Annotated in this window: 199 protein-coding genes and 1 other RNA gene (2 of these 200 running past the window's edge); 86 read left to right on the forward strand and 114 right to left on the reverse strand. The window is 57.6% G+C overall.

The window, feature by feature from the left end:
- The 4 genes from EH31_RS04200 to EH31_RS04215 all read right to left on the reverse strand — a co-directional run.
- Nucleotides 1-415, reverse strand: partial view of a DUF1295 domain-containing protein gene (locus EH31_RS04200; RefSeq protein ID WP_034958261.1) — the beginning only. 473 nt of this gene lie to the left of the window's left edge; the window shows 415 of its 888 coding nt (coding positions 1-415); its start codon is at nucleotides 413-415; the stop codon falls past the left edge of the window.
- A gap of 165 nt (nucleotides 416-580) precedes the next feature.
- Nucleotides 581-1267 carry a DsbA family oxidoreductase gene (locus EH31_RS04205; protein WP_034958264.1) on the reverse strand — a complete coding sequence of 229 codons (687 nt, stop codon included), beginning with the start codon at nucleotides 1265-1267 and terminating at the stop codon, nucleotides 581-583.
- The gene (gene nudC / locus EH31_RS04210) at nucleotides 1264-2169 is read right to left on the reverse strand and encodes an NAD(+) diphosphatase (RefSeq protein ID WP_034958265.1); all 906 of its coding nucleotides are present in this window, start codon (nucleotides 2167-2169) and stop codon (nucleotides 1264-1266) included. The genes EH31_RS04205 and nudC overlap by 4 nt, the downstream gene beginning before the upstream one ends.
- Nucleotides 2169-3491: a serine hydrolase domain-containing protein gene (locus tag EH31_RS04215; protein ID WP_034958266.1), complete on the reverse strand. Its 1323-nt coding sequence runs from the start codon at nucleotides 3489-3491 to the stop codon at nucleotides 2169-2171. The genes nudC and EH31_RS04215 overlap by 1 nt, the downstream gene beginning before the upstream one ends.
- 153 nt (nucleotides 3492-3644) lie before the next feature.
- Between EH31_RS04215 and EH31_RS04220 the strand changes: the two genes are divergently transcribed.
- The gene (locus EH31_RS04220) at nucleotides 3645-3866 is read left to right on the forward strand and encodes a hypothetical protein (RefSeq protein WP_034958268.1); all 222 of its coding nucleotides are present in this window, start codon (nucleotides 3645-3647) and stop codon (nucleotides 3864-3866) included.
- A gap of 9 nt (nucleotides 3867-3875) precedes the next feature.
- Here the strand turns inward: EH31_RS04220 and EH31_RS04225 are convergent, their stop codons facing one another.
- Complete coding sequence (locus EH31_RS04225; protein ID WP_034958270.1) at nucleotides 3876-4907, reverse strand: A/G-specific adenine glycosylase; 1032 nt, start codon at nucleotides 4905-4907, stop codon at nucleotides 3876-3878.
- Nucleotides 4908-4921: 14 nt separating this feature from the next.
- Here EH31_RS04225 and EH31_RS04230 point away from each other — a divergent pair, with 14 nt between their 5' ends.
- The 4 genes from EH31_RS04230 (at nucleotide 4922) to EH31_RS04245 (ending at nucleotide 10684) form a co-directional block, all read left to right on the forward strand.
- Nucleotides 4922-5500: a DUF721 domain-containing protein gene (locus EH31_RS04230; RefSeq protein ID WP_034958272.1), complete on the forward strand. Its 579-nt coding sequence runs from the start codon at nucleotides 4922-4924 to the stop codon at nucleotides 5498-5500.
- Between the two features lie 18 nt (nucleotides 5501-5518).
- On the forward strand, nucleotides 5519-6316 hold the full coding sequence (locus EH31_RS04235; protein WP_081853207.1) for a thioredoxin domain-containing protein: 798 nt from the start codon (nucleotides 5519-5521) through the stop codon (nucleotides 6314-6316).
- Between the two features lie 170 nt (nucleotides 6317-6486).
- The gene (locus EH31_RS04240) at nucleotides 6487-7236 is read left to right on the forward strand and encodes a thioredoxin domain-containing protein (RefSeq protein WP_034958274.1); all 750 of its coding nucleotides are present in this window, start codon (nucleotides 6487-6489) and stop codon (nucleotides 7234-7236) included.
- Between the two features lie 22 nt (nucleotides 7237-7258).
- Nucleotides 7259-10684 carry an AAA family ATPase gene (locus tag EH31_RS04245; RefSeq protein WP_034958276.1) on the forward strand — a complete coding sequence of 1142 codons (3426 nt, stop codon included), beginning with the start codon at nucleotides 7259-7261 and terminating at the stop codon, nucleotides 10682-10684.
- An 8-nt stretch (nucleotides 10685-10692) separates the two neighbouring features.
- On the opposite strand, the gene EH31_RS04250 is transcribed toward EH31_RS04245, so the two are convergent.
- The 6 genes from EH31_RS04250 to rpmF form a co-directional block, all read right to left on the reverse strand.
- Nucleotides 10693-11550: a hypothetical protein gene (locus EH31_RS04250; protein WP_051698924.1), complete on the reverse strand. Its 858-nt coding sequence runs from the start codon at nucleotides 11548-11550 to the stop codon at nucleotides 10693-10695.
- A gap of 8 nt (nucleotides 11551-11558) precedes the next feature.
- Nucleotides 11559-12014, reverse strand: coding sequence for a MerR family transcriptional regulator (locus tag EH31_RS04255; RefSeq protein WP_034958277.1), 456 nt, complete (start codon nucleotides 12012-12014; stop codon nucleotides 11559-11561).
- A gap of 34 nt (nucleotides 12015-12048) precedes the next feature.
- Nucleotides 12049-12351, reverse strand: coding sequence for an integration host factor subunit alpha (locus EH31_RS04260; RefSeq protein ID WP_199796992.1), 303 nt, complete (start codon nucleotides 12349-12351; stop codon nucleotides 12049-12051).
- A gap of 118 nt (nucleotides 12352-12469) precedes the next feature.
- Nucleotides 12470-13459 carry a beta-ketoacyl-ACP synthase III gene (locus EH31_RS04265; RefSeq protein ID WP_034958975.1) on the reverse strand — a complete coding sequence of 330 codons (990 nt, stop codon included), beginning with the start codon at nucleotides 13457-13459 and terminating at the stop codon, nucleotides 12470-12472.
- Nucleotides 13460-13555: 96 nt separating this feature from the next.
- Nucleotides 13556-14581 carry a phosphate acyltransferase PlsX gene (plsX, locus tag EH31_RS04270; RefSeq protein ID WP_034958278.1) on the reverse strand — a complete coding sequence of 342 codons (1026 nt, stop codon included), beginning with the start codon at nucleotides 14579-14581 and terminating at the stop codon, nucleotides 13556-13558.
- Nucleotides 14582-14607: 26 nt separating this feature from the next.
- Nucleotides 14608-14790 (reverse strand): 50S ribosomal protein L32, encoded by a 183-nt coding sequence (rpmF, locus tag EH31_RS17160; protein ID WP_081853208.1) that lies wholly within the window; start codon nucleotides 14788-14790, stop codon nucleotides 14608-14610.
- Nucleotides 14791-15139: 349 nt separating this feature from the next.
- On the opposite strand from rpmF, the gene EH31_RS04275 reads away from it, so the two are divergent.
- A complete protein-coding gene (locus EH31_RS04275) occupies nucleotides 15140-15535 on the forward strand; it encodes an MAPEG family protein (protein WP_034958280.1) in 396 nt (131 codons plus the stop codon).
- Between the two features lie 31 nt (nucleotides 15536-15566).
- On the opposite strand, the gene EH31_RS04280 is transcribed toward EH31_RS04275, so the two are convergent.
- Nucleotides 15567-16208 carry an MBL fold metallo-hydrolase gene (locus EH31_RS04280; protein WP_034958976.1) on the reverse strand — a complete coding sequence of 214 codons (642 nt, stop codon included), beginning with the start codon at nucleotides 16206-16208 and terminating at the stop codon, nucleotides 15567-15569.
- 163 nt (nucleotides 16209-16371) lie between these two features.
- On the opposite strand from EH31_RS04280, the gene EH31_RS04285 reads away from it, so the two are divergent.
- A complete protein-coding gene (locus EH31_RS04285; protein WP_034958282.1) occupies nucleotides 16372-17655 on the forward strand; it encodes an NADH:flavin oxidoreductase/NADH oxidase family protein in 1284 nt (427 codons plus the stop codon).
- Here EH31_RS04285 and EH31_RS04290 read toward each other — a convergent pair.
- Nucleotides 17652-18074 carry a hypothetical protein gene (locus EH31_RS04290; RefSeq protein ID WP_034958283.1) on the reverse strand — a complete coding sequence of 141 codons (423 nt, stop codon included), beginning with the start codon at nucleotides 18072-18074 and terminating at the stop codon, nucleotides 17652-17654. The two genes, EH31_RS04285 and EH31_RS04290, sit on opposite strands and share 4 nt — an antisense overlap.
- Entirely contained in the window at nucleotides 18071-18733 is a 663-nt protein-coding gene (locus tag EH31_RS04295; protein WP_034958284.1) for a S24 family peptidase, read from the reverse strand. The genes EH31_RS04290 and EH31_RS04295 overlap by 4 nt, the downstream gene beginning before the upstream one ends.
- 174 nt (nucleotides 18734-18907) lie before the next feature.
- Here EH31_RS04295 and EH31_RS17715 point away from each other — a divergent pair, with 174 nt between their 5' ends.
- Both EH31_RS17715 and EH31_RS17930 read left to right on the forward strand, forming a co-directional pair.
- Nucleotides 18908-19201 carry a hypothetical protein gene (locus EH31_RS17715; protein WP_034958285.1) on the forward strand — a complete coding sequence of 98 codons (294 nt, stop codon included), beginning with the start codon at nucleotides 18908-18910 and terminating at the stop codon, nucleotides 19199-19201.
- Nucleotides 19191-19649, forward strand: a complete 459-nt coding sequence (locus tag EH31_RS17930; RefSeq protein WP_081853209.1) for a hypothetical protein — start codon at nucleotides 19191-19193, stop codon at nucleotides 19647-19649. Before EH31_RS17715 ends, EH31_RS17930 begins: the two co-directional genes overlap by 11 nt.
- Nucleotides 19650-19767: 118 nt before the next feature.
- Here EH31_RS17930 and EH31_RS04310 read toward each other — a convergent pair whose 3' ends face one another.
- The 5 genes from EH31_RS04310 to EH31_RS04330 form a co-directional block, all read right to left on the reverse strand.
- The gene (locus tag EH31_RS04310) at nucleotides 19768-21144 is read right to left on the reverse strand and encodes an aldehyde dehydrogenase family protein (RefSeq protein WP_034958287.1); all 1377 of its coding nucleotides are present in this window, start codon (nucleotides 21142-21144) and stop codon (nucleotides 19768-19770) included.
- 28 nt (nucleotides 21145-21172) lie between these two features.
- Nucleotides 21173-22831, reverse strand: a complete 1659-nt coding sequence (locus EH31_RS04315) for an acetolactate synthase large subunit (RefSeq protein ID WP_034958288.1) — start codon at nucleotides 22829-22831, stop codon at nucleotides 21173-21175.
- Between the two features lie 240 nt (nucleotides 22832-23071).
- Nucleotides 23072-24022, reverse strand: a complete 951-nt coding sequence (locus EH31_RS04320) for a D-2-hydroxyacid dehydrogenase (RefSeq protein ID WP_034958289.1) — start codon at nucleotides 24020-24022, stop codon at nucleotides 23072-23074.
- A complete protein-coding gene (cysS, locus tag EH31_RS04325; protein WP_034958979.1) occupies nucleotides 24019-25461 on the reverse strand; it encodes a cysteine--tRNA ligase in 1443 nt (480 codons plus the stop codon). Before cysS ends, EH31_RS04320 begins: the two co-directional genes overlap by 4 nt.
- Nucleotides 25462-25566: 105 nt before the next feature.
- Nucleotides 25567-26229, reverse strand: a complete 663-nt coding sequence (locus EH31_RS04330; RefSeq protein ID WP_034958981.1) for a nitroreductase — start codon at nucleotides 26227-26229, stop codon at nucleotides 25567-25569.
- Nucleotides 26230-26328: 99 nt separating this feature from the next.
- Between EH31_RS04330 and EH31_RS04335 the strand changes: the two genes are divergently transcribed.
- Nucleotides 26329-27375: a toll/interleukin-1 receptor domain-containing protein gene (locus EH31_RS04335; RefSeq protein ID WP_161782121.1), complete on the forward strand. Its 1047-nt coding sequence runs from the start codon at nucleotides 26329-26331 to the stop codon at nucleotides 27373-27375.
- 38 nt (nucleotides 27376-27413) lie between these two features.
- On the opposite strand, the gene EH31_RS04340 is transcribed toward EH31_RS04335, so the two are convergent.
- From EH31_RS04340 to EH31_RS04355, 4 genes are all read right to left on the reverse strand, one after another.
- On the reverse strand, nucleotides 27414-27761 hold the full coding sequence (locus EH31_RS04340; protein ID WP_034958292.1) for a hypothetical protein: 348 nt from the start codon (nucleotides 27759-27761) through the stop codon (nucleotides 27414-27416).
- The gene (gene cobT / locus EH31_RS04345; protein ID WP_034958293.1) at nucleotides 27758-29596 is read right to left on the reverse strand and encodes a cobaltochelatase subunit CobT; all 1839 of its coding nucleotides are present in this window, start codon (nucleotides 29594-29596) and stop codon (nucleotides 27758-27760) included. Before cobT ends, EH31_RS04340 begins: the two co-directional genes overlap by 4 nt.
- Before the next feature lie 64 nt (nucleotides 29597-29660).
- Nucleotides 29661-30314, reverse strand: a complete 654-nt coding sequence (gene fsa / locus EH31_RS04350) for a fructose-6-phosphate aldolase (protein ID WP_034958294.1) — start codon at nucleotides 30312-30314, stop codon at nucleotides 29661-29663.
- 98 nt (nucleotides 30315-30412) lie between these two features.
- Nucleotides 30413-31138: a DUF4197 domain-containing protein gene (locus EH31_RS04355; protein WP_051698925.1), complete on the reverse strand. Its 726-nt coding sequence runs from the start codon at nucleotides 31136-31138 to the stop codon at nucleotides 30413-30415.
- Nucleotides 31139-31194: 56 nt separating this feature from the next.
- Between EH31_RS04355 and EH31_RS04360 the strand changes: the two genes are divergently transcribed.
- From EH31_RS04360 to EH31_RS04370, 3 genes are all read left to right on the forward strand, one after another.
- Complete coding sequence (locus EH31_RS04360) at nucleotides 31195-33363, forward strand: primosomal protein N' (RefSeq protein WP_034958295.1); 2169 nt, start codon at nucleotides 31195-31197, stop codon at nucleotides 33361-33363.
- Between the two features lie 108 nt (nucleotides 33364-33471).
- Nucleotides 33472-34053, forward strand: a complete 582-nt coding sequence (locus EH31_RS04365) for a hypothetical protein (protein ID WP_034958297.1) — start codon at nucleotides 33472-33474, stop codon at nucleotides 34051-34053.
- Nucleotides 34054-34103: 50 nt separating this feature from the next.
- Complete coding sequence (locus EH31_RS04370) at nucleotides 34104-35681, forward strand: cryptochrome/photolyase family protein (protein ID WP_034958298.1); 1578 nt, start codon at nucleotides 34104-34106, stop codon at nucleotides 35679-35681.
- A 12-nt stretch (nucleotides 35682-35693) separates the two neighbouring features.
- Here EH31_RS04370 and EH31_RS04375 read toward each other — a convergent pair whose 3' ends face one another.
- Entirely contained in the window at nucleotides 35694-36074 is a 381-nt protein-coding gene (locus EH31_RS04375; protein ID WP_034958299.1) for a nuclear transport factor 2 family protein, read from the reverse strand.
- A 42-nt stretch (nucleotides 36075-36116) separates the two neighbouring features.
- Nucleotides 36117-36878, reverse strand: a complete 762-nt coding sequence (locus tag EH31_RS04380; protein ID WP_034958301.1) for a siderophore-interacting protein — start codon at nucleotides 36876-36878, stop codon at nucleotides 36117-36119.
- A 125-nt stretch (nucleotides 36879-37003) separates the two neighbouring features.
- Here EH31_RS04380 and EH31_RS04385 point away from each other — a divergent pair, with 125 nt between their 5' ends.
- Together EH31_RS04385 and EH31_RS04390 are read left to right on the forward strand one after the other, a co-directional pair.
- Nucleotides 37004-37636: a glutathione S-transferase family protein gene (locus EH31_RS04385; RefSeq protein WP_034958303.1), complete on the forward strand. Its 633-nt coding sequence runs from the start codon at nucleotides 37004-37006 to the stop codon at nucleotides 37634-37636.
- Nucleotides 37637-37649: 13 nt separating this feature from the next.
- Nucleotides 37650-38435, forward strand: coding sequence for an SDR family NAD(P)-dependent oxidoreductase (locus EH31_RS04390; protein ID WP_034958304.1), 786 nt, complete (start codon nucleotides 37650-37652; stop codon nucleotides 38433-38435).
- A gap of 92 nt (nucleotides 38436-38527) precedes the next feature.
- On the opposite strand, the gene EH31_RS04395 is transcribed toward EH31_RS04390, so the two are convergent.
- The 3 genes from EH31_RS04395 to ada all read right to left on the reverse strand — a co-directional run bounded on the left by EH31_RS04395 (nucleotide 38528) and on the right by ada (nucleotide 40876).
- Nucleotides 38528-38974 (reverse strand): hypothetical protein, encoded by a 447-nt coding sequence (locus EH31_RS04395; protein ID WP_034958306.1) that lies wholly within the window; start codon nucleotides 38972-38974, stop codon nucleotides 38528-38530.
- A 45-nt stretch (nucleotides 38975-39019) separates the two neighbouring features.
- On the reverse strand, nucleotides 39020-39559 hold the full coding sequence (locus tag EH31_RS04400) for a hypothetical protein (RefSeq protein ID WP_152553451.1): 540 nt from the start codon (nucleotides 39557-39559) through the stop codon (nucleotides 39020-39022).
- Between the two features lie 264 nt (nucleotides 39560-39823).
- Complete coding sequence (gene ada, locus EH31_RS04405) at nucleotides 39824-40876, reverse strand: bifunctional DNA-binding transcriptional regulator/O6-methylguanine-DNA methyltransferase Ada (RefSeq protein ID WP_034958985.1); 1053 nt, start codon at nucleotides 40874-40876, stop codon at nucleotides 39824-39826.
- Between the two features lie 81 nt (nucleotides 40877-40957).
- Here ada and EH31_RS04410 point away from each other — a divergent pair, with 81 nt between their 5' ends.
- The gene (locus tag EH31_RS04410; protein WP_034958309.1) at nucleotides 40958-42601 is read left to right on the forward strand and encodes a trypsin-like peptidase domain-containing protein; all 1644 of its coding nucleotides are present in this window, start codon (nucleotides 40958-40960) and stop codon (nucleotides 42599-42601) included.
- Between the two features lie 115 nt (nucleotides 42602-42716).
- Here EH31_RS04410 and EH31_RS04415 read toward each other — a convergent pair whose 3' ends face one another.
- The gene (locus tag EH31_RS04415; RefSeq protein WP_034958310.1) at nucleotides 42717-43544 is read right to left on the reverse strand and encodes a TauD/TfdA dioxygenase family protein; all 828 of its coding nucleotides are present in this window, start codon (nucleotides 43542-43544) and stop codon (nucleotides 42717-42719) included.
- A gap of 212 nt (nucleotides 43545-43756) precedes the next feature.
- Between EH31_RS04415 and EH31_RS04420 the strand changes: the two genes are divergently transcribed.
- The 9 genes from EH31_RS04420 to EH31_RS04460 all read left to right on the forward strand — a co-directional run bounded on the left by EH31_RS04420 (nucleotide 43757) and on the right by EH31_RS04460 (nucleotide 52037).
- Nucleotides 43757-44311: a F0F1 ATP synthase subunit delta gene (locus tag EH31_RS04420; RefSeq protein WP_034958312.1), complete on the forward strand. Its 555-nt coding sequence runs from the start codon at nucleotides 43757-43759 to the stop codon at nucleotides 44309-44311.
- A 12-nt stretch (nucleotides 44312-44323) separates the two neighbouring features.
- Nucleotides 44324-45850 (forward strand): F0F1 ATP synthase subunit alpha, encoded by a 1527-nt coding sequence (gene atpA, locus EH31_RS04425; protein WP_034958314.1) that lies wholly within the window; start codon nucleotides 44324-44326, stop codon nucleotides 45848-45850.
- A gap of 167 nt (nucleotides 45851-46017) precedes the next feature.
- Nucleotides 46018-46887, forward strand: coding sequence for a F0F1 ATP synthase subunit gamma (locus tag EH31_RS04430; protein WP_034958315.1), 870 nt, complete (start codon nucleotides 46018-46020; stop codon nucleotides 46885-46887).
- A gap of 1 nt (nucleotide 46888) precedes the next feature.
- Entirely contained in the window at nucleotides 46889-47365 is a 477-nt protein-coding gene (locus EH31_RS04435; RefSeq protein WP_034958317.1) for a hypothetical protein, read from the forward strand.
- A gap of 13 nt (nucleotides 47366-47378) precedes the next feature.
- Nucleotides 47379-48833 (forward strand): F0F1 ATP synthase subunit beta, encoded by a 1455-nt coding sequence (gene atpD, locus EH31_RS04440; protein ID WP_034958318.1) that lies wholly within the window; start codon nucleotides 47379-47381, stop codon nucleotides 48831-48833.
- Nucleotides 48834-48838: 5 nt separating this feature from the next.
- On the forward strand, nucleotides 48839-49018 hold the full coding sequence (locus EH31_RS04445; RefSeq protein ID WP_034958319.1) for a glutathione S-transferase: 180 nt from the start codon (nucleotides 48839-48841) through the stop codon (nucleotides 49016-49018).
- Between the two features lie 6 nt (nucleotides 49019-49024).
- Complete coding sequence (locus tag EH31_RS04450; RefSeq protein ID WP_034958320.1) at nucleotides 49025-49282, forward strand: ATP synthase F1 subunit epsilon; 258 nt, start codon at nucleotides 49025-49027, stop codon at nucleotides 49280-49282.
- A 138-nt stretch (nucleotides 49283-49420) separates the two neighbouring features.
- A complete protein-coding gene (locus EH31_RS04455) occupies nucleotides 49421-51565 on the forward strand; it encodes a prolyl oligopeptidase family serine peptidase (protein ID WP_034958322.1) in 2145 nt (714 codons plus the stop codon).
- 226 nt (nucleotides 51566-51791) lie between these two features.
- Complete coding sequence (locus tag EH31_RS04460; protein ID WP_034958323.1) at nucleotides 51792-52037, forward strand: DUF1153 domain-containing protein; 246 nt, start codon at nucleotides 51792-51794, stop codon at nucleotides 52035-52037.
- 87 nt (nucleotides 52038-52124) lie between these two features.
- Here the strand turns inward: EH31_RS04460 and EH31_RS04465 are convergent, their stop codons facing one another.
- The 4 genes from EH31_RS04465 to glmU all read right to left on the reverse strand — a co-directional run bounded on the left by EH31_RS04465 (nucleotide 52125) and on the right by glmU (nucleotide 55106).
- Nucleotides 52125-52784 (reverse strand): SOUL family heme-binding protein, encoded by a 660-nt coding sequence (locus tag EH31_RS04465; RefSeq protein WP_034958325.1) that lies wholly within the window; start codon nucleotides 52782-52784, stop codon nucleotides 52125-52127.
- Between the two features lie 68 nt (nucleotides 52785-52852).
- Complete coding sequence (locus tag EH31_RS04470; RefSeq protein WP_034958327.1) at nucleotides 52853-53125, reverse strand: HNH endonuclease; 273 nt, start codon at nucleotides 53123-53125, stop codon at nucleotides 52853-52855.
- A 14-nt stretch (nucleotides 53126-53139) separates the two neighbouring features.
- Nucleotides 53140-53745 (reverse strand): hypothetical protein, encoded by a 606-nt coding sequence (locus EH31_RS16720; RefSeq protein WP_051698926.1) that lies wholly within the window; start codon nucleotides 53743-53745, stop codon nucleotides 53140-53142.
- On the reverse strand, nucleotides 53742-55106 hold the full coding sequence (gene glmU, locus EH31_RS04480; protein ID WP_034958328.1) for a bifunctional UDP-N-acetylglucosamine diphosphorylase/glucosamine-1-phosphate N-acetyltransferase GlmU: 1365 nt from the start codon (nucleotides 55104-55106) through the stop codon (nucleotides 53742-53744). Before glmU ends, EH31_RS16720 begins: the two co-directional genes overlap by 4 nt.
- Nucleotides 55107-55201: 95 nt before the next feature.
- On the opposite strand from glmU, the gene EH31_RS04485 reads away from it, so the two are divergent.
- Entirely contained in the window at nucleotides 55202-55885 is a 684-nt protein-coding gene (locus EH31_RS04485) for an HAD family hydrolase (RefSeq protein WP_034958329.1), read from the forward strand.
- Between the two features lie 161 nt (nucleotides 55886-56046).
- A complete protein-coding gene (locus EH31_RS04490; RefSeq protein ID WP_034958330.1) occupies nucleotides 56047-56976 on the forward strand; it encodes an SDR family NAD(P)-dependent oxidoreductase in 930 nt (309 codons plus the stop codon).
- A gap of 81 nt (nucleotides 56977-57057) precedes the next feature.
- Here the strand turns inward: EH31_RS04490 and EH31_RS04495 are convergent, their stop codons facing one another.
- From EH31_RS04495 to EH31_RS04510, 4 genes are read right to left on the reverse strand one after another with little or no spacing between them, the layout of a single operon-like run.
- Complete coding sequence (locus tag EH31_RS04495; protein WP_034958331.1) at nucleotides 57058-57426, reverse strand: DUF2794 domain-containing protein; 369 nt, start codon at nucleotides 57424-57426, stop codon at nucleotides 57058-57060.
- Nucleotides 57426-58196 (reverse strand): serine O-acetyltransferase EpsC, encoded by a 771-nt coding sequence (gene epsC / locus EH31_RS04500; protein WP_081853210.1) that lies wholly within the window; start codon nucleotides 58194-58196, stop codon nucleotides 57426-57428. The genes EH31_RS04495 and epsC overlap by 1 nt, the downstream gene beginning before the upstream one ends.
- A 57-nt stretch (nucleotides 58197-58253) precedes the next feature.
- Nucleotides 58254-58895: a P-loop NTPase family protein gene (locus EH31_RS04505; protein ID WP_034958332.1), complete on the reverse strand. Its 642-nt coding sequence runs from the start codon at nucleotides 58893-58895 to the stop codon at nucleotides 58254-58256.
- A gap of 13 nt (nucleotides 58896-58908) precedes the next feature.
- Entirely contained in the window at nucleotides 58909-60204 is a 1296-nt protein-coding gene (locus EH31_RS04510; RefSeq protein WP_034958334.1) for a hypothetical protein, read from the reverse strand.
- Nucleotides 60205-60274: 70 nt separating this feature from the next.
- Here EH31_RS04510 and purM point away from each other — a divergent pair, with 70 nt between their 5' ends.
- Genes purM through EH31_RS04525 form a run of 3 tightly spaced genes read left to right on the forward strand, consistent with a single transcriptional unit; the run spans nucleotide 60275 to nucleotide 63553 of the window.
- The gene (gene purM, locus EH31_RS04515) at nucleotides 60275-61384 is read left to right on the forward strand and encodes a phosphoribosylformylglycinamidine cyclo-ligase (RefSeq protein ID WP_034958336.1); all 1110 of its coding nucleotides are present in this window, start codon (nucleotides 60275-60277) and stop codon (nucleotides 61382-61384) included.
- Nucleotides 61377-62348, forward strand: a complete 972-nt coding sequence (gene purN, locus EH31_RS04520) for a phosphoribosylglycinamide formyltransferase (protein ID WP_034958337.1) — start codon at nucleotides 61377-61379, stop codon at nucleotides 62346-62348. The genes purM and purN overlap by 8 nt, the downstream gene beginning before the upstream one ends.
- Nucleotides 62348-63553 (forward strand): sulfotransferase, encoded by a 1206-nt coding sequence (locus tag EH31_RS04525; RefSeq protein WP_034958339.1) that lies wholly within the window; start codon nucleotides 62348-62350, stop codon nucleotides 63551-63553. The genes purN and EH31_RS04525 overlap by 1 nt, the downstream gene beginning before the upstream one ends.
- Before the next feature lie 56 nt (nucleotides 63554-63609).
- On the opposite strand, the gene ndk is transcribed toward EH31_RS04525, so the two are convergent.
- The 5 genes from ndk to EH31_RS04550 all read right to left on the reverse strand — a co-directional run bounded on the left by ndk (nucleotide 63610) and on the right by EH31_RS04550 (nucleotide 67138).
- The gene (gene ndk, locus EH31_RS04530) at nucleotides 63610-64032 is read right to left on the reverse strand and encodes a nucleoside-diphosphate kinase (RefSeq protein WP_034958340.1); all 423 of its coding nucleotides are present in this window, start codon (nucleotides 64030-64032) and stop codon (nucleotides 63610-63612) included.
- A gap of 127 nt (nucleotides 64033-64159) precedes the next feature.
- The gene (locus EH31_RS04535; RefSeq protein WP_034958341.1) at nucleotides 64160-64666 is read right to left on the reverse strand and encodes a hypothetical protein; all 507 of its coding nucleotides are present in this window, start codon (nucleotides 64664-64666) and stop codon (nucleotides 64160-64162) included.
- A 58-nt stretch (nucleotides 64667-64724) separates the two neighbouring features.
- Complete coding sequence (locus EH31_RS04540) at nucleotides 64725-65159, reverse strand: DNA polymerase III subunit chi (protein WP_034958342.1); 435 nt, start codon at nucleotides 65157-65159, stop codon at nucleotides 64725-64727.
- Nucleotides 65159-65308, reverse strand: coding sequence for a DUF2256 domain-containing protein (locus tag EH31_RS17165; RefSeq protein ID WP_081853211.1), 150 nt, complete (start codon nucleotides 65306-65308; stop codon nucleotides 65159-65161). Before EH31_RS17165 ends, EH31_RS04540 begins: the two co-directional genes overlap by 1 nt.
- A 372-nt stretch (nucleotides 65309-65680) precedes the next feature.
- Nucleotides 65681-67138, reverse strand: a complete 1458-nt coding sequence (locus tag EH31_RS04550; RefSeq protein WP_034958344.1) for a leucyl aminopeptidase — start codon at nucleotides 67136-67138, stop codon at nucleotides 65681-65683.
- A 144-nt stretch (nucleotides 67139-67282) separates the two neighbouring features.
- Here EH31_RS04550 and EH31_RS04555 point away from each other — a divergent pair, with 144 nt between their 5' ends.
- The 5 genes from EH31_RS04555 (at nucleotide 67283) to EH31_RS04575 (ending at nucleotide 73823) form a co-directional block, all read left to right on the forward strand.
- Nucleotides 67283-69553, forward strand: a complete 2271-nt coding sequence (locus tag EH31_RS04555) for an LPS-assembly protein LptD (RefSeq protein ID WP_152553452.1) — start codon at nucleotides 67283-67285, stop codon at nucleotides 69551-69553.
- Between the two features lie 295 nt (nucleotides 69554-69848).
- The gene (locus EH31_RS04560) at nucleotides 69849-71216 is read left to right on the forward strand and encodes a peptidylprolyl isomerase (protein ID WP_338390470.1); all 1368 of its coding nucleotides are present in this window, start codon (nucleotides 69849-69851) and stop codon (nucleotides 71214-71216) included.
- Nucleotides 71217-71229: 13 nt separating this feature from the next.
- Nucleotides 71230-72237, forward strand: a complete 1008-nt coding sequence (pdxA, locus tag EH31_RS04565; protein ID WP_034958346.1) for a 4-hydroxythreonine-4-phosphate dehydrogenase PdxA — start codon at nucleotides 71230-71232, stop codon at nucleotides 72235-72237.
- Nucleotides 72238-72336: 99 nt separating this feature from the next.
- A complete protein-coding gene (rsmA, locus tag EH31_RS04570; RefSeq protein ID WP_034958347.1) occupies nucleotides 72337-73173 on the forward strand; it encodes a 16S rRNA (adenine(1518)-N(6)/adenine(1519)-N(6))-dimethyltransferase RsmA in 837 nt (278 codons plus the stop codon).
- Between the two features lie 71 nt (nucleotides 73174-73244).
- Nucleotides 73245-73823, forward strand: coding sequence for a hypothetical protein (locus EH31_RS04575; RefSeq protein WP_206742008.1), 579 nt, complete (start codon nucleotides 73245-73247; stop codon nucleotides 73821-73823).
- Between the two features lie 41 nt (nucleotides 73824-73864).
- On the opposite strand, the gene EH31_RS04580 is transcribed toward EH31_RS04575, so the two are convergent.
- The 3 genes from EH31_RS04580 to EH31_RS04590 form a co-directional block, all read right to left on the reverse strand.
- Nucleotides 73865-74227 carry a hypothetical protein gene (locus tag EH31_RS04580; protein ID WP_034958350.1) on the reverse strand — a complete coding sequence of 121 codons (363 nt, stop codon included), beginning with the start codon at nucleotides 74225-74227 and terminating at the stop codon, nucleotides 73865-73867.
- A 3-nt stretch (nucleotides 74228-74230) separates the two neighbouring features.
- Nucleotides 74231-74755 (reverse strand): hypothetical protein, encoded by a 525-nt coding sequence (locus EH31_RS04585; protein WP_034958352.1) that lies wholly within the window; start codon nucleotides 74753-74755, stop codon nucleotides 74231-74233.
- Nucleotides 74756-74830: 75 nt separating this feature from the next.
- Nucleotides 74831-76927 carry a malate synthase G gene (locus EH31_RS04590; protein WP_034958354.1) on the reverse strand — a complete coding sequence of 699 codons (2097 nt, stop codon included), beginning with the start codon at nucleotides 76925-76927 and terminating at the stop codon, nucleotides 74831-74833.
- Between the two features lie 164 nt (nucleotides 76928-77091).
- Between EH31_RS04590 and EH31_RS04595 the strand changes: the two genes are divergently transcribed.
- Nucleotides 77092-78285: a hydrolase gene (locus tag EH31_RS04595; RefSeq protein WP_034958356.1), complete on the forward strand. Its 1194-nt coding sequence runs from the start codon at nucleotides 77092-77094 to the stop codon at nucleotides 78283-78285.
- Nucleotides 78282-79298 (forward strand): arginine N-succinyltransferase, encoded by a 1017-nt coding sequence (locus tag EH31_RS04600; protein WP_034958358.1) that lies wholly within the window; start codon nucleotides 78282-78284, stop codon nucleotides 79296-79298. Before EH31_RS04595 ends, EH31_RS04600 begins: the two co-directional genes overlap by 4 nt.
- A 14-nt stretch (nucleotides 79299-79312) precedes the next feature.
- Here EH31_RS04600 and EH31_RS16725 read toward each other — a convergent pair whose 3' ends face one another.
- Nucleotides 79313-80140, reverse strand: a complete 828-nt coding sequence (locus EH31_RS16725) for a class I SAM-dependent methyltransferase (protein ID WP_051698928.1) — start codon at nucleotides 80138-80140, stop codon at nucleotides 79313-79315.
- A gap of 111 nt (nucleotides 80141-80251) precedes the next feature.
- On the opposite strand from EH31_RS16725, the gene EH31_RS04610 reads away from it, so the two are divergent.
- Both EH31_RS04610 and EH31_RS04615 read left to right on the forward strand, forming a co-directional pair.
- Entirely contained in the window at nucleotides 80252-81532 is a 1281-nt protein-coding gene (locus tag EH31_RS04610) for an N-succinylarginine dihydrolase (RefSeq protein ID WP_081853214.1), read from the forward strand.
- 141 nt (nucleotides 81533-81673) lie between these two features.
- Complete coding sequence (locus EH31_RS04615; protein ID WP_034958360.1) at nucleotides 81674-81940, forward strand: hypothetical protein; 267 nt, start codon at nucleotides 81674-81676, stop codon at nucleotides 81938-81940.
- 35 nt (nucleotides 81941-81975) lie between these two features.
- Here the strand turns inward: EH31_RS04615 and EH31_RS04620 are convergent, their stop codons facing one another.
- The 3 genes from EH31_RS04620 to mscL form a co-directional block, all read right to left on the reverse strand.
- Nucleotides 81976-82710: a hypothetical protein gene (locus EH31_RS04620; RefSeq protein ID WP_034958361.1), complete on the reverse strand. Its 735-nt coding sequence runs from the start codon at nucleotides 82708-82710 to the stop codon at nucleotides 81976-81978.
- A 56-nt stretch (nucleotides 82711-82766) separates the two neighbouring features.
- Nucleotides 82767-83109, reverse strand: a transfer-messenger RNA (tmRNA) gene (ssrA, locus tag EH31_RS17170).
- A gap of 138 nt (nucleotides 83110-83247) precedes the next feature.
- Complete coding sequence (gene mscL, locus EH31_RS04625; RefSeq protein WP_034958362.1) at nucleotides 83248-83688, reverse strand: large conductance mechanosensitive channel protein MscL; 441 nt, start codon at nucleotides 83686-83688, stop codon at nucleotides 83248-83250.
- A 181-nt stretch (nucleotides 83689-83869) separates the two neighbouring features.
- Here mscL and EH31_RS04630 point away from each other — a divergent pair, with 181 nt between their 5' ends.
- From EH31_RS04630 to EH31_RS04650, 5 genes are read left to right on the forward strand one after another with little or no spacing between them, the layout of a single operon-like run.
- The gene (locus tag EH31_RS04630; RefSeq protein WP_034958363.1) at nucleotides 83870-84472 is read left to right on the forward strand and encodes a LemA family protein; all 603 of its coding nucleotides are present in this window, start codon (nucleotides 83870-83872) and stop codon (nucleotides 84470-84472) included.
- A gap of 14 nt (nucleotides 84473-84486) precedes the next feature.
- Entirely contained in the window at nucleotides 84487-85356 is an 870-nt protein-coding gene (locus tag EH31_RS04635; RefSeq protein ID WP_034958364.1) for a TPM domain-containing protein, read from the forward strand.
- Between the two features lie 3 nt (nucleotides 85357-85359).
- Nucleotides 85360-86034 (forward strand): TPM domain-containing protein, encoded by a 675-nt coding sequence (locus EH31_RS04640; RefSeq protein ID WP_034958365.1) that lies wholly within the window; start codon nucleotides 85360-85362, stop codon nucleotides 86032-86034.
- Nucleotides 86035-86046: 12 nt separating this feature from the next.
- Entirely contained in the window at nucleotides 86047-86628 is a 582-nt protein-coding gene (locus EH31_RS04645) for an NUDIX hydrolase (RefSeq protein WP_034958367.1), read from the forward strand.
- On the forward strand, nucleotides 86625-87413 hold the full coding sequence (locus EH31_RS04650; RefSeq protein WP_034958368.1) for an SDR family oxidoreductase: 789 nt from the start codon (nucleotides 86625-86627) through the stop codon (nucleotides 87411-87413). The genes EH31_RS04645 and EH31_RS04650 overlap by 4 nt, the downstream gene beginning before the upstream one ends.
- Nucleotides 87414-87504: 91 nt before the next feature.
- On the opposite strand, the gene EH31_RS04655 is transcribed toward EH31_RS04650, so the two are convergent.
- From EH31_RS04655 to EH31_RS17790, 4 genes are read right to left on the reverse strand one after another with little or no spacing between them, the layout of a single operon-like run.
- On the reverse strand, nucleotides 87505-87717 hold the full coding sequence (locus EH31_RS04655; protein WP_051698929.1) for a PspC domain-containing protein: 213 nt from the start codon (nucleotides 87715-87717) through the stop codon (nucleotides 87505-87507).
- Entirely contained in the window at nucleotides 87714-87863 is a 150-nt protein-coding gene (locus EH31_RS17630) for a hypothetical protein (RefSeq protein ID WP_161782123.1), read from the reverse strand. Before EH31_RS17630 ends, EH31_RS04655 begins: the two co-directional genes overlap by 4 nt.
- Nucleotides 87864-87922: 59 nt before the next feature.
- Nucleotides 87923-88033: an enoyl-CoA hydratase gene (locus EH31_RS17785; protein ID WP_199796993.1), complete on the reverse strand. Its 111-nt coding sequence runs from the start codon at nucleotides 88031-88033 to the stop codon at nucleotides 87923-87925.
- A gap of 27 nt (nucleotides 88034-88060) precedes the next feature.
- On the reverse strand, nucleotides 88061-88171 hold the full coding sequence (locus EH31_RS17790) for an enoyl-CoA hydratase (protein ID WP_199796994.1): 111 nt from the start codon (nucleotides 88169-88171) through the stop codon (nucleotides 88061-88063).
- Nucleotides 88172-88416: 245 nt separating this feature from the next.
- Between EH31_RS17790 and recF the strand changes: the two genes are divergently transcribed.
- Nucleotides 88417-89529 (forward strand): DNA replication/repair protein RecF, encoded by a 1113-nt coding sequence (recF, locus tag EH31_RS04660; RefSeq protein ID WP_034958370.1) that lies wholly within the window; start codon nucleotides 88417-88419, stop codon nucleotides 89527-89529.
- Here recF and EH31_RS04665 read toward each other — a convergent pair.
- Nucleotides 89526-90284 (reverse strand): arylesterase, encoded by a 759-nt coding sequence (locus EH31_RS04665; protein ID WP_241765820.1) that lies wholly within the window; start codon nucleotides 90282-90284, stop codon nucleotides 89526-89528. The genes recF and EH31_RS04665 overlap by 4 nt on opposite strands.
- A 79-nt stretch (nucleotides 90285-90363) precedes the next feature.
- Here EH31_RS04665 and EH31_RS04670 point away from each other — a divergent pair, with 79 nt between their 5' ends.
- A complete protein-coding gene (locus EH31_RS04670) occupies nucleotides 90364-91107 on the forward strand; it encodes an ABC transporter ATP-binding protein (RefSeq protein WP_034958371.1) in 744 nt (247 codons plus the stop codon).
- Nucleotides 91104-93665: an ABC transporter permease gene (locus EH31_RS04675; protein WP_241765821.1), complete on the forward strand. Its 2562-nt coding sequence runs from the start codon at nucleotides 91104-91106 to the stop codon at nucleotides 93663-93665. The genes EH31_RS04670 and EH31_RS04675 overlap by 4 nt, the downstream gene beginning before the upstream one ends.
- 18 nt (nucleotides 93666-93683) lie before the next feature.
- Here EH31_RS04675 and EH31_RS04680 read toward each other — a convergent pair whose 3' ends face one another.
- From EH31_RS04680 to EH31_RS04690, 3 genes are all read right to left on the reverse strand, one after another.
- The gene (locus tag EH31_RS04680) at nucleotides 93684-94151 is read right to left on the reverse strand and encodes an RDD family protein (RefSeq protein WP_034958373.1); all 468 of its coding nucleotides are present in this window, start codon (nucleotides 94149-94151) and stop codon (nucleotides 93684-93686) included.
- A gap of 41 nt (nucleotides 94152-94192) precedes the next feature.
- The gene (locus EH31_RS04685) at nucleotides 94193-94657 is read right to left on the reverse strand and encodes a DUF805 domain-containing protein (RefSeq protein WP_034958374.1); all 465 of its coding nucleotides are present in this window, start codon (nucleotides 94655-94657) and stop codon (nucleotides 94193-94195) included.
- A 178-nt stretch (nucleotides 94658-94835) separates the two neighbouring features.
- Nucleotides 94836-97508, reverse strand: a complete 2673-nt coding sequence (locus tag EH31_RS04690; protein WP_034959000.1) for a TonB-dependent receptor — start codon at nucleotides 97506-97508, stop codon at nucleotides 94836-94838.
- A gap of 384 nt (nucleotides 97509-97892) precedes the next feature.
- Between EH31_RS04690 and typA the strand changes: the two genes are divergently transcribed.
- Nucleotides 97893-99722 (forward strand): translational GTPase TypA, encoded by a 1830-nt coding sequence (gene typA / locus EH31_RS04695; RefSeq protein ID WP_034958376.1) that lies wholly within the window; start codon nucleotides 97893-97895, stop codon nucleotides 99720-99722.
- A gap of 81 nt (nucleotides 99723-99803) precedes the next feature.
- On the opposite strand, the gene EH31_RS04700 is transcribed toward typA, so the two are convergent.
- From EH31_RS04700 to EH31_RS16730, 4 genes are all read right to left on the reverse strand, one after another.
- Nucleotides 99804-100841: a DUF6607 family protein gene (locus EH31_RS04700; protein WP_422110914.1), complete on the reverse strand. Its 1038-nt coding sequence runs from the start codon at nucleotides 100839-100841 to the stop codon at nucleotides 99804-99806.
- Nucleotides 100842-100892: 51 nt separating this feature from the next.
- A complete protein-coding gene (locus EH31_RS04705) occupies nucleotides 100893-103043 on the reverse strand; it encodes a TonB-dependent receptor domain-containing protein (protein ID WP_051698931.1) in 2151 nt (716 codons plus the stop codon).
- A 204-nt stretch (nucleotides 103044-103247) separates the two neighbouring features.
- Entirely contained in the window at nucleotides 103248-104039 is a 792-nt protein-coding gene (gene budC, locus EH31_RS04710; RefSeq protein WP_034958377.1) for a meso-2,3-butanediol dehydrogenase, read from the reverse strand.
- A gap of 80 nt (nucleotides 104040-104119) precedes the next feature.
- Entirely contained in the window at nucleotides 104120-106423 is a 2304-nt protein-coding gene (locus tag EH31_RS16730) for a DNA/RNA non-specific endonuclease (protein ID WP_152553453.1), read from the reverse strand.
- 221 nt (nucleotides 106424-106644) lie between these two features.
- Between EH31_RS16730 and EH31_RS04725 the strand changes: the two genes are divergently transcribed.
- The 4 genes from EH31_RS04725 (at nucleotide 106645) to EH31_RS04740 (ending at nucleotide 109146) form a co-directional block, all read left to right on the forward strand.
- Nucleotides 106645-107046, forward strand: a complete 402-nt coding sequence (locus EH31_RS04725; protein ID WP_034958379.1) for a thioredoxin family protein — start codon at nucleotides 106645-106647, stop codon at nucleotides 107044-107046.
- Nucleotides 107047-107056: 10 nt separating this feature from the next.
- Nucleotides 107057-107776, forward strand: a complete 720-nt coding sequence (locus EH31_RS04730; RefSeq protein ID WP_034958380.1) for a cytochrome c biogenesis CcdA family protein — start codon at nucleotides 107057-107059, stop codon at nucleotides 107774-107776.
- Nucleotides 107777-107862: 86 nt separating this feature from the next.
- Nucleotides 107863-108252, forward strand: coding sequence for a VOC family protein (locus tag EH31_RS04735; protein WP_034958382.1), 390 nt, complete (start codon nucleotides 107863-107865; stop codon nucleotides 108250-108252).
- Between the two features lie 147 nt (nucleotides 108253-108399).
- Nucleotides 108400-109146 (forward strand): extensin-like domain-containing protein, encoded by a 747-nt coding sequence (locus EH31_RS04740; RefSeq protein ID WP_241765822.1) that lies wholly within the window; start codon nucleotides 108400-108402, stop codon nucleotides 109144-109146.
- A gap of 203 nt (nucleotides 109147-109349) precedes the next feature.
- Here the strand turns inward: EH31_RS04740 and EH31_RS04745 are convergent, their stop codons facing one another.
- From EH31_RS04745 to EH31_RS16735, 3 genes are all read right to left on the reverse strand, one after another.
- A complete protein-coding gene (locus tag EH31_RS04745) occupies nucleotides 109350-109982 on the reverse strand; it encodes a response regulator transcription factor (RefSeq protein WP_034958383.1) in 633 nt (210 codons plus the stop codon).
- A 236-nt stretch (nucleotides 109983-110218) separates the two neighbouring features.
- A complete protein-coding gene (locus tag EH31_RS04750; protein ID WP_051698933.1) occupies nucleotides 110219-111001 on the reverse strand; it encodes an esterase/lipase family protein in 783 nt (260 codons plus the stop codon).
- Between the two features lie 148 nt (nucleotides 111002-111149).
- A complete protein-coding gene (locus EH31_RS16735) occupies nucleotides 111150-111722 on the reverse strand; it encodes a DUF3617 domain-containing protein (RefSeq protein ID WP_161782124.1) in 573 nt (190 codons plus the stop codon).
- 92 nt (nucleotides 111723-111814) lie between these two features.
- Here EH31_RS16735 and uvrB point away from each other — a divergent pair, with 92 nt between their 5' ends.
- Nucleotides 111815-114010, forward strand: coding sequence for an excinuclease ABC subunit UvrB (gene uvrB, locus EH31_RS04760; RefSeq protein ID WP_034958385.1), 2196 nt, complete (start codon nucleotides 111815-111817; stop codon nucleotides 114008-114010).
- A gap of 77 nt (nucleotides 114011-114087) precedes the next feature.
- On the forward strand, nucleotides 114088-114624 hold the full coding sequence (locus EH31_RS04765) for a hypothetical protein (protein WP_152553454.1): 537 nt from the start codon (nucleotides 114088-114090) through the stop codon (nucleotides 114622-114624).
- Here EH31_RS04765 and EH31_RS04770 read toward each other — a convergent pair.
- Nucleotides 114621-116729 (reverse strand): protein-disulfide reductase DsbD family protein, encoded by a 2109-nt coding sequence (locus tag EH31_RS04770; RefSeq protein WP_241765823.1) that lies wholly within the window; start codon nucleotides 116727-116729, stop codon nucleotides 114621-114623. The two genes, EH31_RS04765 and EH31_RS04770, sit on opposite strands and share 4 nt — an antisense overlap.
- A gap of 90 nt (nucleotides 116730-116819) precedes the next feature.
- On the opposite strand from EH31_RS04770, the gene EH31_RS04775 reads away from it, so the two are divergent.
- Nucleotides 116820-118049: an FAD-dependent monooxygenase gene (locus EH31_RS04775; protein ID WP_034958389.1), complete on the forward strand. Its 1230-nt coding sequence runs from the start codon at nucleotides 116820-116822 to the stop codon at nucleotides 118047-118049.
- A gap of 240 nt (nucleotides 118050-118289) precedes the next feature.
- Here the strand turns inward: EH31_RS04775 and EH31_RS04780 are convergent, their stop codons facing one another.
- The 3 genes from EH31_RS04780 to hemC form a co-directional block, all read right to left on the reverse strand.
- A complete protein-coding gene (locus EH31_RS04780; RefSeq protein WP_241765824.1) occupies nucleotides 118290-119201 on the reverse strand; it encodes a hypothetical protein in 912 nt (303 codons plus the stop codon).
- 125 nt (nucleotides 119202-119326) lie between these two features.
- Nucleotides 119327-120004, reverse strand: coding sequence for a uroporphyrinogen-III synthase (locus EH31_RS04785; protein WP_034958392.1), 678 nt, complete (start codon nucleotides 120002-120004; stop codon nucleotides 119327-119329).
- Between the two features lie 10 nt (nucleotides 120005-120014).
- The gene (gene hemC, locus EH31_RS04790) at nucleotides 120015-120926 is read right to left on the reverse strand and encodes a hydroxymethylbilane synthase (RefSeq protein WP_081853254.1); all 912 of its coding nucleotides are present in this window, start codon (nucleotides 120924-120926) and stop codon (nucleotides 120015-120017) included.
- A gap of 87 nt (nucleotides 120927-121013) precedes the next feature.
- Between hemC and tsaD the strand changes: the two genes are divergently transcribed.
- The 8 genes from tsaD (at nucleotide 121014) to EH31_RS04830 (ending at nucleotide 129492) form a co-directional block, all read left to right on the forward strand.
- Nucleotides 121014-122069, forward strand: coding sequence for a tRNA (adenosine(37)-N6)-threonylcarbamoyltransferase complex transferase subunit TsaD (gene tsaD, locus EH31_RS04795; RefSeq protein ID WP_034958394.1), 1056 nt, complete (start codon nucleotides 121014-121016; stop codon nucleotides 122067-122069).
- Complete coding sequence (locus tag EH31_RS04800) at nucleotides 122066-123079, forward strand: NAD(P)H-dependent glycerol-3-phosphate dehydrogenase (protein WP_034958395.1); 1014 nt, start codon at nucleotides 122066-122068, stop codon at nucleotides 123077-123079. The genes tsaD and EH31_RS04800 overlap by 4 nt, the downstream gene beginning before the upstream one ends.
- A 56-nt stretch (nucleotides 123080-123135) precedes the next feature.
- Entirely contained in the window at nucleotides 123136-124632 is a 1497-nt protein-coding gene (locus tag EH31_RS04805) for a lipopolysaccharide biosynthesis protein (RefSeq protein WP_051698999.1), read from the forward strand.
- Between the two features lie 170 nt (nucleotides 124633-124802).
- Nucleotides 124803-126479 (forward strand): vWA domain-containing protein, encoded by a 1677-nt coding sequence (locus EH31_RS04810; protein ID WP_034958397.1) that lies wholly within the window; start codon nucleotides 124803-124805, stop codon nucleotides 126477-126479.
- A gap of 213 nt (nucleotides 126480-126692) precedes the next feature.
- Nucleotides 126693-127271 (forward strand): helix-hairpin-helix domain-containing protein, encoded by a 579-nt coding sequence (locus EH31_RS04815; RefSeq protein WP_034959018.1) that lies wholly within the window; start codon nucleotides 126693-126695, stop codon nucleotides 127269-127271.
- A 92-nt stretch (nucleotides 127272-127363) separates the two neighbouring features.
- Nucleotides 127364-127729 (forward strand): response regulator, encoded by a 366-nt coding sequence (locus EH31_RS04820; RefSeq protein ID WP_034958398.1) that lies wholly within the window; start codon nucleotides 127364-127366, stop codon nucleotides 127727-127729.
- Nucleotides 127730-127835: 106 nt separating this feature from the next.
- Nucleotides 127836-128477, forward strand: coding sequence for a maleylacetoacetate isomerase (gene maiA / locus EH31_RS04825; protein ID WP_034958399.1), 642 nt, complete (start codon nucleotides 127836-127838; stop codon nucleotides 128475-128477).
- A gap of 4 nt (nucleotides 128478-128481) precedes the next feature.
- Nucleotides 128482-129492 (forward strand): fumarylacetoacetate hydrolase family protein, encoded by a 1011-nt coding sequence (locus EH31_RS04830; RefSeq protein WP_034958400.1) that lies wholly within the window; start codon nucleotides 128482-128484, stop codon nucleotides 129490-129492.
- On the opposite strand, the gene fghA is transcribed toward EH31_RS04830, so the two are convergent.
- The 4 genes from fghA to EH31_RS04850 all read right to left on the reverse strand — a co-directional run bounded on the left by fghA (nucleotide 129489) and on the right by EH31_RS04850 (nucleotide 132543).
- Nucleotides 129489-130331: an S-formylglutathione hydrolase gene (fghA, locus tag EH31_RS04835; RefSeq protein ID WP_034958401.1), complete on the reverse strand. Its 843-nt coding sequence runs from the start codon at nucleotides 130329-130331 to the stop codon at nucleotides 129489-129491. The two genes, EH31_RS04830 and fghA, sit on opposite strands and share 4 nt — an antisense overlap.
- 1 nt (nucleotide 130332) lies before the next feature.
- The gene (locus tag EH31_RS04840; RefSeq protein ID WP_034958402.1) at nucleotides 130333-130689 is read right to left on the reverse strand and encodes a cupin domain-containing protein; all 357 of its coding nucleotides are present in this window, start codon (nucleotides 130687-130689) and stop codon (nucleotides 130333-130335) included.
- Nucleotides 130689-131795, reverse strand: a complete 1107-nt coding sequence (locus EH31_RS04845; RefSeq protein WP_034958404.1) for an S-(hydroxymethyl)glutathione dehydrogenase/class III alcohol dehydrogenase — start codon at nucleotides 131793-131795, stop codon at nucleotides 130689-130691. The genes EH31_RS04840 and EH31_RS04845 overlap by 1 nt, the downstream gene beginning before the upstream one ends.
- Nucleotides 131796-131859: 64 nt before the next feature.
- Nucleotides 131860-132543, reverse strand: a complete 684-nt coding sequence (locus EH31_RS04850; protein WP_241765825.1) for an alternative oxidase — start codon at nucleotides 132541-132543, stop codon at nucleotides 131860-131862.
- A 281-nt stretch (nucleotides 132544-132824) separates the two neighbouring features.
- Between EH31_RS04850 and EH31_RS04855 the strand changes: the two genes are divergently transcribed.
- Nucleotides 132825-134276: an NAD-dependent succinate-semialdehyde dehydrogenase gene (locus EH31_RS04855; RefSeq protein ID WP_081853217.1), complete on the forward strand. Its 1452-nt coding sequence runs from the start codon at nucleotides 132825-132827 to the stop codon at nucleotides 134274-134276.
- Between the two features lie 40 nt (nucleotides 134277-134316).
- Here the strand turns inward: EH31_RS04855 and EH31_RS17635 are convergent, their stop codons facing one another.
- The 5 genes from EH31_RS17635 to EH31_RS04875 all read right to left on the reverse strand — a co-directional run bounded on the left by EH31_RS17635 (nucleotide 134317) and on the right by EH31_RS04875 (nucleotide 139236).
- Nucleotides 134317-134478, reverse strand: a complete 162-nt coding sequence (locus tag EH31_RS17635; protein WP_161782125.1) for a hypothetical protein — start codon at nucleotides 134476-134478, stop codon at nucleotides 134317-134319.
- Nucleotides 134479-134648: 170 nt separating this feature from the next.
- Nucleotides 134649-135818, reverse strand: a complete 1170-nt coding sequence (locus EH31_RS04860) for an alpha-hydroxy-acid oxidizing protein (RefSeq protein WP_034958408.1) — start codon at nucleotides 135816-135818, stop codon at nucleotides 134649-134651.
- Nucleotides 135819-135902: 84 nt separating this feature from the next.
- A complete protein-coding gene (locus tag EH31_RS04865; RefSeq protein WP_051698935.1) occupies nucleotides 135903-136271 on the reverse strand; it encodes a thiol-disulfide oxidoreductase DCC family protein in 369 nt (122 codons plus the stop codon).
- Between the two features lie 123 nt (nucleotides 136272-136394).
- The gene (locus EH31_RS04870) at nucleotides 136395-137141 is read right to left on the reverse strand and encodes a hypothetical protein (RefSeq protein ID WP_034958409.1); all 747 of its coding nucleotides are present in this window, start codon (nucleotides 137139-137141) and stop codon (nucleotides 136395-136397) included.
- Complete coding sequence (locus tag EH31_RS04875; protein WP_051698936.1) at nucleotides 137128-139236, reverse strand: adenylate/guanylate cyclase domain-containing protein; 2109 nt, start codon at nucleotides 139234-139236, stop codon at nucleotides 137128-137130. The genes EH31_RS04870 and EH31_RS04875 overlap by 14 nt, the downstream gene beginning before the upstream one ends.
- 280 nt (nucleotides 139237-139516) lie before the next feature.
- Between EH31_RS04875 and EH31_RS04880 the strand changes: the two genes are divergently transcribed.
- From EH31_RS04880 to EH31_RS04890, 3 genes are read left to right on the forward strand one after another with little or no spacing between them, the layout of a single operon-like run.
- Nucleotides 139517-140017 carry an STAS domain-containing protein gene (locus tag EH31_RS04880; protein ID WP_241765826.1) on the forward strand — a complete coding sequence of 167 codons (501 nt, stop codon included), beginning with the start codon at nucleotides 139517-139519 and terminating at the stop codon, nucleotides 140015-140017.
- Nucleotides 140018-140037: 20 nt separating this feature from the next.
- Entirely contained in the window at nucleotides 140038-141003 is a 966-nt protein-coding gene (locus EH31_RS04885; protein ID WP_034958410.1) for an MBL fold metallo-hydrolase, read from the forward strand.
- A gap of 20 nt (nucleotides 141004-141023) precedes the next feature.
- Nucleotides 141024-143060 (forward strand): CHASE2 domain-containing protein, encoded by a 2037-nt coding sequence (locus EH31_RS04890; RefSeq protein WP_034958412.1) that lies wholly within the window; start codon nucleotides 141024-141026, stop codon nucleotides 143058-143060.
- Here EH31_RS04890 and EH31_RS04895 read toward each other — a convergent pair.
- Nucleotides 143057-143686, reverse strand: a complete 630-nt coding sequence (locus EH31_RS04895; RefSeq protein ID WP_034958413.1) for an OmpA family protein — start codon at nucleotides 143684-143686, stop codon at nucleotides 143057-143059. The genes EH31_RS04890 and EH31_RS04895 overlap by 4 nt on opposite strands.
- Nucleotides 143686-144135 carry a FecR domain-containing protein gene (locus EH31_RS04900; RefSeq protein WP_034958415.1) on the reverse strand — a complete coding sequence of 150 codons (450 nt, stop codon included), beginning with the start codon at nucleotides 144133-144135 and terminating at the stop codon, nucleotides 143686-143688. The genes EH31_RS04895 and EH31_RS04900 overlap by 1 nt, the downstream gene beginning before the upstream one ends.
- Before the next feature lie 37 nt (nucleotides 144136-144172).
- Here EH31_RS04900 and EH31_RS04905 point away from each other — a divergent pair, with 37 nt between their 5' ends.
- The gene (locus EH31_RS04905; protein WP_081853218.1) at nucleotides 144173-144586 is read left to right on the forward strand and encodes an ATP-binding protein; all 414 of its coding nucleotides are present in this window, start codon (nucleotides 144173-144175) and stop codon (nucleotides 144584-144586) included.
- Between the two features lie 17 nt (nucleotides 144587-144603).
- On the opposite strand, the gene EH31_RS17795 is transcribed toward EH31_RS04905, so the two are convergent.
- Genes EH31_RS17795 through EH31_RS04940 form a run of 7 tightly spaced genes read right to left on the reverse strand, consistent with a single transcriptional unit; the run spans nucleotide 144604 to nucleotide 153553 of the window.
- Complete coding sequence (locus tag EH31_RS17795; RefSeq protein WP_199796995.1) at nucleotides 144604-146970, reverse strand: hypothetical protein; 2367 nt, start codon at nucleotides 146968-146970, stop codon at nucleotides 144604-144606.
- On the reverse strand, nucleotides 146967-147368 hold the full coding sequence (locus tag EH31_RS04915) for a GtrA family protein (protein WP_034958416.1): 402 nt from the start codon (nucleotides 147366-147368) through the stop codon (nucleotides 146967-146969). Before EH31_RS04915 ends, EH31_RS17795 begins: the two co-directional genes overlap by 4 nt.
- Nucleotides 147365-149455, reverse strand: coding sequence for a hypothetical protein (locus EH31_RS04920; RefSeq protein ID WP_034958417.1), 2091 nt, complete (start codon nucleotides 149453-149455; stop codon nucleotides 147365-147367). The genes EH31_RS04915 and EH31_RS04920 overlap by 4 nt, the downstream gene beginning before the upstream one ends.
- On the reverse strand, nucleotides 149448-150620 hold the full coding sequence (locus EH31_RS04925) for an FAD-dependent oxidoreductase (RefSeq protein WP_051698938.1): 1173 nt from the start codon (nucleotides 150618-150620) through the stop codon (nucleotides 149448-149450). The genes EH31_RS04920 and EH31_RS04925 overlap by 8 nt, the downstream gene beginning before the upstream one ends.
- On the reverse strand, nucleotides 150620-151711 hold the full coding sequence (locus tag EH31_RS04930) for a hypothetical protein (protein ID WP_034958418.1): 1092 nt from the start codon (nucleotides 151709-151711) through the stop codon (nucleotides 150620-150622). Before EH31_RS04930 ends, EH31_RS04925 begins: the two co-directional genes overlap by 1 nt.
- Complete coding sequence (locus tag EH31_RS04935) at nucleotides 151704-152549, reverse strand: sugar phosphate isomerase/epimerase family protein (RefSeq protein WP_241765827.1); 846 nt, start codon at nucleotides 152547-152549, stop codon at nucleotides 151704-151706. Before EH31_RS04935 ends, EH31_RS04930 begins: the two co-directional genes overlap by 8 nt.
- An 8-nt stretch (nucleotides 152550-152557) precedes the next feature.
- Nucleotides 152558-153553, reverse strand: coding sequence for a Rossmann-fold NAD(P)-binding domain-containing protein (locus tag EH31_RS04940; RefSeq protein ID WP_034958420.1), 996 nt, complete (start codon nucleotides 153551-153553; stop codon nucleotides 152558-152560).
- A gap of 230 nt (nucleotides 153554-153783) precedes the next feature.
- Here EH31_RS04940 and eda point away from each other — a divergent pair, with 230 nt between their 5' ends.
- Nucleotides 153784-154419 (forward strand): bifunctional 4-hydroxy-2-oxoglutarate aldolase/2-dehydro-3-deoxy-phosphogluconate aldolase, encoded by a 636-nt coding sequence (gene eda / locus EH31_RS04945; RefSeq protein WP_034958421.1) that lies wholly within the window; start codon nucleotides 153784-153786, stop codon nucleotides 154417-154419.
- A 39-nt stretch (nucleotides 154420-154458) separates the two neighbouring features.
- Here the strand turns inward: eda and EH31_RS04950 are convergent, their stop codons facing one another.
- The 4 genes from EH31_RS04950 to EH31_RS04965 form a co-directional block, all read right to left on the reverse strand.
- Nucleotides 154459-154890 carry a response regulator gene (locus tag EH31_RS04950; protein WP_034958422.1) on the reverse strand — a complete coding sequence of 144 codons (432 nt, stop codon included), beginning with the start codon at nucleotides 154888-154890 and terminating at the stop codon, nucleotides 154459-154461.
- A 9-nt stretch (nucleotides 154891-154899) separates the two neighbouring features.
- On the reverse strand, nucleotides 154900-156741 hold the full coding sequence (locus tag EH31_RS04955; RefSeq protein ID WP_241765828.1) for a sensor histidine kinase: 1842 nt from the start codon (nucleotides 156739-156741) through the stop codon (nucleotides 154900-154902).
- A gap of 94 nt (nucleotides 156742-156835) precedes the next feature.
- The gene (locus EH31_RS04960; RefSeq protein ID WP_034958423.1) at nucleotides 156836-157501 is read right to left on the reverse strand and encodes a response regulator; all 666 of its coding nucleotides are present in this window, start codon (nucleotides 157499-157501) and stop codon (nucleotides 156836-156838) included.
- Nucleotides 157502-157546: 45 nt separating this feature from the next.
- Complete coding sequence (locus EH31_RS04965; protein WP_034958425.1) at nucleotides 157547-158662, reverse strand: sensor histidine kinase; 1116 nt, start codon at nucleotides 158660-158662, stop codon at nucleotides 157547-157549.
- A 212-nt stretch (nucleotides 158663-158874) separates the two neighbouring features.
- Here EH31_RS04965 and EH31_RS04970 point away from each other — a divergent pair, with 212 nt between their 5' ends.
- Entirely contained in the window at nucleotides 158875-159606 is a 732-nt protein-coding gene (locus EH31_RS04970; RefSeq protein ID WP_081853219.1) for a DUF2490 domain-containing protein, read from the forward strand.
- 30 nt (nucleotides 159607-159636) lie between these two features.
- On the opposite strand, the gene EH31_RS04975 is transcribed toward EH31_RS04970, so the two are convergent.
- Genes EH31_RS04975 through EH31_RS04995 form a run of 5 tightly spaced genes read right to left on the reverse strand, consistent with a single transcriptional unit; the run spans nucleotide 159637 to nucleotide 166412 of the window.
- Nucleotides 159637-160848, reverse strand: a complete 1212-nt coding sequence (locus tag EH31_RS04975) for a CaiB/BaiF CoA transferase family protein (protein ID WP_034958427.1) — start codon at nucleotides 160846-160848, stop codon at nucleotides 159637-159639.
- Nucleotides 160841-162736, reverse strand: coding sequence for a hydantoinase B/oxoprolinase family protein (locus EH31_RS04980; RefSeq protein ID WP_034958429.1), 1896 nt, complete (start codon nucleotides 162734-162736; stop codon nucleotides 160841-160843). The genes EH31_RS04975 and EH31_RS04980 overlap by 8 nt, the downstream gene beginning before the upstream one ends.
- A 3-nt stretch (nucleotides 162737-162739) precedes the next feature.
- Nucleotides 162740-164800, reverse strand: coding sequence for a hydantoinase/oxoprolinase family protein (locus EH31_RS04985; protein WP_034958431.1), 2061 nt, complete (start codon nucleotides 164798-164800; stop codon nucleotides 162740-162742).
- Nucleotides 164800-165735 (reverse strand): hydroxymethylglutaryl-CoA lyase, encoded by a 936-nt coding sequence (locus EH31_RS04990; RefSeq protein WP_051699002.1) that lies wholly within the window; start codon nucleotides 165733-165735, stop codon nucleotides 164800-164802. Before EH31_RS04990 ends, EH31_RS04985 begins: the two co-directional genes overlap by 1 nt.
- An 8-nt stretch (nucleotides 165736-165743) precedes the next feature.
- The gene (locus EH31_RS04995) at nucleotides 165744-166412 is read right to left on the reverse strand and encodes a GntR family transcriptional regulator (RefSeq protein WP_034958434.1); all 669 of its coding nucleotides are present in this window, start codon (nucleotides 166410-166412) and stop codon (nucleotides 165744-165746) included.
- A gap of 214 nt (nucleotides 166413-166626) precedes the next feature.
- Here EH31_RS04995 and EH31_RS05000 point away from each other — a divergent pair, with 214 nt between their 5' ends.
- Nucleotides 166627-169143, forward strand: coding sequence for a TonB-dependent receptor (locus EH31_RS05000; RefSeq protein WP_034958436.1), 2517 nt, complete (start codon nucleotides 166627-166629; stop codon nucleotides 169141-169143).
- 393 nt (nucleotides 169144-169536) lie between these two features.
- Complete coding sequence (locus tag EH31_RS05005) at nucleotides 169537-171135, forward strand: alkaline phosphatase D family protein (protein ID WP_034958438.1); 1599 nt, start codon at nucleotides 169537-169539, stop codon at nucleotides 171133-171135.
- 46 nt (nucleotides 171136-171181) lie between these two features.
- On the opposite strand, the gene EH31_RS05010 is transcribed toward EH31_RS05005, so the two are convergent.
- The gene (locus EH31_RS05010; RefSeq protein WP_051698940.1) at nucleotides 171182-174487 is read right to left on the reverse strand and encodes a hypothetical protein; all 3306 of its coding nucleotides are present in this window, start codon (nucleotides 174485-174487) and stop codon (nucleotides 171182-171184) included.
- Nucleotides 174488-174695: 208 nt separating this feature from the next.
- On the opposite strand from EH31_RS05010, the gene EH31_RS05015 reads away from it, so the two are divergent.
- From EH31_RS05015 to EH31_RS05030, 4 genes are all read left to right on the forward strand, one after another.
- Nucleotides 174696-175328, forward strand: a complete 633-nt coding sequence (locus EH31_RS05015; protein ID WP_034958439.1) for an isochorismatase family protein — start codon at nucleotides 174696-174698, stop codon at nucleotides 175326-175328.
- A gap of 92 nt (nucleotides 175329-175420) precedes the next feature.
- Nucleotides 175421-175621: a hypothetical protein gene (locus tag EH31_RS05020; RefSeq protein WP_206742009.1), complete on the forward strand. Its 201-nt coding sequence runs from the start codon at nucleotides 175421-175423 to the stop codon at nucleotides 175619-175621.
- A 272-nt stretch (nucleotides 175622-175893) separates the two neighbouring features.
- Nucleotides 175894-176595 (forward strand): response regulator transcription factor, encoded by a 702-nt coding sequence (locus tag EH31_RS05025; RefSeq protein ID WP_034958441.1) that lies wholly within the window; start codon nucleotides 175894-175896, stop codon nucleotides 176593-176595.
- A 40-nt stretch (nucleotides 176596-176635) separates the two neighbouring features.
- Complete coding sequence (locus EH31_RS05030; RefSeq protein WP_034958442.1) at nucleotides 176636-177175, forward strand: hypothetical protein; 540 nt, start codon at nucleotides 176636-176638, stop codon at nucleotides 177173-177175.
- Between the two features lie 12 nt (nucleotides 177176-177187).
- On the opposite strand, the gene EH31_RS05035 is transcribed toward EH31_RS05030, so the two are convergent.
- A complete protein-coding gene (locus tag EH31_RS05035; protein WP_034958443.1) occupies nucleotides 177188-179389 on the reverse strand; it encodes a CHASE2 domain-containing protein in 2202 nt (733 codons plus the stop codon).
- An 8-nt stretch (nucleotides 179390-179397) separates the two neighbouring features.
- Nucleotides 179398-180714, reverse strand: coding sequence for a FecR domain-containing protein (locus EH31_RS05040; RefSeq protein WP_051698941.1), 1317 nt, complete (start codon nucleotides 180712-180714; stop codon nucleotides 179398-179400).
- A 344-nt stretch (nucleotides 180715-181058) separates the two neighbouring features.
- Between EH31_RS05040 and EH31_RS05045 the strand changes: the two genes are divergently transcribed.
- The gene (locus tag EH31_RS05045) at nucleotides 181059-181871 is read left to right on the forward strand and encodes an SDR family oxidoreductase (protein WP_034958445.1); all 813 of its coding nucleotides are present in this window, start codon (nucleotides 181059-181061) and stop codon (nucleotides 181869-181871) included.
- Nucleotides 181872-181937: 66 nt separating this feature from the next.
- Here EH31_RS05045 and EH31_RS05050 read toward each other — a convergent pair whose 3' ends face one another.
- The 4 genes from EH31_RS05050 to EH31_RS05065 form a co-directional block, all read right to left on the reverse strand.
- The gene (locus EH31_RS05050) at nucleotides 181938-193016 is read right to left on the reverse strand and encodes a beta strand repeat-containing protein (protein ID WP_152553455.1); all 11079 of its coding nucleotides are present in this window, start codon (nucleotides 193014-193016) and stop codon (nucleotides 181938-181940) included.
- 20 nt (nucleotides 193017-193036) lie between these two features.
- The gene (locus EH31_RS05055) at nucleotides 193037-194833 is read right to left on the reverse strand and encodes a ShlB/FhaC/HecB family hemolysin secretion/activation protein (RefSeq protein WP_034958447.1); all 1797 of its coding nucleotides are present in this window, start codon (nucleotides 194831-194833) and stop codon (nucleotides 193037-193039) included.
- Nucleotides 194833-197910, reverse strand: a complete 3078-nt coding sequence (locus tag EH31_RS05060) for a CHAT domain-containing protein (protein ID WP_051698943.1) — start codon at nucleotides 197908-197910, stop codon at nucleotides 194833-194835. The genes EH31_RS05055 and EH31_RS05060 overlap by 1 nt, the downstream gene beginning before the upstream one ends.
- A 427-nt stretch (nucleotides 197911-198337) precedes the next feature.
- On the reverse strand, nucleotides 198338-200617 hold the full coding sequence (locus EH31_RS05065; protein ID WP_034958449.1) for a TonB-dependent receptor: 2280 nt from the start codon (nucleotides 200615-200617) through the stop codon (nucleotides 198338-198340).
- Between the two features lie 291 nt (nucleotides 200618-200908).
- Between EH31_RS05065 and EH31_RS16740 the strand changes: the two genes are divergently transcribed.
- The gene (locus EH31_RS16740) at nucleotides 200909-202666 is read left to right on the forward strand and encodes a methyl-accepting chemotaxis protein (RefSeq protein ID WP_051698944.1); all 1758 of its coding nucleotides are present in this window, start codon (nucleotides 200909-200911) and stop codon (nucleotides 202664-202666) included.
- A gap of 2 nt (nucleotides 202667-202668) precedes the next feature.
- Here the strand turns inward: EH31_RS16740 and ald are convergent, their stop codons facing one another.
- Nucleotides 202669-203784: an alanine dehydrogenase gene (gene ald, locus EH31_RS05075; protein ID WP_034958450.1), complete on the reverse strand. Its 1116-nt coding sequence runs from the start codon at nucleotides 203782-203784 to the stop codon at nucleotides 202669-202671.
- Nucleotides 203785-203933: 149 nt separating this feature from the next.
- Between ald and EH31_RS05080 the strand changes: the two genes are divergently transcribed.
- Nucleotides 203934-204371 carry an Lrp/AsnC family transcriptional regulator gene (locus tag EH31_RS05080; protein ID WP_241765829.1) on the forward strand — a complete coding sequence of 146 codons (438 nt, stop codon included), beginning with the start codon at nucleotides 203934-203936 and terminating at the stop codon, nucleotides 204369-204371.
- 9 nt (nucleotides 204372-204380) lie between these two features.
- Here the strand turns inward: EH31_RS05080 and EH31_RS05085 are convergent, their stop codons facing one another.
- The 5 genes from EH31_RS05085 to phhA all read right to left on the reverse strand — a co-directional run bounded on the left by EH31_RS05085 (nucleotide 204381) and on the right by phhA (nucleotide 208875).
- Nucleotides 204381-205052: an SDR family oxidoreductase gene (locus EH31_RS05085; RefSeq protein WP_034958452.1), complete on the reverse strand. Its 672-nt coding sequence runs from the start codon at nucleotides 205050-205052 to the stop codon at nucleotides 204381-204383.
- A gap of 176 nt (nucleotides 205053-205228) precedes the next feature.
- Nucleotides 205229-206458 (reverse strand): kynureninase, encoded by a 1230-nt coding sequence (gene kynU, locus EH31_RS05090; protein ID WP_034958454.1) that lies wholly within the window; start codon nucleotides 206456-206458, stop codon nucleotides 205229-205231.
- Nucleotides 206455-207090 (reverse strand): arylformamidase, encoded by a 636-nt coding sequence (gene kynB, locus EH31_RS05095; protein ID WP_152553457.1) that lies wholly within the window; start codon nucleotides 207088-207090, stop codon nucleotides 206455-206457. Before kynB ends, kynU begins: the two co-directional genes overlap by 4 nt.
- Nucleotides 207080-208030: a tryptophan 2,3-dioxygenase gene (locus EH31_RS05100; protein WP_051698945.1), complete on the reverse strand. Its 951-nt coding sequence runs from the start codon at nucleotides 208028-208030 to the stop codon at nucleotides 207080-207082. Before EH31_RS05100 ends, kynB begins: the two co-directional genes overlap by 11 nt.
- The gene (phhA, locus tag EH31_RS05105) at nucleotides 208027-208875 is read right to left on the reverse strand and encodes a phenylalanine 4-monooxygenase (protein WP_034958457.1); all 849 of its coding nucleotides are present in this window, start codon (nucleotides 208873-208875) and stop codon (nucleotides 208027-208029) included. Before phhA ends, EH31_RS05100 begins: the two co-directional genes overlap by 4 nt.
- A 183-nt stretch (nucleotides 208876-209058) precedes the next feature.
- Between phhA and EH31_RS05110 the strand changes: the two genes are divergently transcribed.
- Nucleotides 209059-210978, forward strand: a complete 1920-nt coding sequence (locus tag EH31_RS05110; RefSeq protein ID WP_034958458.1) for an autotransporter domain-containing protein — start codon at nucleotides 209059-209061, stop codon at nucleotides 210976-210978.
- Between the two features lie 209 nt (nucleotides 210979-211187).
- On the opposite strand, the gene EH31_RS05115 is transcribed toward EH31_RS05110, so the two are convergent.
- From EH31_RS05115 to EH31_RS05125, 3 genes are all read right to left on the reverse strand, one after another.
- A complete protein-coding gene (locus EH31_RS05115; protein ID WP_034958459.1) occupies nucleotides 211188-213947 on the reverse strand; it encodes a bifunctional aconitate hydratase 2/2-methylisocitrate dehydratase in 2760 nt (919 codons plus the stop codon).
- Between the two features lie 189 nt (nucleotides 213948-214136).
- A complete protein-coding gene (locus EH31_RS05120) occupies nucleotides 214137-215354 on the reverse strand; it encodes an MFS transporter (RefSeq protein ID WP_051698946.1) in 1218 nt (405 codons plus the stop codon).
- A gap of 16 nt (nucleotides 215355-215370) precedes the next feature.
- Nucleotides 215371-216417 (reverse strand): LacI family DNA-binding transcriptional regulator, encoded by a 1047-nt coding sequence (locus EH31_RS05125; protein ID WP_034958460.1) that lies wholly within the window; start codon nucleotides 216415-216417, stop codon nucleotides 215371-215373.
- Nucleotides 216418-216561: 144 nt separating this feature from the next.
- Here EH31_RS05125 and EH31_RS17510 point away from each other — a divergent pair, with 144 nt between their 5' ends.
- The 5 genes from EH31_RS17510 (at nucleotide 216562) to EH31_RS05145 (ending at nucleotide 224533) form a co-directional block, all read left to right on the forward strand.
- The gene (locus EH31_RS17510) at nucleotides 216562-218151 is read left to right on the forward strand and encodes a TonB-dependent receptor (protein ID WP_152553458.1); all 1590 of its coding nucleotides are present in this window, start codon (nucleotides 216562-216564) and stop codon (nucleotides 218149-218151) included.
- Nucleotides 218152-218241: 90 nt separating this feature from the next.
- A complete protein-coding gene (locus tag EH31_RS17515; protein WP_161782127.1) occupies nucleotides 218242-219342 on the forward strand; it encodes a TonB-dependent receptor domain-containing protein in 1101 nt (366 codons plus the stop codon).
- Between the two features lie 132 nt (nucleotides 219343-219474).
- Nucleotides 219475-220389, forward strand: a complete 915-nt coding sequence (locus tag EH31_RS05135) for a glycoside hydrolase family 16 protein (RefSeq protein WP_051699003.1) — start codon at nucleotides 219475-219477, stop codon at nucleotides 220387-220389.
- A gap of 112 nt (nucleotides 220390-220501) precedes the next feature.
- On the forward strand, nucleotides 220502-222895 hold the full coding sequence (locus tag EH31_RS05140; RefSeq protein ID WP_034958462.1) for a glycoside hydrolase family 3 protein: 2394 nt from the start codon (nucleotides 220502-220504) through the stop codon (nucleotides 222893-222895).
- Between the two features lie 54 nt (nucleotides 222896-222949).
- Complete coding sequence (locus EH31_RS05145) at nucleotides 222950-224533, forward strand: sodium/sugar symporter (RefSeq protein WP_034958464.1); 1584 nt, start codon at nucleotides 222950-222952, stop codon at nucleotides 224531-224533.
- Between the two features lie 30 nt (nucleotides 224534-224563).
- On the opposite strand, the gene EH31_RS05150 is transcribed toward EH31_RS05145, so the two are convergent.
- Nucleotides 224564-226651: a glycoside hydrolase family 97 protein gene (locus EH31_RS05150; protein ID WP_241765830.1), complete on the reverse strand. Its 2088-nt coding sequence runs from the start codon at nucleotides 226649-226651 to the stop codon at nucleotides 224564-224566.
- A gap of 156 nt (nucleotides 226652-226807) precedes the next feature.
- Here EH31_RS05150 and EH31_RS05155 point away from each other — a divergent pair, with 156 nt between their 5' ends.
- Complete coding sequence (locus EH31_RS05155; RefSeq protein ID WP_034958465.1) at nucleotides 226808-228496, forward strand: CRTAC1 family protein; 1689 nt, start codon at nucleotides 226808-226810, stop codon at nucleotides 228494-228496.
- Here EH31_RS05155 and EH31_RS05160 read toward each other — a convergent pair.
- Nucleotides 228493-229866: an alpha-amylase family glycosyl hydrolase gene (locus tag EH31_RS05160; RefSeq protein ID WP_034958466.1), complete on the reverse strand. Its 1374-nt coding sequence runs from the start codon at nucleotides 229864-229866 to the stop codon at nucleotides 228493-228495. The two genes, EH31_RS05155 and EH31_RS05160, sit on opposite strands and share 4 nt — an antisense overlap.
- Nucleotides 229863-230686: the 3' portion of an MFS transporter gene (locus EH31_RS05165; RefSeq protein ID WP_034958468.1), read on the reverse strand. It continues 796 nt past the right edge of the window; the window shows 824 of its 1620 coding nt (coding positions 797-1620); the start codon falls outside the window, past its right edge; it ends in the stop codon at nucleotides 229863-229865. Before EH31_RS05165 ends, EH31_RS05160 begins: the two co-directional genes overlap by 4 nt.

The raw sequence follows: 230686 nt of genomic DNA on the forward strand, positions 1-230686 counted from the left end.
CGAGAAAGCGAGGCGGATTGACCCGGATCTTGTCAAACCGGCTGTCCGCGCCGCCTGCGGCATGGATGCGGATATAAAGGAACGTGCCAAGGCGAATGCACCAGACCGCGACCATCGCGGCAACCACCATGCTGCGCGTATCAAGGCCGCCGTGGTGCGCAATCGCTGCGTAAACGGCAAAGGCTGTGACCGACAGATATGTGATCGCGCCGACCGTGTCGTAAAACTTGTCGCTCTTTGCGATGGCTGAAGGGACGAAGGCAACCCAGTTGATGACCAGCGCCAGCCACCCGGTGAGATACATCGCGGGACTGCCAAATACATCGACACTGCCGCTCCCCGCAAAGCCCGAGAACGCGATCGCGATCACTGTGACGAACGCCACAACAGCCAAGCTTTTCACCGATTTCCCCATCGTGTTTTCCCTAAGTCCTGTTCTTTTCTGCCGCCCTGCGCCGAGCCCTCTCCAAGGTCAAACGAACGTCATGTTGCTCGTGACCCTCGATTGAGCTCGCGCCGTTTTTGTAACTAGCGTTTAACTCGTCCATCCGTTCCGCAATGCGGAGAACGCCCAAGAGTTTTACCCCCTCGATTTTTCGGCCACTTTGCGCAGGACATTGACATAAGTCTCTGGCCCTTGCGCGCCCGGCACCATGAATTTGCCGTTGATAATCATCGCAGGAACGCCGCTGATGTTGAGGTCCGATGCCTGGCGTTCTTCGGCAATGACACGCGCCTCAAGCTCTGTATCCTCAAGCGCGGCCTTCGCAGCGCCCCGGTGGACGCCGACACTGGCCGCAATATCGACCAGCACATCGTGCTTGGAAAGGTCGCGGCGCTGATTGAAATGGGCCTCGAACAAAGCGAGTTTGAGGTTCGTTTGAACCTCTGGACCCATTTGCTCAAGCGTCAGTCCGAGAAGCTTGTGACAATCGCGCGTGTTCCACATCATGGCTGGCGGTGCCGGGTCTTCGCCGCCTTCATAGGTGAGCGAGACGCCTGCATTTTCAGCAATAGAGCGCATCTGCCCGCGCATTTTCGCGCCTTCTTCGGCAGAGCGGCCATATTTGCGAGCGAGATGTGCCTCTTGCTCTTCGCCCTCAATCGGCATGTCGGGATTAAGCTCAAACGGGCGCCAGCGGATTTCGGCTTCGATCTCGCCTTCAAGCTGGCCCAAGGCCTGCCCCAACTGGCCATATCCAATCGCGCACCACGGGCACATGACATCGGAATAAATGTCGATGGTCAGTTTTTGAGGCTCACTCATGCGGGTTTATCCAGCCACCATTGCATCAGATTATGCGCAATTGCATGGGGCGGCGGGGCGTGGAAGGGCCCTTCGCCTTTTAACGCGCTTCCCACTTCTTCGCGGGTGTACCAATTGATCTCGGCCATCTCGGTCTCGTCGATGACAAGCGCATCGTCATCGGCATAAGAATGGCACGCAATCATCAGCTGGCTTGGGAAAGGCCAGGGCTGGCTTGCGACATATTCGACATCGCGCACCCGGACGCCCGATTCCTCGAACACTTCGCGCGCCACCGCTTCTTCGATGGTTTCACCCGGTTCAACAAAGCCAGCCAGCGCGGAAAAACGCCCTTCGGGCCAGCCAAGTCCCCGGCCAAGCATCAGTTTGCCTTCATATTCGGCGAGCATGATGGTAACAGGATCGGTGCGCGGGAAATGCTGCGAGCTGCACGACGGACAATTTCTCTGCCAACCGCCCTTGGCAATTTCTGTCGGAGCGCCGCATTGCGCACAATGCCGGTGGCGCGCGTGCCAATCGATGAGGCTGCGCGCCCCGCCGTAAAGCGCCAGATCACCCGGGTCCAGGTTCGCCATAAGCGCCCAGAGCCGAGGGTTGGCCATGCGCGGAGAGGCATCTCCTTTGGCCGGAACAGCGGCAAAGCACGCCTTCTCGCCGCCGCCCTCTCGGTCAATGCCAAGGAACACCAGCTCTGCATCTTCGGGCGCATCGGCAAGCGTGCCCCACGCAAGACGCCCCCTATCATCGAGCAGCGGCATCAATGAATCCAGCAAAAGAAACTTTGCCTTCCAGTTCATCAAGCCGCCAAGCGCGTCCTTATCCGCACGGATATTATCCGCCCGGTCAATCGGCGATCCGGCAAAGGCGATGTGCCCCTTATAGCCTTCCGCTCCTCTGGCCATTAAGCCGCTTTCTTGGCGCGCATCGCTGCCGTGTCAGCCTCAATCGCGGCCATATATTCGTCGCGAACGGGCAGAGCATCGGACGGCATATATTGGGTGAACAGACATGCGCGCAGGCCCAGATTGTAATCGACCGCCGCAAGCGTCCCTGCCGCTCCGCCCCAGCCAAATGTGCCATTGACGCTGCGCCCGCCAGCGCCGTGGCCCTGACCTTCCATCCACGTGCCGGAAAGGTCTGTCCCTTTGGGGAAGAGGTTGGAAACGCCCAGCCGCACCGCAGGCTCGCTCATCAAGCGGGTGTTGCCAAGTTTGCCGTAACCCAGAAGCATACGCAGGAAGCGGTCGTAGTCCTTGGGAGAGGAGACAAGGCCCGCACCCCCCGTCGGGAACGCGCCTTTTTCAAGATAAACCGAGCTTGCCGCAGGATCGATCGGGAAGGCGGTTCCGTTCAAAAGGCCGTAATTGTCTGTGAAGCGTTCCACATTTTCGGAAGCGACGAAGAATGCCGTGCTGTCCATGCCGCAAGGACCAAAAATCCGCTCTTGCAGGAATTCATCAAACGGCTGACCGCTTGCCACTTCGATGACACGGCCCAGCAGATCAAGGCCCATCGAATAGCTGAATTTCGTGCCCGGTTGCAGGACGAGCGGGAATTTGGCCAGTTCATCGGCAAAGGCTTCAAGGCTGGGCGCAGGATCACCGCGGAAAATGCCCGGAATTGGCAGACGCGTTACGCGGCCTGCGACAACCCCTGCCTCATTGTAAGCCTCGACAATCGGGCCTTTCTGGATGATGCCATAACCGATGCCCGCCGTGTGGGTGAGCAAGTGGCGAACCGTGATATGGCTCTTCGCAGGCTCAAGGTTTTCCTCAGTGATGGCGCCGTCATATTCGACCTGCACCATCATATCTTTGTACGCTGGGAGAAACTCGTGGATCGGCTGGTCAAGGCTCATCACGCCTTCATCGATCAGGATCATCGCTGCCATGCCGGTCACCGGCTTGGTCATCGAATAGATGCGGTAGAGCGTATTTTCATCGACAGCTACGTCGGAATTCAGAGCCAATGTGCCCCCGCCGACGTGGTGCGCATGGTCTTCCTGACCCCATCCGAAGGTGAGGTACATCTGCGCAACTTTGCGGCTCTCAAGGTACTTTCGCGCCATCGCGGCCACGTTGGGCCAGCTTTCATCAACGCTGTGCGCCAGCAACTCGCGCCCGAACGGCAGCGTCGCCAATGTTGCACCAGCAGCGGCATAGGCCGAGCCACGCAAAAGCGAACGGCGTGAAAGATCAGAATTTGCGAAATTACGGTAGGCCAAAGGTATCTCTCCGAAATGCGTCAATGCGCGTGTTGGTGATCTTTTGGGGGAGCGCGGCTGAACCGTCAATTACGTTGTTAAACAGGACCTGAAGGCGCGCCCTTGAACAAGGATGGTCTTGAACCGTGAGGGTGTGCTGCCCATATAACACACATGGGAAATATACTTGCTTATCTTTTCGGGCTCATCAGCCTTGTCATCGTCATCCCCTCGACCATCCCCCTTCTTGGCTGGGGCAACTGGCTTGCCTTGCCGCTGATTGTGATCGGGATTATCTTTGGCGCGCTGTCGTCCAGCGACGGGGGCCGCAACTTTTGTCTTGTGGTGTTCCTGATCGCATCGGTGCGTCTGGCGCTTGGCGGCGGCTTTATCTAAGCCCTGCTTTTAGGCCAGCGCCAGCCGCGCGGCCTTGGCAAAGAGTGTAGGAAGCCCCGCCGCTTCTATCTCGCTTAAAGGCCACCATTCACCCTCACCAGAAGGCACAGCAGCGCCGTCAATTCGCACCAGTTCGAGCGTTAAATGCGCATGGGTGAAGGTGTGCCTTACTGCGCCAAGGCTTGTCATCTCGCCCTCAAGCGGAGCCGCGTCGCAGCCATTTGAGCGCGCGCTCCAGCCATCATCAGGCAGGCTTCGCATCCCGCCCAGCATTCCGGTGCCCGGACGTTTGACCAACCACACGCGTTCCTCACGCTCGATCCAGAAAGCGGTTCCACGCCGCTCGGGCTTTGCCTTTTTCGCAGGTTTGACGGGCAAGCGCTCAGGCTCGCCTGCGGCCCGTCCCTCACACACGTCGGATAATGGGCACAAAAGGCATCGCGGCGCTTTGCTGGTGCAGATTTGCGAGCCTATATCCATCATGCTTTGCGCAAAATCGCCAGCGCGCACCTCAGGCGTAATCGTGTCCGTCTTCTCGCGAATAGCTTTGCGAGAGCCCGGCAACGGCTCTTCGATATTGAACAGTCGCGAGACCACCCGCTCCACATTGGCGTCCACCACAACCGCGCGCTGACCAAAGGCGATGCTTGCGATGGCAGCGGCGGTGTAGGCACCCAGCCCCGGCAGTTTGAGCAATTCCGCCTCGGTTTCGGGAAAGCCGCCCATCTGCGCCACAACCCGCGCGCATTTCACCAGATTGCGCGCGCGGCTGTAATATCCAAGGCCTGCCCAGGCCGCCATCACGTCCTCATCGCTCGCCCCGGCAAGATCGAAGACGGTCGGCCAAATGCGCGTGAACTTTTCAAAGTAAGGCTTCACCGCCGCAACTGTTGTTTGTTGCAGCATGACCTCCGACAACCACACGCGGTAAGGCCACGCATCGTCGTTTGGCGGCGGCGCTCCCGGCGCATTGCGCCAGGGAAGCGCGCGGGCATGGGCATCATACCAGTCCAAAAGAGTGTCAGATATGGTGGCGGTCACGGTGCGGCTATGGCATGGGCAATTGCACCATGGGAAGCGACACCGACAAAAAGCCCCCGAAAAAGGGAACAGGCTCAAAAGGACGGCCCAAAAAAGCGGGCAAGCCCTACACCCGTCCGCGTGGCCGGGGCGCAAAGGCCATCGGTGATCTGATGCCCGAAATCGGCCGCACCGCCTTTCGCCGCTTTGGCTTTGTGCAAAGCAGCGTTGTCACCCGCTGGCCCGAGATTGTGGGGCCAACCCATGCATTGGTGTGCTCTCCCGAAGCGATCCGTTTCCCCCCCGGTGAAAAGTCCGAGGGCATATTGCAACTGGTGGTAAAGCCCGCGCACGCGCCGCTGATCCAGCAAGTGCTGCCGGAGATTATCGAACGGGTGAACCGCTTCTTTGGTTACAAGGCCGTGGCGCGCGCGAAAATCCGGCAAGGCGAGGTTAAGCCTCCCTCTGGCATCGCCCGCCCCAAGCCGCCGCCATCGCTCAAACCCATTCCGATGGAATTGGGGGACAGTTTGCGCGATATCGGGGATCCGGAACTGCGCACCGTATTGGAATCGCTGGCGCGCAGTCTGGGTGATAAAGAGCCTGAAAATTAACGGGAAGACGATTAAGACATGAAACCCTTCAAACGAGCAGCTTTTAGCGCTGTGAGTGCTTTTGGATTGGCCTTGGGTGTGGCTGTTGCGGGCGGGCCGGCAACGGCCCAAGACGCCGACAGCAGCGTACAGGACGGGGCAGACCAGCTAAAAGACGTGCCAAGCGCGTTCAAAGGCTCTGGCCGCCGCGCATCGTGGCACGCAGAAGTCGTCGCCACTGATCGCGGCCATATGATCGGCAACCCGCAGGCCGAAGCATCGCTCATCGAATGGATCAGCTACACCTGCAGCCACTGTGCAACATTCGCACGCGAAGGCGAAGGCGCGCTGGACCTGGCGCTACTTGCCCCGGGTCACATGAATGTCGAAGTGCGCCCCGTCATCCGTAATGTGGTTGATCTCACCGTCTCAATGCTTGTCCAATGCGGCAGTGCAGAAGGGTTCAAGGACCGCCACCGGATGTATCTGATGCAGCAGGACAAATGGCTCGAAAAAGCGCGCACCGCCCCTGAGGCTCAACGCGCGTCCTGGGCATCGGGCAGCAAATCTGCGCGCCTCAGCATGGCAGCGGCGCTTGACCTTGATGATATGCTCGCGACACGCGGCGCAAGCCGAATGGATATCACCACCTGCCTTAGCGATGATGCAGCCGCGCAAAAGCTCGTGCAAAACGGCGCAGCGGACCGCGAAGAGTTCTCCGTCAATTCAACCCCAAGCTTTGCCTTGGACGGTAAGTTGTTGAACGAGGTTCACGCATGGGGCACGCTTTACCCAGTCATCGCACAGCGGTTCAAACCTGAAAATTCATCAAAGTAATCGCCTCAAGAGGAGCCAATTTCACGCGCTTTATCAGATAAGTCGGCGTGATTTCTCATGGGATTTCACCTATCCACTCCCTTTTGCACAGGCTGCCGATAGGATGCTCTTTTCGAGCGTGCGGCCTTGCGTATAGTCTTTTTGCTTAAATCAGAGGATTCTTGACTGTCATGACCGCCTTTAAAAGCTCATTGAAATTCGCCTTTGCCGCGCCTCTTGCGCTTGTCCTTGCCGCATGCGGCGGGGATGCTGCCGATGGCGACCTTGAAGGCGATGTCATCGCTCCCATCGAAGCGCCTGATGGCACCAATTGGGGTGAAACCGTCACGGTCAGCGATTTCGACGGCTATGTTCTTGGCAATCCTGAAGCGCCATTGAAGCTGGTGGAATACGCTTCGCACACCTGCGGCGGCTGCGCAGCGTTCTCGGCTCAGGCAAAACCGGGCATCAAGGAATACGTCGCAACCGGCGTTGTCAGCTTTGAACAGCGCAATCTTGTGCGTGACCCGATCGACTTGACTGTCGCGACCCTTGTTCGCTGCGGCGCGAAAGAGAATATGCAGGTTCTCTCTGACGAGGCATGGGGTTTTCTGCCGCAAATCTTTGAAAACGTGAACCGCAATCAGGCTCAATACGAAGCCGCTGGCAACGCACCCATCGACACGCGTCTTGTGATGATCGCAGAAGCCGCTGGCCTTATCGACTTCTTCGCAGCGCGCGGCCTTTCGGCCGATCAACAGCGCACCTGCTTGACCGATACGGACACCATCCAAAGCATTGCCGACAATTCGGCAGAGCAAGGCAAAGAGCTGAACATCACGGCGACACCAACCTTTATCCTCAACGACCGCAAGCTTGATACGCTTGGTTGGGAAGACCTTGAGGCGACCCTGCAACGCGCCGGGGCGCGTCAGGAATAACGAGGAACACAAAACCACCGCCATGCAGATCAGCCGGCTCAAACTCTCAGGCTTCAAAAGCTTTGTAGAACCGGCTGAATTGCGCATTGAACCGGGCCTTACCGGGGTCGTTGGCCCCAATGGCTGCGGCAAATCCAATGTGCTTGAGGCTATCCGCTGGGTCATGGGGGAAACCTCGGCCAAGTCGATGCGCTCTGGCGGGATGGAGGATGTGATCTTCGCAGGGACCGATACCCGGCCCCAGCGCGCCTTTGCCGAAGTCATCCTGCACGCGACCGACGATCAGGGCGAAGAGCTTGTCGTCACTCGCCGGATCGAGCGCGGTGCTGGCTCTGCCTACCGCGTCAATGGCCGCGACGTGCGCGCAAAAGACGTGGCGCTGACCTTTGCCGATGCGGCAACGGGCGCGCATTCGCCTGCATTGGTGAGCCAGGGCAAGATCGCTCAGGTGATCGCGGCAAAGCCTGCCGAACGGCGCATGATGCTCGAAGAAGCGGCGGGAATCGCTGGCCTTCACGTCCGGCGCAAGGATGCAGAGAGCAAGCTTCGTTCGACCGAGAAGAATTTGGAGCGTTTGGAAGACCTCATGGCGGGGCTGGACTCGCAAATGGCGTCATTGAGGCGTCAGGCGAAGCAGGCCGAGCGCTACACCAAGCTGACCGATCAGATCCAACACGCAGAGGCCCGCGTTGTCTTTGCCCGCTGGCGCGATGCGGCCTATGCGGCGAAAGAAGCCCGCGCGGCAGCCCAAGGGGCAGAGGACCGCGTTACACAGGCCCAAGCCGCAGCCACCGAGGCGCAAAAGCAGCAGGCAGAAGCAGCCGCGACGCTGGCAGAAGCGCGCGAAGAGCTGGCCGACCGGCGCGATGATGCAAGCGCGCATGGGCACCGCATGGCGGCTTTGTCGGAGAAACTGGACGCGGCAGAACAGCGCCTCAAGGATTTGGAGCGTCAGCGCACAAGGCTCGAAGAAGACCGCAAGGATGCCGACCGCCTGACCAAGGATGCGGCCGAGGCCCTGACACGGCTCGAACGCGAGGTTGAGGCCTCGCAGGCGAGCGTCACCAAAGCCGAGGGCGAGCGCCCTGCCCTTGCCAATCGCAGCGAAGATGCCGAACGCGCCAGCCGCACCGCCGAGCTTGCTCTGGCGAAAGCGACCGCTGACCATGCCGGGGTCGAGGCCGAATGGCGGGTGGCAGAGGCGGCGATTGAACAGGCGCAAACGCGGCTCAGCCGGTTGGAGCGCGAAGGCGAGCGGATCGCAGCAACGCGCGCCGAGCTTGCCGATGGTTCGGACGTTGAGGCCGATGTCATTGCCGCGCGTGAAGCGGTGGATGCGGCGACAAGCGAAGTGGCCCGCCTGCGCACCCGCCTTGAGGAAGAGCAATCACGCAAGGGCGAATTGCAAACCGCGCGCGATGATGCGGCAACCGCGCTTGCCAATGCGAAGGCGGAGCTTGCCGGGATCGAGCGCGAATATACGGCGCTTGTGCGCGACCGCGACGCACGCAGCAAACGCGAAAAGGGCCGCGTCGGCCTTCCCGCAGCATTGGACAAAGTGCGCATTGCCAAAGGATATGAGCGCGCAATTGCCGCTGTGCTTGGCCGCGATGCGAAGTCGCCTCTGGGCCTTCCCCCTGACAATCCCGATGGGCGGTTCTGGACCGGCGGCACCGGCGGCCCCTCGCCCGTGGCAGACAGCCTGCTCGACCAAATCACCGATTGCCCAGACGAATTGCGCGCGCGTCTGGCTCTTGTCCATGTCGCCGAAAGCGATGACGGGCGCGCGCTAAATCCGGGCGAATGGCTCGTCACCAAAGCTGGCCATCTGCGCCGCTGGGACGGCTTTATCGCACGCGGCGAAGGGTCGGCTGAGGCAGCGCGCTTGGAAGCCGCAAACCGGCTAAGCGAGTTGGAAGTCCAGCTTCCCCCATTGCGCGAGGCGGTCGATAAAGCAGCGCTTGAGGAAACTTCCGCGCGCGAAGAACTGACCGCATTGCAGACGGGTCTGGTCGCACAGGAACGCGATCTTGCCGGCGCGATTGAGGCCGAACGCAGCGCCCTGCGCCGTCTCGACCAGGCAGAGGCCGCCCGCGAACGCAATGCGGCGCGGCTTGAGGAACTGGCTGCATCCAGCGAGGAGCTCGAAGAGCAACTTTCATCCGCCAAGGCCGAGGTGACAGCCGCCGAGGAAGCGCGCTCTGCCCTGCCCTCGCCCGACACCGGACGCGCCGCTCTCGAAGCCGCCCGCGCCAAGCATGAGGCGGCGAAATCCGGCGTGCAGGCGGCGATGGCTGAGCTTGCGGCGCACGATCAAGGGCTCGCGGTTGCCCGCGAAAGACTGGCCGCGCAACAGGCTGACAAGAACAATTGGCAAGCGCGTTCGGGCGAGGCGACCAAGCGCGTGGCCGATGCCAATTACCGCCTTGAAGAAATCAGTCAGGAGCACGCGGTCTATGCCGCCAAGCCTGCGTCTTTGATGGCCGAGATCGAGCAAGGCGATGTCATCGCCAAGCGCCTGACCGAGGACCTGCAAAAAGCGCAAAGCCAGATGGACCGCTGCCAGGACGCGATTGCAGATGCGGATCGCCAGCTTGCAGCTGCGCAAGAAGCGCTCGCCGTTGCCCGCGAAGGCCGCGCCACTCTGGCTGCGCGCGCGGAAAACGAAGAGGCGCGGCAGGCCGAAATGGCGCGAATATCGGGCGAGAAATTCCAATGCCCGCCCCCGCTTCTCGCCGAACGCTTTGAATTCGACGAAGAGAGCGTCGAGCCCGCCTCCACCGAAAGCGCAGAGATGGAGCGCCTCACCGCCAGCCGCGAGCGGATTGGTCCGGTGAACCTTGTCGCCGCAGATGAACTTGCCCGGATCGAGGAAGAGCACGGCACAAGCGCATCGGAACAAGCCGAACTGGTCGAAGCGGTGGGCCGCCTGCGCGCATCCATCGGCAATCTCAACCGTGAAGGCCGCGAACGCCTTCGCGCCGCATTCGAAGAGGTCGACGGCCACTTCCGCGTGCTGTTCACCCGCCTGTTCCAAGGGGGCAAAGCGCATCTTGCGCTGGTCGATAGCGATGATCCGCTTGAGGCAGGCCTTGAGATTTATGCGCAGCCGCCGGGCAAGAAATTGCAGAGCCTTTCGCTTCTGTCAGGCGGGGAACAGGCATTGACCGCGACCGCTTTGATCTTCGGCCTGTTCCTCACAAACCCCGCGCCCATTTGCGTTCTCGACGAGGTCGACGCGCCGCTCGATGACGCCAATGTCGAGCGCTTCTGCGACCTGCTGGATTCCATGGTGGAGACCACCAAGACGCGCTATCTCATCGTCACTCACAATGCGGTCACGATGAGCCGGATGCACCGGTTGTTCGGGGTCACAATGGCCGAACAAGGCGTCTCGCGCCTTGTCAGCGTGGATCTGGGCGAAGCGGCCCTAATGGCGGCGGAATAGCCCCCTGCTCACCACTCAGAATAGCGCAGAAGCAGCCATTTCCTGCCGACCAAGGCATCGGAAAGCCTCTGAACAGCATCGCCAGGCGCAGCGGAATAAAGTTTCGCGATATCCCGAGCGAGCGCCTTGGCCTCCTCGCTTTCCAGCGCACGATCACGGAAAAATCCGAGATTGCTTGCGCCCACACCAGACAATTTCAACCCGTGATGCGTCTCAAAATGCCGCGCGACCGCGTAGCATTGCATCGGGGTCAAATCAGAGCTGAAATACCCATTCGGCAGCGCCGCCAATGCGTCAGCGGCTGTGTCGACAGGGACAAATTGGAAGTGGATTTCACGCACCAGATCGGGCGCAAGTGCAGCGTCCGGATCAAGGATCAACGCATCGGGAAAGGCAGGTCCTTCGTCATCCCCCGCCTGCCAATCGAGCAGACCGCAAGCATCATCGAAGGACATCTGTGCAGAAAGCGCCTTAAGGTTCACCAGCCTGATCGCAAGTTCGGCTTCCGTGGTCAGGTAACCGATATGCTCTCCGTCCTCGAAGCATTCACGAGGTAGCGAGGACAAGTCATGTCCTTCGACTGCATCGAGCTGATGCTTCTGCGTCGCGTGAACTGATGTGTAGAGCGCTTGCCCGGGATTATCGAGCGTCGCTAGAACACGTTTGTCAGGATGCTCAGCCTGTAAAGCAGCGTAGGTTTCGCAAAGCGCCTCAAAGCTGCCCACATTTTCCGCAATCACACCGTTACAAAGCAGATCGTGGAAACGCCTCTTATCGGCTTGCTCGAAAGGCGTTATCCGCCTTGGTTTGGGTTCAAATGCGGGTTTGGTCGCAGGTTTTCCTTTGCCGAAACCAAACAACCCCACGGGTCATCCTAAGCTTCAATCGCGCGTGCAAGCCGGGCGCGAATTTCTTTTAGCTTTCCGATGCTTTCAGCGATTGCCGACCCGTCACCAGATTGAGCAGCAGTCTGGGGCTGAGAAGCCTCCGGTTGAGGCGCACCGGGTGAAAACTCTTCGCCATCGCGCCGGTCAAATTCGCGGCGTTCGCTTTTGCGGCGCTCGGACCCGGCTACACCTTCGGAGCGCAGAACAGCCTCTGCGCCTTTGAGAGTATAGCCCTCTTCGTTGACGAGCCGATTGATCGCCTCGACCATTTCGATGTCGCTTGGGCGATAAAGCCTGCGCCCGCCGCTGCGCTTCATCGGTTTGAGCAGCGAAAACTGCTGCTCCCAATAGCGCAGGACGTGAGGCTTGATATTCAGCGCCTCGCTAACCTCGCCAATCGTGCGAAAGGCGCTTTTCGCTTTACCGTCTGCGAAGTCTGCCATTTCAGCGCGCTTTCATCCCAATAATCGCCTCGCGTTATGACGCGCCGGCGATCTTTTCTTTGAGCAATTGGCTTGCGCGGAAAGTCAGTACACGGCGCGGCGTGATTGGAACCTCAACGCCGGTCTTGGGGTTGCGGCCAACACGCTCATTCTTGTCGCGCAGCACAAAGCTACCAAAGCCGGAGATTTTGACGTTTTCGCCATTCGCCAAGGCATCGGACATCTTTTCCAAAATGGCCTCGACCAGATCGAGCGATTCAGCGCGGCTAAAGCCCATCTTGCGATTGATCGTCTCGGCCAGATCGGCCCGAGTAAGAGTGCCAACTGAACGCATCATATGCAAAACTCCCTGATCGGCGCGACCCATTAAGTGATGGGAGCATAAGGCTTTTCCCACGCCTGCGCAAATGAAGTGTTGGTATCACACAAATCTGGCGCATCTATACAAATTGAGATCAGATTCGGATAAGACTTGCGCCCCACGTAAATCCGCCGCCCATCGCCTCCATCAGTACCAGATCCCCTGCCTTGATCCGGCCATCCTTGCGTGCCGTATCAAAGGCCAGCGGAACCGACGCGGCTGATGTGTTGGCGTGGCTGTCCACAGTCACAATGACGCGATCAGGCGAGATTTTGAGCTTGCGCGCGGTTGCATCAAGGATGCGTTTGTTTGCCTGATGCGGGACGATCCAGTCGATTTCATCGGCAGAAACGCCCGCATCTTCAATGACTTCTTTGAGGACATTGGAAAGGTTCACGACCGCGTGCTTGAACACTTCTGGCCCCCGCATGCGCAAATGGCCAACCGTTTGCGTCGTTGACGGGCCTCCATCAACATAGAGCAGATCGTGCTGCGCGCCGTCAGCGTGAAGGCTGCTCGCGATGATACCGGGCTGGGCTTTAGTCCCGCTTTTCTCAGCCAAATCGGATGAATCAGGCGATTCCAACACAATAGCGCCCGCCCCATCGCCAAACAGGACGCAGGTCGTGCGGTCCTCCCAATCAAGGATCCGGCTAAAAGTCTCGGCCCCGATCACAAGCGCACGCTTTGCCTTGCCGGTCGAAAGCAGCGAGTCGGCAGTGGTCAGCGCATAAAGAAAGCCGGAGCAAACCGCCGCCACATCAAAAGCGATCCCGCCATTACAGCCCAGCGCGTGCTGAACCTTGGTCGCGGTCGCCGGGAAAGTGTTGTCAGGGGTGGCGGTCGCCAGAACAATCAGATCAATATCGCCAGCTGTAAGCCCCGCATCTTCCAATGCCGCCTTTGCCGCAGCAATGGCAAGCGTCGATGTCGTCTCACCCTCGCCCGCGATATAGCGTTGGCGAATGCCCGTGCGCTCGACAATCCATTCATCGGACGTGTCGACCATAGTGGCCATTTCGGCATTGGTGACAACGCGCTTTGGCAGAGCCGAGCCCGACCCCACGATTCGCGAGGTAGGCACTTTTGATCCTGTCACGAGCAAAGCTCCGATGGTTGACGTTACGTATCGCTTGGGGCCGCTTTCGGCCCGTTTCCGTTACGTTTCAAGGCCTCGCCCTTAAAAATTCGGGCCCAATTCGCCCAAGTCTTCCGCGATCCGGTCGATCAAACGGTTTTCCAGAAGTCGGGCGGCAACTGTTACGGCCTGCGCCACGCCCTTGGCTGTTGCGCTGCCGTGGCTTTTCACCACAACCCCGTTGAGGCCGAGGAAAACCGCGCCGTTGTGGTTGTTGGGGTCAAGATGGTGCTTCAAAAGCTCGGTCGCAGGCCGCGAGACGAGAAAGCCGATTTTTGACCGCAGCGAGCTTGTAAATGCCTGGCGCAAAAGGTCGGTCACAAAGCGGGCCGATCCTTCGATAGCCTTCAACGCGATGTTTCCGGAAAAGCCATCGGTCACGACAACATGCGTTTCACCGCGATTGATCTTGTCGCTTTCGACGAAACCGTCAAACTTCATCGCAAGCCCTTTTGCCTCGGTCAAAAGCAGCGCGGCATCGCGAAGCGCGCCTGTGCCCTTGTTGTCCTCGGTCCCGATGTTGAGGAGGCGCACTGTCGGGCTCTCAAACCCGTTGACGATGCGCGAGTACGCAGCGCCCATCACCGCAAATTGCACAAGGTTGCGCGCGTCCGCTTCGGTATTGGCGCCAAGGTCGAGCATCACCACATCGTGCGGCTCAAGCGTGGGCATAAGAGCGGCAAGCGCCGGGCGATCAATGCCAGGAAGAGTGCGCAGCGCAATCTTGCTCATCGCCATCAAAGCGCCGGTGTTGCCCGCGCTTACCGCTGCGCCAGCCGCACCTTCTTTTACCGCATTGACCGCAAGGCCCATGCTGGTGGTCTTGGCCCGGCGAATGGCTTTGGATGGCTGTTCATCACCGCTGATCACGTCGTCGCAGTGCAGGATTTCAGACGCTCCTGCCATGCCCGGATGGCTTTCCAGCGCACGCTTAATCCGCTCAGAATCGCCGACAAGCAGGAAGTGAAAGCCGGGATGCTCGCGGCGAGCAAGCGCCGCGCCCTCGACCATAACGCGCACGCCTTCATCGCCGCCCATCGCGTCGATTGCGATACGCGGGAGGGTCATGCGCAAAGTCCTTCTTTAGTGACGGGTTAAACGCCCTTGGGGGCAAGCACCAGACGGCCGTTGTAGTGGCCGCATGCGTTGCACATCATGTGCGGGCGCTTCAATTCACCGCAGTTGGAGCATTCCGTGAACGCTTCCACTTTGAGCGAATCATGCGCACGGCGATTTCCACGGCGATGCGGGGATACTTTTCTCTTAGGGACTGCCATGGCTCAGCCATTTCCTTAAATAATGCGTTGCAAAGCGCGGATTTCTGCGCCTTTTGTTGTTCGGTGACGCCCTTACGGCAAGGTCGCGCTCTGCACAAGGTGAATAACCCTCGCAAATGCGGGTCCGAGCCTGAACGGGCGGGAAGGCGCGCGATATAACGGAAATTTCCAAGCTTGCAAGCAGCGCGTGACGCAAAAGCTACAATTGGGCCGTTGTTTGGGCTGCTGAGTTCCGCTAACTCAGTTGCTGATTAAAACCAAAATTACGACTAAATCTATACGACCCTGAATCTATACGACCCTGAATCTATACGACCCTGAATCTTTACGACCGTGAGAGGATCGCCTGATGGAACTGCTCCCTGTGACACTATCGTCGGCTGCTGCGGCAGCGATATTGAATATCTGGCTGATGCTGCGCGTTGGCGCTGTGCGTCAGGCAGAGAAGATTTCGGTGGGTGATGAGGACAATGAGAACCTCATCCGCCGAATGCGCGCACAGGCCAATTTCGTCGAGAATGCGCCCTTTGTGCTGATCCTTCTGGCTGTGATTGAGCTGTCGGGGCGCGGAGAGCCATGGCTTGCGTGGGTGGCAGGTCTCTTCATCGTGGGCCGCATTGCGCACGCCTTTGGCATGGACGGCGGTTCAATGCAGGTGGGCCGGATGATCGGCACGCTTGTCTCGATGCTGACGCTGCTGGGGCTGGCCGTGGTGGCGGCGTTAATCGCTGGCGGAGTGATGTAAAAGAGTCTGGCGCGTTGAAAAGCGCGCCAGCTCAACTCAACGCGTAATCACTCACAAACGCATTGGTTTGGCGTTCGCGCCCGAAGGTGCTCGTTGGGCCGTGGCCGGGGATGAAGGTTATGTCTTCGCCCAGTGGCCACAGGCGCTGAGTTATCGAATCGATCAGGTCCTGATGATTGCCGCGCGGGAAATCTGTGCGACCGATGGAGCCTTGGAACAGGACATCGCCCACAATCGCGAACTTGCTGGGGCCGTGAACGAAGACCACATGGCCGGGCGTGTGGCCGGGGCAATGGATCACATCGAGGGTGAGGTCGCCCACCGTCACCGTATCGCCCTGCTCTAACCAACGGTCAGGCGTGAAGCTTTTCGCTTCCATCCCATAGCGCGCACCGTCGCTGTCGAGTTGCTCAATCCAGAAAAGATCGTCTTTGTGCGGGCCTTCGATAGGCACGCCCATCTCCTCCGCCAGCATCCCCGCCTGACCGCAATGGTCCAAGTGGCCGTGTGTGATGAGGATTTTCTCGAGCGTCACGCCTGCCTTGGCAATGCCGTCTTTAAGCTTGTGCAAGTCCCCACCCGGATCGGTGAGCGCCGCCTTCATTGTCTTTGTACACCAGATAAGCGAGCAGTTTTGCTGCAAAGGCGTCACAGGGATGATGGCGGCTTTCATTGGTGGTGTTTTCTGGGGCGGCTGTTTGGGCGTGTCGGTCATGAGTGAGGAAATGGCGCGGGCGTGGAACAAATGCAAGCACCCGCCAGCAGCGCTGCCAAAAAATAGGTTTCGCCCTAAGACCCGTTCGCTATGACTAGTCGAAACGGGGAGAAACAAAACAATGACACTCGCAAGCGAACTCACACTGCCCTGCGGCGCGGTGATGCCCAATCGGTTGGCGAAAGCGGCGATGACCGAGGGGCTTGCTGACCCGCAAGGCCTCCCCACGGCAGAACTCACGCGGCTCTATCGCATCTGGGCTGAGGGCGGCGCGGGTATGCTGCTCTCAGGCAATATCCAGATTGATGCCGACCATCTGGAGCGCCCCGGCAATGTCATTATCGACCGCGAACTGACCGAGCCAGAGCTTGCACGGTTCCGCGAATGGACGGCGGCGGGCACCTCCAACGGCAACCACTTCTGGGCACAGATCAGCCATGCTGGGCGCCAGTGCTTCAAGATCGTCAACCCCCATCCCAAGGCGCCCTCTGCCGTCAAAGTCGGCATTCCCGGCGGTCAGTTTGGCGAGCCCGTCGCGCTTTTGGCCCACGAGATCGAAGAGATCATCGCAGGCTTTGTTCGCGCGGTGCGGACCTGCAAGGAGGTCGGCTTTACCGGCGTGCAAATCCACGGCGCGCATGGCTATCTCATCTCGCAATTCCTTTCCCCGCGCACCAATCAGCGCACCGATGAATACGGCGGAAGCCTAGAAAACCGCGCGCGCGTGCTCACCGAAGTCATCCGTCAATCGCGCGCGGCGGTCGGCCCCGAGTTTCCCATCAGCGTCAAACTCAACAGCGCAGACTTCCAGAAAGGCGGCTTTGCCTTTGAGGACAGCGTTCAGGTGGTAAGCTGGCTTGAGGAGCTTGGCGTCGACCTCATCGAGATTTCGGGCGGCACCTATGAACAGCCCAAGCTCCTCGGCATCGAAGGGATGGAGCCTGCCGAGAACCCGAATGTCAAAGCCTCAACCGCTAAGCGAGAGGCCTATTTCGTCGACTTTGCCATGGCTATGAAAGAGGCGTGCAAAGTGCCCCTGATGGTCACAGGCGGCTTTCGCACCAAAGCGGCAATGGAACAGGCATTGGAAAGCGGCGCGGCGGACATAATCGGCCTAGGCAGACCCCTATGCGCGGACCCCGACGGGCCAAAGCGCCTGCTCGAAGGCGCGGCCGCCCTTCACCGTTACGAAGACGAATTGTCGCTCTTCCCGCCCGCGTTGCGTTTCCTCACCGGCATCAAAGCTCTGCGCGCCGCAGCAAGCTTCGCAGTGCAGTTCTGGTTCTACGGCCAGATTTATGCGCTTGGGCGCACGGGTAAGCCGGATAGGGACCTCTCGGTGTTCGGAGCATGGCGTCAGACCGAGGCGGAGCATAAGGACTGGCTCAAACGGCGGCGGGGTTAGGGCTGCTTTTGCTGCCAGTACTTGAACCAATCGGAACACATTACCGCAAAACACACCGCAGTGACAAATCCATAGAATGCGCCCAACTCTTCGCCGAACAAGACGAGCGTCATCAAAAAGCCAAGCCCGGAGCCGGTCAGAACGAACAGTACTTTAGCAAGCCAACCCGCTAAGACATGCGGGATGAAAGGCCTCGCGATGATGAGCAGTAAGAATAAGCCTATTCCTGTGAGCCCTGATGCGAATAACGCTACAACTAGAATTGACCCAAGATGTGGTCGGGTTGTCGACCAGTAGGCAGCCTCAAAAACTCGGCCATCCAAAATCGCATTTCCATCCCTGAACACAGTCACCATCAGGATGGCGTTCACGATCGAAGCCAAAAGAATTGCAGCAAGAAGCCGCTTTTGGGAGATCATATCCGCCCCCCCTTCCAAACCACGCGCCCAATCACTTGCATCTCGTCCGCTGCCACATCTACCGGCGGGTATGCCAAATTCTGGCTGAGCAGCGAAAACCGCCCTGCCCCTGCTTGCGCGACGCGTTTCACCATTAGCGTATCACCAAGGCGGACCACGTGGACACCATCGCGGAACGGGCGCTCGCTCGTGTCGATCAGGATCTCATCGCCATCGTTCAAAAGCGGCTCCATCGAGTCGCCCTCAACCGTGATCGCTTGGAGCTTTGCGCCTTCCAACCCTTGTTCCGCCAACCAGCGGCGTGAAAAGCGGAAGGCATCGAACGCCTCCTCGGCATCCGGCAAAGCGCCCGGCCCAGCGGACGCACCGATATTGAGCCGGGGCACGTCGATATAGCCCGTTTCAGGAGCCAATCGGCGCGGTATGTAGGATTTTTCCTTAGCCGTACTTTCCGGCGCGCCAAGCTCGGATTCGTCCACACCAAAAAACTCCGCGAGGGTCCTGCGATCCCCTTCTTCGAGCTTTCGCGGACTGCCTTTTTTAATGAATTGCTGAAGGTAAGAGGTGTTTCTTCCAAGCAATTCCGACAGGCTCGCAAGGCTGGCCCCGCGATCTTTTGACAATTGTGCCAAGCGGTTACGTGCATCTGGCTGGCTCATATTCAAACCCCTTTCGGCGATGTCTCGGCGAACATCCTTACCAAATCCTTCCTACACGAAAGATTTTTCCTAGACAAGTAGGAATTGAGCTGGAACATTATAGGAACATTGAGCGAATCACGGTGCAGGTAGTGAGCTCGGTAGTGATGGATCGAACACCGAAAGGGATCAAAAATGTTGATCAGAAAAGTCGAATGCTTCCTGCAAGCTCACCAAATGGCCGCGACCAAATTTGGACGCCTTGCCGCCCACGACCCGCGGTTTGTCCTGGACCTGCGCATGGGCCGCATCCCGCGCCCCGCAACCGAAGAACGCACGCTCAAATGGATGGCGCAATATGATGCGCAGCATCCCGAGGGTGCGCGCCCGCACTCTTTCCGCCGCATTGCTGCCCCCACCCCGAACACCAACACGCCGATGATGGCCCCGCCCGCTCTTGAAGTGAAAGGATTTCGCCATGCTGCTTGATCCGCAAAACCTTGGGCGTTCAGCCATTGGGACCGCGCTTGGCGCTCTGCTTCGCCGCCCTGCGCTTGAGACGAAATCGGCCACGCCCCAAAGCGAACCAAAGGTCACAAACAGGGGCCACCCCATGCGCGCGCGCCGCACAACGGCGGACCGTGTGCGCGAGGCGCTGCTGAACCTGTCTGCAAGTCGCGCTACCTGTGTCAAACACGAGGAGAAAGCGTGGAGTTCAATCACCTTTGCCGGCACGCGGCACGAGGTCACCTTGCGCTTTGAAGGCGCGGAGGCTGTCGCGATTGGCGAGGAATTGATCGAATGCCTGCCAGAGCACGAATTCACCATCCCCGGCCAATTGGTCGCCGATGCAACAATCACCGAGGTGGATCACCGTTTCGGGATGCACGAACGGATGATTGTGACGGCGGTCTTGTTGTTGTTGGAGGAGAGTTGAGATGCGCCCGAACGAGCCGCAGGCTTGCAAGCGTGACCACGCGCCCGCAGCGTGTCCGCGGCGCACGCGGAGGGCGTCTAGTGAGGATGCGGCCCCGGATGGGGCCGCGCAAAACTGACTAGCTCTTGATCACGATCATCTTTTCAATCGTCATCTCGTGACAGGTGTAAGGAATGCCGCCCACGCCGTGGCCCGAAGTTTTGAGCCCTGCAAAGGGCATCCAGTCGGTGCGGAAGGCGGAGTGGTCGTTCACCATCACGGCAGAGGCGTTGATATGGCGATAGGTGTGCATCGCCCCTGCCAAATCGTTGGTGTAAACCGCCGCCTGGAATGACACATCAAGGCTGTTCGCTTGCGCAATCGCTGCGTCAACATCCGTGTAGGAGTAGAGGCACACCACCGGCCCGAACACCTCGTTCTGGGAAACCGTGGCATCGGCTGGCGGGTTAAGGAGCAGTGTCGGAGCGTAGGTCGTATCCGACAGCTTCTTGCCGCCACACAGCAGCGTTGCACCGGCAGAAACGGCCTCGTCCACCCATTGCGCCACCCGGTCGCATTCCTTGGGACGGATCAGGGGGCCACATTCGGTATCCTCGTGGATCGCATTGCCGACTTTGAGCTTCTTGACCTCTTCCACCATCGCAGACGCCAATTCATCGATGATCGCGGAATGCGCGAACACCCGCTGCACCGATACGCACACCTGACCGGAGTGGTAGAACCCGCCCTTAACAAGGCTTGGTACAGCGCTTGCCAAATCGGCGCTTTTGTCGACGATGACCGGAGCCACCCCGCCATGCTCCAATGCGCAGCGCGTGCCCGGTGCCAATTGTGAACGAAGCGACCAGCCCACCCCTGCCGAACCGATAAAGCTGAAGAAGGCCACGCGCGGGTCCGCCACCATTTTGGAGGAGACATCGCGCGGTGTCACAACCGCCTTGGCCCACTCTTTGGGAAGGCCTGCTTCATGCAGGATGTCGATGAATTCAAAGCATGAAAGCGGCGTGTCGCCAGCAGGCTTCACAATCACCGGACAGCCTGTCGCAACCGCTGGGGCAACCTGGTGGACGATCAGATTGAGCGGGTGGTTGAACGCTGAAACGGCCACCACCGGCCCAATCGGCTCACGCGAGGTCCAGGCAAGGCGGCCATCGCCCGCAGGCGTAATGCCCATGGGGATTTCGGTGCCTTTAAGCGAGCCGATCTCGTGGATGCAAAGCTCCATCCCGTTGATCGCTCGGTCCACTTCGACCCGCGCATCGATCAGGGGTTTGCCGCCTTCTGCCGCGACCTGCATGGCCAGATGATCGCGGCGATCCTTCATGATCTCCATCGCACGGTGCAGGATGGCCGCGCGCTCATGCGGCTTTTTCCACGCCGTCCGGTCCTCGGAAAGCTCCTTTGCCCGCGCAAGGAAAGCGTCAACCGCCTCCCAATCATGCGTCGGCACACTCCCGATGACGGAAAGGTCGAACGGGTTCACCACTTCATGCATGGGTTTTGTCCTTTTTTGCCGGAAACGATCAGAGCTTCGCGCTCAGTTCCTTGATGTCGATGTTCAGGATCTGGTCGTTCTCGGTGTAATCTACCGGGCAATCGATCAAGTGAACACCTGGCGTATCACGGCAATGGGCGAGCAGTTCGGTGAGGTGCTCGGAGCTTTCCACCCGGTGCCCTTTCGCGCCGTAACTCTCTGCATATTGGACGAAATCCGGGTTGCCATAGGTCAGACCAAAGTCATTGAAGCCCATATTCGCCTGCTTCCAGCGGATCATGCCATAGGCATCATCGCGAAGGATCAGAACGGTAAGATTGAGGCCAAGGCGAACCGCGGTCTCCATCTCCTGAGAGTTCATCATAAACCCGCCATCGCCGCAGATCGCCATGACGTGGCGGTCAGGGTAAAGCATCGCGCTCATCATCGCAGATGGCAGGCCAGCGCCCATGGTCGCAAGCGCATTGTCGAGCAGAACAGTGTTAGGCAGATAAGCGGTAAACCCGCGCGCAAACCAGATTTTATAAACGCCGTTATCAAGGCAAATGATGCCATCATGCGGCACAGCGTCGCGCACTTGTTTGACCAGATGCGGCGGAAAAATCGGGAAGCGGGTGTCCGCTGCCAGCGCGTTCGTGTGGTCAAGCTCAGCCTGATGATAGGCGAGCATATGCTCAAAATCCCAACTGCGATTGGGCGAGATGTCTTCTTTCATCTGCCAGATTGCATTGCCGATATCGCCGATGACCTCGATCTGCGGGAAGTAAACGGGGTCCACTTCTGCGGTGTTGGTTGAGACGTGAATGACCGTCACACCGTTGTCCTGCATGAAGAACGGCGGTTTTTCGATCACGTCGTGGCCGACATTGATAATGCAGTCTGCCGCTTCCACTGCGCGGTGGACGAAATCGCCCGCCGACAGCGCTGCACAGCCAAGGAATTTGGGGTGGCGTTCATCGATAACGCCCTTGCCCATTTGCGTGGTGAGGAAGGGAATGCCCGTCTTTTCAACCAATTGTTCAAGCATCCGGCCCGCCGTCTTGCGGTTGGCCCCTGCCCCGATCACAAGGATCGGGTTTTTCGCTTTTTCAATCGCTTGAACCGCTGCTCGCACAGCCTTGGGTTCAGCAGAAGGACGGCGCGCGACGCTTTTGGGAAGCGGCTTGTAATCGGTGGTGGGCTCTTCGGCGATATCTTCGGGCAATTCGATCAGGGTCGCGCCGGGCTTTTCCTCTTCGGCCAAACGATAGGCTTCGCGAACGCGGCTGGGGATGTTGTCGCCCGCTGCAATCTGGATCGAATACTTCGTCACCGGCTCCATCAGCGAGACGATATCAACAATCTGGAAGCGGCCTTGCTTCGACTTTTTGATCGGCTTTTGACCGGTGATCATCAGAACCGGCATCCCGCCAAGCTGAGCGTATGCGGCAGAGGTCACAAAGTTAGTGGCACCCGGCCCGAGCGTTGCAACGCACACGCCCGTTTTGCCTGTATGGCGACCATAGGTTGCAGCCATAAATCCTGCGCCTTGTTCGTGGCGCGTCAGGATCAACTTGATCTTATCCGACCGGCCAAGCGAATCGAGAAAGTCCAGATTCTCCTCACCCGGCACACCAAAGATGTATTCACACCCTTCAGCCTCCAGGCAGTCGATAAAAACGTCGGACGCTTTTTTGGTATCGGTCATATTCGCAATTTCCCCCCGGGTTGGTGCGCATGAGGCAAGCCCTGTTCGCACGCAAAAACAATGCGCCCCTGGAGAGAAAGGTTATCCGCAATCTGCAGACTACACCTTGGAACCATGCCCCCCGCAGGTTCGCTTCTGGCGACCCTCTCGGGCCGCGCTCAGCCCCATGTATTGCAGGAATTCATCAGAATCCAAGTGCACAATGCACATTTTGCATCGGACTTGGACCGCGAAAGGGGCTCAATAGCCCAGTTTGGGGTCAAAAATCGGAGAGAGCGGTTCACCGCGCTGATACTTGGCGAGGTTTTCAAGGAACCGCTGAGCGCTGCGGATAAACATCATGTTTTGCGCGCGGCCCGATAGGTGCATGGAGATATGGGCATTGTCGAGGGTCCACAATTCGTGATCCGATGGAAGCGGTTCGGGCGTGGTCACATCAAGAAACGCGCCTTCGATAGAGCGGGACTTGAGCGCCTCGATCAAAGCAGGCTGATCCACCACTTCACCGCGCGCAATGTTCACAAGTACGCATTCGCGCTTCATCGCGGCCAATTCGTCTGCGCCGATCATATTCTCGGTTTCTGGGGTTGAGGGGACGGCGAGGATCACCCAGTCAAATTCGCCGAGTTGCCCGCGCCATTGGTCCGGTGTGAGCACGCCTTCCCCGCCAGAACGCCGCACGACGGTCACATCGACATCGAACGCCTCAAGCCGCGGTTTGATCAGCTTGCCAATCGCGCCATAGCCCAAAAGCAACGCCTTTGAACCAGCAAGTTCGCGCTTTCCGGGGCTGTCCATCAACCACTCGCGGCGTTCCTGCGCACGCATGACTTGGCGGTAACCCTTGGCGATATTGAGCATCCCCATGATGGTGTATTCAGCGATGGTGATGGCGTTGATGCCGACACCGTTGGTGACCGTAATTCCGCGTTCGATCAGCACGTCCATCGGCAGAAAATCGAGCCCGGCGTAAATGGAATTGAGCCATTTGAGGTCGGTCGCCGCGTGCAAGGCCGCTGCCATGGCCTCTTTCTCGTTCATATCGAACCAGCCAATTTCCGCGCCTTTGACCGCTTCGAGGGCTTCCTCGTGGGTCATGAACCAGCGGACATCGAGGTCGCCGGAATACTTGGCTTGAAGTTGCGGTTCGAGCAGCGGGCGGATTAGCCCGGATATTGCCAATGTCGTCATAGTTTCCAATCCCAGCCCAGCGGGTCACCGTCCATCACGTCAACGCCTTTGGCCGCCAATTCGTCGCGGATTGCATCGGAGGCGGCAAAATCTTTCTCTGCGCGAGCAGCCTTGCGGGCGGCCAAGGCCTCTTCGATTTCGCTTTCGGTGATTTGCGCCGACTTGGACCGAATGCGCAAGGCTTCGCGGGTGAGCTCAAACAGGTTGAGGCCAAGGACAGCGTCCATATGCTCGATCACAGCGCGCTTGATTTCGGGCGCAACCTTCTTGACCGCCAGAGCGTCCTCCAATGCGGTCAACGCGATGGGCGTACCCAGATCATCGGCAATCGCTTCCTCGAACTTGGCGAGCGGCGCGGCGAATTTTGGATGCTCGGCCATTGGCTGGCTTGTCGCGTCTTTCAAACGCTCTGCCGCCATCACCATACGCTTCAATCGCGTAAGCGCTGCCTCCAGCCCTTCCCAAGAGAACTCCAACTCGGAACGATAATGCGCCTGCAAACACATCATGCGGTAGGCGAGAGGATGGTAGCCCTTGTCGAGCAGCAATTGCAGCCGCAGGAATTCGCCAGACGACTTCGACATCTTGCCAGAGCGCTCGACCAGAAAGTTGTTGTGCATCCAGATTTTTGCGCCTGAATTGCGCGCATCGGACAGCCCGCCGCAGCCGCAGAACGCCTGGTTCTGGGCGATTTCGTTGGGGTGGTGGATTTCGCGGTGATCAATCCCGCCGGTGTGAATATCAAAGGGAAAACCAAGCAGCTTCTCACCCATGACAGAGCATTCAAGGTGCCAGCCGGGCGCGCCTTTGCCCCATGGGCTATCCCATTCCATCTGGCGGGTTTCGCCCTCCGGTGTCTTGCGCCATATCGCGAAGTCCGCCGCATTGCGCTTGCCCTCAACCGTGTCGATCCGGCCCTCACCATCCTCGGTCACAGCGCGCGCCAGTCGCCCGTAATCCTCGATGGTGGACACGTCGAAATAGAGGCCGCTGTCCAGCTCGTAGCAGTGCTTGTCGGCAATGCTTGTGGCAAACTCCAGCATCTCTTCGATGTAGTCCGTCGCAATCGACCATTTGGCGGGCTGACGGATATTCAGCGCCTTGACGTCTTCCCAATAGGCCTCGGTGTAGTGCTTTGCGATGTCCCAGATGCTCTGCGCTTTTTCCGCAGCCATCTTCTCCATCTTGTCCTCGCCCTCATCCGCATCATCGGTGAGGTGGCCCACGTCCGTGATGTTGATGATATGGGTAAGCTTCAACCCCTGGTGGCTGAGCGTGCGGCCCAGAATATCGGCGAACACATAGGCGCGCATATTGCCGATATGCGGGTAGTTATAAACCGTCGGCCCGCAGGTGTAGACCCGCGCCTCACCTTCGTGGACGGGGACAAAGGGTTCGATCTCGCGGGTGAGCGAATTGAAGAGTTTAAGCTGCGTCATTGTGGGCAACTCTGCCTTTATCGTCATACCAGCGCAAGCTGGTATCTCAGGCGGCAATCTCGGTGTTGGCCGCTCTAGACCCCAGCTTTCGCTGGGGTGACGGGTTCACTCAAAGCCGTGGAAGCTGACGTGTTCATCGAGTGGCACACGTTCACGCTCAAAATTGTTGAGCGGCGCGTCGGCGTCGCGGTAGCCAATCGCCATGCCGCAAAAGAGCATATAACGCTCATGATCGAGGCCGAGGTGATCGCGGATCGTGTTGGCGTAAAGCGCCATGAATTCCTGATAGCAGCTGTCCAATCCCTCTTCGCGAAGGAGCAGCGCCACCGTTTGCAGCCACATCCCCGTGTCCGACCATTGCGGCTCTTTCATAAAGCGCGGGAAGTAAGTGAACATGACAACTGGCGCGTCAAAGCTGTTGGCGTTGCGGGCCATAGCGGCGGCGCGACCTTCTGCATCATCGCGCGCAATCCCCATGGCTCCAAACATGCCAGCGCCCACCGCGTGGAGGCGCGATTTGTACGCGTCTTCCTGTTCGGGTGCGGTCCAGTCATATTCGGGCTTTTGAGGACCGTTCTTCGCGATCTTGGCCTGAAGCTCTTTGAGCGAGTCCCCCGTAACGACAGCGGCTTCCCAGGGTTGAAAGTTGCAGCCCGAGGCCGACCAACGCGCAGTGTCGAGCACGCGGCGAAGCTTCTCAAGCTCGACGGGCTGATCGGTGAATTGGCGGATGGAGCGGCGCGATGTTACGGCTTCTGATACTTTCATGGAGCGGGTGCTAGCGCCACGCGCAGCCAAGAGCAAGACGCTTGCATAGGCTGAGCTTCCAAGCCTATCATCGGGGCCAACACGCACATGGGGGGACCGGTGCCAGACGTTTTCATTTCCTATTCGCGCCATGATCAGGAGGCCGTGGCTCGCCTTGCCCGGAAGGTCGAGGCGGCAGGATATGACGTGTGGTGGGACGCAGAATTGCCGCCCCACAAAAGCTATGGCGATGTCATCACCGAAAAGATCGGCTCTGCCAAGGCAGCGATCGTTGTGTGGTCTGAGACAGCGGCGGCCAGCGAATGGGTCCGCGCCGAGGCCGATGTTGCCCGCAATCAGAAGAAGCTTATCCAGACAGCGCTGGGCGATATTATCCCGCCGCTGCCGTTCAACCAAATCCAGTTTGCCGACATTGGCGATTGGCAGGGCGAGGATGATCATTCCGGCTGGCGCAAGGTTTTGGCGAGCTTGACCGAGCTTTGCGGTGATCGTGAAAGTGAGGTTGGCGGTGCAGCTGTTGGCGTCACAGCCGCGCCCAAACCTTCCCTGCCACCCTCATCGCCGCCCCCGTCTCCTCCGCAACCTGCGGCCGAGGCTCCTGCTGCATCGAAATGGCCACTTTTCGCCGGGATCGGGATTGCGGCTTTGGCAATCGTGGGTGTCGGGGCCTTTATGCTCGGCTCATCAGGCGGCGATGGGGATAGTAGCGAAAGCAGCACACAGCCGGCGCTCGCCATCGCTGAAACGCCAGAGCCATCCTCAAACGCGGAGCCGGAGACGGCGGCCCCGCCTGATACCGGAACCGATACCGACACTGCGCCTGCTCCTCCCCCAGATGTATCCGCTGCCCCGCGCAGCGGACAAACCGGCGGTCGCAGGGTCGCCTGCTATTTCAGCGATACAGTGGCCGAATACGACGGAGCCTGCGCCTTTCGCGCGGGTTCTGGCGGGGATTTTATGACCACCAGCTTGAACGGAGCTTACTTCGAGAACGTCACGCAAATTGGCCTTGATGTGACCGGGGAAGGGGTCGGCGTACTGGAAATCTACGGCGACCGCTTCGTCGATGAACGCTTCAATGTGCGCCGAAGCACCCAGGACCGCGCCTGTTGGGAAGGCGAATATGTGCTGTTTTGCGCGCGGTGAGGTTGGTTAGCGGCGGCTGGTGACGGCTTCGGTTACGGTCATTCCGGATAGCTCCTCGTGACTTCGATTTTTCCCACAATCGCATCATTGAAGTCGTCGAGTTCTTCTGCGGGAATCCAGTATTCAGCGTGCTCTTTTCCGCCTGCAAGCTGTACCTCATATTTGTCGAGATAGTCCTTGCGAACCTCGAACCGCGTTACATACCCCGAACCACTCGCCCTCACATTCCAATCGCTTGCAATCTTGATCGCGTACTCTTCTGTCGTGACCGGATAGAAGATCGGTTGTTCGGGAAGCCGTGGAGGCCACACCTTCCAGCCAGAGTCCTCGACAAGTTTAAGCTCTTCAGGGCCGGTTGGCCTCCAAAGTGTCACTGTTTCAGTCATCGGCGCTTCGGCCCCTTCTCGTCCTCGAACAACTCCGCAAGCTGCTCCATGATCGTGCCGCCCAATTGCTCGACGTCCATAATCGTCACCGCGCGGCGGTAGTAGCGGGTAACATCGTGGCCGATACCGATGGCGACCAATTGCACTGGCGAGACGTTCTCGATCCAGTCGATCACGCCGCGAAGGTGCGCTTCGAGATAGCCCGCCGAGTTCACCGATAGGGTCGAATCGTCCACCGGCGCGCCATCGGAAATCACCATCAGAATGCGGCGTTCTTCGGGGCGGTAGACAAGGCGGCTGTGCGCCCACAATAGCGCCTCGCCGTCGATATTCTCTTTTAGCAGCCCTTCGCGCATCATCAGGCCCAGATTGCGGCGCGCGCGGCGCCATGGTTCGTCGGCCTGTTTGTAGATGATATGACGCAAATCGTTGAGGCGGCCGGGACCTTGCGGTTTCCCGTCGGCAAGCCATGCCTCGCGGCTCTGCCCGCCTTTCCATGCCTTGGTCGTGAAGCCGAGGATTTCGGTCTTAACGCCGCACCGCTCCAAAGTGCGCGCAAGGATATCGGCGCTGATCGCGGCAATGCTGATCGGTCGCCCGCGCATGGAGCCTGAATTGTCGATCAGCAAGGTCACAATCGTGTCCTTGAAATCAATGTCGCGCTCGACCTTGTATGACAGCGCCGTGCCGGGCGACACGATCACGCGGGACAGGCGCGCTGCGTCCAGAACGCCCTCTTCCTGATCAAAGTCCCAGCTGCGGTTCTGCTGTGCCATAAGGCGGCGTTGCAGGCGGTTGGCCAGCCGTGTCACTACGCCTTGAAGACCCGTCAGCTGGCTGTCGAGATAGGCGCGCAGGCGGTCCAATTCTTCCGCATCGCACAGTTCAGGCGCGGCGATTTCTTCGTCAAAACGCTCGGTAAACGCCTTGTAATCGAGCCCTTCGGGAATGTCTGCTTGCGGGCGATTGGGACGGGTGGGCGCGTTGGAGGCATCGCCGTCTTCGCCCGGCTCGCCTTCCTCGAAATCCTCATCGCCCTGCATTTCGGCCTCGGTGTCGCCGTCGGCCTCGCCCTCCTGCATTTCGCCAGCAACATCGGCGGCATCGGGTTCCGCCTCGCCCTCTTGCTGCTCGTCGCCCGAGTCCTCGTCATCCTGACCGTCGTCTTCATCAGAATCGTCTTCGTCGGTCTGGTCCTGATCCTCGGTCGGGCGGGTAAGGTCGAGGTCGCGCAGCATGTCGAGCGCGAGCTTCTGGAATGTTTCCTGATCGCCCAGGCTATCGGCGAGAGAGGACATATCCCCTCCAACCGCTTTCTCGATAGCTTCGCGCACAAGACTAAGCCCCGTTTTCGCACGGTCGGGAATGGCTTCGCCCGTCAGCTCTTCGCGAACCATAAGCGCAAGGGCCGTCTGCAAAGGCACTTCGGAGGCGTTTTGCGCGCGGGTGATACCATCGGAATTGAGCCGCATCTCGGTCGCATCGTCGAGGTTTGCCTTGATCCCCTCAAACCGGTTCGCACCAAGCGCTTCCCAGCGGACCTGTTCGATCGCGTCATAGCACGCGCGCGCCACAGGCTCTGGCGGCGCGTTCACCGCATGAAGCCCCGCATCATGGTGGCGCAGTTTCAGCGCAAAGCTATCGGCAAAGCCGCGCGCTTCGCTCACTTGCTCGGCTGGCAAATCGCGGCCCGGCAATGGCACGCGAAAACGGTTGCCAGACGCGCCGGGCACATCCGCGCTCCACGCAACCTCAACCTCAGGGTCGCGCGCAATCGCACGCGATGCTCCGGTCAAAGCCTGCTTGAATTGATCGAGAGGTGTTTCTTCAGCCATTACCGGTTGCCGTTAGCAACTCGATACGCCTCGCGGCAAGGCGAATAACATCAAACGATACCATTCAAACGATAGACTGCCCTGTTGCTTCCCAATCCTTGAGGAAGCCTTCGATGCCTTTGTCGGTCAGCACATGGTTGAACAGCGCCAGGATCACTTTGGGCGGCGCGGTCATTACGTCCGCGCCGATCTTTGCGCTTTCAAGGACGTGGGTGACGTGGCGCACGGATGCGACAAGGATTTCGGTTTCGAAACCGTAATTGTCATAGATCAGGCGGATGTCTTCGATAAGGTCCATCCCGTCAAAGCCATTGTCATCGTGGCGGCCCACAAATGGCGAGATGAATGTTGCGCCCGCTTTCGCCGCAAGCAGCGCCTGATTGGCCGAAAAGCACAGCGTCACATTGACCATGGTTCCATCATCGGAAAGCGCCTTGCAGGTTTTGAGGCCATCGACCGTCAACGGCACTTTGATGCAAACATTGTCTGCGATTTTGCGCAAGACTTCGGCCTCTTTCATCATGGTCGCGTGATCGAGCGCGACGACCTCTGCGCTGACGGGACCATCCACGATTGCGCAGATTTCCTTGGTCACTTCCATAAAGTCGCGGCCCGATTTGTGGATCAACGACGGGTTGGTTGTGACCCCGTCCAAAAGGCCCGTCGCAGCAAGCTCTTTGATCGGTTCGATTTCTGCTGTGTCGGCGAAGAATTTCATGGGATTTGGCCTTTCGATGGGTTCTTGCGCCGCTGATTGCCTATTTCAGTGAGGATTCGCAACCGACAGAGCGATTAGGTTGTTGGAATTCTTGTCGCCTACAGAGGTCGCCCCAAACCAAACACGCCGATCAAAAGCGGGTCATTGGTTGCTTGCGGGTTTGAGCGGATGAGCGCTTCTTCATTGCCGATTTCATTCCAGATTGCATCATCGATATTGCCTGCAAACCCTTGCGCGATTGCCGCGAAATCGGTCCCGCTCACGCTCCTCAGAATTTCAGCGACTGCCGGGTTTGAAACAATACGAAGCGCATCGCCAAGCTCTGGCACCATTTGATCGACCAAGCGCCCACCAAGCTCACCGCGCAGGAAACTGGAAGCCGCCTTTGGCCCGCCGCGCACAAGTTCAACCGCATTGGCGAATCCGATTGTGCGAACCGCTTCGGTGACGATGGGAGCAGCTGTGAACGATGCCTCAACCGCCAAATCGGCAAAGGCGTCCTCCAACTGATCTTTTACCAGCGTCGAAGTCAGCAACCGGGTGAGCACATTGCCGCGCGATCCCAGCACATCGCCAAGGCCAAGCTTTGCGACTTCCTGATCCCAAAATCCATTGGGCGCGGTTAGCCTCGCAAATGCATTGTCGCTTGCCACCAAAAGCAACCGGCGCACCGCTTCGGTAAGGCTAAGGCCCGGGACACTGGCGCAGGCAGGCAAAGCGAGCGCCGCGGATAGAGCGAGCCCTCCCCCAAGCACATGGCGGCGTGCGAGCGATTGGCCCCCTGATGAGATAACGGGCGATGGGTTAGCGGGTGACTTGTGCATATCTGCCTCTCCTACGGCTGGTATATCTTATAGGCCCTGCGTATTTCTAACCAGATATGAACCGCGTTCGCCTTCTCGTCCTTAATGCAGCACTCGGGCCGCTTGATTACAAGCTGGCCCAAGGAATGGCTGTGGAAGCTGGCAGCGTGGTGGTCGCGCCGCTGGGCCCGCGCACGGTTACGGGCGTCGTCTGGGACGAAGGGCGATTGCCGGGCGCAGAGGTGGATGCATCAAAGCTGCGGGCATTGCGCGAAGTGGTCCCTGTGCCGCCGATTTCCGCTCCCTTGCGCCGCCTGATCGAATGGACCGCCGACTATTACTGCGCACCCTTGGCCAGCGTTGCGCGCATGGTGTTGTCGAGCGGAGGCGCGCTGGGTGGGCCATCCACAACAACCGAATACCGGCTGGTCGAAGGGGCCCTGCCCGAACGCATGACACCGCAGCGCGAGGCGGCCATTGACCTGCTTCAAGGCGAGCAAGGCATTTTGCGCGAATTGGCCGATATTTCAGGGGTTTCCACCGGGGTCCTGCGCGGGCTTGTAAACCAGGGGGTGATTGAACCTGTCACCGTCGCGATTGACCGGCCCTACTCCCCGGCGGACCCGGATTTTCATCAGCCCACCTTGTCGGACGATCAAATGCGCGTTGCCGGGACCCTGGTGAAGGCCGTTGAAAAACGGGCGTTTGAGCCATTCCTTCTCGACGGGGTGACAGGTTCAGGCAAGACGGAAACCTATTTCGAACCCGTGGCGCAGGCTCTGAGGATGGGCCGCCAAGTGCTTGTCCTGCTTCCTGAAATCGCGCTGACGGAAAACTTCCTCACCCGGTTTGAGCAACGCTTTGGCGCAGCGCCTGTCCAATGGCACTCCTCCCTCAAATCAACCGAGCGCAGGCGGGCATGGCGGGCGATCAGCGAGGGCAGCGCACAGGTGATCGTCGGCGCGCGTTCGGCATTGTTCCTGCCCTATGCAAATCTTGGCCTGATCGTCGTTGATGAAGCGCACGAGATCAGTTTCAAGCAGGATGACGGCGTGCGGTATAATGCGCGCGATGTGTCCGTCATGCGGGCGCGGTTTGAGGAAATCCCGGTGGTCCTCGCCAGCGCCACCCCTGCATTGGAAAGCCTCCACATGGCGAACAGCGGGACTTATACCAAGCTGGTGCTTCCCAGCCGGTTTGGCGGGGCACAATTGCCGCAAATCAAGCTGATAGACCTGACCCTTCATAAACCGGGTGCAGGCCGCTGGCTCGCGCAGCCTTTGGTCGAAGGGTTGGAAGCGCGGCTGGGGGCGGGCGAGCAATCGCTGCTGTTTCTGAACCGGCGGGGATATGCCCCGCTGACGCTATGCCGGAATTGCGGGCACCGGTTTCAATGCCCCAATTGCAGCGCGTGGCTGGTCGAACACCGCTTGTCCCGCCGCCTCTCCTGCCACCATTGCGGGCTGGAGGGACCAGTGCCCGAAAGCTGCCCTGAATGCGGAGAAGCCGATTGCCTTGTCGCTTGTGGTCCCGGCGTTGAACGCATCGCGGATGAGGTCGCAGAACTCTTCCCCGATGCCCGCGTCGAAGTTGCCACATCCGACACACTGGGATCGCCCGAACGAGCAGCCCAGTTTATCGCCAAGGCCGAAGCGCGCGCGATTGACGTGATCGTGGGCACGCAGCTTGTGACCAAGGGCTTCCACTTTCCCGAGCTTACTTTGGTGGGAGTGGTTGACGCAGACCTTGGCCTTGAAGGCGGGGATTTGCGTGCGGCCGAACGCACATATCAACAGGTAGCGCAGGTCGCAGGGCGCGCGGGGCGCGGGGCAAAACCGGGCGAAGTCTTGATCCAGACCCGCCATCCAGAAGCCACCGTTATCGCTGCCCTTGCCGATGGTGACCGTGACGGGTTCTACGAGGCCGAAACAGAAGCGCGGCGCGAGGCGGGTGCCCCGCCCTTTGGCAGATGGGCTGCGATCATCCTGTCGAGCGAGGATGAACGCGAGGTGCGCGATGTCGCCACGCGGCTGGGCCATGCGCGACCGCAATTGGACGATGTAATGATATTAGGGCCAGCCCCTGCGCCCATGGCGCTGCTGCGCAACCGCTATCGCTACCGCTTCCTCATCAACGCGCGCCGCACGGCCAATTTGCAAGGCACCCTTCGCGATTGGCTAAGCGCGCAGGACTTTCCCCCCGGTGTGCGCGTGGGCGTCGATGTGGACCCCTACAGCTTCGTGTGAGCACGCAGAAAAGCGTCAAAGAATTTCGACAATCCATTAAACCTATCCTCACCCTCTTTTGGCATAGGCATTCCTCAATGCTCACAAAGGACCGTCTTGAGAGGATAGATGTTTAAGCTTGCCGCCTTTCCAATCGCTCTAGCCTTGGCCGCGATCAGCGCGCCTGTCGCTGCGCAAACTTCCCCAACCCAGGAGGGCGGTGAATGGACATGGGAAGAGCAGGAAAGCGATAGGCCAAAGACCTGGTATGTGATGATATCCGTCCATCAGGCGGTGGGCCCTGCGGGCTGCGATACCTATCGCTATAAGGTGTCGAGCGTTGAACCGATCAAGATCACCGGCCCGTCAGAAATCCGGCCCGCACATGCCGATGAGCTTGCCGGGTGGTGGATGATGTATGTCGCACAGCGTGCCCCTCTCCCGTTTCGTTGGCTGACGACGTCGGCTGGCCATGAACCGCCAGAAATGTATTTTCGCGAAACGCGAGAAGAAGCCATGGAAGCCTTTCGCGCAGACGGTCACCTTCGCCAAAGCCGCAGCTGTTCGGGTTCAAAACTCGTTGGCCTTCGCACAAGAAATTTCGAATTTACGCCCCCTCCCGGCTTTACCAGCGTGGATTTCGGCAATGAACCTGCGCCCCAAGGCGTAACCGTTGCGCGCGACCTGAACAAAGCGCCCGGAGCGCGCTAACCCGGCACATTTGCTTGGCACCAATTCACCATTGGTGCGTTAGCGTGCACATGACTTCATGCCGCACCCTTATTCCCGTTCTTGGTGATCAGCTCACCCGCACTTTGCCCTCGCTTATGGGCGCATCAAAGGACGATAGCGTCGTCTTGATGATGGAGGTCTGGGACGAGGCAACTTACGTGCGTCACCACAAGCAGAAAATCACGCTGATCTTCTCCGCGATGCGCCATTTTGCCGCTGAATTGCGCGATGCCGGCTGGCAGGTGGATTACGTCAAACTTGATGATGCAGACAATGCAGGCAGCTTCACAGGCGAAGTCGCCCGCGCGATTGAGCGTCATGACCCGCAAGCAATCCGCATAGTCGAAGCCAGCGAATGGCGCGTTCAGCAGCAGCTCGAAGAATGGCCCGACAAATTCGCCTGCGATGTCGAAATCCTGCCTGACAGCCGCTTCCTCTGCACCCATCAGGAGTTTCGCGATTGGGCCGAGGGGCGAAAGCACCTGACGATGGAGCATTTCTACCGCGAGATGCGCAAGAAAACCGGCATATTGATGCGCGATGACGGCAAGCCCGAGGGCGGCGATTGGAATTACGACAAGGACAATCGCGAGGCGCCCGATAAACAGATGGACCCGCCGCCCGTTCCAAAGTTTGAGCCCGACGACATCACCCGCGAAGTGATGGAATTGGTCGAGGACCGCTTTGGCAGCCATTTCGGCAATCTGGACAGTTTTGAATGGCCCGTCACCGCTGATGAAGCAGAAAAGGCCGCCGATGCCTTTTTCGCTGAACGGATCGAGAAATTTGGCCCCTATCAGGACGCCATGGTTCACGGGTCCGACGACCTTTATCACTCGATGCTTTCGACCAGCATCAATTGCGGTCTGCTCGACCCGCTCAAACTGTGTGAACGCGCCGAGAAGGCTTATGAAGAGGGCCGCGCACCGATCAATTCGGCTGAAGGTTTCATCCGCCAGATCATCGGCTGGCGCGAATATATCCGTGGGTTTTACTGGCTGCATATGCCGGGGCTTGCCGATGATAATGAAATGGATGCCAACCGGCCATTGCCCGAGTTTTTCTGGACCGGCGAAACCGATATGCGGTGCCTTTCCGATTGCATCCGTTCAACCCACAGTAACGCGCACGCCCACCATATTCAGCGGCTGATGGTGCTCGGTAATTTCTGCCTGCTTGCGGGCATCAATCCCAAGGATGTGCAGGACTGGTATCTGGCCGTTTATGCCGATGCCTATGAATGGGTGGAGCTTCCCAATGTCTCTGGCATGATCCTTTACGCCGATGGCGGGAACCTTGCGACCAAACCCTATGCGGCGTCGGGCAATTACATCAACAAGATGTCCGATTATTGCAAAGGGTGCTCATACAGCGTGAGCAAGAAAACCGGCGAAGGCGCGTGCCCGTTCAACCCGCTCTATTGGCATTTCATGGACCGCCACCGTGACCGCCTTTCCAGCAATCACCGGATCGGACGGATTTATTCAAACTGGGACCGGATGGGCGACGACAAGAAACAGGACTATCTCGACAGTGCCGAGGCGTTTCTGGATAGTCTTGAGCCTGCCAAATCCGGCTGGGCCAGAAATGACGAAAGCGCGGACTAGGGTCAGGCGCCATCAACCGGGGCGCAGCGCCTTCAACAGACCAGCCGCAGCGCCGGTATCGACATATTCGCGCAAAGCCGTGATCTTGCCATCCGTGACGTCTGCCACAACGCACAGCACCAATTTGAACGTGCTCCCATCCGGCAGCGTCCCGCACACATCGTGCTCTTCGACAAATCCGCTGTCAGTGGCGGTGCACACTGTATTCTCGTAGCGGAAATCGGGCACCACCGTGTGAACCGCGCCGGTAAATTGCATCAAGGTGTCGAGGTTCATCGCAGGCCCGCCGTTCTGGCTGCCCGCAAATGTCTCGGCGCAAAGATCCTTGGCCGTGGCCAAATCGTTTGTTTCAAGAGCGGTGAAAAACCGGCGGCAAAGGGTGATGTTGTCCATGGCCTCAACGCTAACGCGCCGCGCCCCGCTTGAAAAGCCCGCCTATTGGATCGGCACGTCTTGGCGCTCGGCATCCTCGCGCTTCACAACCTTGTGCTGCGTTTCGGTAAGGCCAAGTTTCCAATAGCTCGAGGTGTAAATATTGCATTTCTCGAGAGCGAGTTCATTGCGCAAGTAATCGCGGATAAGCTTCATCCCCTCAAACTCGCACGCCGCCCAGCCCGCAATCTCGACATCCGGCAGATCAATCTGGCGCAAGGCATCGACAAGCAGCGTTGGATGAAGGCCAGGCTCCGGGTTCACCACCCAGCGCAGCTCCACACCATCGGGCGCATCAATTGCCACCGCATCTTCCTCATGCTGCACTTCGAGCACAGCCACACCCACCGCATCGCGCGGCATGGCCTCCAGATTGGCGCTGATCGCGGGCAGAGCCGACATATCCCCTGCGATAAGGTGAAAGTCGCAAGCCTCTGGCGATGGCTTGGCCGAACCAGGACCGCGAATGGTCATCGGATCGCCGACCTTGGCCCCCAATGCCCAGCTTGTCGCAGGTCCCGCCGCGTGGCCCCCGTGAAGGGCAAACAGCACGTCGATCTCTGTCTCGCGCTGACGCCGGATGGTGTAGGTGCGCATAAGCGCTTTTCTGCCCTCACTGCCGGGTTCAAGGATCAGCTTGAAATAGCCGCCGTCCTGCCCTTTGGGAAAATCGCGCAAGGCTTCACCAGCGAGAGTGATTTGATGCATCGAGGGCGAAACGCGCTGTGAGGCGGCGACAGTTAGATCATAGAAAGCTTGAGCCATGCGCCACACTTAATGCGAATAATTCGCAAATCAATGCGCACAAACAAAAAGGGCGACAATTAGTCTCGACATCAATAGCCCCATCGCGCAAGCAGACAGCCAAATCGTCAAAAGGAAATTCACCCATGCTCACCATCCATCACCTTCGCATTTCGCAATCCGAACGCATTGTCTGGCTGTGCGAGGAGCTGGGCGTCGAGTATGATTTGAAACTGTACAACCGCGATTCCGAAACGCGCCTTGCCCCGCCGGAATTGAAAGCGCTCCACCCGATGGAGATTGCGCCGGTTATCACAGATGGCGACCTTGTTTTGGGCGAAAGCGGCGCGATTATGGACTATATCGTGGGCAAATATGCGCCCGGCACTGATCTTGTACCCGGCGCAGACAACCCCGATTTCGCGCGGCACCTTTACTGGTATCACTTCGCCAATGCGACGCTGATGACCAATGGCATGATGAGCATTGCGGTGAACGCTGTTGGCGCTCAAATGCCCCCGCCCCTTGCCAAACGCATCACCAACGCATGGGCGCATATCGAGAAGGCCTTGGGCGAAGCGAAGTACTTTGGCGGCGCGAATTTTACGTCGGCAGACATTATGCTTGGCTTCTCCCTAACCACTGCGCGCGCGTTCAGCGATATGAGCATTGAGGGCATGCCCAATTTGCAAGCCTATTTGCAGCGGATCGGCGCACGTCCTGCGTATCAGGCGGCGATGGCGAAGGCAGAACCCGGCTTTCCGCCTAAGCTGGATTAAAGAGCGCGCACAAATGCAACCCTACAAACTGCTAAGCCGCTCCATCGCAGGGCATAAAGCCATCATTACGGGCGCTGCGAGCGGCATGGGCCGGGCGACGGCGCATCTGTTTGCTTCTGAAGGGGCGCACGTTGCGGTCACTGACCTTGACCAGGCCAAATGCGACGCCGTGGCGAATGAGATAAACGACGCGGGCTATTCTGGCCGAGCGTTTCCCCTCGCCATTGATGTGAGCGATGAGGCGGCGATCAATTCTGGTGTTGAAGCGGTAGCTGGCGAGTTTGGCGGGATCGATATTGTCATCAACAATGCAGGCTTTGCGCGCCACGCCCCTATCGAGGATGAGAGCTACCCCGGTATCTGGGATGCAAGCATAGCCGCTATGCTGACCGGGCATCAAAAGATGATCCGCGCCGCCATGCCGCATCTTCGTAAAAGCGATTGCCCGCGCATCGTCAATATCGCCTCGACCGAAGGGCTTGGCGCAACGCCAGGAAACTCGCCTTATGTGGCGGCCAAGCACGGGGTGATCGGGCTTACAAGAGGGCTTGCGGTGGATCTTGGACGCGACGGGATTACGGTCAATTGCATTTGTCCCGGCCCCATCCTCACCGGAATTACGCAAGGCATTCCCGACGAGCATAAGGAAATCTACGCCAAGCGCCGCGTGCCTTTGCGTCGTTATGGCATCCCGGAAGAGGTCGCAAATATGACATTATCGCTGGTGCTGCCAGCGGCGAGTTACCTCACCGGCGTGGCAATCCCGGTTGACGGCGGTCTAACGATCAAGAACGCTTGAACCAACTGAGTGCAAGCGGGAGGATAGAAAGCAGCCCTTCCGCTAACGACCCCCTTTCGGAATAAACCAAAGCCAGCGGGCTTGATCGCCTGTCATGATGGTTCAAAGACTTTAAAGAAGAGCGATTGGATGAGCCCTGCGGTGGTTGGGTGTTCGCACCGAACATAGGCAGGGAACTGATCTTCAATGGAAATTGTCTCTAGACCATCGATCACGTCTATCCGGATGACCTCCAGAGTAGTGCCGGTGTTCTTATAAATGTAGCGGTATTCCTTGTCATTTTCTCCCATTAGGAAGAAATAGCGCTCAGACCCCGATACTGCGAACTCAACATCGGCCTTGGTGACTTCACCTGACATGATGATACGCGGGTCATTGTTCTCAAAGGTATAAACTGGCCCACCTTCGAAGCAGCCGCTATTGTCCCGGTGATACCAATATCCATCGAGCCCGATCTTAGCGGATGCCGAGCTCGTGCTTCCATAAAAATCTGAAGTGAAATAGCTGCCATTAAAACCAGCGGCCCCTATCGCAGTCATCGCTACGACCAATAAGCTCAAGAAGACGGGTCTACTCACTTGCATCTAGGCGCTCCGGCTTTTCCAATGAGATCGGCTGATCGTGACTTTTTTTGTGGGGGCGGCGGGGTCAAACACCTTTGAAACTAAGGATGCGAGGACTCCCAAAGTGCTAGGTTTGTCGCAGGTGGTGAATAGGGGCATTCCTGAGTCTTCAGTGAAGCTTTCACCGTTGCTTTGTTCTTCATACCGGTAAGCCCAAAGGACCTGACCGCGATCTTCGACGTAAAATCTCGAGGTAACGCCCGGTACCGTTCGGAATTCAATTATAAGCTCTTGGCCTGTCGAGGAGCGGACAGGGGCTTCGAGAGTGTTTCCTCGGAAAATTTGAGAGAACGTCCCGTGCTCGATCTTGTAAACAACGAGGTCTTCAAAGCATCCAGGAGCGTCATTGCCGCTCATGTACCAATAGCCGTCTAATGGATCGCCTGGCTTGCGGGGTTCTGCCCACCCCATGCTACCTGCAACTAAATAGCTATTAGGTAGAAAAATGGCCAAAATCGCGATTAGAACTGCGAGGTTGATAAGTATCTTTTTGCGCATCATAGGCTCAATCGTGAGTTATAATTCCGTCATCAAACCTAACTCAGAGCACTTAAAATTGACTAAAATGGGTTCGCATCTGGTATGGATCCAAGCCAAATTGCGCTAGTTTAGCTTGAACCGGATGAAGCTAAGAAGTTCGTTGGGTGCTATTTTTGACCACTGTCTTTTCAAAAATTCAACGCTGATCTGGGAATGTCATTCGTCCGCTCCCACCCCCAGTTCCAGTCATTAGGCAGCACCCCTCCTTCAGCAAAGAGCGGCCATTCAATGACGCCCCTCGCGTTTGAGCAGCTCCGCCTTGATTTGCGGTCCATAGGCATAGCCGCCAACACCGCCACTGGCCGGAACGACGCGGTGGCACGGGATCAGGACAGCGATGTTGTTCGCGCCATTGGCGCTTCCCACCGCGCGGCTGGCCTTTGGATTGCCGAGCATCGCTGCCTGTTCGCCGTAACTGCGCGTCTCGCCCGCAGGGATTTTGCGCAAGGCTTCCCAGCAGCGTTGTTGAAAGGCGGTGCCTTTGACGTCCAATGGGATGTGCGAATTGTCCGATCCAGGCTCTTCGACCGCCGCAACGACGGAAGCGAACAAGGCTTTGAATTCGTCGCCTGCTTCAATGATCTCTGCCTTGGGAAAACGCGCGCGCAAGTCTGCTTCACCCTCATTAAAGGCAAGGCAGCACACGCCCTTCTCGGTCGCCGCCACCAACATGGCTCCAAGCGATGTGTCGATCACGCTCCAATGCACCCGGCGTCCCTCGCCTCCATTGGCCCAGTCGCTGGCTTGCATTCCCAATCGTCCTTTTGTGTCGGCGTAAAAGCGCGATGGCGCGCCGTATCCTGCTTCGTAAAGCGCCTCAGTAACGCTGGCCCCGCTTTCCAATGCGCCGCGCACCCTGTCTTCGCGAAGGGCGCGGGCGAACGCTGATGGGGACAGGCCAACGGTGCGTTTGAACAGGCGTTGGAAATGGGTCGGGGAATAGCCGGTGAGATCAGCCAATTGGTCAAGCGTCATCGCGCCCCTACCCCCAGCTACTGAGCTTCTGATCGCGGCAATGGCTGCCAGAACACAGGCCTCCTCGGCGCTTTGCGTATTGGGCGAACACCGTTTGCACGCCCGAAGCCCTGCGGCCTCTGCATCCACAGCGTTCGCATAGAACTTCACATTCTTGCGCAGCGGCGCACGCGCCGGGCAAGAGGGGCGACAATAAATGCCAGTCGAATGCACGCCTGTCACAAACGCGCCATCATAGCGGCGATCCTTGGCAAGCGCGATTTGCCAGCGCTCATCATCGGTTAAAGAGTTTGTATTGGTCATGCCGCTCATTTTGCAAAGAGGTCCCATAAACGCATCCCGAAGCTTGCGGTCAATGTAAGGTGCCTTGTAAAGGGACACGCGATGACAGTTTTCTCCCGCATTCTCGTCGCGCTTGCAGCGCTTGGGCTGATCCATTTTCCTGCGAGCGCTGATCCTGGCGATGTTGACGCGGCTGCGCGCGGTGTGGTTCGCGTAGTTCTGATCGACGACAGCGGCGGCGATGCAGCGCCCATAACCCACGGCAGCGGCTTTGCGGTAAGCCCGACGATGATCGTCACCAATGCTCACGTTATCCGTGAGGCATTGGTCGATGACACGCTAAAGATTGGAATTGTGCCAAGCGAAGGGCCAGGAACAGATGGGGGCGGGACCTTTGCGATTACAGTTGCGGTGTCCCCGCGTAATGATCTGGCCTTGTTGCGCATTACCGACGGCTCTTTGCGCTTGCCGCCGCTGACGCTTGCGGGCGGCGTGGATGACAGCATGAGCATGGGCGAGGTTTCAGCTGTGGGTTACCCGATGAATGTGGACCTCGCGCAAGGCCTCGAAATCCGCGATATCTTCCGCGCGCAGCCTCCGGTGAAATCGCGTGGGTTCCTGTCAGGGGAACGACCCAGCCGCCAGTTTGACACGATCCTTCACACCGCTCCCATTGCACGGGGGAATTCGGGCGGGCCGCTGCTGGATGGATGTGGCCGAGTGCTTGGCGTCAACAGCTTTGGCGCGGATTCAAATGGTTCGGATGCAGAGTTTTACTTCGCCGTATCCTTGCGCGAGCTCCTGCCGTTCCTTCGCGAAAACGGGGTGGAGCCTTCGGTTAATGCCCTGCCCTGCACCTCTATCGATGAATTGAACGCAGCAGAACGCGCCCGGTTCGACCAACAGCGTGCCGAGGCCCAAGCGCGAATAGAAGCGCGCGCGGCAGAACTGCGCGAAAAGCGTGATGCCGCCCAATTGCAGGCGCAAATCGAAATTCTGGATGCCCGCGACAATGCGATGGCTGCGGCGATGATCCTTCTGTTGCTGGGTATCGGTGCTGGCTACACCGCCGGGCAATTGCGAGCTGGAATGGGTGAAAAGCCAGAAAACCAAACCCGCGCCATCATTGCAGCAGGCGTTGCAGGCGCCGCTTTAATCGGCGCAAGCCTCGTGTGGATTACGCGGCCAAGTTACAGCGACATCGAAGAACGCGTCGCCGTCCTGATGGGCGAGGTTGAGAGCCCTGACACTGACGCTGGTGGTTCTCAAGAAAACACTTCTGGCGATGGCACCTTGATCTGCACTCTGGTGCCAGAACGCAGCCGCATCACCGGATCGCGCACCAACGACGTGGAATTCGACTGGGCTGCCAATGGATGCGTCAACGAACGCACGCAATATGGCATGGTGAACGGCGAATGGACCCGTGTGCTTGTCCCATCGAGCGAGGCGGCCGTTTCGGTCAGCCGCTATGATCCGGAAACGCGCACCTATCGCACGGACCGCTATCTTTTGAGCCAGAAGGATATGGAAGCCGCGCGTGAGGCAAGAGGCAAATACAATCCGCCTGCCTGCGGCGTAACCGATGCAGCGCGCGTTCTGGGTGAACAGCAAGCCGCCTTGATCGCAATGCTGCCGGACCGCCCCAATGAACGGCTGGTCTATTCGTGCGAAAGCAAGAAAGCAGGCGGCATCGGCGGCGCGCTGGGTGCGGCATTTGATGAAGAGTTTGGGACCGAAGAATAGCGGGGCTCAAACGAAAACGGACCGCCGAGGCGGTCCGCAAGGCCGACGGGCCGTCGCGGCTTATGCCGCGCCCCCTCGGAGCGGATGGCGTCAGCCATCCTAGCGTGAGAGAGAACTACGCCGCCAGCGCCTCACCACTAAGCGTAATCCGGTGCATCTCGCGGTAGTGACCCTGATAGTCGTTCATCGCATTGTGCCACGTTGTGCGGTTGTCCCAGATCGCGATTGTGCCCGGCTTCCACTGCAGACGGCACTGGTTCGTCTCGGTTAGCGCTGCATCCAGAAGCTTTGTGAGAAGCGGCAGGCTTTCCTCACGGGTCTGACCCACGAAATGGATCGTGAAGCCGCTATTTACATACAGCATCTTGCGCCCGGTGTGCGGGTGACGGATCACCACAGGGTGAATAGCGCCCGTTTTAAGGTCTTGCCCGCGCAGGTTCTTGCCCATATCGGTCTGGGCATACAGCCCGCCCTCTTCATAAACATGGTCAGCGGTGTGATAGGCCTCAAGCCCCTCGATCTGCTCTTTCAGATCATCCGACAGCGAATCGTAGGCCGCCCCCATATGCGCCCACATTGTATCGCCGCCTGATGGAGGAAGGTGACGCGCCACCAGAACCGAGCCCATCGCCGGGATCTGGTCATAGGAGTGATCGGTGTGCCACGCGCCGCCGATATTGGTCTGCTGATCGGGCTCTTTTTTCACGATGGCGATTTCGTTGAACTCTTCCTGCAGCGGGAAGTAGTTGTTCACATCGATCCCGCCCCACCGACGGCCAAACTTGATGTGATCTTCAGGCGAAAATTCCTGATCGCGAAAAACCGCGACACCGTGTTCATAAATGGCCTGTTTGATCGCATCCATCTCTGCATCGCTGCAATTGGCAAGCGCGACGCCAGAAACCTCGACACCGCATTGCGGCGCCATTGGCGTGAGTTTCATTTCCTCTCTCCCATAAGGTGTTTTCACCGTTATCTGCCGCGCAACCTGACTCAAAGAGGTGCGCCTGTCCAGAGAATCCCACCAAGGCCGCTTGCATAGATTGGGGGGCTTTGCTAGGCGCGCGCCAACTTCGGCAGAAGGGATTGCGATGCTCGCGATCACTCATCTTGCCGACACACTTTTTCTCATGCCTCAAAGAGGACAAACGACGCGTGGAAACTTCCGCCGGTATTCAGTCTAGCCTTCAAGGGCGTTACGCCTCGGCTCTCTTCGATCTCGCGAGCGAGAACGGGACAGTGACGGCTGTCGAACAAGACCTCGAAACGCTTGGCGCAGCGCTGAGCGAATCGGAAGATTTTTCGGCGGCGACCACAAACCCGCAGCTTTCGCGCGGTGAACAAGGGGCGGCCGTCGCTGCCATCGCAAAGCACTTGAAGCTTTCAGACCTCACTGCAAATTTTCTCGGCGTGCTGGCCAACAACCGCCGTCTTGCAAAACTGCCACAGATTATTGCTGCGTTCCGGGCGATTGCCGCCAATCAACGCGGCGAGGTTTCGGCCAACGTCACATCCGCGCATCCTCTTACCAAGGATCAGGTCAAGACGCTGAAAGACAAGCTCACCGCCCGTGTGGGCCGCACCGTTATGCTTACCGCCGATACAGATGCCGATCTTCTCGGCGGTCTTGTCGTCACCATCGGATCAGAGCGGATCGACGCATCGATCCGCACCCGTTTGAACTCTCTATCCCAAGCTATGAAGGCTTAAAGGACTACGCACATGGAAATCCGCGCCGCAGAAATTTCAAAGGTCATCAAGGACCAGATCGCCAATTTCGGCACCGAAGCAGAAGTCAGCGAAGTTGGCACCGTGCTTAGCGTTGGTGACGGCATCGCCCGTATTCACGGCCTCGACAAGGTTCAGGCAGGTGAAATGGTTGAATTCGCCAACGGCGTTCAGGGCATGGCTCTGAACCTTGAAAGCGACAATGTCGGCGTCGTGATCTTTGGCTCGGATGCCGAGATTAAAGAAGGCGACATGGTCAAGCGGACCGAGACCATCGTGGACGTTCCCGTCGGCAAAGGTCTTCTGGGCCGCGTGGTTGACGCTCTTGGTAACCCGATTGACGGCAAAGGCCCGATCACGGACGTAACGCGCCAGCGTGTCGAAGTCAAAGCGCCGGGCATTATCCCGCGCGAATCAGTTTCTGAGCCAGTTCAAACCGGCCTTAAAGCCGTTGACGCTCTCGTCCCAGTGGGCCGTGGTCAGCGCGAGCTTATCATTGGTGACCGCCAAACCGGTAAAACCGCTGTCGCAATCGACACCTTCATCAACCAGAAGGGCGTGAACGCAGGCGATGACGAGAGCAAGAAGCTCTACTGTGTTTATGTGGCCATTGGTCAAAAGCGTTCGACCGTTGCGCAAATTGTGAAGCAACTCGAAGAGAACGGCGCGATGGAATATTCCATCGTTGTGGCCGCGACCGCTTCCGAACCTGCTCCGCTCCAATACCTTGCACCGTACACCGGCTGTGCGATGGGTGAGTTTTTCCGCGACAACGGTATGCACGCTGTGATCGTGTACGACGACCTTTCCAAGCAAGCTGTTGCCTACCGTCAGATGTCGCTCCTGCTTCGTCGTCCTCCGGGCCGTGAAGCGTACCCTGGCGACGTGTTCTATCTCCACAGCCGCCTGCTTGAGCGTGCCGCGAAGATGAACAAGTCGGAAGGCGGCGGCTCGCTGACCGCTCTGCCGATCATTGAAACGCAAGCAGGCGACGTGTCTGCCTATATTCCAACCAACGTGATTTCGATCACCGATGGTCAGATCTTCCTTGAAACCGACCTCTTCTACCAAGGCATCCGTCCTGCGATTAACGTGGGTCTGTCGGTGTCGCGTGTGGGCGGCGCTGCTCAAACCAAAGCGATGAAGAAGGTTTCGGGCTCGATGAAGCTCGACCTTGCGCAATATCGCGAGATGGCGGCGTTTGCGCAGTTTGGTTCAGACCTTGATGCCTCGACGCAAAGGCTGCTTAACCGTGGTGCGCGTTTGACCGAGCTGCTGAAGCAGAAGCAATTCTCGCCAATGCCGTTTGAAGAGCAAACGATTTCGATCTTCGCTGGTACCAACGGCTTCATCGACGCTGTTCCAGTGGATCGCGTGGGCCAATATGAAGAGCAAATGCTGGCCTTCTTCCGCAGCGAACACGCTGACGTTCTGAAAACGATCCGCGACAGCGGCAAGTTCGACGACGCCAAAGACGCGACGGTGAAGGCGCTCGAGGCTTTTGCGAAGCAGTTTGCATGAGGATTGACTGGTCAGGCGCTCGAGTGTTGACGTCCCTAGTTGTCGGGTTAGTCACTCTCATGTTCAGCTTTGTAGTTGAATTGCCTTTCTATCCAATTTTGTTCGCACCGCTGACCGCATTTGGCGCTTGGTGGATTTTTCCTAAGATTGTGAAAGAGGCTTAGATAATGCCCTCACTTAAGGAACTAAAAGATCGGATCGGGTCGGTTAAATCGACCCAGAAGATCACCAAGGCCAAGCAGATGGTCGCAGCGGCGAAGCTTCGCCGTGCGCAGGCTGCTGCCGAAGCTGGACGGCCCTATGCCGAGCGATTGAGCGCCGTGATGGCCTCGCTCGCTGGCAAAGTGTCCGGCGACAGCGCGCCAAAGCTTCTCGCGGGCACCGGTAGCGACCAGCGCAACCTTCTGGTTGTGGTCAACACCGATAAAGGCCTGTGCGGTGGTTTGAACTCGAACATCGTCAAGGCTGCCAAAGCCAAGGCGCAGGAGCTTCTGGCCCAAGGCAAACAGGTCGAGTTTTACCTCGTTGGTAAAAAAGGCCGCGCCCCGTTGAAGCGTGAATATGCAAGCGCGATCACGAGCGGCTTCGACACCAGCACGGTGAAAACGCCGGGCTTTGAAGAAGCCGACAGCATTGCCGCTGAACTCATCACGATGTTCGATGAAGGCAAGTTTGACGTCGCGCACCTGATCTATCCGACGTTCCAGTCGGCTCTGGTGCAAAACCCGACGGTCAATCAGCTGATCCCGGTCCCCTCACCGCAGGTTTCGGATGAAGGCGGCGCTGTGGTTGAGTATGAGCCGGGCGAAGAGGAAATCCTCGAAGCTCTCCTGCCGCGCTATGTGAAAACGCAAGTTTTCGGCGCGCTGCTTGAGCGTGAGGCATCCGAGCAAGGCGCTTCGATGACCGCAATGGACAATGCGACCCGCAACGCAGGCGACCTCATCAACAAGCTGACCATCCAGTACAACCGCAGCCGTCAGGCCGCGATTACGACTGAACTTATTGAAATTATTGCAGGTGCTGAGGCTCTGTAAAGTGTTCGGAAAAAAGAATTTTTCACGTACTGATTTAATAGCAAGTTTGGAGAATATCGACGGCGTCAAGATTCAAGAGGTAGTTAGCGAAGAACGTACACCAGTACAGGTGATCTGCACGTTGAATGGACTGTTCCAGGTCAGGATCGACCTCAAAGGGATGGCAGGGGTCTCCCCTGATTGCGACAGGGCCTTTTTCTGGACAAGCTTTGTTAACGATGGCTCATGTGATCTCTCACTTATCAACGGATACAATTCGAGAGAACCGAGAGCTTACGCCTACATGACGGAACAGGGAATCGTGGTGTGTTGCCACGCTGACTTTTTCGGAATGAACAAAGATGTAGCCGAGATGACACTGAGTAACGCGATGACTTCACAGAAAAAAGGACTGCGCGAGTTTTCGATTTTAAGAAATGCGTATGTGAAGACCGGAACAATTGAAAATGTCGGGATTGATCCTGACGCTTTGAAATAAGTAGGAAACCAAAATGGCCACCGCAGCACTTAACCAAACAACCAACGGCACGATCAGTCAGATCATTGGCGCTGTTGTTGACGTGCAGTTCCCCGGCGAACTGCCCGCAATTCTCACCGCGCTTGAAACCAAGAACGACGGCAAGACCCTCGTTCTTGAAGTGGCACAGCACCTTGGTGAGAACACCGTTCGCACCATCGCAATGGACGCCACCGAAGGCCTCGTTCGCGGCGCTGAAGTGATCAACACCGGCGCGCAGATTTCTGTGCCTGTTGGTCCGAAAACACTCGGCCGCATTATGAACGTCGTTGGTGAGCCAATTGACGAGCTTGGCCCGGTTGGCGCTGATAAAGCCATGCCGATCCACGCAGAAGCACCTGCCTTCGTGGACCAGTCCACCGAAGCAGCGATCCTCGTGACCGGCATTAAAGTGATCGACCTTCTCGCTCCTTACGCAAAAGGCGGTAAGATTGGCCTGTTCGGCGGTGCCGGCGTTGGCAAGACCGTTCTTATTCAGGAACTCATCAACAACATCGCAAAAGGCCACGGCGGTGTGTCTGTGTTTGCCGGCGTTGGTGAGCGTACCCGTGAAGGTAACGATCTCTACCACGAATTCCTCGACGCTGGCGTTATCGCCAAGAACGAAGCTGGCGAAGCGATCAGCGAAGGCTCCAAAGTGGCTCTCGTGTTCGGTCAGATGAACGAGCCTCCCGGCGCGCGTGCTCGTGTGGCTCTCTCGGGCCTCACCATGGCGGAATATTTCCGCGACGTGGAAGGTCAGGACGTTCTGTTCTTCGTCGACAACATCTTCCGCTTTACGCAAGCAGGTTCAGAAGTGTCCGCGCTTCTTGGCCGTATTCCTTCGGCTGTGGGCTATCAGCCAACTCTGTCGACCGACATGGGTAACCTGCAAGAGCGCATTACCTCGACCAACAAGGGTTCGATTACTTCGGTTCAGGCCATCTACGTGCCAGCCGATGACTTGACCGACCCTGCGCCTGCAACATCGTTTGCTCACTTGGACGCGACCACCACGCTGAACCGCGCGATTTCAGAGCTTGGCATTTACCCAGCTGTTGACCCGCTCGATTCGACCAGCCGCGTTCTTGAACCATCGGTTGTTGGCCAAGAGCACTATGACACCGCTCGCCGCGTTCAAGAGACGCTGCAGAAGTACAAGTCGCTGCAAGACATCATCGCAATTCTGGGCATGGACGAGCTTTCGGAAGAAGATAAGCTTACCGTTGCGCGTGCGCGCAAGATCCAGAAGTTCCTTTCGCAGCCATTCCACGTGGCAGAGGTCTTCACCGGCATCAAAGGCCTGTTCGTACAGGTCGAAGACACGGTGAAGTCGTTCAAGGCGGTTGTGGACGGTGAATACGATCACTTGCCAGAACAGGCCTTCTACATGGTTGGCGGCATCGACATGGTGGTTGAGAAAGCCGCCAAGCTCGCTGAGGAAGACTAAGGCTTGTGACTGGCACGCTCGACATCAAGGACTGCGTCAATAAGACCTGTCCTTGGTCGGGCGATCCGGTTTCGGCTGATAGCCTGACGATGTACCGCGGCAAAGTTGTAGGGTTTTGCAATCCCGGATGCCGTGACAAATTTGAAAAAGCTGCGTCGGCTTTTGACGCCAGCGTTGACGGATAACAGAAAATGGCACTCCATTTTGAACTCGTAACCCCTGCCAAGCAGGTCCGCTCTGAGGAAGTCCACATGGTTGTGGTTCCCGGCTCAGAGGGCGAATTCGGCGTTCTCGAAGGCCACGCGCCATTCATGAGCACGATCCGTGACGGCGCTGTTCAGGTGTTCAAAACCGCTGGTGGTGAGCCCGAGCTTATCACCGTTAAGGGCGGCTTTGCCGAAGTTGGCGAGAACGGCATCACCGTGCTCGCGGAGCATGTTGAGGCGTAAAGCGCTTTACGCATATCTGATTTGAAAGGGCGGTCAGAAATGGCCGCCCTTTTTGCGTCTCGCCCTCGTTATCCCCCTTCACAAGCCGGTGCCAACAGGCCACATATCTTCTTAGCAATCCCCCCAAGGAGAGAAGGTTTGAAACTTGTATCCACTCTTGCTCTGGCGGCTGTCATGACGATTGGCGCTGCAACCTCGGCCAATGCCGATAACCACACAGGCGACGGCGTGCCCGGTCCTGACCAGGACCCCTATATCTGGCTTGAAGAAGCGCGCAGCGATGAAGCGCTGGCATGGGTCACCGCCGAAAACGAACGCACCCTTGGCGTGCTTGAGGCAGACCCGCGCTTTGAAACTCTCAAAGCCGAAGCGCTCGCGATTTACGACAGCGAAGACCGCATTCCGTTTGTAAGCTTTCGCCCCGATGGCCTGTATAATTTCTGGCAAGACAAGGCGAACCCCAAGGGGCTCCTTCGCCGCACCACAATCGAAAGCTATCAGACCGACGAGCCTGTCTGGGAAACCATTCTTGATGTTGACGCTCTTGCGGCGGCAGAAGGCAAGGAATGGGTCTATAAAGGCTCCACCTGCCTGCCACCTGCGCTCAACAAATGTATGATCGCATTGAGCGATGGCGGCGAAGACGCGACCATCATGCGCGAGTTTGATACCTCGACCAAAAGCTTTGTCGAAGGCGGCTTTGAGCTTCCCGAAAAAAGCCAGGGCGGCATTCAATGGATTGATGAGAACACGCTTCTCGTCGGCCGCGACTTTGGCGAAGGCACCCTTACCGACAGTGAATATCCCTTCACCAGCCGCGTCTGGGTCCGGGGCACGGATATCGCCGATGCACCAGAGGTGTTCCGCGGTCAGGCTGACGATGTATGGGCAGGCGCGAGCCTGATGCGCGATGCGACCGGCGAGATCCAGGCGATGACCGCATTCCGGGGTATCAGCTTCCACGAAAGCGAGTTTTTCGTCTCGATCGACAGCGACTGGATCCCGCTCGACATTCCAAAAAAGGCATCGCCTTATGGCATTGTCGATGGCCACATGCTGTTTTCCACCGATGTCGATTGGGAAGTGGACGGGCAAACCTTCCCCGCAGACAGCCTGATCGCGGTTGAGCTTGAGGCGTTCAAGAAAGACCCCAATGGCGCGGCAAAGACGCTCGTTTGGGCACCGCAGGACCGCCAGACCAAGCAAGGCGGCGCGATTACGGCGGGCGCGCTTTACGTGGGCCTGCTCGACAATGTCGTTGGCAAGGTTTTGAAGTTCAACTTTGAAGCCAATGCGACAGGGGGCGCATGGACAAGCGAAGAAGTCACCCTGCCCGACAACGCAACCGTGGGCATTGCGGCAAGCTCGAATGAGAGCGAACAGATCATGTTCACTGTCACCGACTTCCTCAATCCGACAACGCTTTACTACACCGACGGCTCTGCCGATCCGCAGCCGCTCAAAACCTCGCCTTCCTATTTCGATGCCGCTGGCATGGAAGTCGAGCAGCATGAGGCAACCAGCGCCGACGGGACCAAAATTCCCTACTTCATCGTCAAGCCTGAAGGCATGGAGATGAATGGCGAAACGGCGGTGCTGATGACAGGTTACGGTGGCTTTCAGGTACCGCGCCTACCCGGTTACCTCGGCTCTACCGGCAAGATGTGGCTTGAGCGTGGCGGAGCCTATGTGCTTGGCAATATGCGTGGTGGCGGGGAATTTGGTCCCGGCTGGCACCAGACCGCTATTCGCGAGAATAAACAGCGCACCTGGGACGATTTCATTGCCATCGGCGATGATTTGGTGGCCAAAGGCTTCACCTCGCCAGAGCACCTTGGCATTCAGGGCGGCTCGCAGGGCGGCCTGCTGGTCGGCACCGCCTTCACCCAGCGCCCTGACCTGTTTGGTGCAGCGATCGTGCAGATCCCGCTGTTCGATATGCTGCGTTATCACGTGATCGGCCGGGGCGCTTCGTGGATCGGCGAATATGGCGACCCGCGTATCCCTGAACAACGCGCATGGATCGAAGGGTATTCACCCTATCAGATGATCAAAGAAGGCGTGGATTACCCCACTCCCTTCCTTTGGGCATCAACGGCTGACGACCGCACCCACCCGGCGCACGCGCGCAAAGGGGCCGCTCGCCTCAAGGAACAGGGTCACCCCTATTACTACTTTGAGGATATGACCGGCGGCCACTCTGGCGGCGTCGACAATGAACAGCGCGCCAAGCTTCAGGCGCTGCAATATATCTATCTGATGCAGCAATTGATGGACGAGTAACCTCGCCGATCAACGTGCACAAAAGGGCGGTTTCCCAGAGCGGAAGCCGCCCTTTTTTGTGGCGGGTGTAAACAGAACCGACACTTTCGCCTCCGTTCGTCCCAAGGAAAACACAGGAAAGTACGTCAATGCAAAATTAACCATCCTTGGCAGCTCCCCGTTAACGCTTTGAGCCAATTCTGATCTCAACGGGGCGCAAAGTTGATGAACTTAAGGAGTTGGAAAAATGGCATATCCCCGCGACATTTCCATCGCGCAAGCGATCAAGAGTTATGGTCTTCCCAAAAACCACCGAGCGCATTGGTCGCCTGCCCGCAAAGCTGGCGTCGTGCGCGCTGTGCATGACCGCGCAATAAGTTTTCACGAAGCACGCGAGCGGTATCTCTTGAGCCGCAGCGAGTTTGAAGAGTGGGAGCGCGATTACTCAGTCGGCAGCGCCGTGCTGAACCGCTCGCAGCTGGAAAGCGTCTGAAGTCTGGTTCGATAAGGTCGTCGCCTCAAGTCTCCTGCTTGCGCTTTTGGTTACCGCTGGCAGCCCCCCCTAATGTCAGCGACAGCGCTATCGGGCGGCGACCTCGACCATCACTTCATTGCGACGCATTGGGCCAGGGATCATCGGCGCGTCGTAAAAGGCATATTCGACCGAGCCCACCGGCGTCAGGCCCTGTGCTTCGATCCACTGGCCAAGAGCCGCCTCCATCTTGGCTAGATCGCTTGTCGGAGCATTTCCGTTGAACTGCACAGCTGCCATCCGGCGTCCGGGAACTTCGGTCAGTGTAATGTCCGACGGCGGTGTTGGCAGTGTCTCCATCGTGAACTTCGAAGGCATAACAAACCGGGTCCGCCATTCGCCCTCGCCCGTCCTTTCGGAAACAACCGGCGAAGTCATGGCAATAGGCTCGTTCTGGTCGACCCGCTCTGACATGACGGGCGCAGTCATCGCGATTTCCTCACCCTGATTTGGGCCGGCATCAGGGCGGTCATTTCCGAAGATATAGGCGGCCAATCGGCGAAAGCTCTTGCCACTGGTGTCGCGGCGCGTGCCAGCATGTGTGACCTCGGCAACGATCATCGGCTCATATTGGCGAAGCTCAAAGGCATCGTCAGCAATGACAACCTCGTACGCGGGTTTTTCAATGTCGCGATATTGCGCATAGGCGACCGCGCCGCCTGCTGCTGCGAGCCCCGCGCCGCCTGCGATCCATTTGCCAATACCCATTATGCGTTCCTTTGATAGCGTGTGTCCTATCAGCATTTACGAGGGCGATTGGTTCCCGGACGTCGCCGTTATCGGCGTGTGGGAGCGTGAAAATCGGGCTCTTTGCGGCTCACCCATTTCACGAATTTTGCAATTGCAGGATTGGCGCGGATGGTGTCCGGATCATCGCCAATGCGCGCGAGTTCCGCATTGGTGAAATTGGCGTGGATCGCCTTGTGGCAGATCGGGTGGACAGGCACGGTCTCGCGCCCCTTCCTGGACTTTGGCACAGTGTGATGCCACTGGATGAGCGTCTCAAACGGGCGACCACACAGCCAGCAGGTTTGCGGTTTCTCAACCAAGAGGCGCTCGCATGCTATTCATCTGTGAAAAGAGTATCCGCCTTCTCAAGGTGCCTTTCGGCTGCGAAGACTTGAACAGGCATAAGCTCGCCTTCCCAGCCGCATTTCAGTTCAGCTATCTTTTTGCCAGCGCGCTCAACGATGACGCCGTCGGTTATGGCCGGGTTATTAGGCTCGCCTGGTGCGAAATTTGTCCGCGCGACGCGGCTAAAGACGATGTAGCGCGTTTCGCCATTCTGGAATGCAATTTGCGCTTCGCCGCCGCCTGAATACGGCACACTGGCCCATCGCCCGTTGGACAGTGTGAGCTCTGATTTGCCTCTGCCAAAACGGTATTGTGCGCCGATCTGACCAGCGCACACGGCCAATTGTTTACCGCCTTCGACCGTGCAGGAAAAGATCGTCTCTTCCGTATCGGCACAGGCGACATCCGTGCGCTCGTCGGCTTTAGGGCCGGCGGATTGCGTGAATTCTGATGTTAATGATCGCTCAGATTCCGCATTATCACTGTGCTCACCTTTGTCGGAAATGTCTGTCGGCACATCGGGCACAGAAGCGGTGGGCTCATCACTGCATGAACAGAGCAATGTCGCAGCAATTATCCCAGCCCAAGCCCTCATTTCTTCTGCGCCCCGGCTTTTTGGGCCGCCTTTTTCTTCTTCATCGTGTCGTGGAAACGGTCGGCCCAGCCTTGTTTGACCAATTGTTCGGCGCGCACCATGCGAAGGTCGCCTGCGCCAACATCACGGCTGACCGCGCTGCCAGCTGCTACAATGGCATCATCGCCAATGGTGACAGGGGCGATCAGGGCAGAGTTAGAACCGATAAAGGCGCGCTCGCCAATCACCGTCTGATATTTGAAATACCCATCGTAATTGCAGGTAATGGTCCCTGCGCCGATGTTCGCATCTTTTCCGACGGTTGCATCGCCAATGTAGGACAGGTGGCTGGCTTTTGCGCCAGGGCCAAGCGTCGCCTTCTTCATCTCGACGAAATTGCCGACGAAGCTGTTCTCTTCCATCACCGCACCGGGGCGAAGGCGGGCGAAAGGTCCGACTTGCACGCCGGTCGCAAGGGTCGCGCCTTCAAGGTGGGTGTAGGCTTTGATGTGGACACCGTCGGCGACACTCACACCGGGGCCAAAGACCACATGCGGGTCGACAGTCACATCGCGGCCAAGCTTCGTGTCATGGCTGAAAAACACGGTGTCGGGAGCTTTGAGCGTCGCGCCATCTGCCATGGCCTCCGCCCGGCGCGCCGCCTGCCAGCGCTGTTCTGCCTCGGCCAGCTCTGCGCGGGAGTTGATGCCAGCAACCTCGTCAGGCTCGCATTCGATAACCACCACCTTGTCACCGCGCGCAATCGCTCCGGTTGCGACATCGGGGAGGTAGTATTCGCCAGCTGCATTGTCGTTACCCACCGCCTCCAACAGCGGCCACAGATCGTCTGAATGGGCGATAAGCAGGCCAGAATTGCACATCCGCGTCGTCTTCTCGCGCTCCGTCGCGTCCTTGAACTCGACCATCTTGCGCACGGTCCCGTCATCATCGGCAATGATGCGGCCATAGGCGAGGCGATCTTCAGGCTTGAACCCCAGAACAGCGACTTTCGCTCCGTCGGCAATCGCCCGGTTCAACCGCTCGATTGTTTCAGCGCGGACCATCGGTACATCGCCAAAGCATACGAGAATATTGCCGGAAAAACCCTCAAGCGCCGATTTCGCCTGAAGCGCGGCGTGGGCAGTGCCAAGCTGCGGGTCTTGCAATGCCGTGCTGACATCGCGTCCTTCGAGCGCCTGATCCAATTGCTCACGCCGGTCACCGGCCACAACAACAATGCGGTTCACGCCCATCAATGCGACCGTGTCGAGCAGATGCATCAGCATCGGCTTACCCGCAATCGGGTGAAGCACCTTGTGCAAATCGCTCTTCATGCGAGTGCCTTTGCCAGCGGCAAGGATAATGGCGGCGAAATCTGTCATTGCGTAAACCTTATAGCACGTTGTGCGGTATTCGGGGGACCGCTTGCCAGCAATTGCTTGCAGATTGAAGCCCGTTCCTTCACGCGGGCGTCAATATGAGCAATTTTCCTTTTCAAACCATCGGTTTTGACCTTGATGGGACCCTTGTCGATAGCTTTCGCGATCTGGGCGAAGCGGTGAATTACGCGCTGGAGCTTGGCGGATTTGACCGCGTGCCGATGGACAGCTCGAAAGACCTTATCGGCGGCGGGGCCAAGATCATGCTTTCCAAGGCGGTCGATGCCCAGGGAGGCCTGCCCGCCGACGAGTTCAAGGTTCTCTATAAAAAGATGCTGGGCTTCTATTCAGAGAATAATGCAGTGCACACCGCCCCCTACCCCCATGCGCGCGAAGTGTTGGCAGAGCTCAAGGAGCGCGGGGTCAAGGTGATCGTGGTCACCAACAAGTTTGAGGAATTCGCCCGATCCATCCTCACCCAGATCGATTTTATCGAACCGTTCGAGGGCGTCATCGGCGGCAATTCGCTTGGCAAAGGGCCCGATGGTCAGTTCCTGGCAAAGCCCCATCCAGAGCCCATTTTGAAGGCGCGAGAGATATGCGGCGGCGGGAAATTTGCCTTTGTCGGTGACAGCACATACGACGTGAATGCAGCCAAAGGTGCTGGCGTGCCAGTCGTGGGCGCCGCCTATGGTTATTGCGATAAACCCCCGCATGAACTTGGCGCTGACGCCGTGATTGATTCGCTCGATCAACTGATCCCTGCTCTTGAAACGCTCTAAACGCGCCATCTGACGCTACGGCAGCGCGCTCGGGCAAACACCCCTGTTGCAACGCAGCGAAAATCCTGCCACGCAGCGCTCACACTTGAGTTTACGTGGGCGTAAAGCCTGCACCCCCTCAACAGATATAAAAACAATTTTGCACGGAAAGGAACGATCCCATGAGCATCGACTTCAAAGACAAAGTAGCCATCGTCACCGGCGCAGGTGGCGGTCTGGGCCGCGAATACGCGCTTGAGCTTGCCCGCCGCGGCGCAAAAGTCGTCGTTAACGATCTTGGCGGCGCGCGTGATGGCACCGGCCACTCTGACATGGCTCTTGAAGTCGTGAAAGAAATCGAAGCCATGGGCGGCGAAGCCATGTCAAATGGCGGTTCGGTCACCGAATATGACCAGATGGAAAAGATGGTCGCGGACGCCAAGGCAAAGTGGGGCCGCATCGACATCCTCATCAACAACGCGGGCGTTCTTCGCGACAAGACATTCGCCAAGATGACCCCGGACGATTTTGAGTTTGTGGTGAAAGTTCACCTCACCGGCTCTGCATTCGTCACAAAAGCGTGCTGGGAAACCTTCCGCGAGCAAGGTTATGGCCGTATCTTGATGACAGCATCTTCAACCGGTCTGTTCGGTAACTTTGGCCAAGCCAATTATGGCGCGGCGAAACTCGGCCTTGCTGGCCTGACGAAGACGCTGCAACTCGAAGGCGCGAAATACAACATCCGCGTAAACTCGCTCTCACCAGTGGCCGGCACGCGTATGACCGAAGACCTCTTCCCAGAAGAAGCCTTCAAACTGTTCGACCCCGTAAACGTAGTGCCCGCTGCACTTTACCTGGTAAGCGAAGACGCCCCAACCAACGCCATCGTTGGCGCTGGCGCTGGCGGCTTCCACTCGTCATGGGTTGTGATGAACGACGCCGTTTGGCTTCCCGATGGTGAGCGCACAGTCGAAGGCTTTGCCGCGCGCTGGGACGATATCAGCGACTTCTCGAACCTGATCGCTCCGCAATCGGGCGCTGAGCAGTCAGGCGCAATCCTGAAAGCGATGCAAAAAGTAACCGGCACCGGTCCTTCAAGCGCGCGCGGGTAATTCTGCTTGAACTTATAAGAAAAAAGGCCTCCGCGCGGTATTCGTGCGGGGGCCTTTTTGGTGTGGGCCTTTTGTGTGACCCTAGTCCTCGACCGCTTTAACCAAACGCCGCTCCATAGGCGCAAGGACATTGGCTAGGTCTGAGCCGCGCTTCAAGACCTGACCGTGTTCGCCAAACAGCGTGTACATGCCTTGCTTGGCGCGAAGGCTGGGGCGCTTTTCAATGCGGCAGTTGGGACGCTCTGCGGCGCGGCGGAAGGCCGAAAATGTTGCCGCGCGCGGGTCAAAGTCCATCGCATAATCGCGCCATTCACCGGCTGCGACCATGCGGCCATACAGGTCAAGGATACGCTGGAGCTCTTCGCGCTCAAAGCCCACTTGTCCCCCGGTGCGCTTACTCGGGAAGGCGACAATCTGGCCGGTGCCACCGGGACCAAAACCTGCATTCATCAGTCAGAAGTCCCGCTCTTTTTGCCAAGATCAAGCGCGCCCTGCACGGGGTCCGCCACCGGGTCTCGCGCGTTGTCCTGCGCATTGCCCTGCGGCGGCGCAGTGGCCGCCTTAAGCGCGGCGATTTCCGCTTTCATCGCGATCAATTCGCTCTCAAGCTTTTCAACGCAGTCGACCGCATTGCCCTCTTCGTCTTCGCACTGCATGCTGAGCGGGGTGCCGTAAGGGATGAATTCCTTGATCCATTCCTCAGCCGGAAGAAGGGTCGAACGCGCTTTTAGCCCAACCATGGTCGCCCCTTCGGGCACATCGTCCAAAACAATCGCATTGGCACCGATCCGGGCTCTGTCACCAACAGTGATCGGACCGATGACCTGCGCGCCGGAACCCACAATCACATTGTCGCAAAGTGTCGGGTGGCGCTTACCACCTAGGCCGTTGGTAGGATTGGTCCCGCCAAGGGTCACGCATTGATAAATCGTGACATTATCGCCGATCTCTGCGGTTTCGCCAATTACCGTAAACCCGTGGTCGATGAAGAAATTCTTGCCGATTTTTGCACCGGGGTGAATGTCAATTGCGGTCAGCAAGCGGCTGAAATGGTTCACAAACCGCGCGAGAAAGAACAGTTTGGCATTGAACAGCCAATGCGCCACGCGGTGCAGGCCCAGAGCCAGAACGCCGGGGTAGAGGAGCACTTCCCAACGTGAACGCGGCGCAGGATCGCGCGCCTTGATCGAGTCCAGATAGGCTTTGAGCTTTGTGAACATGTGAGGAGTCTCCCACCAATCGGGCGAATTTGCAAATATGCATTAAAGCAGTTTTGCCTACAGTAACTTAGGCTGCGGCGGCCCATGCAAAGCTTCCAATGCGGCACGCCATACCGACATGGTGGCAGGCTGGGCGCGTTCAAGGCTGATGCGATCAATCGTCGCAACAAGCGCTTCGATATCTGCAAAACTGCGCCGTGTCCGGGGCACCAGATATTCGGCGGCCCCTTCTGCCAATGAAAGCGCGCGCACCTGCGCATGGGCTTCGATCAAGTCCGCTGCCATGGCATCATCGGGCTCTCCAATAGAAAGCTGGAGCGATCCGCCAAGGCGCGATTTCAAATCGGGCAACGTGACGTCCCAAGGCGTCGTATTCGCGATCAGAAGCAGGGGTTGGCCCGCATTTGAACCGCCATCCTGGACAGAGTTCCAACGGTGAAACACCTGCGTTTCATCCATCTCATCCGCGCCGTCGATCACTTCGATCCCTTGTGCCTTGGCCCAGCGGCCCAGCAACGACTTACCCGAACGCTCCGGACCGGTCAGAACAGCAGTGCGAAAAGGCCAGCTTGCCGGATTGCGAAGCGCCTCGACAACGCGCGCATTGGCATTGCCAAGGACAATACGCTGCGCATCAACCCCGCTTGCAATCGTAAGCGGGAGCGCGATTTGCGAGGGATGATCGTTCACAGCGGCCATGCAAAGAGCGCTCTTAGCGGCTGATGGCAAGCGCGTTTGCGCCCTCGTTCACGGCAAACCCGCGCGAACGAAGCTGCGATGCCAATACGGAAATCTCGCCGGCGAAAGACACGCGCATGACCGACGTGCCGCCCATCGCTGTGCTGGTCACTGCAACACCGCGAACGCCCGGCACCTGCCGCACACTCGACAAGCTTGCGTCAAATGTCATCGGATCAGGCGTTGCAAATTGCACGGTGAAGCTGCGCACGGTTTCAGCCGCCGTATCGGGCGTTTGCGTGGTTGCTTGCGGCGTCTGTTCCGTGTTGCTGGCTGCTGAGGCCGCGTCGCGCTGGGCGCGGTCGCGTGCCTGGATCGCCCGCCCGATTTCGATCAGCCGCGCAATCGCCGGGTCGACCTGGCTCGAACCACCATTCCGCAAGGTTGGATCAGGCTGTAGCTTACCATCGACCAAGGCCTGTTCATAAGCCCGGTCAATCCGATCAACCGCTTCGCTCAGCATGGCCGGAAGCTGTCCCGGGCCATCGGCTTTCAAAGTGAAACTTTCGAGCACTACGTTGTCCGGGCCGTAGCGCGCGGTAAAGCTGCCGGTGATAGGGCCGCCGGGAAATGCGTGGTCAAGCTTTGCAATCGGGACAAGCACGTCTGCTGCGCCATATTGGTCAAGAGCCAAGCGCCACCAAGCCCGGCTGCGCCGTCCGGCCTGTCCAAAATTGAACAGAAGCGAATCGCCCCCAGCCCCTGTTGGCCGGACATAATCGACCCGGCTCGTGCCCGGATTAAACTCTGCCCACGCGCGCTGCCACGGGTTGCGCACTTCAAACGCGGTGTAAGTCCCGCCACTGACCATGACCGGGACAAGCAACATGGGCGCCGATGATCGTCCAGCGCGCTCGCCTCCCAAAAGGCGTCCGGCCCTTTGGCGGTCAAAGCTGACACCCAAGGTTGCGACATAGCGTTTGGGGCCGACGCGCTCGCGCTGAATCACGATTGCGGCAACGAATCCTGCAAGCTGAGCGTCGGAAACCGCAGGGCCGCCCGCCTTTTGCCATGCCTTTTTCGCCGCTTCGCGCCACCCTTTGCTGCGCGCGTCATTGGCATTGTCGCCCCTGACATCAACCTCAATCCCGCGCACCTCGATATCCGCGCTCGACGCAGTGGGGGCGATTCCACGCTCACCAGAAACCTGAGCGAGCACAAACGCATAGCCGCCTGCCAGCAGCGCAAGCGCAAACAGGCTCGCAAGCAGCCAGCGGGCGCTAAAGGAGGCTCTCAAAATTGGGCCAGAAGGGTGTGCTATTGCCGCCATCGGGGAAATCTTTGTCGTCTTTGCCCAAACCAGTGTGGAATTCCAAGCCTAAAGGGGTAAAGCCCGAAAAATGGAAGGCAAAAACTCATCTGACACCCCATCGTACACTTATTCCGATGCAGGTGTATCGATCGAAGCAGGCAATGCACTGGTCAAAGCCATCGCGCCCTTGGCCAAGGCAACGGCGCGCCCGGGTGCGACCAGTGAGCTTGGCGGATTTGGCGGCTTTTTCGATCCGAAGGCTGCGGGTTACAAAGACCCGCTCCTGGTTGCGGCCAATGACGGGGTCGGCACCAAGCTAAAGCTGGCGATTGAGCATGACCGGCACGACACGGTCGGCATCGATCTGGTTGCAATGTGCGTCAATGACCTGATCGTTCAGGGGGCTGAACCTCTGTTTTTCCTTGATTATTTTGCGACCGGCAAACTGGAAAACGGGGTCGCGACGCGCGTTGTTGCGGGCATTGCGGATGGGTGCAAACAGGCTGGATGCGCTTTGATTGGCGGCGAAACCGCCGAAATGCCGGGGATGTATGCGACAGGCGACTATGATCTTGCAGGCTTTTGCGTTGGCGCGGTTGAACGCGGCGAGCAATTGACCGGCGATCAGGTGGCACCGGGCGATGTGTTGATCGGTCTGGCGAGCTCTGGCGTCCATTCCAACGGATATTCGCTGGTGCGGCGACTCGCGGAAGACAAGGGGTGGAAATTAAACCGCCCTGCCCTGTTTGATCCTGAGCGATTGCTGATTGATGCGCTGATTGAACCAACGCGGATTTATGTCGCCAGCCTTTTGCCGCTTATCCGCGACGGGCTGGTGCATGGTCTTGCCCATATCACCGGCGGCGGCCTGCTTGAAAACATTCCGCGCATTCTGCCCAAGGGCGCTCATGCAAAAGTGGATGCCGATCTGTGGGAGCAGCCGCGCCTTATGGCATTCTTGCAAGCACAAGGCGCGATTGAGCCTGAAGAAATGGCGCGCACGTTCAATTGCGGGGTTGGCATGGTGCTGGCCGTGGCTGAGGACCGCGTTGCAAGCGTGACCGAGCGACTTGAAGCGGCAGGGGAAACCGTTGTCCAAGTGGGCCGGATCGAAGCCGGTGACCGGGGCTGCAGCGTCCGCGGTAGTCAGGGCACCTGGGGCGGTCGCGAGGAGTGGGAGGCCACGCACCTTGCCTGAGGGCGATAGGGCCAGGATTGCCGTCTTTATCTCAGGGACCGGCACCAATATGGCAGCGCTGCTATACGCCAGCCGCCTTGAAGGTGCTGCGTTCGAAATTGTGCTGGTCGCGAGCAATGTTGAGGACGCCGAGGGGCTGAAACTTGCCGCATTGGAAGGCGTTGTGACCTTTGCCCATTCGCACAAAGGCCATTCGCGCGAAGACCAGGACGCCGCAATGGAGCGCGCCGCCATCGACGCAGGCGCGGATTACATCGTTCTGGCCGGATATATGCGCATCCTATCGCAAGGCTTTGTGGAGCGGTGGGCAGGCCGGATGCTCAACATCCACCCCTCACTGCTGCCGAAATATAAAGGCCTCGACACATTTGCCCGCGCGATTGAAGCGGGTGATACCCATGCAGGCTCCAGCGTTCACATCGTCACCCATGAGCTTGATGCAGGCGAGGTTCTGGCACAGGTTCGCGTCGCAATCGCAGCCGACGACACCCCCGATACTCTCGCCGCGCGGGTCAAGATTGCCGAACACCAGCTGTATCCGCGCGCGGTTGCCGATTATGTGAACAGGGGCAATGATCCCGACTATCTGTTTCAAAAGGTGCGCGCACTGGCATTGGCCCTTCCCGAAACGCATGAACGTGACAGCCACGGATCGCCCGGGTTCCGGGTCGGGACAGAAAAATCGGGCAAATTTTTCGCCCATTTTAGCCAACAACACCACGGGTCGCAGCATATCGCATTGCTGGTCAAAACCGGGGGAATGGACGAGCTCCTCAGCCTCGTCGAGACGCAGCCCGAAGTCTATTACAAGCCTGATTATTACGGCGCGAGCGGCTGGGTCGGGCTGATCCTTAATCGGCCAAATGTCGATTGGGATCATGTCAGTGACTGGCTGGAACGCTCTTGGCGCAGCTGTGCCCCGTCGCGGCTAACCAAGCTCATGGATGCAGCCGATCAGTTCTGATGGCAAAGCTTGAACGCGAACATCTTTTGTCTCGTGGCCCATTGGCAAGCCGCGCCAATGCGTTTTTGTCGCGCGCATGGGAGCGTGGATGGCTTCCCACGCCCGATTTGACGCCAGAGGGCCTTTGGGCGGTTGCAGCCAGGAATGTCGCCGATCCGGCCGCCGCCGAATTTGGCGGGCGCGGGCGCGATGACGCGGCCGATTTCCGGTTGCGATTGGAGACACTGTGCGCTGCGATCAAGGATGAGGCACAGCTCAACGCTTTGGGCAAAGCGATGGCGCATGGGCAATTGGTCCGGGTGATCCGCAACCGTCTGGCGTTTGGCGAGCTTTGGCAAACACGCCCGGAACTGCTTGAAACCAAGCTTGCCCCGCCGATCATCGTCATCGGCCATATGCGCAGCGGGACAACGCGCATTCACAAGCTTTTGGCCGCCGACCCCGCGCATTCGCACACGCGGTATCAGGATGCCTATCACCCGGTGCCAAGGCGGTTTGGCATGAACCGGGTCAAATCGGCGTTTGATCTGGCGATGCTGGGCGCGCTTAATCCATGGCTCCAAACCATTCACCCGATGGCCGTGGGCGAGGTTGAGGAGGAGCTGGCGTGGATATCCGCCGCGCTCCACCATTCGATTTACGAATCGCAGTGGCACATCCCCTGGTACAGCGCTTTTAGCGAGGCGCGAGGGGCCGCGCCCATCTACCGCGAATTTGCACGCATATTGCGCACCGATGCCGCATCGCGCGGTATTGCGGACAAGCCGAGGGTGATGAAAGTGCCCGCCTTTGCCGAGGATCTGCCCGCATTATTAGAGCAGTTCCCCGATGCGCGCCTTGTGCTTGCCCACCGCGACCATGAGGCGGTATTGCGCAGCGCGGTGTCGCTATGCGCGAACCAGATGGCGGTCCAGTGCGACCATTGCGATATTGCGACGATCGAGGCCCTGTGGGAGCACAAGATAACCTTGCGCGAAGAACGCATGGCCAAGGCGCTCAAGACATGGGATGGGGCAATTTCCCGGCTTGAGTTCGACGAATTGAACACCGATTGGCAAAGCGCGATAAAGCGCTGTTATGCCGATCTTGGCCTGTCTCTGACCGAACGCGCCCACCAAGCGATGGCTGCACAAATGGCTGGAAGCGCAAAAGGCGCGCATCGGGAACACTCGGCACAGCTCAAACGATTTGCAAACGAGAGCTAGAACGAAAAAGGGCCGCCCCAAAGGACGACCCTTATCAAGTCAAATCTGTGACCAGCTTACCCGACGATTTCGTCGTCGTTGAAGAAGAAAGCGATTTCGATCGCCGCGTTTTCTTCGCTGTCCGAACCGTGGACGGTGTTTTCACCGATGGAAAGCGCAAATTCCTTGCGGATTGTGCCTTCGTCGGCCTCTGCCGGGTTGGTTGCGCCCATCACGTCGCGGTTGCGCTTCACGGCGTCTTCGCCTTCGAGGACTTGCACGACAACCGGCTCGCTCATCATGAATTCGGTGAGTTCGCCAAAGAAAGGACGCTCTTTATGGACCGCGTAGAAGCCTTCGGCTTGCTCTTTGGTCATGTGGATACGCTTTGAAGCAACAACGCGAAGGCCAGCTTCTTCGAGCTTGGCAGTCACAGCGCCGGTGAGGTTGCGACGGGTGGCATCAGGCTTGATGATCGAAAAGGTGCGGGTAACCGCCATGATATGTATTCCTTGTTTTGCGAGAGGGGCGTGCAAAAGTTAGGCGCACGCCAGAATTGCTGGCGCGCCCTAGCCCCCGGCGCGCACAAGTTCAAGTTTTGTGTGAAGGTCGAAAGAAGCAGGCGGGTTAGCCCACATCCTCGCTTATGGTCAGTTGTCCGGTGGTCCCTTCCCCGTCCGAAGTTGCTGTGACCGAGAAGGTCATGCCCTTGGCCTTGCTCTCTCCTCCGATCATTCTGCTACCGGTCATGCTGGTTTCGATCTGTATATCAAAGCCGCCTGCTTGCGCCTCGGCCCGGTAGAACTCGGTGATTGAATCCGGTGTCTTATCGCTGCGGAAGGTAAGTAGGGCGCCCTTTGTATCGCCCTGATCGATAACAGTGTTGCTGATCACCTCAGCATCCGGGATCAAGGAGAAACCACCTGGAAGATCGACCGGCACATTCGCACCCGTCCGCATGGTTACATTCCCATCGGGCGTGGCGACGGTCATGCTCGTTTCGCCGTCTTCGTCATTGATCGTATATTCGACATTTTCGCCATCTTCGCCCGATATGGTCGCCGATTGCTCTGAACCACAGGCGGCGAGCGAACACGCGGCAGCGACAGTCACGAACATTGCAAAAAAGCGCATCTCGATTCTCCAAACGATCTTCGGCTATGTCTCCCAAATGAGCTATATGCGCAAGCAGTCAGGCGACCTTAACCCATTTGCCGCCGTCCTGGCGAAAAAATGCACGTTCAAGGCCCTCAGCACCATCAAGCCCGCGCCATGTGCTGCGCGCTGCCTCTACGGTATCGTCATCGAATAACAGGAATGTGCGCGCAAACCCTTCCACTTCGCGATATTCACCATCGGCATAGACGACATGGCTGGCCGAATTGGTCGCTTCGGCGGTGTCCGATAGCAGGATCGGCTGGTTTTCAGCCCCCGCCACGCCCGCCTCGCCATTGGCAAGAAAGCTTTCCGGCCCCGCTTTCCAAAGTTCGCGAGAGATCGTCTGGCGTTGCTCGGGCGATTTGCTCACAACCAGCAAACGCTCACCTGCATCCATGACGCGGCCAGCGATAAGAGCGACGACCTTTTCCACCGGATCGCGCGAGAGTTGCCAGAAATCCACTTTCATCAGGCGCTGTTCTTAGAACGCTTACACCGCTCAGAACAATACTTCACATTGTCCCAGTCGCGTTCCCATTTCTTGCGCCAAGTGAATGGGAGCCCGCAAGCGAGACACACTTTCGACGGAAGATCGCCTTTCTTGCGCATTTTTGGCATGGATTAACTTTCCAATTTAGGAGCCGTAAACACAGGCTATCCCGAAGAGCATTCACGCGGTCGCCATAAGAAAATAAGATAGCCAGCGCCGATAATATAGACGGCTGCAAACAAGAGGAACCCAAAGCCACCTTCGAAAAGCTCCATTAGAGGTATTCCGGTGGCCAAGGCTGTAAACCTGTAAAACTCTCTGGTGTGTTCCTTTAAAAAGTATAGACCAAAAGTGACTAAGCACATGATCCCACAAACAATAGCCGCGCGGATCGTCCTCTGATCTACGAAAAGAGAGACAACTTCCTGCGCGATGCCGAATAGGAAAAGTCCACCGGCAACAGCGAACCCGTTGAAGATTATTACTCGCAGAAGGGCCACTTACTCTGCGTTGTCAGCGACAAACTGATCGATCAGGCGCGCGCCGTATCCGGTGGCACCCTTTTCGTGGGTTGCGCCCGGCTTGTCCGACCACACCATGCCCGCAATATCGCAGTGCGCCCATGGGGTGCCTTTTTTGATGAAGCGTTGCAGGAATTGCGCCGCCGTAATCGAGCCAGCCCAGCGCCCGCCGATGTTCTTCATGTCGGCGATGGGTGAATTGATCAATTTATCGTAAGCGGGTCCAAGGGGCATCCGCCACAGCTTGTCATCGGTGGTCTTGCCCGCGCTCAGCATCTTGTCAGCAAGCGCGTCATCATTGGCGAAGATGCCGCCATATTCATTGCCAAGCGCAACCATCATCGCGCCGGTGAGAGTTGCGAAATCGATGATGTGCGCTGGATCAAATGTTTCTTGCGCCCAATGCAGCGCATCGCACAGCACAAGGCGGCCCTCGGCATCGGTGTTGAGCACTTCGACGGTCTGCCCGCTCATCGTGGTAAGGACATCGCCGGGACGGATCGCATTGCCGTCGGGCATATTCTCTACAAGGCCCATAACGCCAACGACGTTCGCCTTCGCCTTGCGTGAGACCACAGCGAGCATTCCGCCAGCAACCGCGCCAGCGCCGCCCATGTCCCACTTCATATCTTCCATGCCGGGAGCCGGTTTGATCGAGATACCACCGGTATCAAAGGTCACGCCCTTGCCGACGAACACGCTTGGTTTGTCGCCTTCCTTGCCGCCGTTCCAACGGATGGCGAGCATTTGCGATTCGCGCCGCGAACCCTGCCCCACGCCAAGAAGGGCGCCCATGCCAAGCTCGGTCATCTCCGCCTCGCCCAGCACAATCAGCTCGGCGCCAGTGCCGGCAAACGCTTCCTTGCAAAGCTCAACAAAGCTTTGAGGGTGAAGGATATTCGCAGGCTCAGTGACGAGTTTCTTGGTGAACTCCACCCCGCGAGCAATCGCTGCGCTGCGTTCCCAATCGGCCTCGGTCCCCTCAGGCGCGCCGACGACGTGGACGGTTTTCAAAGTGATCTTTTTGTCAGCGGCAAGCTTGGTACGATATTCATCATGCGCCCAACTGCGCAGCTTTGCCCCCAAAAGAACAGCGCCTGCATCTTCGGCAGAAAGGCCCGCTTCGCCAAGGTCGAGAACGATGGCCTCTTCCCCGGACCGAAGGTATTTGGCAATCGCTGCCCCGCCTGCCCGCTCCAGATTAAGACGGCGATTATCGGCGCTCGCCTCACCCGCCCCCACTAACGCCGCGCGCACAGCCTTGCCATCAACACCGACAAAGCCTTCGAACACTTGACCAGCTGTGCCCTTGAAGCGGGAAGCCTTCGCCCCTTCGGCGAGCACTGGGTCAAAGCCCGCTGGCGTTTCCCCCTGGTTCACGATTGTCGCAGCAGTTGCCGTTTGTGCAGGAGGGGTTTGTGTGAAGACGATTTGCATGATTGCTCCGACGAATTGGCTCAATGCGTGAGCCGCAAAAAATGAACGCTTTAACCGGTGCTTTAGACCACCGGGATGTGGGCAAGGCGTGCCTGCCCCTTAAACCCGATTGCGATTAGGCGTGAGCGGTGCAATAGGCAAGCCATGTCGGGAGCTTTCGGGGTCATGTTGAAGCGAGTTCAGCGCGCGTCGCACATTGCGATGATCGCGGCCTTTGCTGTGCCCTCCTCGCTTGCCGCGCAGGAAAGTGCTGCGCCCAAAACCCTGACCCAAGAAGAGATCGACGCAGCCGATCAACAGGCCCCCGCCGCAAACGAACAGATTGAATTTGAAGCAAATGAGGTCGAATACAACGCCGAGACGGACGTCATCATTGCCAAGGGCCAAGTGATCCTGCGCAATTCGCGTGCATCGGTGCGCGCTGATGAAGTCTTATGGGACCGCAAATCAGGCATAATCACGGCCAGCGGCGCGGTTCGGTTTGTCGACAAGGCGGGCAATCAGGTTTTCACTGAAACGGTTGAACTCAATGACGCCTTTGAGGCGGGCGCGATGGATGACCTCTTGATCGCGCTTCGCACCGGTGGACGGTTGGCCGCGCGTTCGGCTGAGCGTGGCGAGGACGGGATCGTCACTCTAAACAGCGCCGCATATTCCGCCTGTCCCGTGACCGATGAAGACGGCTGCGCACGCGATCCAAGCTGGCGCATTACGGCTGACCGGGTGCGCTTTGACCCGGAAGAAAGCCGCATCCGTTTTGACGGTGCGATGCTCGAAATTTTCGGAGCGCGGCTTTTGCCGCTGCCCGGTCTTGCCCTTCGCACCGACGGCCGGGCGGAAAGCGGTTTTCTGGTGCCGCGCATCCGCGTCGATCAGGTCAACGGATTAGAGCTGTCGGGCGAATATTACGCACGCCTTGCTGACAATAAAGACCTCACCTTGGGCACGCGCGTGTTCACCAGTGCCGCACCCTTGGCAGAGGCGCAGTTTCGCCATTTCACCGAGAAAGGCGCGTATCAGATCACCGGATACGCCACTAGCAGCAGCAGGGTTGCCAATTTCGGGGTAGCGCCGACAACCACGAACGAGCCGCGCGGGCATCTCTTTGCCAATGGTCGGTTTATCTTCTCGCCCGAATGGTCGTTGACCGGGTCGGTTCGGATCGCCTCTGACCGCACGTTCCTGCGTCGTTATGACATTAGCCGCGATGATCGCTTGCGCTCGACCATCAATCTGGAGCGGATTGACGACGATTCCTATTTCAGCCTCGCCGGGTGGGCCACACAGACTCTGAGGATTGCAGCGGACCAGGGACAAGTGCCGTTGGCGCTGCCTGCCCTCGACTATCGCCAGATTGTGGGCCGCGATGTGCTGGGTGGACAGTTGGAAGTTCAGGCCAACACGCTCGCTCTGGTGCGTGACGAGGGTCAGGATACGCAGCGCGCTTTTGCTGGGGCAAAGTGGGATTTGCGCACGCTTACCGGCCTTGGCCAGCTAGTGACATTCACCGGCCTTGTGCGCGGCGATGTTTACAACACCAATGACACCCTTTCGACCCTTACCGCTGTTTATCGCGGCAATGAAGGGTGGACCACGCGCGGCGTCGCAACGGCGGCCGTGGACGTGGAATGGCCCCTTGTGGGCGAAGCGTTTGGCGGCACACAGGTCCTCACCCCGCGTATCCAGCTGGTGGCAAGCCCGCCGATCCGCAATCTTGCGGTGCCCAATGAAGATGCGCGCGCGATCGACCTTGAGGATTCCAACCTCTTCGCGCTCAACCGTTTTGCAGGCTACGACCGGGTCGAAGACGGTGCGCGGGTCACATACGGCATGGACTGGGAAGTGAACCGCCCCGGATGGCGGGTAAAAACCAACATCGGCCAATCCTATCGCCTGACTAACGAGGAAGAGATTTTCCCCGACGGCACCGGCCTGTCGGACAAGTTTTCAGACTTTGTCGGCAGGACCGAAGTGCGCTTTCGCAATTTTGTCTCCTTCACCCACCGTTTCCGTCTCGACAAAGACAATTTCGCCATTCGCCGCAATGAAATCGATGCAACCGTCGGGTCCCAGCGCAATTATGTAGAGCTGGGATACCTGCGGTTAGACCGCAATATTCAGACGGTCGAAGATTTGCAGGATCGCGAGGAATTGCGCGCTGCTGCTCGCTTTACCATTGGCCGCAATTGGTCGGTCTTCGGGTCTGGCGTGTTTAACCTCACCGATGAAGAGGAAGACCCGGTCTTCACCCCCGATGGATTTGAACCCATCCGCACTCGTCTTGGCATTGCCTACCGTGACGATTGCATCGAATTTGGAGCCACATGGCGGCGCGATTTCATCACCTTTGGTGACGCAAGGGAAGGTAACAGCTTCCAGGTCTTCTTTGCGCTGCGCAATCTGGGTTTCCGTTAACCCCCCAGCCAGCAGTGGGCCTTTAGCTACGCTTCAACACAGCTCTTAACAAAGCGCGCATACGCGTTGGCAGCGAGCGAAAAACGGGTTAAGGGCAACCGCAAAACACACTCAGCCTGCGTTAAGCCGGCGGTTGGTAGTTGAGGACACATGGTACGTAACCTGAGCAGGCACACTGAGTAAGCAAACCGGGTTGGCAAGACGGGATCGCCAATCGGATTGAGCGCTCCTTAGCGCAGGCCATCCTCATCACCAATTTGAAAACACAAGTATTGCGAGAACCGGGATCAAAAACGTGACCTTGAAGGTAATTTCAACCATCCGCACACCTCTTCTGGCGCTGGGCGCTTTCGCCTTGGCGGTATCGAGCACGGCCACGGTGCCAGCTCTTGCCCAAAGCACAGCGGCCCCTGCTCCGATCACACCATTCGGGCTACCGGCGGATGTGAAAGTGTTCGATGATGGCAATCCAAACGAACGCAGCGCCACTGCCGTGGTCAATGGCTACGTCATCACCGGCACCGACATTGAACAGCGCGTCAAGCTCATCACCAATGCGTCGCAAACAAACGTTTCGGAGGAAGAGTTGCAGCGTTTGCGCGCGCAGGTGCTGCGCAACCTGATTGACGAAACGCTGAAAATCCAGGCCGCCGAAGCGCAGGAAATCGGTGTTCAAAAAGCCCAGATTGATCAGACCTATAACCAGCTGGCTGCACAGAATTTCGGCCAAAACACCGAAGCGATGGACACCTATCTGGAATCGATCGGATCATCTGCAAACGCTCTGAAGCGCCAGATCGAAGGTGAGCTTGCGTGGGAAAACCTGATCCGCCGCAATATCAGCCCATTCGTCAATGTCTCCGCAGAAGAAGTGACCGGCGTTTTGGAACGCCTGGAAGCCTCGCGCGGGACCGAAGAATACCGCCTCGGCGAGATTTACATGAGCGCGACGGCTGAAAACCGCGAAGCTGTGCTCCAGAACATGAACCGCATCGTTGAACAGCTTCAACAAGGCGGCAGTTTTGTGGCCTATGCGCGCCAATTCTCCGAAGCATCCACCGCAATCCAGGGTGGCGATACGGATTTCCTTCGCCTTGGCACATTGCCCGGACCCATGGCAGAAGCTGTGCAGACCATGCAGCCAGGCCAATTGGTCGGCCCGCTTGCCATTCCGGGTGGTTTTACCATCATCTACCTCATCGACAAACGTCAGGTCCTGATGGCTGACCCGCGCGACGCCGTTCTTAGCCTCAAGCAGATCTCGATCGAACTGCCCGATGGTGTGAGCGATGCCGACGCGACTGCTGCAATCGAGCGATTCGGCAATTATGTCCAAACCTTGAGCGGATGCGCGGATGCTGAAAATGCAATGAGCGCGATTGGTGCATCGGTTGTGGCCAATCCGGAAATCCAGGTGCGCCAGCTTCCCGAACAGCTTCAATCGATCTTGCTTAACATGCAGATCGGTCAAACCACACCTCCCTTTGGTACAGCCGAAGATGGTGTCCGCGTGCTTATGCTGTGTGGCCGCGATGATCCCGAAGATGCAGGCGCTCCGACGTTCCAGTCGGTCATGAATTCCATCGAAGATGAACGCATCAACAAACGCGCCCAGCGTTACCTGCGCGATCTGCGCAACGACGCCTATATCGAATACAATTAAGGCGCGTGCGGGGGTGTCCGGCTTACCGCTTGCTGTCTCGATAGGTGATCCGGCAGGGATTGGGCCTGAGATAATCCTCGGTGCCTATCAGCATCTGAAATCTGCAGAGCAGCCTTTCTTCGTCGTCGGCGGTTTCGATGTCCTTCGTGCCTGCGGCGAGGCATCAGGCGCTGGCGACAAAGTGATCGCGATTGGCGAGGCGGGCGAAGCCACAGAGGCGTTTGGAGAGGGGCTGCCGGTTCTGGTCGGGGCAGACGCGATCTACACCCCAGGCAAGCCTGATGACGAGGGTGCAGCGCTCGCGCTCCATTCGCTTGCAGAAAGCGTTCGCGCGGTTCTGCTCGGAAATGCCAGCGGCGTTGTGACAGCCCCCGTCAGCAAATCGCAACTTGCCAAAATAGGCTTTGATTTCCCCGGACAAACCGAATTTCTCGCAAGCGTTTGCGGGCTTGCCCCCGAAGACGCAGTGATGATGCTGGCAGGACCCACTTTGCGCACCGTGCCGCTCACCGTGCACGTCGCGTTAGCGCAAGCGCCAAGCCTCATTTCCCAAGAGCTGATCGAGCATAAGGCGGCAATTGTTGATGCCGCTCTCAAACGCGATTTCGGCATTACCTCCCCGCGCCTGGCGATCTCTGGGCTCAACCCGCATTCGGGCGAAAACGGCCAGTTTGGCGATGAAGAAACCCGCATCATTGCGCCTGCGATTGAGGCGTTGAAGGCCAAGGGTATTGGTGCCTTTGGCCCTGTTCCGGGCGACGCCTTGTTCACGCCGATTATGCGGCCAAGCTATGACGCGGCGCTTTGTATGTATCACGACCAGGCGCTTATCCCGATCAAGGCGTTGGAGTTTGATCAAGGTGTCAATGTGACGCTCGGCCTCCCGATTATCCGCACTTCGCCCGATCACGGCACCGCCTTCGATATTGCAGGCACTGGTAAAGCGGATGCGGGCGCGATGATCGCGGCCATTCGGATGGCGGGCGAAATGGCTGAGGCTAGGGCCAAAAATGCTGACTAGGGCATTGCCCACCCCGCTGCGACTAACGCTGCTATGCAGCGAAGTCTCGCTCCCCTCCCGCTTGCGGGAGGGGTTGGGGGTGGGCCCGGACCAAGGCGCATGACCACTCTCCCCCCCATCAGAGAAACCATCGCGAAGCACGGCCTCTCCGCATCGAAGGCGTTGGGACAAAACTTCCTTCTGGATGAGCAATTGCTGGACCGCATCGCCGCCCTTCCCGGAGATCTGACGGGTGCCAATGTGCTCGAAGTGGGCCCTGGGCCCGGCGGCCTTACCCGCGCGCTCCTTCGCGCTGGCGCGAATGTCACTGCAATTGAAATGGATGCCCGCTGCCTCCCCGCACTCGACGAATTGAGCGATGCGTTTCCCGGACAGCTTACCGTCATCCAAGGCGATGCGATGAAACTGGACCATGGTGAAGTGATGAAAGGCGCGCCCTTCCATGTCCTTTCCAACCTGCCTTACAACGTCGGCACGGCGCTGTTTGTGCGATGGTTATCAGGAGAGGACTGGCCGCCCCAAAAATCAGGGCAGTGGCAATCGCTCACCTTGATGTTTCAGCGCGAAGTCGCCGAACGGATCGTCGCAAAAGCTGGCACGGGGGCCTATGGCCGCCTCGCAGTGCTTGCGCAGTGGCGCAGCAGCGCAAAACTCGCGATGAAGGTCCACCGCAGCGCTTTTACCCCTCCCCCCAAAGTGATGAGCGCAATCGTGCACGTAACCGCTGGCGAGGCTCCTGAAGGAGTGAATGCCAAAACTCTCGAGCGCCTGACCGAGGCCGCCTTTGGCCAACGTCGCAAAATGCTGCGCCAGAGCCTTAAAGGTGTGCCCGGTGCCTTGGACGCAATGGAAGCTGTCGGCATTGAGCCCACCCGCCGTGCAGAGACCGTGAGCGTCGACGAGTTTATCGCACTGGCGCGGGCGCTAAAGGACTAGAAAAACCGCCTTTCCTTAAGTCCTTATCAATTTCCGGTGCCTAATCCTGCGCGACATCCAGGGAGGCACCAATGCTTGAGTCCAGCAAGAATTCACCCATGCTCAATGGACCTATCGAGTTTGATTTCACGGTAGAGATCGAGCGTTCTGCCTCTGAAGTCTTCCCCCTTGTCGACCTGTCCGACCCGCGCTTTTCGCAGGTTGCGCTTGGCAATACGGTGAAGAAGCTGGACGAGAAATCCTTCGAACTCGAAATCGCAGAGATGGAGGGCCACGCCTTTCGTTTTCGCGTTGTCGAATACGCCAAGGATGAGCGGCACGCGTCGAAAGTCACTATCGAACCGGCTATCGGCAACCTTGTCGAAGCGGTTGAGGATTATCAGATAACCCCGCTTGGCGATGACCGCTGCGCGCTAACGCTCGTCACCAAAGCGACCTTCTCGGACGATCTCAGCGTTGAAGAGATCGTGCAGGAAGTGGCGATGATGAGCATGGCGGTCGAAGAGGACCTGACAAAGCTGAAAATGCACGCCGAAGAGGGCGTCGAAGCTGTCAAAGCCTACAACGAAGAGCAGGAAGCTGCCTTTGGTATCGAGCTTGATCTGGAAGGTTTCGACATCGACTGGGACGACATCGAACCTGAGCAATAGGGCGCACCCTACGCAACCTGCCGCTGAGCATGATTTTGCGTTCAGAACCCGAGCGATTGATAGCACAGTCCAACCACAGCAGGCAGCACTACCAGCGTCATCGCGACGGCCAGGCGCGCTCTGCCGCGCTCTGGTTCATCTTTGTCGAAATGCCCCGCAGACAAATACAATTGCCAGAATGCAGCGGTCACCATGATGGCGAGCCAGACCCAGAAAATCGTCTCTAGCTGGCCCGCAAATCCGCGCCCCGCCTCAAGCGTTCCTGTGAGGCCAAGAACGATGCCGATGGGGGCGACCAATGCGGCGGCGACGACAATGCCGCCAATGCCTGCAAGCGGGCTGATTGCGAACAGCACTAACGCCAGATGGGCCACGATCCAGAGTTTGAATGTGCCTTTGGTCATCCGTCACGCGCTTTCCAAACCGCGGATGATTTCAGCACGTTGGAGCATCAGAGCGAGAACTTCCGATTCTAGCGCTGCCCATTCCAAGATGTTTGCAAACATCAGAATTTCGATTCCCTCCACCCCTTCCATCCGGATGCCGTAAGTGTTGTCCAGCATGTCCCACTGCGTAGGTTCGACGCTCATTTTGGAGAACGGTAGAAAGAGGTCGCGGCAACCATATCTGAAGGGCGGCGCAATCGACAACGTAAGCCCGTCATCATGGACGCCCACGACAACCGGAGGGTGGCGATGGGATTTCAGATCACCGGACAAATGCCCCCAGCGAAAGCCTGGCTGCGAAATCCGCACCATGCCCGCAAGCTTCTTCGCAATCGGTACGCGCGGCTCGATAACCGCATAGAGCAGCTCATACTCGCGCCATCGCGAATTGCTGGCGTGGATGATGTAGAATGCAAGCCCGCCGAAGAATGCGAGGCTGAGCATACCGACAAACGCCATGTACAGCTGTTCGATGATGTCTCCCACGCGGTCTGCTCCGGTCCTGCAAAGATCACCTGTCGTGATCGTTTGGACCTTAGAGCAAACCGGTAGAGAAAGTGTTTACCCTGCCTTCTTGACCCGGCGCCACTCATGCAGCAGCGGTTCGGTGTAGCCTGAGGGTTGCGCGGCGCCTTTGAAGATGAGGTCCTTGGCCGCCTGGAATGCGGGTGCGTCCTCATTGCCGATGAGCGGCATGTAGGTTGGATCGCCTGCGTTTTGCGCGTCGACCTTGGCTGCCATGCGGGTCAGCGAGTCCATGATCTGCGCCTCGGTGACAACGCCGTGGAGGAGCCAGTTGGCCAGATGCTGTGACGAGATGCGCAAGGTCGCGCGGTCTTCCATCAGGCCCACATCGTTGATGTCGGGAACTTTGGAGCAGCCAACGCCAGCATCAACCCAGCGCACGACATAGCCGAGTAGCCCCTGGCAGTTGTTGTCGAGCTCTTCGCGCAGTTCCTCATCCGACCAATTTGTGCCCTTTGCCAGAGGGATAGTCAGAAGCGCATCGAGCCCTGCGGGCTCCGGCAGGTCCTTCTGAATGTCGAACACGTTCTCTTGGTGATAATGCAGGGCGTGCAGCGTTGCGGCGGTGGGCGACGGGACCCAAGCGGTGTTGGCCCCTGCGCGAAGGTGGCCGATTTTCTCGACCATCATCTGACCCATAAGGTCGGGCGCGGCCCACATGCCTTTGCCGATTTGAGCCTTGCCTGAAAGCCCGTGTTTGAGACCAATCGCGACATTGCGCGCCTCGTAAGCCTTGAGCCAGTCCGACCCCTTCATCTCGCCTTTGCGCATCATGGGGCCAGCACGCATCGAGGTGTGGATTTCATCGCCTGTGCGATCAAGGAAACCTGTGTTGATGAAGACAATCCGGTCCTTCACCGCCTCAATACAGGCGCCAAGGTTGGCCGAAGTGCGACGCTCTTCGTCCATGACGCCGACCTTGATCGTGTGACGCGCAAGACCCAGCAAGTCCTCGACCGCGTTGAAGAGGTCGTTGGTGAAGGCGCATTCCTCTGGCCCGTGCATTTTGGGCTTCACGATATAGATGCTGCCGTGCTTGGAGTTGCCGTATTTGGCGTGGCCTTCGACGTCCAAAGTGCTGATCGCGGATGTGAATACCGCGTCCATAATGCCTTCGGGGATCTCGCTTCCATCGGGGAGCAGGATCGCGGGGTTGGTCATCAAATGTCCGACGTTGCGCACAAACATGAGGCTGCGTCCCGACAGCGAATGCTCATTTCCGGAGCCGTCTTTGTAGCTCTTATTGCCGTTGAGTTTGCGGGTGAGCGTTTTGCCACCCTTGTTAAAGCTCTCCTCCAGATCGCCGCGAATAATGCCGAGCCAGTTTGTGTAGGCGAGCAGCTTGTCCTCACCGTCAACCGCCGCGACCGAATCCTCACAATCGGCAATCGTGGTAAGCGCGGCTTCCAGATTGATGTCCGCGATGCCCGCCTTATCAGTCTTGCCGATAGGGCTCTCCCGATCAAACACAACTTCGATGTGGAGGCCGTTGTTTTTGAACAATAACCCCTTGTCGGTGTGTCCCACCCACTGGCTTTCATCCTGAAGCTTGCCGTCGTGCTCGTCCTTCAGGTCAGCCCAGCTTTGATCCACCAGCGGCAGCGCCTCGTCGAGGAATCGCCGCCCGCGGGCAATCACCGCAGCCCCGCGCTCTTCGTCATAGCCGCCAGGACGAGCCGCAGGCGCATCCAGCGCATCGGTCCCGTAAAACGCGTCATAAAGGCTGCCCCAGCGCGCATTGGCTGCGTTCAAGAGGAAGCGCGCGTTGAGAATTGGCACAACCAATTGCGGGCCAGCCATGGTCGCGATTTCGGGATCGACATTTTGGGTGCCGATTTGAAAGTCAGCGGGTTCTGGTACGAGGTAGCCAATCTCGCGCAAGAATGCCTCATACTCGGCAGCATCGTGCGGCTTGCCGCTGCGTTCGGTATGATAGGCGTCGATTTTCGCCTGCAAATCTTCGCGTTTGGCAAGAAGGTCTGCGTTGCGAGGGGCAAAGCTTGCCAAAAGGTCTGCGAACCCCTGCCAAAACGCATCAGCATCCCGGCCAAGCGGGCTGAGAACTTGGCTTTCCAAAAGCTCTGCGAGCCGTGAATCGACGGAAAGTCCAGCGCGGGGCGTGTAATCGTGCATAAAAGTCCTCAGATACCATGCTAAGAATGGATCCCGGGGAGGAGGACAAGGCCCCTATGGCCAAGGCGCGCGGACAATGCAATCCTGACCTAACGTCACCCTGAAACCTATTCAGGCTATAACGCTTTGATAGTTTGCAAAGCACCGCTAGAGACAAGTTTCCTATGAAACCAACTGCTATCTCCGATATCGATGCCGACACCATGTTGGCCCAGGTCCAAAGCTGGTGTGCGATCAATACGGGCACTGCCAATTTGCAAGGGCTTGCTCAGCAATTGGACGTGTTGGAAGACGCATTTGGCGCGCTTCCCGGTGAAATCGAACGGGTGGACCCTGCACCTGTCACCGCGGTTGATGCCGATGGCAAAGAGTTCGAAAAACAGCACGGCAAGCACTTTGTCCTGCGCGTGCGGCCCCATGCCAACCGGCGCATTCTGCTGACCGGCCATATGGATACGGTTTTTCCCAAGGATTACTTTTTTCAAGAGCTCACATGGCTTGAAGACGGTGTTCTCGGTGGCCCGGGTGTTGCCGATATGAAGGGCGGGATTGCAGTGATGCTCCACGCGCTGATGGCGTTTGAGGAGCGGGCTGGCGCTGGCTCGCTTGGCTATGACGTGCTGCTCAATTCTGACGAGGAAACAGGGTCGCTCGCCAGTGCTGATCTGATTGCAGAGCTGGCACGCGGGAAATTGGCCGCGCTCACCTATGAGCCCGCCGCGCTTCCTGATGGCACCCTTGCCCATGCGCGCGGGGGAAGCGGGAATTATTCGGTTATCATCACGGGCCAATCCGCCCACGCAGGGCGCAATCCTGATGATGGGCGCAACGCAATCGTCGCAGCGGCTGATCTGGCAGTGCGTTTAAAGGCGCTGCATTGCCCCGACATCTCGGTCAATCCGGCCAAGATCGAGGGCGGTTCTGCCAACAATGTAGTGCCCGACCATGCGGTCTTGCGCTTTAACATCCGCCCGCAAAGCATCGGGGCAGCAGAACAATTCGAGCGTGATCTCAAGGCGTTAACCGCCGCAATTGAGGGGGCGCACGAGGTTTCCATCCACACCCATGGCGGCGTCACCCGCCCGCCAAAGCCGGTCGATGAAAAGGCGCAAAAGCTGTTCGACCTTGTGCGGGAATGCGGGGCGCAACTGGGGCAAACGATCAATTGGAAGTCGACAGGGGGCGTGTGCGATGGCAACAATATTGCTGCTTGCGGTATCCCGGTCGTGGATACCATGGGCGTGCGCGGGGGATCAATCCACTCGCCTAAAGAATTTCTGATCACGCAAAGCCTGGCCGAACGCGCCGCGCTTTCGGCTCGCGTGATCCAGCGACTTGATGAGGGGGCCATTTCTTGAGTTTTCGACTGCGGGCCGCGCGCCTATCCGATCTTGAGCACCTGTATGAAATGGCAAAGCTGACAGGCGGCGGCTTCACCAATTTGCCTGCCGATCGAAAAGCGCTTACCGCAAAGCTTGAGCGGGCGACATCCGCGTTCGAGAACACAGCCGACGAGCTTGTCGATGAGCAATTCGTGCTCGTCCTCGAAGACCCCAAATCGGGCGCAGTGCGCGGCACGTGTCAGCTGATGACAAAGGTGGGCCAGCAATGGCCTTTCTACTCATACCGCCTCAACAGTCTTTCTCAGCACAGCCAGGAACTCGACCGCACAGTGCGCACAGAGATGCTCAATCTCGTCACCGATCTTGAAGGGTCAAGCGAAGTGGGCGGACTGTTCCTGCACCCCAATGAGCGTGCCGGTGGCCACGGGCTTTTGCTCGCGCGCAGCCGGTATCTGTTTATCGCCATGCATAGGAAACGCTTTGCCGACCGCATTCTGGCTGAACTTCGCGGGATCATCGACGAGCGCGGCGACAGCCCGTTTTGGGACAATGTCGCAGGGCGGTTCTTTGGCATGACCTTTAACGAGGCGGACTATTTCAACGCGATCAACGGCAACCAGTTTATCGCCGATCTGATGCCCAAACACCCCGTCTATGTCGCCATGCTTGATGCCGAAGCGCGCAAGGTCATAGGCGTGCCGCACCTTTCCGGCAGAGCCGCCATGCGGATGCTTGAGAACGAGGGCTTTGCTTACGAAGGCTATGTCGACATTTTCGACGGCGGGCCAAGCATGACGGCGCGCACGGACAATGTGGTGAGCGTCAAGGACGCAAAAGAAGCGCGCGTCACCGCGATGAACATTCAGGAAGGCGAGCGCGCGATCCTTGCAACTGGCAGGCTCAGCGATTTTCGCTCTTGTTACGGCGCAAGGGTTCTGGATGACGACGGCGGCATTGCCATCGATTCAGCGGCAGCCGATGTTCTGAATGTGTCGGAAGGCGACACCGTGTGGAGCGTCGCGCGTTAATCCGCGCAATCGAATCACGGTTTTTCGAGAGCGATCACGGTGTAACTGGTCGCATATTCCCCAAGGATCGGCAAAGCCATTAAGGACTTGCCCAGCGCCTTCTTTGCACCCGACTGGCCAAAGCCTGACTTCTCGAACCGGTCAATTTTAAGCCCGGCGCTGCGCACCATCTTGCGAAATCCGGCGATATCCAGAGCGTTGACATAGCCTTGCTCGGCAAAGCTTTCCCACCGCGACCATTTATTGGGTTTCTTGGTGCCGTCCGGGTTCAAATCCCAATGGCGCGGCACAAAACCGGGGTCGTCATAAATCGCAGCAGCGGCGCGAAACATCGCTTTTTCGCCAAAGATCACATGTGCCCAAGGCACAGGGATAAGCGCCTCCATATGCGGGCCCCACGGCCCTTTGAAGGGGAACCATTCAATCAGTACGCGGCCACCGGGGCGCAGCACACGGGTCCAATCGGCAAGGATGCTGGCTGGGTCCATCACATGCTCAAGACAATCAAACGCTGTGATCAAATCGACGCTTTCAGGCTCCAGCGGGAGCCCTTCGACCGACCCTTCGATGAAGCGCAAAATGTCTGTGAATTCGGGATATTTTGCAAAACTCGTCTCAGCACGGGTCAGAGCAGCGGTATCAATATCGACCCCCGTGATCGACTTGGCGATCCCCTTGCCAGCGAGGAAAAAGCTGAGCTGTCCGGCGCCGCAGCCAAAATCCAGCACATCCTTGCCCGCAATTTCATGGTCGGAAAAATGCCGCCAGCTCGCTGTAAGCGAGGCATCGCGCCAATCGGCATACTCGCTAACATCCGCCATCTTTGCATCTGGCGGCGACATCAGCCGCTTTGACAGCGCAGTACAGGCTATCGTTCTAAGAGGAGGTGTTCGCAAGGTCATCGCGGGCACTTATAGGTGGACTTGTCCTAATGCTCATTTAAGGCTCGTCCCATGGCTCAAAAAGAGACACCCACGCATATGAAATCGCTCAAAGAAATCAATTTTGACGGGCTGGTCGGGCCCAGCCACAATTACGCAGGGCTAAGCCTTGGGAACATTGCCAGTGCCAGCCACAAGGGCAATCCATCCTATCCGCGAGCCGCCGCCCTTCAAGGGATGGCAAAGATGCGCGGCAATCTGGCGCGGCTGGGTGTGCAAGGGTTCCTGTTGCCCCTTCCCCGCCCCAATGGCGCCTTGCAGGATGCGCTGTGCCTTGACGGGACCGAGGCGGCCGCCTTGCGCGCGGCCCCCTGGTCGGCCTCTTCCATGTGGACCGCCAATGCGGCGACCGTATCGCCAGCGCCCGACACTCAAGATGGCAAATGTCACCTGACGCCTGCGAACCTCATCACCATGCTGCACCGTGCACAGGAGTGGGAAGACACCAAGGCGCAGCTCGATATAGCGTTCGGGGACAAGGAGCACTTCGCCGTCCACAATGCCGTCCCGCCGACCTTTGGGGATGAAGGCGCGGCCAATCACGGGCGCTTTTGCGAAGGCCACGGCGCACCGGGTGTTGAGCTGTTCGTCTACGGCAGACCGGGCGGCAAATTCCCGGCCCGCCAGCACGAACAGGCGAGCCGATTGGTCGCGCGCGCCCACGGCCTCGACCCGCAGCGGTGCGTCTTTATCGAACAAAACCCCGCCGCCATCGAAGCAGGCGCATTCCACAATGACGTGGTGAGCGTGGTGAACGAACGCGTGCTTTTCACCCACCAAGAAGCGTTTGCCGATCAGCAAAGCGCCTATGATGCAATCCGCGCCAAATTCCCTGCCTTGGAAGTGGTCGAAGTGCCCTCAAGCGCGGTCACCATGGCCGAGGCCATCCGCACCTATCTTTTCAACGCGCAATTGATCACCTTGCCAGACGGTTCCATGAACCTGATCGTCCCCGAAGAATGCCGCGAGAGCGCCAGCGTCTGGGCGTATTGCGAAGAGATGATGGCGTCTAATGGCCCCATCCGCGAGGTGGTGCCCGTCGATGTGCGCCAGTCCATGGCCAATGGCGGGGGGCCTGCGTGCCTGCGTCTTCGCGTCGTGTGCGATCCGGCAACCGTGGACCCGCGCTTCCTCTTGGACGAGGCGAAGGCAGATGTGATGGAAAGCGTCATCGCCAAGACTTGGCCCGAACAAATCGACCCGGCAGATATTGGCAGCGATGCGCTTGCAAAGGCTGTGATCTCCGCTCGCCATGCCCTGCTCGACGCCTTGAACCTAAGGGAACTTGCGTAGAACCGCCTTGGGTTAAGGTTAACGCGTTTGCAACCTTGTGTCGGACGGGTTTACAACTGGTTTCATGTTAACCCCTCAGAGCCGCAGCAAACCGTTATTGGCATGGTGCTTGCTCTGAATAGTGGGGACCAAGGAGTAACTATGCTGCGCAAAATCGGGCGTCTTTTCGTGATCAAGAACCGCTTTGAAGCGTTCGCGATTATTTACGCCCTTGCGCTTGGTGCGACCAACCGCGGTCTTGTGTATCTTGAGGCTTTCCCGCCCTATTGGGGAGAGGCGCTGTTCCTTGCGGCGTGCTGCGCGGTGATGATGGGGGGCGCGGCGATTTTGGACGGGCTCAAGACGAAAAACGAGCTTGAGGATTTGAAAGCCCAGCTCGCAGCGGCGCGCAGCAACACGGCCCCTTAACCCTTAGTCACCTTGGATATCGCTCGCCCTGGGCGCTATTCGTTCAGCGGATCGACAAAAACCGCCTCACCGTTTTCATCATATTCGGGAAGCAATGCGATATCTTCCGCATTGTCGATCACCAGAGTCACTTGTTTGCGCCGACGATCAAGGCGCGCGCCCACCCAAACAGGGGTCAGGCGCGGCTGTCCCCGCACCACCACGCGCCGATTGCGGAAATAGGCGCGCAGCCGCGGCAAGGTGGCTTGCAAGCGTTCCTGCTCGACATCGCCTTCGACCACGATAGAGGCGCTTTCCTCATCGCTTTTGCTGCCTTCGCCCGGCGATGCGATCAAGGTATCCGAATTGGTGTTGAGAATGTCGGCGAAGGTCTGTTTGTCGATTTCGACTACGACCACTTCGGGACTGCGACCGGCCACACGGTTGCGGGTGCGTCCGCCCACTCCGCTGCCAAAACTTGTGTCGATGCCGGCAGAGCCGAGCAATTCGAGTTCAACGAGGGCCGAGGAATCAGTCGCAATGTTGTGCAGCTCGAACTTATCGCCCACTGCACGCACTTCGACCACATCCATGATAACCGCCATGTCATCGTCAGCGTCAGAGCTGCGTTTGCGCGCAGCGATCTGGAACGGGCGCGGCTCAAGGCATTCGACCGAACAAATGTCGCGCAGACGCTCCAAGTATTGCTGATAGCTTTCAGCAGATGCAGGTGTCGGGGTGATGAGGACCGTCGCCGAGATGGCAGTCAAAAACGAGAAGGATTTGAGCATCGACACCTCAAGCAAATTGGGTGGGGGTTTCTGTTGCTAGCTACCCCCGGAGCCCCGGAATCCACTTCTGTTGCCCGGTGGGTCCAACCGCGCATAGGCTTTGTAAGATCAGGCCGTTAGGCCGTCAGGTTACGCAGCGATTGCGAGTGCTTCGTTATCGTTTGCACTTATGAGTTGTGAACAGTTTTACGGGGTTTTCAGCCCGGGCAAAAACTACGCTTTTCAGTCCACGTCGATCCTAGTTCGGCCCCGTCAAAACACCCCAAATACAGGGTCTTATGGTGGAGCCGCCGGGTACTGCCCCCGGGTCCGTTGTACCTATTGCACGCAGCAATTTATCGCCATAGTCAGACAAGCTGACAGGACTGATATAGCGTGCAATTCATGAATTTGAAGTGACTAATCCCTTCCCGCTTGCGGGAGGGGCAGTGAAACTTGCGAGCTTGCTCGCTAGTTGCAACGGGGTGGGCCTTGCCGAGCGTGTCGCTTTTGCCCACCCCCAACCCCTCCCGCAGGTGGGAGGGGAGTTATGTTGCGTTACTTCTTCAAAGCGTCGCGGATTTCGATCAGCAGATCGATCTCGCTTGGGCCTTCAGGCTCTTCTGCGGCTGCTTCGGCTTCTTTTTTCTCGGACGCTTCTTTGATCTTATTGGCATACCGCACCAGCAAGAAGATGATAAAAGCCAGAATGATGAAGTTGATGATTGTCGTGATCAGAGCGCCATATCCGATCATCGCAGCACCCGCTTCTTTCAAGGCGGCATAGTCCGTCATTGAGCCTTCATAGCCTTCGGGCGCAGACAGCAGGATAAACTGCGAGGAGAAATCCGCGCCGCCAAACACATACCCGACGATCGGCATGATGATGTCGCCGGTGAGCGAGGCGACGATAGTCCCAAATGCGCCTGCGATAATAACCGCGACGGCCAATTCCATGACATTGCCCTTGGCAATGAATTCCTTGAATTCGTTAAGCATTGTGATCCCCAATCTTGTTGTTATTTGATCCGCTTCTTACAGGTCAAACCGCTCTTGCCAAGCGTATGATACATAGCTTTGCACGGCTTGAATCCAGAACACAGGTGCCCTACATCGACAATACACGTAGGTTTCGCTGCGCCTGACAGAAATGCAAGCGCGGCTTTTAGGAGGGATATTCATGAATCTTCGAGCATTTGGGCGCGGCTTCGTCGTCGCTGCCGTTTCCTTGACGCTGGCCGCTTGCGGTATCAACTCGGTTCCCGCAGCCGAGGAAGAAGCGAAGGCCAAATGGGCCGATGTGGAGGCGCAATTCCAACGCCGCGCCAATTTGATCCCCAACCTTGCCGAAATCGCCAAAGGAGCCGCTGAAAACGAGCAGGCCATCCTCGTGGGCGTAACCGAAGCGCGCGCGAAGGCAACCAGCGTACAGCTTTCTGCTGATGAGCTTGGCGATGAGGCCAAGATGGAAGAATTTGCCGCCGCTCAACAGCAACTTGGCCAAGGCATTGGCCGTCTGCTGGCAAGCTTTGAAGCCTATCCGCAAATCCAGTCAAACCAGAACTTCCTCACGCTGCAAAGCCAATTGGAAGGCACGGAAAACCGCATCGCGGTGGCGCTTCGCGACTACAACGAGGCGGTGCGCAAATATAACACCACGATCCGCACCTTCCCCGATACAATTGGCGCAAACATCATCCACGGCGCAGAGCCGCTGGCACCTTACAGCGCAGTCACCGAAGGCGCAGAAGAAGCTCCGACGCTCGACATGACGTCGAACTGATCAAGGGGCCGCACATGCGCCTCTTGCGCCAATTATTTCTGATTATCGTTGGTGTGGGGGCGCTCATCGCGTCCCCAGCGCTCGCCCAGCCTGAATTCCCGGCGCTCACCGGGCGCGTGGTCGACACTGCCGATATTCTTCCGGCCAATGTCGAGGCCGAGCTAACCGCCAAGCTCGAAGCGCTCGAAACCCGGACGCAGCGGCCGTTGGTTGTGACCACGGTGCCTGACCTTCAGGGCTACGATATCTCCGATTATGGCTACCAATTGGGGCGTGCATGGGGGCTTGGCGATGCTCAAAGGAATGATGGCGCGCTTTTGATCGTGGCACCCAATGATCGCAAGGTGCGCATAGAGGTCGGTTATGGCCTCGAAGGCTATCTAACTGACGCCTATTCCTCCTTCATCATTCAGGACATTATCATCCCGCGCTTTCGCGACGGAGATTTTCCCGGCGGCGTGGTCAGCGGGACAGATGCAATCATCAGCATCCTCGAACTCCCGCCGGAAGAGGCTGAACGCATCAACCGTGAGGCGGCCGAAACGCGGTCCAGCGATGGCGGGTTCCCGTTCGGGTTCCTTATCTGGATCGGCTTCATGTTCTTCTTCTTCGTGCTCCCGATTATCCGCGGGAGCCGCAGGAGACGCAAATACCGCTCCAAAGGCAAAGGGCCGTGGGGTAAGCGCGACAAATATGATGACGATGACGACGGCTTCGGCAGCGCTGTGGGCAATATCATCCTTTGGGAAATCGGCACGGCTATCGCTCGCGGCGCTATGTCGGGCGGCGGCAGCAGCGGTGGTTCCAGCTGGGGCGGCGGAGGCGGCGGCTTTTCTGGTGGCGGCGGCTCATTCGGGGGCGGCGGCGCCTCAGGAGGGTGGTGATCCATGAGCTATCTAAACGAAGAACAGCACAGAATCGTTTCAACCGCCGTTAAAGAGGCAGAACTCACCACATCGGGCGAGATCGTTACCGTTCTGGCGGACCGCTCGGACGGCTACACCGATGTCGCCTTGTGGTGGGCCGCCGGACTTAGCTTCACCATGATGAGCCTGTTTGCGGCCCTTCCCGAACCGTTCCTAAACTTCTGGGACGCGTTGATCGGCGGGTGGAGCCATGAATGGACCACGGGCGAGCTTGCCAGCATGACCATCGGGTTGGGGTTGCTCACCTTTGTGATCGCATTGGGTGTGCAGCAATGGCAGCCATTGAAGTTCTTCCTCATCCCCAACCCTGTAAAAACCTCGCGTGCCCATGAACAGGCGATCAAGCATTTCAAGGTTGGCGCAGAACGCCGCACGACGGGCGCGACCGGGGTGCTTATCTATTTGTCCATGCGCGAGCACCGCGCCGAAATCGTTGCCGATGACAGCATCGCGGAAAAGGTCGACGCAGAAGTCTGGGGCGAGGCGATGGGCGATATGATAAACCACATCAAACGCGGAAAGATTGCCGAAGGCATGGCCGTGGGCGTTCGCGATGTGGGCTTTATCCTCTCCCAACACTTCCCGCGCGGAGACAATGACGAAAACGAGTTGCCCGACCGCCTGATCGAGGTCTAAGTCAGCGCTCACATGAGCCAATCAGAATTTATCCGCGATGCAGATGCAGACCTTCCCGAAGAAACCCGGTGGGAGGGCAAGTTTATCGTCGCCAAAACGCGTGGGCGATGGGAGTATGTCGGTCGCTTGCGCGGCATCAGAGCCGCTGCCATTATCGCAATTGACGAAGATGCAGACGGCACCCGCCATGTGATTTTGGTGAGCCAATACCGCGTGCCTTTGGGCCGGTTCTGCCTTGAGATACCCGCTGGCCTTGTCGGCGATGATGACGGGGCAGAGGGTGAGCACGCCTCCGATGCCGCCTCGCGCGAACTCGAAGAGGAAACTGGCTATAAAGCGGGCCGGATGGAAGTGCTGGGCGAGTTTTATTCTTCGCCGGGCATGGTCTCCGAATGCTTCACTCTGCTGCGCGCGACGGGCCTTGAAAAGGTCAACGAAGGCGGCGGGTTGCCGGGCGAAAACATAACCGTACACCGCGTGGCACTGTCCGATCTGTCTGACTTTGTTGCCAAATGGCGCAAGGCAGGCCACGGCGTCGATGTGCGCATAGCTATGCTGCTTACGGCAGAGTATTTGGGAGAGAAATTGAAATGAGCACTGGCAAACGCTGCGAGGGGAAACTCGCACTCGTCACAGGCGCTGCACAAGGACTTGGCGCAGCTCACGCAACTTTGCTCGCGCGTGAGGGTGCGCGGGTGCTCTGCACCGATATCAACGGCCAGGGGGCCGAGGACACTGCGGCGCGGATCAATTCGGAATGCGGTGTGGGGCACGCCCACGGCATCGCCCATGACGTCACCGATCCCGATCAATGGGAGATGGCAGTCGACGCCGCGCGCGAAGAAATTGGCGGGCTTAATGTGCTGGTCAACAACGCTGGCATTGGCGTTCCGGGCAATATCGAAGATTGCTCCTTCGAAGATTGGCAGCGGTGTTTCTCGATCAACGTCGACTCGATCTTTCACGGCTGTCAAAAGGCCCTGCCCCTGATGCGCGAACACGCGCCGGGTTCGATCATCAACATCTCCAGCATCGCAGGCCTTATCGCGAGCGACACCATGCCCGCCTATAACGCCTCGAAAGCGGCGGTGTGGATGCTGTCCAAATCCATTGCGCTGCATTGTGCCAAAAAGAACATGCAGATCCGCTGCAACTCGATCCACCCGACCTTTGTCGATACGCCCATCCTTGATGGCACAGCCAAAGCGGCGCGGCTTGAAAAGGATGTTCTGCTGGAGAAGCTTGCCCGGCAAATCCCGCTGAAATTCGTGGGCGAACCTAACGATATCGCCAATGCGGTGGTCTATCTCGCCAGTGATGAAAGCCGCTTTATGACCGGTGCCGAGATCAAGCTGGATGGCGGGATCAGCGCAATGTAGACAAAACAAAAGGGGCCCGCAAAAGGCCCCTTTACCGGTTCTCTCAAATTTTGCCGGAGACCGCTGGCGATAAGAACCGGCTCAGCGTGCCTCAGTCTGCGATCAGCGCAATCGCGAGGTAGATCAGGATCGGGAAACCGACGCCCAGCAATACTGCGGCGACAAATCCGATGCGCCAGATCAAAGCGTCAACACCGGACCAATTGGCAAGGCCCGAGCAGACGCCGAACAGCTTGCCGCTCTGCTTGTCGAGGCGGAATCCACGGCTTGGCGGACGGCTGTTGTTTTGGGTCAGATTGCTCATGCGAGAACTCCAGTGGTCAAAATTACGGTATTGGGGCTTGCTGGGACGATAGCACCGGCCATCAAGATCACGGTAACAATCAGCGCTCCGGTGGCTGCCATAATGCGGGCCGCTTTCGTGCTGGAAAGGTCGAAGAAAGTGTACATTTTCCTATCCTGTTAGTGGGTATTGCGAGGGGTCAATCATTCAATCTGTGATGACAGCGTTATGCGATCATGGGTGAGCCAGGAATGATTGCGTAAGCGAAGACACCTGCGGTCACGACAACTGAGAAAGCTGCGGCGAAGAGGCGGTTGGCGGTTTCATTGGCAAACATGGTTTTGATCCTTTCGAACGGGGTTAATTAGGCAAGAGCAGGCGTTGCAGGAACGATTGCGTAAGCGAACATGGCAGCTGAAACGACGAGGCTGAAAACAGCGGCTGCGAGGCGGTTTGCATTGTTTGATACGTACATGGTTGGTCTCCTAAGTTTGGTCTTCGTTGGTATTTCCCGGTCTCTTCCGGGGACACAAAAGACAATGCAGGAGGTGTGCCAAACTTGAAAAACGGGAGAATTCTGCGGTTTACACGAATTTACAACCTTGACGGTTTATTCATCATTCCGAAAGGTTGGCAAATTTCCCCAACTGTTAGGATCGGGGATTTTAGGTCGCCAAGTGATGTGCTTTTGCCGCGCTCCTGCTAACCCGGCTGCTCACCATGGCCCTTGCAAAGATCACCCTTCAAAACTTTCGCAACCACGCGGCCAGCGAGCTTGCGCAAACGGCGCATTTCAACCTGCTTGTCGGCGAAAACGGTGCTGGCAAGACCAATGTGCTAGAGGCGATCTCCCTGCTGTCACCGGGCCGTGGCCTAAGGCGCGCCAACCTTGCCGACTTGGCGCGCAAGGAAAGCGGCGATGCACAGAAGGGTGCCTTTGCCATTGGGGCAAGCCTGATCGAACAAGGCCAGACCAGCGCGCGCATTGGCACCTACACGGAAAAAGAGCGCCCTACCCGGCGTCTGGTCAGGATCAACGGCGCGGATGCCAACGCCTCGGCGCTCTCTGAATGGCATGCGGTCTCGTGGCTTACCCCCTCGATGGATGGGCTGTTTACGGATAGCGCAGGTGCAAGGCGGCGGTTTGTCGACCGCATGGCGCTGGCGATTGAGCCGGGCCATGCGCGGGCCGTGAACCAGTTGGAAACGGCGCTGCGTGAACGCAATCGCCTGCTCGAAGATCGCCGCGATGCACGCTGGCTTGATGCGATTGAGGCACAGGCAGCGCAGCATGGCAGCGTGGTGGCGCAGACCCGCGCCCGGTTGGTGGCGCGTTTGTCGGATGAGCTGTCTGCCCTTCCCGCAGAGCCATTTGCCCGCCCCATCCTCACCTATCGCCCCGGCGGTCCTGTCACACCCGAAGAATTGCTCGCCGAATTTGCCCGCGCGCGCCCGCGCGACCGTGCAGCAGGCCGCGCCCTTACCGGTCCACACCGGGACGAATTGGAAGTGGTCATGGCAATGAAAGACCGTTCACCTGGGTCGGTGTGGGGGCCACCTGCCGCATCGTGCTCCACTGGCGAGCAAAAGGCGATGCTGATCGCAATCACCTTGGCCCACGGGGTGCTCGCTGCGACCGGGCGTCCCAGCGTGCTTTTGCTTGATGAGGTCGCCGCCCATCTTGACCCTGTGCGCAGGGCGGCCTTGTTTGAACGCCTTCGCGCAGGGCGAGCGCAAATCTGGATGACCGGGACCGAGCTTGCCCCTTTTACCGAAATCGAGGGCGAAGCAGCGATCTGGCGGGTGAGCGACGGGGCGCTGGAGCGGCTTTAGCCCTCGTCCTCATCGGGCAAAGCTGTCACAACCTCATCAATCGTCGAGGCGACCAACGCCTCAATCCCCTCAGCTGTGGGGTGAATACGGTCAGACTGGAACAATTGCGGCTTTTCATAAATATCTTCGAGCCAAAAACCGATGAGATCGGTGCCATGTTTTTGCGCCATCTCGGCGTAAATGGCGTCAAACTCGGCCTGATATTCCGGCCCATAATTGGGCGGAGCGCGCATCCCCATGATGAGAACCGGGATGCCTGCCTCTTTCAAAGTGGTCAGCATCGCATCAAAATTCGCGCGTGTTTGCTCAGGCGAAATGCCGCGCAAAAGGTCATTGCCGCCAAGTTCGAGGATAAACAGGTCCGGCTTTTCCGGCTGTCCCTCAAGCACAAATGCCAGACGGTCGCGCCCTGCGAGGCTGGTGTCACCCGAAACGCCTGCATCAATCACCCGCGCATTGGTGCCGCGCGCGCGCAGCGCCGCTTCCAATTTCTCTGGGTATCCGTCCGCCTCTGGCAAATTGTACCCTGCAAAAAGGCTGTCCCCAAACGCCAGGATGCGCACCTCTTCGCCCATGATCGGAATGGCCTGTTCGCCCGCTTCAAAAGCGCCATCAGCCGCCCCTGCGACCGGTTCTTCAACAGGCGCTTCTGTCCCGCAGGCTGCAAGCGCAAACGCCAACAAGGAAACGAACACGGAACCGGGCAAGGAACCGGGCAAGGAACCGGGCACACATTTCATTCGTAGTGTATTCATCTGCAAGCGGCGCATAGCGTTCTGCGAACCTTCCATCAGGGACTTGTTTGAAACCTGCCCCTATCCCATCTGGAGCCCCATGACAAAAGTCGTGAAAAACCAACCATCCAGCGCGGACCTGGCGATCAGCGCCCGCGGCCTTACCCTCACCCTTGGCTCTGCCGAAGCGCCGGTCGAAATCCTCAAGGGCATCGACCTTGATATTGAAAAAGGCGAGGTCGTTGCTTTGCTGGGGCCGTCGGGCTCTGGCAAAAGCTCGCTTATGGCGGTGCTGTCGGGGCTGGAGCGTTCTTCTGGCGGATCGCTGACCGTTGCGGGGCAGGATTTTACCTCGCTAAACGAAGATGGATTGGCAGCTGCGCGCCGGGGCAGGATTGGTATTGTGCTTCAAGCCTTCCACCTTCTGCCCACCATGACCGCGACCGAGAATGTCGCAACCCCGATGGAATTGGCTGGCGCAAAAGACGCCTCTCTTCGTGCCGAAGCGGAATTGACCGCCGTTGGCCTTGGCCATCGAACCGGTCACTACCCCACACAGCTTTCCGGCGGTGAACAACAACGCGTCGCCATCGCCCGAGCAACCGCGCCGCGCCCCACCTTGATTTTCGCAGATGAACCGACCGGCAACCTTGATGCCTCCACTGGTGAGGAAATCGTCGAGCTGTTGTTCAATCGCCGCGCGGAAACGGGTGCGACCTTGCTCATTATCACCCACGATGCTTTGCTCGCTGAAAAGTGTGAGCGGGTGCTGACCATGGCGGACGGGGTGATTGCCTCTGACCGCAAGACAGGCGTGAACGCACAGGCTGAGGCTGCGGAATGAGCAGCAATATGAAAGCCGACAATGTAGATACTGGCGGGCTTGGCTGGGCCGCTGCATGGCAGATTGCCCGGCGCGATCTCAACGCACGGTTCAAGGGGCTGCGGCTTCTGCTTGTCTGCATTTTCCTTGGCACAGCGGCTTTGGCGGCCATTGGCACTTTGACCGCGTCGATTGAACGCGAACTTGAAGGGTCAGGACGAGAGCTTCTTGGCGGTGATCTTGAGGTTGAGGTTTGGCAGCGCGACCTGACAGACGAAGAACAGGCCTCGTTGGGCGAATTTGGCACGCTATCAGGCGGCTATCGCTTGCAAGCAATGGCCAACACCGATGACGCGGCCGCGCCCGTTGAGCTTAAGGCTGTGGATGGTAAATGGCCGCTGTTTGGCAGCTTTACCCTCGCAGATGGCAGCGAACCGGGAGCACCCACGGGCAATGACGCTTACCTTGCGCAAGGCGCGCTGGACCGGCTCGATATTCAAGTGGGCGACACATTCCGCCTTGGCACCATGACAGTGCGCGCGGCTGGTGTGATTGGCAATGAACCTGACCGCCTGTCGGAAGGGTTCCAGCTTGGCCCGACCATCCTTGTCGCCAAAGACGTGCCGGGCGATGCAGGACTGTTGCAGCCCGGTTCCCTTTTCCAAAGCAAATACCGCGTCGCCTTCGCCGATGCAGGACGCGATCCTGAGGGTGTGGAAGAAAAGCTGACCGCCGATTATCCCAACGCAGGGTTTGATTTTCGCACCCGCGACCGCGCATCACCCGGAGCAGACCGTTTTGTCACCCGGATGAGCGACTTCCTGACGCTTGTCGGGCTTGCCGCGCTGGTGATCGCAGGGATCGGGATTGCGGGCGGGGTATCCTCCTATCTCGATCAACGCCGCGCCAGCATTGCGACGTTTAAGGTTCTGGGCGCATCCTCGCGCGACATTGTCCGCATATACGCGCTGCAAATTGGGGTCGCGGCGCTCATCGGGAGCGCAGCTGGCATTGCGACCGGCGTTCTGGTCACCCCGCTGCTTGGCATGGCTTTGCAAGGGCTCTTGCCGGTCGAAGGCGGCTTTGTGATTGAACCTGCACCGCTGCTGCTTGCGGGCGCTTACGGTGTTCTTGTGGCCTTCGCTTTCGCTTCAGCGCCATTGCTGCGCGCGCGGTCTTTCCCGGCCATGGCATTGATGCGCAGCCGCATTGTGCCGCTATCACGCGACCGCCGCGCGCTTCTGGCAACGGCAGCTGGCCTCGTGGCGATCTGTGCGCTTGCGCTGTTCACATCAAGCCAGGTCTGGCTCACCGCTGGCTTCCTTTTGGGCGCAGGCGTTGCTCTAATTATCCTCGCCGGCCTCGGCCTCGGGCTCCAATATGCAGCGCGCAAATTCCCCCGGCCTTCCAACCCGCTTTTGCGTTCAGCCCTGTCCAACATCCACCGCCCCGGCGCGCCGACCAGCGCTTTGGTCACAGCGCTCGGCTTTGGCCTTGCAGCCTTCGTCCTGCTCGCCGCCATTCAAAGCGCGATTGACGGCAATATCCAGAGCCGCGTGCCGCAAGAGGCGCCTGATTACTTTGTGATCGACGTGCCGCCAGAGGGTAAGGAGCGGTTTGAAGAGCTTATCCTCGCGCCCTTCCCCGATGCCGCCGTTCGCACGGTGCCGACACTGCGCGGGTCTGTGCTGGCCTTTGGTCCGGAAGGGGAAATGCAGCGCACCGCTGACCTTGAGGAAATCCCGGAAGGCGCATGGGCGTTGAACGGAGAACGCGGCATTACTTACGCGGATGAGCCCCCCGTGGGCAACACCGTCGTCGAAGGCGAATGGTGGACCGCTGAAGAGGCAAGCCAGCCCCTCGTCTCCATCGACAAGCAATTGGCCGATGCAGCGGGCCTTGGGATCGGCGACATGCTGACCATTGGCATCCTTGGACAGGAACGCGATGTGCGCATCGCAAATGTGCGCGAGATCGACTGGGAAAGCATGGGGTTCAACTTCACCATGGTCTTCTCATCCGGGGCCATCGCCGATGCTCCGCACAAACTTTCTGCGACCATCGACCTGCCGGATAATGCCGACACCGAAGCGCGCGCTCAATTGCTGCGCGCTATGGTGCGCGAATTTCCTTCAAGCTCCGTCGTCGAAGTGGGCGAAGTGTTGGTGCAGGCGCGGATCATCCTTGAGCAAGTGGGCCTTGCAACGCTTGCCGCTGCTGCGGTCGCGGTTCTCGCAGGGCTCGCCGTCCTGATGGGAGCGATTGCCGCCGCACGCGCCGCGCGCACATACGACACCGTTATCCTGCGCGTTATGGGCGCAAGCCGGCGTCAGATCCTCGGGTTGCAGCTGGCCGAATATGGCCTGATCGCAGGCGCGCTTGCGCTTGTTGCACTGGCGCTTGGATCAGGCTTAGCGTGGGTGATCATCACCCAGCTGTTCGAGTTTGACTGGCTGCCCGATTGGGGCGTCGTCCTTGCCGTGCTTGGCATGGGGCTCGCTATGGTGCTGGCCTTTGCCCTTGGCGGGTCGCTGCCCCTCTTGAGAGCAAAACCCGCCCAAGCGCTGCGAGAGCTGTAAAGCTCTGGGGCCAGGCCCCTAATTGAACACTTCAGGATCAGCGCCCGTTTCGCCGGGTTTCCCCTGCACCACAAGCGTGCTGCAGATCATGTCGTGCAGCCCTTGCTTGCGCTCGGTAAAGGCGACCATGATGTAACCGATCAACAGGATGAGGCTCGACAAGATTTTGGCAAAATAGCGCCCCAGTGCGCGCAAGATCGAAATTCTCCGCCCGTCCATATCTGTCACGACAAGACCCAAAGCCCGTTTGCCGGGGGTCCCTTGCATGGAGGAGCTTTCAAAGCCCACAAAATATGCGAGGCCTATCAAGGTGAAAACAAGGTTCAACAACGGCGAATCTGATTGCGCATTGGCGCTGAAACTCATGTCTGCCGTTTCGACAGTCGATGTGCCGAAGATGAAAATCAACGGGAACAGCAGTGCCATAAGTATCACAAGATCAATGATATAGGCCACGACCCGCATCCAAAAACCGCCGTAATTCATTCTTCATCCCCCTTCGTTTGATAAAAAGTCCAACTCTCAGATCACTCAAAAACCTCTGCGCCATGCGGGTCTTTGGGGTTTCGTCCCCATTTGTTGGTCCCCTCTTTGCTGGGCAAAAGCGCGATCACGAATATCGCAAGGCCCACAATCCCAAAAATGACCCCGCCGACATACAAGGCGACATACACCCAGCCTGAAAGGCCCGCATCATGGAAGCGGCGAACCGTAACCGCAAGGCCGGGTATGAAAGTAACAAGAACAAACAGGCCCAAAAGCCAGATTGAAACCCAGCTTAGCGACCCGAAAGCATCCAGTGGGTCCCCAACGGGATCAGGCCCGTCAAGGTAGTCGGGCGCCGTCAGGATATCGACGAAATCGACAACGATCGGCGCAATCAAGCAGATCGTCACAATGAATGTGAAGAGGGTAAACGCCCAATATTCCATCCGCCTCGATCGGCCGGAAAAATCAAAATACCGCCGGAATGGCAAAAACACCCAATGCATTCTTTACGCGCCTCCAAAATTTCAGATTGAGAGCGACCATATACGAACCAAGGATACAAGGACTTGGGCCGCTATTTGCGGGGAAAAACTGAACAGCCGGGACCCGGTCGCCCCAACAAAAAGGCCCCGCGCGAACCAACGCACGGGGCCTTTTGTTAAGCGCAAATGCGCGTTTGGCTTAGAAGCGGTAACGTACAACGCCGCCGTATGTGCGCGGCGCGCTTGGGTAGCCAGCGACAGTGCCTGACTGTGCCACACCATCAAACACGGTGCTGATGAAACGGTCATCAAACAGGTTACGCGCAAACGCACCCACTTCGAAACCGTTGTTCAGAGCCAATGTCATCGAGGTGTTCACCAGGTTCACTTCGCGCTTGAAAATCTGCGTGTTGCCAAGGGCAAAGTTAAACCCTGGAAGACCGTTGTTGATGTCTTCATTGCTCTCATGGTTGTAGTCAACGCGCGTGATCAAACGCGTCCCGCTATCCCATTCGTGCGTGTAGGTCGCCGAGGTCGAGATCGCGAAGCTCGGAATGCCGCCTGGACGCTGCCCGGAAAGATCACCCAAAACCGGGTTCGGGAAATCGTCAAACACAGGGTCAAGATGCGTCATTGCAAAGGTCAGGACCAAGCCGTCAGTTGGCTGAACGGTCGCATCAAATTCGAAACCACGAACCGATTGCTCACCAGCATTAAGCAGGGTGAAACCAAGGCCGGTGAAGATGAACGACTGAAAGTTCTGGATCGACTGGTCGAACACGGCCAAGTTGAAGCCGAAGCCATCAAATTGCGCTTTTAGACCAATTTCAAAAACTTCCGCCTCTTCAGGACCAGCGAACCGGGTACCGTTGCTAAGGTTCGGCGTTGCCAGACCTGCATCGATAATCGGCGATGATGGTGCAAGGAAAGTCGAACCACGAAAGTTGGTGCTGCCATCGGGTGCAGGACGTGGGCCTACGCCTGCAACGAACAGATCCGCTGATGGACGGCTGTCACGCGAAAGGTTGACCGAGCTCGCTTTAAACCCGGTCGCATAGCTACCGTAGATGTTGATCTCTGGGATCACTTCATAGGCAACGCGGAAGAGGTAAGTGAACTCATCATCGTTCGTTTGACCCGGCTCAACCGCGTTTGGCAGGTCGAGGAAACCGGTTTGGAACTGGAGATCAGCCAATGGCAAAAGCGGGTTCGCTGCGCTGGTCGCCAGAGCTTGAAGTGCATCCTGCTGTGCTTGTGGCAAAGCCTGGAACTGATCACGGGTTGTGACCGCACCGCCGGTCGCAATCGAAATGAACTGATCGATCACGTTAAAGCTTGCGAGCGGATCGCCTGCTGTCGTCGTGATCGAGAAGTCCTTGCTGTCGTCGGTGTAGTTGAAGCCTGCGGTGAAGACGAGGCCATCAACCGGTTCAAAATCAACCGTACCAAAGATCGAGTAGGACTCGTTATCCATGGTGAAACGCTCAAGGCTGAGGAAGTCCCCGCCAAGAACGCTGCCAACTGGAAGGCTAAGCTGTGTATCGACACTGGCAAGCACACCTTCACCAATACCAATCTGCTGCGCAGGCGTCAGGCCGGGCAGAAGCTGGCCGTTACCAACCGCTTGGAAGGCTGCGAAGTTGCGGAAATCGTCGCCGATGGAAAGCGAGCTGTCTTGCGTGATCGATTCATCAAAATAGAAACCACCAAGCAGGAAGTTGATCGGACCATCAAAGTCTGATGCGATCCGGAATTCTTGCGTAAAGGTATCGACGGCCTGATCGCGGTTCTCGGTAGTGAGGTCCGCGCTAGTGAAGTCGACGTCTTGGTTAGTGATGTTGCGCAGTTCACGATACGAAGTGATCGATGTGAGCGTAAGCGCCCCGATATTCCAATCAACCTGGCCAGAGAAACCGTAGTTTTCGCTCTGACTAACCGGCGCGACGTTCAGGAAGTTTTGGTCGCTGAAGAAGTCACTCGGCGCTTGTCCGCCCACAGCCGTAATGGCGTTTTGGGTGGTAGGGCCAACCACAAGATTGCTGGTCTGACAGCAAATTTCGTCGATATCGTTGTAATCACCGATCAGACGGATGGAGATATCGGATGTAGGCTCGATGAGCAACTGACCGCGCACGCTGTAACGGTTACGATCGTTGATATCTTCGTCAAGATTGACGATTTCGCCAAAGCCGTCGCGCTGCTGATAGCTGCCGTCGACAGAGAATGCGACGTTGTCGGTGATCGGACCAGTGATGTCCCCTTTGAGGAATACTTGGTTGAAGTTGCCGTAGACCGCTTCGACGTTACCGCCGAATTCAAACTGCGGAGGACGGGTAACAACCGAGATAACGCCAGCAGAGGCGTTTTTACCAAAGAGGGTCGACTGCGGGCCGTTCAAAACTTCGATCCGTTGAACGTTTGAAAGGTCATTCAACGCCGAAGCAGAGCGTGAACGGAACACGCCGTCGATGAAGACGCCAACCGATGGCTCAACGCCGAAGTTGTTATCGCCATTACCAAAGCCGCGAACGATAAATGTTGTTGCAGAAGCAGTTTGCAGCTGGCTGACACGCAGCGATGGCGTCACCGTTTGCAGGTCAAGAACGTCGCGGATTTGCGCATTCTCAAGCGTTTCACCGGTGGTCACAGAGACCGAAATCGGAGTTTCCTGAAGCGTCTGTTCACGCTTGGACGCCGTCACGATAATGACATTGCTGTCTTCCTCGCCGCCGAGCGCCTCTGCGGCTTCTTCGAAGTCGTCATCTGCATCTTGAGCAAATGACGCCGATGGTGCGGTGATGGCAAAACCAGCCGCACCTGCAAGCAGGGCAAGCCGAAATGAACCGGCAGTGCCGGAAGTAATAGAACGCATGGACATCCTTCTCCTCGTATCCCGTTACGAGCGGTCGGTCCTTTAAAAGAGCATCCCCAGATGCAGGACTTTACTATCCGCCGTTAACTTGACCGTATTAGGCGAGTGCCCTGACGCCCACAAGCGTTCACGCATACGAAGGCATAGCGTAATGGCCGTGCTGTTGCGGCTGAGTCACACATGAAAATTGGCTATTTTGCACTGCAGCAAGCGTCAAAAAGGGTGCGGAAAAGAGACTTACGCAGCGTCAAGCTGGCATGATTGGCACCTGTTGCACATTTGGCGCGCAAAACCACTTCGCGAATTACGCCCTTGTTGCGCCGCAGCACAGCGTCTAGGGGAGCGCAAAATTCCCTTATCTTTTACCGAAAATGAGAACCCGTTATGTCTCGCGACCTGCGCAATATCGCGATTATCGCTCACGTTGACCATGGTAAGACCACTTTGGTTGACCAGCTTTTCCGCCAATCAGGCACCTTCCGTGACAACCAGCGGATCGAAGAACGTGCCATGGATTCGGGCGATCTGGAAAAAGAGCGCGGGATCACAATCCTTGCCAAATGCACCAGCGTTGAGTGGGAGCATGATGGCAAAACGACGCGCATCAACATCGTCGACACCCCCGGCCACGCCGACTTTGGCGCCGAGGTTGAGCGTATCCTTTCGATGGTGGACGGCGTTATTCTTCTGGTGGACAGCGCCGAAGGGGCGATGCCTCAGACCAAATTCGTGACCGGTAAGGCGCTCGCCCTTGGCCTTCGCCCTATCGTGGTCGTCAACAAGATCGACCGTCCCGATGGCCGCCCTCAGGAAGTATTGGACGAAGTGTTCGACCTGTTCGCATCGCTTGATGCAACCGATGAACAATTGGATTTCCCATCACTGTTCGCCTCAGGCCGCGATGGCTATGCGAGCGACGATGAAAGCGCGCGCGAAGGCACGCTTGATCCATTGTTCAAGCTGATTACCGAGCACGTGCCCTCACCCGGCCTCGATGAAACCGGCAAGTTCAGCTTCCTTGCAACGCTGCTTGACCGTGACAACTTCATGGGCCGCGTTCTGACGGGCCGCGTTCAATCGGGCACGCTCAAAGTCAACGATCCAATCCACGCAATCGACATGGACGGCAAAGTCGTCGAAGTCGGCCGCGCAACCAAGCTGATGAGCTTTGACGGGCTGGAGCGGGTTCCGGTGGACAGCGCCGTGGCAGGCGACATTATCGCGCTTGCTGGCCTTGAAAAGGCAACCGTTGCCAACACCATTTGCGACCCAAGCGTGAAAGAGCCTATCGAAGCCCAGCCGATCGATCCGCCAACGCTCGCCATGCGCTTTGCCGTCAACGACAGCCCGCTTGCGGGACGCGAAGGCGATAAAGTCACCAGCCGCATGATCCGCGACCGCCTGTTCCGTGAGGCAGAAACCAATGTCGCTATCCGCATCACCGAAAGCGCCGACAAGGACAGCTTTGAAGTGGCGGGCCGGGGCGAGCTTCAGCTTGGCGTTCTGATTGAAACCATGCGCCGCGAAGGCTTTGAGCTTGGCATCAGCCGCCCAAAGGTTCTCCTGCGCGAAGAAGACGGCCAGAAACTCGAGCCATATGAAACCGTCGTCATCGACGTGGATGATGAACACTCTGGCACCGTGGTTGAGAAGATGCAGCGCCGCAAGGCGGACTTGACCGAGATGAAGCCATCGGGCGTCGGCAAGACCCGCATCACCTTTTCCGCCCCATCGCGCGGTCTGATCGGCTATCACGGCGAGTTTCTCTCCGACACGCGCGGCACTGGCATCATGAACCGTCTGTTTGAGAAATACGGCCCCTACAAAGGCCCCATCGAAGGGCGCAATAACGGCGTTCTCATCTCCAATGGCGACGGCGAATCCAACGCCTATGCGCTCAACATGCTCGAAGAGCGCGGCGAATTGTTCGTGGGCGCTTCGATGAAGCTGTATGAGGGCATGATTATCGGTGAGAATGCCAAGCCCGATGACCTTGAAGTCAACCCGATGAAGGCCAAGCAGCTCACCAACATCCGTTCCTCGGGCAAGGATGATAGCATCCGCCTGACCCCGCCGCGTCGCATGACGCTGGAACAGTCGATTGCCTATATCGACGATGATGAAATGGTTGAGGTCACCCCGCAGTCGATTCGCCTGCGCAAAACCCTGCTGTGCCCCCACGAACGCAAAAAAGCGCGCCGTAGCAAGGGCTAAGCCTCCCGAGATTGCACAAAAGAAAAGGCGGGCCGGGATAGATATTCCGGCCCGCCTTTTGTGTTAAGAGCAGTGAAGGCCCTAATAGCCCGCGTCAGAACCCTGTTCTGTCGAAGCAGCGGTGCGGGTTGCACCCGTCCCTTCACGGATAAGCGTCTGCGCCTTGGCAATCGCCGCATTTGTATCCATTTCGCCTTTGGCAATGTCGGTCCCCATTTGCAGCAAGTCGCCGCTGATCACCGTGCCGGTACTGGCTTCTTCCTCGATCACAATACCGCCGGTTTTGGAAAGCGATGCCTCCCACTCCGCGCGCACTGCGGCCCAATATTGCGAGGTCGCTTCCCAATATTCGTCGGCGGCGCTCACGGGGTAATCGTCATAGCGGGTGTAGGTGTTGAGCACGCTTTCCTGCACGTAGGGCACCGCTTCGCCATCCACCCATTTTGATTTGGTGTTGTCTTGCCAATGGATCCATCCACCGGGGAACGGTTGGTGCCTGTTGATCGAGACATAGTGGTCGTAAACAGGGTCGCGGGTCGCATCGCGCCGGGCAAGCGGGCGGATAGTCCAGTTGGAACGCCAGCGACGCACGCCATTGGTCGTCTCCCATTGGCCCCATCCGGCATAACGCGGGCTGTCATCCACCTGATAAACCGTCTGCGACCAGCGGCCTTTACGCATTGCTTCGGGCACATCGTCGAGAACCCATCGGCCCGGCGCATTATAGACAAGGATTTGTTCCGGTTCGTATTCCCAGTCCTGACGCCAATGCTTCACGATAAAGGGATTATCCTCTGATCCAACCACAAGCAGGTGTTGCAGAACGATCTTGCGGCCGGTGTCCTCGATCACGCGCACGCTTTCAAACCCGCCCGAAACCTTGGCATCAATCGGTTCGTAATCCGCGCGCCACGGGGTTGTTTCTTTCATATCGAAGGAGACGCGAAAATCGCCTGCCATCGCAAGGATGTCAGCGCGGTCTGCCTCAAACGCCGCCGCTTCCGCTTGCGCCGAACGATCGCCGACGGGGTCATCGGCAAGAGCGGGGCTTGGGCTGGCAACCATCATCAGAGCGGCAAGGCTGACGCCTGCAAGAGATTTTGAAAATCTGATCATCATATCACTTTTCCCACAGTTGTTATTGCGACTCATACACATTTGCAATTGAGTCTAAAAGCCCTTTGACCATGAAAGAGCGGCTTTGAAGTTTTGACCCGGCTGGCTGACCCCGGCGCTCACCACCTCGAAATCGGCATCGCCCACATTGTCGATGCCAAGGTCGAGCCGGAAATCAGCAAAAGGCCCGCTTTCGGGCTGGAACACGGCGTAGATATCGCCAACCAGAAAACCGTCGCGCGCCTGATTGGGGTCGTTCACCTCGTCAAAATCGGTCGCATAGGTCATTCTTGTGCCCACTCGCAGGCCGGTTTCCCCGACCCGGACGCCAAAATCGACGAAGAAAATGTCAGGGGTCAGAACACCTTCCAGAAATTCGCCGTTCTCCTCGTCAATGCCATCAATGCTGGAGAAATGACCGCGGGCATAGAATATGTCCGAACTGTAGCTGAACTCTGCCTCGAACCCCGTGATCCCGGCATTGGTGATGTTGACGTTCTGACTGGTATTGCCAAAGGCCGCGCCCGGACCGCAAGGCGGCACAAACGGACTTGCGACAAAACAGCCCGCAGGAATGTTCACATCAAGGCCGATGAGATTGTCGACCTGGCTGTCGTAATAGGACGCTTTGACTGTAAAGCGGTCGCCATCTTGAACAAGGTCAACAAAATCGAGCCCGGCGCCGATCTCCCACGTCTCGGATTCCTCCGATTGCAGATCGGCATTTCCGATAAACAGGTTTTGCACAAAGGCCGGGCCAAACGGTCCGGGCGGCGCGGAGAGATTGGGGATGGTGAAGTGGACACCGTCCGCAAATGCCTCGTTAAAGGACGGCGCGCGAAAACCGAGCGAGTAATTCCCAAAGATAAGCAGTTCGGGAATGGGCTTGTACGACACCCCAAGCTTGGGCGAGAATTCGTCATCGTCGATCTCGAAAGTTTCGTCATCGGCGGATGAACGGAACGAATCCCAGCGGATGCCCGGAATAATGCTCAATTCACCGGGAATTCCGTCTGCAATGGTAATTTCCGCCTGAGCAAAAATACCGACAAACTCGGTGTCCGCATCGGGAACGCCGCCGCGTGTTCCATCAGGGGTTGCATTGTCGAGGCCCGTTTGTTCGTCGCGGTAATATTCGCCGCCATAGGTGAATGTGACAGAGGACGCATCGCCAAAGGCTATGCGGGAACGGTTGTCGATCATAAATCCAAGGGTTTCGACCGCACGATCGGTGGTTCGGGGGCTTTCCACCTCGTCCTCTTCCACCGAATTGCGGCTGTAATACCCCACGAGGTTCAGGTTGACCGCGTCGCTGGCCGGGTCGAATTTGAGCCCGAATTGCGCCGTGTCATTCTTCGCATCACGAAACACCAGAGCGTTGCCCGGCCCTGCGATATTGCCGCCTTGGGGGTTTTGGGGATCGCTCGAATCTGCCTGATACCGGGCATAGGATGCGTAAAGCTCGAGCGCATCGCTGGGCCGCGTAGTCACTTTGAAAAGGGCCGAATTGATCTCGTCATCGGATGGCAGCAGATCGCCACTGCCAAGCTCGATGCTGCCGCTGTCTCGATAAGTGTAATGGCCAAGCACATCCCAGACCCCGTCGCTCGATTGGCCTGCGCCTGTCACACCGATGCGAAATTCGTCGTTCACCGATTGATAGCCAGTGGCAAGGCGCACAGCGAAACGCTCCCCATCATCCAGAAGGTCGCGCGCGGTCACGGTGCGAGTGGCGATCACACCGCCAAGCGCACCCGAACCATAAAGCGCAGAGCTTGGCCCCCTCACCACTTCCACCGTTTGCACAAGTTCAGGGTCGATGAAAAATCGCCCGTCATGGCCGGAGATAAAGCTTTGCCGCGCACCGTCCTGAAAGATCAAAACGCCGTTTCCGCCAATACCGCGGATTGACGGTGCATCGCCTGTTCGCCGGGGCCCTGAATCGAACTGGGCGCCAGGAATGGCGTCAAAGACATCTTGCAGGGTTGAGGGGTTGAAGTCCTCTATAATTGCGCGCTCGACGACGCTGACCTGGCCCGGAAAATCAAAGGCGCGGATCGGGTTTTTCGTCGCGGTCACTGTAATGACAGGTTCGCCCGTTTCGGGATCAACCTGCGTGTTTTCAGCCCGCGCCCGATCTGCACCGCCAACCAGAGCGACGGCCGCAATGACGAGGAGAGACGCAGTGTGGAATGATGGTTTCAATGAAAGACCCCTGGGAAATGCAGTTCATGATTCGCTAATGCAAACCAATTGCATCAAGGCCACGGCCTTTGCAAGTCTATTGCGAATAATTATTACTTGCAGGGGTGTTCAGCAGGCGAGCAGCTAGGTCACGAGCTTGCGGCCCATTCCCGAAAAGCCTTTGCTGGAGTGTGAAAGTGGGGAAGCCTGCCCCGTCAATGACCGCTATTGGCCCATCGCCAGCGCCAGGAAGTTGGGCTGACCGTTGCTTGCCGTGACGCCGCCATCCACGGGCAGGTTTACGCCGGTGATAAAGCTTGCATCTTCGCTCGCAAGGAAAGCGGCGGCGGCGGCGATGTCTTCGGGTTCGCCAATGCGGCCAAGGGCGACGCGCTGCATGAAGTTTGCGACCATCGGTTCGCTCGACAAGATGCCTTCAACCATGTCCGAGCGCGTGATTGACGGGTTGATCGCGTTCACCCGGATGCCAAGCCCGCCCACCTGCAGTGCAAGGCCACGGGTAAAGTTCGTCACCGCGCCTTTGGACGCGTTGTAAACGGGCAACATGGAATCCCCGCCCATCCCCGAAACGCTTGAGATATTGATGATGGAACCTTTGGTCGCTTTGAGATGCGGGATCGCCTCCCGGCTCATGTAAAGGACGCCTTTGACATTGATGTCGATGATACGGTCGATTTCTTCGTCCGATGTTTTGTGCATCATCGATCCGCCGCCAACGCCGGCATTGTTGACCATGACATCAAGGCCGCCAAACTTGTCCACCGCAGCGCCGACGATCTCCTTGGCAAAGGCGCTTTTGCTGACATCGCCCGGCACCACCAGAGTGCGCTCGGGATCAAGGCTTGCCGCGGTGCCCGCGCATTTTTCGGCATTACGGGCGTTGATGATGACATTCGCGCCCTCATCATGGAACCGGCGCGCGATGGCCTCACCAATTCCGGTCGATGAGCCTGTTACGATGACGGTTTTGCCAGTGAAGCGTCCAGAGTGAGCCATGCGAATTTCCTTTGGTTGAGCGCGGATTTGTCGTCCGGCTTATCGATCCTCAAGGAATGCGCAAGGTTTGGCCCGCCTCTTCAACCCAAAATGATGTCTGAAAAATCCAGAATTTCGCCGTCCTGACTTTGCCGGGAAAAACTCTCCTGCCCCGAGCCGCGGCGAGGTGCACAGACCCGGTGCGGCTCGCGCGTTCTGGCGAGGGGATCTGCATCACTAAGCGGTTTTTTGCCGCGTCCCACGCCGCTGGTAAAGCGCAGGCCTGTTAGGCCTTCGACCTCTGCGACAGGCACCTGAAATGTCCTGTACGCGCCAAGCCGATCGCGCTCGGCCCCTTCAAGGCCGTGGTCGTCCACCACCTCTTCCTGGCTTAAGAGATAGGCCGTCGCAAACAGATCGCCATCCGGGTTGATCGCGGCCAGAACTTTCCAAAACTCAAGCGGATAGGCCAGACCGCGATATTCCGGGTCAGCAAGGCCAAAGACGGGGCCAGTGAAGGCCTGCAGCTTGAACTGGCTCTCCAACGAACTGTTCTCAAGGATGTAGCGTTCGAGCCCCTGCCACAGCTGTTTATTCTGGTTAAAGCGCGAATGTTGGGGCACGCAATTGGTCCAGGTGCAGGTGTTGTTTGCGCTGATTGTTGCGGCAATCGGGTCTGCGCCAAATTCCAGATCTTCGCGCCTTGTCAGGTGGCCCCGGTCGAATTTGTTGTGCTTGTAATAGCTGTTGTCGACTTGAGCATCGCGGGCGATCCGGTCGTCATACATCCACCGGTCATCGCGGCCCGAAAGATAGGGCCGCATTCCCCAATCGACATTGGCCGCAGAATAGAAGGCAAACTTTCGCTGCGCATTCATGACAACCGAATAGTTGACGTAATTGAGAACGCCGGCTTCTTTTTGTGCGTCAGAGAAGGTTTCGCCATAGGCATCGCGCAAAGGGGCCACTTTTGCAGCAAATTCGGGGATCAATTCAGGCAGGTTGACGGTCTTTGCCCCCCGCCCAAGGAAGCGCGGGTCAAAGCCATCAGCGCCCACCCAATCCCTTTCAGGGTCAACCGGTGCGCGAAGCTTGGCGCTCTTTTCGTAAGCTCTCCCATTCTGGCCCTTGAACTCAAGATCGCCGAGCCCTTGCATATCGGCAGAATCGACGCTCACCACGCCGTCCTTGATGGAAAGCGTCAGGTTGATCGTCTGATCGCCTGAAACTGTGGCCGCAAGAGCTGGTACTGCGACAGGCAACGCCTTGCCTGACCTGGTGTCAATCGCCTCTCCATCGGCCGGCTTCATATAGTCAGCAACCTTAACCGTGCGCGCAATCTGCACCAGGCTTTCAGGCAGCTTTCCACCCCGGAACATCACCGGAAGCCGCGAAGTGATATCGCGCACGCCGACATTGAGCATCGGCGCAATCATCGGGTGGGTCGCAATCTCCAGATCGGTGCGCAAACGCTCAATAATCTTGGAGATGCGGATGCCTTCATTGGCGATCCAATCAATATCAACATCGTCATGGATCGAAGGGTTGTAATCCTGACCATCGACCGTTTTCCACGCGCCATCCTCAATCCGCGGCACGCCTGAATGGTGCAATGCCACCACCAGCCAATCATTGGTGAAGACGGGCGAGCCTGACGATCCGCCTAAAGTATCGGTCGAATACCACAGCACATCATCGCTGCGCGCCAGAAACTGATTGTCGCGCGCGCACACCTGTTTGCGTTCACCATTGGGATGCTGGATGATGGTGAGCCATTCGCCCTCCATAACCTTGCCCAGCTCAGCAATCAGAGGGAGCCAGCCCACCTCTGCAAGGGTCGTCTTTGTCCCTTCAGGGCCACCAATGGATTCTTCCTCCACCGCGACAATGGTGAAATCCAGACGTTCATTGGTGTAGAACAATTTTTGCGGGTTAAGTCGAAAACGCAAGGGAGTGCGATCCTGGCCCAGCAAATCGCGCTCATAGAACATCTGTATCTCGCTGGCGCGGGCGAGTTCTTCGTTCTTGAGCACGTGGTTATTGGTCATCAACACGCCATCACCCACGAAAAAGCCTGATCCAAAACCAAGCCTGCGTCCGCGCCCGTTGATGATTTCCACCCGCACCACCGCCCGCGCGACCAAGGCCCCGCGTGGCAGATAGTTTGCATCCTGAAGCTCGTTGCCGCCAATGATGCGTTCAAAGGCTTGCTGTGCCTCGCGCTCTTCGGAATAGAGGTTTTCGAGCATCCGGCGGCGCTGCTGTTTCTGGTGCTCGCTCGCGATCTGGTCTGGCGAGCCCATCCGAACCTCGCGGGTGAGCCGCTCAATATCGGTGCCGCTTTCCGCAATTCGGGCAGCCGCCTTATTGGCCGCTTCATAAAAAGCTGGAGTTTTAATCGCCATCTTATCCTCCCCGAACGATGCCATGTCCCTCTACATTGAAACAAAACGCAGGCTAATACTTGTGAGATTGTCACAAATTCTGCGTCAAAAGTGAAATCGTGCGGGATTGTAGGGCCAGGGTCAAATTTCTTGACCTCCCTTGTAACCGGCCCGCGGAAGCCTTCGAACACCAAGGAGAGCCCGGCCACTTGTGCCGCCAAAAACCTATGGAGTTTTAGAAAATGACCCGTCTTTTCCTTATCATCGCCGTCATCGGCGCTTTCGTTATCGGTGCAACGCAGCTCACCGCGCAGGCCAGCGCGGCGGATTGGTCCACTTATGACGAAGCCGAGTTTATGATGGCGCAAAAGAAGGGCAAGACCATCGTGGTCGATGTCTATGCCGACTGGTGCCCGACGTGCCGCGCGCAGGCCCCCATCCTTGATGAACTTCGCGCAGAAAAGCAAAGCGATGACGTTCTGTTTGTGAAGGTCAATTTCGATGATGAAAAAGCCTTCCTTCGCGCAAACCGAATCCCGCGTCAGTCAACCGTGCTGGTCTTCAAAGGCATGGACGAAGTTGCGCGCTCTATCGCCCAAACCAACCGCACACGCTTGCGCAGTGTTGTCCTAGGCGCGCTTTAAGGCTCATTTCATGTTCGCCAGCGCCTTCTTGTCCTTTGTCGCAGGGCTTGTGACCATCTTGAACCCTTGCGTTTTGCCGCTGGTGCCGATCCTTGTGGCATCGGCGCTGGGCAAGAGTAGATTTGGGCCACTCGCTTTGGCGGGCGGCCTCATCACAAGCTTCACCCTGTTTGGCTTTACCGTGATCGCCTTTGGTTATTCGCTTGGCATCAACGAACAAATGGTGCGCCTTTTCGCAGGCGCGTTGCTGGCGGTGGCAGGGGTGGTCCTGCTCGTGCCCCAGGCTCAAACGGCATTGAGCGCAGCAGCAGCCCCGATTGCCAATTTCGGCAATCGGCGGCTGTCGGTGTTAAGCGGTGAAGGCTGGCATGGGCAATTTGCCATTGGCCTGTTGCTGGGCGTTGTGTGGGCACCGTGCGTTGGCCCGACGCTTGGTGTTGCCATTGCTGCGGCCAGTCAGGGTCAGGACCTGCTCGCAAGCTTCCTGATCTTCCTGATATTTGGCCTTGGTGTTGCAACATCTGTGCTCGTCTTTGCCTATGGCTCACGCAAAGCCATGGGGGAACGCCGTAAGACGCTGGCGGTGGTGGCACGTTTTGGCAAACCACTGTTTGGCGGCGCGCTTGTGGTGGTTGGCCTGATGGTCATGACCGGCTTTGACAAGGTCATCGAAATCGCGCTTCTCGATGCCCTTCCCCCGTCGGTCATTCAATTCACAACATCGTTCTAAACGCCCTCTTTTGCCAGAGGCCCTTTTGCCAGAGGCCGCTCTTTAAGGCATAAGAGTTGGTGCGACAGGAGCGGGAGAGCAAAGCGATGAATGACCAAACAGGACCGCGCGTGACCGGCCTTGGCGGCGTATTCTATGTGGCAGGCGACCCGGAGGCGACACGGGCGTGGTACCGTGAAAAGCTGGGCGTGGATGGCGAATATGGCCCGCAGTTTGCCTGGAATGACGAACCCAAGGAAAATCCTTATTCGCTTGTCAGTCACTTCAAGGATGATGAGTATATCAAGCCCGGCAAGGGCGGTTTTATGATAAACCTGCGCGTTGCGGATTTGGACGGCTTTGTCGAAATCCTCAAATCGCGCGATGTCGAAGTGCTCGATACAGCGGATGAGGGATACGGAAAGTTTGCCTGGATCCTTGATCCCAACGGGGTCAAAATCGAACTGTGGGAACAGGTGGCGGACGAAACACCTTAAGGCCGGTCCCAATGCCGGTCCCAAGGCCGGTCCCAAGGCCGGGCCTAACTGCTTAGGGATGCGTTAACCATTGGTTGATACCTTTTGTTAGGTATGAAACGCAGAAATCCTCCCGGAAATTGTCCTCGCCATTTGGCACCGGCATTCTTGGCTGTATTCCTGGCTGCATCTGTGGCTGGATGCGGCGGGATTATTCCGGTGGGCGGCGGATCGGGTGAGAAAAACTCATCTTCCAATTCTGCCCCCAATTACGATCGCCAGGCATCGCGGCCCAATGTCGCGGCTGCTGCGCAAAGTGTCGCACGCCGTCCGGCAGAGGCAAGCTGTATCCGCTCATTAGGCTCCAGCGGGACGCGTTTCACCGCGCTTCCCGACACTTACGCAGGGCCCGGATGCCACCGCCTTGGTACGGTTCAACTGATGTCGATCAACGGGGATCGCGGTTCTTTCGCGGTCAGCAACATTGGCGCTGTTCAATGCGATGTCGCCAATGCGTTCAGCAATTGGGCGCGTTTTGGCGTTGATCGCGCCGCGCGCCAGATTTTGGGCAGCCCCCTTGCCAGAATTGAAACGATGGGCAGCTATGCCTGCCGAAATGTGGCGGGGTCAAACAAAAGGTCTGCGCATTCGCGCGCTGAGGCGATTGATGTGTCCGGTTTTGTGCTGGCGGATGGTCGGCGTATTCGGCTGGACGAGGATTGGAACGGTGGAAGCGCGGCGGAACGCGAATTCCTGCGCGTGGTCAGATCCTCTGCCTGCAAGCGGTTTGGAACGGTGCTTAGCCCCGATTATGACCGTGCCCATGCCGATCACTTTCACTTGGAAGGATCAAACCAGCCCTTTGACGCCGGGTCTTCTGGCGGCGTTTCATCAGGCACAGGTTTTTGCCGCTAACGCGCCAGTGTGTTCCCATCGCGGCATAAGGCACACGCGGTCCTTGGATCGCCAAAAAGCAGGCTCCCAAAACCAGTCACGGCCCCGACACTTAGGGAATGTCGAGGCCGTGCGGGTACCAAGGGCGAGGTGGCTTTCGCTACTCAAAAGAGCGCCCTTCGCAGGATGGATGCCGGAAGTAGACCAGCAATTCTTAAGCAGACTTAATAGCTCACTTGGGGTTCAATCTGAGGTTCCAGTTTCGCCTCAAGTTTGAGACGGACGGCTTCGGCGGCGTGACGTGCGCCCAGTTTGTGCATCATGTTGGCACGGTGGATTTCAACGGTGCGTGGGCTGATTTCCAGCTCACGCGCGATTACCTTGTTGCTGCTTCCTTGAGAGAGCCATTCAAGCACTTCGCGTTCGCGCACAGACAGGCTGGCAATGCGATCGCGCGCTTCGATCATCCGGCGACGAGCTGCGCCGAAAACCTCGGCCTCTTTCTCGATCCGGGCGAGACAGCGTTCGAACCGATCCGGATCAAGTGGCAAGGAGAGATAATCAAGCGCTCCGGCTTTGATTGCCTCTACAATCCGTCCGGGACGAGGATCGGTTTCAATCGCGATCAATGGCAACCAAATGCCTAGTCGACTGAGCCGTTCAAGGATCATCGAGACGCCGCCCTGATCGGGCAGATCGCGGGCGACAATGATCCCTTCGCGCGGTGGGTGAATGGATAATTCCGAAATGTCGCCATACACTTCTGAATGGTGGCCTAGGGAAAACCCTATGCGTGCCAATTCAGCGCGGTGCCGACTATTGGAATCGATGAAATGGAGGGTTGCTTTGCGTGACATGTGTAGTGTCGTGCGCCGCTCCCAATTTTAATTCACGCGGCACTAAACCCAATATGGAGTCTTACGGTCAGGGGTTCTGCGCAAAATATTGAAACCTTAGGCATAAATACCTCCATAACGAACCATTTGTTCGGCCCATTCCTGAAGTTATCCGGGGATTAGTCGCCCCACCTTACTTCGACTCGACGAAGTGTTGTGCAAGCGAATCGCTTCGACGCCAAAAAGGGGATGCTTTGTCACTTCGGCTGGCGATCAAGCTCTCTTATCACCGCAGCAATTGCCTTGGGATCGTAGGTGAAGCCGGAATGCGTACAGCGAAGGGCAACCGCGCGGTCGCGCTCTCCAGGCTTACCGGCCGCACTGCGCGGACCGATTGCCCCATCAAGCGGGCTCCACAATGCAATCGTCTCGACATCGGGTTTGACCGACGGGTCCGCGTCAATGCCGGGCTCATCCACGCTCTCTCCGGTGACGACCGAGTATAGACGCCAGATATTGTTGCTGCGCCTCGAGCCCGAAAAAGGCGATCCCATGGTGATGACTTTGGTGATCATCTCGGGGCGCACCTTTGCAAGTTCGCGCGCGTACAGCCCGCCAAGGCTCCACCCCACCAGGGCAACGCGGCCACCGCTTTTATCGCACACATCCACGAGCCTTTTTTCGAGGCCCTGCAATGTCTCCTCAGCCACGCCCCAATTGCGTCCCTGCCCCCAATCCTTGACGGTGTGGCCAGCCTGTTCGAGCAGCTGCGCCATATAGCGCATCCTCGAAGGACCATGGCCAAAGCCGGGGAAGAGGATGACAGTTTGCGGGAGCTTGGCCTTGGGGACTTTGAATTGACGAACCAGTCGGCGCGCAGGCTCGATCAGCAAGTCCGCCTCGCCCATGAATTTCAGGAGGCTGGGCTTGCCCTTTTCCTCTTCCCGGTAATCGCCAGAGGCCAGTTGAATACGCCGCGCAAGCTCCGTTTCGTTCAGAGCTGCTCTGGAGGACGCGAGGAAGTGCTCAATCTTGGACATTGCCTGCCCTTATATACTCTCATCGGGTGAACGCCCAATGAAACAGACATCGAAGCATACACTATAGCATTGCGCACGAAATAGCATTGCGCACGAAAAAGGCGGCCAGATCGATCTGGCCGCCTCCTCATGCAATTCATCGCAAAAGCTATTTAGCGCATTCGCCCAGACGCTTGCCTTCGCTTTTCGCTTTGATCTTCATCGCGCCCATCTCAGAACCCTCCATGGAGATATCCATCGCCATGGCATAGCTGTCTTCGTCATAGGTGCCCTTGTTGATGATCTTTGCGGTGCCCGAAGTGGGGTCGGTGCACGACATCGCCATGTCGATCGAACCACCCGCGAACTCAAATTTTTCATACTCGCAATCGGCTGCATCACTGCCTGAGAACATTTCAGCCGCTGGCTCTTTTGCCTGTTCTTCGGTGACGCATGATTTGGTCGTGTTCTTTTGGCCGCGCATCGCATCAATCATCGGCCCGATCATACCGCGCGCTTCGGCCGGCAACTGGCTTGCGTCAAATTCGATATCGACGAACTCGACCGTGTTTTCCCACTCGCCGGGCTTGATGGTCAGATCTGAATTGGCAAGCACAGCCTCGGCCTCTTTCTGGCTGATCGTGCCGTCACCGTCCGCATCCGCATCGGGCGCACCGCCGCACGCGGCAAGCGCAAAAGCCGATGCAAGCAGGCCTGCGCCCAAGAATTTTGTCATAGTCATTTTGAGAAGTCCTTCCCTCATTGCATATGCACGAGGGATAGAGCGCTCATCCGCGCTTCACAACAGGCTTATCGTGTACCATATCTGTTCGCATGAGCGAACTGGTTATCCGAAGAGGCCTTCAAGAGCCCGAAACAGGCGAAGATTTCACCCCCCACCGCCCCGCACGGCCGGAAAAGTCGATGCCGGGAAAACCGTTCAAGCTGGTCTCGGATTATGAGCCCGCTGGCGACCAACCTACGGCAATTGCGGAACTTGTCGCGGGTGCGCGCGAGGGCGAACAGACGCAAACGCTTTTGGGCGTCACCGGCTCGGGCAAGACCTTTACGATGGCGAGCGTCATCAATGAATTGCAGCGCCCTGCGCTCATCCTTGCGCCCAACAAAATTCTCGCCGCGCAATTATATGGGGAGATGAAAAGCTTCTTCCCCGAAAACGCGGTCGAGTATTTCGTCTCCTACTACGACTATTATCAGCCCGAGGCCTACGTCCCGCGCTCCGACACTTATATCGAGAAAGAGTCGAGCGTGAACGAGGCGATCGACCGCATGCGGCACTCTGCAACGCGCGCTCTGCTTGAACGCGACGATGTGGTGATCGTGGCCTCTGTCTCGTGCCTTTACGGTATCGGATCGGTCGAGACATATTCAGCGATGATCTTCGACATCAAAAAAGATGAAAGCGTCGATCAGCGCGAGCTTATCCGAAAGCTCGTCGCCCTTCAGTATAAACGCAACGATGCCGCCTTTACCCGAGGGTGTTTCCGGGTGCGCGGCGACAATCTGGAGCTTTTCCCAAGCCACTATGAAGACATGGCGTGGCGTATCAGCTTTTTCGGGGACGAGATTGAAGAGATTGCGGAATTTGACCCGTTGACGGGCAAGACCGGCGCAAAACTGGACCGTGTTCGGGTCTATGCAAACTCGCACTATGTGACGCCGGGGCCGACGATGAAGCAGGCCGCCGAAGCGATCAAATTTGAACTGGCGGAGCGTTTGAAAGAGCTTGAGGCCGAAGGGCAATTGTTGGAGCATCAACGGCTTGAACAGCGCACCCATTTCGATCTTGAGATGATTGCGGCGACCGGCTCTTGCAATGGGATCGAGAATTACAGCCGCTTCCTCACCGGACGCCTTCCAGGGGAGCCGCCGCCCACACTGTTTGAATACCTGCCCGAAAATGCGCTCCTTTTCGTGGATGAAAGTCACCAGACCGTGCCGCAAATCGGTGCCATGGCAAAGGGCGACCACCGCCGCAAAATCACTCTGGCGGAATATGGCTTCCGCCTGCCGTCCTGCATCGACAATCGTCCGCTTCGGTTCAACGAATGGGACGCGATGCGCCCGCAAACCTTCTGCGTCTCGGCCACTCCGGGTCCGTGGGAGATTGAACAGACCGGCGGCGTGTTTGCCGAGCAAGTCATCCGCCCAACCGGCCTGATCGACCCGCCGGTCGAAATCCGCCCCGTCGAAGATCAGGTGCAGGATTGCATCCAGGAATGCCTTGCGACCGCCAAAAAGGGGTATCGCACACTTGTCACAACCCTGACCAAGCGGATGGCCGAAGACCTCACCGAATTCATGCACGAAGCGGGCGTTCGCGTTCGCTATATGCACTCCGATGTGGAGACTTTGGAGCGGATCGAGCTTATCCGTGACCTGCGCATGGGGGTCTATGATGTGCTGATCGGCATCAACCTGCTGCGCGAAGGGCTCGACATCCCCGAATGCGGATTGGTCGCTATTCTGGACGCGGATAAAGAAGGGTTCCTTCGCTCAGAAACAAGCCTTGTTCAAACCATTGGCCGCGCGGCGCGTAACGTCGATGGCCGGGTGATCCTTTACGCTGATCGCATCACGGGCAGCATGGAGCGCGCGATGGCCGAAACCGACCGCCGCCGCGAAAAACAGCGCGCCTATAACGAAGAGCACGGGATCACGCCGACGACGATCAAACGCGACATCGCCGACATCGTCGCCCACACCGCCAGCCAAGATGGCGTCACCGTCGATCTGGAAGACGATGCGACCAACAATCTCGTGGGCCACAATCTTCGCGCCTACATCGAAGACCTCGAAAAACGGATGCGCGATGCAGCGGCCAACCTCGAGTTCGAAGAAGCAGGCCGCCTTCGCGATGAAATCCGGCGGCTTGAGAATGATGAGCTGGGCCTGCCGGACACTGAGAAAAAAGCGCCAAGGGTTGGCCGTTCTGATGCAGGCCGCGCTGGCACGCGAAACACACGCTACGGCAAGAAACGGACGAAGTTTATGGGTGGTAAGCCGTGAGGTTGCTCGCATTCATACCTCTCCTCGCCCCTTTGCTTCTGGCGACCGCGTGCAAACCGCCTCCGACGGACGCGGGTATGCTGCGCGATATGCCTGAGGCTGAGCCGACTTTTGCCTCTGAACCGCTGCCCTCGCCTGAGACCGAAGGCGCGGTGTGGGCGCTTTCCACACGGTCCGACAAACGGATCATTTATGGCGTTCCGGGCGACCCGGCTCTCCTCGCATTGGCGTGCATCGAGAGCCCCGAGGCAAGTGCCCCGCAGGTCGAAATCTCGCGCTTTGCCTCTGCTGACGAAGGAGCTGGTGCGCTTCTGGCGCTTGTGGGCAACGGCCATATCGGACGCATTGCGGTGGATGCGAGCGAAGTGGGCGAGGACATGTTCTGGCAAGGTAGCCTTGATGCTAGCGATGATGCGTGGGCTCCGCTTCTGGGGCCACGCGAACTGACATCAACCGTGCCGGGCGCTGGCATGGTGACCTTGAACCCGAGCGCATTACCGGGCCTTTTGATCAAGGCTTGCCAGGACGGCACCGCGATTGAGGAGGCAGCCGTCGCCGAAGACGCTCCCCCCGAAGAGGTAGCGGACGAGGAAGCGTCACCGCTCCCGCGCTAACGATCTTTTTGGGCCCGCTCGCTCAACATTTCAGGGGTGAGAACCTGCGGCAATTGCTCCGGCTCTGCGACGCCCGGCTCATACCACAGGTAGAGCGGCACGCCTGCTGCGCCTTGCTCGGTCAGGAACTGCGTAATTTCTTCATCGCGCACGGTCCAATCCCCCACAATCGCGACAACGCCTGCATCGGCAAAAGCTTGCGCCGTTGCCTCGCGCTCGATCGCGACGCTTTCATTGACCTTGCAGGTGACGCACCAATCGGCGGTGAACCACACGAACACCGGCTGACCTGAATTGCGCGCCTCGGCCAATGCCTCACGGCTGAAGGCTTGGGGTTCGAGCAAGGAGGCCGAAAGGTCGCGTGACGGCGGCGCATAGGCATAGGGCAGCGCGAAGGCTCCGAAAATGAGGAAGGGCGCAACCACAAGGCCAAAGGCGGGCCAGGCCATTTTGCCCGCCTGCTGCAAACGTCCGACGATAAACAGCGCAAGCACAATCCCGAACAGCATCACCAGCGCAAAACCGCCAAACCCGCGTCCACCAAGCTGCACCGTCAACCAGATCAGCGCCAGCGCGGTGAGCCCCATGGGAATTGCCATTGCGCGGCGGAACGTCTCCATCCACGCACCGGGCTTTGGCAACATTTTGCGCAAGGGGGGGACAAAGCCGATGAGGAGGAACGGCAGCGCCAGCCCAAGTCCCAGCATCGCAAACAACAGCAGCGCCAATGGTGTTGGAAGCAACAAAGCTGCGCCCAAAGCTGCTGCCATAAATGGCCCTGTGCACGGCGTCGCGGCAACGGCTGCGAGAAGCCCGGTGGCAAATGCGCTTCGCCCGTGGCCCCCGCCTGTATCCACGCTGGGAAGCTCAAAAATGCCGGCAAAGTTCAGAGTGATAACCGTGGCGAGCACCAGAAGCACGATCACAACGCCGGGGCTTTGCAATTGGAACGCCCAGCCGACCTGCTCTCCCGCAGCGCGAAGGGCCAGCATAATCCCGCCCAGCGCCACACAAGCCAGCACCACGCCGGCAGTGTAAGCGAGCCCTTCCGCCCTCGCCTCGGCCTCGCCTCCGCCAGCACGCGCGAGGCTGATCGCCTTGAGGCTGAGGATTGGAAAGACACAAGGCATGATGTTGAGGATTAGCCCGCCCACAAGCGCGCCCAGGATGAGAGTCCACAAAGGCGGGGCCGCGCCCTCAGCGCTGTTCATCACCACCAGCCGCTCCCCACCGACCGCGACCTCGCCGCGCGCCGCGACAAAGCGAACGCCTGTCTGTTCGTCAAAGGCAAGAATGCCCTCAACCCGCTCCGCTTCGCCTGTGCCGAATTCGCTTAAGGGGATTTCGACAACCAATCGGTCGCCATCGCGCCAGAAGTTTTGGAACGGGGCGTAGTCCACCAATTGGGTGTTGGCGATAAAGACGTGCGGGTCGGAAAGCTCCACGCTTCCCGGCAAAGGGATGCCGAGACGCAACGCCCCATCGGTCACAGTAAAGGTCGCGCTCGCATCCAGCATGGGCGCGACTTCAGCACGCCAACGCGCAAAATCTCCACCCAGGACACCGGCCTGCCCTGCGCTAAACGCCGCACCCTGTGGCACGCAAATTTCGTCTGTGCAGGCAAGGTATTCGACTATGCCAGTGACCTCGGGGATACCCTCGATCACTGCGTCCGCTGGCACCTTAACAGGCACCAGAACCGCATATTCGCCTTCGTAAATGTGGTTCATCAGCTCTGCGATCAGGAGCCTTTTGGGCACGGGATACAATGCCTCGCCCGCTTGCCAGCCTTCTGGCAGATCAAGCTCCAGCTGCATCCCCAGCCCTGCATCACCCGGATTTGCCCAATAGCCATGCCATTCCGGCGCGCTTGGCGTAAATCGCAGGGCCAGCATCCAAGTCTCGCCCGCACGCGGTGCACCATCAGCGAACAGATCGACCGAAATCCGGTCATCGCCCGCGCGCTCTATCCGGGTCAGAGCCCGCTCGCGCTCAGCGTCCACCTCTTGCGCCCACAACGCCGTCGGAAACGCCAAAAGCGCCGCAATTGCCAGCAAAAGGGCTTTAAACCATGCATGAATTGCAAATGGGGATGCAGCGAACACGGCTTGCCTCTGGTTGGTGGGTGAACCTATTTAGGCCCTAGCGATATAGTTGGTCTTCGCAAAGAACACTTGAAGGGTTACGAGGCATAAATGAGCAATAACGCAGATTCTGAAACCCGTGACCTTTTGATCCTTGGCGGCGGCCTTGTCGGCATGGCCCTTGCCCTTTCGGCTGCGCGTCAGGGTATTTCCAGCCATGTGATCGACCGCGCGGACCCGGCAGAGCTTACCAAAGAAGGTTTTGACGACCGCGCCACCGCGATCTCCACGGCAAGCTGGCATATGTTCACCAATATCGGGATTGCCGATTATCTCGAACCGTTCGCCTGCGACATCGCCAGCATTGCAGTGACCGATCAGAACAAGCCGGGCCGCCTCGATTTCACCCCTGAACCGCATGAGGGAACCTTGGGCCGCATGTTCCCCAATCGCCGCCTGCGCTTGGCCCTGTTTGAGGCCGCTGCCAAAGAACCTCTGATCAATTGGGTGCCCAAAGCGGAAATTGTCGAGCGCGAGCGCAGCGAATTTGGCGTTGCTGCCGTTCTGGATGACGGGCGCAAGCTGAAAGGCCGCTTGATGATTGCCGCCGAAGGGCGTCAGTCGCCCACCCGCGATGAGGCCGGGATCACGATTGCGAAATGGGATTACAAACACCGCGCGATTATCGCCGGGCTCACCCATTCAAAGCCGCATGGCAATGTCGCCTGGGAAATCTTCTATCCCGCTGGCCCCTTCGCGCTTCTGCCGATGAAGGATGATGCGGACGGCACTCACCGATCAAGCCTTGTCTGGACGGTATCGGAAGCAGACGGCAAGGGCGTTACAAAACTCGGCGACCGCGCTTTCATCGCCGAGATTGAAAAACGCATGAAAGGCGTGCTTGGCGATGTGACCAGCGTTGGCGCACGGTCAAGCTATCCATTGGGCTTTCACCACACCGCGAAAATCACCGACGAACGCCTTGCCTTAATCGGGGATGCAGGACACGGCATTCACCCGATTGCGGGACAGGGTCTCAACCTTGGCCTTCGCGATGTCGGCGCTTTGGTACAGGTTCTCGTCGAAGGTGCGCGCCTTGGGCTTGATCCGGGCGATCCGGAGAATTTGAAACGCTATGAAACATGGCGCGGGCTCGACAGCTTTATGGTGGCGCTTGCAACCGATGGCCTGACCCGCATTTTCGGAGTGCCAACCGGTGCCGCCAGCGCGGTTCGCCGCCTTGGCATGGCAGCGGTCCAGCGCACGCCCATGCTCAAAACCTTCTTCATGGACGAAGCGCGCGGTGTTTCAGGCGATTTGCCGGAGCTTTTGAAAGCGTAAGCCACGCCTTTCCTACATCCAAGAGCTGCGTCATACTTGGCGCTTCGCTCTTTCAAAACTTCATACCCGCTCAAAATTCTTTTGGCGCAATTCTTTTTGTGATGTGTCTCATAGGGTTAAAATTTTTAGCCCTTGAAAACAATGCCTTGGGAGGATGTAGGACAATCCTATGAGACACATGTGTCTCATAGGGTGCCATTTTGCGTTCGCCACCTTGGGGAAATTTTACGGATTTACAGCCTAATTATCGCCGTCAACCGGACTTGGCTGGCTGACCACATTGCCCGCCCCGTCGCGAAGCCCGCTTTGATCAAGAACCGCTGCGGTTTCGATCACTTCAAGCGCTTCCATCGCGGCCTTGTAGCGTTCTGCATCGGCGATCCATGCCTCGGCCTGTGCGGCGCCCGGCATGCCTTTGATCTCATCAATCGCGTTTTGATACCGCCCCTGTTCAAGCGCGGTGCGCGCCCGTTGCAAGCGAAGCTGGGGCTGAGGCGAAGGCGTGCTTTCACGGCGTATTACGAAAAGTTCACCAATCTCGCGCCGAACCCTCGTCCAGCTCAGCCCTTCCTCCGTCTTCACCAATTGGGGACCAAGCCCGTCAAGACGCGCAGTGAGATTATCGATGCGCAAGGGGTTGCGAGAAAAGCTGATGATGGTGCTGACCGCATTGGGCCATTGGTCGGAAAAGCGCAGGCGCAATTGGTCAGCGAGATAGCCAAGCTCTGCCCCCCGCTCGACTGCACGCCGCGTGGCAAAAGCAATCAGCAAACCTTCTGCGCGCGCCGCATTTCCAGCCGCCGCCTGAGCCTGAAGATCAAGCCGTGCGAGCCGCTGTTCTGCCGCTGCCAAGCGTTGATCAATGCCACCTTGTTGGTCGACAACACCGCGCACGACCTCTGCCGCGCCTTCGGCATCGCCTTCTTCAAGCGCGGCAACCGCCTCTGCCAAAGGCGTAGGGGAAGCAGACACAGTCGCGCTAGGAGTGGGCGAGCCTTCGCCTTCAACAGGAGACGCCGCTGGCAAATCCGGGGTACCCTGCTGAGCGGTAAGGCTCGGCTCATCGGGTTGAAGATTGTACCACACAATATAGCCGGCCAAAGCGCCGCCAAAGCCAAAAGAGGCCAAAGCGGCAAACAAGACACCCCTCATAGAGGATGGCTTCTTTCGGCTGCCAAATTTTGAGTCCATCGTCGGTTACCTTGCGTGCCCGTTCTTTTGATCTCTTCGGTGTGTTTTATCGTGTTTTGCCCGAAGAAATTGCGGGTTTGTCCCTTCTATATGCACATTGAGCGCGCCAATACCAACATTGCGGCATCATTTGGGGTGTCGCAGACGTGGATATCGGCCCATCCCTTGCCCGCAGCTGAAGCGACGCGGGGACCGATTGCGATAAGGGTGATACGCCCGCGATGGAGCGCCATGCGGCGCGCTTCGGCATCGAATTGACGCGCAGCGGCAGCAGAGTGAAGCAGGACGGTGAGCCCCAATTCCTGGATTGCGCGCAAGGGTTCGGGCAATTCCATCGGGACCGCTTCGTAAACGATGCGCGTGTCCATTTCGACGCCTTCGGGAGTTTCGAGCGGTACATGCTCTGCGCCCGCCAATCGTAACAATCGAGTGCCAGAAGGGATGGTGTTCAAGACATTTTGCAACCCGCCAGAGCCAACCGCAGCAACGCTAAACCCGGCATCGCGCGCCGCATCGGCGGTGGCGTTGCCAACGGCGTAAACAGGTTTTTCAGTGAGCCTTGCCAGAGCCTTGCCGCCATGACGAAAAACATTCGCGCTCCCGCTCAAAAGCGCGTCCACCCGGTCCGCTTGCGGGCAGTCCCAAGTGCAGGGCCGGATTTCAAAAAGTGGATAACCAATCGCATTGAGCCCCATGTCCGAGGCGGCCGCAAGCGTCGCGCCAAGACCGGGCTCAGGCCGCACGACAAGGATCATGCCGCTCATGGTAACCGCCTTAAGACGCGCCGCCAAAATGCGGAGCGATACCCGGCGTTGCACGCGCCAAAAGGTCCTTGGCAAGCGCTTTGACAGGAGCCAAATCGAGCGCGTCGAACACGGCCTCACCCTCGATCCGTTCGGTTCCATCGGGGCTGAAGAGAGCCGCACGCATGGTCAAACCCTCGCCTCCTGGCTGGCACAAAACAGCGATAGGCGAGTGGCACGTGCCGCCAAGCTCAGCCAGAAGCGCACGCTCCGCCTCAAGCTCGACCCGCGTTCCATGATCGTCAATTGCGGCAAGCATAGCCTTGGTCGCTTCGTCGGCGGCACGGCATTCAAGGACGATTGCCCCTTGCGCCGCCGCCGGGATCCACTCGTCAACTTCAAGCGGTGCGCCGACCGCGCTTTCGCCCAATCGCTCCAGTCCAGCAGCAGCAAGGAAAGTCACATCCGCCTCGCCCGCCTTCAATTTGCCAAGCCGGGTGGCGACATTGCCTCTGAAAGTCACAACCTCACAATCGGGGCGTAGATTGAGGAGTTGTGATGCACGGCGCGGGGCCGATGTGCCGACCACTGCGCCTTGGGGAATGTCGGCAATGCTAGCCGCGCCCACAAGGCAATCGCGCCGATCAGCCCGGGGCAAAACCGCGCCAAAGCCGAATTGACTGGGACGGATCGTCTCCACATCCTTTGCCGAATGCACAGAGACATCAATGCGCCCCTCGCCAAGCCAAACGTCAAGCTCCTTGGTCCACAGCGCTTTACCGCCGATTTCGGCCAGAGGCCGGTCGAGCACTTTGTCGCCGCTCGCCAGAACAGGCACAAGCTCAACCTGCTCCTTGCTCCAACCGTGCGCCTTGCAAAGCCGGTCGCGTGTTTCAAACGCCTGCGCCATTGCAAGCGGCGAATTTCGTGTTCCCAGACGCAAGGTTACCGCGCGTTCAGTCTGATTACTCACCAATCAAGTCTCCCGTCACGCTTGCTCTAGCGGGCACAAACACTAGATGGAAGCACCATGGGCTCTGATCCTCACATTGTTTTGGGCATTGAATCGAGCTGCGATGAAACCGCGGTGGCCTTGGTTACGTCCGATCGGCGCATTCTGGCGCAGCGCATCGCAAGCCAGGAAGAAGAGCACGCGCCCTATGGCGGTGTGGTCCCGGAAATCGCGGCGCGCGCTCATGCACAGCGGCTTGCCCCCATGCTTGAGGCGGTGTTGGGCGATGCAGGGCTGTCCCTGGACGCGGTTGATGCAATTGCCGCAACCGCAGGGCCGGGCCTCATCGGCGGGGTGATGGTCGGCCTTGTCAGCGGGAAGGCGCTCGCGATGGCATCGGGCAAGCCGTTGATCGCGGTCAACCATCTGGAAGGTCACGCGCTGTCCCCGCGCTTGGCCGACGAGACACTCGGCTTTCCCTATCTCCTTCTGCTCGTCTCGGGCGGGCATTGCCAGATTTTGAGCGTTGAAGGCGTTGGAACATACCGCCGCCTTGCGACCACCATCGACGATGCTTTGGGCGAGGCGTTCGACAAGACGGCCAAGATTTTGGGGCTGGGTTATCCCGGTGGGCCAAAGGTGGAGAGGCTGGCGATGGAAGGTGATCCCAAATCCGTGCCCCTTCCCCGCCCTCTCAAGGGATCAAAAGAACCGCATTTCTCCTTTGCTGGCCTCAAAAGCGCAGTTTTGCGCGCGCATGAAAGCGGCGATCATTCTGATGCAGACATCGCCGCCAGCTTCCAACAGGCCGCCGTCGATTGCCTGATCGACCGGCTGGAAAAAGCGCTTGGGCAAGCTGGCCCTCACCCCGCTTTGGTTGTGGCAGGGGGCGTTGCGGCCAACCAGGTGATCCGCAGCGCGTTGGAAGCGCTTGCCAGCCGCCACCAGATGCAATTTGTCGCGCCGCCGCTTCAACTGTGCACGGACAATGCCGCGATGATCGCATGGGCTGGCTGCGAGCGGCTTATCCAGACACCTGATTTTGCAGGCGATCCGCTGGATTTAAAGGCGCGCCCTCGTTGGCCGCTTGATCCCGATGCAGAGGCGGTGCGCGGGGCGGGAGTAAAGGCATGAAGACCAAAGAAACCATCGGCGTCGTTGGCGCAGGCGCCTGGGGCACTGCCTTGGCTCAAATGCTGAGCACAGATGGGCGCGATGTCGTTTTGTGGGCGTTCGAACCCGAGGTGGTCGAGGCGATCAACAGTGACCATCGCAACCCGCAATATCTGCCCAGCATCGCGCTTTCCAACAGCATTCGGGCAACCCGCGACCTTGGCGAATTGGCCGATCTCGACATCGTCCTTGCCGTTACCCCGGCGCAGGTTTTAGGCCGCGTTATCGAAGGGCTCACCCGCGCCCCGCGCGACCTCGTGCTTTGTTCAAAAGGCATCGAGGCAGGCACCGGGCGGCTGATGAACGATGTCGCACGCGCCGCGTCGCCGGGCAGCGCGATTGCGGTTCTTTCAGGCCCCACATTCGCGCATGAGGTTGCAGGCGGCCTGCCCACCGCAGTCACTTTGGCATGCGAAGGGGGCCGTGATCAGTGGGAACGCCTTTCTCCCGCAATCGCGCGGCCTGCGTTCCGACCCTATTATTCAGACGATGTGACCGGCGCAGAAATTGGCGGGTCGATCAAGAATGTGCTCGCTATCGCCTGCGGCGTGGTCGACGGGCTTGGCCTTGGCCAAAACGCGCGCGCCTCTCTTATCGCACGCGGCTATGCCGAAATGCTGCGGTTTGGGGAGGCTATGGGCGCGCAAGCCGAAACGCTCGCAGGATTGTGCGGACTTGGCGATCTTGTGCTGACGTGTTCGTCTACCTCCAGCCGCAATTTCTCGCTTGGAAAGGCGCTGGGCGAAGGTCGATCAGCAGCCGAATTGATGGCCGACCGCACAACGGTTGCCGAAGGCGCGCACACCGCGCCGGTGCTGGCAGAGCTTGTCCAAACGCGCGATCTGCCAATGCCCATTGTCATAGCGGTAAACGCAATCCTTGAAGGGGAGCATCCGCGCGAAGTGGTCGCATCGCTTCTTGCGCGTCCCCTCACCGCCGAAACACCCGGCGACCAGTTGGACATTGCGTGAGCCAGCCTCCGATCACACCGGTCACCACGCCCCCGCCCGATAAAGGCGGCGATGATATGGCAACGCTCGCCAAAGGCGGGCGCACCAATACGCTTGGCTTTATCTTGCGATTGTTGGGGGGCTTGCCGTTCCTGTTCGTCGGATTTCGCCTTTATGGCGTTGATGAAATGGGCCGATTTGCTGCGGCCTTTGTCGTCATTGAGATATTCGCTCTTATTTGCGCATTGGGTGAAAAACGCGGGCTGGCACAGCGCCTTACCGAAGGCATCGAGACCGACGAGGATACGCCCGCAAACCTTGTGTTTGACGCGATGCTGGTCTCGCTTGTCGTGTCAGGCCTTGCGTGCCTGCTCCTGATAACCTTTCCAGCGATCATTTTTCCCAACGGCACGGGCAGCGATTTCGACATGTGGATGATTGCGGCCATCCCAGCGTTCGCTCTCACCGAAATCCTGCTCGCCGCCCAAGCGTATCGTTACGATATCGCCACGACCGTGCGCGCTCGGGCCGTGGTGGAGCCTTGGGTCAAATCCATTGGGATCACTGCGTTCTTCTTTATCCCTGCGCTCGCTGGCGGGGGCATTGCACTCGCTTTTCTTGCAGCGATTTATGCAGCCCTTCTCACCGCGCTTTATTCCTTCCTCCGGACCTATGGTCTTCCCAAGGCATGGCGGCCGCGCCCACGCTATCTCAGCAAGATGACTTCGCGCGCACTGCCTTTGATCGGCGCAGATGTCATTGAACGCGGCACGCGGCTACTGGACGTTTTCCTGCTCGGTCAGTTTACCTCCGCTGGTACGGTGGGCATTTACTGGTTCGCAAAGGAAGTCGTCAGCCTGCCGCAAAAGCTCAAAACCAGTTTTGAACCGATCCTGGCCCCCGTCATCACCAAGAACCTCAAGACCGGCAATATGGATGCAATCGCGTCCCAAGTGCGGCAGGTCGGCTTCTGGATTATTGCATTGCAGGCCGGGATTGCCTTGACGCTCGCTATTCCTGGCGAGGCGGTCATGGGGCTTGGCGGTCCAGAAATCGTCGGAGGTACGGGCGCGCTTGCGATCCTGCTTGCCGCCGAAGTTATCGCCTCCATGGCTGTCGTCTCGGAAAGCGTGCTGGTATACATTGCGCGCAAACGGAACCTTGCGATTTCAGTGGGCGTGATCACCTTGCAAGGGACGCTGAGTGTCGGTTTCATCCTTCTGGTCCAGCATTGGGGTTATCCCGAGGGCTTCCAAGCAGCAGGCGCAGCAGCCGCGCTTTTTGTCGCGCTTGGGGTTGCCAGTCTGGTTAAGTCCCTGGTCCTCAAGACACTGCTTAAGGCTCCGGTTTCCAACTGGCGCTGGCCGCTGGTATGGGCAGCCGCTCCCGCTGTGATCGTTGGCTTTATCTTTACCGAGTTCACACCTGAATGGGTGGAGATCATCATCGGCGGCCCGGCGATCTTTGCCGCTTACTTCTGGGTCATCTGGAAGTACGGCTTCGACGAGGCAGACAAGGTCTTGTTCCGTAAGAATGTGGCCCCAATCGATAGTGATCTGAACGCATCAAATTGACCGCGATAATCAAGGCCGATGGCGACATGGCAGACGCCGAACGAAGATACCAATTCTGAGGCTTTCCAATGCTTGTGCAGCGCATCATTTCATCGCCCTTACAGCACGTTCAGTCGGCATTAACGGGCTTAAGGTGACCAATGAAGACGGGTTATTTGTGGGGATGTGACATGCGTCTTGTGAAGTTTACCGGAATTGCTGTTCTTAGTCTTTTGATCGTTGGTTGCGCAGCTGAAAGCGGTGATCTTGCCGGCAGCAGCAAGACCGCTGGCGATATCGCAGTTGCGCCTCCTCCCCCGCCTCCACCGCCTCCGGTACTTTCACCCTCACGAAAAGAGACCGTAGTGGTGACCGGATCACGCATGGCGAACGTGACCGCCGATGGCTATTACGCCCCGCCCGTCATGGTGCCGAGCGATCCCGGCCGCGAACGGTATGACGGTGAAGAAGTCTCTCCGGTCAAATTGACCAGCGCAGAACCCGTCAGCACCTTTAGCGTGGACGTTGATACAGGCGCCTATGCCAACACGCGCCGCTTCCTTCGCCAAGGGGCCTTGCCGCCGCGTGATGCGGTGCGAACCGAGGAAATGATCAACTATTTCCGCTATGATTACGACAAGCCATCTGGCACCGACACGCCCTTCACCACCAATATCGACGTCGCCAAAACGCCTTGGAATGACGACACCTATCTCATGCGCGTTGGCCTTCGCGGTTATGATATTGCTCGGGATGAGCGACCTGCATCGAACCTTGTGTTCCTGATGGATGTATCCGGCTCCATGGGTAGCCCGGACAAGCTCCCCTTGGTGAAAACTGCCCTTGCCGGGCTTGCAAGCGAGCTTGGCGAACAGGACCGCGTGTCGATCGTCGTTTATGCAGGAGCCGCTGGCCTCGTGCTGGAGCCGACCAACAACACCGCCAAGATCCGCAGCGCACTCAACAAACTCAACGCAGGCGGCTCAACCGCTGGCGGGGCAGGGATTGAGCTTGCCTACAATATTGCCGAGGACAACTTTATCAAGGGCGGCGTCAACCGCGTGATCCTTGCCACTGATGGCGATTTTAACGTGGGTGTGTCGGATCGTGATGCCCTTGTCGAGATGGTCGAAAAGAACCGCGACCGGGGCATTACGCTTACCACATTGGGCTTTGGTACAGGCAATTACAACGAAGCTCTGATGGAGCAGATCGCCAATCACGGGAACGGCAATTACGCCTATATCGACAGCGCTTTGGAAGCGAAGAAGGTGCTGGGCGACGAGATGAGCTCTACCCTCTTTACCATCGCCAAGGATGTGAAAATCCAGGTCGAGTTCAACCCGGCGGTGATCGCGCAATACCGCTTGGTCGGATACGAAAACCGCGCGCTTCGCGAAGAAGACTTCGAAAATGATGCGGTGGATGCAGGCGATATTGGCGCAGGCCACCAGGTGACCGCGATCTACGAAGTTGTGCCCACCGGCAAAAAGGGCTGGATCGCGCCCAGAAGGTATGGGGGCCGTTACGAAGACCAGCCCCAGCGTGCGGCCACTGACCGCGTTGCCGAAGCGGCGCATGTTAAGCTGCGCTACAAATTGCCAAATGGAAGCCGATCGCGCCTGCTTGAACAGGTGGTGATGAGCGACGCCTTCACCCGCGCACGGGCACCAAGCGGTGACTTTGCCTTTGCAACGGCGGTCGCTGCCTACGGTCAGCTTCTTCGCGGCGATGAGATGATGATGGACTTCACCCACGAAGATGTCGGAACCCTCGCCGGACGCCAAAGCAATTTCTGGAGGCAGGAATTCCTTGAGCTGAACGCACTTGCAGCGTCAGTGAACCCAGTCCGGCGCGGCGGCGGCTGAGCGCACCCGCTAAATTGGCGGCAAGCCATAGGCGGCCGGGTCTTCCAACGCTTACCTTTAGAATACCTGGCCCCCAGAAAACTTGGCCCACGGAAGACCTGGCCGTTTCCTTTTGCGCAATCAGCCTTCAACAAAAAGGGACTACGCCCAGACAAACCATGCTGCTAAAGGCGCAACGCTAACACTCAACTGATTGAAAGACGCGCCATGGTTATGCCAGCCACCTTCCAAGAAGCCCTTCCGTTTATCCTGCTTGGCCTTGCGCTTTTGGTCGCGCTTTGGATCATTTTCAGAGCTTCGCGCAAAACGAAAGTTATTGGCGAGAAAGAGGGCGATGTTCTTGATGATGGCGCAGGTCCTGCCGCTCGCAATCAGGCGCTGATCGATGCGCCGCGCTCTGTCGAGATCAACACAGGCGAGACCTCCGCCCTTGCCAATTCGGATGCGGTAGCCGCAGCACCTGCCATCGCGGACGCAGAAGCTGGCGCTTCAGTGCCTGCGACACGATCAGTTCCCGAAGCGGCTGCTTCTCCCTCGCCTGCGGCAAGCGCCGGAGACGATCTGAAAAGGATCAAGGGCGTCGGGCCCAAGCTTGTCACCATGCTTGCCGAGCAAGGCATCACAACATTTGAACAAATCGCCTCTTGGAGCGAGGCAGATATTGAACGTATGGATGCGGGCCTTGGCCGTTTTCAGGGCCGCATCACCCGTGACAAATGGGTTGAACAAGCCAAACTTCTGGCCGCTGGCGATGAAAGCGGATTTAGCGCAACATTTGGAAATAACGGCTAAGCCTCACGAAACTAATCCGAATTGGAGTCGGTCTCTGCGCAAAACTGTGTTAGCCTCCTTTCGAGGGATCAGAATCGGAGGAGGCACAGGCCATGAACCGCAGAATTTTGATCGCCGAAGACGAGATGATCGTCGCCCATGACCTTTGCGAGACAGTTGAGGAGGTCGGGTACCACGTCGAAGGACCGCACTCGGGTATTTCCTCAGCCATGCTGGCCTTCCAAAAAGAAAAACCCGACATTGCAATCCTTGATGTTGAGCTTTCGGATGGCAATGTCTTCGCCTTCGCGCGCACGCTCAAGGCCGAAAGCATCCCGGTGATTTTCCACTCAGGAAGCCTTTCGAAGAGCGAAATCACCAACCAGTTTCCAGAGGCAATTGTTCGAATGAAGCCATGCCCACCCAGCAGTATGCTCGATGCGGTGGGAGAGGCTTTTGAAGATCAAGGCTGCGGCTAACAGCCCTGTATTTAACGCCTTCCCTCTTGCTCCAAGCCTGCGCACCTGCCAAAGCATATCCAACAAGTTTCATTCGAAACTAGTCGCGTTATCCTAAGGGGAAGATGTGAAACTCTACGGCTATTTCCGCAGCTCCACATCCTATCGCTTGCGCATCGCGCTTGAGCTTAAGGGGTTGGCTTACGAGAATATCGGGGTCAACCTGCTCCATTCTGAACAAAAGGACGAAGGCTTTACCAGTCGCAATCCGTTTGGAAGCGTTCCCCTGCTCGAAGCCGATGGGCGCGACCGGGCGCAATCGATGGCGATGATCGAATGGCTGGACGAAGCCTATCCGCAAAAGCCTTTGCTGCCGTCTGATATAGAGGATCGCTACACCGCGCGCGAATTGACCTATGCCATCGCAACTGAGCTGCACGCGCCGCTCAATCTGCCGGTGCTCAAATATCTGAAGAACGAATACGGCAAGTCGCAAGACGAAATCGACATTTGGTATCGCCACTGGCTTGCCCGCACTCTTGTGCCGTTGGAGCAGCGACTGGCGCAGCTTGGCACAGGCGATTTCCTGTTCGACAAACCCGGCATTTTCGAAGTGGTTCTCATGCCACAAATCTACAATGCGCGCCGCTTTGCCTATGACTTTGGCGATGCGCCGCATATGATGCGGATCGAGGCTGCGTGCCTCGCTCTTCCAGAATTCCAGCGCGCGCATCCAGACAACCAGAACGATAATCCTGAAAGGACATGAAGCCATGAAGCTTGCAACCCTCAACGACGGCACCCGCGACGGCAAATTGGTGGTGGTTTCAAAGGATCTGACGCGGTGCTGCGCTGCGGGTTATATCGCGCCCACAATGCAGGCGGCGCTTGATAACTGGGAGCGTGTTGCGCCTGAGCTTGAGCTGCTGGCAACCGATGTCGAACACGAAGCGGTCCCGTGTGAGCGGTTCCACGAACGCCAGGCGCACTCGCCATTGCCGCGCGCCTATCAATGGGCCGATGGCAGCGCCTATATCAACCACGTCGAACTGGTCCGTAAGGCGCGCAATGCCGAGGTGCCCGAAAGCTTCTACCACGATCCGCTGATGTATCAGGGCGGCTCTGACAGCTTCCTGCCGCCGCGCGCCGATATCCCCTTGGGTGATGTCAAATGGGGCTGCGATATGGAAGGCGAGATCGCGGTTGTGGTCGATGATGTGCCGATGGGCGTATCGGTCGAGGATGCAGCCGGTCACATCAAGCTTATCATGCTGGTCAACGATGTATCCTTGCGCGGCCTTATTCCCGGCGAACTTGCCAAGGGCTTTGGCTTCTTCCAGTCCAAACCTTCAAGCGCGTTCAGCCCGGTGGCCGTCACTCCAGAAGAGCTTGGTGAGGCGTGGAAAGACACGCTGATCCACCTGCCCTTGATGGTCGATTACAACGGCGAGCCCTTTGGCCGCGCAGAAGTGGGCGTGGATGCTACCTTCAACATGGCGCAATTGGTCGCCCATGCTGCCAAGACGCGGCCTTTGTGTGCAGGCTCGATCATCGGCTCGGGCACGATCTCGAACAAGGGTAGCGATGGCGGTCCGGGCAAGCCCGTTGCCGAAGGCGGTCTTGGCTATTCCTGCATCGCCGAAATCCGCATGATCGAAACCATCGCTAACGGCGAACCGAAGACCCCATTTATGGCTCCCGGTGACACGGTGAAGGTCGAAATGCGCGACAAGGACAACCATTCGATCTTTGGCGCAATCGAGCAGACGGTCGTGCAAGCCTAAGCGTTCAACCGCCCTGCGTGCCACGCGATATGATCGGCCATAAAGGTCGAGATAAAGAAGTATGAGTGGTCATATCCTTCCTGCATCCGGATGTCGGCGGCGATCCCGGCAGTCGCACAGGCTTCGATCAGACGGCGCGTTTGCAGCTGATCCTCTAGGAAATTGTCCGCCGTGCCTTGATCGACAAGCAGTTCGGGAAGGCGCGCACCATCCTCGATCAGCGCCACAGCATCATATTCGCGCCACGCGGCACGATCCTTGCCCAGATAGCGTCCAAGCGCCTTTTCGCCCCACGGCACATCTGATGGCGCAACGATGGGAGAAAATGCGCTAACCGAGCGGAATACGTCAGGATTGCGCAAGCCGATGGTAAGCGCGCCGTGACCGCCCATCGAATGCCCGGTGATCGATTGGCGCAAAGGATCGACCGGGAAATGTGCAGCGATCAGCGCGGGCAGCTCGCTCTCGATGTAAGAACGCATACGGTAGTGCTTGCTCCACGGGTCACACGTCGCATCGACATAGAAACCGGCCCCCTTGCCAAAATCGTATTCCTCGGCGGCGTCGGGCACGTCATCTCCCCGCGGCGAGGTATCGGGCGCAACGAAGATGATGCCATGCTCGGCGCAAGCGGCGCGGTATTCGCCCTTCTCCATCACGTTGGAATGGGTGCAGGTGAGCCCGGAAAGGTAGGTCACAACCGGCAGCTTCGCGTCCGGTGCATGGTCGGGGACGAAGACTGCGAAGGTCATCTCGGTGCCGGTCGCGCTCGATAAGTGAGAATAGACGCCTTGCGTCCCGCCATGGCTGCGGGTTTCAGATATAGTTTTCAGTTTCACGCTAGACCTCAACCGGTTTGTAAGCAGTTGTCTCATCGCCTGTATTGGGCGTGCCTTCTGCGTCCATAATCAGGAGCTTCACTTCGCCGTTGCGTGCACACGGGCGGTGTTCGGTCCCCTTGGGCACCACGATCAAATCGCCCGCGCTCATGGCCTCGGTGCGATCCCGAAACTCCAATTCAAGTTCGCCCTCTATCACGAGGAACAGTTCGTCTGTGTCCGGGTGAGAATGCCAGTGGAACTCGCCCTCCACCTTGGCAAGGCGAACCTCGTTGCCGTTGTAATGCGCCGCCAGACGCGGAGCCCACTGCTCGTCGAACAGAGCGAATTTGTCAGCGAGCGTGACCTTACCAGCCACTAGAAAACCACCACGCTGCGAATGCTTTCACCAGCGTGCATCAGGTCGAAACCTTTGTTGATTTCGTCGAGGGTCAGGCGGTGGGTGATCATCGGGTCGATCTCGATCTTGCCGTTCATATACCAGTCGACGATCTTGGGCACATCGGTGCGCCCCTTTGCTCCTCCAAAGGCAGTCCCGCGCCAATTGCGTCCGGTGACCAGTTGGAAGGGACGCGTCGATATCTCCTTGCCAGCTTCAGCAACCCCAATGATGATCGAAGTGCCCCATCCCTTGTGACAACACTCCAGAGCATCACGCATCACATCGGTGTTGCCGGTGCAATCGAAAGAGTAATCCGCCCCGCCATCCAGCATCTCGACCAGATGCGCGACCACATCAGACGTCTCTTTGGGGTTTACGAAGTCGGTCATACCAAACTTCTCGCCCCACTCACGTTTGGACGGGTTTATGTCGACACCCACAATGCGGTTTGCCCCCGCCATTTTCGCACCCTGAATGACGTTAAGGCCAATCCCGCCAAGGCCAAAAACCACGACGTTGTCGCCCGGTTGAACCTTTGCGGTGTTGGTCACTGCACCCACCCCAGTGGTGACACCGCAGCCAACATAACAAGTGGTATCAAACGGCGCGTCCTCGCGGATTTTGGCGACCGCAATCTCTGGCAGCACAATGAAGTTGGAGAAGGTCGAACACCCCATATAGTGGAAGATCGTCTGCCCCTTATAGCTCATCCGCGAAGTGCCATCGGGCATCAAACCCTGACCTTGCGTCACGCGGATTGCCTGGCACAAATTGGTCTTGCCAGAGAGGCAGAATTTACACTCCCCGCATTCAGGCGTGTAGAGCGGGATGACGTGGTCATCGGGCGCAACCGAGGTGACACCGGGGCCCACCTCGCGCACCACGCCGCAACCTTCATGACCAAGGACGCTTGGGAAGATACCTTCGCTGTCGAGGCCATCCAGAGTGTACGCATCGGTGTGGCAAATGCCCGTTGCCATCAATTCAACCAAGACCTCGCCCGCCTTGGGGCCTTCTAAATCAAGCTCGACGATCTCAAGCGGTTTCTTGGCTTCAAAGGCGACGGCGGCTCTGGTTTTCATTGCAATGTTCTCCTGCTGCCTTGGCACCCTGACAGCAGGAGAGAATACGGGTCAAGCCGCGATCTCAGGCGCGCTTGGCATCAATCGCTTCGACAAAGCCGTGGTTCACATCGCGGTGCTCCGCCTCATCAGCGCGAACGGCAATGATCACGTCGCGCAGGCGGGCATCCTGGGGAAGCTGCCAATAGTCGATCGCGATTTGCGGGGCAGGCACATTCTCATGGCCCCCAGCATCCACCTCGGCGAGGTAGCCGGTGTAGCTGATCACCGCTTCCTCTTCGAAATATCCCACGACCCGGTGCGCAGTGCGCGGTGCAAAGAGGTAGAGGAAGAAGTAGAAATTGTAGAACACAAGCTGCACCGCAACGATCAAGGCGCGCTCGAAGCGGTTGGGCTGAGCGATCTCGATAAAGGTCATAAGGTGCATCCGCTCATTCTCTGCTTCGTCCAGCAGAGTACGGATCCAACCCTCATCATCGCGCATATATCGCAGCGCTTTGAGGTGTTGCCAAAGGCCTCCGACCATTCCGGGCACTGCAGCGACGGTCTCAAGCACGACGGCACGGTGGCCATAACGTTTGGCAAAGAAGGTATCGGCGAAAAAACGCAGCAGCTTCACAAAGGCAAAAGCAACCTTGTCGCTCACCGTTTCGGGTGCGACGTGGCTGTCGATTACAGCCTCATAATTGACTTGGCGAATAAGCGGACGGGGATCGACATATTGCATTGCACGAACTCGGTTTTGCATATTTGACGCCTACCTTGATAAGATGCGCCAATCTGCGTTTTTGATGAGCCGGATATAGAGTGCTTGAGACGATTTTTCTGTCGAAACGCTCGCAATAGTTGTTCTGTTTTATGCATCATCTGAGCCAAATACGTTTCGGCTCCTGCAAAATTCGCAAACAAATTCGCAGGCAAAGAAACCCGTAAGGATTTCCTTCAAGAGAGCCATTTGCAGTCATTGCAAACCTCTCGCCTTCTGCTAATTCGTTTCTATTGAAACCACCCTTGTGCTCAGGAGCCGCTATGACCGCCTATCCCACCGTAAAAATGCTGATTGGCGCTGAATGGGTGGAAAGCGGTGGCGATGGCTCAATGGCTGTGTTCAACCCTGCCACGGAAAAGGAAATCGGCCGCGCGCCCAAGGTTTCCAAAGAGCAACTTGATGCAGCGCTTGCTGCTGCGGGAGAAGCCTTCCCAGTATGGTCCAAGACGCCCGCGATTGAGCGTTTTCGCATCCTTCGCAAGGCAGCAGACCTCTTGCGCGAGCGGACCGAAACTATCGCGCGTGTGATGACACTTGAGATGGGCAAACCCCACGCTCAGGCCGTAGGCGAAACCGCGGGTGCAGCAGACCTCATCGACTTCCTCGCTGAAGAAGCAAAGCGTCAGGGCGGGCGGCTTGTGCCGGTGCGAAGCCACAATTTGCTTGAGCAACGCGTGACGCAGGAACCGGTTGGTCCCGCGGTCCTCTTTACCCCGTGGAATTTCCCGATCAACCTGCCTGCCAAGAAAATCGCGGGCGCACTTGCCGCTGGATGCACGGCGATTTTGAAGCCTGCCGAGACAACGCCGGCGACCGCGCAAATGCTGGCGGAGTGCTTCGTTGACGCAGGGCTTCCGTCAGGCGTGCTCAATATCGTTTATGGCGATCCGGCGATGATTTCAGAGCATCTCATCACCGCGCAAATCACCCGCAAAGTCTCCTTCACCGGCTCAACTGCAGTGGGCAAGCAATTGGGCGCGCTCGCGGCGCAAGGGTTAAAGCGTTTCACGTCCGAATTGGGCGGCCATGCACCCGTGGTGATTGGGGAAAGCGCAGACTTTGAACGCACGGTTGCGGCCTGCGCTGCGACCAAGTTCCGCAATGCCGGGCAAGTGTGCGTCTCCCCCACCCGCTTCCTTGTGGCGCGCGGGATCTACGACAAATTCGTCGCTGAATTCGCCGCGCGTTCGCAAAAGCTCAAAATTGGCGATGCGAGCGTGGATGACAGTGTCGACATGGGCCCTCTGGCGCACAAAGGCCGCTTGGAAGCGATGCAGCAATTGGTCGCATCAATGGAGGCAGATGAAGGCGAAATCGTCAGCGGCGGCAAGGCATTGGAAGGGCCAGGGCATTTCTTCACGCCGACTATTATCGCTGGCCCATCGCTCAAAAGCCAGTTCATGACCGAGGAACCCTTTGGTCCGGTGGCTGGCATCGTGCCGTATGACACAATCGAGGAAGCGGTCGAAATCGCCAATTCGCTACGCTACGGCCTGTCAGCCTATGCTTTCACAAGCTCGCTCGATGAAAGCCACTACCTTGGCAATTCGCTGCGCGCAGGCATGGTTGCGATCAACCACTTTGCTGTGGGTTCACCCGAAACACCCTTTGGCGGGGTTGGTGACAGCGGATTTGGCTCTGAAAGCGGGGTTGAGGGGTATCTAGGCTATACCGAAACAAAACTGGTCACGGTCGCCAAATCGGCGCCATGACGGCGGTTTTATTCAATAGGCCCGGATTGGCGGGCGCCGCTTAACGCAGGCGGAAAAGCCCTGCGATAAGTTTAGCAAGCGGCTTTTTCGTCGGCATCGGTTGAATTCGGCCGTAGCGCGCGCGGCGCGAGCTTTCGTTGCCAAAGCATACCGTGCGGCCCATTGCATCTGGACCAGATGAGATGATGGTTGGTCGTTCCATTGTTTCTGTCGCGCCCCGAATCGCGTTTTATAATTAATGCGAGGCTATCACCGTTCCTGTGGAAAACTGAGTCGAAATCTGACGTCAGTGATAGGATTTTACGATTAATATAAAGTTTCGTCCACATATGCGCTGCGACCTAAGTAGTTTTCGCAAGCGTTGTGAGGGGCTTACGCGCGATCTGTGCGCTGGGCACCAGCGTCGCGCACGGCCGCCAAGTCGGGATATCCATTGACCGCCATCAGCAGATCGGCCTCTGCCAGCATGCTACGCAAGACCCAGGCCGCGCCTTTCGCGCCCCCGATTGCAAGACCGTATGTGTAAGGGCGCCCTACGCCAACAGCGGTTGCCCCAAGAGCAAGCGCCTTGACAGCGTCGCTGCCTGAACGAACGCCGCTGTCAAACAGAACAGGCGTGTCACCGCTTGCCTTCACCACGTCTGCAAGCAGGTCGATCGTTGCGATGCCGCCATTGGCCTGACGCCCGCCATGGTTTGAGCAATAGACCGCATCCGCCCCGTGATCGACCGCGCGGCGCGCGTCATCAGGGTGGCAGATGCCTTTAAGGACAATGGGAAGGTCGGTCACAGACTTGAACCACTCCATATCGTCCCACGTCAGCACTTGGCCAAAAATGCCTGCAAACAGCATGATTGCCGCCTTGGGATCTTCCTCCGGCGGCTTTTCAAGCATCCCCCGGAAGACCGGATCGGTGAAGTAGTTCTGCATGACCTTGCCGCGAAGCTGCGGGAAGTTGGAGGCATTGAGATCGCGCGGACGCCAACCGGTGAGCCATGTGTCGAGAGTTACTACGATTGCCTTTGCCCCGGACGCCTCAGCCCGCTTTATCAGGCTTGTCGCAAGCTCGCGATTGCGCGGGGTGTAAAGCTGAAAGAAAGCTGGCGTATCGCCGCAAGCTTCAAACACATCCTCCATCGGATCATTGCCCAGGGTCGAAACACAAAACGGCACGCCCGTTTCGGCAGAGGCGCGCGCTGCAGCCATATCGCCGTGACGATCCTGGGTTGCCTCTCCGTTAAGGCCAATCGGCGCCATGAAGAGCGGGCTTTTGAGCTTCATTCCAAACAGGTCAATGGACAGATCGCGCTCGGTACAATCGACCATCATGCGCGGGATCATACCCCAATGATGAAACGCGCCGGAATTGCTGTTCTGGGTATGCTCATCCCCGCACCCGCCCGCGACATAATTGGTGAGCATTTCACCCAGAGCTTGCTGCCCGCGTTTTTCCAAAGTCGCAAAATCAACCGGATAGTCGGGCAACATCCCCTGAAGCCCGGCATTGTAAATCTCGTTCTGCATCCCGCCAAAATTTTCCATGGCTCACACTCTCTCCGTAAATTCTCTCAGGTCCGAGAATGAGGCAAAGCGCCCCTTCCCGGCAAGCCTTTTTGGCAAGAGATTTCAGCGCAGGAGTTTTTGCAAGCGCGGACGCACGCGCAAAAAGAGGATGTATAGCCGCTCAAGCACCGCCAAGACGGCCCGATTTCTGGAAATCAGACCAAGCGGACGGAGCACAGGGATAGCACGCCACATCGCGGCAAATGCCTCTGCCCCGCTCAAAACGCGTCCATTTTCCTCTGCATGGAACCGTGCAAGCAATTCGGATTGATCAATGGGACAGCTGGGGTCTGCGCTCGCCGACACATCGACGAAATCAATCGCGCCTTGACGATCCAGCCGCTTCATCACCCCAATCTCGCGGATGCAGAGTGGACAGGCTCCATCGAACCAGACTTTTGTGCGGGGTTGAGAGGGCGCTTGCATATCCATGAAAGTGGGATTGGGCCGTGCCCTATTCAAGATCAACCTGATCACCCCAAAAGCAAAGGCGCCAAGTGTCATGCACCCAGCGCCCTTGATTATTGCGTCGATTGTTCAGTGGATAGCGTTCTTTTAAGAAGCTTCGGCCTCAGCGATATCGCCAAGAGCTTCAAGCTGCTCCATACAACCATTTTCCGCCAGAGCCGCCGCAAGTGCATCGGGCTGACGATAGGTTTCAGTCAGCGCGACAATTTTCACTTCAACCGCTTCGCTTTGTGCGCCTTCAGCTGAAGGCCCCGTGATCGTGTATGTCGAACCATCAGCGAGCTTTAACCCTTCAGGATCAAGTGCACGGTCTGGTTCGGTTGAGACAAAGCTTACGTCGACCTTCGTCTCTGACCCTTGTTCCGCGATCGTGTAGGTTGCACCTTCATCGGCAGTCGGACGCCAGAGCTGGACATTTTCCAGATCGTACAAGCATGTGGTGCCCGACGCGGCGACATTGACAAGCCATAGGTTAGGCATGCCGGCCGAACCCTTGGCTCCGCCACGCACAGCCCCGGTGCGCGCTCTGTTCGAGGCGCCTTGACGGGTGAGACGAGCGAAACGAGCCCGCGTGCGGGTTGCCCCTTCGCCTACGCGAAAAGTGCCCGGCCCTTGCATGACCTTTGTGCCGCCATCCACCAAAACTGTGATTTTATCGCCAGCGCGAAGCGTGATTGTCGACGAATCTGCGACCTTTTTTCCCACCGGATAAGTTCCGGCAGAAGGCCCAGTGGATTTCACCACAACACCAGCGGCGGCTGCCCCTGATACTGACAAACACGCGCCTGCAAGCGCGAGGCCCAAAGCGCGGGCCTTAGATTTAACCGAGAACATATGCTCCCCCATTGTCCAAATTACGAATTCGTGTTGCGTAGTTTTCTAGCGCCGAATCCTCGGGATGACCAGCGACCACTTGATCAATTAACTCCACCGCTAATTCATGATTGCTATCTATAAGCTGAACAGCTTCTTCAAGTTTGTGTTTGTCTTCTACGGGAAAGCCCGGTTTTGGATGATAGATATCCACCGGCTGCGCCCTTCCGCGAAGGACAATGCGGCCCATGGGGACCCACCAATCAGCCTTGGCTTTCTCGATAATCTCACGGCTGGCAGAGACATTCGATTGAAGCGGTTTGTTCGCCGCTTCCAACCGTGCGGCCGTGTTCATGGAATCGCCTAGCGCGGTGTATTGGATGCGGGTTTCACCGCCGAAGTTACCCACGACAGCTTCGCCATAATGCAACCCGACGCGGGTTTTACCGATCTTGGGCAATGAGGGGTCCATTTCGGCGACTTCCCTACGGAAATCCTCGCCCGCCTGCCATATCGCATAGCCTGCGTTCAAAGCGCGCACTGCGTCGTCTTCGCGCGCAATCGGAGCGCCCCAGAACGCGACCACCGCATCACCCACATATTTGTCGATCACTCCGCCATGGTCGAGCACCACCTTGCTCAGCATCTCAAGATAGCGGTTGAGGAGCTTTGCGACCATTTCAGGCTCAATTGCGTGGCTCATCTTGGTGAAGCCCTCAAGATCGGAGAACATCACATAGATGTCACGCTTTTGCCCGCCCAGCGACAACAGATCAGGTTCATCAATGATCGCCTCGGCGATGTCTTGAGGGATGTACTTGCCAAGCGCACCTTGCGCAAAAGACCTCTGAGCGGCCCCTGCAGAACGCGCCGCCGCCGTCACCACCGTAAAGGTGATAATCCAGGCAACCAGCCATCCAACAGCGGGCAAGCCATAAGTGTCCACCTCGTTGAAATGGAGGACGAAGGGAAGGCCGACATATATTGCCCCCAACCCCAGCAACAACGGCACCAGCTTTTGGGCGGACCATTCAAGCAGCGCGACCACAATCGCGCTTCCCACAACGACCAAGGCCATGACCCAAATGCTCCACATCGGAATTTGCGTCAGCCGCTTTCCGTCAAGCATTTGCGCGATGAGCTCACCATGGACAGAAAGCCCAGAAGGCTCTGCGCCTGTCCACGATGTAAACGAGGTCACCACCCGGTCATAATCGAGAATATCCCCGCCGATCAGAACATATTTGCCCTCAATCTCTTGGGCCACAAATTCGGCCACTGCAGGATCAAGGTCGAGGAAAAGCTCAATCGAAAGCGTAAGGAACAAAGGCTCTTCGACCACCGCTTGCGTGTCAGGGCTTTCCTCGGGATCGTCGCCAAAATCTGCGCGCAGGGGCCTGCGGTATTCAATCGCGCCTTCATAACCTTCAAATTGCGCATACGGCCCGCTTGCATCCTCAAGCATCGCGCGCCCCAAAAGCGGGGGCAATTCGGGGACAATATCGGGCCACACACGGGTCGCGCCAAAGTCATCATCAAGGCGGATGCTGGCCCGCTTTGCATTGGTGCCGCCGTCTTCGACCGCATTCATAAATTCGTCGAGGAATTGCTGCTGTTGATACATAATGTCGTTCGAATTGGTGGCGACGGTTGCATAAGCGATGGATGTCGGCGTCTCCATTGCGCGTAGCGTTTCAACAAGATCAATGTCTTCGGCCTGAGGTTGATCGAACAGAATATCAATCCCAATCGCCTTTGCGCCCATGCCATCGAGATTGCGCAGCGCCTCTGCCAATGCACCGCGCGGCAGGGGCGAGCGTTTTTCAAGGTTGATGAGCGATTGATCGTCGAACACAACCAAAACGATGCGATCGTCCTGCTCAACCAGGTCTGCTGCAAGATAGGCGCGCGTGTCGTACAAAGCGCGCTCTGCATCGCTGGTGATTGCCGTGGGTTCCTGACCACCGGGGAGCGCCCAGCTATACCGGGCGATGAAGATCGAAAAGGCCACGAAAATGACCATCCCAATGATTTGCACAGTGCCCGCTTCGCGAAGCCCGCGAACGTTGCGCGCAAATGCACCGATGCGTTTTTTCCTGGTGGCGTCAACCGCCATTGCCAATCCCCCTAAGCCCCAAATCACAGATACCCAGACATCAGATACCGTGTCGTTCGAGCTCTGAAAAAGCAGGTTTACCTCGGGCGAGCAAGCGCAAAGGTGCACCTTTGGACTTTGCGCTTGCTCTAACAGTATTCTCACTAGGGGTTACCACATAAGACCGACCGACGCCCTCGGCGAGGCAGACCTATGAAGGCTCGGGTGATAGGAAAAATAGGAAAAAATTCACACTCTGGTGCTTTCATACAAAGCACAAACAAAACCAATCAGGTCGTCCATGGAACACATCGCCCAAATCGCGCCGATACTTGGTGCATACAACAAGAACTACGCACCGCCGCGCGTTGCAACCTTGCCGGTTGTTCGCAGATCGTTTGGCATCTGCGTTAACTCACGCTATGCAAAGCAAATGTCGGGTGATGTGTTGCAATGGACGAGCAGGGAACAGGAGGGCGCTTTGGTGCTTTTGCCAGAGGGCCGTGTCGATGAAACAAGCGCCGATTTCTTCAAAGAATACCTTGTAAATGCAGTCGGCACCGAACTCGAAACCGCCATTATCGACCTGTCAGGCATCGAATATATGTCCTCGCGCGGTCTTCGTGGGCTAACTTTGGCACAAAGGGCCGCCAATGAGAGCGGGACGACAATTGTGCTGGCGTGCCCGAATGATACGATGCGCGAAATCCTTGCCATTAGCCGTTATGATATGGTCTTTAGGGTTGCTGATACGATTGAGGATGCAACCAGAGATCAGGGCGCGGATCAGGGCGGGAATTAGCAAAGCATTGAGGGGGGAATATGCAGGTCCGGTTTTGGGGAACTCGTGGCTCGCTACCGGTTGCGCCAAGCGCGTCGACCGTTGCAGACAAGATTGCCGACGCACTCCTCCACGCGCAAGGAAAGAGCTTCCCTGACAAACAGGCCGCTCTCGACTTTGCCCATAACGAGCTCGAATTTGCCGTCGGCCAGGGATATGGCGGGGCGACAAGCTGTGTCGAGATCGACGTTGGCAAAGGCGCTTTTGTCATTTGCGACATGGGATCGGGATTGCGCGAGCTTGGGCTTGATACGTTAAGGCGCTTGTCAGACGGGCACCGCCCCAAGGAATGGCATTTCTTCCTATCGCACCTGCACTGGGACCACATTATGGGTTTCCCATTCTTCGTGCCCGCTTTCGTGGAAGGCGCAAAGGTTATCATTCACGCAGGGCATAGCGACGCAGAAACAGCGTTGCGTCGCCAACAGGAAGAAATCTCTTTCCCCGTTCCGTTTCACTGGCTCAAAGCCGACATCGAATTTCGCACGCTTGAGCCTGGCAAAGAATACCAGATTGGCGAGCTCACCGTTGGTCTGACCCGCCAAGAACACAGCCACGACAGTTATGGCTATCGCTTTACCGATCAAAAGGGCCGCAGCGCGGTTTATTCCACCGATGCCGAATACAAGATCGACAAGATGGACGAAGAAGACGACATGGCGCACTTCATGTCAGGCGCGGATCTGGTCATTGCCGACACCATGTATTCGCTGGCCGATAGCGTTTCGATGAAAGAGGATTGGGGACATTCCTCCAACATTGTCGCGGTTGATCTATGCCATCAGGCGAAGGCCAAACGCCTTGCCCTGTTCCACCACGAACCGACGTATTCGGATGCCGATATATCGCGGATGTATGCCGAAACCATGCGCTATGAAGAGCTGGTGCGCGAAGGCGAGCCGCTGGAAGTGCTGTGCTCTTATGACGGGTTTTGCGTTGAGCTTTAAGAGCCAAGCGCGATAGGTTTATGCAACCCAAAACCAAAAGAGCGATCACTGCCGCGGTCCTTGCGGGCGCTCTTATCGGCGTTGTGATAAGCGTGTTTGGCGGAGAGTTTCAGCGCCGCCTTGTCTTTGACAGTTGGCAACAATGGGCCCCGCGCAGCAACACCAGCGATGACGTGGTTGTTGTGATGATCGACGATGAAAGCGTTAGGAAAAAGGGCCAGTGGCCATGGCGACGTACCGATGTCGCAGCCCTCATCGAAAACATCGCCATTGCGCAGCCTGCCGCGATTGGCGTCGACATCTTCTTTGTAGAGCCAGACCGGCTTGACCCGAAGAATTTCCTCGCGCTTTACAACGAGGATGCATTGGCGCCTGCAACGCGTGACAGAGTGCTCGAATTGCCGGGCGGTGATCAGTATCTCGCCAGCGTTATCGAAGAAGCGCCAACCGTCCTTGCCCGTGTGACCACCACCGACAAGACGCGCGGCATTGGCGAGCTCACCTTTGAAAGCATCGAAGGCAAGCCGCCTGAAGGTATTGCGAAGGCTGACTATCTGCTCACAAGCATAAAGCTCTTGGACGACGCCGCGCCCGCAAGAGGAGTGGTCGATGGCCCGCCCGATGCGGATGGTATCGTTCGCAGAGTTCCCCTTTCGATCATCGCGGGCGAGACGACAATTGCCGGGTTTGCCCTTCAGATCGCCACTATGACGCGCGGGGGCGAACCGCCTGAGTGGACCGAAGATGGTCTCAAGCTTGGCGAGACCATCATCCCCTCGGACACATCCGCGAACCTCGAGTTCAAGATGACACCTGAGTGGGATGCAAATGTCATCACCGCGCTCGATGTATTGAACGGCAAGTTCAACGTTGAAGAAATGCAAGGCAAGGCCGTCATCGTCGGCTTTGGCGCAACGGGCACAACGGACATTGTCGCAACGCCCGTCGCGAGCGAAATGCAGGGCACTTTAGTGCAGGCACAGGCCGTCGATGCGATCTTGAACGGGCACTGGCTATCGCGGCCCGGCTGGGCTCAGGCGCTGGAATTGGCATTTGCCCTTGCCCTGGTCGCCATGCTTTTGGCCGGGGGGCTTGGTATTGCAAAATGGCTGTTTGTGCCAGCAGGTGTGCTCGCAGCGGCCCTGCCCATCGGGTCCTTCGTCGCCTATGACAGCGCAGGCTTGCTGATCGACCCTGCGCGCCCGCTCATCATCGCCCTTTGTGCAGTCATCGCTCTGGTGCTGGTGCGCTATGCATTGACCTTTGCCGAACTAGTCGAGAAACGCATCGTCACCGCCGAGCAGGAGAAAGAGAACGAAAGCGCGCGCAAGCTGCAACTGACCATGGTGCCAAGCGCCGCCCGGCTTGCAAAGCTGGGCACACGGACAGAAATCGGCGCTGTGCTGGAGCCTGCCAAATCGGTCGGCGGCGATTTTTACGACGCGATGGAATTGGAAGGAAACCGGCTCGCATTCCTTGTGGGTGATGTAAGCGGGAAAGGCCTTCGTGCAGCCCTATTTATGGCGCTGTCGAAGTCGGTATCGAAGAACAATCTCCTGCGATCAAGCGGCGATCTGGAGGCGGCTGTGAGGCAGGTGAACGCCGACCTTATGGCCGAAGAAGACGAAGAGATGGACCTCACGATGCTTGTGGGCGTCATTGATTGTTCCACCGGCCAAATCGAGATGGTCAATGCAGGGCATGAAGACCCCATGCTGGTCAAAACCGATGGCAGTGTCGAAGTCGTCAAAATGCGCGGTGGCCTGCGGCTTCGCACCCTTGATGATTTCCCCTACAGCGTCGAGACGATTCAGCTTCAAGCGGGCGAAACTCTGGTGATCATCACCGATGGCGCGACCGATGCCATGAACATCAAAGAAGACCGTTTTGGATTGGAGCGGGTGATGGATGCGCTTGGCTCTGGCGGTGGCAAATCTGCGCCTGACCAGGCCAAGGCAATCGCCAGCAAGGTCCGCGCCTTCGAACGCGGCACGGACCCTGCTGATGATCTGACAATTCTTGCCCTACGATATCTGGGCAATGACACAGATGATTAGCGAATAGTCACAACGGCGACACGGTAATCGCGGGCGACATAATCTTGGCCAGAATCGATGATCGATTGCGCCCACCACAATGATCCGGGAAGTTCATCAATGTCATCCTTGTCGACAGTGATCTGTCCCGCTTTGATCCGCTCTTCCACTTGCGCACGCACTGCGGCAGCTCGTTTTTCTGCAAGCTTTGTGTTGAGTTCAACACCGCCCGAGACATCGGTGTGGGCTGCGATTTCGATCTCAAGCCCCGGGCGGCCCTGGATATTTTGATTGAGCCATGCCTGCAACCGGTCCAGTTCAGACGGCGCAAGCGTGTCTTTGCCAACCGCGAAGTAGAAATACTCTCGCACAGGCTCTGACGGGAAATCATTTCCGAAATTCGCGTATTGCGGATCGGCTTCATCATATTGCCTGACCAGATGCGCCGCTTTTCCGCTCCTTAGTTTTGCCTGCTGACTGACATCGCCAAGGTAACCCATGCGCCCATCATCATATTCGATGACAACACCGCCAATGTCTTTGCCTGATTGCGCCGGTGCAAGAAGCGTCACGCGCTCTTTAGAAACAGCGCACCCTGCCACTGCAAAGGCGCTGAGACATGCGATAATTCCAAGAGATTTGCGCATTATTCATCCACCTCAATCACGAAAGTGGTCCCACGGACGCCCAGCGTCGATGTCGGCGTTTTGAATTTCATGCGGCCAGAACGCGCCAATTCACCTGAATCAACCCCGACCTTGCCGCGTTCAATGGTCATCTGGGACTCGCCCGTGCGGCGCTTACGATCGAAGCGATAGCTCGAAATAATCATCCGGCTTTTCGGAGCGACAACCATGCGGGTATTATCAACAAAGGTGATGCCCGCTCTTTGGCCTGCCCGCGTCACGACAATATCACCTTCGCGCAAACGAAATCCGGAAGTGCCTTGAAGCTTGCCGCCGTCGCGCACGACTTCGATACCGCCTTGCGTCACATTCTTGATCCGCCCGATCGTATCCCCGGCATCAGTTTGCGCAACGGCGGGCTGAGCCGCCAACGCAAAAATTGCGGCCAGAAGTAAAAATAGATTTCGCATATACCCTCCCCAGTCAAAGCTGTGTTAGCATACAAATATGGGGCAATGGAGACGATTTTCGGCGTTTGTTACAAAAGATAGCAACTGTGCGCCCGCCGTCCGGCATTCGCTACAATTCGCCCGCGCTTTTTTGGCCGATCACACTTGCGAGCCAAGACTTCGTGTAAAACTTGCGATCATGGTCGAAGAGCTTGTCACGAATTCTTTGCGCCATGGCGGCAAGTCTCAAGATCTGTCGCTCTTGCTCTTGCTAAAAGCCGACGGGGACGCGGTCACGCTCAAGATCGAGGATGATGGCCCCGCGTTCGATCCGCTCACTGCACCGCCGGTCACCGGACCTGATCCCACAACCGGGGGCGGAATTGGCCTTGCGATCGTCAATGCATGGGGAGAGGATGCGGTTTATTCGCGCGTTTTACAAAACAACGTGCTCCGACTGACGTTGCGCTGAGCAAAGCGAGCACACGGCTATGGCACGCGTTGAAAGAGCGCTGCATCGCAATCTGGAACTTGTGCAAAATCCGGAAAACGCCCAATTGCATCGCCGGGGCGGTTGCCGCGGAAGATCACATATTCAACGTCCCATGTCTCGAAGAAGGCTGCACGCGCTTTTTCATCCAAACGCCCTTCGGCCATATTGCGCGGATGCATCATGGTTTTGAGCGAGGCAAGCGCACCCGCTTTGGCTGCGAACTCATCATCGCCGATGACCAAAATCCTTGCGCTTGGATCGCTGGCAACGCACCGCTCCAACTCTGCCACCTGCACGTCGGCTTCGAATTGGGCCCAGTTTTGGTCACCAGGGTTTACGCGGTAAACTCCGCCCAGGGCTTGCACCACTGCGAAACCGGCAATCCAAACGCCGATCAGGATTGCGGGGCAGTGGGCGTAAAACTGCCTTTGACGCTGCGTCCGCCCCCTCGCGATTTGCCATGCTGCGATGACCAGTAAGCCTGCCCAGAACAGCCCCGAGTAATACCGATATTCAAGATAGCCCGTGACAACTTGAGGCAGCATCATCGCAGCCAGAGCAAACACAAAAAGCACAAGCGTCCAAAACGGCTCTGATAACTTTGCTTTTGCGGGGGCACCGGGGGCTCTGGCGCACAGGATTTGGGCTCCACCCACACATCCGACGGCAAGGCCAATGGCTGCTCCAAACGGGCTTAAGAGAAGCGAGGCCGCATTCATCGCCCACTGACCAGAATTGCCAATCACCTTGAGCGCCCAGCTGACAGGATCATCGGACCAATCTGGCTGCGGCTCTGGCCACCAATCGGTCACAAATGCTCGCGTATCAAGCGTTGTGGCAACAGCGGAATTGTCCGTTGCAAACACGGTCCCGAACGTGGTGAGAGAATATGCGATCCAAGGGGACAGCGCGACAATCGAGGCCACCAATGCCAGAGCCACACGGGCAGGATTGCGCGTGATCCATAGAAGGATCACAGCCACAAACACCGGCAAGAACGCTGCATCAAACCGGTTCATCACCGCAAGCCCAGCGACAAATCCAACCACCGCTGCGCGCAGTGCGCTGATCTTATTACCCGGCAAAAGGCCTTTGAGAACGCCGGCATAGAGCAGCAATTGCAGAGGTATTGTGCGCCCTGCCTCAAGCTCATCCCAGACCATGCTTGGCCCAAGCAAGAGGACCATGGCCGCCGTGAGCCCAACCCAACGCGTTCCAGTAATCTGGCGTCCAAGGCTCTCAGAAAGGAGAGCAAATGCAAAGTAGCTCAGGAACGCGAGATAAAGCCCCGTGCGTGCGCCCGTCCCAAGCGTCGCGTCGACCATTGCAATAAGAGTGGGCCAAAGCGGAGCAAAGGCGCTCGAATACTCCGATACGCTGGTAAAGCTGCGCAAATGGTTGAAGCGGTAGAAGTCGGAAAAGACTGTCTTGCTCAGCTCATACAAGGCCCAGCTGTCGGGCGAGTAATCGGGTGCGGCGATGACGCTAAAAAGCAGCGGCAACAGCACAGCGGCTGAAATAAACGCAGGCCAGGCGAGCGAGGCGTATTTTACCGTTGATTTATCGGGCGTATATCCGCCGGTCGCCGCCGTTACTGTTTCCCCAAGGAGGGCAAGTTTGGAGCCAAATCCGCCGATCTTGGTGGGCACTTTCCCGCTGTCAGGATAGCGCCGGATAACCGGGACATGATCGACCTTGAGGCCCAATTGTCCTGCGCGCACCGTCAGGTAGAAAAGAAGGTTGTACACCTCGAACTGATCGCGAAACGGGCGAACATCGGGGTGCGCCAGATAGCGCGCAGAATAGGCCCTGAACCCGTTAGTGGTGTCAGTAAAAAGATGGCGCCCCGCCAAGCTCAAAATCGGTGCATGGATCAGGCGGTTGGCGATTGTCCGCTCGAGCGGGGTGTTCTCAGCCTCGCCGCCGGGAAGGTAACGCGACCCTTGGACATAATCACAGCCCGCATCGAGCTTGGCAATAAAATCGGCGACCGCCTCGACCCCGTCCTTGCCGTTGCCGTCAATCGTGACGATGCCAGCATACCCTTCGCGAAGGCACCACGCATAAGCCATACGCAATTGTGCGCTGAGTTTGCCGGGGCCGGTCTTGGTCAAAACCGCGCGAACACCGACAGTCTCAACAAAGTCTGGGTCAAGCGAACCGTCGGTAGACCCGCCGTCCGCGACAATCACATCGACGCGGAGATCGGCAGCCCTGATCCGGGCGAGCTGGCAGCGAATGCGCTCCCCTTCGTTGATGACCGGAATGACGAGAGCGTATTTGTGGGCCTTGGCCGCGTATATCGCCGCCTCGTGGGAAGGGACCTCCCAATCGGCATCGTCCAGGTGGCCAGCGCCCGTCATGATGCGCTCCTATGCGATGGTTTTGCACCAAAGACAAAGAGCTTGCTCAAGGTGAAGTTGACGAAGAATGATGCCCCCGCCCCGCATATAAGGATGAGGAGAGCATATTCTGCGCCCATCCAACCCGCGAGAACGGCAACAACGCCTACGCGCACGGCCAGAGTTAGCCCTGCAACAGCTGCATATTTGGCGGCTCGTGCTAGCGACAACTGGCGAGCGCCTGCTTGAAAGCTCCACAGTTGATGAAGCACATAATTTGCAGCAGCTGCGCAAACAAAGCCGATCACCGCCGCCAAGGCCAATGGCACCGATCCTAGTTCATGCAATGCATAGGCAATGGCAATATCGAGCACCACGCCAACCACCGTGACCGAAAAGAAGCGTAGCATTTCGTTCATTGCCCTGCCTCCTTGATCAATTGATCAATGCCTTCCGAAAGGCTTGGCAAAGCAGCATAGTCGACGGGCTCGTAAACACGCGCGAAACATTCAGCCCAGCCAATGGCCGATCCGTCCAACACTTCAAGGGTGAGGCGGGTTTTCTCGCCTGCTTCAACGGGTGCTGACACTTCGACTTGCCGCGCATTGGCAATGCCATAGCGCGGAAAATCGCTCCATTGCGGCGTGGTTGCCGCGCGCGTGAAGGGCGAATCTTCGGTCACGGTGAGGAGTGCGGTGCGCGGCTCAGCATCAAAGCCTTCGCGTTCAATAAAGACAGATGCGATGCCAGATCGGGGGCTTGTGATAGTCAACTCAAAGCTGGCAAAACCCCAATCGCTCACTTCGCAATTTGCATCTTCCTTGATAGAGGCATCGTCGGAACGGATCCACAAGACGTGCTGATCATTGCGAGCAATTGGGCGGTAGAGATCGCGCAAGTTTTCGAAGAAGGTCCAATTGGCCCTCTCGTTCCATCCTGCCCAGCCGGTGTAGTCGGGGGCGATAGTGGTCACCGCTACGGCTCTGCCGGTCAGCGCCTCGATGTAATCAATGCGGTTCTGCTCACCCAGCGCGTGGATGATGGAGCCAACAGGCGCCGGGCTTTTTGTGCCTGCAGCGACATCAAGCGCCGAAGTGTAGACCGACAAAAGGCGCCTATCTCTGGGAAAGCCGCGGCGCTCAAGCTCCGCTGAAAACCGCTTTATTGCAGCGAGGTCCTCGGCCATTTGCGGTGTGACGTAAAATCCCAGCTTTTCTGCATAAACGGTGCGGTTGGTGCTCGATGCCGTCTGGGCAAAATGCATCCCATCGGCTGCGATCATTCCGGCGCCTGCGACGCCAGCTAAAACAGGAACCGCAAGCCTTGGCGAAAGGCGCAATAGAGGCTTGATGCGTGCAAAGAGCGCATTCTGGAACACGATAAGCGGCGCACACAGTCCCAGCACAAAGGTGATCGCGTTGTATTCTGAACCGATATGCCCACCGATTTGTGGGATCAGCGCAGTGCCCACCACGCTCGACCCTACAAAGATAAAGGCACTGGTCCGCGAGATCGATCCGCGCCCCGCCAAGCGCCTTGCAATTGCAATAATGACGCTTGCCGTCAGCACGATCAGGCTGAATGTGGAGAGCAATTGCCCTTGCATGAAGATGCTCGGCAAATCGGTAATGCCCAGCACCCGCGCCTCGCGGTTCCAAGGGGCGAAATACCAATATTGGTCGCTTGGCACATCGATGAAATTGTACTGGAGCCAGCCGCCGGGCTCGCCATGCGTTACCAACAGCAGGACCGCTCCCGCCGACACCGCGACGCCAAGCGCAAACAGGACAAGCGACTTTGCGAGTAGCCAGACGTCCCGGAAGAGCCCTGCGCCAAGACCGATACAACTTGCGATGACAAGGGGTATCCCTGCATCATTAGACCATAGGAGCCCCGCGCCCGCTGTAAGCCCGAATACAAGTGCAGGCCTCGCACGTTCAGTGGCCAGAATACAGCGCAAGGCCCAGACGAAAACAGGGAGCACAAAGAATGGCAAAGCACCGCGCAGTGGCCTTAGTGAAACACCCGGATCAAAGGTCGCAGGGTACGGCAAGCCAATGACATTCGCCATCAGCGCGCCGACGTAATAAAACAAAAATATCAGCAGCAACGCCCACATCCATCGCCGCTTTTGCGCAACTGGTTTCAGCATCCAGATGATCGCATAAGCGCCTGCAAAGCACCCCGCCATCACCATCGCATAGGCGGAGACTGTCGAGGCCCACAATGTCTCACCAAAGGCCATAAAGCCGGGCAAAAGCGCCAGGATCATTGTGATCCCAAGATAGGATTGGAACTCCTCGCCCAGCTTTGCTCCATCGGCAAAATTGTCAGCTGCAAACCATGTCTGCATCGCGCCATCGATAGAATGGAGGCTGTGATCAAACAGCAGCGTTGCACCGCGCAAAGCCACCAGCACAAAGCCAAGTGCCGCCAGAACAAGCCATCCGCGCCGCCCCTTGAATAAAGAAGCGAGGGGGCCAAAAAGACCCGCTCCCTCAGGCATATTGCGCCCCCAGCACAAAACCGGAATGCAAGGCTCCAAACTCAGGCGCTGTGCTCTTCACCGCTTCGAACAGGTCGTAAATATTGTCGATTTTTCCGCCAAGGATCGAAATCACACGGCCAGCGCCGGGGGATTGATGGTATAAAATCGGGCGCCCATCATCCTGCTCGTTCTTCACCAGAACCGTCTTCACCTCGTAGATTGAGCGGTGATAGGTCGAGCTTCCCAAGCACGGCAAATACCGCTGTGCATCGCGCAACATGAAGGCGTAACGCGTCTCGTAATGACGCTCTGCAAAATGGCGATAGGGATCGCACACGCTTGAATTTCCGGCCCCTTCTTCATCGCTCCAGCTTTCGTGCGGCGTATAGCGCACATGGGTGAGCGAATAGAGCGAGGCGGAAGGGTATGGCATGGCGGAGAAGAACGGGCCATCCATGACTGTAACTGCGCGTGTGCAAAGCTCGGTTGGCGGCTCAATCAAGGCAAGCTCTGCGACCTCATATTTGAGCCGTGCTTTGGGTAACCCGGCCTTTTCAAGCACGCTGTTGATTTGGGCATAGGTGATATTAAAGGCATACCGCGCCGTGATTTCGCTCCCATCGCCAAGCCCTGCAACAACACCGTCGCGCCGCGCTTCCAGGCCCTGAACCTCGGTGGAAAGTCGCACCTCGATGCCAGCCGCCTCAAGCCGCTCGGCCATTTTATTTGCGAGGACGCAATAGTCGAAAGCGGTTTCGAAACAGGCGAAGACTTCTTCGACCATATCGTCATTGAACAGCGCCCGGTCATTGGGCGATGCGACCTCGATGGGTGCGCCCATATCGCCGAACATCCGGTAAAACTTCTTGGCGGTCACCTTGGAGCGCCGCTTTGCAATCGCATAAAGCATCTGAAATTCATCGACGATCGCTTCGGGGAAATCTTCGAGGAATTTTCGATGGAGCAACATGGATTTGACCGCTGTGACGGCCGAACGTGGGTAGTGGAAACCGGTGTGCACGCGCGCTTGGTTCACGCGAGAGGCGCGCGTCATCAATGCGTCCGATGCCTCCACCAACAGCACCTTGTCCGAGATCGAGCGGAGGTAGAGCGCAAGGCAGCAGCCGTAAAAGCCGCCGCCAATGACGATGTAGTCATATGTGGTGGGAAGCGGGCGCGTCATTAGCCATTATCGCCCTTTGTTTCGGGGCGCCTGGTTTCAGAACGCTCGGTTTCGAGCGAAGGCAAGTCATCGCTCCGCGCCCAATTCTCGCTTTCAAGCTCAACATTCAGATCAACGGCGACTTTTCCGAAAAGGTCAATCCGGTTCACTTCTTCAGACACGCGCTCGCCTTTATCGCGGGCCTGCTGACGCAAGAGATGTTGCAAACCAAGGCTTAGCCCCAAGGTCGAAACACCCATGAAAATCGCGCTCACCGCCAGCATTGTGTTTGTGGTGAGCCAGCCGGGCGCAAGGGTGTCAACCAGCAGCAATGCACCGATTATCCACGCCGCATAGGCAAGCCCCACAAGGGTGAGGATCGTGGAGGAAATCGCAACAACCGAAAGAATGATCGGGGTAAGATACACCAGCAGCGTTTGCAGCAATTGCATCCGGCGCCCCATATCTTTGCCGATATCTTTGAACGCGCCGCGCGATGCGACTTCCTCAGGCGCTTTGTATGAAGAAAGCGGCAAGCGCGGATCGCGTGGAGGGTAACGCAAGGCAAGCCGCGGCTCATCATGGGCAAGGATGTGATTAAGCAGCGTTCGCGGCATCGCGATCGATTGAAAATCGCTGGGGTAAACCGCAAATCCCGCAAGCCGCCCAAGCGCAATGAAAGGCCAGCTTAGAAGCGATTTGAACGGTCGACGCTTGCCGCAATTGGCGAGCGCAATGGCGTTGGCTCCTTCCGCGTGGTTGAGGAAGGCGCAAACATCCATGTGCGCGATCTCATCTTCCTGCGCGATCAGGACCAGATCGCCAATCGCCTCTTCAGCGGCGATAACGCGGCGTTCGTAATATTCCGTGCCCTTGCGCACGACGAAGAGGCGTACATCGCTGACCTCTTCGACCAGAGGCAGGAACGCATCGCGCAAGTGATCTTCGACCACCAGAATGATCTCGCGAAACCGGTACACTTCATCAAGCGCATCAGCGACTTTGCGGATTGTCCCAAAAGTCTTTGCATTTGCCAGAGGCGTTGCAAAACAGACAGATATAACCGTATCCTCGCGCTGTTTGGCAAAGGCTTTGGCGGCAGGTTCATGCATCGGCTCTCTCCCCGAAGATCCCTGCTGCGCGCGCTGCTTTCGCAAGCGCTGCGATTGAGGATTTGACCGCTTCTATGCCGCTATCATCGCGGCGCATTTCAATCGATACCGCCTTGGAATATCCCGCTTTCTCAAGCCCTGCCAGAATAGGAGCCAAGGCGTGTGGGTCCGCAGGAGCCGGTGCCAAATCAGGCTCGCTGACATGCACATGGTTTAGCTTGGTCTTAGTGTCTGCAATCAGCGCTGGCACCGTATCGAAGCTTTCGTTCATGTGCATAGCGCCAAGATCAAGGATCGCCGCGATGCCTGCGTGATCGACGATGCCAACAAAATCAGTGGCCTCGCCAAGAGTGTTCAGAAAGTTTGTCCCATATGCTGCTGGATTGGCTTCCACGGTAATACACGTCCCCGCTTGGCAAGCCCTATCGCCCAGCTTGCGAAAGACTTCGGCAGCCTCGTCGACGGCGCGGGCCATCTCCATGCCATCGGGGATACGGCGTTGTGCAGGGGAACCAAAAACAAGGTTGGGAATGGCAAAGCGGCCCGCCAAATCAATCGCCCGCTGCATTCCGGTGACAAGAGCCGCGCGCGCTTCCTCACCATCGAACAGGCCAGCGCCTTCAACGCCAAACAAAAGCGACTGCATAGAGACGAGCGAAAGCCCGTGATCGCCCATTTCCGCCAAGGCATCGCGCGCCGTTGCCTCATCAGGCACAAAAGGATCACTGCTCGCATGGAAGAACAGCCCCGGCGCAATTTCAAGCCCGGTAAAGCGAGCTTGTGCCATTGCGGCATAGGCCTCAAGCCGTTCTTCGGGAGCCCAGGCAATGTTCGACATGGAGAGCTTCATACGGACACCTTTGCGCGGGCGACCCTCTCGCCTTGCACGAATGCATCCAACCGCTCCAAAACTGTATCCGCTGCGAAGAGATAAGGGCTTTCCCGGCCCCACAGCTTGCCATGGGCACAGTGCATATCCTCATGGTGGAGACGTGCGGACGTCTGTGGCATTTCCTCACCCATCAGCCGCTCGTAAATGACCTCGGCAGCAATAGGTTCAGACGTAAGGTGGATATGGGACAACCCTGCATCGCGGGCGATACCGATATCGCGCCACAGCCGGTCAATCTCGTAATATTGGAATGTCGTCTCGCGGTTGTGAAACTGTGTGGCAGAAAGGGACAATTCCTTCACCGCCCGCTCCAAAACGCGGCGCCGTGGATCGGCGTTCAATGCTTCCCGGTCGAGCTTATGCAAGCGCGTGGCGGCGTCCACTTGGTAAAGCTTACCCACCCAAACAATGAGGTCAGCAGGCAATCCCTTACAGAGCACATTGAGCTTTTCACCTGTCAGCATTGAAGGCACTGGATTAAGCAGGTCGAAGATGAAGTTCTTGCGAAGCCCCTTCCCGAACAATGCCGGAAGCCTGACAATCAGGCTGTCGTCAAAGCGATCTTCGACAAAGGCTTCAAGCTCGCGGCGGTGACGTCCATAGGCAAGTTCCTCTTGGAAATCCTGCGTGTCCTCAACGTGTTGGCCTGCAAAATCGGAGAGCACTGCGATGGAGGAAATGAGCGTAAAGCGGCTCGCCTTTATGGTCGATAAGCGCTCCATCAAACCATGCATCAAGGCCCGGTCGCGTTCTGGCGCGGTGTTGGCCTCCAGCATGGAACCGGGCGCTGCGGCACACACCACATGAGAGAACGAGCGGCCTGCAAGCTCGCCAATATTGCGGCTGTTAAAACAGGCATCAAACCCCGTTTGGCGCAGCAGTGCTGAGCCCACAAAGCCGGTCGCGCCGAGCAGGCATGTGCCATGTATTGCTGATACTGACGTGGTCATTGAATAGCTTGCGCAAAGGCTCTCAGTTGAGTGAACGGAAAATTCACCACGGAACCTAACCCAGATTACTATCAATTCTGTTAATCACGACCCCACCATATCGGGGCCGTTTTGAATACGAATTCGGGCATTCTCTTTTCCCTCGCTCGAAGCAGGCAATTTTCCTACGATAGCGAAGACATTACGAAGGCGTGATCCGATGACCTTGCGCCCCGACAAAGGATAGATTGATGCCTGACACACAAAACTACGATCCGAGCGAAATCGAACGGGTGATGAAAACGGCGCCTGTGATCCCGGTCCTGGTGGTAAAAGACGTCGGCAAAGCGCGCGAGCAAGCAGAGGCTTTGGTCGAAGGCGGTCTGAAAGTGCTCGAGGTGACGCTTCGCACACCAGACGCATTGGAAGCGATCAAGCGGATGAACCTTGTGCCCGGCGCAATTGTTGGCGCTGGCACTGTGACCAATGTCCGGCAATTGAAACAGGCTCAAGCCGCAGGCAGCGAATTCATTGTCTCGCCGGGATTGACCCAAAGCCTTGGCGAAGCAGCACTTTCCAGCGGGCTTCCCTTCTTACCCGGCATCGCCAATGCAGGTGACATAATGCGCGGGCTTGATTTGGGGCTGACGCACTTCAAATTCTTTCCAGCGATGGCGGCAGGCGGCATTCCTGCATTGAAAGCGCTTTCGGGTCCGTTTGGCCAATGTCTGTTCTGCCCAACTGGCGGCATCTCTGCCAAGACCGCGCCTGAGTGGCTGGCCTTGAAAAATGTCCTTTGTGTGGGCGGAAGCTGGATCGTGCCCGAAGGCGCTGACCTTGATGAGATCAAGGCGCGCGCGGCTGAGGCGGCTGCTTTAGCAGGTTAGTGGGCCGCGGTTAGTGGGGCGCAGTTAGCGCGAACCAGACTAACGTAGCCGTTCGTACAAAAGGCGGGTTTCGAGCAGGTTCGAAATCCGGAGGCCCACCTCAATCACATCAAACGGTTTGGCGACAAAATCCTTTGCTCCAAGCGAGAGCGCTTTGCGCCGCGCCTGGATGGTCGTGTCTGCTGTAAGCACGAGCACGGGGCGAAACTCATCGGCTGCATCGTGACGCGAAAACGCTTCGAGCAATTGAAACCCGTCAATTTCTGGCATCATCAAATCCAGCAGCACAAGATCCGGTTCAAGCTCGATATATGATGCCAGCGCCTGGCTTGATTGGGTCAGGCAATGAACGTCTGTGTACCCTTCGCGCTCAAGCAGGTTGCGCAGCAAGATTACATTGGCTTCTTCATCGTCGATCACCAAGACGCGACGAGCAAGGATTTCCTTTGGGTCAATCAATTGCGATGTCATAATCGGGACCTATTGCACAGGTTGCGGGTCGATACGTGGGACAACATTGCAGGACAGAGAAAACCAGAAGCGCGCGCCTTGATCGAGCGGTTCATAATCAATTACTCCGCCCATCGATTCCACAAGGCTCCTGGACAAGGCAAGACCAAGCCCGGTGCCTTCGCTATTTGGTTTTTTCTGCTGTCCCAGTCGGTCAAATGCAGTGAACAGACGCGATCGGTTCGCTGGGTCAACGCCCGGACCATCATCCTCGACAAAGACGGTGATCTGCTCATTCGCCTCCTCCGCACCCAGGCGCACGAATGTGCCATTGGTGCTGTATTTGGCAGCGTTGCTGACAAGGTTCAGGATAACCTGCATCGTACGCCGCCTGTCCGCCTGAACCGTGGCGTTCGCGCACGGCAAGTCGATATCGAAACGCAAACCCGCCGCCTTCACAATTGGATCAGCCAAGGCGCGCGCTTCTTCGAGAAGTTGCCCGATATTGATCTCTTCAATCTCGACCTCTTCTGCCCCCGCTTCGATGCTGGATATGTTAAGCAGGTCATTGATAAGAGCAAGCAAATGCCGCGACGCCTTAGCGATCTGAAGGATCGCGTCGCGGTGCGGTTTTGAGAAGCTATCCTCGTCAATTTCCAGCAATTGGCCAAAGCCCAAAATGGCGTTCAATGGTGTGCGCAATTCGTGGCTGGTGCGAGAGAGAAACTCGCTTTTTGCAAGGTTTGCAGCAACCGCCTCTTCACGTGCCAGACGCAAATCCTCCTCGCTGCGGCGGCGTTCGGTCATGTCGCGGGTGACCTTGGCAAAGCCTTGCAATTCACCGTCTTCGCCGCGCAAGGCCGTTATCACAACGTCCGCCCAAAACTTCGATCCGTCCTTGCGAATACGCCAGCCTTCATCCTCTGCCGTGCCATTTACACGGGCACGCTCCAGCATCTTGTCAGGCTGGAAATCACGTGTCTCGGCGGGGTAAAACCTACTGAAATGCTGGCCTATGATTTCATCAGTGCGCCAGCCCTTAATGCGTTCTGCACCCATGTTCCAACTGGTCACAATCCCCTCTTTATCGAGGGACAGGATGCCATAATCGCGCACCTGTTCAATCACGAGTCGGAACCGCTCTTCGCTGGCACGAAGGTCATCCTCGCGCTCTCGCAAGAGAGCACTTGCCCGGCTAAGGCGTTGCCCCAAGCGTCCAAGCTCATCGGCCTCTTCAGGGGGGGCTTCCAGGCGTTCGCCTCGGGCAAGCCGTTCCGCATCACCCTCAAGCTTGCTAACGCGGCGCACGATCCCTGTTGAGAACAGGTAAACCGCTGCAAGGCTCCCTAAAAGACCGACGATCCCGCTAACAGCTGTCAGCGCGAGAAAGCGCGTGCGAACATCGTCCACAAGCGCGCGTCTTTCATCAAGGACGACGCTCTCAAGCTTTTGGATGTTGTCAATCTCTGTGCGCACTGCATCAAGCGCAAGCTTATTAGCGATCAGCGACCTTTCAATCTGCTGCGTACTTGGCTGGGTAGTCGATTGCGTGAGAGCGATCGTTGCACGAAGCCCGTCACGCTTCGCCTGCGTCACCTTTAACAGCTCGATAAAGCGCGGGCGAACCGTTTCATCTTTGATCGCCTCCTCCAGCCGGGTGAGAGTCACTGGCAGGTCGCGTTCTGACGTGTAATACGGGGCGAGGAACCGGTCCTCTCTGGTCAAAGCATAACCGCGCACGCCGGCTGCGGCTTCGGCCAAGAGAGCGTGGACCTGATAAACGTCACGCTGGATTGCAAAAGCGCGGCGCACATCGTCTTCTGCCCGGGTTTCAGCGCTGGACGCAAGATAGAGTGAAAAAAGCGCCCCCAAGAGTACCGCAAGCGGCAACGCGATAACGACCAATCCCTTGAAGGCGAGCGGACGGTCTGTCCATATTCGGGGCGAAGATTTGATCAAAGCGCGGTCAGATCCGTGAGTCTTTGGCAGACTTGAGTTTTGTCGCAAGCACCGCTGCTTGTGTCCGGTCTGCGACCCCCAATTTGGCGATCAAGCGTTCAACATGCACCTTGACCGTGGCAGGGCTAATCTCAAGCTTGCGGGCGATTTCCTTATTCGTGAGCCCCTCCGCGACGAGTGCCACCACTTCTTGCTCGCGGCCGGTAAGGATGGTTTCCAAATCACCAGAAACGCTCGTCGCTGTATCGCTGTTCATGGCTGCACTGACCAGATCAAGCGGCACCGCAGAGCGCCCTTCCATCACTTGCACAATCGCGCTGCGTAAATCGCCGATTTGGGTATCTTTGAGAACGTAGCCAGCAGCACCGGCTGACAAGGCGGTTCGCACATAGCCAGGCATATCGTGAAGGGTGAGCATAATCACCTTTGTCGGCAGCCCGAGTGCGGCGATCTGCCGGGTGGCTTCAAGTCCATCAATCCCCTCGCCCAAACGCACATCCATAAGGACAATGTCGGGCACTTTCTCGCGCACCACTTCGATTGCCTCTTCGCCGGTGCTGGCAAGATAAATCGCGGTGAAATCGTCGCCTGCCAGAACCGCGCGAAGCCCTTCGCGGGCCAATTGATGGTCATCAACGATCAGAATGCTGGGCGTTTGATTGGAAGAGGGCATAAAAGGCTCCAGCCGGTTAAGTGTCAGGGGGCAGACTTTCGCAGTCTAAACTTGGGCAGGAAAACGCGCTTCAACATATACGCCGCATTCTGGCCCGGCACCCCATTCAAGCGACCCTCCGATTGCGGCCATACGCTCTTTCATCACTTCAATGCCAACGTTGTTTCCGGCAAGTGCGCCTGCCTTACGGGTTTCCTCCGATGGGCCTGCGCCACAGTCCTCGATCCGCAAGATAAGAGGGTCGGTATCGAACAGAGCCTGGACGGTGACATCACACGGGCCGCCTGCGTGTTTGCGGATATTGGTGACGGCCTCTTGGGCAACGCGGAACACTGCTGTTTCCACCAAAGGCGAGAGGCGAAGGTCGCTCCGGGTGAGGATTTGAGAAACCTCATATCCTTCATCCTCAAGGCTCTCTGCCAATGCCTGTAGCGCCGGCACAAGGCCCAAATCATCGAGCAGTGTCGGGCGAAGACCAGCAATCACCCTGCGCAATTCCGACACGAGTGAACGCGCCACTTCGGCTGGATTGATCGCGCCCTCGCCCCCATTATTTCCGGCGCCCGGACTTTCCAGAATGCGCACCAAAGCGGTCGCGGTTTGCGCCACGCCATCATGCAATTCGTGGCTTACCCGGCGGCGTTCCTCTTCTTGCGCTGTAAAAATCTGATCGAGCAGCTTACCAAGAGTCTTTTCACGCTCCTGAAGCTTGGCAACAAGGCCTGCACGCTCACGCTCTTTGGTGATGCGATCTATCGTGAGGCCAATGAGGTCGAGCTCCATGCGAAACACGTCGCGATCCTCTTCATCGCGAATACCGTCAAGGCCTTTGAAACCGTCGATTATAAGCCAGGCAATTGGCGCGCTTTGACCGCCTGGCGCCTTGATCGGGATTGTGTCTGGACCGAGCGATTGCGTTTCAACCAGCGGAGTTGCGCAATGCAGCACTTTACCGCCGCGGCATCCGACAAAGAAGGCGAGCCTTTGTGCGCATCGGTCGACGGATGCATCAAGTGAGATGCTGGTGGCCTCCGCCAATTCGCGCGCAGATACCGAAAGCAGCCTGAGACGCGCCGCACGCGATTCAGCGGCGCGGTACAATTCGCGCAGTTCGGCGATCGTTTCGCCATCACTCGGGAGAACAGGCAATTGGTCTTGCATAAGCCCTATCATAGTGCACTGCGTGAAAAGTGCATAGGCCAGCCGGCCTACGCCGAGAAGATCGCTAACTGGCTGATTTGGCTTTCGGCATTTGCGGATAGCAGAAGTGCATCGGCGTTATCCAACGACCGATAACACACTGTTGCGGTGTCATCCTCCCGTCCTCCCCACCCTCCCCGAAGGTTGGATGGCACCGCCTACAGGGAAATCAGATGAATACCAGACACACTCAATCCAACCGTCACCCATCACAGGTTCGGCCCTCGCTCTCCATCAAAACGATAGGCGCAATCGCAGGTGTGTGCGGTTTGACGATTGCTACGCCTGCGGCGGCAACCGAAGATGATTTCAACATCTGGACGGGCCAATTCGTCACCATCGATCTTGGCGAAGACAGCGACTGGTTCATCCGCGGCGAGGCGCAAGAACGTTTCACCGATGATGCAGACCGATTGGGACAGCTGTTGCTACGCTCTTTCGTTGGTTATCGTATCACCGATAAGGTCAATTTGGGCGGCGGATACGCCTATATCCTGACCGATCCCGCTGGCCCGCCAGAGCTGAATGAGCACCGCTTCTATCAAGAGCTGAATGTGCGGCTGATTGATCGGGACGGAGTGACACTGGATTCGCGTACCCGCCTGGAACAACGCACTTTTGAAGAGACCAGCGGCACCTCATGGCGTTTCCGCAATTTCGTACAGTTGAAAGTGCCGATTTCCGAGAGCAACAAATTCGTGGCTTACACCGAGCCATTCATTGAACTCAACGACACGCAGGTTCAGCGCGGCGGATTGAGCGTGTGGCGTAATTTTGCAGGGGTTTCGGTGCCGATTGCCGATGGCGTGGAAATGGTGCCCGGCTACCTTAACCAGACGGTGTTTCGCGATGGCGAAGACCGGATGGACCACGTCGCCAATGTGAACATTTTCATGAATTTCTAGGCTTTACCCCGAAAGGGCCGGGCGCGGGGGTTACATCAATCCGCGCTCGGCCTTTTCCTCGATGTCTTCGGCATCCCAGCCCAAAAGCTCGCGCATCACTTCCAGATTGTGCTGACCCGGCGTGACTGGCGCGGTCCTGCGCACCCCGCTTTGCGTCTTGGAAAAACGCGGGAAGGCATTTTGCATCTTCAGTTTGCCGTGCCCTTCGGTTTCCACCTCGATAATGGCCTCACGGTCTTGAAAATGCGGGTCTTCTAGCATGTCTTTAGCGGTGTAAACGCGGCCTGCGGGGATGGAATGCTTGATCATCAGATTGTCGAGTTCCTCCACAGTCAAAGTCGCGGTCCATTCGTTGATGAGGTCATCAAGCTGGGTCTGGTTTTCCCCGCGCGCCAGATGGGTGGCGTAGCGTTCATCGCTCGCCAATTCCGGCCGCTCCATCGCTTCGCACAGACGCGCAAAAATCGCGTCATTGTTGGCACCGATCATAAACGGGCCGTCACTGCACGAATACACATTGCTGGGCGCAATTCCGGGCAGGATTGAGCCGGAGCGTTCGCGGATAAAGCCGTTATAGTCATATTCGGGGACCAGCCCTTCCATGACCTGCAAGACCGCTTCGTAAAGGGCGGTGTCAATGACTTGCCCCTCGCCCGTCTTTTCCCGGTGGTGGAGCGCGGCGAGCACGCCCATAGTTCCATATGTTGCACACAGCGTATCGCCGATGGAAATGCCCATGCGTGCAGGCGCACGGTCGGGTTCACCCACGATGTAGCGCCAACCGCCCATCGCCTCGCCAATCCCGCCAAATCCGGCCCGCGTGGAGTAAGGTCCCGTCTGGCCATAACCCGACATGCGCGCGATGATCAGGCCGGGGTTGAGTTTGTGCAATTCTTCCGGTGCAAGGCCCCATTTCTCAAGCGTTCCTGGCTTGAAATTCTCGACCAGAATATCTGCTTTAGCGATCAACTGGCGGGCGATGTCTTGGCCCTCGGGCACGCGAAGATTGCAGGTGACAGAACGCTTGTTGCGCGCAATCACTTCCCACTGGACCTTTTCCTCGCCCTGCCCCCAGACGCGCATCGGGTCGCCTTTTCCCGGCGGCTCCAGCTTGATAACATCTGCGCCCATATCGCCGAGCAATTGCCCGCAGAATGGACCCGCCAGAAGCTGGCCCATCTCGACCACGCGAAGACCGGCAAGCGCCCCTGCGCCAAGATTGGTGTCGAGCGGCTTACCCATGACGTTGCCCCTGTCTTTGGGTGTCCCATGATGGCTGGATCGGCGCAGGAAGTCCGGTTTCTTCTTCGCACTTCTCGCGCAGGGCCTCGATGCCGGGGCCATAATCGAAAAGCGACAATTCGCCGCGCCCTGCTTTCAGCTCGGCACGTAAGGCGTCTGTCGCGCTCGTATCGACCGAGTGATCGTCTGCGATGACAACGCCATAATCGCGCGCGCCTTCTGGCGTCACGAGGCCTTGGCGGACCTCTAGCCCGACAAGCTCTGGATCACGCTCGAGCGGGTCGCCCCAGCCGCCGCCGCCCCAGGTGATGAAGTGCAATTGCTCGCCCGCCTTCACCTCAACGTCCTCGACCTTGTTGCCGACGATTTCGGTGGTGCCATCGAGCCGCTCAATCAGCTTGGTCGCGCGCTTGCCCGGGTGGCCGCCATTGACGCCCCAAGGGGGCACGAACCAGCGGTCATCGTGGATCGCAATCGCGCCGTCCGCGAGGAAGCGATAGGTCATGTGAATGCCATTCCCGCCCCGGTGAAGGCCAGCCCCGCCTGAGTCTTTCTCGGTCTCGTACCGCTCAATCCGCAGCGGGAAATAGCGCTCCAGAAACTCGTTCGGCACATTGGTGAAACCCGGCCACAGCGAGTGACCATCCGGACCATCACCCAATGGCCGCCCCGGAATACCGCCAAAGCCGATCTGGAACAGCTGGAACCAGTCTGCCTTCTTGCCCTCTCTATTATCCCAGCCGGAATAGAACAGGTGCGGCGAGGAGGAGAAGCCAGCTGCGTTCAGGAACTCTGGCGTGCCCTGACCGAGCAAACCGCCAAGGATGTCAAAGATGCGGCCCAGCGCGTGGGTACGGCCTGACAATGCAGCCGGGAACTTCGGCTTGAGCAAGGACCCTTCGGGAATACGTACTTCGATGAGGTCGTAGAACCCGTCGTTGAACAGAATTTGCGGGTCAAAGACCATGATCATGTAGATGCCGAAGAACATCTTGAACATGTTCTCATTCAAGTAGAAATTGATCGAAGCGGCCGATTGCGGGTCGGTGCCGTCGAAGTCCAGAATCACCTTATCGCCATCGCGCCACATGGTGCATTTGATCTTGTAGGGGCCATAGCCCTTGCCATCGTCGCAGATGAAATCTTCAAAGCTGTTTTTAGCTTCAGGGATCGCCTGACTGATGAGAGCCTTCATCGCGCGGTGGTTGCGCGCGAGCAGTTCTTGCGTCGCGGAATAATACACATCATCGCCAAAGCGCTCGGCCATTTCGATCAGGCGATTAGAGGCCACACGGCAGCTGGCGATAAGCGCGTTCAAGTCCGCCTGACACCAATCGGGTTTGCGCGTTTGGTGCATGACGAGCTTCATCAGGTCGTCATTATACTCACCCTTTTTCCAGATCTTAACGGGCGGAATGCGCACGCCTTCCTGGAAAATCGAGGTTGCCTCAATCGGCATGGATCCCGGCACCATGCCGCCAATATCGGACTGGTGCCCGAACATGGCGGTGTAAGCGATCAGCCGTCCGTCCTTGAACACGGGCAGCATGACAAGCCAATCGTTCGAGTGGCTGATCGCGCCTTCGCATGAGTACGGATCGGACAGGAAAATCATGTCCCCATCCTCAATCGTGCCCTCAAAGCTTTTCAGAAATCCGCCGATGAAGCTGCCAAACTGGCCCACGATCATCTTGCCCGATGGGTCAGCGATCAGCGGGAAAGCATCGCCCTGTTCGCGGATGCCGGGGCTCATGGCGGTGCGCACAAGGGTCGCGTCCATTTCAATCCGGGCGTTTCTCAGAGCGTTCTCGATAATGTCCAAGGTGACCGGATCAAGGTCGAGCCTGTTAAAGGGCGTGGTGTTGGTTTCGATGATTTGTGCTGGCATCGTTTAGCCCTCTTCGGTTGGGTTGATGAGGATATTGCCCACCGCATCGATGGTTGCGGTGCAATCGTGTTCGACGAGCGTTGTGGAATCCATCTCGGTGATGATGGCTGGGCCTTGGATAATGTCCCCTTGGAGCAATTTCGCGCGGTCATAGATGACCGCTTGGCGCTCCTCCCCGTCCATCCAAAGCGTGTGGTCTTTGATTCTCGCAGCCGATGGATCGCCATTGCCTTTGGGAAGCTCCTGCGCCTCCAACTCCAGCGACTCTCCCAGAGCCACAGCGCGCAGGTTCACGATCTCATGCGGGGTATCCATGTTGAAGGTGAAGAGGCGGTGGTGCTCTTCGTCGAACCTCGCAAGGATGCCTTCTATGCCTTTTTCGCGCAAAGTCGCCTGGTCGATTGTAAGAGGAACTTCAAAGGCTTGTCCGGCATAGCGCACATCGACTTCGAACTCGCTGGTGATGCTGTCTGAAGGAATGCCATCGGCCTCCAACTCGGCCCGCGTTTGGGCCGCCATCTCGTCGAGGAGAGCGATGAGGTCGGCCACATCGGTCTGATCGGCAAGCTTGCTGAAAGAGCGCGCGGTTTCTGTCCGCATCCGCGTTGTTGCATCGCCAAGCGCGCACAGCACACCGGGAGACATAGGCGAGACCGCAGACCAAGAGCCCATCAGCTTGGCCACTGCATTCACATGCAAAGGCCCCGCCCCGCCAAAGCCCATCAGGGCAAAGTGCCTGGGGTCATAGCCTTGCTGAACGCTGATCATTCTCAGAGCGCCGAACATGTTTTCATTGACGATATCAATGATCCCGCGCGCTGCGTCCATCAGGGTCACACCCAGCGCATCGGCGATTGTTTGCACCGCCACCTTCGCGCCCTCACGGTCAAGCTTGAACGATCCGCCCAGCAGGTCTTCGGGCAAGTAGCCCAGCACCACATTGGCATCGGTCACCGTCGGCAGTTCGCCGCCTTTGGAATAGGCCACCGGCCCCGGCACAGCGCCCGCGCTTTCAGGACCCACCCGAAGCGCTCCGGTCAATTCCGGCACGTGAGCGATAGAGCCCCCGCCCGCACCAACGGTCTTCACATCCAAAGCCGATGCGCGCACCGACAAATGGCCCACTTCCGTGGTACGCACCCGGCGCGGCTCAAGGTTTTCGATCAACGCAACGTCAGTCGAAGTGCCGCCCACATCGAGGGTCAGAATATTCTTGAGGCCAGCGTTCTTCGCCACCCAAACCGCGCCCGTCACCCCGCCGGCAGGACCCGACATCAGGATGTTAACGGGATGCTCTTCGGCCTTCTGGCTGCTCATCAATCCGCCGTCGGAACGCAGCAGCGAAAGCTTACCCTTCACGCCTGCCTGAACCAGCTTGTCCCGAAGGTTCGCAATGTATTTGCCCACCACCGGACGCACCGCCGCGTTTGCAACGGTGGAGAGTGTGCGCTCATATTCCTGCATTTCAGGAAGCACTTCGTGGGAAAGCGAAATCGGCACTGCGCCGCCGAACACTTCCTCAGCAATCGCGCCGATGCGCTTCTCATGCGCGCCGTTTACATAGGCGTTGATGAGGCTGACTGTGAGGGCTTCCACGCCCTGCGCCTTCAATTGCTCGAGAGCCGCGCGCGCTCCTGCTTCGTCGACGGGCCGCACTTCCTTGCCATCGGCACCCATCCGGCCACCCACGGTGAGCGTGTCCTCAAGCGCCGCCAAAGGTTGCGGCTTGGGCCAGACGATCCACGCGGCTAGACCTCCGGGCACAAAACTGCGCGCGATCTGCATGATGTCGCGGTAACCCTCTGTGGTGATGAGCCCCACCCGCGCGCCCTTGTTTTGCAGCACCGCATTGGTCGCAACCGTCGTTCCGTGAAGGAAGAACTCAATATCGCCCGGATCAACCTCTGCCTCGGCAGTGATCGCAAGCACCCCGTTCAAGATCCCTTCCGAGCTATCATGCGGGGTCGAAGGCGTTTTGTGCCGCCAAAAGGCGCCGTTTTCCTGATCAAGCAACAGCAGATCGGTGAACGTACCCCCTACATCCACTCCAAGACGATAGCGCATCAGGCGAGTTCCTCTTCTTCTTCTTGAGATTGGGCGATTGGAAAACCGCCGGATTTGGCAACCATCGCCGGAAGCTCTTTGCCCATGATCGGGACAAGCCAAGCGTTGGTTTCGATGAGTTTTGTGAGGTCAAGGCCAGTATCGATCCCAGCCCGCTCAAGCATATAGACCACGTCTTCGGTTGCGACATTGCCCGCAGCTCCCGGTGCGAAAGGACACCCGCCTAGCCCGCCAATGGACGCATCAATGGTGGAGGCCCCTGCCTCAATCGCAGCCCATACATTGGCAAGGCCGGTGCCGCGTGTGTTGTGAAAATGCATTCGGATCGGAATGTCGCCGACCACTTCTTTCACGCCTTCAACCAGGCGGGTGACATGGGCGGGATTGCCGACCCCGATTGTGTCGGCGAGCGCGATCTCGACTGGGCCAGCCTCCACAAGAGCCGCGGCCATTGCGATCACGCGGGCGTCTTGCACCTCACCTTCAAACGGGCACCCAAAACTAGCCGCGATCGTGGCCTGCGCGGTTTTACCTGCTGCTTTTGCTGTTTCGATGATCGCCTTTGCCGCTTCGACCGATCCGTCGGATGTCTGACCCTGATTTCGCATGGCGAAGGTATCAGTCGCAACGCACACAGCACCCAGTTGATCGATGCGCCCTGTCGCAAGAGCGCGATCAGCGCCGCGCTGGTTCATAACAAGCCCGATGTAGGTAACGTCGCCGCGCTCCGGCAGGCCAGCGCACACTGCTTCTGCATCGGCCATCTGCGGAACAGCCTTCGGATTGACGAAACTCGTCACCTCAACCCGCCGCGCACCTGCATCAATCGCTCGGTTGATAAGGTCCAATTTCATATCGGTCGGGACCTGAACTTTCTCGTTCTGGAGCCCATCGCGCGGGGCGACTTCGACGATCTCGACACTTTTTGTATACACTGTTGCCACTATGCCGCACCCTTTTTCAGCGCGCCCATGCCTTTGTGAGCATCACAATATGCATGAAATGCGCGGCGGATATGCCCTGCCATGATACTTTCCGCCCAAGGGCCATCGCGCCGCTCAAACGCCGAAATCAGATCGGCGTGCTCGCTGTGCGAGTTTTGAAACGCTGTGGGGTCATAATTGTGCGCCGTACGCCACACGACTGGCTGTTCGATAAGAGCTGTCAGGAGATTTTTGAGCCGCGGCGACCCGGCAGTATCCAGCACAAGCGCATGAAATTCGCGATTGCGATCAAGGAAGGTTGGGACATCCGGGCGCGGCTTCGAAATAGCTGCAAAAATTGCTTTGTTATAATGCTTTAACTCATCGACGATATCATCGGTGATCCGTTCCGCAGCCCGCCGGGCGGCATGCCCTTCAAGCATCGCGCGAAGCTCAAAGGCGTCCGCAACATCATCAAGTGACCAGTCAGCAACATAGCTGCGCTGCGACTCGGTCCGCCTGACAAGAAGGTCGACTTCAAGCTGACGCAGCGCCTCTCGAATCGGTGTCCTTGAGACCCCGCAAGCTTGTGCCAAAGCCTCTTCACGCAGCGGATCGCCTGACGATAATTCGCCCGACAATATCATGCCGCGGATGGCATCATAGGCGCGGTCTGACGCTTTGCTCATGGGAATTATCTCGGCTTGTTGCACAGGGGTATGACGAGCTTGACTTCTGCTAATTGTATACAATAAAGCGAACGTCAAGCAAGGCGGTCGTCACAATCCGCTTTGAAAGTGGCGGGATCCACTAAGGCTGTTGTCCAGTAGTTAGGTGCCAAAACAACAAACGTGTCACGACATCGTTCCTGCCAATGAGGGGCGATTGGAGGAGATAAACCACATGCGTCAGTTCCAATTCCTTACCGCAGCATCCCTCATAACCCTCGCCGCAATTGCTGCGCCCGCCGCTGCACAAACCGTTCCTTCAGCGGATGAAGCAAGCGAAGAAGACGACAATGCGATTATCGTCACCGCCCGCCGCCAGAATGAGCGTCTGCAAGATGTGCCTGCTTCGGTGTCTGTGTTGACCGCAGATGCGCTGGAAAAGACCGGAGCATTGAATGCGTCTGATTTCTCGCAGCTCACTCCCGGCGTCACGATCGTGACCGGTACGGCAGAGGCAGGCGATACGCAGATCAACATTCGCGGTATCAACGGCGCGCGCGATGCAGAAAGCTCTGTTGCCCTTGTGGTCGATGGCATTCTCAAAACCAACACCGCGCAATTGAACCAGAACCAAGGGTCCCTGCGCCAGGTCGAAATCCTGAAAGGTCCGCAAGGCGCGCTTTATGGCCGGAATGCTGCGGCTGGCGCGATTGTATTGCAAACGGTGAAACCCGGCGACTTCGTTGAAGGGGCTGCGCGTGCCTCTTATGCCAATGAAAACACCTTTGAAGGCACCGCCTACATCTCCAGCCCGCTCGGCGAAAACATCGGCATTGTTGCATCGGGCTATTACCGGACCACCGACGGTTTCTTCCGCAACGGCTTTTTGAACGCCGACGTCGTTGACGATCAGGAAGTGTGGACCGTCGACGGACGCATTGTCGCCGACCTTGGGCCAGCAACCGAGCTTGACGTGAAAGCCCGCTACTCACAGCTTCGCGGCGCGTCGATCAACTTTAACTCCTCGTTCCACATCCCTGCATTCGGAGCCACCAACCCGGCGTTCTTCGAAGACGTGAACGAGCATCCCTTCGTCTACAATGGCAATATCCGCCCGACGAACGAGCAGGACAGCTTCGACATCTCGGCCAAGATTGAGCATGAGTTTGACAGCGTGACGCTCACTGCCTGGGCGCTCTACTCCGATGTTGATCAACTTTTGACCGCAGACGGAACCAGCGCCGACTTTGCCCGCTTTATCGGCGCAGCAGACCCGGCGGCTCAAGGGGTTGTCGATAGCTGCTTTGCATCGACCGCCAACCTAACCGGCTTCCCGGTCGCACAGCCCGGTTTCATCGGCCAGATCCCTGTGCCGTTCATCTTTGCGCCTGCCAATGGCTCAACCTTCGGTGCCTACAGCCCGACGACGTGCGACGGCACACAGCTGCAAATCCGCGAACAATCCGACATCAGCGCAGAGATCCGCCTCGCCTCCAATGGCGGCGATGCATTGAGCTGGCAGATCGGTGCTTATTTCCTCAACATCGACCGTGAAACCGGCGTTTCCATCGGCGGTGACACAGGCGCAGGGGTAAGCCGCGAATTGTTCAACGCTCCGGGCAGCTCAAACCCGACCAGCCTCCTTTTGAACGATGAATTCGACACCACCGTCTATGCCGTGTTCGGCAATGCGGAATATGCGTGGGATGATCTCACAATCGGCCTGGCGCTTCGGTACGACGTCGAAGACCGCTCTTCGGAAAGCCTTGTGCCTGCTGGCGCGCTTGACCCGTTCACAGGCGGCCCGATCAACCCCGGCCTTGCCTTTGGCGCATTCAGCCCCGTGAGCGAGACGTTCAAACAGCTGCAACCAAAGCTAAGCATCAGCTATCAGCCCTCTCCAGACCTCAACCTTTATGCCAACTGGGGCATCGGGTTTAAGTCCGGCGGCTTCAACAACCAAGGTTCCTCGGCGATTATTGATGCCAACTTTGTCCAGTTCATAGGCGCTGATGTGACCATCAATGACGTTTACGACAAAGAGGTTTCTTCCGCATTTGAAGCAGGGGTCAAAGGTCAGCTTTTAAACGGACGGCTCACTTTTGATCTTGCCGGATACTACACCGAAATCGACGACATGCAGTTCTTCGAGTTTTTCGTTGGCTCCTTCGGCCTCTTACGTGTGGTTTCCAACATTGACGAGGTGGAGGTTTACGGCCTTGAATTCAACTCAAGCGTTGAAATCATCGAAGGCTGGAAATTCTTCGGCTCGGTCAACGTGACCGAAAGCGAGATCAAGGCGAACAGCTCGCGTCCTTCGACTGTCGGAAACGAAAGCCCCTACACCGCTGATTACACGATCAACCTTGGCACCGAAATCGACACGCCAATGAGCGACACTGTCGATCTGATCGTGCGGGCGGATTACCGGATTACGGGGCCTACATGGTTCCACTCCTTCCAGGACCAAACCTCGCCAACCTTGTTCTCTGGCCTGTTGCCAGGCTCCGCGCTCGCACTGCCTGCCTTTGTAGGTGATGCGGATTACAGCGTGGCTCAGCGCGAGGCGTTTGGCGTCCTAAACCTTCGTGCAGGGGTGGAGATAGGGGATTTCACGGCCACCGTGTTTGCCGAAAACGCACTCAACCGCGAGTATCTCAACGAGGTTATTCCAGCAATTGAGTTTGGTGGCTCTTTCATTTCGCCGGGTGCACGGCGCCTTGTCGGTGTGGAAGTGGGTTACAGCTTCTAAAGCTCCAATTCCCACTCCAACACCAAAAGAGCGCTTCGAGCGTCGCTAGAGGGCGGGACGGGCAAAAGCTCGCCCGCCTTTTCTAATTGTGAATGGGCCTTTTGAATGGGTCTTGTGCATGGCGGATATTTCCTACACCAACGCACTGCGCTAACTCTTGCCCGATGCCCAATTGCCCTCTCTTTTGCTCAATCGGTTCGACCGATCAAAACGCCCGAAATGGGTCGAGAGGTTTTTTGCCCCTGGACAGTGTGTCAAGTGTGTCAAAAAGCGCCGATTTACGCGATGAATCAATGGCTAAGCGTTGCAACACTACTGCAACACGAACAGGCCAAACACCGGAATGATGCAAGGCCGAATTGGGCCACGCAAAGATGACAGGAAACCGATCTTATGACCGATAATCGATCCCGGCGGATAGAGCTTAGCAGGCGCTTTGCTCTCAAAAGTTTCGGCGCATCGGCAATTGCCGGCCTTTCGCTGGTAACGGCAAGCGGCGCGGTCGCCTCTCCTGTTTTCCGGCAATACCCGTTCCAGCTTGGCATCGCGAGCGGTGAACCAGAACCCGATGGCTTTGTCATATGGACGCGGCTTGCTCCCGATCCCTTTGAAATCGGTTATGGCATGCTGCCTGCTCCGGTCGAGGTGCGCTGGGAAGTCGCCAGAGATGAGCGGATGCGCGACAAGGTCGCCGAAGGGACCGCTATTGCGCGGCCAGAGCTTGGCCATGCGGTGCATGTCGAGGTTGCAGGGCTCGAACCCAATCGCCCCTATTTCTACCGCTTCTATTCAGGGCGCGAGCGCAGCGGAGTGGGCCGTGCAAAGACAACGCCTGCCATCGGGCAACCGATTGAGGGCTTGCGCTTTGGCGTTGCTGGCTGTCAGAATTACGAAGAAGGCTATTACACCGCGCACCGCTATCTGGCGGCGGAAGAGGCGGACTTCATCTACTGCTATGGCGATTACATCTACGAATATCGCGGCGACCGGATGAGAGCCAAATGGCATGGCGGGGTTGAAGAGAACGTGCGGCCCCACTTTGGCCAGGAAATCCACACCATCGCGGACTACCGCCGCCGCTATGCGCAGTACAAGATGGACACCGACCTGCAGGCAGCGCACGCCTCTGCCCCATGGTTTGTGACATGGGACGACCATGAGATTGACAACAACTGGGTTGGCGATATCGATCAGGACGGCACGCCAGCGGCAATCTTTGCCCTGCGTCAGCAGATGGCGATGCAGGCCTATTACGAACATATGCCGCTGCGCGCCTCCTCCATGCCGCTGGGCAACCGGATGCAGATTTACCGTCAGCAACGCTTTGGCGATTTGCTCGATCTGAACCTGCTCGACACGCGTCAGTATCGCACCGATCAGCCGTGCGACGACCGCTGGGCGCAGTATTGTGACGGCGTGGACGACCGCGCGGCGCAGGTTCTGGGCAAGCAACAGGAGGATTGGCTTTATGAAAAGCTGGGCTCTTCCAAGGCGCAGTGGCAGGTTCTCGCACAGCAGATCATGATGATGGACCTTGATCGCCGCATTGGCGATGGCGAGGGCCGCAATCTCGACAGTTGGGGCGGCTATGAGACACCGCGCGACCGCGTGCTGGCGCAAGTGAAAGAGCTTGGGCGTGACAGTGTGATCGTGCTTACAGGTGACGAGCATCAGAACTACGCAGGCGAGCTTCACCTTGACGGTCAGCGTCCTGGCGCAAAGCCGATAGCGACCGAATTTGTCTCAACCTCGATTACGTCGGGCGGAGACGGCGAGGAAACACGTTCTGACACGGCGGAAATCCAGAAAGAGAACGAGTGCCTCAAATGGCACAATGCTCAGCGCGGCTATGTCATGTGCGAAGTGACCCGCGATCAGTGGACGACCGAGTTCAAAACGATGGATTACGTGTCAAAGCGCGGCGGGGCGATCAAGACGCGCAAACGCATGGCTGTTGCAGCAGGTGCACCGGGGTCACTGGCCGAGGCCTAGACCCCGGCCAGATTGCCCAGCTAGTCTCCGACCAATTTAGCGCGGCTTATTGCGGATAGCTGGGAACACCGCTTCCCGGAGTGTACGGCGCGCCAAGGCTTGCAAGCTCGGCTTCGAGCGCATCGATCCGAAGCTCCGCGTCGTGAAGCTGAGCAAGCACACCGGCAAAGTCGCTCTTCGCGATCTCGAGCGCGGTCTTGTCAGAGCCCGTCACAGGCGACTGATGGTTCCAGCCCCAGCCGATGATCTGACCAACACGTTGCAAGATTGAGAAAGGCACCGGCTCATTGCGGCTAGCAACTGAATTGTCTCCGAACAGCGCCATATCACTTTGATCAAGGATGCTTTCGATCTGTTGGATAGTGGTGCGCTGCGCGTCGACAGGCTGTTGCAACGCCTCAGTTGCGACCTTCAAATGGTTCACCCGGTTGCGCAGTTCGAAGGACGCATCGCCTGCTCCATAAACGGCGCGAGCAAGCTCAGAGGTCTCCTCCTGGAACGCAAGCACAACGGCCCGGTCGGTTGCCAGCTCCGGGCTGTTTTCAAGAGGCTTCACGGTGAAGCTCTGAGGCGAACCCAAAGGCGTCACAACGCCATTGATCCGCTTGCCCATTTGCACGGTGTATTCACCCGGCACCACCAGAGGCCCCACAGGGGCGCTGCTGAAGATGCTGCCTTGCGGAGCCGAAAGCTGTGCTGGATATGGGTTGGGATAGCGTAGGTCCCACGCCACACGGTGCAGACCCTTGGACTTGGGCCCGGTCATACGGCGTACAACCTGGCCCTGGCTATCGGTGATGGTGAAGATGATCGCAGGCTCATCCTCGCGGTCCTCTTGGCGCAGCTGCTCCCACGATGGGTACGGCGTATCGCCGCCGGTCTTCTCGACCTCACGCTCAGCCTTGCGGCGTGCTTCGCCCCGGGTCTCAAGTCCATCCCGCAGTGTGTAGGTAAAGACCGCGCCATAGGGCGGGTTCTCGGCATACCAGAAGTTGTCACCATTGGACGCCTGAGCGCTACCATAGGTGCCCCACAGATCGCCTTCGATATACATCCAAGGGTCGCGAACAGGGAAAAGCGTAGCTTCGCTCGACGCAACGGCTGAGGCGTTGGTGCGAAGGGCCGAGTAATCATCGAGCACATAGACACCGCGGCCAAAGGTCCCAACGACAAGGTCGTTTTCACGCCGCTGGATCTCAATATCACGCACATTGGTCGTCGGGAAACCGGCCTTCAATTGTTGCCAACTTCCGCCACCGTTTTGAGTGTAGAAAAGACCAAATTCCGTGCCGACGAACAAAAGGTTGGGATCAACATGATCCTCGGCAATGGTGTGTGCCGAACCTTTTCCCGGTAGATTGCCAGAGATCGACGTCCAGCTGCGGCCACGGTCATTGGAGCGATAGACATATGGCTTGTCATCGCCGCGCTTGTGGTTGTCGAATACGGCATAGGCGACATTGGAATTGTGATTTGAGGCTATGATGTCCTCAACCAACGTCATATCCGGCACACCGCGAACGCTGGTTTGTCGGCGCCAGTTTGCGCCATTGTTCTCTGTGACCGAAATCACGCCGTCATCGGTTCCAACATAGATCAAGCCTTCGACCAGAGGGCTCTCAGCCAGAGCAATTGCGGCGCCATAGATTGAGGTTGAATCGTTCTTTGCAATCGCATCAACGCTCCACACACGGCCCATGACTTCCAACGCATTGCGGTCGATCTGGCGGGTGAGATCAGGACTGATCTTTTCCCACGAATTGCCGCGATCATTGGAGGCAAACAGGTACTCTGCCGCGTAGTAAATCCGGTCAGGATTGTGCGGGCTGATGAGGAGAGGCGTATTCCAGTTCCACTTGTACGCAGGTTCACCAGGCTCTGGTTGAGGGGTCAGGAACACCCGCTCCTGCGTGCGCCGGTCATAACGGGCAAGCCCGCCATATTGGTACTGCGTGTAGACAAGGTTGGGATCGCGCGGGTCGATCTGAGGTTTATAGCCATCACCGCCCAGCACAATGTGCCAATCGGAATTGGTGATACCGTGAACCAGTGTCGTTCGCGAAGGCCCGCATAGCGAGTTATTGTCCTGCGTCCCCCCGCACACATTGTAGAATGGCGAGGCGTTGTCAGGCTGTACGCGGTAGAACTGCACAATCGGCAGGTTCTGGAAATGCCGCCATTTCTGGCCGCCATCCCATGTTTCATAAACCCCGCCATCGCCGCCGATAATCATGTGGGCGGTGTTGCTCTCGTCAATCCACAGCGCGTGATCGTCCACATGGCGCGTTGCATTGCTCATGTCGGAGAAAGTCTTACCGCCATCGACCGAACGCTTGGAGAAAGTATCGAGCGAATAAAGGACGTTGGGGTCCCTGGGATCGACCACGATCTCATTGTAATATTGCGGGCTCGTCGTCATGTGGCCTGAGCGTTTTTCCCAGTTCTGGCCAAAGTCGGTCGAGCGATAGACGCCCTTCTCATCGTCCTGCGCCTCGATAATCGCATAAAGCGTGTTGGGAGCTGATGGCGCCATCGCAAGGCCAATCCGGCCCACGTCGTCCTTGCCTGGCAGGCCCGCTGACACCTTGCTCCAGCTCTCACCGCCATCGCTCGAACGGTGAATGCCAGAACCGGGGCCACCATTGATCAGCACCCAAACGTGGCGACGACGCTGATAGGAAGACGCGGTGATGAGGTCGGGGTTGTCCGGGTGGACAACAAATTCGTTAATGCCAGTGTGTTCGTCGACCTCAAGGATCAACTCCCAGCTTTCTCCCCCATCGGTCGTCTTATAAAGTCCGCGATCGCCTCCAGCTGACCAAAGTGGTCCCTGAGCTGCGACCAAAACGTGGTTCTCATCCTCGGGGTTGATCCAGATCTGACCGATGTGGCCAGATTTATTAAGCCCCATGTTTTTCCAGGATTTGCCGCCGTCGGTCGACTTGTAAACACCGTCACCAAAGGCGACCGAACGCTGAGCGTTGTTTTCGCCCGTGCCCACCCAGATTGTGTTCTCATCAGAGGGGGCGATTTCAACCACACCGATGGAATAAGAGCCTTCACGGTCGAAAATCGGGGTCCATGTGGTGCCTGCATCCTTAGTCACCCAAAGACCGCCCGATGCCGTTGCGACGATGTAATGGTGCGAGCCACCTTTGAAGAATGCAAAATCCGAAATCCGCCCAGAGACATAAGACGGGCCAATCAACCGCAGTGGGAGCGACGACAACGCGCTGCTGTCATCCTCTTGCGCGATTGCTGGTGCGCTAAAGCCAAAGCCCATCACCGCGCCGCCCATGACAAGGGCGACAAATGCAAGCGCACGGGCGGTGGATTGGAAAAGATGTCTCATGGCCAAATGGCTTCCCCTTTAATCCGTCGGTTTTACGACTTTCTTGGACGAAACCTTAGCCAAGAAATGAAACTTCGCAACGCGTTACAAATTGTGCGCCCAGTTTTAGGGTCAGAACCCAAGATTTGTCTCACGCAACGCCCCTTCCCGCTTGACCATGGCCGCGCGCTCGTTGAACGAGAATGCGACCCACAAATGAGGCGCACAGATGACAGACGGTTTGGATCAAAACTACGCCAAGGCGTATGACGGTAAAGCAGGTTTTGGGAAATCGCCTGCGCTCATCCTCATCGACTTTGTTCAAGGGTATTTTGACCCCTCCTGCGATCTTTATGCCGATGTTGATGAGGCGCTCGCCTCAGCCCTGCGCGTGCGAGAGGCAGCGCACAAGGCGGGCATTCCGGTCATCCTCACCAATGTCGTTTATCATCCCAAGGCGATCAATGGCGGCCGCTTTTTCGAAAAAGCCACTCCCTTGCGCTATTTCCTTGAAGGCAGCCCTATGGGCGATTGGCCCGAAGGGTTGCAACCAACCGAAGATGAGCTTGTCATCTCGAAGCAATATCCCAGCGCCTTTTTCGGGACCTCGCTAGCCTCAACACTGACCAGCCTTGGCGTGGACAATGTCATCCTTACCGGCCTCACCACAAGCGGATGTGTGCGCGCGTCATGTGTCGATGCGATGAGCCACGGCTTCATCACAACCGTGGTGCGCGATGCATGCGGGGATAGGCACAATGACCCGCACGAAGCCAATCTGTTCGACATGCAAGCCAAATATGCCGACGTCGTGTCCGAAGACGCGATTATCGCCCATCTTGGCGCTTTAACTCAGAGCTAAGCCCAGCAGGCCCGCTTTCCCATCACAGTTTGCAAGTGTTTACAGGCGCATCGGTCAAATGTTGCCTATTAATCGTGTGTGGGAGTCGCGAAATGGGGAATGAAGAGATGGAACGCGAGGCAAGTGATCAAAAACCCAGTGCAAGCACACTCTGGCTTGCGATTGGTATTGGCGCATTTTCAGTCTTCGCATCCTTCTTCATGGCAGTCTATTTTGCGGCAATAGGCACAAACAGCGACACAGGTGCAATTGAGGCGCAACGCCTAGAAGCATCGGCCCGGCCTGCTGATTAAGTATCGGAAAAGTTTGAGTTAAACGTTTGGCAAAGTCCTTCGGGTGCAGCGTATTAAAGTGCTAAGCCATACGTTTGAGGCGGGCTCCACCCTAACCCCCCGGGGCTCGCCTCCTTGCTTTTCGCGACAGGAGAACCTCGCCTCCATGCGCTGCCCTTGCCGGTAAAAAATTGTAACTTCTGGCTATTGTGCCCGGTCAAAGGCTGGATTGATTGGCGTTCAAATGTAACACACCGGGGCGTGTTACAATTGAGGGTAAGGAACGCTTGAAAATGCGGATAGCACTCGCAGACGATGACCGGGATATCCGCGACCAGGTTTCGGCCATGGTCCAAAAAGCGGGTCATATTGTCGATGAATTCACTAATGGCCAGGACGTCCAAAAGGCGCTGCAACGCGACACTTACGATGTCGTCTTGTTGGACTGGAACATGCCAGGGCGCACCGGTTTCGAAGTTCTCGAATGGGTGGCTGAGAATATTGAATTTCCCCCTCCCATCATTTTGCTCACCAGCAGGCAGGCAAAGAGCGACGTTGTTGCAGGGCTTGAGGCGGGCGCAGTTGATTACATCGTAAAGCCGGAAAGCGAAGAGGTGATCCGTGCGCGTATCGAAGCAGCTGCCCGGCGCACAGCGGTCAAGGAAATCCGCGAAAAGGCTGAGTTTGGACCGTTTGTCGTTGATCAAAACACGCGGACAATCTCGCGCGATGGTCAGCCGATTACTCTGACCGCCAAAGAGTTTGATTTGGCCTTGCTCCTGTTCGAAAACATCGATCGGCCTTTGTCGCGAAGCTATTTGTTTTCGCGCGTTTGGGGCGGCAATATCGATATTGAAACGCGCACGATCGACATGCATGTTTCGCGCCTTCGTTCAAAACTTGGCCTTACCCCTGAATCGGGTCTTGTGATCAGGACCGTTTTTGGCTTCGGTTACCGCATGGATCACTTTGAGGTCGACGACTTGCACAAGTGATCGCTATGGTGCGGCCCAATTGGAAAGGAGCCACGCTGTCATGATGAAACTGGGACGAACCCGCGTCATCAGCATAGCGCCTTTGGTGCTCGCATCATTGCTTACTTCAGCCTGCGCGATTTCCACACCAGCGACCATCACCTCAGCGCAAAACAGCCCGCAAGCGATCACCAGCGTCCAATTGCTGCGTGATGCGGAGGAGAATGGCGTTGCGGATAATCTGCGGTCTCGGTTCCGCGACGAACTAACCCAGCAGCTTCGCGCGCGGGGTGTAAATCTCGGAACGGGCGCTGAATTCATAATGGACTTTGCCGTCTCTCAGCGCGATGCAGAAGTAGGCCTACAACCTGTTTCAGTCGGAGACGCAGGCGATACGGCAGAGCCAATCGAACCTTCGATACGCGGCCGCTGGTATCACAAGTGCAAGCCCACCCGAGTGAGCGCAAGCATAGTAATCTACGCGCGCGCCAATGGTGCGGCCCAGGCTAATTCGTCGGGTGAATTCTTGGCTTGCCCAGATGACCTGTCGCAGCTGGGTGATCTGGCAAAAATCCTTGTGGAGCGTACCGTCGGCAATTGAGCTTTTTGGCACTCATACATTGGCGAGCGTGATCACGAATTTGGTCCCGCCGCCCGGCACAGGTTCAATTGCAATTTCGCCGTCGTGCAGGTCAACCACCTGTTTGACATAGGCAAGACCCAGCCCTGAGCTTGGCCCAGCGCTGGTATCGCGGGCACCAAACCGTGCAAACGGATCAGCCCGCCTTTCCGGCGAAAGACCCGGCCCTTGATCCGCAACTGAGAGGACAACGGCCTGCCCATTTGTTCCGACATCAAATCCCAGCGTAACCTGCGAATTCTCAGGCGAAAACTTGACGGCATTGCCGATCAGATTGTCGAGCATCCTTGCCACAGCAAAAGGATCAAGCCTTGCAAAGAAGGGTTCCTCATGCGGGTCAAACACCACTTTGATCCCCTTTTTGTGAGCCAGTGGGAACGCCCGATCAGCCGCCTCCTGCAAGACCGAATTCATCTCTGTCTCTTCGCGTTCCAACCCTTCATTCGAGATGCGCGCAATTTGCACGAAATCTTCGGTCAGTTTCAGCGTGCGGCGCGCCTGATCCTCGATCCGCCCGAACCGCTCGGGCGCTTTTAGGCCTGCATCCTTCTGCTGCGCCAGCCCAATGATCGCAACCTGCGGTGAGCGCATATCGTGAGAGAGAAACTCGAGTGTCTCGCGCCTATGCCGCTCTGCCTCTTTGATCTCAGTGACCTCGCGCAAACACAGCACCTGAGAACCGACATCTGCGTCCAGATCTGCCGATGCCAGCCAAAATGTGCGCCCATCGCCAAGATCAAGCTCATTGCGCTCTTCGTCAAGCTCGCCGCCTGCTGCATCAAGCAGATCACGCAATTGCAATCCTTGAACCTTCTTCATGGGGCCAAACAGGTTTTGAGCCGCAAAATTGCCCATCGAAACTGCGCCGTCACCATCTGTCACCAACATCGCATCGGGCGATGCGTTGATAACGTCCTGAATAAGGGTGAGGTTGCCAGTAACCCCTTTGGTCAATTGCTTGAGCTTTGCGACCTGCTGGGCCACTACGTCAAAACCCTCTGACTTGTGCGAGGAAGGCAGAGTTGCAAGACCGCCCAGTTCTGCCGCCTCGGCCTCAAGAAACCGGCTCACAGAAGTAAGCCTGCGCCAACCCCACAAGGGGTAAGAGATCACAATGGCAAGCAAGGCCCCGCCAACCGGCAGCCAGATGTTGACTGCCATGAGCGTGATAAAGAAGACCGCAAAAAGCCCTGCGACAAGTGCAATCGCAGCGATCAATGCCGAGCGCGGCGACAATCGCCAAAAGCTGGCGAACAAAAGGACGATCGCAGCAATTTGCACAATCAGCGTCCACGGGGCAGAGGCGCGCTTGACCAAATTGTCCGTCAGCATCGCATTGGCAAGCGCTCCTTGCATCTCCAATCCCGGAAGAATGCCGCCCGCATATGATGGTACCGAATATCGATCGCCCAGCCCTTGCGATGTAGCTCCAACCAGAACAATGGCGTCTTCGAAAAATTGAGGCGGCGCACTTCCATCCAGAACTGTTGCGGCCGACATCTCGCGGATCGAACCAATTTCGCCATATCTGACGTAAGCGGTGTCACGCTCATCCCCTGCCACCGCCTCGTTTTGCCATTTGGTTTGCCGCGCAAGCGCGAGGGTTGCGACCATCAAATGCGGGAAAGTCTCCCCGTCGATTTCAAACACCAGATCGAACTGGCGCGAAACGCCGTCCTCTTCCGGGACCAGAGCGACATGGCCAGTACCCTCTGCATTCGTGCGGAAAAGTGGAAGCGGATAAACCGGCATCAGGCCGTCAACCGTGTTGGGTTTGGCAGCAAAGCTGTGGGGCAAAACCACTTTGCCACTCGATCTCAGAGCATTGGCGAGCGCCTGATCGCTTGCCTCAGTGCCGGGTTCGATAAACAACACGTCATAAGCAATCGCGCGCGGGGCAAAAGCGCTGACCTTATCGATCAACTCAGCATGCACTGAGCGATCCCAAGGCCAAGACCCTACCTGTGACAAAGCGCGGTCATCTATCTTCAGAAGGATGATCGACGGGTCTGTTTCAGGTGCGTTTATCTGCCCTTCAATGTCTAGCAAAAACAGATCGAACCGCTGCGTCCACCCCCGCTGCTGCGTTGCCACCAAAAGCGCCAGCATTGCGACGAACAGGATCAGCCATTCAGCGGTAAGCCGTGACTTGAGAAAGTTTGTGCCCCCTCGCAAAATGGGGCCTATTCGCTAACCGTCAGGTCGCGCGGTTCGCTCCACACCTTGATAACTTCACCCTCGTCGATCACCGACGTGGCAACGCGCCAGCTGTAGACCCCGGGCGCTACGTCGCTGATGTAAAGGCCCGGCGCCTCTAGGCCGACCTCATCAACGATCAAGGTCCCTGGCGCATCTTTGCGCCACATTTGAAACGCAGTGTACGCCGGGCCTGAGCCTGCGGGAACCCAGGCAAACTTGTAAGCGTCCGCAAACGGCGCAGGTTCTGCTGCTGCAGACGTTCCCACGCGTTTGCGGCGGAAGGATGCATCTTCGCTTTGCCAGAAACCTTCCAGCCCGCTTTGCGCAATTGCGCGCGTTCTGACCGAGAAGCGGCCGTCCTCAATGCCTGAAAACGTAATTTCCACGTCAGAAGAGACCAATTCATCGACCACATCGGTGAAGGTCACATCGCGCGCGATTTGGGTGCGGTAAGCCACTGCGCCATCAAGCGGAGTAATTGCAAATTCCAATCCTTCGCCCGTTTGCGTGGCGCTCCGGTCGGAGACCTCAGGGGCTATAAGCAGGTTCTCAGGCTCGCCAAGGCCAGTGGGCTTGCTTGCAACACCAAACCCTTGCGCAGCTGAGACAGCCGCCCCGTCAGCGGAGATTTCAACCAATCCTTCGGTCACTTCGGTAAGCGCAAGCGCGCTGTCCTCATCATAGCCCACCCGAAACTGGGTTCCGCGAACCGCCGTCACCGCCAGAGGTGTGCCAGTCCGAAACCTTTCGCCATCTTTCAATTTAGGAGCGGTGATTTCGCCCCGCCCGCGAAGAACACGCAGGTCCACATCAAGCGAATTGTCAATCCGGTATCGCCGAGCACGCCTGATCTCGACCCGCGAGTTTGACGGGAGGGAGACCGCCGTGCGCCCCTCCCCCTGAAGGGAAATGAACGAGCGCGCGCCGGTCGAGACGATGGTGTTCCGGCCAATTGCCAGACCTGCGCGCGGAGCCACGCTTGTTCCGCCGCGTTCAATAGTGACGCTGCCAGCAAAGGCCGCGACCTGCAAAGTCACCGGGTCCCATCTAAGCAAGGAACGCGGCACATTAACCAGAGCCCCAACAGGGATCGCCCGCGCGTTTGAGATGCGGTTAAGCCGTTGAACCTGCAAAGCGGCCTGTTCAGAAACGAAATACTCGCTTGCAAGACCATACAAGGTGTCGCCTGCCTGCATCCGGTATTGAACCGTATCGGTGTCTTGCGCGGCAACAGGGCTCACAAAAGCGAAACCGCTTGCGATTGCAGCTGCGAAGAGTGTGCAGCGTTTGTTGCCAAACATTTGGAGCGCCATGGACCAGCTCGCAGTTCTGTAAAATCTCGACTGACATACTGTTAGCGTATTCGGGCACAGACACCAAAAGGCTTAAGGGAAAACTCCCGGCTTTTTTACAAGTATTTGCCCACAAAAAGAGTTCGGCTGCTGCTCTGAAACCAGACCGTGCTTAGGCGACGGCTGAGACTTGATCGGTTTCGATAATACGCGCGCTGCCGGATGCCAATCGGCGATCACAGCTCGAAATGAACCCATCGGTCGTCTCATATCCAGCACCAGCAGGGCAATTGCCCGGAACTGCGAACCGGCGTGATCGTTGAACCGGGTAATTGGGAAAAGGGGCTAAGGCTATGAGTGAGCACGCAGGAAAAACCGTCTTTATCACTGGGGGAACAAGCGGGATTAACCTTGGGATTGCCAAAGGATTTGTCCGCGAAGGCGCCAAGGTTGCGGTTATTGGCCGCGACCCGGAACGTGCCGCCAATGCTGAGGCTGAGATTAAGGCGGAATGCAAAACCGCCAAGACCTCTGGGGGGGATGCCTTGGGCTTCTCGTGTGATGTGCGCGATTACAATGCGGTCGAAGCTGCGCTTGCCAGAGTTGCCGAAGCCTTTGGGACTATCGATGTTCTGGTGGCAGGGGCCGCTGGCAATTTCTACGCTCCGCTTTTGGGGATGAGCGCCAATGCTTTCCGCACTGTGGTTGATATCGACCTGTTTGGGACGTTCAACGCGTTCCGGGCAAGCTATCCCTTCCTCACAAAGCCGGGTGCATCCTTGATCGCGATCTCTGCGGGACAAGCTGACAGAGCCAGCGCGATGCAGGCCCATGCCTGTGCCGCAAAAGCAGGGGTCAATCAGTTAACCAAAGTATGCGCGGTCGAATGGGGCCCCGCAGGCGTGCGCGCAAATATCATTTCGCCAGGCGGAATTGCCGACACGGTGGGGGTCAAATTCCTAAGCAAGGATCCGGCGCAATTCGACGAGGCAATAGGCCGCATCCCCTCCAAACGCCTCGGCACAGTGGATGAAATCGCCGATATGGCAAAATTCCTGAGCTCGGATGCCGCACGCTACGTCAATGGGCAGGTGATCTATGTCGATGGCGGGCTTTACGCAGGGGATGCGAGCACCGACTGCCTAAACCCGCCACCGCGCAAGTAAGCGCCGCGACTGCCATAGCTGTGGCCTCAGCGAAACAGGGACTGCCGCAACTCTAGAGTCGGGACCCTAGGTGTCGCAATCCTCACCTTCTTCGCAAGGTTCCTCTTCATCGACCCAGAAATCCTCATTCCCGGCTCCCGTCACAGGATCATCGATTAAAGGATCATCGCCAAAGCTTGCCTCAGGCGTCAGGTTGATCAGGCCACCATCAAGCGGTCCTTCGGGCTGCACGTCGGGTGGTGAAAGGCCGTCATCGATAAGATCGCGTGTCTCAACCTCATTGGTCTGCTCGGTTTCCTGCGATGGAGGTGGCGGCGGCGCTGGTGGTGGTGTTGGCCCCGGCAGTGGCGGAGGCGGCGGCGGTGTGACGGTTGTCGTACACGATGCCGGGTTTGCGATAAGGCAGCCGTTAATGGTCGAAGCCGCAGCAGGCGTTGCCCCAATAGTGGTAACGGCGATCGCGCCAACACCGGTTTGCCCCGCAACCACACCATTGATGACAATCGGTTGAGCTGTGCTGCCCCCGGTCGAGATCGAAAGCGAGTTCACTTCAAACCCGCGCCGTTCATCGAATTCAGTGCCAGCCACGGTGTTCTGGATGAAGACATCGCTTGCCGTGGTCTGAATGGTGAGCGCATCAGCTCGGATGACACCATCAGGGCGATCAACACCATCATTATTGGCAAGGCGCGCATCGATATCTTCAAGGCTGAGCCCTGCGTCGATGTCATTCAGGGCCTGATCTGTCACTGCAAGAAAATCGGTGGCGAAGATCGAAAGGTCTCCTGAGATAAGGCCATCGGTATCAAGAACAAAGATACCGCCATTTGCACTGTCTATCCGCACAAGGTTGTCAGCATCAAAGGTGATGGAAGTATCGCTCAAGGCACCTGCGACATTGACATTGCCAATGACTTCAATGTCGCCTTGCGCAGTGAAGTTGAGCGAGCCCGTTTGAGCAAAATTCTGATTTGAATTGCCAAATCCAAAGCCAGCCCTCAAGTCCAACGTATCAAGGATAATCAGAGCATTAGGTGTGCTCCCATCGGCAAATGCGGTAAAGTTCAAGTCACCGCCCGAAGAAATCCGCGTGAGCTCGAAATTGTCAATTTGATATGGAAGGTCGTCGGACGCGCCGCCTCCGATGGTCATATCGCTAAACGTCTCGAATGTGATCGAACTTGTCCGGCTTGCATCGCCAATGATGCTGTCACTGCCCAATGCCACATCGGTTGAGAAAATATCGATGGTCTCGCCCAAGGCCGATCCGTTCACCGCATCAAACAAACCGAACGCGGTGACGACAAGAGCATTTTCGGCATCGGCAATGCCGCTGATTTCGATCCGGTCTGCGGCATTAAGGTTGATGTTCACCCCTTGTGCGTCGTTTACGATGAGGTCGGTGTTGTCGCTGGTGAGGTTTACATCACCGGTCGCATTGGCGATCACCGCCTCAAGTTCGCGCGCGGCGAAGACATCGACATCGCCATCGTTCGCAATCGCTTCGATGGTTAGGTCGGTGCTGGACATCACGTCAATCGCGGTGCCTTCTGCTCTTAACAGCCCATCAATTACAGCGTCAGCGACGGTAACCGGGCCGCCATTGGCAAGGAGGTCCGCATCTGGCGCGGTGAGAGTGCCCAGGACTATCTCACCCGGTTCACCGATAGTGACAGGTCCGCCAGAGCCTCCGCTGCCCGGTGTTCCGCCTGAACCAGCTGTCATGGTGACGCTTCCTCCGGCGGTAAGCGCCCCACCTTCGATAATCGTGCCGGAAATCATGGTGACAGTAGAACCCGCTGCCAAGGTATCGAACATGATCTCAAATGCCGACGCCTCGATAGCGCCATCCGCGCTCGAATTACCAAGCGAGGCCGTATTCGCAGCATCAACCAGAAGGTCACCACCAGCGGCAGTGTTATCGAGTGTCACATCTCCGCTTGTTGCAACGAGAGACAAATCGCCTCCGACATCGCCGCTGTTTAGCGCAACCACGCTTCCGGTGATTGAGGTGTTGCCGCCGCTGATCACGCCAGCAAGAGTGGGCGTGCCGGTGGCGAAGATAGTGATGTCCTGATCTGCGTCGACAAAGCCGAAGGTCGCATCCCCATCGCTCGCATCCGCTGTGACAGAACCCAGCGACGTCACATCGCCAATCGCAATATCCATCGCTTCAAGCACAACGTCACCATCGCTGATAATGTCGCCTGCGCCACCATTTGAGGCGATGGAGCCGGCAATAGCCTCAAGCGTGATCGAATTGGTTGAGTCGAGCAGGTTGAACAAAATGTCAGAGCTGCTGTTCAAGAGGATGTTGGTGGCTGTCACCTGATCCACCGCAATTGAGCTTCCGGTGATCGAAACCGTCTCTGGTGAATCTATATCGCCAAGCTGGATAAACCCGCCATCTATGGTCACATCGCCGCCTGCAAAAATGTCTTGTCCCGCGACTGAACCACCTGCGTTTACAAAGACTTCTGCGCCCGCATCGACGAAACCGAACAGTGCATTGCCGCCCGCATCGACCGATACGAAACTGCCAGCGCTCAGATTGCCAACATCGACATCGCCGGCTGCAATCAGCTCGACTTGGGCTCCTGCAGTGGCAGAGCCTTCCAGGTCAGCAGTGATCGAGCCGCCAAAGGTCTCGACCACAATCTCACCGCCTGCATCCAACTGGCTATAACCGGCAGTCGCACCGATAATGAAGAGATCGCCGGTGATGTTTGTGGTGCCAAGGAAGGCATCATCATTAGCACTCAGACTGATCGAGTTTGGTGACACCGCTTCGCCGATATCGATCGAACCGCCGGTGACCAGATTGATGTCGGAGGATCCTTGCGAGTACAAGCCGACGATGAAGTCGCCCGGCACATTGTATTGGCCCTCAATAAGACCACCGACTTCTTCGACGGCGACCAGCTCGCCAGCCGTCACAATGCCGCTTAGAATGATAGAGTCGCCAACGTCGATCCCGATGTCATTGTCACTGGTCAGGAAACCGCTGCCTGTGACGCTTCCAGCGGCCGCAATCAGGATTTGATCTGCGCCAATGGTCGTGTCGCGAAGGTCAACATCGCCGGTAATGCTTTCCGCAAAGAAAGTGCCGGTCGCATTGATATCGGTGTTGATCCCGTCAGTGCCCATAACGATACTGTTGCGGGTGCGGATCGAGATATCATTCGCGGTGATCTGAGCCTGTTCGATAAACAGCTGGATCGCATCATTATTGCTGCCAATGCCGATTTGAATGATGTTATCGGCATCCATGTCTCCAAGGCAGATAATGCCTTGCAGGCACGGCCCGATGAGCAAGCCATCGTCATCGCTCAAGCTAAATCCGGGATCAGGCGCATCGCGCACATCAGCGCTGATTGAGCCTGCAATCAGCGTACTGTCGAGCCCTTCAATCGCATTACCTTCAAGAATAATCGCTGCATCATTGGCGTTCAACGTGCCGTCGATCACAAGTGAAGCAATCGGCGTTGCCGGGATCGAGAGGAGGTTTTGCTCACCCCCCGCATTGAGGATGAGATTTGGACCGCCGTCAAACGGCGATGCAGGATCAAATACAGTGGTCGGATTATTCGCAGCCGAAAGCTGAGCCACCGCCTCAATGATAATATCATCGCCAGTGTTCACGATCAGCGCGTTGTCTGCCGCTGTGTTCGAGCCACTTTCGAACACCACCGTGCCACCTGCGATGATATCGATATTGGCATAGCTTGTGACATCCCCAGTGATGGTCGCGTTTGCGAGATTATCAAAAACAATCAAACCACTGCCAAGATCAAAGAGACCGGCACGAAGTGTGATGCCAGTGTTGTTGCTGACATTCTGCGGGCCGATAACGCTTGCATCGTTCAAGGTGATGGATCCGCCCGATTCAAGCAAGATCGCCTCAACCGCGCGCAAATCTGCGGCATCAATACCGCCAGAGACACGCATCGTCAGGTCAATGCCGCTGTTGAGGATCGAACCTGCTTCAGAGGTGAATGAGCCGCCAATATCGACCAGAGTTCCAAGCCCAACATCGACAGAGATTACTTCGTTCGTGTTGTTCGTATGGGTCACCAGCATATCACCGGTCGCCGTGAAGAGCGCAGCATCGGCGACGACCAACTGCTCATCCCCGTCGAACGCGAGCGTAATTCCGCCGTCCAAAGCGTTGAGCGTCAAGCTGCCACCGACGTCGCCGCCATCAAGGCCAACCGATGCTCCGGTAAGTGTCACATTTCCGCCGCTTGTTACGCTTTCGGCAAGTGGGTTGGCATTTGCAGTGATATCAATCGTGGTTCCGGCGGTCAGCGCGCCAAAGCTTGCATCACCCACACTTGTGCTTGCCGTGATTGAGCCAGCGCTTGTCACATCTCCGATATCGATGGCTTCAGCTGTGAGGTCGACCTCAACGCCGCTATCGATATCGCCTTCACCAGGAGTGGTGGCGCCAATCGTGCCATTGACCGCTGAAAGCGTGATCGCAGTTGGCGAAGTCAGCCCGTTAAAGCGCAAGTCGCCAGCGCTCGTCAGAGAAATTGAGCCCGCCTCCAAAGTGCCGATGGCGATGTTGGCAGCAGAATTGAAGGTTGCTGAATTAGCCACAATGATTGAACCAAGGCCGGTGATATCACCGGTGTTTGACGTAACAGCGAGGCTGCGGTTCACGGTGCCAGCGTCAAGATTGACCGAGGCCCCCGTGATACTGGAATTCAACTCAGCCACAAAATTGCCGATTGAAACGGCTCCGGGCGCTAAAACTGTTGCTGTGCCATTGGTCGATTCAACCAGGTCAACATCCACGGAGGCTGCATCAATGGTAAGCACTCCAACAGCGCCCTGACCAACAAAGTCGCCGCCTGTAAGAGCGCCTGTGATATTGAGATCAAGAATACCATTGGTCGTCGCGCTCTGGATATCAGCATCGCCGCCTGTATTCACGCGAAGGCCAGGACTGGTTGTGCCTGCGAACAAGTTGCCCGCTGTCAGATTACCGCCAACGTTGAAGGAGCCATTACCTCCGGCATCGACGTCACCGATAATCAGATCACCGATTGTGACGACGCTGGTGCCTGCCGACGAAACGACGCCGGCGATATCGCCGTTGCCGCCTGCGCTGACCGTGACAAGGCCTTGTGCCGCTGTGATTTGACCCGTCGTAATATCGCCCGCATCAGTGCCCAAAGTGATATTGGCGCTGCTGGTTGTCGCGATATCGCCAAGATCAATCGTATCTGCTGCATTAAGGTCAATCGAGGCGAGCGCCGTTATGTCGCTGCCGACGATATCGGTCGCCTGAACGTTGATAAGCCGGTTGGAATTGAGCGTGCCCACATCGGCCGTATCGCCAGCAACAATGCGCAAATCACCAAAACCGCCGGTTGTCGTGAGGCTGCCGATGGTCACATCTGTTACAGCCATACCGGTAAATGCACCGACGGTTCCGGTCCCCACATTGATGGCATTGGCAGAGCCCAAGTCGGCGCTTGTTGTTGTTGTCAGGCTATCAACGCTAAGATCGCCAGTCAGCGAAGTAAGGTTGACGATGCCGCTTGCATCAATGGAGCCAATATCGAGGTTCCCGCCGTTCACATTGATCTGCCCGGTTGCCGTCCCTGAACGACCTGCATTGATGAGATCAACCGCAATTGTGCCCGGCGCTGAAAGATTCACAATTTCAAAAGAGTCCGCGGTGCCCCCGGTGATGTCCCCGCCTGCATCCACCATGATGCTGCCATCGGTGTCGCTGATGAGGGTGCCGAAGGTTACATCGCGCGCCGCATCAAGAGTGATCGCATCCACAACGCTCGAAGCGATGATTGCACCGTCAGTGGTGCCTGTGATGGACCCGCCGCGTGCGGTCAAACTCGTGGCAAGACTGCTTTCAATCGTGCTGTAGAGGACATCTTCGGCGGTGATTTGTGCTCGTGCGCCAACAGCAATACTGCCGTCGTTGAAGGCGTCAAAAGTGCCCGCACTTGAATCCGCTGTAAAGTTGGAGCCAACATCAAGCGTGGCGATGCCCTCAGCCCTGTTCAGGTGGCTGATTGTGATGTCACCGCTCGCATTGAAGGTTGCCGGGTTGACAATACTGCCGCCGGGATTGGCTAGCAGTTGACCATCGCCTTCCATCGCAATGGTGATGTCGCCCGTTACATCAAGATCAAGAATGCCATTGACTGTGATTGGGCCGCTGTTGGACAATATCGAGATAAGTCCGCCGATAGTCCCTTCTGCTCCAGTTGCATCAATCACGAGATCGTCAACAGTGATATTGCCTCCGGGAGAGGTCGAGGTGTCGATGATCGTTACCTGGCCACCGCTGTTGGTGGATCCAAAGCCACCGCCGCTTGTTCCGTTGGCGAAAATGGACACGTTACCAAGATTGATAACTCCCGGACTGCCTTCAACAGCTTCAATCCTCGGAGAACCACCACTGCCGTCTCCGCCTCGGCTAGGGACGCTATCGAGAGGATTGTTGATGTCTTGACCATTGGGTCCGCCAGAGCCACCAAAACCCGACGCGAGAAGCGTGACATCTGCAATGTTGATGGTGCCGCCAACTGCATTCAGCAATGGTGAACCGCCAGTACCGGTACCACCAATGCCGCCCCGTCCCACCGTGTCGGTGCTGGTGCCGTTACCGCCAGCACCGCCGGCGCCGCCGGTGCCTGTGCTCGAAAGCGCAAATGGGCCGGATGTAAACGAATTTACGATCGTGACTTCGCCGCCGCGCGCTGCCGTTATGCCAACAACGCCACCGGTCGCCGCGCCGCCTCTACCGCCAGCACCAGCATTAAGGCCAAAGAGTTGGTCTTGACCATCAGCGCCCGCTCCGCCGACGCTGTCAGAGTTTAGCGCAAAATCGAAGCTGTCGATCGCTATGAGAGCGTCATCTTCCACTGCAATTGTTGCAGAGCCACCGATCGCATTACCGCCAGCGCCGCCGCTTCCGCTTGCCGCAAAATCATTATTACTTGCATATCCAATCGCGCCCGCAGCGCCTGTCGCGCCAGCAGTGATTGAAATCGTCGAGTTCGCTTGGAAATCAGCATTGGGGCCAGATACAAGCAAGCGCGCATTCCCGCCTGTTGCATCGCCGCCCCGGCCACCATCAGCCAATTGATCGCCTGTTACCGTGCCGGGCAACCCGCCGGTCGCAGAAGCATCAATGGTAAGCGCCTCGAATTCCACAAAAACATCGTTGACAGCCAGTTCAGCCGTGCCGCCGATCCCTTCTCCGCCGTCACCAGCAAACGCACCATCCGCGCCGTCACCGCCAAGGCCGCGCGAAATCACGGAGTATTCTTTGGGGTCGGTGTCATCCTGATTAAGCGAGATAAGAGCTGAACCGCCTCGGCCGCTCCCGCCAAAACCACCAGCGCCTTGTGGAATGGAACCGCTGAAGTCACCGCGGCTTCGACCGCCATCACCGCCAAGGCCACTTGCATTCACTGTCAGCGTGCTAAACGTAAGGTTGCCAGCAATGTCGTTGAACACTGCCAAGCCACCCACAGCATTACCGCCATCGCCGCCGCCCTGATCAGCGGGGCCGTTACTCTCCGCTCTGCTATCGCCGCCCTCACCGCCAAAGGCTTGTGTGGAGACCACAACATTGGTTGCATCGACCGTCGCGGTGCCATCAAGATTGAAGGTTGCCGTACCTCCGGTAGCATCGCCGCCGCGACCACCAATCGAAGCACGTCCAAAGCCGCCCTCACCACCGAATGCGCCGGAGCTAAAGCCAATGTTGCCGGTCGCCTCGACGGTCAAAGTATCGGTAACAGTGAGGTTGCCGGAAATCGCATTGAACGTCGCACGGCCACCAAAAGAATCGCCGCCGTCACCTGCATTGGTGCCGTCGCTTGCGCTGCCCGGCGCTCCTCTGCCACCTACTCCGTTTGATGTAATATCGAGATTGACGAGGGTCGCATCACCGCCATCGAGGTTAAAGACCACTTCGCCGCCGGTCCCCGTTCCGCCGGTCCCGGTGTTTTGCAGGCCATTTGCGAGATTGGTTGTCCCGTCTGGGAACTCCCCGCCCGGACCACCCTCACCATCAGACGATACAGTGATGTCTTGCGCAGTCAGCGTTCCGCCTAGCACATTAAACTGCGTAAGCCCGCCGATACCCGTGCTTCCCGAACCCAGAAAGTCTGTTTCCAGAACCTCTCCATCAAACGTAAAGGAGCCGTCGGTTCCGGCAGTCAAATCGTTGAAGTTCAACCGGCCCGTAGAGCCTTGGACCGTAATATTCACCGTCCCGCCACGGCCCTCGCCCGTCTGGCCATTCTGGTTCTCACCCACTGAGGTAAAGCCATTGGCGTCTAAAGAGAGAAAAGACCCAAAACTGATCGAACCATTATCCGCCAGAACCGTGATGGAACCGCCTTGCCCATTACCGCTACCGGGATCATTCTCGTCAGGGGTGCCTGAACCGTCGGCAGATATAAAACTAAATCCGTTGACGAAGATCGAGCCATCATTGGTAGCAGTTATATTGACTGTGCCGCCCTGAAAATCTGTGCCCCTCCGGTCGGCCTCATCACGAAAATCGTGCCGCGCGTCGGCGCTGAAAAAGAAATTGTCGGCAAACACGCTGCCATTATCTGCTGTGACGCTAATGCCACCTGCTTCTGAGAGAACTCCGGGAGCTCCGTCCTCTGCCGATGTATTGATCTGGAGCACGCCGCTTATGGTGAGGCCTGATCCGGTGTTAAATCCAGTGTTGGTGATACTCACAGCGACTGCATCGCCCACAGGGGCGGAAACGCTGCCAATAGTCCCGGCGTCAATGTCGAAAGACCCGAAAACATCGAGCAGGGTATCAGAGTTCGTTACATTGACAATCGCCTGCCCACGCCCTGCTTGACCTCTGAAGTTTTCAGAAGAGATGCCGTCGAAAGAAGTTGCGGCATCGGCCACAGCGTTGATATTCACGCCCCCAAAGAAGTGGGCGCCGCCCGTAATGTCGACCAAGACAGAACCCGCAGAGGCATCGTTGGATTGGGCGATGGAGCTGTCCGTCCCTCGCGTTGCGGTGGCGCCCACCCTTATATCCAATGCGCCCAAATCGACGCCGCCGCCGTTCAGCGTGACTGTGACATTACCCGCAGTTGCATCTGCGCCTTCAAGCGCATCGCCATCGAACACAAGTGTTCCAGCCTCGCGGCCGCGCGCATCGAAATTGAGGCTTCCTCCGATATCGACAAAGCCGTCGTTAAGCGTGAAAGTTGAAGAGCCAGCGGTTGCCGATCCATGACGGACTTCTCCGCGTCCACCACTCGCAGAAGTGTCGACAGTGAACGTGCCGCCTACATTTATCCCGGCAAGCTGGCCGATTGTGACGTTGATATCACCGCCCACACCGTCGCCGCCAATGCCCTGACCACCGTTGTTGCGGAAATTGCCGATATCATCGAGACCGCGACCACTTGCATCAAGGATTAGATTGTTGCCAACCGCCAGCGTTCCGCCGTCCGGAGAGCTAAATCCGTCGGCAAAATCCACGTCCACGTTGATATCGCCGCCATTGCCAGCGCCATCGCCTGCCCTCACAGTGAGCGAGCCGGATACGTCGATTAACGCGACTTCGCTTACCGATATGTCGACTGCGCTGCCGCCGAAAATGGTAAGATCAGCCTGATTGGTTGCACTACCGACGATTATGTCAAAATCGCCATCATCAAGCGTGGATAGCGCTCGAAGGCCGACTGTATCTTCCGCAAATATCTGCGTGTCTGAGGTAAGTTCCAGGTTCTCAAGAACTATGCTGCCAGCGGCCCCGCCATCAACACTGGTATCAAGCGTGTTGAACGAGACTTCGACATCATTGCCGTTGATCCGTTCAGTCCGCTCGCTGCGAACAACCCGGTCGCCGGTCGTGAGAATGATATTGCCGTTTACAACACTGGCCGAACCTGCCGCTGCGTAACCAATCTCGCCGCCCAATAGCATGGTGAGCGCGTCGTTCTTGGGAACTGCTACAAAATAGATAGCCTGTTCGTCTGTGATCCCGGTCGATGACGGCCCTGTGGTGGTGCCGCCATGAATAATGCCATCGCGATCCTCGCTCCCCACACTGACAGAGATGTCGAACAGATTGTTCTGAATGGTCAGCGTCGCTTCTTCGGCCGCGACATAGGCTGTGGAGCCGTTGACGTTGACCGTGCCATTTTGCACGATCCGCGGCGCTAATACGGCGACATAGGAATTGTTGTTGAGCGCGTTGATCTGCGCGCCGCTCTGGATAGTAACAGATGATGCGGGATCCGAGACACCAAGGAAATTGATCGCAGACGCGCCCGCAACTACGTCGTTGGGGTCCAACTGACTGGTCGTTAGCAACAGGCTGCCGATGTTAAACGATGCTTCCGAACCGATGATCAGTCCGCCTGCGCTCGAAAACCAGACAGCGCCGCCGATCGTTTGCCCCCCAGATGTGGTCGATGTGACATTGCCGTTAATGAGAACCGGGCTTTCTACTCCAGGCGTCGTAATACGATTGAGAACGGTGTAATCGGAGTTATTCGAAGTGAATGCTAGATTTCGCTCGGAGCCCAAAAAGGTAACAGCTGACCCCGTACCGGTGTCGAAGGTCGTCCAGTCGATGATCGCCGATGTACCGAGCAGCTCGACCGTATCGGCGGCTGCCCCCGGCGTGAAACGGACCCGCGTATCATCAAAAGCCGCCGATGCATTGACCGATACGCCATTGGCACTTGTCGCCGCTCTTGGGGAAGGCGCAGTTGGCCCGCTGGCTAGGGGCTGGTTGTTTGATGAGGTGGTGATGGGAGTAGAAGCCGGGGGCACAACCGGTGTATTGACGGTTGGCACGTTCACAGTCGGGGCACCAGCACCCGGCACCTGGATAATGCGTACAGGTGATTGGGCTGGCGATCGCACCTGCGACTGAGACTGCGACGGCACGCGAAACTCTGAGGCACCTTGGGGCAAGCGCGTTTGCATCGAAGGCGCGCTCGGCCCCCTCACTCCTGGCCCAGCCTGAGCATGAGCAGGCACACCGCTTGCAATCATTGCCGAAGCCGCTGCAAGGATCGACCCGCTGCGCATCCACTTCAGACGGAGTGGGCGTTGCTGCTGAGCGTTCTGGAGCAGGTTGGGACGGGTTGGATTTGTGTTGTTCATCATAATATCCTCCAACCGGCTCAATTGAACCAAGGCTTCAATTGCACCGTAAGCGTGCCCAAAATCCGGACATCGCCTCTGCTCGTGGCAAAATCAGGTCGCTGCAATGGTACAGCTGCAAACAAGTCAAAGAGCGCCTGGCGGCCGATCGCCATGCGCAAACCGCCGCCAACAGAGGTGATGCTGTCGCTGTCATCGGGGATGTTGTTCACTGAGACAGTGGCGTAATCGACGAATGCGAAAGGCTGAATTGCGACACCATCTGGCGTCTCCGGGATCAACGATCCGGCAAAAGCTTCGAGCTGAAAACCTGTGCCTTGATCGCCAATAATCGCGCCGGGATCATAACCGCGCCCGACCGTAAAGTTACCGCCGGAATACTGCTCATAACCAAGCAGAGCATCGGGCGAATATTGAAAGCGTGAACGAGCCGTAAGCCCAAAGGTGGGCGTTGGTCGATAAGTAACGCTTGCATCCCCGCGCACCGCAAATCCGGTTGCATCGCCGTCGAGACGGCTTGGCGGCGTTACGCCAGGCGCCAGGCAGTTTACAAAACCAACTCCGCAATCAGGGCTTGCCCCAAATACGTCCAGACCTTGGCGCACTTCAAAGCTTGCCCAGTAGGCAAGCTTTGGCTCGAACACGGTATAACCACCGCGTCCGTTGATGCTGTCCTCATCGCTGCCCGATACATCAAGGCGAGCAAAGGCAACGCGCAATTCATCCCGACTAAAATCAAGATCGGTGAAATCGACGCTTTGATTGATGAAATCACCACCAACCGTGAGGCTCAGATTTCGTGCCTGCGAACGGATTATCGGATAGCGCGCATAAGCAGAGATCGCCAAGGTATCGGTGTCAAACACATCGGGGCCCGGCACGTCGGGCTGCGACCATGCTTTCGTCCCGGAAAGGCCCAGTGTGAGCCCCTCTGAGCCTACCTTGAATTCGTGATAGGCCGAGGCGACGATTTGTTCGTCGAAATCATGGGTGGAATAGGCGCTTATCATGGTTTCATCGCCAAGCCCGGTAAGGCCATTGAACCGTACGCGAGCAAGGCCGCCAAAACGCCCAATCTGTTTAGAGCCGAAATTCTGGAAGTTGACGTCGATAATCATCGGCGTGTTGACGACATCAAAGACACCGACCACATCCCCGGGCGCTCCACCCTGCTCTTTGGTCAGCGGCTGCAAAGTCAGGCGTACATCAAGCCCGGGAATATCGCGCGCCAAAAGCAGATAGCGCTCTGCCTCGTTGGCGTTGAAAACCGGTTTGCTTGAAAGCTTATCTAGGATCGGCTGCAACGCTTTGCCCGAACTGCCTGCATCACCGCGCACCTGAACCGAACGCATTTTCGCCAGCAGCACGTCGAATTGAACAGTGCCTTCGCCGATGGTCTGCGCTGGCACCTGAACCGCTGCAAGATAGCCTTTGGCGCGCAGGATAGTCGCTGCGCGGTCGCGGATGTCGCAAATGGTGGAAACCGGAATCTCGCGGCCCAGATATTCTGCATAAGCGGGTCGCAGCATCTCTGGATCAATACCCTCAAGTCCCGAGAATTGCGGCGCGCTGAAGGTGAAGGTTAGATCGGCAAATTGTTCGGCCGCAAGCGGGCACGGTGCACGTTCAATATCCCCTTCGACAGTGACCGGATTTGTCTCACCGCGCAGCTCAGCTTCGAGCCCGCGCCGGTCGATCTCTTCCCTGGTGGGGGCGATTTGACCCTGAGGTTGACCCTGCGCTGACACAGCGTTCGGCGCAACGGCGAGCATTCCTAGCGCGGTAAGGCCGGTGAGCTTTAAAATAGAGTTACCCATTATTGCGCTCCCCCGCGCTCTTCCAGCATGGCGATATCAAGGCTCCGATCAGACCCGGTGCCTGAAAGCAGAGGCCGGGTCGCATCCCCGATCACAGCAAAAGCCGACCAGTAAAACGGGTGAGACGTTGCCGCTTCGTCCATCAAAAGCCTGCGTGATTGGCCCAGCGCCTCACCAATCGTTTGGTTCTGCCCTCGCCTGAACATTTCGGTCATCAATCGCTCGGTGGAGTTAAACTCATCGGGCACCGGCCAATGGCTCGCCATAACCGCGCGCCCGCCTGCACCGATAAAGGCGCGCACCAATCCTTCGAGTTCGGAACCACCACCTGATTGGATACCCGCAGCCAGCGTCGCCTCCACGCTAACCGCGCCTGCTGTGTCGCAAGCGGACAGGATGATTAGGTCTGCATCAAGATTGAGCTCGAAAATCTCTTCAAAGCTAAGCAGGCCATCTGATCCTGCACCGCCAAAAGACGTCACAAGCGCAGGCGTTGTGGGGCAGTTGGGATTAGGGGCCGTGACCAGACCGTGGGTTGCAAAGTGCAGCACCCGGAATTCATCAAGATCACCGCGCGCTTTGATGCTGTCGTCGGTAAAGCTTTCTTGCGTGACGACCTGCGCCAAATCTGACCCGATCAAGCCCGCAGCGGTGCGAAGCTCGTTCGCACTGATCGGCGCGTTCCACTGCCCCGCAGGCCAGAAACAATCGAGTGGGACCTGCGCCGGATCAGAGGTGAAGCTTGCCGGAAAAGCTGCGCCGACCGGAGCATTTTCACCAAAACCCACATATTCGCGCTTTGCACGCGAGTTTTGTGAACGGCGCGATTGGACGAAGGCTTCTGCCGACACAGCTGTGCTGATCGTGCGCCCGCGTGCCAACCAGTTGACGCCGCGAAAATCATATTCATCGCCCTCTGGCCCAGCGAGCTGAGTTTGATAACGCTCAACCGAGGCATCATCTGTCACAAGCAGATCAATTGGCAGACGCAGCATCGCCCCGTCGGGCTCAAAGATAATATGCTGCGCGCCTTCAAGGTTTTGCGCGATCGGACCAAAAAGCTTGGAGTAAAGTTCTCTGGCTGAGGTGATTTCAAACGGGAATGTGACGTTTTGCCCCCCGTCGAAAAGCGAGATGGATTCCCGGATGATATCGACCTGCGTCTCAAGCTCATCTGCGGACATATCCACGCGGTAAGCCATCGAATTCTGCCGGTCGGTGAAAAACACATAGACATCATCACTGACCAGAGCGACACGGGCATAAACCTCACCGGGTTTGAGCGCCTCGCGAAAGTCATCAAGCGCAAGCGAAGATTGCGAAACGACACGGTATTGCGGGTAAGCATTAAGCTGGACCTGAGTCTGGATTTGCGCGTTTTCCAACCGCGTGATCTGCGCTGCCAACTTGTCAGCTCGCGCGTTGCTTTCGGCCGTTTCCGGCTGCGCGCTCAAAGCCTCGAAGCGGATACGCGAGCGTTCGATTTCGCGGGTCAGATCGGTTGATTGGCGAAACAGGCGCGATGCCTCATCGGACCTGGCGCTTAGCCGCCGCGCAAGCACCGCCTGTGTTTCCGCAACACCTGGCCGGATCAGGACTTGGGCCGCCTTAAAAAAGGCGTCTGCCGCTTCTGGGTCGCTCGAAACCCTGCTGGCGAGGAGCTCGTAATAAGGGTTCAGCTGGTTTGCAAAACCGATGATGGCGTTGCGCTTACCCAAAGCCCGATCAATCACCTTGCCGTAAAGCTCGAGCGCTTCTCCTTCGCGGTTTTCACGCAGCAGGAAAGAGGCAAGCCGTGCCTCTGATGCACTTACCGTTCGGCGTTCGGGAAACTGCGCACTCACAAGTGCAAGAGCGTTGCGAAGATAGGCTTCAGCAAAATCGGGGTTTCCCTGCCGCTCAGCGATCAATGCAAGGTCACCCAAGATTTGGCTGCGGAAACGCGTGATCGATGTCACCCGCCCATCGCGCACCGCTAAGGCCTGTTCATAGGCCGTAATGAGATCTTCGCGTGCGCCTTCCAGATCACCATCAAGCCGCTTTGCAGTACCGCGAATCTGCAGGGCCTGCGCATCGATAATCCGCGCGCGCTCTTCAGTCGTGAGGCTCAGCTCATCGACAATGCCGAAAAGATAGCCGCTGCGCTGCTCGCGGTTCAATCGCTCAGAAATGGGCACCGTAATCGACAGCTCGCCATCGGCCGTACTCGCCCCAACCAGGCTGGGCGGCAAGGTCTGCGTCAGGCGTGCGACGGCTGCATCGCCAAAACCCTGATTGAGAAGATGGATCGCCTCAAAATTGCGCAAAAGACGCGCGGTGATCGGATCGTCTCCGCCAAATTCGCGCGCCTGCGCAAACAGTTTGCTTGCTATGGCGAACTCGCCGAGATTGCTTTTTTGCAGCGCCCGATTGACGAAAAATTCGCCCGGATTGATCGCCGCATCGCCATCATCTTGCAGGCGCTTTTGCAGCGTCTCAAAATAGGCAGCCGCTTCCGCATATTCGCCCGCCAGATTGCGGCGATACCCTTCTGCCAAAGCTTGTTCTGGCTTGAGTGTATCGGCCTGGACACGGGCAAATGACAGCGGGTCGGAAACGCTGGTTGATGCCACGTCAATTGTGCCTTGCGCCACCGCATCATCAAGCACCGAACGAAGCGCGAGAACGGTAGCGTCATCATAGGCGCTGAAACCTTCAGCGTAATAGGTCAGACCGTCCTCCGCGCTTGTGATCTGGGTCCATTCAAGCTGAGTGTCATCGACGGTGCAAACTTCCTTGAGCGATCCGGCGATGGAACCAGCGGACGGCGAAGCACCAGCAGGGCAGCTTACGCCAAAACGGCGCGTGGATTTGATCGCTTCACGCGCCTCAGCGTTGAAATCCTCGAACGCGTAGACCTCTGCAATGGGGCGCGGGCTGTCGCGGCACACAATCGCCCAGCGGCGATCGAAGATCGATTGCTTGGCCGGGTTGTTGAGACTGCGATCCTGAACCTGACACAGAATTCCGTTGCTATCCCCAATGGGAAAGCTGTCCGTTGTCAGAACCGATCCGGTTTGCGCCGAGGCGCCCGTCATCGATACTGCAAAAACCGCGCAGATAGCTGAAATCTTTGTGGAAATACGCCCCACATTTACCCCCTTTTGGGAGCCTCAACCTCCTACTTCCTGCACTGCCCTCACAGCGCAAAAAAGGAAGACTCCCCCTCATTGCATTGTCGCACCCTAGTGACGCTTTACGCATCTACATTGTAAGAACACGGCAAGCCTCAGACTCGCCAAATCCCCTAACGGAAAGCACCATAACCTGTTTCGGTCACAGACACGAATCCCGCCACTCACGTGCTTCAATATGGGAAGGTCTAAGGGGCATTACGGAGCATTTCAGTGATAGAAATCACGTTTTGCGGTGATTGCTTGTTATGCCGTTGCTTGCGCACACAAAAAAGGCACCGACAACGCTGGGATGCGCCATCGGTGCCGATTTTTTGAGGCTTATTGAGGCTTAGAAACTGCCGCGCAGGCTGACCCCATAAATGCGCGGTTGGTTCACAAAGCCTGTGTTATTGTTGAAATCGATAGCACCAATGAGGTTTTCTTCATCGGTTAGGTTGCGTGCAAAGGCACCCACTTCATACTGCCCATCGCCAAAGACATATCCGACCCGGACACCCAGCTCGTGATTGCCTGAGTGATTGAACTCAAGGCTTTCATAAAGGAAGATGTTGGTGCGCCCCTGGATGAACCAGTCCGCATTGAAATACAGCTCATTCTGGCCAACCGGCAAAGTGAACTGTGCTTCGATATTGAAGTTGGTGCGCGGTGCCTGTGGCAGCGGGTTGCCATCGATCAACGCAAGGCCGTTCGCGTTCAAATCATCGGTCACCGTGCAGGCAAAGCACGTCGCCACAGCAAGGTCATCATCCTTGATCTCTGTATCGACAAAAGCAAAGCCGGCGCGAAGGAAGAAGAAGTCGCTTGGGTTCCAATCGAGGTCGATTTCGAAACCCTTACCTTCTGCATTTTCCGCATTGATGAGCGAAATGAAGTTACCTGCGCCGCCAACAGCGGTTAGCTGAATATCATCTACTTCATAATAGAACAGCGCACCGTTGAGGCGCAGCGTGTCATCAAACAGCGTCGTTTTGAAACCGGTTTCATAAGAAATCACGGTTTCAGACTGCGCCTGAGAAGTTGGCACGCCAAACGCGATGCTACGCCCCTGGATCGATGGGCCCCGGAAGCCGCGCGCGACGCGGGCAAACAGGTTCACATCCGGGTTTACTTCGTAAACCGCGCTCAAATCCCAGCTGATCTGGCCATCATCGATGAAGGTCCGCAAGGACCCGTTATCAAGCGTGAAGGTAGGGTTTGGCAGCACGATGACCTGGAACGTTCTTTCCTCGTCGGTGTAACGAAGACCGCCCGTGAGGGTGAGCTGATCGGTCACTTCATAACCGACCTGACCAAACACGGCCCAGCTTTCCGCTTCCGATTCCCATGTTGTCGCTGGGACCGGCGCTCCGCCAAGGAAGGTGGAATCAAGCAGACTGTTGTCGAAATAGAACGCGCCCACCTGCCAGTTGAACCGGCTGGAGGTGTCGCTGGCGACACGAAATTCCTGCGTGAACTGTTGGCTGTCTGAACGACCACCGGTGTCCGACGGGAACGGAATATTGCCGGGGAAGGAGAAAGTGCCCCCTGTAAACGCGCTGGTGCCGCCGGAGAATGGTGGCGGTGCGACGCCCCCAAATGTGCCGGCAAAGTCAATCGCGCCGCCGTCAATATCACCGCGGCCCGAACGGTTCAGGTCGCTATAACTGGTGATCGAGGTGAGCGTCACGCTGTCAGAAAGATCGATGCTGAGACGCAAGGACGACAGGAAGATGTCCCGCTCGCCCTGGTTACCGCCGCCGCCATCATAGGCGACCACATCGCGGTCGAAGTTGTTGTTCAGCTGATTGCTGCCCGGGGTAAGCACATTTGCCCGGAAAAAGCTCGTCGTAGAATCGGAATCGGCATAGCTCGCCATCAGAAGTGCGTTGAAGCCGGGCTGCGTGAACTCAAGCTGGAAACGTGCGGCCGCCTCGTAAAAGCCACCTGCGAAGTCTTCTTCGCCGGTAAAGGCGTTGTCGACCCAATCGTCCTGACGCTGATAAATGCCCGATACCCGGAAATTCAGGATGTCTTCGATCAATGGTCCGCCAATCGCGGCCTCGGCATTGACCGTGTTGAAGTTGCCATAATTGACATTGAACGAACCTTCATAGGTGTCGGAAGGTTTGCGCGTATCGAATTTCACGATCCCTGCTGGCGTGTTGCGACCAAACAAGGTGCCTTGCGGGCCACGCAGGACTTCGACCTGTTCGACATCGAACATCGGGAAACCTTTAAGCGTGACATTCTCAAGAACAACATCGTCAAGGATTACCGAAACCGGCTGCGATGCAGCGGTATCAAAGTCGGTGTTGCCAAGCCCGCGAATGTAAAAACGCGGCGACTGGCGGCCGTTGGAGCTTTCCACGGCAAGCCCTGGAACACGGCCATTAAGGCCAAGAACGTCCTCAACACCTGAAAGCGCATTTTCCAGAGTTGCGCCCGACAAAACGCCAATCGACGCGGGAACGTCTTGCAGATCCTGCTCGCGCCGCTGGGCCGTCACGATAATGGTGTTGCGCCCCGATTCTTCAGCTGTTTCCTGATCTGCGCTTTGCGCTGAGGCTTGAGAGCTGAACATAAGCGCGCCAAAAGCTGCTGCGCTGAGAAATTGATACTTTTTAATCATGGACTTAATAACTCCCCGATACTGCATCACACATTAGAATAGCTTAGGCCAAAGCGATTGAAGGCGGCGCTTAACCCCCTCCAAATCCAGCCTGCCAATCCCAAGATTCTTGTTTGTTATTAGAATTCCCGCGCTGGCTAGGAACAATCAGCCAGAAAGTCAAAAACATGAAGCGCCTTAATCAGCAGGCCGCACGCCAATCAACATCGGGGAATTGCGCAAGACACGCTTAACGACGGCTCAAACTGGATTGCTTAGTGGTTTCGCGGAAGCGATTGGGTGATTGATGCGATGAAACAAGAAAAGCTAATACACGCTTCATCGCTATACGGTGATAGTGAACCGACGGGTAACGCGCTGGCGGATTTGGAATGCTCCTCCCAGGTCACCCTTAACGACACGGGCGCAAACCCACCATTCGCGTCGGAGAGCGTGCCAGCATACTCAGTGAGCGCCAGCTTTGGGCGCATTTTAGGCGTACCGCCATACAACCCACGTTGGGAAAAACTCCAGCGCGACTATCAAAACGCGGCTGTCGCTTCCTATTTGCTTCAGAACGCGTGGGCCACCGTGCTGGCAATGGGCCTGATCGCTTTTGTTGCAGGGGCTGGCGAGAAGACGTGGATTGTTCAACTCGCGCTTCTGAACAACACCATGTTCTTTGGGCTTGGGCTTACTTTGATGCCTGGCTCACGAACCTGCAGGGTCAAATATGCAAACGCAATAACAGGCACACGCGTTACCTTTGCCATAATGATGGGCCTCGCTGCAGGCTGGGCCATCTTCTCTTACGCAACAACCACTTTCCTTCCCGACGAATGGAATAGCGTGGCCATCGCGACCAGCATCGCCGTCATTGCAATCGGCGGCATAGGTTGCTCCGCTTATCCGCTTATGTCGCTTGGATTTATGACTATCGTAACCAGCGGCGGGATAGCGGCGAGCATTCAGTCAGGGGAACCAATCGTTGGCTATTACGTGGCGGGTTGGTTCATCTTGGTCATGCTGCTCTATTTGCAGATCCTGCCCAGTTCGCGAGACTCGTTGCAACGCGTGAGCGATGCCGCCGAGCTAGAGGCAAGCGAGGCGGAAAAGCGCGAAGCAATCGAGCTTCGGCACGATGCAGAACGAAGGCTGCTTGAGGCTCGCGAAGAGGAGCGCCTTCGTGATGAAGAACGCCGGGTTCAAAAAGACGAAACGCGCAGGCAAGAGCTTTTTGCGCTTGCTGAGCAGTTTGAGGACACCATCGGACAAGTGTCAGAGACGGTCGCAACAGCTGCCCACCAATTCAACCGCACCGCACATATGATGTCGCGCAAAGCCTTCAAAGCGGCCGCTCAGATTGAGATCATCGCCGATGCCGCCCAACAGGTGGCGCAAGGAAGCACTGCGGCGGCCGCAGCTTCTGACCAGTTTGCAGTATCCATCGACAACGTGTCCGAACAAGCCGCCGATGCGGCCGAGCTTGCAAGATCCACTAATGAAACCGCCAAAGCCACTGATGCAACCGTATCCCAAATGACCGAGCGCGCCGAAGGCATTGGCGAGATTGCTCAGCTCATTCACACGATTGCGGGTCGCACGCGGCTCTTGGCTGTGAATGCATCAATCGAAGCAGCGCGCGGAGGCGAGGCGGGACGCGGGTTTGCTGTCGTTGCAACCGAGGTCAAGGAGTTGGCCAACCAAACCAGCGATGCAACAGGCGATGTCGCCAGCAGCATTCAGGAAATGCAACGCCACTCTAAGGCAAGCGCTGATGAGCTGTCCGACATTCGCGAACAGATCGGCCTGCTTGAAACCGCAGCCACCTCCATCGCCAACGCCATGAACCAGCAATCGCACGCCAGTAAGGAACTGGCGCAAAGCATCGACCTTGCTGCTGCTAGCGCTGGCGAGGTGTCGGTGTCCGCTCAAGAACTACGCCGCGCTGCAAGCGCAGTCGGCAAAGCGTCCGGAACGCTATTGATTGCCTCGGGCGAACTGGAATCGCAATCCGACCTTTTGAAGGAGAAAGTGTCCAGCTTCCTCGCGCAAATTCGCAAGAACTAAGCTTAAGCCAAAGCCTCTGAAATGGGCAGGTGATCATAGCCAAGCTCTTCTGCGACCGCTTTATACACCACTGACCCGGCGTGAACGTTAAGCCCCTCTGCCAGATGCGGGTCGCTGCGTAGAGCCTTTTTCCAACCCAGATCCGCAATGCGCAATGCATGGGGCAAGGTCACATTGTTGAGTGCATAGGTGCTTGTTCGAGCCACCGCGCCGGGCATGTTCGCAACGCAGTAGTGAACCACATCATCAACCACATAGGTGGGCTGCGCGTGAGTGGTCGCTTTGGAGGTTTCAAAGCATCCCCCCTGGTCAATGGCAACATCCACCAGCACCGCGCCCGGCTGCATCTGCTTGAGGAGATCGCGGGAAACCAGCTTTGGCGCTGCTGCGCCGGGGATCAGGACAGCGCCGATCACCAGGTCCGCCTCGCACACCGCCTCTTGAAGGTTTGAAAGGTTCGAGAAGCGCGTTTTGGCCCGCGATTCAAAGTGCATGGCGAGCTTTTCGAGCACCTCCGGATTGCGATCGAGGATCGTCACATCTGCGGCAAGGCCAGTTGCCATTTGCGCCGCGTTAAAGCCAACAACACCGCCGCCGATGACGGTGACTTTGGCTGGCATTACGCCGGGCACACCGCCGAGCAGAACGCCGCGCCCGCCATGCGCCTTTTCAAGGGCTGTCGCGCCTGCCTGCACGCTCATACGGCCTGCGACCTGGCTCATCGGTTTGAGCAGCGGGAGCGAGCCTTCCGCGCCTGTCACAGTTTCATACGCAATCGCGGTGACGCCTGATTTCACAAGGTCGCTCGTCTGCTCGGGGTCTGGCGCGAGGTGGAGGTAGGTGTAGAGCACCTGACCTTCACGCAGTTTGGCGCGTTCAACTGCTTGGGGTTCCTTGACCTTCACCACCATTTCGCATTCCGCAAAGATCGGGTCAGGCCCGTCGGTGATCTTTGCGCCAGCTTCAATATAGCTTTCATCCGAGGCACCAATGCCAAGGCCGGCGCCGCTTTCGATCCAGACCTCGTGGCCATGTGTGACAAGCTCGCGCGCGCTCTCTGGTGTGAGGCCAACGCGGTATTCATGGTTCTTGATTTCTTTGGGGCAACCGACACGCATTGGATCTCTCCTCTCAAATACAGGGCGGATAATATCACCAAAGCATCGGGAAATTCCCCCTATTGCGCCCTTTGGATATTGTGTAGCGGTACAATATCCCGAATTATCCCATTTGGAGGGACATTTTGCCAAACTCCGAAACTCGCCTCTTGCGCGAACTTCAAACCGATTCCAGCCGCTCCATCGCTGAGCTTGCCGAAGGCGTTGGCATGTCCAGCTCTGCTGCCCACCGCAAAATGCGCGCCCTTGAGGAAGACGGCACGATCCAGGGCTATGCCGCGCGGCTTGATCCCCGAAAACTGGGCCTCAAAATGCAGGCCTTTGTCGAGATCACCCTTGCCAACCAAGGACAAGAAGCGATGGACCGCTTTGAGGAGGCAGCGCTTGGCTTTGAAGAGATCCTTTCGTGTCACCTGCTTTCGGGCGAGGCTGATTACATCTTGCGAATTGCGGCCAAAGACCTTGACCATTTCGACCGCATCCACCGAAAGGCTCTCGCCAGATTGCCCGGTGTTGCGACCATGAAAAGCAGCTTTTCCATCCGCGAGGTCAAGCCGTGGCGTGGTTATCCGGTGCTTGGCGATTAGGGTCAGGACCTAAACGTTGCCCTTGATCCGCACATTCTCGCCATTGATGGCGGAGGATTTGTCCGACAAGAGGAACGCCGCAAGCTCGGCAATCTGCGATGGTGCCACCCAATCGGTAAAGTCAGCATCCGGCATATCGGCCCGGTTGGTGGGTGTGTCGACGATTGTCGGCGAGATGACATTGACCCGCACGCCTTGGCCGCGAAGCTCCTCGTTCAGCGCCTCGGAAAGCTTGATCACGCCCGCCTTGGACGCCGCATAGGCTCCCATGCCAAGCCCGGCCTTGTCGGCAGCGGCTGCGCCAATGTTGATGACGCTCGCCGGGTTTTCTAGCAGCGGCGCGAACGCGCGGCACGAGTTCAGCGTTGTCATCACATTCATCTGAAACATGCGCGACCAAGTGTCCGCAGGGCCGGAAAGCATTTCCTCCCACACAAAACCGCCCGCGATATTCACAAGGCCAGCCAAAGTGCGCCCCTCTGCTTTGAGAGTATCGGATAATGTCTGCACCGCCTCCTCGCTGGTCAGGTCCAGACCTCCGCGAAAATCGACGCTTGTGTTCTCGAACGGCAGGCTATCGGCGAGATCAACGCCGATCACGTGATAGCCTTTGCGAACAAGCGTTTCCCAGACAACCGCGCCTACAATTCCACAAGCGCCTGTGACAAGTACCGATGCCATTGTATTTATTCCTTAAAAAGCCATTTTTGACACACTTGACACACTGTCCAGGGATCAAAAACCGTTCGATCAATAATTGGCCCGATTATCGAAAAATCCGATTGAACTTTCGGGCGGATAAAGGCGGTGTTTGATACCATTCGAAGGGCAATAGCAATCCGGCCCCAAGTAGGAAATCACGTGACCGCCGCGCGCGTCCGGTATTCTGCGCGGTCCCATTCGCGGGATTGGCAAATGGAGCGCAGCCGCTCCACCCCTTGCGCAATGTCGGCGAAGCTTAGGTAAAGCGGCGTGATGCCAAAACGCATGATGTCGGGCGCACGAAAATCGCCGATGACATCGCGTGCTTTGAGCGCCTGCATCATGGCGTAGGCTTCCGGGTGGGCAAAGGCGACCTGACTACCGCGCTCGGCGCTGTTTTTGGGGCAGATGAATTCAAACCCGTACTCGCCGCAGCGTTGCTCCATCAGGTCTACGAATAGCTCGGACAAGGCGATAGATTTTTGCCTCAGAGCGCTCATATCCGCCTCCAGCATAAGATCGACGCCCTCTTCCAACGCGCTCATGCCGAGCACAGGCGGCGTGCCGCATTGGAAACGGTCGATGCCTTGGGCAGGCTCAAACTGCCCGTCAAAATCAAACGGCCGCGCATGGCCGAACCAGCCGGAGAGAACGGGATCGGCATGGTGGTGACGCCTGGCCGCGAACAGGAAGGCTGGCGCGCCGGGGCCGCCGTTCAGGAATTTGTAGCCGCAACCAACGGCAAAGTCCGCGTTGCTTGCGTTCAGATCAACCTCGATCGCGCCTGCCGAATGGCTTAGGTCCCAGACAACCAGCACGCCTTTTTCATGCGCTTTGGCCGTGACCTGCGCCATGTCGCGGATGCGCGCGGTCTTGTAATGCACCTGTGTGAGAAGCAGCACCGCCACGTCTTCATCGAGCGCATCAAGCACAGCGTCAGGCTCCACCTCGCGGCATTCCAGATCGCCAAAGCGCGCAAGGCCTTGCATCATGTAATTGTCGGTCGGGAAGTTGCCCGTTTCCGTTAGCAGAACGCGCCGTCCTTCTTGCAGGGACACCGCAGCCGTTAGCGCCTTGAAGATGTTGATAGAGGTGCTTTCGCCCGCGATCACTTCTCCGGCTTGCGCTCCCAAAAGCTCGCCGATCTTGTCGCCGATGCGGGTGGGAGAATTGACCCAATCCGCGCCCAGCCAGCTGGTGATGAGCCCCTCTGCCCATTCCTGCGTCACGGCGCGGTTCATGCGCGCCACGGTCCGTTTGGGCAGGCAGCCGAGCGAATTGCCATCAAGGTAGATCAGCCCTTCGCGGATCGCGAATTCATCGCGGAAGTGTGCGAGCGGGTCGGCGGCGTCCATCTCGGCAATGTGCTGCGGCGTAATCGTCATCGGGCAAGCTCTCTCAAGATAGCGCGAACCGGGCTCGCATCGGCCCCTTCAAGCGGCAATGGCAGCGCGATCAGCTCATATTCGCCCGGCGGCACGTCATCGAGGACAAGCCCTTCGAGGATGCGCATATCTCCGGCGAGGACTTCGTGGTGGGCGTCCATCGTCTTGGAACTTTGCGGGTCAAGCGAGGGGGTATCGACGCCGATCAAGACGGTGCGCCCGACCCTGAGCCGCTCGATCACTTCTGGCGCAATGGCTTTGAAATTCTCGTCCCATGCATCGTGCGGGAATGTCGCATAGGTGCGAAAGAGGACCCGCGCCGCGCCTTCCAGCGCCTCCCAATCGCAATCCTCGACTTCAACCCTTTCCCCCGCATGGCGCATGTCCACCACCACGCAAGGACCGATGTAAGGCTCAAGCGAGGAGCCCGCGCTGTCAACGCCCTCGTTCGAATAATGCAGCGGCGCATCGGCATGGGTGCCTGCGTGCAGGGGCGCGGTGACTTGTCCGATATTGACCGGACAATCGGGGCCAAGCTGAACGTTGCGTTGAACCACCAGATCGGGCTCGCCGGGCCAAAGAGGCGTGCGCTTGCCGAGGCGCTGTGTGATGTCCCAAATCCTAGTGGCCAAGGGGACAGCCCCCTTCATCTTTGGCCCCTTCATCTTTGGCGGCGTCATCAGCGTAATTTCCGCCCTCTTTAGGAGCGCTCATCCGCGTGCGCATCGCCCACAGTTCGGGGAAGAATGGCAGGTCCAATGCCTTCACCAGATAGTTCACACCCGACGATCCGCCCGTACCCGTCTTGTGGCCGATGACCCGGCTGACGGTCTTCATGTGTTTGAAGCGCCATTCCTGGAAATAATACTCCACCGCCGTCACCTTTTCAGCAAGGGTGTAGAGGTCCCAATTCTCGCCCGGACTGGTGTAGATCGCGAGCCACGCGTCTTCGACCTCATCTGACGGCACATACCCTTGCGAGAAATCGCGCTCCAATGTGTCCGCCGGAATTTCAAAGCCCCGCCGCGCAAGGAGCCGCAAAAGCTCGTCATAAAGCGACGGCGCATGGAGCACCCGCTCCAGTTCCGCCCGCTTTTCCGCATCATCATTGTGGACCAGAACAAGGTCTGCTCGCTTCAGCCCGAGGCAAAATTCCAGCGCGCGGTATTGGTGCGATTGAAAACCCGACGCCTTGCGAAGAAACCCGCGAAAGGTGAGGAAATCATGCGGGGAAAGAGTTGCGAGCACCTCCCACGAATGGATCATATGGCGCAAGATCGTCGCAATCCGGTCGAGCGTTTTCTCCGCCTTGCCCAGCTTATCTGCGCGCAAAGCCTCCATCGCTTGATCCGCCTCATGGATACAAAGCTTGATCCACAATTCCATCGTCTGGTGCATGATGATGAAGAGCATCTCGTCCGGCTTGTCCGACACTGGCACCTGAGCGTTCAAGAGCGCCTCTGTCTGAAGGTGCCGCGCATAGGACAGCCCGCGATCCCATTGGATCGTCTCGCCATCAATCTCGGCCTCGAACGTCTCCACACCGTCAACGATTGTCTTCTTGATGCTCATGCGTTTGCGCCAGCCCCCTCGTAAAGCCGATCCCCCGGCACAGCCTCTCCGATAGGGATAAGCGGCAAGTCGGCGACCTCGGCATAGACCTGTTTAAGGCTGGTCGTCTCCATCTCTTCAAGCAGCGCGTCGAAGCTTTCGATCACAAAGTACGTCGGCTGAAACTCGTCAAACGGCCAATCGGTGCGCATCAATCGTGGCAGATCAAACTGCAGACGCCGCGGCGCATCGCTTTTGAGCGCGTGCACGGTTTCGGCAAAACTCGACATGAGGCCCGCGCCATAGGCCCGCAAGCTTCCGCCGTCCTGAATGAGCCCAAACTCCACCGTGTGCAGGTAAAGCCGCCCAAGCCAATCGGACATGCCTTGCCTTTCGGCGCGCAAACCGGCGCGGCCATAGGCGGTCATAAACTCGCCAAACGTCGGATCGAGGAACATCGGCATGTGGCCGTACACATCGTGGAACATGTCGGGCTCATCGCTGTACTCAAACGAAGGCCCCTGGCGAAGGAAATTGGCGACCGGAAACTTGCGCTCGCTAAGCATTTTGAAGAACGGTTCGTTCGGGATCACTCCGGGCACCGCGACCACTTCCCAGCCGGTCACATCGCGCAAACGCTCGTTCCAGCGGTCAAACTCCGGCACGCCCATTTTATCAAGCTCAAGTGCCCGCACCCCTTCGATAAAGGTGTCAGAGGCAAGCCCTTCGAGCGCCTCGGTTTGCTTTGCGGCAAACTCGCTCCACCGTGCGTGATCGCTCTTGGAGAATTGCTCCCAGTTCTGGGGCATGCTCCAATCATCGGCCACACCATCTGGCGGCGTTTCAAAAACGTGGGCGGCACCCATGTTTGCGGCTCCTTTATCGGCAATTGCTGCGCATATGGGGCCTTTAACCTCGCAAGGCAAACCGTGCGTGACACCGGATCGCAGCAATGTGTGACGCACATCACCTCACGCAAATGCCACGTCCTCTAGAAGCGCCCCAGATCAGGCCGGTGCAGTGCACACTATGGGCCTTAAGGGGGAAATATGGTCCATTTATCAAAGTTCGCTCAGGCAAAGTGGGTTGGCGTCTCGCTGGCTTCTCTTGCTGCGTGCATGCCTCAAGGCGCATTTGCGCAAAGCTATGGCTCTTTCGGTGACAATATCGCTGATCCGGGGAATATTCCCAATATTATTGAAGCGGGCAATCAGGCGAACGGGACCAATGATGATCCCAATTTTCCGCCCTCACCTCCCGGATTTGGCAACCGTTTTTCCAACGGGCGCACAGCGGCAGAGATCCTGCCCGAGCTGCTTGATTTCAACCTGGCTGATATCAGCAATGAAGCGGTTGGCAATGCGTTTTCAGACAAGCTTCCGGTCAGCCTTGCAGGCGGCATATTTCTTGGCAATGGCAGCTCTATTCCCGGCCCCATCGGGCGCGGCCTTACATCACTCAATGACACCGATATTGCGAGCCAGGTCGACAATTACCTCGCGCGCGTTGGCAGCCTTGGCGAAGGGGATGTCATGCTCCTTTATGCCTCGGGCAATGATGCAGCTCTGGCTTTGAACACGGCGGCCCTCACCATGGCGCCCCCTGACCAGGCCGCTCAGCTTGCGATTTCGGGGGCTCAGGCAAACGCTGCGAACACTGCCGCCTCGGCGCAAAGATTGCTTGATGCAGGCGCTGGGACGGTGCTGGTTTCAAACCTTCCCAACATCGGGCAGACGCCGGCCGCGCGCGCTGGCGGGCTTTCGGGAGTGCAGCTGGCAACGCTGTTTTCAACCACCACCAATCAGGGGCTGGTGACCTCGCTATCGGGGCTCAACACCGGCGATGGCACTCTGCTCCTTGCTGATACATTCACGCTCACCAATGATATCGCAGCCAACCCTGCGAAATACGGATTTAGCGACGTGACCAACCCGTGCTCGCTTGTGCCCACTTGCGTCAATGCAGACCGATCTGTGCAGGATCAGTTCCTGTTCTGGGACGTGTTCTTCCCGACCGCGCGCGGCCATGAGATTTCCGCCGCATTCCTTGCCGATACGATCAACGCGCCGCGCACTTTGCCAGCGCTTACCGAAGTCAGCCGCTTTGCCACCGAAGAGCAAGCGCGCTCGCTCCTTCGGCTTGAGGGCGATGGTCTGTGGGTCGCAGGACGCGCGGGTTACAACCGTATGCGCCGCACCCGCGACACCTATGCAGTGGGGTATGAGGCCGATGGCCCAGGCGCACAAATCGCCCTTGGCTATACCCTGCTCGACAGCTTCACCGTGGGTGTGGCGCTGGGGTATTCCGACACCGATGTGGACTTCGATTTTGTCGGTGGAGGGTTCGACAAACGCTCTTTGCACATCAGCGGTTTTGCCACAGTCGAGACGCCTTTCGTCGATTTATCAGCCGCCATCAGCTACGGCTCTGACGATATCGAGAACCTTGCCCGCATCACCAATGTGGCAGGGCAAACGTCGGTCGCAGAGACCGAAGGTGACAGCATGGCGGTGGTGTTCGAGGCCTCGCGCTCGATCGCGCCGACGCCCATATTCACGATCCGCCCAACGTTACGCGTGGGCTATTCAGAGAGCGATGTGGATGGCTTCACCGAAAGCGGTGCAACGGGCCTTTCGCAAGTGGTCTCAGACCTGACGCTGGACAAGACATTCGCAGAGGTTGGAGCGCGCGTGCAAGCAGAATTTGCCGGAATTGATGCCCACCTATCAGGTTTTTACCACGTGCGTTTGGGTGGCGGGTCGCAGCAAGTGGATTCCGCTCTTGTCACCATCCCCGACTTCACCCGCAGCGCCATCGCGCGCGCAGGCGACCGCGATTACGGACGGGTCGAGGGCGGCCTTTCCAAGACCTTTGGCAAAGTGCAAATCGGTGTGAACGCCGCCGCGACCTTTGCTGACAGCGAGTTCAGCCACATTGGCGGCAATGCCAATGTGACTGTCTCATTCTAGGGCTGGGCTCATTCAAGGCTGAGCGAAAGGAATGGCAGTTTGCCCGCCTTATGCAGAACGTGAAGGCGCGCGGTGCCAGTAGTGGTTTGTGCCCAGACGCATGACGGGGGAATGCCCTTCCACCCCGTCAATGCGCGAGGCTCCATCGTCAACGATGGCCTGGTGGTCCGGTCCCTTATCGCCAAAGATGTTGTCGCCGGGCGCTACCACTAAGCAGCGACAGGCGGCGCGTATTTGGTGAGGTTGATGCCTTCAACAGCGGCGGTGTATTCCTCAATCGTCGGCGTGCGGCCAAGGATCGTCGAAAGCACCACAACCGGGGTCGATGACAGAAGGCTTTCACCTTTCTTGTCGCTCGCATCTTCCACCACGCGGCCCTGGAACAGGCGGGTCGATGTTGCCATCACCGTATCGCCCTTGGCAGCCTTTTCCTGGTTGCCCATGCACAGGTTGCAACCGGGACGCTCAAGATAGAGCATATTTTCATACTCGGTGCGCGCCGCGTTTTTGGGATTGGTGTCGTCAAACTCAAAACCGGCATATTTGGACAAAAGCTCCCAATCGCCCTCTGCCTTAAGCTCATCGACGATGTTGTAGGTGGGCGGTGCCACCACAAGCGGGGCCTTGAACTCAACCTTGCCGTGTTGTTTCTCCAGGTTCTGGAGCATTTCGGACAGGATTTTCATGTCGCCCTTGTGCACCATGCAGCTACCGATGAAGCCCAGATCGACCTTCTTTTCGCCGCCATAGTATGAGATCGGGCGAATGGTGTCGTGGGTGTAACGCTTTGAAATGTCGTTATTGTTGACATCGGGGTCAGCGATCATCGGCTCTGTGATAATGTCGAGGTCAACCACCACTTCGGCGGTATATTTCGCGTTTGCATCAGGGCGCAGCGCAGGCACTTCGCCAGAGCGGATTTCAGCGATACGCGCATCCGCCTTTGCAATCAGGCCAGCAAGAACGCCCTTGGCATTGTCCATGCCCTTGTCGATCATGATCTGAATGCGCGATTTTGCGATTTCCAGCGATTGGATCAGCGTTTCATCTTCTGAAATACAGATCGAGGCCTTGGCCTTCATCTCTGCGGTCCAGTCGGTGAAGGTGAAGGCCTGATCGGACAGGAGTGTGCCGATGTGCACTTCGATCACGCGGCCCTGGAAGACGTTGTCGCCAAATTGCTTGAGCATTTGCGCCTGCGTCGCGTGGACAACATCGCGAAAATCCATGTGGTCCTTAAGAGTGCCCTTGAAAGTGACCTTGACGCTTTCGGGGATCGGCATGGTCGCCTCACCCGTCGCAAGGGCCAGAGCCACTGTGCCGGAATCTGCACCGAACGCGACGCCTTTGGACATGCGCGTGTGGCTGTCCCCGCCCACGATAACCGCACGGTCGTCGATTGTGAGGTCGTTCAGCACCTTGTGGATCACATCGGTCATCGCCGGATATTGATCGTTCGGGTCGCGCGCGGTGATCAGGCCAAACTTGTTCATGAATGTCATGAGTTTGGGGATGTTGGTCTGGGCTTTCTTGTCCCAAACCGATGCCGTGTGACAGCCGGACTGATACGCGCCGTCTACCGTTGGCGAGATCACGGTCGCGGCCATCGCTTCCAGCTCTTGGCTGGTCATCAGGCCGGTCGTGTCCTGCGAACCTACGATGTTCACGCCTACACGCACATCAGAGCCAGCGTGGAGCACCTGGCCGTCGGCAACCCCCACAGCATTGCGGTTGAAGATTTTCTCAACCGCGGTGAGGCCTTGGCCCTCGTGTGAAATCTCACGGTTGGGCGCATAGGAAGATTTGAGGGGTTGCCCCAAGGTGGTTTGCGCAAAGGTTTGAAGCTTCTTGCCAAAGACCACGGCATAAGAACCGCCCGCCTTCATAAACTCGACCTTTTGCGCGGTGAAAGCGCTCGATACGTCGGCAAGCTCTTCGTCGCCTTCATAGAGTTTCTTGGTCTTGGTGTTGATGGTGAGAACCTTGCCGGTCTCCACCGAATAGGCTTGCTCAAGCATCGGATCGCCATAGCCATCCTTCACAACTTCGCCGTTCTCATCGACCTTTTTGACCCAGTTTTTAAGGTCCAATCCAATGCCGCCGGTCACGCCAACGGTGGTAAGGAAGATCGGCGAAATGCCATTGGTGCCCGCTACAACCGGTGCGATGTTGACGAACGGCACATAAGGGCTCGCCTGCTTACCCGCCCAAAGCGCGACGTTGTTGACGCCGGACATACGGCTGGAGCCCACGCCCATCGTGCCTTTTTCCGCGATCAGCATTACGCGCGCATCAGGGTACTTTTCCTTAAGCGCTGTAATCTCTGCCTGGGCTTCTGGTGAGATCAGGCATTTGCCGTGAAGTTCGCGGTCAGAGCGCGAGTGCGCCTGGTTGCCAGGGGACAAAAGGTCAGTCGAGATATCGCCCTCGCCTGCGATATAGGTGACGACTTTGATCTCTTCTTCAATGTCGGGAAGCTTGGTGAAAAACTCTGCCTTGGCATAGCTTTCAAGGATAGCGGTCGCGACGGCGTTTCCGCCTTTGTGAGCTGCCGCCAACCGGTCAGTGTCCGCGTCGTAGAGGAACACTTGCGTCTTCAAAACGTCCGCTGCTTGCGCCGCGATGCTCGCATCATCACCAAGCGCGAGGTCGAGCAAATACTCAACCGATGGGCCGCCTTTCATGTGGGAGAGAAGCTCGAACGCAAAATCAGGCGTGATCTCCGCCACGACCTCTTTGCCCAAAATGATCTCTTTCAAGAATGCCGCTTTGACGCCAGCCGCGCTCGTCGTGCCGGGAAGCGTGTTGTAGATCAGGTGATTGAGCGAATCCGCACGGTGCTGATGCCCTGTATCCTTGATCTGCGCGATCAGTTCCGCAACCAAAGCGCCGTCATCGATCGGCTTTGGCGAAAGGCCCTGGATTTTGCGGGTTTCAATCTCGTCGAGGTATGATGCGTAAAGGCTCATGGCAGATCCCAATTCTCTAAAGTGATTGCGCGGCATCGACGGCTGACAAAGCATCGAGCGTGCGCGTGACGTCCAGCGTGAGCGGGTATTCAAGACAGGCAAGTGGCGCAAGCAATTTTGCACTGCGACTGCAAAGGGCTTCCATCAATGACGCAGGTTGACCCTGCGGCAAGCTCATTTTCGGGCTGGTTATCGGACCGTTCGGATCAAGAGCATCAAAAAGCCCGAGACGAAGGCCGCAATCGCGAAACCCGCAAACAAATGGGCAAGCGCGCTTGCCACATCCTCGGCGGACAAAGCGACAAGCGCTATCGAGGGCGCGATAATGGATGGGAGAGTGTTCGACAGGTTCATCACGCCAAGCCACAGCCCGCGCCTTGAGCTGGCTCCGACAAGTTGGGCGACCATAGCTGTATCGACGGAAAGAAACGCGGAAAGGCCGATCTGCAAAAGGCCATAAGCGATAAAGAACCAGCCCAGTTGCGGCAAAATGGCCAGCATTGCCATGCCAAGCCCAAACACGCATGCAGACACGAACAAGGGCACCCTTCGCATCGCCTTAAGGTCCGAAATCGCGCCGCCAAGAAGCGTCGCAACAATCGCAAGCCCTGCGGCAGGCGCGGTTAGCGCGGCAAGTATCTCGCTTGCCCCTGCATCTTGCCATGCTCCCTCGGCGATCCCCGCTTCCGTTATGTAGAGGTAGATATAGCCAATGGCGAAAGCTGCGCCTGTCTGCACAAGCAAGCGCGATGTCCAGGCAAGGGCAAAGTCCACTTTCAGTCTTGGGGTAAAAGCCCTGCCTTGCTTGCTTGCAGACGCATCATTGCCGATTGCATCGCCCAGTTTCCAGAACAACAGCAAAGGCATCATGCACATAACGGCAACAATGCCGATCAGAATAAAGGCGCGAAAATCGTCTTCGGGAAACAACCAGGCGACCGGGGCAACCAGAAGGGTTGCGGTTGGTAAAGCGGCGTTGCTGAGCCCGCTCAAACGCCCCTTGAGTTCATCCGGGAAATGGTCAGCCAACAGCACGCCCAAGGGGGCAAAACAGCAATTGAGAGCAATCTGGAAATAGACAATCGCTGCGAAAAGCGTCTCTTTGCTGTTTGCAAGGGCAAAGCCGATATAGGACAAAAAGAGCAGCCCTGCGCCGATTGCAATCAGCCCTCTTCGATTGCCGTACCGCCTCATCCATCGGTCGCTCAACGCGCCTGCAACGATATGGGAAAGCCCGGCGACCGCCCCTCCGGTGAGCAGAAGAAGGCTCAGTAAGACCGCCGCATCGTCAGGGAAAAGCGCCTCGCCCCGCCTTGGCAAAAGCAGCACAAGCAAGGGCATAAAGGCAAGGTGTGCTCCCAGAAACGCAAGCCCGTAGCTCCAGAATGCTGAGCGGGGGAACATCATGGCGGGGCTCGCTCGCCTACTTGAGGCGAGCTGTGCTCTCACGCCGGATAAGCTCGAACGGCAGCTCATATCGGCCACCAGCCGCCGAACCGGAACTTTCCGAGATAAGGCCGCTGCACGCCTTCGCGATCATCGCCGCTGTGGGTTGCCGTATGGCCGTCATCGGGGGGACGCTCAGGCGGACACCGGGGGTGTCTTCAAGGCTCACCAAAGAGAGGTCTTGCGGAACGCCGATCCCGAGGCGGTCTGCGACATGGAGGACCGCAAATGCCATCTGGTCATTATCCGCGATAATCGCTGTGGGTCGCTCTTCTTGTTCCAGCCACGCTTGAACTACAGGGATCGCGGTGTCGAAATTAAACTCGCCTTTGCCGATCCAGTCTTCTTTGTAAGGAAGGCCACGCTCGCAAAGCAGATCACGATACCCGTCGACCCGCATCAACGAGTTCCCGTAATAGGGAGACCCCGCCAGATAAGCGATCCGGGTGTGATCCAGATCGGCCAAATGGCGCGCTGCCTCAAAGCCTGCGCCCGCTTCATCCATACACACATCGACAAAAGCGCCCCCGTCACGCCGGCCAATGCGCGCACATGCGATGCCAAATTCCTCAAGCAGATCGGTCAGTGTCGCATTGTCACTGTGGGGAGGTGTGAGGATCACACCATCAGGGCGCAGCTCGGAAATGACTTTGGAAAGCTGCCCTTGCGCTTTTTCCGGCTGGGTGTCGATCAGCTCGAACACAAGGTGATAGCCTTGCCGTTCGCACTCGGTCATCCCCCCGAAAAGCATCTGGTCAACCCAGTCATTGCCACGACCTGCACGCCAGTTTTCATAGGTACGCTGGCGATCATTAATCGCAAGGATAAGATAAGAGCGCGAGCCTCGCATACGGCGTGCGGAGATATTGGGAACATAGCCCAACCGCTCCATCGATTCCTCGACCCGCGCACGCACAGCGGGCTTCACATTGGGCCCTTTATTCAGGACGCGCGAAACCGTTTGGCGCGAAACGCCAACATCTGCCGCAACATCCCTGATTGTAACGGGTTGCTTGGTTCCCACGTCTAACCATCCTTTGATCCCGCAAGTATAAGACCGTATTTTTCAACACAATTCAAGGGTCACTGTGACCGGTCACAAATCGGGTTAGCCAAAGATGGGTATCGTTCCGGAAGAGAGCGATTCTGGGATTTGGAGGGTACATAAATGCGTCGTTTTACCGCCGCCCTTGCGTTTGGGGCATCCGCTATCGCACTATCCACGCCGGCCATGGCGCAGGACCAAAGTGCAGATCAAGAACAGCAAACTGTTGAGCCAGCCGATGATACCAATGTCATCATCGTGACCGCTGATCGCCGAGAGCAAACCTTGCAGGATTTTGCCGGGACCGCTTTTGCCATCACTGGTGACGACCTGAAAGCTCTTGGCGTGCAGAACGTGACCGATCTGCAAAACCAGGTCCCAGGCCTCTCGATTGCCAACAACCAGGGCAATGTCGAAGTTTACATTCGTGGTATTGGTTCATCCAACAACACAGAATTGGGCGATCCGGCCGCCGCATTCCACTTTGATGGTGTGAACATCCCTCGCCCTTCGGGCATTGGTTCTGCGTTCCACGATATTCAGCGTGTTGAGGTCAATGTTGGCCCTCAAGGGACGCTTCGTGGACGTAACGCGACCGCCGGCTCGATCAACGCAATCACCTTCCGTCCTGGACTTGGTGGTTTCGATGGAATGATTGAGGCAGAATACGGCAATTTTGACCATCGCTCGCTCCGCGGCGTCCTGAACATTCCGCTGTCAGACACGGTCGCTGTTCGCTTCTCTGGTCTGTATCAGGAAAACGATTCATATTATGACAATGTCGGCCCGGTTCAGGGAATCGACGTAGCCGAGGCGCAAGACAATCTTTCCGGTCGCGCGCAACTGCTTTGGGAGCCAACGGATCGCCTGACCATCCTGGTCGCGGGCGATTATATTGCCGAGAACGGGACCGGTTACACGGGCACCAACTTCGCGCTGCCTCTTGGTGCGCTGGAAGATGGCAATATCACCCAGGACCAATTTGACTCGATTGACCCGCGCGAAGTCATTGCACGCGGCATCACGCCTGATCTGAACACTGATCACTGGGGCATCCGGACCACGATCGAGTATGAAGGTGACGGCTTCAATGTAGAGTATACCGGCAGCTACCGCGATGCGGTTTATGACTACGAGGCGACGACTCCTATCACGCCTAATTTTCCTGGTGTCCTCGATCGCCTTTCGGAGCGGGACAACCCGTTCACTCCGGAAGTGGGTGATGTGATCAATGATCCTATCATCCTTGCAGAAAACCTCGACGACTTCTCCCGCTTCCGGATCATCTCGGATTCGCGTTCGCATTTCCATGAGCTGCGTATCTTCAATTCGGAAGGACCTTTCATCTGGAGCATTGGCGGCCTCTATATCAACGAAGAGCAGCGCTCCTTCCTTGGGAACACCGGGGATCGTGGTCCATTCTTCCAAGGTATCGAATTCAACACCCAGACCGACACCGATTCATACGGTATCTATGCAGATGCCACCTATGAGATTTCCGACCAGTTCCGGATCACCGGTGGTATTCGCTACACAGACGACAAGAAGGAACGTACCGGCGTTGCAGCACGCTATGGCCTTGCTCTTGGCGGCGGCAGCTTCGAGTGTTGTCTTGGCGTTCGCGTAGGTACAGAAGGTTTTGAATTTGCGGCGTTTGATCGTATTATCATCAACCCGGATAGCGATGGCGATGGCACGATTTCAGAAGCCTAAGTCTTTGAATTCCATGCAGATGGTATCGCTCAATTTGGTGCACGCGATAACCTTGATGATATCCTGAACTTTGGGCCATTGCCCGGTGATGTGTTCCCTCGCGAAGGCGCTGCTGAGTGTCTCGACACGGTAAGCTTCGACACTCTGTTCTGTGAAGGTTTCACCAATGGCGATCCCTTCTTCAACAATCAGTTCACCTTCGCTGTGCCTTTCGGTGGCCAGATCTTCCAACAAGATGGCGAATTCCAAGACGACTTTGTCGACTGGCGTCTGCGTGGTGAATATGATGTGACCCCTGACAACCTGCTCTATGCGCTTGTTGCCAATGGCCACAAATCCGGCGGTTTCAACGACAACCTTGGCGATAATGGTGTTGCACCGACCTACGGAACTGAACGCGTTGTTCTTTACGAGATTGGATCAAAGAACGAATTCGATATTGGTGGACGCAGAGCTTATCTGAACGGGTCATTCTTCTACAATGACTACACAGATCAGGTCTTTACCGGTCTGCTGAGTGTTGCGACCGCGATTGAAACCGCTGTTGGGGTTCTGGGACAGGATATCCCTATCCCGCCCGGCACAAACACCGATCTTGTCGTCTCTTTCAGCTTTAACGCGGCGGACTCGGAAATTTACGGTGCTCAGATCGAAGGCGGCCTAGAGCTTCCCGGAGATATCAACTTTGACTTCACCGCGCTCTGGCTCGAAGCCTCGATCAAGGATGCCGAAGATATTCCTGATTTCCGCTTCCAGCCGGATGTCGATTCTGGAAACGCGGTTTTCCGTCCGATCGCCGGAAACCGTTTGCCACGCACGCCGCGCTGGCAACTAAACGGCAAGCTCAGCCAAGCTATCGACCTGCCTACTGGCCAGCTCGATTGGGTGGCGTCGCTTGGCTATCGTTCTTCACAATTCCACACGATCTTCAACAGCCTTGAGTTCGATGCGAACAACAATGGTACTCCGGTGACTGGCGGACGTCTGCTTGACCAGATCGACGGGTACTTCACCTTGGACATTGGCGCAGGCTGGACCATTGATGACGAAGGCAAGTATCGCCTTGAAATTTATGGCAACAATGTCACCAACTCGCAGGAAGAAGCGGCCATTATCATCACGCAGTTTGATAACACCCGCTTCTTCATCCGCCCACGGACCTATGGCGCGCGCATCCGCGCAAGGTTCTAAAGCGGTCATACAATCGCCGGGAGGCGGAGCCAAATATGGCGCGCCTCCCGCCTCGATTGACAAGATGGGATTGGACAGATGAGACGCATCGTTTTCACGAGCTTGGCTGCCGGTATGGGGCTTACCTGCCTTATGGCGGGCATGGCAAGCGTGGCAGGCGTCGCGGCCCTGGAAAGCAGCCCGACATCCGCAGCAACAGAGGCTTCTCAATCTTCTGCGGAACAAACGCCGTCAACGAGCGCCGAAACCAAGGTGCCTGCAGGCTTCGAACCTGTCTGGTCCGACGAGTTTGATCAGCCAGGACTGCCCGATCCAACAAAATGGAAATACGACACCCATCGCAACGAGCAGGGCTGGTACAACAACGAAAAACAGTACTATGCAGCCGGGCGTCTCGAAAACTCGCGTGTCGAGAATGGCAACCTTGTTATAGAGGCGCATAAAGAAGATCTGGCACCTGCCGGTTTCGCTGATTGGGGCGGACAGGAATACAGTTCGGCGCGCCTCATTACCCAAGGTTTGGGCGACTGGACCTATGGCTTTTTTGAAATTCGCGCTAAACTGCCGTGTGGCACGGGAACATGGCCTGCGATCTGGACTCTACCATCAGACCCCGATGTGGTTTGGCCCGCGGGCGGCGAAATTGATATTATGGAACACGTCGGTTTCGAGCCGGGTGTAATCCATCATTCCATTCACACCACCGCCTTCAACTTCTTTCGCGGCACGCAAAAGACGAGCCAGCATGAAGTGCCCACCGCGTGCGATGCCATGCACAAATACCAACTGTTATGGGCGCCTCAATTGCTGATGTTTGCAGTCGATGATGCGCCCAAGTTCCTTTTCCGCAAAGAGAGCGACAAACAGACGCGCTGGCCTTTCGACAAACCTCAACACCTTCTCCTGAACATCGCTGTAGGAGGCACCTGGGGCGGGCAGAAAGGTATTGATCCCGATGCGTTCCCGGCGCGAATGGAAGTGGATTATGTCAGGGTCTATCGCCCCACGAGCCTGATCGAAGCCGAAAGGCAGGGATCAAGCCAATGATCCGGCCACACTTCAAGGCATTTCATATTCGCTTTGAAGCCCCGGTTTCCGGAGCGCGAGCCCCGGGAAGCACTGCCCACCCTTCTTGATGTAAGATGAGAGAAACAGGACGATGAAACGCTTCGCACTATCGCCGCTTGCTGCGCTTGCTTGTGGCACAATGCTGACGGCCTGTTCGGCGAATGTTTCCGGCGATACCCGCCCTGTGGTTTCGGCATCATCGGTAGAGGCTCCCTTGACCGGAGAAGCGCGGATCGCGGATCTCGTCTCGCGCATGAGCTTGGAGCGCAAGGTCGCTCAACTTATCATGCCCGATATCGGTTCGATCACGCCTGAAGATGTGGCGAAATATCGGTTTGGTACCGTGCTGAACGGTGGCAATTCAGGGCCAAACAACAATGATCTGGCGCCTGCGCCCGAATGGTTGGAACTGGCGGATGCATATTGGGACGCCTCGGTGCAACCTTTGCCTGATGGCGAGCCGATTATCCCTGTGCTTTGGGGGACGGACGCGGTGCACGGGCATGCCAATATCATTGGCGCGACCGTCTTCCCGCACAACATCGGCCTTGGTGCAACCGGCGATACCGATCTTATCCGCCGCATCGGCCACGCCACTGCAATCGAGATCGAAGCCACCGGCATCGAGTGGACCTTTGCGCCGACCGTCGCGGTTGCCCGCGATGATCGCTGGGGCCGCACATACGAGAGTTATTCCGAAGACCCCGCTCTGGTCTCGGCGATGGGCGCTGCCATGATCGAAGGGCTTCAAGGACGACCCGGCGATCCCGATTTCCTTGGCGAAGGACGCGTGGCAGCAACTGCCAAGCACTTCTTTGGCGATGGCGGCACCGAACAAGGCGTCGATCAGGGTGATGTAAACGGCGATCTGGCTGAACTGATGGCTATCCACGCAGCACCCTATCCCGCTGCGATCGAGGCGGGCGTCGCCAGCGTTATGGCCAGCTTTAACTCGATCAACGGCAGCAAAATGCACGGCAATGGCCCGCTCTTGAACGATGAATTGCGGGGCAACCTTGGTTTTGAAGGCCTCGTTGTCGGCGACTGGAATGGCCACGGCCAAGTCAAAGGGTGCACCAACACCGATTGCCCGCAGGCCCTGCTTGCCGGGCTTGATGTCTATATGGTTCCAGAGGACTGGAAGGGCCTCTACGAAACGCTCATTGCGCAAGTGAAAGACGGCACCATTCCGATGGAGCGGCTCGATGAGGCGGTTTTGCGGGTTCTTCGGATGAAAGACCAGCTTGGCATGTTCTCGACCGAAGTGCGCCCGTCTGAACGCGCCAATGCCGGAAAATGGGATTTGCTGGGCTCGGACGCGCACCGCAGCGTAGCGCGTGAGGCGGTGGCAAAATCGCTGGTGCTGCTCAAGAATTCGGGCGTTCTTCCGCTCAAGGAAGGGGCCAACATCGTGGTTGCTGGCACCGCTGCTGATAACATTCCGCAACAAGCAGGCGGTTGGTCTGTCACCTGGCAGGGCGGCGGAGAGCTGACGGCGGAACACTTCCCCGGCGCAACATCCATCTTCGCCGGCATTTCAGAGGCGGCCAAAGCCTCTGGCGGCAATGCGACCCTCTTGGCTGAGGGCGGCGTGCCCACTGCAGGCGCAGCCGATGTTGCAATCGTGGTTTTTGGCGAAAAGCCTTACGCCGAATTTGTCGGTGACCGCAAAGACATGGTCTTCCGCGATGAAGAGGGGCTGAAGCTTCTGCGCGCTTATCGCGAGCAAGGCATCAAGACGGTCGCTGTTTTCCTTTCGGGTCGCCCTATGTGGATGAACCGCGAAATCAACGCCGCTGACGCTTTTGTCGCAGCATGGCTTCCGGGCAGCGAAGGCGCAGGAGTGGCCGATGTCCTTTTCGGCAGCCGTGCCCCTACTGGACGGCTTTCGTTTAGCTGGCCCATGGCGTGCGACGGCAATCCGGTAAATGGCCCGCAAGGATCGCTGTTCCCGTTCGGGTTCGGCCTTGATTACGGCGCGGCGAGCGAGATTGCCTACCTTGATGAAACCTGCGCTGTCCTGACCGCTGGCGGCAGTTCGCAATGGTTTGCGGCTGGGCGATTGACCGAACGGGTCAAGGTTTTGTCCAAAGGCAACGAGCTTCCCGACTTTCGCGGCAGCGCGGGCGGCGTTGTCGTTCGCGGGCTTGATCGCAATGCGCAGGAAGACGCACGCGCAATCGCCTTTGGCCCCGGCACCGCTCTCGATTTCAGCGGGCCGCAAGGGGGCAACGCCTACCGGATCGAATATCAGGTAGCACAGCGCCCTGCCGGACCAGTTGTTCTGTCAAGCGGGGGAAGCACGCTCGACATCACGCAAAACCTGTCGGTTGCAGAAGGCAAAGGCTGGCGTGAAATGTTGCTCACCGAAGAATGTCTTGCCGGGCTAAGCAATGCCCTTACAATTCGTTCTGAGGCACCTTTCAAAATTCAAATCGCCTCAATTGCAATGGAAGATGCTGAGGGGACACAGTGTTCGTTCTAAGGTTTTTTCCAAAGCTTTGAGCATTGCAGAAAAAATAAAACGGGGAGAGCGCGGGTGACGCTGGAGACAATCGATATCGTAATTATTGTGGGCTATGCGATTGCATTGCTCGGCATCGCATTGTTTGTGAGCCGCGAGCCTGCGGGCCACGATAAGAACACCGAGGATTATTTCCTGGCTGGCCGCGCGCTCCCTTGGTGGGCAATTGGGGCTTCGCTCATCGCTTCCAACATATCTGCTGAACAAATCATCGGCCAATCGGGTCAGGGTTTTGCCGTTGGCGTCGCGATCGCAGCATATGAATGGCAGGCCGCGATTGTCCTTATCATCGTTGCCAAATACTTCCTGCCGATCTTTTTGAAGCGCAAGATCTACACCATGCCCCAGTTCCTTGAACAACGGTATGGCGACGGGGTGAAGAACCTGATGAGCGTCTTCTGGGTCGCGCTTTACACCGCTGTGAACCTTACTACCGTCCTGTGGCTTGGTGGGCTTGCGGTGCAGTCACTTACGGGCTGGGGCATCATGTATTGCATGATGTCGCTTGCCGGGTTTGCCGCGCTCTATTCGCTTTATGGCGGGCTTAAGGCAGTTGCTCTCACCGATATCATCCAAGTGGTCATACTTGTGCTTGGCGGTCTTGCGATCACGTGGTTCGCCTTGGACGCGCTACCAGCGGACGGTGCCATTGCAGGCTTTGGTTATCTCATGGGTGAGATGCCGGGTCATTTCGAGATGATCCTTGAACCAGACCACCCTGCCTATAACGATCTGCCGGGTATCTGGACGCTTCTGGGCGGGCTTTGGGTGCTGCATTTCAGCTATTGGGGCTTCAACCAATACATCATTCAACGTGCCCTTGGCGCAGAGAACCTTGGCGAAGCGCAAAAGGGCCTCGCCTTTGCCGCTTTCCTCAAGATCCTTGTGCCGTTCATCGTTGTGGTGCCCGGCATTGCGGCGGTGATTTTGGCACAGCAAGGCGTACTCGATGGAGCGGCGCTGGCGGAAAAATCGGACCGCACGTACGGCGAGTTGATGGCCTTTGCACCGGCGGGTCTTCGCGGGCTTGTCTTTGCGGCCCTTATCGCAGCGGTGGTGTCATCGCTTGCCTCGATGATGAACTCGATCTCAACGATCTTCACCATGGACATTTACAAAGCGGCGCGCCCTGACCAGGGGGATCACCACTATGTGACAGTCGGCCGGATCGCAGCGTTTAGCGCGATGGCAGTCGCCCTCGTCCTTGCCCGCCCATTTATCGGCGGGTTTGAAAGCGGGTTCCAGACGGTTCAGGAATATACCGGCTTTATTGCGCCGGGCATCGTGGTCGTCTTCCTGCTTGGCTTCTTTGACAAGAAAGCCAACGCTATGGGCGCCTTTACTGCGCTGATCGGATCGCTTGTGGTCAACATCGCGCTGAAGTTCGGCATGCCGGATGTGCCTTTCATCATCCGCATCTGGTTCGTCTTCCTGGGCGCTTTGGTTGCCGCAGCTGTGGTATCACGAGCCACTGCCGCGCCTGATGAAGAGCGCACCGTGAAGCTTTCCGACATCGCCTTTGCAACAAGCACTTTGTTCAACACGCTGGCTGCAATGACAGTGGCAATGCTGGTCGGACTTTACGTCTGGCTGTGGTGAGGTCTGGCCAAGCAGACCTCAACAGCCCGCTTAATTCTTTGCGATAAAGCGAACCGCGATCCCGCCCGATGGGGCCAGCTTGGCAACGACCACACCCCCGCCTTTTACATCGGTTTCTTCGATTACAATGTCGTATGGGTTGGTGTCCCAATGCGCATGCGGTCCGTCGCGGTAAACTTGCGCGGTGTAGCTTTTGCCCGTTTCCAAAAAGGTAAGCGGGATCTCGATCACGCGCTCTTCCTCGTCCGTTACAGCGCCAAGGAACCACTCGCCTCCTGCGCGCCCCTTACGCGCGATTGCGACATATTCGCCCACTTTGCCCGCGACAGCGACGCTTTCTTCCCAATCGGCCTCGACGTCCTTGATGAACTGGAAGGCGTCCATGCGCGCTTCGTAATTCTCGGGCAAATCAGCCGCCATTTGCAGCGGGGAATAGAGCACAACATAAAGTGCCAATTGCTTGGCAAGCGTTGTTTGCGGACGGTTTGAGGGATCACCTCGCTGCATATCTTCGCGCAAGGGAGGCTTCTCATTGGGGCGAAGGTCAAAGATGCCGGGAGTGAAATCCATCGGCCCAGAAAGCATCCGCGTGAAAGCGAGGATAGAGATATGCTCTGGCGGGTTGGGCGGCGTGCCCCATGCGTTGAACTCCATGCCCCGCGCGCCTTCGCGGGTCATCCAATTGGGATAGGTGCGACGCAGCCCTGTGTCCTTCACCGGCTCATGCGCATTGATCGAAATGCGGTGCTTTGCCGCCTCTTCGACCACGCGCAAATGGTGGCCAACCATAAACTGGCTGTCGTGCCATTCGTACTGCTTCACGCCGTTGTCGTCATAGCGAACAATATCGCCAGCATCCGCGACGTATCCGGTTTTCACCTCGCGAATGCCGTTCGCCTGATAAAGCGCGAAGGCGTCAGACATTTGCGCCTCGTAATTGGCGACATTGCCGCTTGTCTCGTGGTGGCCGATCAGGCGAACCCCGCGCTCGGCAGCGTGTTCGCTCAGCATCGGCAGATCGAAATCGGGGTAGGTTTCGGTGAAGCTGAACAATGCGCCATTGTTGAACCAGTCGCCGTCCCAGCCAATGTTCCAGCCCTCGACAAGAACACCTTTGAAGCCATGCTTTGCGGCAAAGTCGATATGGCGGATAACATCGGCGTTGTTCGCGCCGTGGAGGCCGTCATTGCCCCCATTGAATCCCCACGTGCGGTCGCGAATGTGCATTTCCCACCAAACGCCGACATATTTGCCCGGCTCCACCCATGACACATCGCCCAGCTTGTTGGGTTCATTGAGGTTGAGGATAATGTCGGAGTTGATCAGGCCTACTGCATCAGGCGCGATTTGAATGGTGCGCCATGGGCTTTTGAAGGGCGCAACGGTGTGCACCTTCACCCCGTCAGAACCGGGGCGTAGAGCCGCCTCGAACGAGCCCGGACGCAGCGCTAATAGCGACATAGCAGAATAGTCCACCAGCGCGGCTTCGTGGATGCTGACATGCACGCCGTTTTCCTTGCGGAATGTCACAGGCGTGTGCGCATCATCGACCACGCCGGCTTTGCCCGTGCGATAGATGTATTCGTAGCGGTTGAACTGGCGGCTTGGCGTCCACCATGCGTCCGCCTTGTCGCCAATTGAAAACTGGGTCAGCTCGTCGGTGATCGCAATGGGGCCTTGGAAGGCGTCTTGATCGGCAAGCTCATATCGAAAGCCAACACCTGTATCGAACACGCGGAAGCGCACTGTGATCTGGCGCGCAGGCCCCTCTTCAGCGGCAAAGGTGACAGAAAGCTCTTCGTGGCTATCGCGCACCGTGCGGCGCTCGCCCCAAGGTTGCTCCCACGTCGCATCGTGGCTCGCGGTGGCAGAGCCCGCGATGGACAGGCCATCCTCAAACCCGTGATGGTCGCGAAAGAGCATGCCAAGGCGCGATGTGCTCACAGCCTCTTTGCCGTCATAGCTGACCGAATAGCTGGCGTGCCCGCCTTCGTCCGAAACGGTCAGAACGATGTTGCCATCGGGTGAGCTTGCGGAAATCTCCTCTGCCTGAGCAGGTGACGCAATCGCAAAGGTTACCGTCAAAGCGGCAACACATTTCATCCAAAGGCCCGGCATCAAACTCTCCCACTGCAAGGCATTTTCATTCTGCGGCGCAAATTTATGCAAAAACCTGCAAATTCCCGACGATGAAATGCGATTATCTCGAATTTTCGGCTTTTGTCCAAGCAATTTTTATGCAATTTTTTGCATATCCTTGGGGAGAGGATCGGGATGACATACAAGACCAAGCTTCGTTTACTGGCCACAGCTGCTCTTGCGGCGGCTCTGTCTGCTTGCGGCGGCGGAGGCGGAAGCTCCGGCTCAAGCAGCACGCCCGGCACAGGAACAGCAACCACACCTCCGCCAACAGGGACCGGGTCCCCGGCAAGCGCGACACTGCCCGCAGGTGAGGCCACAAGTTTCGTCAATCGCGCCGACGCTTTCGGGTTTTCCTTCGGCTTCGGATTTGGTCCCGGCCTCAACCCAATGGTCGCCCAGTTTGCAGGCGGCGCGGCATCGGGCGACATCGACAATGACGGTGATCTTGATGTGTTTGTGGCGCGCGGTGACAGCGGGCCAAACCTTCTCTTCATCAATCAGGGCGGGAGCTTTGTGGAAAGCGCGGCGAGTGCTGGCGTTGCCTTCACGCGAGGCACAACCAATGGCCGCCATTCTGGCCCGACCTTTGGCGATCTTGACGGCGATGGCGATCTTGACCTTATCATGGGCGGCCTTGAAGGCGGTCCGATCAAGCTGTTTGCCAATGACGGCACCGGCAAGTTCGGCGATGTGAGCGCGGGGTCCGGCTTTGACCTTGCCCGCTCTGACCACACCATCTCCATCGCGCTGGGCGATTATGATGCAGATGGCGACCTTGATGTGCTGATGGCGCATTGGGGAACCCCGCGAAATCCGGATATACCGGGCGAGACCGAAACGCTTTGGCGCAATGACAGTACGCCGAGCGCCATGTCCTTTGCCCCTGTTAGCAACACCAGCGGCATCTCGGCCCTTCTCGCTTTCGACCTTCCCCAGGGCGTTCTGGGCCCCAATTTCGATTACACCTTTGCCCCCGGCTTTGCCGATATCGACGGTGACCGCGATCTCGACATTTTGATGGTTTCCGATTTTCGCGGGTCCAAAGTGCTCATCAACAATGGCAATGGAACCTTTAGCGCTGCACAATTCACCCCAGACGATGAAAACGGTATGGGCGCGGCCATCGGCGATTATGACAATGACGGCGATTTCGACTGGTTCGTCTCATCGATCAACGGCAATCGCTTGTTCGAGAACAATGGCGGCGGCAATTTCACCCGCAATTCGGCCTCGGGCGTAGAGCCGGGCGGTTGGGGCTGGGGATCGTGCTTTGCCGATTTTAACGCGGACGGATGGCTCGACATCTATCAGACCAATGGCTGGGAAGCGGGCAAGGACCCGTCGGCCTCCAACTACGTCAACGATGTAACGCGCCTTTGGATGAATGCAGGCGATGGGACCTTCGCAGATGCTGCCGATGCTTCTTCCATTGCTGAGACCGATCAGGGCCGCGGCGTGATTTGCGACGACTTTGACAACGATGGCGATGTGGACGTGCTCTTGCTGACAGCTGAGGCCAGCAATGCGGCCTATTTCTGGGAAAACCAGCTTGCCAGCGCCAATACGGTGAAGGTTCGCCTTCGCGGCAAGGCGCCAAACACTTTTGCTGTGGGAGCGATCATTGAGATGACCGTGGCTGACACAAGGCAGACCCGAATGGTCGCGGTGAACAGCAACTTTACCTCACACAATTCGACCGATCAGATTTTCGGACTTGGTCCCAATACAACCGGGGCGTTGCGGATCATCTGGCCTAACGGCGCGGAGACGATCCGCCCCAATGCAGCTGCGGGCGAAACGCTCGTTATCGAACAGCCCTAGTTAGCGGTGTAGATGCGATAGTCCCATGGGCCCAGTGACAGCGTGCTTTGCGCATCAAAAGTTGCCGCATCGCCGCTTATCACATCTGTGAATTCGCCGTGATGCCGGGCCAGCTTAAAGTTCACATCTTGCGGCCGCGCTGACAGGTTGAAGACCGCGAAGACACGCTCCTCGCCATCGCCCCTCACAAAGCTCAAGATATCGGTCTGCGCTGAATTGGGCACTTCGACGAAAGGCGCACCGTGGCGACCATTCCACAGCGCTGGCTCTTTGGTCTTGAGGTCGATCAGGCGCTTGAACAAAGGTGCATATTGCCCTTCCTTCCACTTGATCTCATCCTTTTCAAAGAACGCAAGCTGGCGGTCCAGATCGGCCTCTTGGCCATTGTAGATGAGCGGAATTCCTGGTCCTAAAAAGCTCAGCGCAATCGCCGCCTCATAGGCTGGACCGTATATCTCAGAGGCCACACCATCCCATGAGTTTTGATCGTGATTGTCGGTGTAAACCATGCGCAACGCCGCATGTGGCCAAGTCGTCTTTTGCCCCAAATAATACCCGCGCATGGCGCCTGCACCACTGCCATCATTGACGAGTTCCTGCATCGCCTCTTTCCAGCCCCAGCCGTAGGTCGCATCAAAGGCTTTGATGTGCAGATCGCGCTGTTCCCATTCGGCAAGCATGAAGACCGGCTTGATCGTATCGAGTTCGCCGCGCGCCTTCTCCCAGAAGTCCAGCGGAACAAATCCAGCAACATCAGCGCGGTATCCGTCGACATCAAACTCGCGCACCCAATAGGTAAGGCTGCCGGTCATATATTCGCGCAAATCCGCATTCGAATAATCGAAGTCGACCACGTCGGACCAATCGGTGCCTTCGGGTGGCATCATGTCACCTTCGGGGGTTCGAGAATACCAATCGGGGTGCTCGGCCGTCAGCGGATTGTCCCACGCCGAATGGTTCGCCACCCAATCGAGAATCACCTTAAGACCAACCTCATGCGCTGCATCAACAAAGGCGCGGAACTCTTCTTCGGTGCCAAGGTCCGGATTGACCGCGCGGTAGTCTTTGACGGCATAGGGGCTGCCCATGCTTCCTTTGCGTTTTTCCTCGCCAATTGGGTGGATCGGCATAAGCCAGATGATATCGACGCCCATCTCGGCAAGGCGCGGCAATTGCTCTTTCGCCGCTCTGAATGTCCCCTCGCTCGTGAACTGGCGCGTGTTCATCTGATAGATCACCGCATCTGCGACCCAATCGGCGGATTGGACCTGTACGATATCGCTTGGCTCATAAGAGGTTGTCGTCGCCGCATCGCAGCTCGCAAGGGCAATTGCTACAACTGCGCAGGCGAGAGTTCTCATAGTCTTCATGCCGGTGCCGATGATCCTTTGCGCTCGTTCGCCGCAGCGCTTGTCCCGTCAGTCACAAAGAACGTCGCAATCGCTGCGAGCGCGAAAGACACCGCCGAAATGGCCATCGCATAGATCGGTTCGCCGTCGAAGAATGTGGTGAGCAAGAAGCCCAGAAGGGTCGCTGCGATGAGCTGGGGAACCACAATGAAGATGTTGAATATCCCCATGTAAATGCCCATTTTCTTCGATGGAACAGAGCCCGCCAAAATGGCGTAGGGAAGCGAAACGATCGATGCCCAGGCGATGCCCACCGCCACCATCGGAAGCCACAGAAGGTCAGGGTCGCGGATCATCAACATGCTGGCAAAACCCGCCGCGCCAATTGCCAAATTGGCCGCGTGAAGGTGAGTGCGGTTCATCTTCGCAGCAATGATGATAAAACCAAGCGCGGCGGCAGCTGCAACGCCATTGCGAACCGAGCCCAAAAGGCTCCACCAGTCGGCTGCGTCTTGATAGCCTTGCGTGGCGGGGGCGGGCGACATGAAATGGAATTCAGCCACCGCAGGCGTCCCGTAAATCCACATGGAGAACATGGCAAACCAGCTAAAGAATTGCACAACGGCAAGCTGGCGCATGGTTTTGGGCATGGCGAACAGATCGTTCACGACTTCCATAAAGCCGTTCTGGTCCTTGCCGCCTGTACGCATCATGCCAGCGACCAGTTGGAGAACGCCAAACGTAGCGATAAGGCCGGCAAGCACATAGAGCTCTTGCGCAACCTCAATCTCGCCAAGCCATTCGAGCCGCGTATCGCCCCTGCCGGCAAAGACTAACCCTG

Origin of the sequence: Erythrobacter longus (assembly GCF_000715015.1) — a bacterium.
Lineage (GTDB): Bacteria > Pseudomonadota > Alphaproteobacteria > Sphingomonadales > Sphingomonadaceae > Erythrobacter > Erythrobacter longus.

Coding starts and splice junctions, on each gene's coding strand:
- EH31_RS04875 (WP_051698936.1), bottom strand. CDS start 139,236: ATGGCGGTTGACGCCACCAGGAAAAAACGCATCGGTGCATTTGCGCGC.
- EH31_RS17785 (WP_199796993.1), bottom strand. CDS start 88,033: ATGTTTGCCAATGAAACCGCCAACCGCCTCTTCGCCGCAGCTTTCTCA.
- plsX (WP_034958278.1), bottom strand. CDS start 14,581: ATGACCCTCCCGCGTATCGCAATCGACGCGATGGGCGGCGATGAAGGC.
- EH31_RS05115 (WP_034958459.1), bottom strand. CDS start 213,947: ATGAGCCTTTACGCATCATACCTCGACGAGATTGAAACCCGCAAAATC.
- EH31_RS04490 (WP_034958330.1), top strand. CDS start 56,047: ATGAGCATCGACTTCAAAGACAAAGTAGCCATCGTCACCGGCGCAGGT.
- EH31_RS04885 (WP_034958410.1), top strand. CDS start 140,038: ATGCAGGTCCGGTTTTGGGGAACTCGTGGCTCGCTACCGGTTGCGCCA.
- EH31_RS04550 (WP_034958344.1), bottom strand. CDS start 67,138: ATGCAAATCGTCTTCACACAAACCCCTCCTGCACAAACGGCAACTGCT.
- EH31_RS04495 (WP_034958331.1), bottom strand. CDS start 57,426: ATGAATGCAGGTTTTGGTCCCGGTGGCACCGGCCAGATTGTCGCCTTC.
- ald (WP_034958450.1), bottom strand. CDS start 203,784: ATGCGTGTCGGTTGCCCCAAAGAAATCAAGAACCATGAATACCGCGTT.
- tsaD (WP_034958394.1), top strand. CDS start 121,014: ATGGGCTCTGATCCTCACATTGTTTTGGGCATTGAATCGAGCTGCGAT.
- EH31_RS04395 (WP_034958306.1), bottom strand. CDS start 38,974: ATGACTGCGATAGGGGCCGCTGGTTTTAATGGCAGCTATTTCACTTCA.
- EH31_RS04595 (WP_034958356.1), top strand. CDS start 77,092: ATGAAACCAACTGCTATCTCCGATATCGATGCCGACACCATGTTGGCC.
- EH31_RS05055 (WP_034958447.1), bottom strand. CDS start 194,833: ATGGGTAACTCTATTTTAAAGCTCACCGGCCTTACCGCGCTAGGAATG.
- EH31_RS17790 (WP_199796994.1), bottom strand. CDS start 88,171: ATGTACGTATCAAACAATGCAAACCGCCTCGCAGCCGCTGTTTTCAGC.
- EH31_RS04240 (WP_034958274.1), top strand. CDS start 6,487: ATGACCGCCTTTAAAAGCTCATTGAAATTCGCCTTTGCCGCGCCTCTT.
- glmU (WP_034958328.1), bottom strand. CDS start 55,106: ATGACAGATTTCGCCGCCATTATCCTTGCCGCTGGCAAAGGCACTCGC.
- EH31_RS04255 (WP_034958277.1), bottom strand. CDS start 12,014: ATGGCAGACTTCGCAGACGGTAAAGCGAAAAGCGCCTTTCGCACGATT.
- eda (WP_034958421.1), top strand. CDS start 153,784: ATGCCTGACACACAAAACTACGATCCGAGCGAAATCGAACGGGTGATG.
- typA (WP_034958376.1), top strand. CDS start 97,893: ATGTCTCGCGACCTGCGCAATATCGCGATTATCGCTCACGTTGACCAT.
- EH31_RS04415 (WP_034958310.1), bottom strand. CDS start 43,544: ATGAAACTCACGCCAATGGCGCCGCAATGCGGTGTCGAGGTTTCTGGC.
- fsa (WP_034958294.1), bottom strand. CDS start 30,314: ATGAAATTCTTCGCCGACACAGCAGAAATCGAACCGATCAAAGAGCTT.
- EH31_RS04575 (WP_206742008.1), top strand. CDS start 73,245: ATGCTTGAGTCCAGCAAGAATTCACCCATGCTCAATGGACCTATCGAG.
- EH31_RS04380 (WP_034958301.1), bottom strand. CDS start 36,878: ATGGCTCAAGCTTTCTATGATCTAACTGTCGCCGCCTCACAGCGCGTT.
- EH31_RS04360 (WP_034958295.1), top strand. CDS start 31,195: ATGAACCGCGTTCGCCTTCTCGTCCTTAATGCAGCACTCGGGCCGCTT.
- EH31_RS04905 (WP_081853218.1), top strand. CDS start 144,173: ATGGGGCAATGGAGACGATTTTCGGCGTTTGTTACAAAAGATAGCAAC.
- EH31_RS04805 (WP_051698999.1), top strand. CDS start 123,136: ATGGCAACGCTCGCCAAAGGCGGGCGCACCAATACGCTTGGCTTTATC.
- EH31_RS04675 (WP_241765821.1), top strand. CDS start 91,104: ATGAGCAGCAATATGAAAGCCGACAATGTAGATACTGGCGGGCTTGGC.
- EH31_RS04850 (WP_241765825.1), bottom strand. CDS start 132,543: ATGCAAAACCGAGTTCGTGCAATGCAATATGTCGATCCCCGTCCGCTT.
- EH31_RS04525 (WP_034958339.1), top strand. CDS start 62,348: ATGGCAAAGCTTGAACGCGAACATCTTTTGTCTCGTGGCCCATTGGCA.
- EH31_RS04960 (WP_034958423.1), bottom strand. CDS start 157,501: ATGCCCTCTTCCAATCAAACGCCCAGCATTCTGATCGTTGATGACCAT.
- EH31_RS04505 (WP_034958332.1), bottom strand. CDS start 58,895: ATGGCCGCTGTGAACGATCATCCCTCGCAAATCGCGCTCCCGCTTACG.
- recF (WP_034958370.1), top strand. CDS start 88,417: ATGGCCCTTGCAAAGATCACCCTTCAAAACTTTCGCAACCACGCGGCC.
- EH31_RS05005 (WP_034958438.1), top strand. CDS start 169,537: ATGACCGATAATCGATCCCGGCGGATAGAGCTTAGCAGGCGCTTTGCT.
- EH31_RS04800 (WP_034958395.1), top strand. CDS start 122,066: ATGAAGACCAAAGAAACCATCGGCGTCGTTGGCGCAGGCGCCTGGGGC.
- EH31_RS04260 (WP_199796992.1), bottom strand. CDS start 12,351: ATGATGCGTTCAGTTGGCACTCTTACTCGGGCCGATCTGGCCGAGACG.
- EH31_RS04410 (WP_034958309.1), top strand. CDS start 40,958: ATGACAGTTTTCTCCCGCATTCTCGTCGCGCTTGCAGCGCTTGGGCTG.
- EH31_RS04615 (WP_034958360.1), top strand. CDS start 81,674: ATGCTGCGCAAAATCGGGCGTCTTTTCGTGATCAAGAACCGCTTTGAA.
- EH31_RS04610 (WP_081853214.1), top strand. CDS start 80,252: ATGGCTCAAAAAGAGACACCCACGCATATGAAATCGCTCAAAGAAATC.
- ada (WP_034958985.1), bottom strand. CDS start 40,876: ATGACCAATACAAACTCTTTAACCGATGATGAGCGCTGGCAAATCGCG.
- atpA (WP_034958314.1), top strand. CDS start 44,324: ATGGAAATCCGCGCCGCAGAAATTTCAAAGGTCATCAAGGACCAGATC.
- EH31_RS04460 (WP_034958323.1), top strand. CDS start 51,792: ATGGCATATCCCCGCGACATTTCCATCGCGCAAGCGATCAAGAGTTAT.
- EH31_RS04775 (WP_034958389.1), top strand. CDS start 116,820: ATGAGCAATAACGCAGATTCTGAAACCCGTGACCTTTTGATCCTTGGC.
- EH31_RS04235 (WP_081853207.1), top strand. CDS start 5,519: ATGAAACCCTTCAAACGAGCAGCTTTTAGCGCTGTGAGTGCTTTTGGA.
- EH31_RS04685 (WP_034958374.1), bottom strand. CDS start 94,657: ATGCATTGGGTGTTTTTGCCATTCCGGCGGTATTTTGATTTTTCCGGC.
- EH31_RS04985 (WP_034958431.1), bottom strand. CDS start 164,800: ATGCGCTATCGTCTTGGAGTGGATGTAGGGGGTACGTTCACCGATCTG.
- EH31_RS17510 (WP_152553458.1), top strand. CDS start 216,562: ATGCGTCGTTTTACCGCCGCCCTTGCGTTTGGGGCATCCGCTATCGCA.
- EH31_RS04330 (WP_034958981.1), bottom strand. CDS start 26,229: ATGAAAGTATCAGAAGCCGTAACATCGCGCCGCTCCATCCGCCAATTC.
- EH31_RS04290 (WP_034958283.1), bottom strand. CDS start 18,074: ATGATCTCCCAAAAGCGGCTTCTTGCTGCAATTCTTTTGGCTTCGATC.
- EH31_RS17165 (WP_081853211.1), bottom strand. CDS start 65,308: ATGCCAAAAATGCGCAAGAAAGGCGATCTTCCGTCGAAAGTGTGTCTC.
- EH31_RS04700 (WP_422110914.1), bottom strand. CDS start 100,841: ATGATGATCAGATTTTCAAAATCTCTTGCAGGCGTCAGCCTTGCCGCT.
- EH31_RS05160 (WP_034958466.1), bottom strand. CDS start 229,866: ATGAAGACTATGAGAACTCTCGCCTGCGCAGTTGTAGCAATTGCCCTT.
- EH31_RS04510 (WP_034958334.1), bottom strand. CDS start 60,204: ATGGCGGCAATAGCACACCCTTCTGGCCCAATTTTGAGAGCCTCCTTT.
- EH31_RS04535 (WP_034958341.1), bottom strand. CDS start 64,666: ATGCGCTTTTTTGCAATGTTCGTGACTGTCGCTGCCGCGTGTTCGCTC.
- EH31_RS04880 (WP_241765826.1), top strand. CDS start 139,517: ATGGAACACATCGCCCAAATCGCGCCGATACTTGGTGCATACAACAAG.
- EH31_RS04635 (WP_034958364.1), top strand. CDS start 84,487: ATGCGCCTCTTGCGCCAATTATTTCTGATTATCGTTGGTGTGGGGGCG.
- EH31_RS04730 (WP_034958380.1), top strand. CDS start 107,057: ATGTTCGCCAGCGCCTTCTTGTCCTTTGTCGCAGGGCTTGTGACCATC.
- EH31_RS04975 (WP_034958427.1), bottom strand. CDS start 160,848: ATGGGTAAGCCGCTCGACACCAATCTTGGCGCAGGGGCGCTTGCCGGT.
- EH31_RS04275 (WP_034958280.1), top strand. CDS start 15,140: ATGGAACTGCTCCCTGTGACACTATCGTCGGCTGCTGCGGCAGCGATA.
- EH31_RS05045 (WP_034958445.1), top strand. CDS start 181,059: ATGAGTGAGCACGCAGGAAAAACCGTCTTTATCACTGGGGGAACAAGC.
- EH31_RS05040 (WP_051698941.1), bottom strand. CDS start 180,714: ATGTTTGGCAACAAACGCTGCACACTCTTCGCAGCTGCAATCGCAAGC.
- EH31_RS04920 (WP_034958417.1), bottom strand. CDS start 149,455: ATGCCTGAGGGAGCGGGTCTTTTTGGCCCCCTCGCTTCTTTATTCAAG.
- EH31_RS04220 (WP_034958268.1), top strand. CDS start 3,645: ATGGGAAATATACTTGCTTATCTTTTCGGGCTCATCAGCCTTGTCATC.
- EH31_RS04815 (WP_034959018.1), top strand. CDS start 126,693: ATGCCAGCCACCTTCCAAGAAGCCCTTCCGTTTATCCTGCTTGGCCTT.
- EH31_RS17930 (WP_081853209.1), top strand. CDS start 19,191: ATGCTGCTTGATCCGCAAAACCTTGGGCGTTCAGCCATTGGGACCGCG.
- EH31_RS16720 (WP_051698926.1), bottom strand. CDS start 53,745: ATGAGGGCTTGGGCTGGGATAATTGCTGCGACATTGCTCTGTTCATGC.
- EH31_RS04320 (WP_034958289.1), bottom strand. CDS start 24,022: ATGACGACATTGGCAATATCCGGGCTAATCCGCCCGCTGCTCGAACCG.
- EH31_RS05100 (WP_051698945.1), bottom strand. CDS start 208,030: ATGAGCATCAAGAAGACAATCGTTGACGGTGTGGAGACGTTCGAGGCC.
- EH31_RS04860 (WP_034958408.1), bottom strand. CDS start 135,818: ATGGAAAATTTTGGCGGGATGCAGAACGAGATTTACAATGCCGGGCTT.
- EH31_RS04430 (WP_034958315.1), top strand. CDS start 46,018: ATGCCCTCACTTAAGGAACTAAAAGATCGGATCGGGTCGGTTAAATCG.
- EH31_RS04900 (WP_034958415.1), bottom strand. CDS start 144,135: ATGCGAAATCTATTTTTACTTCTGGCCGCAATTTTTGCGTTGGCGGCT.
- cobT (WP_034958293.1), bottom strand. CDS start 29,596: ATGGCTGAAGAAACACCTCTCGATCAATTCAAGCAGGCTTTGACCGGA.
- EH31_RS04590 (WP_034958354.1), bottom strand. CDS start 76,927: ATGCACGATTACACGCCCCGCGCTGGACTTTCCGTCGATTCACGGCTC.
- budC (WP_034958377.1), bottom strand. CDS start 104,039: ATGGCTCACTCTGGACGCTTCACTGGCAAAACCGTCATCGTAACAGGC.
- EH31_RS04935 (WP_241765827.1), bottom strand. CDS start 152,549: ATGTCGAACATTGCCTGGGCTCCCGAAGAACGGCTTGAGGCCTATGCC.
- EH31_RS05065 (WP_034958449.1), bottom strand. CDS start 200,617: ATGATTAAAAAGTATCAATTTCTCAGCGCAGCAGCTTTTGGCGCGCTT.
- EH31_RS04970 (WP_081853219.1), top strand. CDS start 158,875: ATGAATACCAGACACACTCAATCCAACCGTCACCCATCACAGGTTCGG.
- EH31_RS04870 (WP_034958409.1), bottom strand. CDS start 137,141: ATGTTCTCGGTTAAATCTAAGGCCCGCGCTTTGGGCCTCGCGCTTGCA.
- EH31_RS04940 (WP_034958420.1), bottom strand. CDS start 153,553: ATGACCACGTCAGTATCAGCAATACATGGCACATGCCTGCTCGGCGCG.
- EH31_RS04365 (WP_034958297.1), top strand. CDS start 33,472: ATGTTTAAGCTTGCCGCCTTTCCAATCGCTCTAGCCTTGGCCGCGATC.
- EH31_RS04645 (WP_034958367.1), top strand. CDS start 86,047: ATGAGCCAATCAGAATTTATCCGCGATGCAGATGCAGACCTTCCCGAA.
- epsC (WP_081853210.1), bottom strand. CDS start 58,196: ATGTTCACAAAGCTCAAAGCCTATCTGGACTCGATCAAGGCGCGCGAT.
- EH31_RS04580 (WP_034958350.1), bottom strand. CDS start 74,227: ATGACCAAAGGCACATTCAAACTCTGGATCGTGGCCCATCTGGCGTTA.
- EH31_RS04765 (WP_152553454.1), top strand. CDS start 114,088: ATGCTGCGCGATATGCCTGAGGCTGAGCCGACTTTTGCCTCTGAACCG.
- EH31_RS04865 (WP_051698935.1), bottom strand. CDS start 136,271: ATGGATATGCAAGCGCCCTCTCAACCCCGCACAAAAGTCTGGTTCGAT.
- EH31_RS05060 (WP_051698943.1), bottom strand. CDS start 197,910: ATGACGGGCGCCTCGGCGCAAACCGGATCGGTTCTGACAACGGACAGC.
- EH31_RS04230 (WP_034958272.1), top strand. CDS start 4,922: ATGGGCAATTGCACCATGGGAAGCGACACCGACAAAAAGCCCCCGAAA.
- EH31_RS04630 (WP_034958363.1), top strand. CDS start 83,870: ATGAATCTTCGAGCATTTGGGCGCGGCTTCGTCGTCGCTGCCGTTTCC.
- rpmF (WP_081853208.1), bottom strand. CDS start 14,790: ATGGCAGTCCCTAAGAGAAAAGTATCCCCGCATCGCCGTGGAAATCGC.
- EH31_RS04315 (WP_034958288.1), bottom strand. CDS start 22,831: ATGACCGATACCAAAAAAGCGTCCGACGTTTTTATCGACTGCCTGGAG.
- ndk (WP_034958340.1), bottom strand. CDS start 64,032: ATGGCGGTTACCCGCACCTTTTCGATCATCAAGCCTGATGCCACCCGT.
- purM (WP_034958336.1), top strand. CDS start 60,275: ATGGAAGGCAAAAACTCATCTGACACCCCATCGTACACTTATTCCGAT.
- EH31_RS05110 (WP_034958458.1), top strand. CDS start 209,059: ATGGTCCATTTATCAAAGTTCGCTCAGGCAAAGTGGGTTGGCGTCTCG.
- EH31_RS04485 (WP_034958329.1), top strand. CDS start 55,202: ATGAGCAATTTTCCTTTTCAAACCATCGGTTTTGACCTTGATGGGACC.
- EH31_RS04285 (WP_034958282.1), top strand. CDS start 16,372: ATGACACTCGCAAGCGAACTCACACTGCCCTGCGGCGCGGTGATGCCC.
- EH31_RS04620 (WP_034958361.1), bottom strand. CDS start 82,710: ATGCTCAAATCCTTCTCGTTTTTGACTGCCATCTCGGCGACGGTCCTC.
- EH31_RS04915 (WP_034958416.1), bottom strand. CDS start 147,368: ATGAACGAAATGCTACGCTTCTTTTCGGTCACGGTGGTTGGCGTGGTG.
- kynU (WP_034958454.1), bottom strand. CDS start 206,458: ATGACGATTACGCCGCAGCACATTGCCGAGATGGACGCCGCCGACCCG.
- EH31_RS04830 (WP_034958400.1), top strand. CDS start 128,482: ATGAAGCTTGCAACCCTCAACGACGGCACCCGCGACGGCAAATTGGTG.
- rsmA (WP_034958347.1), top strand. CDS start 72,337: ATGACCACTCTCCCCCCCATCAGAGAAACCATCGCGAAGCACGGCCTC.
- EH31_RS17635 (WP_161782125.1), bottom strand. CDS start 134,478: ATGGAACGACCAACCATCATCTCATCTGGTCCAGATGCAATGGGCCGC.
- EH31_RS04930 (WP_034958418.1), bottom strand. CDS start 151,711: ATGCATGAACCTGCCGCCAAAGCCTTTGCCAAACAGCGCGAGGATACG.
- atpD (WP_034958318.1), top strand. CDS start 47,379: ATGGCCACCGCAGCACTTAACCAAACAACCAACGGCACGATCAGTCAG.
- EH31_RS04735 (WP_034958382.1), top strand. CDS start 107,863: ATGAATGACCAAACAGGACCGCGCGTGACCGGCCTTGGCGGCGTATTC.
- EH31_RS16740 (WP_051698944.1), top strand. CDS start 200,909: ATGAAACAAGAAAAGCTAATACACGCTTCATCGCTATACGGTGATAGT.
- EH31_RS04895 (WP_034958413.1), bottom strand. CDS start 143,686: ATGCGCAAATCTCTTGGAATTATCGCATGTCTCAGCGCCTTTGCAGTG.
- uvrB (WP_034958385.1), top strand. CDS start 111,815: ATGAGCGAACTGGTTATCCGAAGAGGCCTTCAAGAGCCCGAAACAGGC.
- EH31_RS05030 (WP_034958442.1), top strand. CDS start 176,636: ATGATGAAACTGGGACGAACCCGCGTCATCAGCATAGCGCCTTTGGTG.
- EH31_RS04655 (WP_051698929.1), bottom strand. CDS start 87,717: ATGAGCAATCTGACCCAAAACAACAGCCGTCCGCCAAGCCGTGGATTC.
- EH31_RS04690 (WP_034959000.1), bottom strand. CDS start 97,508: ATGCGTTCTATTACTTCCGGCACTGCCGGTTCATTTCGGCTTGCCCTG.
- EH31_RS05135 (WP_051699003.1), top strand. CDS start 219,475: ATGGCGGGCATGGCAAGCGTGGCAGGCGTCGCGGCCCTGGAAAGCAGC.
- EH31_RS04925 (WP_051698938.1), bottom strand. CDS start 150,620: ATGACGCGCCCGCTTCCCACCACATATGACTACATCGTCATTGGCGGC.
- EH31_RS04280 (WP_034958976.1), bottom strand. CDS start 16,208: ATGAAAGCCGCCATCATCCCTGTGACGCCTTTGCAGCAAAACTGCTCG.
- EH31_RS04650 (WP_034958368.1), top strand. CDS start 86,625: ATGAGCACTGGCAAACGCTGCGAGGGGAAACTCGCACTCGTCACAGGC.
- EH31_RS04670 (WP_034958371.1), top strand. CDS start 90,364: ATGACAAAAGTCGTGAAAAACCAACCATCCAGCGCGGACCTGGCGATC.
- EH31_RS04465 (WP_034958325.1), bottom strand. CDS start 52,784: ATGGGTATTGGCAAATGGATCGCAGGCGGCGCGGGGCTCGCAGCAGCA.
- EH31_RS04995 (WP_034958434.1), bottom strand. CDS start 166,412: ATGAGCAAAGCGTCAGACCGCGCCTATGATGCCATCCGCGGCATGATA.
- EH31_RS04750 (WP_051698933.1), bottom strand. CDS start 111,001: ATGTCCAAGATTGAGCACTTCCTCGCGTCCTCCAGAGCAGCTCTGAAC.
- EH31_RS05085 (WP_034958452.1), bottom strand. CDS start 205,052: ATGGCATCGGTACTTGTCACAGGCGCTTGTGGAATTGTAGGCGCGGTT.
- EH31_RS04385 (WP_034958303.1), top strand. CDS start 37,004: ATGCTCACCATCCATCACCTTCGCATTTCGCAATCCGAACGCATTGTC.
- EH31_RS04810 (WP_034958397.1), top strand. CDS start 124,803: ATGCGTCTTGTGAAGTTTACCGGAATTGCTGTTCTTAGTCTTTTGATC.
- nudC (WP_034958265.1), bottom strand. CDS start 2,169: ATGGCCAGAGGAGCGGAAGGCTATAAGGGGCACATCGCCTTTGCCGGA.
- EH31_RS04820 (WP_034958398.1), top strand. CDS start 127,364: ATGAACCGCAGAATTTTGATCGCCGAAGACGAGATGATCGTCGCCCAT.
- EH31_RS05000 (WP_034958436.1), top strand. CDS start 166,627: ATGCGTCAGTTCCAATTCCTTACCGCAGCATCCCTCATAACCCTCGCC.
- phhA (WP_034958457.1), bottom strand. CDS start 208,875: ATGGGTGCCGCCCACGTTTTTGAAACGCCGCCAGATGGTGTGGCCGAT.
- EH31_RS04390 (WP_034958304.1), top strand. CDS start 37,650: ATGCAACCCTACAAACTGCTAAGCCGCTCCATCGCAGGGCATAAAGCC.
- EH31_RS17715 (WP_034958285.1), top strand. CDS start 18,908: ATGTTGATCAGAAAAGTCGAATGCTTCCTGCAAGCTCACCAAATGGCC.
- EH31_RS04780 (WP_241765824.1), bottom strand. CDS start 119,201: ATGAGGGGTGTCTTGTTTGCCGCTTTGGCCTCTTTTGGCTTTGGCGGC.
- EH31_RS16735 (WP_161782124.1), bottom strand. CDS start 111,722: ATGACTATGACAAAATTCTTGGGCGCAGGCCTGCTTGCATCGGCTTTT.
- EH31_RS17795 (WP_199796995.1), bottom strand. CDS start 146,970: ATGACGGGCGCTGGCCACCTGGACGATGCCGATTGGGAGGTCCCTTCC.
- EH31_RS17630 (WP_161782123.1), bottom strand. CDS start 87,863: ATGTACACTTTCTTCGACCTTTCCAGCACGAAAGCGGCCCGCATTATG.
- EH31_RS04785 (WP_034958392.1), bottom strand. CDS start 120,004: ATGAGCGGCATGATCCTTGTCGTGCGGCCTGAGCCCGGTCTTGGCGCG.
- EH31_RS16725 (WP_051698928.1), bottom strand. CDS start 80,140: ATGTCGCCGCCAGATGCAAAGATGGCGGATGTTAGCGAGTATGCCGAT.
- EH31_RS05020 (WP_206742009.1), top strand. CDS start 175,421: ATGGGGAATGAAGAGATGGAACGCGAGGCAAGTGATCAAAAACCCAGT.
- EH31_RS04680 (WP_034958373.1), bottom strand. CDS start 94,151: ATGAATTACGGCGGTTTTTGGATGCGGGTCGTGGCCTATATCATTGAT.
- EH31_RS04400 (WP_152553451.1), bottom strand. CDS start 39,559: ATGATGCGCAAAAAGATACTTATCAACCTCGCAGTTCTAATCGCGATT.
- EH31_RS04965 (WP_034958425.1), bottom strand. CDS start 158,662: ATGCAAGACCAATTGCCTGTTCTCCCGAGTGATGGCGAAACGATCGCC.
- EH31_RS04370 (WP_034958298.1), top strand. CDS start 34,104: ATGACTTCATGCCGCACCCTTATTCCCGTTCTTGGTGATCAGCTCACC.
- EH31_RS04845 (WP_034958404.1), bottom strand. CDS start 131,795: ATGAAAACCAGAGCCGCCGTCGCCTTTGAAGCCAAGAAACCGCTTGAG.
- EH31_RS04640 (WP_034958365.1), top strand. CDS start 85,360: ATGAGCTATCTAAACGAAGAACAGCACAGAATCGTTTCAACCGCCGTT.
- EH31_RS04450 (WP_034958320.1), top strand. CDS start 49,025: ATGGCACTCCATTTTGAACTCGTAACCCCTGCCAAGCAGGTCCGCTCT.
- EH31_RS05155 (WP_034958465.1), top strand. CDS start 226,808: ATGACATACAAGACCAAGCTTCGTTTACTGGCCACAGCTGCTCTTGCG.
- EH31_RS04980 (WP_034958429.1), bottom strand. CDS start 162,736: ATGCCAGCACAAATCATCGAAACCAACACCACGCCCTTTAACAGGCTC.
- EH31_RS04540 (WP_034958342.1), bottom strand. CDS start 65,159: ATGAAAGTGGATTTCTGGCAACTCTCGCGCGATCCGGTGGAAAAGGTC.
- EH31_RS04725 (WP_034958379.1), top strand. CDS start 106,645: ATGACCCGTCTTTTCCTTATCATCGCCGTCATCGGCGCTTTCGTTATC.
- EH31_RS05120 (WP_051698946.1), bottom strand. CDS start 215,354: ATGATGTTCCCCCGCTCAGCATTCTGGAGCTACGGGCTTGCGTTTCTG.
- EH31_RS04665 (WP_241765820.1), bottom strand. CDS start 90,284: ATGAATACACTACGAATGAAATGTGTGCCCGGTTCCTTGCCCGGTTCC.
- EH31_RS04355 (WP_051698925.1), bottom strand. CDS start 31,138: ATGCACAAGTCACCCGCTAACCCATCGCCCGTTATCTCATCAGGGGGC.
- EH31_RS04295 (WP_034958284.1), bottom strand. CDS start 18,733: ATGAGCCAGCCAGATGCACGTAACCGCTTGGCACAATTGTCAAAAGAT.
- EH31_RS04205 (WP_034958264.1), bottom strand. CDS start 1,267: ATGAGTGAGCCTCAAAAACTGACCATCGACATTTATTCCGATGTCATG.
- EH31_RS04745 (WP_034958383.1), bottom strand. CDS start 109,982: ATGTCACGCAAAGCAACCCTCCATTTCATCGATTCCAATAGTCGGCAC.
- EH31_RS05015 (WP_034958439.1), top strand. CDS start 174,696: ATGACAGACGGTTTGGATCAAAACTACGCCAAGGCGTATGACGGTAAA.
- EH31_RS05010 (WP_051698940.1), bottom strand. CDS start 174,487: ATGAGACATCTTTTCCAATCCACCGCCCGTGCGCTTGCATTTGTCGCC.
- EH31_RS04375 (WP_034958299.1), bottom strand. CDS start 36,074: ATGGACAACATCACCCTTTGCCGCCGGTTTTTCACCGCTCTTGAAACA.
- EH31_RS16730 (WP_152553453.1), bottom strand. CDS start 106,423: ATGGCGATTAAAACTCCAGCTTTTTATGAAGCGGCCAATAAGGCGGCT.
- cysS (WP_034958979.1), bottom strand. CDS start 25,461: ATGACGCAGCTTAAACTCTTCAATTCGCTCACCCGCGAGATCGAACCC.
- EH31_RS05140 (WP_034958462.1), top strand. CDS start 220,502: ATGAAACGCTTCGCACTATCGCCGCTTGCTGCGCTTGCTTGTGGCACA.
- EH31_RS05050 (WP_152553455.1), bottom strand. CDS start 193,016: ATGAACAACACAAATCCAACCCGTCCCAACCTGCTCCAGAACGCTCAG.
- mscL (WP_034958362.1), bottom strand. CDS start 83,688: ATGCTTAACGAATTCAAGGAATTCATTGCCAAGGGCAATGTCATGGAA.
- EH31_RS04890 (WP_034958412.1), top strand. CDS start 141,024: ATGCAACCCAAAACCAAAAGAGCGATCACTGCCGCGGTCCTTGCGGGC.
- EH31_RS04310 (WP_034958287.1), bottom strand. CDS start 21,144: ATGCATGAAGTGGTGAACCCGTTCGACCTTTCCGTCATCGGGAGTGTG.
- EH31_RS04245 (WP_034958276.1), top strand. CDS start 7,259: ATGCAGATCAGCCGGCTCAAACTCTCAGGCTTCAAAAGCTTTGTAGAA.
- EH31_RS04855 (WP_081853217.1), top strand. CDS start 132,825: ATGACCGCCTATCCCACCGTAAAAATGCTGATTGGCGCTGAATGGGTG.
- EH31_RS04555 (WP_152553452.1), top strand. CDS start 67,283: ATGTCGGGAGCTTTCGGGGTCATGTTGAAGCGAGTTCAGCGCGCGTCG.
- EH31_RS05150 (WP_241765830.1), bottom strand. CDS start 226,651: ATGCCGGGCCTTTGGATGAAATGTGTTGCCGCTTTGACGGTAACCTTT.
- EH31_RS04950 (WP_034958422.1), bottom strand. CDS start 154,890: ATGACATCGCAATTGATTGACCCAAAGGAAATCCTTGCTCGTCGCGTC.
- EH31_RS04340 (WP_034958292.1), bottom strand. CDS start 27,761: ATGACTGAAACAGTGACACTTTGGAGGCCAACCGGCCCTGAAGAGCTT.
- EH31_RS05025 (WP_034958441.1), top strand. CDS start 175,894: ATGCGGATAGCACTCGCAGACGATGACCGGGATATCCGCGACCAGGTT.